Origin of the sequence: Pedobacter ginsengisoli, from assembly GCF_030244015.1 — a bacterium.
GTDB classification, from domain to species: Bacteria; Bacteroidota; Bacteroidia; order Sphingobacteriales; family Sphingobacteriaceae; genus Pedobacter; species Pedobacter ginsengisoli.
Window position 1 is genome coordinate 630,526 of sequence record NZ_JASSYX010000001.1, and the last position, 230,686, is coordinate 861,211.

Annotated in this window: 203 protein-coding genes, 1 tRNA gene and 1 other RNA gene (2 of these 205 running past the window's edge); 121 read left to right on the forward strand and 84 right to left on the reverse strand. The window is 43.3% G+C overall.

The annotated features are described in order from the left end of the window. The 19 genes from QEP08_RS02805 to QEP08_RS02895 all read left to right on the forward strand — a co-directional run. Positions 1-390: the 3' portion of an RNA polymerase sigma factor gene (locus tag QEP08_RS02805; RefSeq protein ID WP_285055478.1), read on the forward strand. 180 nt of this gene lie to the left of the window's left edge; only the last 390 of its 570 coding nucleotides appear in the window; its start codon lies beyond the left edge, outside the window; its stop codon occupies positions 388-390. A gap of 49 nt (positions 391-439) precedes the next feature. Continuing rightward, positions 440-1,681 carry a FecR family protein gene (locus QEP08_RS02810; protein ID WP_285055481.1) on the forward strand — a complete coding sequence of 414 codons (1,242 nt, stop codon included), beginning with the start codon at positions 440-442 and terminating at the stop codon, positions 1,679-1,681. A gap of 228 nt (positions 1,682-1,909) precedes the next feature. Next, positions 1,910-5,485: a SusC/RagA family TonB-linked outer membrane protein gene (locus QEP08_RS02815; protein ID WP_285055483.1), complete on the forward strand. Its 3,576-nt coding sequence runs from the start codon at positions 1,910-1,912 to the stop codon at positions 5,483-5,485. Positions 5,486-5,489: 4 nt separating this feature from the next. Continuing rightward, on the forward strand, positions 5,490-6,893 hold the full coding sequence (locus QEP08_RS02820; RefSeq protein ID WP_285055486.1) for a RagB/SusD family nutrient uptake outer membrane protein: 1,404 nt from the start codon (positions 5,490-5,492) through the stop codon (positions 6,891-6,893). A gap of 15 nt (positions 6,894-6,908) precedes the next feature. Next, positions 6,909-8,357 carry a TlpA family protein disulfide reductase gene (locus QEP08_RS02825; RefSeq protein WP_285055488.1) on the forward strand — a complete coding sequence of 483 codons (1,449 nt, stop codon included), beginning with the start codon at positions 6,909-6,911 and terminating at the stop codon, positions 8,355-8,357. A gap of 44 nt (positions 8,358-8,401) precedes the next feature. Beyond that, the gene (locus tag QEP08_RS02830; protein ID WP_285055491.1) at positions 8,402-9,607 is read left to right on the forward strand and encodes a TlpA disulfide reductase family protein; all 1,206 of its coding nucleotides are present in this window, start codon (positions 8,402-8,404) and stop codon (positions 9,605-9,607) included. Positions 9,608-9,609: 2 nt separating this feature from the next. Next, on the forward strand, positions 9,610-10,299 hold the full coding sequence (locus tag QEP08_RS02835) for a DUF4369 domain-containing protein (RefSeq protein WP_285055494.1): 690 nt from the start codon (positions 9,610-9,612) through the stop codon (positions 10,297-10,299). Positions 10,300-10,310: 11 nt separating this feature from the next. Next, on the forward strand, positions 10,311-11,033 hold the full coding sequence (locus QEP08_RS02840) for a hypothetical protein (RefSeq protein WP_285055497.1): 723 nt from the start codon (positions 10,311-10,313) through the stop codon (positions 11,031-11,033). Positions 11,034-11,035: 2 nt separating this feature from the next. Beyond that, positions 11,036-11,488 carry a protein-disulfide reductase DsbD domain-containing protein gene (locus QEP08_RS02845; protein ID WP_285055499.1) on the forward strand — a complete coding sequence of 151 codons (453 nt, stop codon included), beginning with the start codon at positions 11,036-11,038 and terminating at the stop codon, positions 11,486-11,488. A gap of 70 nt (positions 11,489-11,558) precedes the next feature. After that, the gene (locus QEP08_RS02850) at positions 11,559-11,966 is read left to right on the forward strand and encodes a hypothetical protein (protein WP_285055502.1); all 408 of its coding nucleotides are present in this window, start codon (positions 11,559-11,561) and stop codon (positions 11,964-11,966) included. A 311-nt stretch (positions 11,967-12,277) separates the two neighbouring features. Then, positions 12,278-12,433: a hypothetical protein gene (locus QEP08_RS02855; protein ID WP_285055505.1), complete on the forward strand. Its 156-nt coding sequence runs from the start codon at positions 12,278-12,280 to the stop codon at positions 12,431-12,433. A gap of 165 nt (positions 12,434-12,598) precedes the next feature. Then, complete coding sequence (locus tag QEP08_RS02860) at positions 12,599-12,958, forward strand: hypothetical protein (protein ID WP_285055507.1); 360 nt, start codon at positions 12,599-12,601, stop codon at positions 12,956-12,958. Between the two features lie 257 nt (positions 12,959-13,215). Further along, a complete protein-coding gene (locus tag QEP08_RS02865) occupies positions 13,216-13,578 on the forward strand; it encodes a hypothetical protein (RefSeq protein ID WP_285055510.1) in 363 nt (120 codons plus the stop codon). Between the two features lie 109 nt (positions 13,579-13,687). Continuing rightward, positions 13,688-13,942, forward strand: a complete 255-nt coding sequence (locus tag QEP08_RS02870) for a MerR family transcriptional regulator (RefSeq protein ID WP_285055512.1) — start codon at positions 13,688-13,690, stop codon at positions 13,940-13,942. A 158-nt stretch (positions 13,943-14,100) separates the two neighbouring features. Beyond that, a complete protein-coding gene (locus QEP08_RS02875) occupies positions 14,101-14,739 on the forward strand; it encodes a DUF6266 family protein (protein ID WP_285055514.1) in 639 nt (212 codons plus the stop codon). Positions 14,740-14,937: 198 nt separating this feature from the next. After that, positions 14,938-15,309 carry a hypothetical protein gene (locus QEP08_RS02880; RefSeq protein ID WP_285055516.1) on the forward strand — a complete coding sequence of 124 codons (372 nt, stop codon included), beginning with the start codon at positions 14,938-14,940 and terminating at the stop codon, positions 15,307-15,309. Further along, positions 15,228-15,752, forward strand: coding sequence for a C40 family peptidase (locus QEP08_RS02885; RefSeq protein ID WP_285055519.1), 525 nt, complete (start codon positions 15,228-15,230; stop codon positions 15,750-15,752). Before QEP08_RS02880 ends, QEP08_RS02885 begins: the two co-directional genes overlap by 82 nt. 17 nt (positions 15,753-15,769) lie before the next feature. Beyond that, entirely contained in the window at positions 15,770-16,432 is a 663-nt protein-coding gene (locus QEP08_RS02890) for a DUF6266 family protein (RefSeq protein ID WP_285055521.1), read from the forward strand. 87 nt (positions 16,433-16,519) lie between these two features. Continuing rightward, positions 16,520-18,928, forward strand: a complete 2,409-nt coding sequence (locus tag QEP08_RS02895; RefSeq protein WP_285055523.1) for a peroxiredoxin family protein — start codon at positions 16,520-16,522, stop codon at positions 18,926-18,928. Positions 18,929-19,057: 129 nt separating this feature from the next. Here the strand turns inward: QEP08_RS02895 and QEP08_RS02900 are convergent, their stop codons facing one another. Continuing rightward, positions 19,058-19,993, reverse strand: a complete 936-nt coding sequence (locus tag QEP08_RS02900) for an SRPBCC family protein (protein WP_285055525.1) — start codon at positions 19,991-19,993, stop codon at positions 19,058-19,060. Between the two features lie 120 nt (positions 19,994-20,113). Between QEP08_RS02900 and QEP08_RS02905 the strand changes: the two genes are divergently transcribed. The 5 genes from QEP08_RS02905 (at position 20,114) to QEP08_RS02925 (ending at position 23,234) form a co-directional block, all read left to right on the forward strand. Then, positions 20,114-20,287, forward strand: coding sequence for a DUF3606 domain-containing protein (locus QEP08_RS02905; protein ID WP_285055527.1), 174 nt, complete (start codon positions 20,114-20,116; stop codon positions 20,285-20,287). Positions 20,288-20,393: 106 nt separating this feature from the next. After that, positions 20,394-21,242: an NAD(P)-dependent oxidoreductase gene (locus QEP08_RS02910; protein ID WP_285055529.1), complete on the forward strand. Its 849-nt coding sequence runs from the start codon at positions 20,394-20,396 to the stop codon at positions 21,240-21,242. Continuing rightward, entirely contained in the window at positions 21,239-21,901 is a 663-nt protein-coding gene (locus tag QEP08_RS02915) for a 3-keto-disaccharide hydrolase (protein ID WP_285055531.1), read from the forward strand. Before QEP08_RS02910 ends, QEP08_RS02915 begins: the two co-directional genes overlap by 4 nt. A gap of 81 nt (positions 21,902-21,982) precedes the next feature. Continuing rightward, a complete protein-coding gene (locus QEP08_RS02920) occupies positions 21,983-22,834 on the forward strand; it encodes a LamG-like jellyroll fold domain-containing protein (RefSeq protein ID WP_285055534.1) in 852 nt (283 codons plus the stop codon). A gap of 103 nt (positions 22,835-22,937) precedes the next feature. Next, a complete protein-coding gene (locus QEP08_RS02925; RefSeq protein WP_285055537.1) occupies positions 22,938-23,234 on the forward strand; it encodes a CBS domain-containing protein in 297 nt (98 codons plus the stop codon). Here QEP08_RS02925 and QEP08_RS02930 read toward each other — a convergent pair. Beyond that, positions 23,231-23,869 carry a hypothetical protein gene (locus tag QEP08_RS02930; protein ID WP_285055539.1) on the reverse strand — a complete coding sequence of 213 codons (639 nt, stop codon included), beginning with the start codon at positions 23,867-23,869 and terminating at the stop codon, positions 23,231-23,233. The two genes, QEP08_RS02925 and QEP08_RS02930, sit on opposite strands and share 4 nt — an antisense overlap. Before the next feature lie 188 nt (positions 23,870-24,057). Between QEP08_RS02930 and QEP08_RS02935 the strand changes: the two genes are divergently transcribed. Both QEP08_RS02935 and QEP08_RS02940 read left to right on the forward strand, forming a co-directional pair. Continuing rightward, the gene (locus QEP08_RS02935) at positions 24,058-25,818 is read left to right on the forward strand and encodes an outer membrane protein assembly factor BamB family protein (protein ID WP_349019019.1); all 1,761 of its coding nucleotides are present in this window, start codon (positions 24,058-24,060) and stop codon (positions 25,816-25,818) included. A gap of 226 nt (positions 25,819-26,044) precedes the next feature. After that, on the forward strand, positions 26,045-27,133 hold the full coding sequence (locus tag QEP08_RS02940) for a fatty acid desaturase family protein (RefSeq protein WP_285055543.1): 1,089 nt from the start codon (positions 26,045-26,047) through the stop codon (positions 27,131-27,133). A 117-nt stretch (positions 27,134-27,250) separates the two neighbouring features. On the opposite strand, the gene QEP08_RS02945 is transcribed toward QEP08_RS02940, so the two are convergent. Together QEP08_RS02945 and QEP08_RS02950 are read right to left on the reverse strand one after the other, a co-directional pair. Next, the gene (locus tag QEP08_RS02945; protein ID WP_285055545.1) at positions 27,251-28,519 is read right to left on the reverse strand and encodes an NAD(P)/FAD-dependent oxidoreductase; all 1,269 of its coding nucleotides are present in this window, start codon (positions 28,517-28,519) and stop codon (positions 27,251-27,253) included. Positions 28,520-28,565: 46 nt separating this feature from the next. Then, a complete protein-coding gene (locus tag QEP08_RS02950; protein WP_285056902.1) occupies positions 28,566-28,913 on the reverse strand; it encodes a phage holin family protein in 348 nt (115 codons plus the stop codon). 275 nt (positions 28,914-29,188) lie between these two features. On the opposite strand from QEP08_RS02950, the gene QEP08_RS02955 reads away from it, so the two are divergent. Beyond that, the gene (locus QEP08_RS02955) at positions 29,189-31,213 is read left to right on the forward strand and encodes a beta-L-arabinofuranosidase domain-containing protein (protein WP_285055548.1); all 2,025 of its coding nucleotides are present in this window, start codon (positions 29,189-29,191) and stop codon (positions 31,211-31,213) included. Positions 31,214-31,243: 30 nt separating this feature from the next. Then, positions 31,244-33,328, forward strand: a complete 2,085-nt coding sequence (locus QEP08_RS02960) for a CehA/McbA family metallohydrolase domain-containing protein (protein WP_285055550.1) — start codon at positions 31,244-31,246, stop codon at positions 33,326-33,328. Here QEP08_RS02960 and QEP08_RS02965 read toward each other — a convergent pair. Both QEP08_RS02965 and QEP08_RS02970 read right to left on the reverse strand, forming a co-directional pair. Then, a complete protein-coding gene (locus QEP08_RS02965) occupies positions 33,321-34,115 on the reverse strand; it encodes a response regulator transcription factor (protein WP_285055553.1) in 795 nt (264 codons plus the stop codon). The two genes, QEP08_RS02960 and QEP08_RS02965, sit on opposite strands and share 8 nt — an antisense overlap. Beyond that, on the reverse strand, positions 34,100-37,276 hold the full coding sequence (locus tag QEP08_RS02970) for a ligand-binding sensor domain-containing protein (RefSeq protein ID WP_285055555.1): 3,177 nt from the start codon (positions 37,274-37,276) through the stop codon (positions 34,100-34,102). The genes QEP08_RS02965 and QEP08_RS02970 overlap by 16 nt, the downstream gene beginning before the upstream one ends. Before the next feature lie 238 nt (positions 37,277-37,514). Between QEP08_RS02970 and QEP08_RS02975 the strand changes: the two genes are divergently transcribed. The 3 genes from QEP08_RS02975 (at position 37,515) to QEP08_RS02985 (ending at position 42,247) form a co-directional block, all read left to right on the forward strand. Further along, the gene (locus QEP08_RS02975; protein WP_285055557.1) at positions 37,515-39,356 is read left to right on the forward strand and encodes a glycoside hydrolase family 2 protein; all 1,842 of its coding nucleotides are present in this window, start codon (positions 37,515-37,517) and stop codon (positions 39,354-39,356) included. 236 nt (positions 39,357-39,592) lie between these two features. Further along, a complete protein-coding gene (locus QEP08_RS02980) occupies positions 39,593-41,170 on the forward strand; it encodes a CotH kinase family protein (protein WP_285055559.1) in 1,578 nt (525 codons plus the stop codon). Positions 41,171-41,212: 42 nt separating this feature from the next. Continuing rightward, on the forward strand, positions 41,213-42,247 hold the full coding sequence (locus QEP08_RS02985; protein WP_285055562.1) for a glycoside hydrolase family 43 protein: 1,035 nt from the start codon (positions 41,213-41,215) through the stop codon (positions 42,245-42,247). 120 nt (positions 42,248-42,367) lie between these two features. Here QEP08_RS02985 and QEP08_RS02990 read toward each other — a convergent pair whose 3' ends face one another. The 3 genes from QEP08_RS02990 to QEP08_RS03000 form a co-directional block, all read right to left on the reverse strand. Beyond that, a complete protein-coding gene (locus QEP08_RS02990; protein WP_285055565.1) occupies positions 42,368-42,802 on the reverse strand; it encodes a carboxymuconolactone decarboxylase family protein in 435 nt (144 codons plus the stop codon). Positions 42,803-42,907: 105 nt separating this feature from the next. Next, positions 42,908-43,480, reverse strand: coding sequence for a Crp/Fnr family transcriptional regulator (locus QEP08_RS02995; protein ID WP_285055567.1), 573 nt, complete (start codon positions 43,478-43,480; stop codon positions 42,908-42,910). Positions 43,481-43,500: 20 nt separating this feature from the next. Further along, a complete protein-coding gene (locus QEP08_RS03000) occupies positions 43,501-44,385 on the reverse strand; it encodes an AraC family transcriptional regulator (RefSeq protein WP_285055570.1) in 885 nt (294 codons plus the stop codon). Between the two features lie 233 nt (positions 44,386-44,618). Between QEP08_RS03000 and QEP08_RS03005 the strand changes: the two genes are divergently transcribed. From QEP08_RS03005 to QEP08_RS03050, 10 genes are all read left to right on the forward strand, one after another. Then, on the forward strand, positions 44,619-47,882 hold the full coding sequence (locus QEP08_RS03005; protein ID WP_285055573.1) for a SusC/RagA family TonB-linked outer membrane protein: 3,264 nt from the start codon (positions 44,619-44,621) through the stop codon (positions 47,880-47,882). Between the two features lie 24 nt (positions 47,883-47,906). Continuing rightward, the gene (locus tag QEP08_RS03010) at positions 47,907-49,832 is read left to right on the forward strand and encodes a RagB/SusD family nutrient uptake outer membrane protein (protein WP_285055574.1); all 1,926 of its coding nucleotides are present in this window, start codon (positions 47,907-47,909) and stop codon (positions 49,830-49,832) included. A 43-nt stretch (positions 49,833-49,875) separates the two neighbouring features. Beyond that, complete coding sequence (locus QEP08_RS03015) at positions 49,876-51,072, forward strand: DUF4959 domain-containing protein (protein ID WP_285055577.1); 1,197 nt, start codon at positions 49,876-49,878, stop codon at positions 51,070-51,072. 31 nt (positions 51,073-51,103) lie between these two features. After that, positions 51,104-52,330 carry a DUF5000 domain-containing lipoprotein gene (locus tag QEP08_RS03020; protein WP_285055579.1) on the forward strand — a complete coding sequence of 409 codons (1,227 nt, stop codon included), beginning with the start codon at positions 51,104-51,106 and terminating at the stop codon, positions 52,328-52,330. Between the two features lie 149 nt (positions 52,331-52,479). Further along, a complete protein-coding gene (locus QEP08_RS03025; protein WP_285055581.1) occupies positions 52,480-53,520 on the forward strand; it encodes an aldose epimerase family protein in 1,041 nt (346 codons plus the stop codon). Between the two features lie 5 nt (positions 53,521-53,525). Then, entirely contained in the window at positions 53,526-55,454 is a 1,929-nt protein-coding gene (locus tag QEP08_RS03030) for a glycoside hydrolase family 97 protein (protein ID WP_285055583.1), read from the forward strand. Between the two features lie 105 nt (positions 55,455-55,559). Continuing rightward, complete coding sequence (locus QEP08_RS03035) at positions 55,560-56,906, forward strand: sugar porter family MFS transporter (protein WP_285055584.1); 1,347 nt, start codon at positions 55,560-55,562, stop codon at positions 56,904-56,906. Positions 56,907-56,932: 26 nt separating this feature from the next. Further along, positions 56,933-60,268, forward strand: coding sequence for a DUF5107 domain-containing protein (locus QEP08_RS03040; protein WP_285055586.1), 3,336 nt, complete (start codon positions 56,933-56,935; stop codon positions 60,266-60,268). Positions 60,269-60,314: 46 nt separating this feature from the next. Further along, complete coding sequence (locus tag QEP08_RS03045; RefSeq protein WP_285055588.1) at positions 60,315-62,528, forward strand: alpha-galactosidase; 2,214 nt, start codon at positions 60,315-60,317, stop codon at positions 62,526-62,528. Between the two features lie 32 nt (positions 62,529-62,560). Further along, a complete protein-coding gene (locus QEP08_RS03050) occupies positions 62,561-64,552 on the forward strand; it encodes a sialate O-acetylesterase (RefSeq protein ID WP_285055591.1) in 1,992 nt (663 codons plus the stop codon). Positions 64,553-64,581: 29 nt separating this feature from the next. Here QEP08_RS03050 and abc-f read toward each other — a convergent pair whose 3' ends face one another. From abc-f to QEP08_RS03070, 4 genes are all read right to left on the reverse strand, one after another. Beyond that, a complete protein-coding gene (gene abc-f, locus QEP08_RS03055; RefSeq protein WP_285055593.1) occupies positions 64,582-66,171 on the reverse strand; it encodes a ribosomal protection-like ABC-F family protein in 1,590 nt (529 codons plus the stop codon). Positions 66,172-66,291: 120 nt separating this feature from the next. Then, positions 66,292-66,720 carry a GtrA family protein gene (locus tag QEP08_RS03060; protein WP_285055596.1) on the reverse strand — a complete coding sequence of 143 codons (429 nt, stop codon included), beginning with the start codon at positions 66,718-66,720 and terminating at the stop codon, positions 66,292-66,294. Between the two features lie 3 nt (positions 66,721-66,723). After that, the gene (locus QEP08_RS03065) at positions 66,724-67,470 is read right to left on the reverse strand and encodes a CDP-alcohol phosphatidyltransferase family protein (RefSeq protein WP_285055597.1); all 747 of its coding nucleotides are present in this window, start codon (positions 67,468-67,470) and stop codon (positions 66,724-66,726) included. Between the two features lie 48 nt (positions 67,471-67,518). Further along, complete coding sequence (locus QEP08_RS03070; protein ID WP_285055600.1) at positions 67,519-68,715, reverse strand: metallophosphoesterase; 1,197 nt, start codon at positions 68,713-68,715, stop codon at positions 67,519-67,521. A 240-nt stretch (positions 68,716-68,955) separates the two neighbouring features. On the opposite strand from QEP08_RS03070, the gene QEP08_RS03075 reads away from it, so the two are divergent. Continuing rightward, the gene (locus QEP08_RS03075) at positions 68,956-69,798 is read left to right on the forward strand and encodes an endonuclease/exonuclease/phosphatase family protein (protein WP_285055602.1); all 843 of its coding nucleotides are present in this window, start codon (positions 68,956-68,958) and stop codon (positions 69,796-69,798) included. 133 nt (positions 69,799-69,931) lie between these two features. Here QEP08_RS03075 and QEP08_RS03080 read toward each other — a convergent pair whose 3' ends face one another. Next, positions 69,932-70,450 carry a dihydrofolate reductase family protein gene (locus QEP08_RS03080; protein WP_285055605.1) on the reverse strand — a complete coding sequence of 173 codons (519 nt, stop codon included), beginning with the start codon at positions 70,448-70,450 and terminating at the stop codon, positions 69,932-69,934. Positions 70,451-71,113: 663 nt separating this feature from the next. Here QEP08_RS03080 and QEP08_RS03085 point away from each other — a divergent pair. Both QEP08_RS03085 and QEP08_RS03090 read left to right on the forward strand, forming a co-directional pair. Beyond that, positions 71,114-71,338, forward strand: coding sequence for a hypothetical protein (locus tag QEP08_RS03085; RefSeq protein ID WP_285055608.1), 225 nt, complete (start codon positions 71,114-71,116; stop codon positions 71,336-71,338). After that, positions 71,335-71,637, forward strand: a complete 303-nt coding sequence (locus tag QEP08_RS03090; protein WP_285055611.1) for a type II toxin-antitoxin system RelE/ParE family toxin — start codon at positions 71,335-71,337, stop codon at positions 71,635-71,637. Before QEP08_RS03085 ends, QEP08_RS03090 begins: the two co-directional genes overlap by 4 nt. A 197-nt stretch (positions 71,638-71,834) precedes the next feature. On the opposite strand, the gene QEP08_RS03095 is transcribed toward QEP08_RS03090, so the two are convergent. Next, positions 71,835-72,197, reverse strand: coding sequence for a nuclear transport factor 2 family protein (locus QEP08_RS03095; RefSeq protein WP_285055613.1), 363 nt, complete (start codon positions 72,195-72,197; stop codon positions 71,835-71,837). Between the two features lie 233 nt (positions 72,198-72,430). On the opposite strand from QEP08_RS03095, the gene QEP08_RS03100 reads away from it, so the two are divergent. From QEP08_RS03100 to QEP08_RS03115, 4 genes are all read left to right on the forward strand, one after another. Then, entirely contained in the window at positions 72,431-73,207 is a 777-nt protein-coding gene (locus QEP08_RS03100; protein ID WP_285055616.1) for a phosphatase PAP2 family protein, read from the forward strand. A gap of 137 nt (positions 73,208-73,344) precedes the next feature. Then, positions 73,345-75,819 (forward strand): TonB-dependent receptor, encoded by a 2,475-nt coding sequence (locus QEP08_RS03105; RefSeq protein ID WP_285055619.1) that lies wholly within the window; start codon positions 73,345-73,347, stop codon positions 75,817-75,819. Positions 75,820-75,914: 95 nt separating this feature from the next. Beyond that, a complete protein-coding gene (locus QEP08_RS03110; protein ID WP_285055622.1) occupies positions 75,915-77,072 on the forward strand; it encodes a PepSY-associated TM helix domain-containing protein in 1,158 nt (385 codons plus the stop codon). Between the two features lie 96 nt (positions 77,073-77,168). Continuing rightward, positions 77,169-77,594 carry a GNAT family N-acetyltransferase gene (locus tag QEP08_RS03115; protein WP_285055624.1) on the forward strand — a complete coding sequence of 142 codons (426 nt, stop codon included), beginning with the start codon at positions 77,169-77,171 and terminating at the stop codon, positions 77,592-77,594. A 4-nt stretch (positions 77,595-77,598) separates the two neighbouring features. Here the strand turns inward: QEP08_RS03115 and QEP08_RS03120 are convergent, their stop codons facing one another. Beyond that, a complete protein-coding gene (locus QEP08_RS03120; RefSeq protein WP_285055627.1) occupies positions 77,599-78,696 on the reverse strand; it encodes a mandelate racemase/muconate lactonizing enzyme family protein in 1,098 nt (365 codons plus the stop codon). Between the two features lie 50 nt (positions 78,697-78,746). Here QEP08_RS03120 and QEP08_RS03125 point away from each other — a divergent pair, with 50 nt between their 5' ends. Both QEP08_RS03125 and QEP08_RS03130 read left to right on the forward strand, forming a co-directional pair. Next, positions 78,747-80,762 (forward strand): thioredoxin domain-containing protein, encoded by a 2,016-nt coding sequence (locus QEP08_RS03125; protein WP_285055630.1) that lies wholly within the window; start codon positions 78,747-78,749, stop codon positions 80,760-80,762. Between the two features lie 7 nt (positions 80,763-80,769). After that, entirely contained in the window at positions 80,770-81,270 is a 501-nt protein-coding gene (locus tag QEP08_RS03130; protein WP_285055633.1) for an FKBP-type peptidyl-prolyl cis-trans isomerase, read from the forward strand. Here the strand turns inward: QEP08_RS03130 and QEP08_RS03135 are convergent. The 5 genes from QEP08_RS03135 to QEP08_RS03155 all read right to left on the reverse strand — a co-directional run bounded on the left by QEP08_RS03135 (position 81,267) and on the right by QEP08_RS03155 (position 84,515). Beyond that, on the reverse strand, positions 81,267-81,683 hold the full coding sequence (locus tag QEP08_RS03135; RefSeq protein ID WP_285055635.1) for a Fur family transcriptional regulator: 417 nt from the start codon (positions 81,681-81,683) through the stop codon (positions 81,267-81,269). The two genes, QEP08_RS03130 and QEP08_RS03135, sit on opposite strands and share 4 nt — an antisense overlap. 3 nt (positions 81,684-81,686) lie before the next feature. Then, positions 81,687-82,124, reverse strand: coding sequence for a hypothetical protein (locus tag QEP08_RS03140; protein WP_285055637.1), 438 nt, complete (start codon positions 82,122-82,124; stop codon positions 81,687-81,689). A gap of 52 nt (positions 82,125-82,176) precedes the next feature. Next, complete coding sequence (locus QEP08_RS03145; protein ID WP_285055639.1) at positions 82,177-83,364, reverse strand: ABC transporter permease; 1,188 nt, start codon at positions 83,362-83,364, stop codon at positions 82,177-82,179. After that, positions 83,361-83,987 carry an ABC transporter ATP-binding protein gene (locus QEP08_RS03150; RefSeq protein ID WP_285055641.1) on the reverse strand — a complete coding sequence of 209 codons (627 nt, stop codon included), beginning with the start codon at positions 83,985-83,987 and terminating at the stop codon, positions 83,361-83,363. The genes QEP08_RS03145 and QEP08_RS03150 overlap by 4 nt, the downstream gene beginning before the upstream one ends. Positions 83,988-84,143: 156 nt before the next feature. Beyond that, a complete protein-coding gene (locus QEP08_RS03155) occupies positions 84,144-84,515 on the reverse strand; it encodes a MerC domain-containing protein (protein WP_285055644.1) in 372 nt (123 codons plus the stop codon). 107 nt (positions 84,516-84,622) lie between these two features. Between QEP08_RS03155 and QEP08_RS03160 the strand changes: the two genes are divergently transcribed. From QEP08_RS03160 to QEP08_RS03170, 3 genes are all read left to right on the forward strand, one after another. Further along, on the forward strand, positions 84,623-85,825 hold the full coding sequence (locus QEP08_RS03160; RefSeq protein ID WP_285055646.1) for a GTP-binding protein: 1,203 nt from the start codon (positions 84,623-84,625) through the stop codon (positions 85,823-85,825). A gap of 67 nt (positions 85,826-85,892) precedes the next feature. After that, positions 85,893-87,944, forward strand: coding sequence for a TonB-dependent receptor (locus tag QEP08_RS03165; protein ID WP_285055649.1), 2,052 nt, complete (start codon positions 85,893-85,895; stop codon positions 87,942-87,944). 25 nt (positions 87,945-87,969) lie between these two features. After that, the gene (locus QEP08_RS03170; protein ID WP_285055652.1) at positions 87,970-88,608 is read left to right on the forward strand and encodes a hypothetical protein; all 639 of its coding nucleotides are present in this window, start codon (positions 87,970-87,972) and stop codon (positions 88,606-88,608) included. Between the two features lie 291 nt (positions 88,609-88,899). Here QEP08_RS03170 and QEP08_RS03175 read toward each other — a convergent pair whose 3' ends face one another. Then, positions 88,900-90,531, reverse strand: coding sequence for an ABC-F family ATP-binding cassette domain-containing protein (locus QEP08_RS03175; RefSeq protein WP_285055654.1), 1,632 nt, complete (start codon positions 90,529-90,531; stop codon positions 88,900-88,902). 109 nt (positions 90,532-90,640) lie between these two features. Between QEP08_RS03175 and QEP08_RS03180 the strand changes: the two genes are divergently transcribed. The 4 genes from QEP08_RS03180 to QEP08_RS03195 are packed head-to-tail and all read left to right on the forward strand — an operon-like array spanning position 90,641 to position 93,140. Next, a complete protein-coding gene (locus QEP08_RS03180) occupies positions 90,641-91,204 on the forward strand; it encodes a HEAT-like fold family protein (protein ID WP_285055656.1) in 564 nt (187 codons plus the stop codon). Then, a complete protein-coding gene (locus QEP08_RS03185) occupies positions 91,201-91,779 on the forward strand; it encodes a nitroreductase family protein (protein WP_285055659.1) in 579 nt (192 codons plus the stop codon). The genes QEP08_RS03180 and QEP08_RS03185 overlap by 4 nt, the downstream gene beginning before the upstream one ends. A gap of 4 nt (positions 91,780-91,783) precedes the next feature. Then, the gene (locus QEP08_RS03190; RefSeq protein ID WP_285055662.1) at positions 91,784-92,239 is read left to right on the forward strand and encodes a 3-oxoacyl-ACP synthase; all 456 of its coding nucleotides are present in this window, start codon (positions 91,784-91,786) and stop codon (positions 92,237-92,239) included. Next, positions 92,205-93,140: a ThuA domain-containing protein gene (locus tag QEP08_RS03195; RefSeq protein ID WP_285055664.1), complete on the forward strand. Its 936-nt coding sequence runs from the start codon at positions 92,205-92,207 to the stop codon at positions 93,138-93,140. Before QEP08_RS03190 ends, QEP08_RS03195 begins: the two co-directional genes overlap by 35 nt. Positions 93,141-93,175: 35 nt before the next feature. On the opposite strand, the gene QEP08_RS03200 is transcribed toward QEP08_RS03195, so the two are convergent. After that, on the reverse strand, positions 93,176-94,057 hold the full coding sequence (locus tag QEP08_RS03200) for a polysaccharide deacetylase family protein (protein ID WP_285055666.1): 882 nt from the start codon (positions 94,055-94,057) through the stop codon (positions 93,176-93,178). A gap of 100 nt (positions 94,058-94,157) precedes the next feature. Between QEP08_RS03200 and QEP08_RS03205 the strand changes: the two genes are divergently transcribed. Both QEP08_RS03205 and QEP08_RS03210 read left to right on the forward strand, forming a co-directional pair. Beyond that, the gene (locus QEP08_RS03205) at positions 94,158-96,662 is read left to right on the forward strand and encodes a S9 family peptidase (RefSeq protein ID WP_285055668.1); all 2,505 of its coding nucleotides are present in this window, start codon (positions 94,158-94,160) and stop codon (positions 96,660-96,662) included. Positions 96,663-96,681: 19 nt separating this feature from the next. Then, positions 96,682-98,148 carry a glycoside hydrolase family 130 protein gene (locus QEP08_RS03210; RefSeq protein WP_285055670.1) on the forward strand — a complete coding sequence of 489 codons (1,467 nt, stop codon included), beginning with the start codon at positions 96,682-96,684 and terminating at the stop codon, positions 98,146-98,148. A 6-nt stretch (positions 98,149-98,154) separates the two neighbouring features. Here QEP08_RS03210 and QEP08_RS03215 read toward each other — a convergent pair whose 3' ends face one another. Together QEP08_RS03215 and QEP08_RS03220 are read right to left on the reverse strand one after the other, a co-directional pair. Further along, positions 98,155-99,159, reverse strand: coding sequence for a glycosyltransferase family 4 protein (locus tag QEP08_RS03215; RefSeq protein WP_285055671.1), 1,005 nt, complete (start codon positions 99,157-99,159; stop codon positions 98,155-98,157). An 8-nt stretch (positions 99,160-99,167) separates the two neighbouring features. Beyond that, complete coding sequence (locus QEP08_RS03220; RefSeq protein WP_285055674.1) at positions 99,168-101,453, reverse strand: glycosyltransferase family 4 protein; 2,286 nt, start codon at positions 101,451-101,453, stop codon at positions 99,168-99,170. A 184-nt stretch (positions 101,454-101,637) separates the two neighbouring features. Between QEP08_RS03220 and QEP08_RS03225 the strand changes: the two genes are divergently transcribed. Beyond that, entirely contained in the window at positions 101,638-102,843 is a 1,206-nt protein-coding gene (locus QEP08_RS03225) for an MFS transporter (RefSeq protein WP_285055677.1), read from the forward strand. Positions 102,844-103,116: 273 nt separating this feature from the next. Here the strand turns inward: QEP08_RS03225 and clpB are convergent, their stop codons facing one another. Beyond that, positions 103,117-105,717, reverse strand: coding sequence for an ATP-dependent chaperone ClpB (gene clpB, locus QEP08_RS03230; protein WP_285055679.1), 2,601 nt, complete (start codon positions 105,715-105,717; stop codon positions 103,117-103,119). A gap of 207 nt (positions 105,718-105,924) precedes the next feature. Here clpB and QEP08_RS03235 point away from each other — a divergent pair, with 207 nt between their 5' ends. Further along, positions 105,925-107,139 carry an MFS transporter gene (locus tag QEP08_RS03235; RefSeq protein ID WP_285055682.1) on the forward strand — a complete coding sequence of 405 codons (1,215 nt, stop codon included), beginning with the start codon at positions 105,925-105,927 and terminating at the stop codon, positions 107,137-107,139. A gap of 14 nt (positions 107,140-107,153) precedes the next feature. Here the strand turns inward: QEP08_RS03235 and QEP08_RS03240 are convergent, their stop codons facing one another. The 3 genes from QEP08_RS03240 to pyrE all read right to left on the reverse strand — a co-directional run bounded on the left by QEP08_RS03240 (position 107,154) and on the right by pyrE (position 109,081). Then, positions 107,154-107,912, reverse strand: coding sequence for an MBL fold metallo-hydrolase (locus tag QEP08_RS03240; RefSeq protein ID WP_285055685.1), 759 nt, complete (start codon positions 107,910-107,912; stop codon positions 107,154-107,156). A 91-nt stretch (positions 107,913-108,003) separates the two neighbouring features. Then, entirely contained in the window at positions 108,004-108,414 is a 411-nt protein-coding gene (locus QEP08_RS03245) for an SRPBCC family protein (protein ID WP_285055687.1), read from the reverse strand. A gap of 7 nt (positions 108,415-108,421) precedes the next feature. Next, complete coding sequence (gene pyrE / locus QEP08_RS03250) at positions 108,422-109,081, reverse strand: orotate phosphoribosyltransferase (RefSeq protein WP_285055690.1); 660 nt, start codon at positions 109,079-109,081, stop codon at positions 108,422-108,424. 55 nt (positions 109,082-109,136) lie between these two features. On the opposite strand from pyrE, the gene QEP08_RS03255 reads away from it, so the two are divergent. After that, positions 109,137-109,739: an NUDIX hydrolase gene (locus QEP08_RS03255; RefSeq protein WP_285055691.1), complete on the forward strand. Its 603-nt coding sequence runs from the start codon at positions 109,137-109,139 to the stop codon at positions 109,737-109,739. Here the strand turns inward: QEP08_RS03255 and coaD are convergent. The 3 genes from coaD to QEP08_RS03270 are packed head-to-tail and all read right to left on the reverse strand — an operon-like array spanning position 109,723 to position 111,550. Continuing rightward, positions 109,723-110,184: a pantetheine-phosphate adenylyltransferase gene (gene coaD, locus QEP08_RS03260; RefSeq protein WP_285055694.1), complete on the reverse strand. Its 462-nt coding sequence runs from the start codon at positions 110,182-110,184 to the stop codon at positions 109,723-109,725. The two genes, QEP08_RS03255 and coaD, sit on opposite strands and share 17 nt — an antisense overlap. A 2-nt stretch (positions 110,185-110,186) precedes the next feature. Further along, a complete protein-coding gene (locus QEP08_RS03265; protein ID WP_285055697.1) occupies positions 110,187-110,729 on the reverse strand; it encodes an RsmD family RNA methyltransferase in 543 nt (180 codons plus the stop codon). Further along, complete coding sequence (locus QEP08_RS03270) at positions 110,720-111,550, reverse strand: DUF3822 family protein (RefSeq protein ID WP_285055700.1); 831 nt, start codon at positions 111,548-111,550, stop codon at positions 110,720-110,722. The genes QEP08_RS03265 and QEP08_RS03270 overlap by 10 nt, the downstream gene beginning before the upstream one ends. Positions 111,551-111,602: 52 nt before the next feature. Between QEP08_RS03270 and QEP08_RS03275 the strand changes: the two genes are divergently transcribed. Then, positions 111,603-113,030, forward strand: coding sequence for an ATP-dependent DNA helicase (locus tag QEP08_RS03275; protein WP_285055703.1), 1,428 nt, complete (start codon positions 111,603-111,605; stop codon positions 113,028-113,030). Positions 113,031-113,047: 17 nt separating this feature from the next. Then, positions 113,048-113,737: an MCP four helix bundle domain-containing protein gene (locus QEP08_RS03280; protein ID WP_285055705.1), complete on the forward strand. Its 690-nt coding sequence runs from the start codon at positions 113,048-113,050 to the stop codon at positions 113,735-113,737. A 20-nt stretch (positions 113,738-113,757) separates the two neighbouring features. Here QEP08_RS03280 and QEP08_RS03285 read toward each other — a convergent pair whose 3' ends face one another. Next, positions 113,758-115,137, reverse strand: a complete 1,380-nt coding sequence (locus QEP08_RS03285) for a sensor histidine kinase (RefSeq protein ID WP_285055708.1) — start codon at positions 115,135-115,137, stop codon at positions 113,758-113,760. Between QEP08_RS03285 and QEP08_RS03290 the strand changes: the two genes are divergently transcribed. Together QEP08_RS03290 and QEP08_RS03295 are read left to right on the forward strand one after the other, a co-directional pair. Next, positions 115,138-115,548, forward strand: a complete 411-nt coding sequence (locus QEP08_RS03290; RefSeq protein ID WP_285055711.1) for a GtrA family protein — start codon at positions 115,138-115,140, stop codon at positions 115,546-115,548. Positions 115,549-115,577: 29 nt separating this feature from the next. Beyond that, positions 115,578-117,284, forward strand: coding sequence for an ArnT family glycosyltransferase (locus QEP08_RS03295; protein WP_285055714.1), 1,707 nt, complete (start codon positions 115,578-115,580; stop codon positions 117,282-117,284). Between the two features lie 38 nt (positions 117,285-117,322). On the opposite strand, the gene QEP08_RS03300 is transcribed toward QEP08_RS03295, so the two are convergent. After that, complete coding sequence (locus QEP08_RS03300; RefSeq protein ID WP_285055717.1) at positions 117,323-117,619, reverse strand: Dabb family protein; 297 nt, start codon at positions 117,617-117,619, stop codon at positions 117,323-117,325. Between the two features lie 339 nt (positions 117,620-117,958). On the opposite strand from QEP08_RS03300, the gene QEP08_RS03305 reads away from it, so the two are divergent. Genes QEP08_RS03305 through QEP08_RS03360 form a run of 12 tightly spaced genes read left to right on the forward strand, consistent with a single transcriptional unit; the run spans position 117,959 to position 130,593 of the window. After that, a complete protein-coding gene (locus tag QEP08_RS03305; protein WP_285055720.1) occupies positions 117,959-118,987 on the forward strand; it encodes an AAA family ATPase in 1,029 nt (342 codons plus the stop codon). A gap of 3 nt (positions 118,988-118,990) precedes the next feature. Further along, entirely contained in the window at positions 118,991-119,866 is an 876-nt protein-coding gene (locus tag QEP08_RS03310; RefSeq protein ID WP_285055723.1) for a DUF58 domain-containing protein, read from the forward strand. Between the two features lie 4 nt (positions 119,867-119,870). Next, a complete protein-coding gene (locus QEP08_RS03315) occupies positions 119,871-120,875 on the forward strand; it encodes a hypothetical protein (protein ID WP_285055726.1) in 1,005 nt (334 codons plus the stop codon). Further along, complete coding sequence (locus QEP08_RS03320) at positions 120,862-121,863, forward strand: vWA domain-containing protein (RefSeq protein ID WP_285055729.1); 1,002 nt, start codon at positions 120,862-120,864, stop codon at positions 121,861-121,863. The genes QEP08_RS03315 and QEP08_RS03320 overlap by 14 nt, the downstream gene beginning before the upstream one ends. Positions 121,864-121,866: 3 nt before the next feature. Then, complete coding sequence (locus QEP08_RS03325) at positions 121,867-122,907, forward strand: vWA domain-containing protein (RefSeq protein ID WP_285055732.1); 1,041 nt, start codon at positions 121,867-121,869, stop codon at positions 122,905-122,907. Next, on the forward strand, positions 122,904-123,656 hold the full coding sequence (locus tag QEP08_RS03330) for a tetratricopeptide repeat protein (protein WP_285055735.1): 753 nt from the start codon (positions 122,904-122,906) through the stop codon (positions 123,654-123,656). Before QEP08_RS03325 ends, QEP08_RS03330 begins: the two co-directional genes overlap by 4 nt. 19 nt (positions 123,657-123,675) lie before the next feature. After that, the gene (locus QEP08_RS03335; RefSeq protein WP_285055737.1) at positions 123,676-125,481 is read left to right on the forward strand and encodes a BatD family protein; all 1,806 of its coding nucleotides are present in this window, start codon (positions 123,676-123,678) and stop codon (positions 125,479-125,481) included. 4 nt (positions 125,482-125,485) lie between these two features. Then, positions 125,486-126,247: a tetratricopeptide repeat protein gene (locus QEP08_RS03340; RefSeq protein ID WP_285055739.1), complete on the forward strand. Its 762-nt coding sequence runs from the start codon at positions 125,486-125,488 to the stop codon at positions 126,245-126,247. 57 nt (positions 126,248-126,304) lie between these two features. Then, entirely contained in the window at positions 126,305-126,766 is a 462-nt protein-coding gene (locus QEP08_RS03345) for a (2Fe-2S)-binding protein (protein ID WP_285055742.1), read from the forward strand. Further along, the gene (locus tag QEP08_RS03350) at positions 126,763-128,856 is read left to right on the forward strand and encodes a xanthine dehydrogenase family protein molybdopterin-binding subunit (RefSeq protein WP_285055744.1); all 2,094 of its coding nucleotides are present in this window, start codon (positions 126,763-126,765) and stop codon (positions 128,854-128,856) included. The genes QEP08_RS03345 and QEP08_RS03350 overlap by 4 nt, the downstream gene beginning before the upstream one ends. A 13-nt stretch (positions 128,857-128,869) precedes the next feature. Further along, complete coding sequence (locus QEP08_RS03355) at positions 128,870-129,991, forward strand: XdhC family protein (protein ID WP_285055747.1); 1,122 nt, start codon at positions 128,870-128,872, stop codon at positions 129,989-129,991. Positions 129,992-129,996: 5 nt separating this feature from the next. Beyond that, positions 129,997-130,593: a nucleotidyltransferase family protein gene (locus QEP08_RS03360; protein WP_285055750.1), complete on the forward strand. Its 597-nt coding sequence runs from the start codon at positions 129,997-129,999 to the stop codon at positions 130,591-130,593. Between the two features lie 12 nt (positions 130,594-130,605). Here the strand turns inward: QEP08_RS03360 and ssrA are convergent. From ssrA to QEP08_RS03375, 3 genes are all read right to left on the reverse strand, one after another. Further along, positions 130,606-130,971: a transfer-messenger RNA gene (ssrA, locus tag QEP08_RS03365) on the reverse strand. 29 nt (positions 130,972-131,000) lie between these two features. Further along, positions 131,001-132,203, reverse strand: coding sequence for a pyridoxal phosphate-dependent aminotransferase (locus tag QEP08_RS03370; RefSeq protein ID WP_285055753.1), 1,203 nt, complete (start codon positions 132,201-132,203; stop codon positions 131,001-131,003). A 62-nt stretch (positions 132,204-132,265) separates the two neighbouring features. Beyond that, complete coding sequence (locus tag QEP08_RS03375; RefSeq protein WP_285055756.1) at positions 132,266-132,655, reverse strand: DUF1573 domain-containing protein; 390 nt, start codon at positions 132,653-132,655, stop codon at positions 132,266-132,268. 131 nt (positions 132,656-132,786) lie between these two features. On the opposite strand from QEP08_RS03375, the gene QEP08_RS03380 reads away from it, so the two are divergent. Then, a complete protein-coding gene (locus tag QEP08_RS03380) occupies positions 132,787-135,210 on the forward strand; it encodes an alpha-ketoacid dehydrogenase subunit alpha/beta (protein ID WP_285055759.1) in 2,424 nt (807 codons plus the stop codon). Between the two features lie 85 nt (positions 135,211-135,295). On the opposite strand, the gene aroC is transcribed toward QEP08_RS03380, so the two are convergent. The 6 genes from aroC to QEP08_RS03410 all read right to left on the reverse strand — a co-directional run bounded on the left by aroC (position 135,296) and on the right by QEP08_RS03410 (position 141,288). Further along, entirely contained in the window at positions 135,296-136,390 is a 1,095-nt protein-coding gene (gene aroC, locus QEP08_RS03385) for a chorismate synthase (protein ID WP_285055762.1), read from the reverse strand. A gap of 30 nt (positions 136,391-136,420) precedes the next feature. After that, positions 136,421-137,674: a 3-phosphoshikimate 1-carboxyvinyltransferase gene (gene aroA, locus QEP08_RS03390; protein WP_285055765.1), complete on the reverse strand. Its 1,254-nt coding sequence runs from the start codon at positions 137,672-137,674 to the stop codon at positions 136,421-136,423. Positions 137,675-137,676: 2 nt separating this feature from the next. Then, complete coding sequence (locus QEP08_RS03395; RefSeq protein WP_285055768.1) at positions 137,677-138,816, reverse strand: chorismate mutase; 1,140 nt, start codon at positions 138,814-138,816, stop codon at positions 137,677-137,679. 55 nt (positions 138,817-138,871) lie between these two features. Further along, entirely contained in the window at positions 138,872-139,705 is an 834-nt protein-coding gene (locus QEP08_RS03400) for a prephenate dehydratase (protein WP_285056904.1), read from the reverse strand. A gap of 306 nt (positions 139,706-140,011) precedes the next feature. Then, positions 140,012-141,082 carry a 3-dehydroquinate synthase gene (gene aroB, locus QEP08_RS03405; protein WP_285055771.1) on the reverse strand — a complete coding sequence of 357 codons (1,071 nt, stop codon included), beginning with the start codon at positions 141,080-141,082 and terminating at the stop codon, positions 140,012-140,014. Next, entirely contained in the window at positions 141,082-141,288 is a 207-nt protein-coding gene (locus tag QEP08_RS03410; RefSeq protein WP_285055774.1) for an RNA-binding S4 domain-containing protein, read from the reverse strand. The genes aroB and QEP08_RS03410 overlap by 1 nt, the downstream gene beginning before the upstream one ends. 96 nt (positions 141,289-141,384) lie before the next feature. On the opposite strand from QEP08_RS03410, the gene QEP08_RS03415 reads away from it, so the two are divergent. After that, complete coding sequence (locus tag QEP08_RS03415; RefSeq protein WP_285055777.1) at positions 141,385-142,569, forward strand: proline dehydrogenase family protein; 1,185 nt, start codon at positions 141,385-141,387, stop codon at positions 142,567-142,569. Positions 142,570-142,650: 81 nt separating this feature from the next. Here the strand turns inward: QEP08_RS03415 and katG are convergent, their stop codons facing one another. After that, a complete protein-coding gene (gene katG / locus QEP08_RS03420) occupies positions 142,651-144,924 on the reverse strand; it encodes a catalase/peroxidase HPI (RefSeq protein ID WP_285055778.1) in 2,274 nt (757 codons plus the stop codon). A 131-nt stretch (positions 144,925-145,055) separates the two neighbouring features. Beyond that, complete coding sequence (locus QEP08_RS03425) at positions 145,056-145,706, reverse strand: HAD family hydrolase (protein ID WP_285055780.1); 651 nt, start codon at positions 145,704-145,706, stop codon at positions 145,056-145,058. A gap of 52 nt (positions 145,707-145,758) precedes the next feature. Between QEP08_RS03425 and QEP08_RS03430 the strand changes: the two genes are divergently transcribed. Next, a tRNA-Ile gene (locus QEP08_RS03430) sits at positions 145,759-145,832 on the forward strand. Positions 145,833-145,927: 95 nt separating this feature from the next. Here the strand turns inward: QEP08_RS03430 and QEP08_RS03435 are convergent. From QEP08_RS03435 to QEP08_RS03455, 5 genes are read right to left on the reverse strand one after another with little or no spacing between them, the layout of a single operon-like run. Further along, the gene (locus tag QEP08_RS03435; protein WP_285055782.1) at positions 145,928-146,338 is read right to left on the reverse strand and encodes a response regulator; all 411 of its coding nucleotides are present in this window, start codon (positions 146,336-146,338) and stop codon (positions 145,928-145,930) included. Next, positions 146,328-147,401 carry a hybrid sensor histidine kinase/response regulator gene (locus QEP08_RS03440; RefSeq protein WP_285055785.1) on the reverse strand — a complete coding sequence of 358 codons (1,074 nt, stop codon included), beginning with the start codon at positions 147,399-147,401 and terminating at the stop codon, positions 146,328-146,330. Before QEP08_RS03440 ends, QEP08_RS03435 begins: the two co-directional genes overlap by 11 nt. Positions 147,402-147,410: 9 nt before the next feature. Beyond that, positions 147,411-149,564 carry a sensor histidine kinase gene (locus QEP08_RS03445; protein ID WP_285055787.1) on the reverse strand — a complete coding sequence of 718 codons (2,154 nt, stop codon included), beginning with the start codon at positions 149,562-149,564 and terminating at the stop codon, positions 147,411-147,413. After that, positions 149,561-150,286, reverse strand: coding sequence for a hypothetical protein (locus tag QEP08_RS03450; protein ID WP_285055789.1), 726 nt, complete (start codon positions 150,284-150,286; stop codon positions 149,561-149,563). Before QEP08_RS03450 ends, QEP08_RS03445 begins: the two co-directional genes overlap by 4 nt. Further along, positions 150,276-152,594, reverse strand: a complete 2,319-nt coding sequence (locus QEP08_RS03455) for an Rv1355c family protein (RefSeq protein ID WP_285055791.1) — start codon at positions 152,592-152,594, stop codon at positions 150,276-150,278. Before QEP08_RS03455 ends, QEP08_RS03450 begins: the two co-directional genes overlap by 11 nt. 261 nt (positions 152,595-152,855) lie before the next feature. Between QEP08_RS03455 and QEP08_RS03460 the strand changes: the two genes are divergently transcribed. From QEP08_RS03460 to QEP08_RS03470, 3 genes are all read left to right on the forward strand, one after another. Next, positions 152,856-153,323, forward strand: coding sequence for a response regulator (locus QEP08_RS03460; RefSeq protein WP_285055793.1), 468 nt, complete (start codon positions 152,856-152,858; stop codon positions 153,321-153,323). A 192-nt stretch (positions 153,324-153,515) separates the two neighbouring features. Then, positions 153,516-156,875, forward strand: a complete 3,360-nt coding sequence (locus QEP08_RS03465) for a PKD domain-containing protein (RefSeq protein WP_285055796.1) — start codon at positions 153,516-153,518, stop codon at positions 156,873-156,875. Between the two features lies 1 nt (position 156,876). Continuing rightward, positions 156,877-157,896, forward strand: a complete 1,020-nt coding sequence (locus tag QEP08_RS03470; RefSeq protein WP_285055798.1) for a PorP/SprF family type IX secretion system membrane protein — start codon at positions 156,877-156,879, stop codon at positions 157,894-157,896. Between the two features lie 5 nt (positions 157,897-157,901). Here the strand turns inward: QEP08_RS03470 and rpoN are convergent, their stop codons facing one another. Continuing rightward, positions 157,902-159,374 carry an RNA polymerase factor sigma-54 gene (rpoN, locus tag QEP08_RS03475; RefSeq protein WP_285056905.1) on the reverse strand — a complete coding sequence of 491 codons (1,473 nt, stop codon included), beginning with the start codon at positions 159,372-159,374 and terminating at the stop codon, positions 157,902-157,904. 320 nt (positions 159,375-159,694) lie between these two features. Further along, positions 159,695-160,516 (reverse strand): hypothetical protein, encoded by an 822-nt coding sequence (locus QEP08_RS03480; protein WP_285055801.1) that lies wholly within the window; start codon positions 160,514-160,516, stop codon positions 159,695-159,697. 338 nt (positions 160,517-160,854) lie between these two features. On the opposite strand from QEP08_RS03480, the gene mscL reads away from it, so the two are divergent. The 9 genes from mscL to tsaB all read left to right on the forward strand — a co-directional run bounded on the left by mscL (position 160,855) and on the right by tsaB (position 166,093). After that, positions 160,855-161,286, forward strand: a complete 432-nt coding sequence (gene mscL / locus QEP08_RS03485) for a large conductance mechanosensitive channel protein MscL (protein WP_285055804.1) — start codon at positions 160,855-160,857, stop codon at positions 161,284-161,286. A 226-nt stretch (positions 161,287-161,512) separates the two neighbouring features. Continuing rightward, positions 161,513-162,271, forward strand: a complete 759-nt coding sequence (locus QEP08_RS03490) for a LiaF transmembrane domain-containing protein (protein WP_285055805.1) — start codon at positions 161,513-161,515, stop codon at positions 162,269-162,271. A 10-nt stretch (positions 162,272-162,281) separates the two neighbouring features. Next, complete coding sequence (locus QEP08_RS03495; protein ID WP_285055808.1) at positions 162,282-162,647, forward strand: DUF4288 domain-containing protein; 366 nt, start codon at positions 162,282-162,284, stop codon at positions 162,645-162,647. A gap of 10 nt (positions 162,648-162,657) precedes the next feature. After that, a complete protein-coding gene (locus tag QEP08_RS03500) occupies positions 162,658-163,728 on the forward strand; it encodes a sensor histidine kinase (RefSeq protein ID WP_285055811.1) in 1,071 nt (356 codons plus the stop codon). Beyond that, positions 163,706-164,446, forward strand: a complete 741-nt coding sequence (locus tag QEP08_RS03505) for a LytR/AlgR family response regulator transcription factor (protein WP_285055813.1) — start codon at positions 163,706-163,708, stop codon at positions 164,444-164,446. The genes QEP08_RS03500 and QEP08_RS03505 overlap by 23 nt, the downstream gene beginning before the upstream one ends. Before the next feature lie 88 nt (positions 164,447-164,534). Continuing rightward, positions 164,535-164,693: a 50S ribosomal protein L34 gene (rpmH, locus tag QEP08_RS03510; protein WP_015807371.1), complete on the forward strand. Its 159-nt coding sequence runs from the start codon at positions 164,535-164,537 to the stop codon at positions 164,691-164,693. Between the two features lie 63 nt (positions 164,694-164,756). After that, entirely contained in the window at positions 164,757-165,176 is a 420-nt protein-coding gene (locus QEP08_RS03515) for a ribonuclease P protein component (RefSeq protein WP_285055846.1), read from the forward strand. Then, positions 165,163-165,393, forward strand: a complete 231-nt coding sequence (gene yidD / locus QEP08_RS03520) for a membrane protein insertion efficiency factor YidD (protein ID WP_285055848.1) — start codon at positions 165,163-165,165, stop codon at positions 165,391-165,393. Before QEP08_RS03515 ends, yidD begins: the two co-directional genes overlap by 14 nt. 16 nt (positions 165,394-165,409) lie before the next feature. Next, a complete protein-coding gene (gene tsaB / locus QEP08_RS03525) occupies positions 165,410-166,093 on the forward strand; it encodes a tRNA (adenosine(37)-N6)-threonylcarbamoyltransferase complex dimerization subunit type 1 TsaB (RefSeq protein ID WP_285055850.1) in 684 nt (227 codons plus the stop codon). Between the two features lies 1 nt (position 166,094). On the opposite strand, the gene QEP08_RS03530 is transcribed toward tsaB, so the two are convergent. Together QEP08_RS03530 and QEP08_RS03535 are read right to left on the reverse strand one after the other, a co-directional pair. Further along, positions 166,095-167,489: a DUF5723 family protein gene (locus tag QEP08_RS03530; RefSeq protein ID WP_285055852.1), complete on the reverse strand. Its 1,395-nt coding sequence runs from the start codon at positions 167,487-167,489 to the stop codon at positions 166,095-166,097. A 75-nt stretch (positions 167,490-167,564) separates the two neighbouring features. Beyond that, a complete protein-coding gene (locus QEP08_RS03535; protein ID WP_285055854.1) occupies positions 167,565-169,160 on the reverse strand; it encodes a hypothetical protein in 1,596 nt (531 codons plus the stop codon). A gap of 93 nt (positions 169,161-169,253) precedes the next feature. On the opposite strand from QEP08_RS03535, the gene QEP08_RS03540 reads away from it, so the two are divergent. From QEP08_RS03540 to QEP08_RS03550, 3 genes are all read left to right on the forward strand, one after another. Then, positions 169,254-169,634, forward strand: coding sequence for a DUF423 domain-containing protein (locus QEP08_RS03540; RefSeq protein ID WP_285055857.1), 381 nt, complete (start codon positions 169,254-169,256; stop codon positions 169,632-169,634). A 3-nt stretch (positions 169,635-169,637) separates the two neighbouring features. Then, positions 169,638-172,121, forward strand: coding sequence for a replication restart helicase PriA (gene priA / locus QEP08_RS03545; protein ID WP_285055859.1), 2,484 nt, complete (start codon positions 169,638-169,640; stop codon positions 172,119-172,121). 98 nt (positions 172,122-172,219) lie between these two features. Beyond that, positions 172,220-172,876, forward strand: a complete 657-nt coding sequence (locus QEP08_RS03550) for a protein-L-isoaspartate(D-aspartate) O-methyltransferase (RefSeq protein WP_285055861.1) — start codon at positions 172,220-172,222, stop codon at positions 172,874-172,876. A gap of 17 nt (positions 172,877-172,893) precedes the next feature. Here QEP08_RS03550 and smpB read toward each other — a convergent pair whose 3' ends face one another. From smpB to QEP08_RS03565, 3 genes are read right to left on the reverse strand one after another with little or no spacing between them, the layout of a single operon-like run. Then, complete coding sequence (smpB, locus tag QEP08_RS03555; protein WP_285055864.1) at positions 172,894-173,343, reverse strand: SsrA-binding protein SmpB; 450 nt, start codon at positions 173,341-173,343, stop codon at positions 172,894-172,896. Between the two features lie 23 nt (positions 173,344-173,366). Beyond that, entirely contained in the window at positions 173,367-175,244 is a 1,878-nt protein-coding gene (locus QEP08_RS03560; protein ID WP_285055865.1) for an Nramp family divalent metal transporter, read from the reverse strand. A 1-nt stretch (position 175,245) separates the two neighbouring features. Then, the gene (locus QEP08_RS03565) at positions 175,246-175,899 is read right to left on the reverse strand and encodes a metal-dependent transcriptional regulator (RefSeq protein WP_285055867.1); all 654 of its coding nucleotides are present in this window, start codon (positions 175,897-175,899) and stop codon (positions 175,246-175,248) included. A gap of 139 nt (positions 175,900-176,038) precedes the next feature. Here QEP08_RS03565 and QEP08_RS03570 point away from each other — a divergent pair, with 139 nt between their 5' ends. Beyond that, positions 176,039-176,509, forward strand: a complete 471-nt coding sequence (locus QEP08_RS03570; RefSeq protein WP_285055869.1) for an Lrp/AsnC family transcriptional regulator — start codon at positions 176,039-176,041, stop codon at positions 176,507-176,509. On the opposite strand, the gene ung is transcribed toward QEP08_RS03570, so the two are convergent. Together ung and QEP08_RS03580 are read right to left on the reverse strand one after the other, a co-directional pair. Then, entirely contained in the window at positions 176,506-177,183 is a 678-nt protein-coding gene (gene ung, locus QEP08_RS03575) for a uracil-DNA glycosylase (RefSeq protein ID WP_285055871.1), read from the reverse strand. The two genes, QEP08_RS03570 and ung, sit on opposite strands and share 4 nt — an antisense overlap. Before the next feature lies 1 nt (position 177,184). Further along, positions 177,185-177,658: a thioredoxin family protein gene (locus QEP08_RS03580; protein ID WP_285055872.1), complete on the reverse strand. Its 474-nt coding sequence runs from the start codon at positions 177,656-177,658 to the stop codon at positions 177,185-177,187. A gap of 142 nt (positions 177,659-177,800) precedes the next feature. Between QEP08_RS03580 and QEP08_RS03585 the strand changes: the two genes are divergently transcribed. Beyond that, on the forward strand, positions 177,801-178,340 hold the full coding sequence (locus tag QEP08_RS03585; protein ID WP_285055873.1) for a DUF2892 domain-containing protein: 540 nt from the start codon (positions 177,801-177,803) through the stop codon (positions 178,338-178,340). Between the two features lie 45 nt (positions 178,341-178,385). Here QEP08_RS03585 and QEP08_RS03590 read toward each other — a convergent pair whose 3' ends face one another. From QEP08_RS03590 to QEP08_RS03615, 6 genes are all read right to left on the reverse strand, one after another. After that, positions 178,386-178,604, reverse strand: a complete 219-nt coding sequence (locus QEP08_RS03590; RefSeq protein ID WP_285055874.1) for a hypothetical protein — start codon at positions 178,602-178,604, stop codon at positions 178,386-178,388. Between the two features lie 128 nt (positions 178,605-178,732). Then, entirely contained in the window at positions 178,733-180,454 is a 1,722-nt protein-coding gene (gene lysS, locus QEP08_RS03595) for a lysine--tRNA ligase (protein ID WP_285055876.1), read from the reverse strand. A gap of 90 nt (positions 180,455-180,544) precedes the next feature. Next, complete coding sequence (locus QEP08_RS03600; protein ID WP_285055877.1) at positions 180,545-182,458, reverse strand: AMP-dependent synthetase/ligase; 1,914 nt, start codon at positions 182,456-182,458, stop codon at positions 180,545-180,547. Between the two features lie 76 nt (positions 182,459-182,534). Continuing rightward, entirely contained in the window at positions 182,535-182,861 is a 327-nt protein-coding gene (locus QEP08_RS03605; protein ID WP_285055879.1) for a HesB/IscA family protein, read from the reverse strand. A gap of 18 nt (positions 182,862-182,879) precedes the next feature. Continuing rightward, complete coding sequence (iscU, locus tag QEP08_RS03610) at positions 182,880-183,293, reverse strand: Fe-S cluster assembly scaffold IscU (protein ID WP_285055881.1); 414 nt, start codon at positions 183,291-183,293, stop codon at positions 182,880-182,882. Between the two features lie 13 nt (positions 183,294-183,306). Further along, positions 183,307-184,518 carry an IscS subfamily cysteine desulfurase gene (locus tag QEP08_RS03615; RefSeq protein WP_285055883.1) on the reverse strand — a complete coding sequence of 404 codons (1,212 nt, stop codon included), beginning with the start codon at positions 184,516-184,518 and terminating at the stop codon, positions 183,307-183,309. A 124-nt stretch (positions 184,519-184,642) separates the two neighbouring features. Between QEP08_RS03615 and mce the strand changes: the two genes are divergently transcribed. The 7 genes from mce to QEP08_RS03650 all read left to right on the forward strand — a co-directional run bounded on the left by mce (position 184,643) and on the right by QEP08_RS03650 (position 190,252). Beyond that, entirely contained in the window at positions 184,643-185,047 is a 405-nt protein-coding gene (gene mce, locus QEP08_RS03620; protein WP_285055885.1) for a methylmalonyl-CoA epimerase, read from the forward strand. A gap of 307 nt (positions 185,048-185,354) precedes the next feature. Beyond that, positions 185,355-185,603 (forward strand): type B 50S ribosomal protein L31, encoded by a 249-nt coding sequence (locus QEP08_RS03625; protein ID WP_285055887.1) that lies wholly within the window; start codon positions 185,355-185,357, stop codon positions 185,601-185,603. A gap of 71 nt (positions 185,604-185,674) precedes the next feature. Next, on the forward strand, positions 185,675-186,853 hold the full coding sequence (locus QEP08_RS03630) for a putative sugar nucleotidyl transferase (RefSeq protein WP_285055889.1): 1,179 nt from the start codon (positions 185,675-185,677) through the stop codon (positions 186,851-186,853). A gap of 46 nt (positions 186,854-186,899) precedes the next feature. Continuing rightward, positions 186,900-187,661 carry a triose-phosphate isomerase gene (gene tpiA / locus QEP08_RS03635; protein WP_285055891.1) on the forward strand — a complete coding sequence of 254 codons (762 nt, stop codon included), beginning with the start codon at positions 186,900-186,902 and terminating at the stop codon, positions 187,659-187,661. After that, entirely contained in the window at positions 187,661-188,500 is an 840-nt protein-coding gene (prmA, locus tag QEP08_RS03640) for a 50S ribosomal protein L11 methyltransferase (protein WP_285055893.1), read from the forward strand. The genes tpiA and prmA overlap by 1 nt, the downstream gene beginning before the upstream one ends. Before the next feature lie 26 nt (positions 188,501-188,526). Further along, entirely contained in the window at positions 188,527-189,897 is a 1,371-nt protein-coding gene (locus QEP08_RS03645) for a UDP-N-acetylmuramate--L-alanine ligase (RefSeq protein ID WP_285055894.1), read from the forward strand. Positions 189,898-189,922: 25 nt separating this feature from the next. Next, positions 189,923-190,252 carry a helix-turn-helix domain-containing protein gene (locus tag QEP08_RS03650; protein ID WP_285055897.1) on the forward strand — a complete coding sequence of 110 codons (330 nt, stop codon included), beginning with the start codon at positions 189,923-189,925 and terminating at the stop codon, positions 190,250-190,252. Between the two features lie 10 nt (positions 190,253-190,262). Here QEP08_RS03650 and QEP08_RS03655 read toward each other — a convergent pair whose 3' ends face one another. The 4 genes from QEP08_RS03655 to QEP08_RS03670 all read right to left on the reverse strand — a co-directional run bounded on the left by QEP08_RS03655 (position 190,263) and on the right by QEP08_RS03670 (position 195,712). Continuing rightward, positions 190,263-191,381 carry a GNAT family N-acetyltransferase gene (locus QEP08_RS03655; RefSeq protein ID WP_285055898.1) on the reverse strand — a complete coding sequence of 373 codons (1,119 nt, stop codon included), beginning with the start codon at positions 191,379-191,381 and terminating at the stop codon, positions 190,263-190,265. Positions 191,382-191,461: 80 nt separating this feature from the next. Next, entirely contained in the window at positions 191,462-191,653 is a 192-nt protein-coding gene (locus QEP08_RS03660) for a hypothetical protein (RefSeq protein WP_285055900.1), read from the reverse strand. A gap of 344 nt (positions 191,654-191,997) precedes the next feature. Next, on the reverse strand, positions 191,998-194,943 hold the full coding sequence (locus tag QEP08_RS03665; protein WP_285055902.1) for a ligand-binding sensor domain-containing protein: 2,946 nt from the start codon (positions 194,941-194,943) through the stop codon (positions 191,998-192,000). Beyond that, positions 194,933-195,712, reverse strand: coding sequence for a LytR/AlgR family response regulator transcription factor (locus QEP08_RS03670; RefSeq protein WP_285055904.1), 780 nt, complete (start codon positions 195,710-195,712; stop codon positions 194,933-194,935). The genes QEP08_RS03665 and QEP08_RS03670 overlap by 11 nt, the downstream gene beginning before the upstream one ends. Positions 195,713-195,915: 203 nt before the next feature. Here QEP08_RS03670 and QEP08_RS03675 point away from each other — a divergent pair, with 203 nt between their 5' ends. Further along, entirely contained in the window at positions 195,916-196,632 is a 717-nt protein-coding gene (locus tag QEP08_RS03675; protein ID WP_285055906.1) for a ferritin-like domain-containing protein, read from the forward strand. Between the two features lie 11 nt (positions 196,633-196,643). Further along, a complete protein-coding gene (locus tag QEP08_RS03680) occupies positions 196,644-197,492 on the forward strand; it encodes a ferritin-like domain-containing protein (protein ID WP_285055908.1) in 849 nt (282 codons plus the stop codon). A gap of 64 nt (positions 197,493-197,556) precedes the next feature. Here the strand turns inward: QEP08_RS03680 and QEP08_RS03685 are convergent, their stop codons facing one another. Beyond that, the gene (locus QEP08_RS03685) at positions 197,557-198,681 is read right to left on the reverse strand and encodes a CofH family radical SAM protein (protein WP_285055909.1); all 1,125 of its coding nucleotides are present in this window, start codon (positions 198,679-198,681) and stop codon (positions 197,557-197,559) included. 128 nt (positions 198,682-198,809) lie between these two features. On the opposite strand from QEP08_RS03685, the gene QEP08_RS03690 reads away from it, so the two are divergent. Both QEP08_RS03690 and QEP08_RS03695 read left to right on the forward strand, forming a co-directional pair. Further along, entirely contained in the window at positions 198,810-200,054 is a 1,245-nt protein-coding gene (locus QEP08_RS03690) for a M16 family metallopeptidase (protein ID WP_285055910.1), read from the forward strand. After that, positions 200,047-201,321, forward strand: coding sequence for a M16 family metallopeptidase (locus QEP08_RS03695; RefSeq protein ID WP_285055912.1), 1,275 nt, complete (start codon positions 200,047-200,049; stop codon positions 201,319-201,321). The genes QEP08_RS03690 and QEP08_RS03695 overlap by 8 nt, the downstream gene beginning before the upstream one ends. Here the strand turns inward: QEP08_RS03695 and QEP08_RS03700 are convergent, their stop codons facing one another. From QEP08_RS03700 to QEP08_RS03710, 3 genes are read right to left on the reverse strand one after another with little or no spacing between them, the layout of a single operon-like run. Beyond that, a complete protein-coding gene (locus QEP08_RS03700) occupies positions 201,322-203,340 on the reverse strand; it encodes a DUF3858 domain-containing protein (protein ID WP_285055913.1) in 2,019 nt (672 codons plus the stop codon). It lies immediately after the preceding gene. A 25-nt stretch (positions 203,341-203,365) separates the two neighbouring features. Further along, a complete protein-coding gene (locus QEP08_RS03705) occupies positions 203,366-205,261 on the reverse strand; it encodes a DUF3857 domain-containing protein (RefSeq protein ID WP_285055915.1) in 1,896 nt (631 codons plus the stop codon). A 1-nt stretch (position 205,262) separates the two neighbouring features. Next, positions 205,263-207,266 (reverse strand): DUF3857 domain-containing protein, encoded by a 2,004-nt coding sequence (locus QEP08_RS03710; RefSeq protein ID WP_285055917.1) that lies wholly within the window; start codon positions 207,264-207,266, stop codon positions 205,263-205,265. 163 nt (positions 207,267-207,429) lie between these two features. On the opposite strand from QEP08_RS03710, the gene QEP08_RS03715 reads away from it, so the two are divergent. Next, on the forward strand, positions 207,430-209,781 hold the full coding sequence (locus QEP08_RS03715; protein WP_285055918.1) for a TonB-dependent receptor: 2,352 nt from the start codon (positions 207,430-207,432) through the stop codon (positions 209,779-209,781). A 3-nt stretch (positions 209,782-209,784) separates the two neighbouring features. After that, a complete protein-coding gene (locus tag QEP08_RS03720) occupies positions 209,785-210,903 on the forward strand; it encodes a PepSY-associated TM helix domain-containing protein (protein ID WP_285055919.1) in 1,119 nt (372 codons plus the stop codon). Here QEP08_RS03720 and QEP08_RS03725 read toward each other — a convergent pair. Both QEP08_RS03725 and QEP08_RS03730 read right to left on the reverse strand, forming a co-directional pair. Then, positions 210,880-211,419, reverse strand: coding sequence for a YfiT family bacillithiol transferase (locus tag QEP08_RS03725; protein ID WP_285055920.1), 540 nt, complete (start codon positions 211,417-211,419; stop codon positions 210,880-210,882). The genes QEP08_RS03720 and QEP08_RS03725 overlap by 24 nt on opposite strands. A gap of 51 nt (positions 211,420-211,470) precedes the next feature. Further along, positions 211,471-212,388 (reverse strand): diacylglycerol/lipid kinase family protein, encoded by a 918-nt coding sequence (locus tag QEP08_RS03730; protein ID WP_285055921.1) that lies wholly within the window; start codon positions 212,386-212,388, stop codon positions 211,471-211,473. Between the two features lie 55 nt (positions 212,389-212,443). Here QEP08_RS03730 and surE point away from each other — a divergent pair, with 55 nt between their 5' ends. Next, positions 212,444-213,175, forward strand: coding sequence for a 5'/3'-nucleotidase SurE (gene surE / locus QEP08_RS03735; protein ID WP_285055923.1), 732 nt, complete (start codon positions 212,444-212,446; stop codon positions 213,173-213,175). Here surE and QEP08_RS03740 read toward each other — a convergent pair. Continuing rightward, positions 213,151-214,224 carry a DUF3500 domain-containing protein gene (locus tag QEP08_RS03740; protein ID WP_285055925.1) on the reverse strand — a complete coding sequence of 358 codons (1,074 nt, stop codon included), beginning with the start codon at positions 214,222-214,224 and terminating at the stop codon, positions 213,151-213,153. The genes surE and QEP08_RS03740 overlap by 25 nt on opposite strands. A gap of 152 nt (positions 214,225-214,376) precedes the next feature. Between QEP08_RS03740 and QEP08_RS03745 the strand changes: the two genes are divergently transcribed. Next, a complete protein-coding gene (locus QEP08_RS03745; protein ID WP_285055927.1) occupies positions 214,377-214,853 on the forward strand; it encodes an RNA polymerase sigma factor in 477 nt (158 codons plus the stop codon). 2 nt (positions 214,854-214,855) lie between these two features. After that, positions 214,856-215,395: a hypothetical protein gene (locus QEP08_RS03750; protein ID WP_285055928.1), complete on the forward strand. Its 540-nt coding sequence runs from the start codon at positions 214,856-214,858 to the stop codon at positions 215,393-215,395. 49 nt (positions 215,396-215,444) lie between these two features. Here QEP08_RS03750 and QEP08_RS03755 read toward each other — a convergent pair whose 3' ends face one another. Beyond that, complete coding sequence (locus tag QEP08_RS03755; RefSeq protein ID WP_285055930.1) at positions 215,445-215,711, reverse strand: hypothetical protein; 267 nt, start codon at positions 215,709-215,711, stop codon at positions 215,445-215,447. Between the two features lie 131 nt (positions 215,712-215,842). Between QEP08_RS03755 and QEP08_RS03760 the strand changes: the two genes are divergently transcribed. Next, positions 215,843-216,568 carry a DUF92 domain-containing protein gene (locus tag QEP08_RS03760; RefSeq protein WP_285055931.1) on the forward strand — a complete coding sequence of 242 codons (726 nt, stop codon included), beginning with the start codon at positions 215,843-215,845 and terminating at the stop codon, positions 216,566-216,568. 131 nt (positions 216,569-216,699) lie between these two features. On the opposite strand, the gene QEP08_RS03765 is transcribed toward QEP08_RS03760, so the two are convergent. The 4 genes from QEP08_RS03765 to QEP08_RS03780 all read right to left on the reverse strand — a co-directional run bounded on the left by QEP08_RS03765 (position 216,700) and on the right by QEP08_RS03780 (position 218,886). After that, complete coding sequence (locus QEP08_RS03765; RefSeq protein ID WP_285055933.1) at positions 216,700-217,167, reverse strand: pyrophosphohydrolase domain-containing protein; 468 nt, start codon at positions 217,165-217,167, stop codon at positions 216,700-216,702. A 63-nt stretch (positions 217,168-217,230) separates the two neighbouring features. Then, a complete protein-coding gene (locus QEP08_RS03770; RefSeq protein ID WP_285055935.1) occupies positions 217,231-217,623 on the reverse strand; it encodes an iron chaperone in 393 nt (130 codons plus the stop codon). Positions 217,624-217,647: 24 nt separating this feature from the next. Next, positions 217,648-218,211: a dihydrofolate reductase family protein gene (locus QEP08_RS03775; RefSeq protein WP_285055936.1), complete on the reverse strand. Its 564-nt coding sequence runs from the start codon at positions 218,209-218,211 to the stop codon at positions 217,648-217,650. A gap of 246 nt (positions 218,212-218,457) precedes the next feature. After that, on the reverse strand, positions 218,458-218,886 hold the full coding sequence (locus QEP08_RS03780) for an SRPBCC family protein (protein ID WP_285055938.1): 429 nt from the start codon (positions 218,884-218,886) through the stop codon (positions 218,458-218,460). A gap of 224 nt (positions 218,887-219,110) precedes the next feature. Here QEP08_RS03780 and QEP08_RS03785 point away from each other — a divergent pair, with 224 nt between their 5' ends. Next, positions 219,111-221,036 carry a glycoside hydrolase family 97 protein gene (locus QEP08_RS03785; protein ID WP_285055940.1) on the forward strand — a complete coding sequence of 642 codons (1,926 nt, stop codon included), beginning with the start codon at positions 219,111-219,113 and terminating at the stop codon, positions 221,034-221,036. A gap of 98 nt (positions 221,037-221,134) precedes the next feature. On the opposite strand, the gene QEP08_RS03790 is transcribed toward QEP08_RS03785, so the two are convergent. Further along, positions 221,135-221,851, reverse strand: a complete 717-nt coding sequence (locus tag QEP08_RS03790; protein WP_285055942.1) for a GntR family transcriptional regulator — start codon at positions 221,849-221,851, stop codon at positions 221,135-221,137. A gap of 162 nt (positions 221,852-222,013) precedes the next feature. Here QEP08_RS03790 and QEP08_RS03795 point away from each other — a divergent pair, with 162 nt between their 5' ends. The 4 genes from QEP08_RS03795 to QEP08_RS03810 are packed head-to-tail and all read left to right on the forward strand — an operon-like array spanning position 222,014 to position 226,524. Continuing rightward, on the forward strand, positions 222,014-223,933 hold the full coding sequence (locus tag QEP08_RS03795; RefSeq protein ID WP_285055943.1) for a GxGYxYP domain-containing protein: 1,920 nt from the start codon (positions 222,014-222,016) through the stop codon (positions 223,931-223,933). 35 nt (positions 223,934-223,968) lie between these two features. After that, positions 223,969-224,802 (forward strand): class I fructose-bisphosphate aldolase, encoded by an 834-nt coding sequence (locus tag QEP08_RS03800; RefSeq protein WP_285055945.1) that lies wholly within the window; start codon positions 223,969-223,971, stop codon positions 224,800-224,802. Between the two features lies 1 nt (position 224,803). Next, positions 224,804-225,940 (forward strand): Gfo/Idh/MocA family protein, encoded by a 1,137-nt coding sequence (locus QEP08_RS03805; RefSeq protein WP_285055947.1) that lies wholly within the window; start codon positions 224,804-224,806, stop codon positions 225,938-225,940. 11 nt (positions 225,941-225,951) lie between these two features. Further along, positions 225,952-226,524 (forward strand): D-lyxose/D-mannose family sugar isomerase, encoded by a 573-nt coding sequence (locus tag QEP08_RS03810; RefSeq protein ID WP_285055949.1) that lies wholly within the window; start codon positions 225,952-225,954, stop codon positions 226,522-226,524. An 11-nt stretch (positions 226,525-226,535) separates the two neighbouring features. Here QEP08_RS03810 and QEP08_RS03815 read toward each other — a convergent pair whose 3' ends face one another. Together QEP08_RS03815 and QEP08_RS03820 are read right to left on the reverse strand one after the other, a co-directional pair. Then, positions 226,536-227,261: a head GIN domain-containing protein gene (locus tag QEP08_RS03815; protein WP_285055951.1), complete on the reverse strand. Its 726-nt coding sequence runs from the start codon at positions 227,259-227,261 to the stop codon at positions 226,536-226,538. A 184-nt stretch (positions 227,262-227,445) separates the two neighbouring features. Beyond that, entirely contained in the window at positions 227,446-229,356 is a 1,911-nt protein-coding gene (locus QEP08_RS03820) for an AAA domain-containing protein (protein WP_285055952.1), read from the reverse strand. Between the two features lie 172 nt (positions 229,357-229,528). On the opposite strand from QEP08_RS03820, the gene QEP08_RS03825 reads away from it, so the two are divergent. Next, on the forward strand, positions 229,529-230,686 hold the 5' portion of the coding sequence (locus QEP08_RS03825) for a glycoside hydrolase family 43 protein (protein ID WP_285055954.1). It continues 348 nt past the right edge of the window; only the first 1,158 of its 1,506 coding nucleotides appear in the window; its start codon is at positions 229,529-229,531; its stop codon lies off the right edge, out of view.

The window sequence follows — 230,686 nt, forward strand, 5'->3', positions numbered from 1 at the left end:
TGGGAAAAGCGAACAACGCTGAATGTTACCGGGCAGCTTTTGCCCTATTTATATACCGTACTCAAACACCAGATATTTGACCTGTATAAACATAAAAAAGTAACAGAGCGGTATCTGGAAACTTTCCAGGCCTACCTGGATGTAGAGCCGGAAGCTGCAGATTACAGGATAAGACATAATGATCTGCAGGCGCTGATAGAAAAAGAGATTGCCGCTTTGCCGGAAAAGATGAGAGTGGTGTTTGAGTTGAGCAGGGATACCTATATGAGCAGGAAAGAAATTGCTGCTGCGCTGGATTTATCGGAGGATACAGTAAAGAGCAGGATGTATCATGCGCTTAAAATTTTGAAGGGCAAACTGGGCTCGAAAAGTTTTTTCATATTTTTTTAACCCTGGCTTAACAGTAAATCGTTATGTATTTAAATAAGCGAAACAGAAGATGCAACAGTTAGATGCGAAAGCACTATTTCAAAAATACCAGGCCGGGCAATGTAGCCCGGAGGAGCTGGCTGTTGTAGAAAACTGGCTAACCTTTGGTGAGGCAGGCAAGCTAAACCTTACTGAACAGGAACTGGATGAGGATCTGCTGGAATTAAGGCAGAGAGCTGCCCGGGTAACCAGGGGCAGAATTGTAATCTGGCCGCGTGTAATTGGTGCAGCTGCGGCAGTAGCGGCAATTGTTTTTGGGATTTGGTTTTATGAGGTTGCTTCGTCACGAAAAGCTCCTCGCAATGACGTGGTGGTGAATGATATTGCGCCGGGTAGGAATGGTGCGACGATTACCTTGGCCAATGGTAAGGTGATACAGTTGAGTGATGCGAAGAGCGGGGTTGTAGTAGGGGGTGAAGAGGGATTAGTTTATAATGATGGAACGGAGGTTGGTTTGCTTCGCAGCTCTCGCGAAGCGCTTGGGTCGTCGCGAAATGCTTCTCGCAATGACGACCAACCTAACCCATCGTCATTGCGAGGAGGAACGACGAAGCAATCTCCATTAGAAATGACCGCCAGCACAGCAAAAGGGCAGACGTATCAGTTTACTTTACCGGATGGCACAAGGGTGTGGCTGAACGCTGACTCAAAGCTTAGTTTCCCTAGTCAATTTATTGGTAAGGAACGCAAAATATTGTTAGATGGTGAAGGGTATTTTGAGGTGGCTAAAAACATGGCGAAGCCTTTTATCGTACAAACGGATAAACAAGAGGTAACTGTACTGGGTACACATTTTAACATTAACAGCTATGCTAATGAGGGGAGTACCAAAACTACCTTACTTGAAGGTTCTGTACGCATTTCACGTCATCCCGACGATAGGAGCGATCTCTTGAATAGCACAGACAAGAGATCTCTCCCTGCGGTTCGAGATGACGTGGTGTTAAAACCCAACCAGCAATCTATTATAGCCGGCAATAAGCCCATATCCATTACAAACGTAGACGTAAACGAGGCCGTTGCCTGGAAAAACAACAAATTTGTATTTGATGAAACCGATATCCGGTATATCATGCGGATGGTGGCCCGCTGGTACAATGTAGAAGTAATTTACACTGGTACCATTCCTGATGAAAAATTCTGGGGTTCGGTATCCCGGTATGAAAACGTATCAGAAGTACTGAAATCGCTGGAGCAGACCGGTAAAATAAAGTTTAAAATAGAAGGACGGCGTATATACGTGTCGCCATAAAATAATTCATCTCCCTATGAAATATAACCAACGGACCATTTAACAACGAAAAGAGATGAAAAGAAATTTACGACAGCAATTTTAACCTGAACAAACAAGCCAGAAGAAAGATTCCCCTGGCTTATGTTTGGCTTTGTTATTAAAAGATTTAAGAACCGCAGTAGGCCGTTGTTTTCGAGGCTAAGGCTTTACTGCTAAACCAAACCAGAACGAATGTACACAAATTACATGAAAAACCGGGACATACCCATTGGTTATGTCCGTAAAATTTGGCTAGTTATGCGCTTAACCACCGTCATATTGTTAGCGTCCCTTTTGCAGGTTAGCGCCTCAACGCTGGCCCAAAAGATCAGTTTGACCAAATCAAATGCACCGTTAAAAACTGTACTGAAAGAAATTAAACAGCAAAGCGGCTATGATTTTATTGCTACAGCAAGTTTGTTTAAGGCGGCTAAGCCGGTAACTATAAACATCAAGGATGTAGATTTTGAAGCTGCGCTAAAGCTGCTTTTTAGCGAACAGCCACTAACTTATAGCATTAACAATACTACTGTTACCATTAAAGAGAAAGCGCCTTCCGTCACTTCCGTCATTCTGAATTCATTTCAGAACCTCCTGAAGGATCTCAATGTGAAAGGAAAAGTAAAGGACCAGGACGGAAAACCGCTCCCAAACGCATCAATCAGAATAAAAGGGAAAGGTACTGTCATCAATACTAATGCTGAGGGTGAATTTGAGATTAAAAATGTAGCTGATGATGCGGTGTTGTTGATTAGTTATGTGGGGTTTAGGACCTTAGAACTGTCTTTGAAAGATGCGGTGATGCCATTAGAGATTAAGCTGAATGTGGCGACGGGTGAGTTGGAAGAAGTTAAAATCGTTTATGATGATGGGTATCAGAAACTAAATAAAGAACGCAGTACGGGTTCGTTTGTACATATAGACAATGAACTGTTCAATAGAACGGTGGGAACAAATGTATTGGACAGGATATATAATGTCACGCCGGGACTGATTTTTAGCCCAAGAGGAACAAATGTCAATTTTGGTAGCACTAATAATATTGTTATAAGAGGATTTAGTACGATTAAAGCCGATAAAGCCGCTTTAATTGTTGTTGATAATTTTCCGTATGAAGGAGATTTGAATATTTTGAATCCAAATGACGTCGAATCTATCACTGTTTTAAAAGATGCTTCTGCATCAAGCATATGGGGTGTTAGAGCTGGTAATGGCGTAATTGTTATTACAACGAAACGGGGCAAATTCAATCAATCGACGAATATAGGCTTTAATAGCAATGTTACCATAGGACAAAAGCCTGATCTCTTTTATGCGCCATACTTGTCCTCGAAAGACATAATTGACTTTGAAAAGTTACAGTTTGGGAAAGGAATTTATAATGCGTACGATGATTCATTCCCGTCTTTTAATAGCTTTCCTGTATTACCGCAATCTGTTGAAATTTTACTTGCAGCAAGGAAGAAAAATAGAAATGTTCTAGGATACAATGCCCTAAATGACCCTTTAGTAGTGGCTCAATTAGATGATTTAAGCAATTATGATGTTCGAAGCGATATTAACAAGTATTTATTGAAAAATCGCGTAAATCAGCAATACGCTTTAAATATTTCAGGAGGTGGTGGAAATTTTAACTATTATGGATCATTCGGTTATGACAAAAATAAAGGTAACAATATAAAAGAAGAAGACAATAAGATTACTCTAAATTTTTCTAACACCTGGCGACCAATAAGGAAGATAGAAATCAATACTGCTATTTTCCATGTGCGAACCCTAAACAAAAACGCCGGAAATAATTATAATGGTTTAATGCCAAGAGTTGGAATTTCTCCCTACACAGCGCTTGCAGATAATCAAGGAAATGCGTTAGCCATTCCAATTAATTATAGAGCAACTTATATAGATACTGCAAAATATCCTGCTTTATTAGACTGGCATTATAAACCACTTGAGGACTATCGATACATTGACAATGTAACTCATCAAATTGACACAAGATTAAGCGCGATAATTAAGTACGCCATTAAACCTTGGATTACAGCAGAATTTCAATTTCAGAATCAAATAGCACTTTCTAATGTTCGAAATGAAAGTGATCAAAAAAGCTTCAGAATTAGAGATCGGATTAATATTTTTATGAATAAAGATGCATCAGGAAATTTGATGTATCCCTATCCTCTTGGCAACTTATTGGAGTTAAGCAACGGCACTTTTAAGGCCTGGAATATACGTGGTGCTTTAAGTTTCGAAAAGCAGTTTAAAGCACATCAACTATCAGCTTTTGTAGGAACGGAGCTTAGAGAAACAAATAGTGAATCTAATAATAATATCTTATATGGATATGACCCTGATGTTAGCACCTCCGTTCCGGTTAGTTTTATCCAAAGTTTTCCCATACGTCCTTCTGGGACAGGCCTTGTTGCGCAACCATTGGTTGCACCTTCTGGTAAACTAACCAGATATGGAAGTTTTTTTGGCCATACGGCTTATAATTACAAAGGAAAATATTTAGCTACTTTAAGCGGGAGGGTCGATCAGAGTAATTTCTTCGGGCTTAAAGCTAACTTACGTAGAGTTCCACTTTGGAGTGCAGGTTTAGGATGGAATGTTCACATGGAGAATTTTTATGCCTTGGATTGGCTTTCTCAATTGAAGATAAAAGCTAGTTATGGTTATAGTGGCAATACCAATACAGGAGCTAGTAGCTATGCTACAATTCGTTATAATTCACCTTCAACATTCGTACCTCCTAATAATCTGCAATTTGCTGGGATATTAACTCCTAACAATCCACAACTGCGTTGGGAAAGAAATAAGCAGGTTAATATTGGGATAGATTTTTTATTGAAAAACAATCGAATAAGTGGAAGTATTGAATTTTATCAGAAGAAAGGACTGGACTTATTGGAATCGGTAATTACTGATCCTACTACGGGTGTAGAATCTTTTACAGGAAATCAAGCGAGTATGAAAGGAAACGGAATCGATATTAGCATAAATACTCGTAATCTTATAAATGGTAATTTTGAATGGAGTACTAGTTTAATTGTTTCCTTTAACAAAAGTAAAATTACACAATTTAAAGGTCGGATTGAAACATTAGCTTCGGCTATTGTTGGTGGTAGTTCAAAATTTGTTGGTGACCCACTTGATGCGGTTTACAGCTATAAATGGGCTGGTTTAAATCCTATAAATGGGGATCCTAGATTTTATCTTGCTGACACAATATCAGTTTTTAGTAATCTAGCTCGAGCTACAAGAGACGATTTGATATTTCATGGACAAAGGGATCCAATAGTATCCGGAGCATTTATAAATAATTTTAGATGGAAACAAATTTCTATTTCTGCGAATGTTATTTATCGGCTTGGTTATTATTTTCAAAAGAACTCAATCGCTTATACTGCTTTTGTCAATGGTGGTTGGAGTGGACATTCGGATTATTTGTTAAGATGGAGGAACCCGGGTGATGAACTTTTTACAAATGTTCCATCATTACCAACAAATGGTAACGCCAACAGGGACAATACTTATTTGCGATCTAACTTATTAATTGAAAAAGCGGATCACATTCGCCTCCGTGATGTAAAATTGAATTATAACCTAAATAGAAGTGTGCTGAAAAAAATGCCATTTAAACAACTCTCCTGTTATGTTTATGCTACAAACTTAGGCATTATATGGAAGGCAAATAAGAGCGGCCTTGATCCTGATTCTTATGGATTTGGTAGAATGCCAACACCTAAAACTATCTCATTTGGTGTAACCGGTAATTTTTAGAACAATGAAAAAGATAAAAATAAAATATTTATACCTACTAGGTATCGTAATAACATTATTCATTATAAGCTGTAAAAAAGGTGATTGGTATGATGTAAAATCAGATAAGCAGCTTACTGTGCCTTCAACATTAAAAGATATGCAAGCTTTAATGAATAATGAAGGTGCACTAAACACTTTTACACCTGTATTGGGGGAAATAGCCTCAGACGGCCATTATTTAACGGATCTGAAGGCCCAAGCATTAGTTGGCACAGATCGTAATGCATTTACCTGGTCACATGAGCAACCTTATACAAAGGTTTCTTCATGGAATAATGGCAATGCTAGCGGAAGCTATGTAGCAGCATATTATTGCAATTTGGTTTTAGATGGTATACCTAAAATAAAGCCAGAAAGTTCTAGTGAACAAACGGAGTGGAATAATATCAAAGGGCAAGCATTATTTCATCGTGCAAAAGCACTTTTTGAAATTGCTCAAATCTTTGCTCCTCCTTACGAAGCAGTAAATGCCATTTCAAAATTGGGAATACCGCTTCGTTTGGAGTCAGACATCAATATTCCGAGTAAAAGATCAACGCTCCAAGAAACATATGATCAAATTATTGGTGATCTAATTTTGGCAAAAGATCTACTTCCAGAAAATGCTCAATATAAAACAAGACCATCAAAGCAAGCTGTATATGCCTTGCTATCCAGAATTTATTTAAGCATAGAAAATTATGAACAAGCTCTTATTTACGCCAATCTATGTTTAAATAGTTACTCAGCCTTAGTGGACTACAAAACATTAAATTCAACATCAACTGATAACCCATTTATCGGTTACAACTCGGAGATTATTTTTTATACCTATATGGCTTTTAGCACAGCTGTAAATTTCAATGATCTTTTAATAGATAATGTCCTATATAACTCTTATCAAAATAATGACCTCCGTAAAAATATTTTTTTTAATAAGAATCTTACTACAAATCTTGTGACTTATAAAGGAGCGTATTCTGGGAGAGGATATTCAAACTGCTTTTCAGGATTGGCAACAGATGAAATCTATTTGATAAGGGCTGAATGTTACGCCCGGGCTGGGAAAATATCTGAAGCGATGACTGATCTCAACACATTGATAAAAACCCGTTGGTCTGGAACTTACACGGACATGGTAGCCATTAATGCCGAAGATGCTCTAAAAAAGGTATTAGAAGAGCGTAAGAAAGAATTGATTTTAAGGGGACTAAGATGGAGCGACCTGAGAAGGCTAAATCGGGATTCAAGATTTGCTGCTACGTTTAGTAAAACTGTTGGGGGGAAAACCTATACACTTGAACCAAATAGCTATAAATATACTTTTCCCATTCCAGATGATATTGTAGAAATGACGGGGATGGAACAAAATGAAGGATGGAAATAATTAAAGCATAATACAATGAAATTTATTAAAAGGTCTATGACGGCGATATTATTATTGCTGTCATTAAATACTAATGCTCAAAAAAATGAAAGTATTTACTCAAACCGCTTGTACGTTGGAGATAAGGTAGATTTAGAATCTATTGAATTTAACAATGTCCGTAACTATCCGGGAGGCAAAATGAAGTTGTCCGATTTTAAAGGAAAATTTATCATTCTCGATTTTTGGACAAAAGGATGCAGCGTCTGCATTGCTTCATTTCCAAAAATGGAGGAGCTACAAAACAAGTTTAAACATGACATCCAGGTTTTACTGATTACAAAGAATTCAAAAGAAGAAATATTACCTCTACTTAAAAATTCACCAAATGTTAAAAACACAAAATTGCCAATAATTATTGGGGATCAAATATTAACGAAAAGACTCTTTCCACATGGACCAGTTCCTTATCATGTTTGGTTAGGTAGAGATGGGAAGGTATTGGCAACTATCTCTATGGGAGAAACTAATGTGGAGAATCTAACAAAATTAACTTCTGGAGGGTCCTTAAACCTGTTAATGAGAAATGAATCATTTGATAATGAAACATACGAAGAACTTAAAGACGAAAAGAAATCTTTGTTAAAAATTGGTAACGGAGCGTTTAGAAAGGTATTGAAGTATTATGCTCAGATTCCTATTCCTAAAGGTGTAAATACGCTCCCCAGATCTGAGATCACCATGCTTGAGCTTCCTTATTATTCAGCATTCATGAACTTTCTACCCGGATATTTCCCCCAAGGAAGTACTAAATTTCTAAGAGATCAACGCGGGAAAGAAAAAGGGCTTAGATTCTATAACGAGACAATAGATGCGCTTTATAGATTTGCATATGACGCTCCAAGAGAAAAAGTTGTGCTTGAAGATAAAGCTAAATCATTGTACGAAGAAATAACAGATTCTACAAATTTGGATCGCTACAAAGCAAGTAATTGGTATTGCTACGAATCTTCTTTAAACGAATATAGCATTGACAATGCCCGTAATCTATTAAAACAAGATCTCAGTCGGTTTTTTGGAATGGTTGGCAGTGTCGAATACCGACCTATCAAGTGTCTAATACTTACAAGATTGGGTACCATCAATGATAGTAAATTATGGGCCAAAGATCAAAATACCAGAAAAGAGGATTACCAAAATCAGCGGACGCCTGAAGGATTGAAAATAAAAAATAAGCCATTCCAATCTTTCCTTACAAACTTGATCAATGCAAATCGAGCTTCTGATGATCCATTAATTCTAAATGAAACAGGTTATAGGCATGGAGAATTTATAAATAAAAAAATTGACATCCTATTGAGAGGGAGTCTTCATTGTACTGATGATAATATTCCCTTATTAAGAAATGAACTTGTTCGATATGGCTTAGGTCTGAAAGAAGAGATCAGGGGCGTAAAGGTTTTAGTTCTAAGAACAATCCAATAATATACTTGCTTAATTAAATTCTTACACATTCAAGTAATAAAATCATGAAAAATTACCTAACTATATTATTAATCATATTAGGCTTTGGTCTTTCCATCAGGGTTAAAGCCCAAAAAAATGACGGTTTTACATTAAATGGTCAGCTGAAAGGCCTTCCGGATGGCGCAAAGGTATATTTAACCACGCAAGAGGAGGATACTGTGGCACGAACCTTTTCAAAAGGTGACCGATTCACCTTCACAGGAAGGTTAGCACTCGATGGAAGATTTCATTTCATTCGGGTCGATACTCTTGTATCTAATCTATCTACCAAAGCAATATTTCTTGAAAATAGGCCAATTACAGTTTCAGGTACTATTGGAAATCGGAAAGTAATTGTCAGGGGATCCCCGGGGCATGAAAAATATAAAGAACTAATGGATCAAGCTTCGGTTTATAAAAAGGCCGCTATGGAAAATCGAGTGGAAAAAGGTTTTGCATTCCAGATGCAAAAAGCAGGATTGGAAGGTGATTCGATTACTATTATTGCTTTAAAAAAGAGACAGGATGATCGATTAAAGAAAATGTATGCTCTGAATGATGATATGGAGCATAAAAAGCAGGCCTTGATATCGAATAATCCTGCCTCTTTGTATACACCATATGTCATTCTAAATATGATAAATGGGTATGAGGAGCAACGCTTGGCGTATAAGCAATTGACCCATAGTGCACAAGCAAGCTACTACGGGGTAGAATTAAAGAATACGCTTGATAACGGAGGCGAATCTGGTGCTATTCGCGAAAATGGTAAAATTCCGAATTTTAATATTATAAGTCCCGAAGGAAAACAAATCCAAATTCTTGACATTGCATCCAAAAGTAAATTTACATTAATTGATTGCTGGGCATCTTGGTGTAGCCCCTGTCGCGCTGAAATTCCGAGATTGAAAGAACTTTATACCCTATACAACCCCAAAGGATTAAATATAGTAGGAATATCACTTGATAAGAAAACGTCCGATTGGAAAAAAGCGCTTCATGAAGATGCAACTATTTGGGATCATGGAATTGAGAACAAAGAAGGCTTGACCGTAAATAAATTATTTGATTTAAAAGCTATCCCAGCTTACATTCTAATCGATAATAAAGGAAAACTAATAGCTTTTGATTGTGCAAGATCAAGTGTGCCAACGTTCGGTGGAAGCCTGCGGGGAGAAGCTTTGCATAAAAAGATTGCAGAATTATTGAGTGAAGCCAAATCGAACTAGGAATGAAAAAAGAATTCATTATACTTCTATTTTGCTTGATTTTTAACTGCATCCCGTCAGATGTTATTTCGCAAACAAAAAAAGGCTTTACAATTACTGGCCATATTACCGACTTAAAGAGTGGTAGTAAACTTTATATCTTGATTAAAAGTTTTGGAAAGATCGATACTATTTCCAGTTGTATAGCCAAGCAGAACACTTTTACATTTAAAAATATACAGTTGCCTGTCCATCCGGAGTTTTACCTTATTTGCATCAAAACCGAATTCGTAGAGAATTTGCAATTATTTTTAGACCAAAAAGATAATGTAGCAATTTTTGGTGCATTAAAAGAGTGGCCTAATGTTAAAATTACAGGCTCTAATCTCCATGATGATTTCATTGCTGCTAAGGCTATCAGGAAGAAATTGATGACTGAAACTTTTGCTACAAAATTTCCTGCAATGACTGCACCACCAGACACTATCTTGGCATATAGTAGGGCCAGCATTGCAGCGGTGATGGATCAAATGCCTAATTCCATTTATTTGCCTGCAATGTTGGCAACCTGGACTTATACTACTGGGAAATTCATCCCTCCAATTGCCATGAAGAAGTTATTTTATGAAAGATTATCAGAATTACAGAAGAACAGCCATTATGGAAAAATTCTGAGCAAGCAGATCGAGCAAAAATTGAATAATAATTTTTAAAATCAACTAAAATGAAAACAAGATATGCAATAATAATAGCGAGTTTAGTAATACTATCAGCCTGCAGAAAGGAAGACACAACACCGGTATTGAACACCGATATTAGGATTGTGAATACAGCCTTAGACTTAGCTGTAAAAGTTGATCCTGGTTGGAATCTGGTTTATTCAAAACAGTCTTCTGTTGCTTCTGGCAAGACAAGAGTATACTCATTGGAAAGGAAATCTGTTTCCTTTAAAGTAGTGAATGCGGCTGATACAACAGTTAAACTATATGAGCAGACGATCAGCTTTAATTCGCCTCTATATACGATGTATGTAATTGGACAGGCACCTACGTTTGAAGCCATTGTAAAAGAAGAAAATAATTTTCCTTTTATAGCTTTTACAGATAGAATTCCTGTCAAGGCAGATAGCGTGGTGAATGTGCGATTTATTAATCTTTCACCGAACAGTGTGCCATTGAAAGTTAAAATAGTTACTGTAACAGGCAATGAGGTGGACAATTTACCTTACAAAGAGTTTGGGGTTTGGAAGAAATATACTGCAACCGCTGCAAGTACAATCTATTCTTTTCAGCTGAGAGATGCTACTTCCGATGTTTTGATTACCACATTTAATTTCACCGCCAATGCCACCAATCGGTTTAAAAATGTAAGCCTGATTGTAAAAGGCTTGCAAGGCACTACAACGGGCACGAATGCTTTTGGGGTGATGACAGTAAATCATTTTTAGTTATGAGAAGAATTTTATTTATCATGGCATTTACGCTACTGGTAGCAAGCGCACAAGCCCAAGTCTTAAAACCAGTGAAATGGGGCTTTACTGCGGCAAAGAAATCCGCTGGTTTGTACGAAGTACACATGACTGCCACGATTGACAAAGGCTGGACAACTTACAGCCAATGGACACCCGAGGGCGGACCAGAACCTACAGTAATCACATTCAATAAAAATCCGAATGTATTGCTGGGTGGCAAAGCAAAGGAAATAGGCGGAATGAAGAAAAAGCACGAAGAAGCGTTTGGCGTTGATGTGCATTATTTTTCAGGAAAAGTTGACTTTGTACAGGTAGTAAAATTGAAAAAGGCAACGCCAACAACATTGACAGGGAAGGTAAGTTTTATGACGTGTGATTCATCACAATGTCTTCCGCCGGAGGAGGTAAATTTTTCAGTTCAACTAAAGTAAAAACCCAATCTGACTAACCAATATTATTCATTTAAATTTTCTCCTTTTTCTGAAAAGGGAGGCTAAAACTATGAAGTTTAAAAGATTCCTAATGCCCATTTTGGCCTTCACGGTAGTGCTTACCGCAATGGCTTTTACATTGCCTGGTAAGTTTAATGCAGTAAAAAACGCAAAGGCAGTTGACCCGGAGTATTCTTATTATTTTATCTACAATGGCCCATCGCCATCGTATGATATAAACGATTATTTGGACCCGGATAATTATACATTGTTGCCAGATAATCAAAATCCCTATGAACAGTGTGAATATGGAACAGATGCAGTGTGTATGGTTTTAACCGAGCGGTTTTGGAATGGTTTTGAGTGGAAACCAAATTTCAACTATTACCAGGCTTACGGAAGTGCTTACTGGGGATTGCATCAATACTGCATGTACGGATATCCTAGTACAAGTGCTGTTATTTTAAAGCCATTTTAAATATATAATTGATTGGGTTAAAAGGTGGAGAGGTATTTCTCCTCTCCACCTTTTAAGAAATAAAATTTGATTAACGCCATCAACAATAGTTGTTAAATGATGTCCGGGACAGTTATGAGCGTTCTGTTTCGGCATCTTTAAAAATGATTCTAATAAAAAATAGAAACTATGAACAAAACGATAAAATTTACCGCTAGCCCATTATTCCAATCTATTATCGGTGACCGCAAACTAAAAGCATTCCGTAACCCTGTTGACGGTGATTGGGGATGCTGAGTCTGAGCAAGCTAGTGGTTAAAACAACCGGGCATATGCCTAGACGAGATGAAGCATATCTGTTTTACCTAGGCACTAAGAATGTAGTTAAAGTATTGAATACCAATCAAATAGGCCAGAGTATTATGGAGTTTTACGGAACACAGGCCAAAGCAATGAAAGAAGAACTGGCTGAACTTACAATGATATAAAAAACATTAAAAATATTGCCGTTGTGATGCGGTGGTGATTTGCAAATGTCGAAGTCCGGGGGAGTTTGTACTTTTTCTCCCCTGGCTTCATTTAGATCCTTGCTATTCGCTGCGGATGACAGGGGGAACTCTCAATGACGAATAATAAAAATAAAACAATATAAAATGCAGGAACTAGAATATTATGATATTTTGCTCAACATAGTGGAGCAGGACCAGTTTTATGATCCGGGACTGGAATGTGAGCACATGCGGGCCGACATGGAGGCGATCAAAAGCAGCATCAAAATGCGTTTGATCGTCGATCCTGACACGGTACTGAATGAGCAGAATGACCTGAAGAAGAGCTGCCTTGAGCTGCTGCTGCGGTTGTACGGTACTTCGTTGCGGATAAAAACACAGGACAGTAAGGAATATGGCAAAAGGGTAATGAAAAATATGGTAATCATGACAATGACCCACGTGCTGGAAGACCTGTTCGTGTTTTTTAAGGACTATGGTGACCTGACGATGAAGGAACTGTAAAAGGCTTTAAGACCGGCTTAAATTTACTGAATATAGCAGAGAAGCTGTAGTGACATCACTATGGCTTTTTTGTTCAGTAATCATCTGATAATGAATAAATTATATTTTAAAATATTGGAAATTATTTAGTGTTTTAGGCTATTTTTTACATAATTTTGTCCTGTAAATTAAACCAGATATGAAAGTAAGAGCGCCTTAAGTAAATCAGTTTTCCCTGTAACATAAACATGAATTACAATTAATTAAAAACTTATTAGATGAATGAAAAATTAATTCTCTTGCTCTACCCAAAGCACAACAGGACGGCGTGCCTGGTGATGAAAAATGACAGGCAGCTTTACCGGATCAACCACATGTGGAATTTCCCTGAGTTTGTCGATCAGCTAGAGCTAATCTGTACAAAGATCGGCAAAGGTTTGTATTATGTTCACTGCCTGGATCTTTGTGACAAACGGTCGGGTGACTGGGCGATGGTCTGCAGTTTTACGGATATGGAGGGCACTGTCCGGCTTTGGAACAAAGCGATTGATCCTGATGCTAAGAAGCCAGTGTTTTCGTGGAGCGGCACGGTAACAACTTTTCAAAAAGCAGTGGCGAACCTGCTTAAAATGGTCCGCTGATTTTTATCTAAACATCTTCCTCCTCTCTGAGGGTTGTTTTGCTTGCCCGTTCTTGTCGGGCCTGATGTCCGCCTCTCAGCGGTATTCACATTTAATATTTTTATTTTTTATGAAGGCAATCTTGATAAGGATTGAAAAGCTGCTTGCTGCGCTTTTGGATGAGTTTGGAAAAGGAAATCTGCGGGCAAAGGAGCCTGCTGAGGTAGCGTTTGCGGATGTGTGGCTCCGTGCTGATGAGGTGATGGAGCTGCTTTCGATCAGTCAGCGCACGCTTTACAATTATTACATTTCGGGTGTGTTTGATACCAGGCTGCTGGGCAGGACACGGTTTTATTCTAAGGCAAGTGTGATGAGGCTGAGGTAAGAGGGGCAGATTCCGGCAAGTCGGGGTAAGTTGCGGCAATTGATTTTTCTGATGGTTTGATCGGATTATGTTTGTTTCATGTTTATGCAAAGCCGGTGCACAGGGGATGCGGAACATGATAATTAACAGTTTTATTAATCATTGGAAAAATTAATTTTATGGCATTTTTATTAGGAGGCCCGTATTACCACATGCAGGGTAGGGCCGGAAACAACGTTGGTCGTGTGGTCAAAGGCAGGAACGTCTTTGGGATGCGTCCGGCAAAGTCTAACAGACCGCCGAGTGCGGCGCAACTCAATGTTCAGATGCAGCTGAGCCTGATGGCTGGCTGGATGAGCCAGATGAGTGGTTTTATTAAAATCGGTTTTGAGGATTATGATGGGGAAATGAGCCCCTGGAATGCGGCGCTAAAGTATAACCTGGCCAATTCTATTACTGGTATTTCACCGAATTATACGATCGATTATCAGAAGGTGCTGTTTAGCCGTGGTAAATTGGCCCAGGGCAAGAATGTGGTCATGGCGACTACGCTGGATGCGCAGCTTGATTTTACATGGTCTGCTGCGGTTCCGTCCCTGGCAATCGGTTCTGGTACGGATAAGGCGGTTTTTGTGGTGTACAATCCGTCTAAGCAGGAGTGGGATGTATCGAGTGGCGCGGCGACGAGGTCTTCGCTTTCGTATGATATGTTGCTGCCGGTTGACTGGAGTGGTGATAATGTCCAGGTGTGGAGCTCGTTTTTGAGTGACAGGGTGGTGAGTACGACTCAGTATTTGGGCGCGACTGTGGTTCAGTAATTTGTTGAAAAACCGGACATTACTCTTCGAAGACTGGACCTAGCGCGCTGAAGAAGCGCACAGAGTCCTATGTCTCCTCAGAGAACGTCCGGTTTTTCTCTCACAAACAAATGATGAACGCAGGTCGTCGGCCAAATAATCTGAGTCTGCTTAAGGGGAGAAGTGAAGCAGGGTGGTTAAAAAATTAAAAAGAAAATTATGAAGACGTTGTTTTTAAATGCATTCCCTGAGCGGGATGCGGAGATGTGGAAGGTGGTGGTGTTGTTTGTGATCCTGGTGCTGTTGTGGCCGATGGTTCAGCAGCTGCTTTTTAGGTTTGATATGACATCGGGTTATGTGGATCTGAGTATCATGGTATTGGTGGTGATCAGCCTGATCTGTTTTTTGGGTTTGATCGGTTTGTGCTGGTGGTTGTTTAACAGGTTTTTATTGGTGTTTGAGCTGCCGGAAATTGGCAGTATGGTTTTACAGTTTAATGATTTGACGTTATGGCAAAGGCTGGGTTTTTATTATGGTGTGTACGCGCTACTGTTGTTGGCTGGTGTGGGGTGTTTTGTAGCGGTTTTGTAAAGCAGAAGGACAAGGGTTATGAAAGAGTTATTGAAGTCGCCCGGAAAGAAACCGGGGTTAGGGAAGAAGGTGCTGAAAATTGTGGCAGGGCTGTTAAGGGATATCTTGATGACGTGGGTGTCAGATCGCCTGCGCCCTGGTGCGCGGCGTTTGTGAGCCACTGTTTTAAGGTGGCGGGTTTTCCGTTGCCGAGGACGGCATGGAGCCCGGCGCTGTTTCCGAAGGGCAGGGTGGTGAAGGATGTGAAGCCTGGTTATGTGTATGGGATTCATTTTCCTTCATTGGGAAGGATAGCGCATTGTGGGATTGTGGAAAGGGTGCAGGGGGATTTTGTAATTGGCATTGAGGGGAACACGAATGTGGCGGGGTCACGGGATGGTGATCGTGTAATGCGCAAGTTGAGACATAAAAGGACGATCGCGAAGTACGCGGATTGGTTGTAATCAAAAAACAAAAAGTTATGGCAATTTTAAAAAATGGTTTGTTTGGCGCGGTGAGCGGCAGGCTGGGCAATACGGTAATTTATAAACGGGATAATAAAATGGTGGTGCGGATGGCAGGAAAGCGGCAAGCACCGCCGACGGAAAAGGAATTGGCAAACAGGCATGCTTTTGCAGTGCTGAAGGGCTTTTTGAAAGCGATGAAGCTTTTTATAAATATAGGTTTCGCGGCGGAGGCTAAATCGGCTGGCATGTATCCGATGAATATGGCGTTTTCAGTCAATAGAAAGCATGCGCTGAGGGGTGTTTATCCGGATATTGAGGTTGACTACGCCCGGGTGTTGCTGAGTTTTGGCAGCTTGCGTGGTTTGGATAATCCGGCTGTGGTGCTTGAGGGCAATGTGCTTGGTTTTACCTGGGAAACAGATGTATCGCTGGGCTGGCCTTTTGCGATAGACCAGGTGATGGTACTGGCTTATTTTCCTGATATGGTTGTGCAGGAGGGTTCGGGACTCCAGAAGGCTTATTTTTATCTGAATGCGGCTTTGCGCAAAACAGGGCACACTTCGCTGACCCTGCCTGACGGGGTGGCCGGTGAACGGATGGAAGTCTATGTGGCGGTGGTATCGGATGACAGGCGGAGTGCGTCGATGAGCCAGTACCTGGGGGCGTTGAATTGTTGAGTTTTTATTAACTGATATTGATGGTCTGTTGCTTTTTCTTACCTTTAAGATATAGAAAGAACCTAAATGCTGTAACCTGATTTCACCATGAGACGTATCTCTAAAATTGTACTTATTGTTTTATTGTTTTGTTCGGTGGCTGTGCGGGGACAGGTGTTTGACAGTACCGGAATTTCCAGAGCGCGTCTGGAATATTATCTAAAGCGCGCGGTGACGATGGCTGAGTTTTTGGCCGTGGATCCCTATGCCAATGATGGCCCATATCCTTATAAGAAGGACGATGTGAGACTGATCCACAATACCGGTGCTAAATTCATCGGTCGTGCGATATACCGCTGGGGCAACGAGGCTACACTTGCCAATCCTGATTTTTTGAACAAGGCAATGGCATTGATCAGAGAGGTACACAGCAAAGATCCTGAGGTGATCTTTCAGGCTGCTGTATTTGAAGCTGTGACCGGACAGGTAAACCAGCTGCGCATACCTGACTGGGCTTTCATTGCTTTGGGCCGTAAGCCGGAAGTACGCAATTTTCGTTATGAGGATATGCTGGATGTCAAAGGGAAGTTCATAAACCATTGGGGCAAGGGCAGCAGTGTGCCGGATATCACGAGACCTGAGGCACAACTTTGGCTAATGTACCTTTGCGGTGTATACATGAATCTGGGCTGTGAGGCCCTGCATCTTGGCCAAGTGGCTTTGATGGGAATGAATGATCCGGGTTTGAAGGTCTGGAACGGGTTTGTTCAGAAAGTACGGAATTACGCCAGGGCACATACTCCGCATCACTGGGTGTTGCTGGATGCGCATACGCCGCAGGGCGGGATGGTGGTTGATGGTAAGAGTATACTGGATTTCAATTCTTTTCCGCTCCGCATAAAGGAGATTCCGGAGAAGCCGATGGAGGGTGTATTGCAGATTGGTTATCTGGACGCTATTTTCAGGCGGAGCATGGGTTGTGTCACACCGAGTGGCTGGAAATGTGATGCTTTGCCCTATCTTGTAGAGTTTGATAATTTTGGCATCAGCCGGAAACCTGGCGTGGCGGATACGGCTTCACATTTTATTTGGGGTTATGACGAGATCACCTGGTTTTATCTGCTGCCTGAGAAAAAAAGAAATGCCTGGCTGCGTTATGCACATGACTGGGTGGCTGCAAATGACCCTGTGGGTTGGCTGCAAATGCCAATTTCCAGAATTGTGTCGCTGGGGCGTGGAAATCAGCCTGCCCGTCACCGTGGCAATATTCGTTCGGAAGATTGTCCTGCTGGCCTTAATGTGGAACAGACGGTAAAGGAAATCTGGCGGCAGCCGTCCCTTCCTGCTTCGGCGCAGGTCGATTTGGAACCCGGGAAATGGAGGGCAACGCTATTGCGGGAAGACGGATTTCAAATTCCTTTCGGATTGGATTTTAAACGCGAAGGGGCTGATCTGGCTTGTTACATTTTAAACGGAACCGAGCGGATGAAAACAGAGCGTATTGTGGTTTCAGGGGATTCTATGCTGATCAGGATGCCGGTTTTTGAATCTTATTTCAGCGTAAAGGCAGTTACAAAGGACAGCTTAAGCGGGTTCTGGATAAAAGGCGGTGCGGCTAAAGATATCATCATCCCCTTTACAGCGACTGCGGGAAAAGGCCGTTTTCCAAATGTTAAGCAAGGGGCGGCCGGACGGGCAGGGGGGAAATGGAGCATGGAATTTACCAGGGCCAATCAGACCAAGCGCCCTGCTGTGGGAGAGTTTGTACAGAACGGCCATTTTGTTACCGGTTCTGTGCTGACTCCGGCTGGTGACTACCGCTACCTGGATGGGATCGTTAAAGGCGATTCTTTGTTCCTATCCACATTTGATGGAATTCATGCCCTTTTGTTTGCTGCTGAAATTAGCGGAGAGACGATTAATGGGTATTTTTATAGCAGTGCTTCTGTGCCTGAACGTTTTACCGCCCGCAAAGATGCGGGCGCTAAATTAACCGCTCCGGTGACTGCGGTGAAGGAGGGTAGTGACGGAAAGTTGAATTTCAGTTTTAAAGATCTGGACGGAAATATGGTTTCATTGCAGAGTGAACGGTACAGGAATAAGGTGGTGGTGGTGCAGCTGATGGGGTCCTGGTGTCCGAATTGTATGGATGAGATGGCTTTTCTGAGTGAGTATTACCGCAGGAATAAGGATCGTGGTGTTGAAGTTATCGCCCTGGCTTATGAGCTGACTACAGATGAGGAGAGGTCCAGAAAGAGCCTGCGCAAATTTCAGCAGCAGTTTAATGTGCAATATCCGATGCTGATCACCGGTGTCGCTGTTGGAGATCCGGCGCGTACTGAAAAGACATTGCCGCAGCTGACAGAAATTAAAGTTTTTCCGACTACGGTCATTATTGATAAAAATGGTGTGGTCAATGAGATCAATGCCTCGTTTTATGGCCCGGCTACCGGTCAGTATCACCTGGATTATAAAGCGGATTTTGAAAGAAAGATCAGCGCGTTGTTGGGGCGATAGGTATATCGGTCGTTTGCCGTGTCTATTGTTATTAATAAAGGCTGGTATTGGTTTACCGGAATTTAAGTTTGTTTAATGGCTGTATTGCCCGGATAGGCATACAGCCATTTTTGTGCAAATGCAGCGGTGTTATTTGTTGAAATCCGGATATGGAAATCCTTTGCCGGTTTCGCAGTAAAATTTCAGGCTCCTGAAAAAAAGCGCCCAGTCGTAACTGCAGCCGGCAAATTCTGGTGTGTATGCTGCCCAGCCATCATGATGAAAGTATAGTACAGATCCTTTGCGATGTGGCTCCAGTTCAAAAGTAAGCGTGGTGCCAATCCATTCTTCGTCGGCTTTAAGGCAAAACCATTTTACCCGGCTGTAGGGTTTAAGTTCTTCTACCTTCATTTCTTTGTAATAGGTTGGTCCAAATGCAAATCTTGAAATACTGCCTGTTTCGGGTTTAGCTGTTGTTTCCGGAGTCCACCATCCGGCCAGACCTTTCTGTGTGGTTATGACTTCATAAACTTTTTCTACGGGCGCCTCGATGAGCAGCCTGTGGCAGATACTTTTCGTAGTCATCTGTTTTGCCGGGTCCTGCTGCTCCGGCAGCTCTGTTTTAGCGTTTCCTTCTTCGGTCTCTTTAGGTGTCGGGCTGCCTTTACCTGTCAGGATGAGGTTTTTTAGACTGTCTTGTATATAATGTGTCCATGCGTCGTGACAAACATTGTAACATTCGTAATCGGGAACTAATCCTTCATGTGTAAAGTGTAATTGTGTTTTGCCGTCTTTTTCAGAGATTTCAAATACCACATTGGTATCTATCCATTCACGTTCATCTTCGGTAAATTTGAAATAGTTGTCCAGTACATGCCAGACTACTTTTTTATTGGGAACAAATCCGGTAATCTTCATTTTGGCGCGATGTACGTCCTGATAATGATAGTTAAATTCGCTGTTGAGTTTGCCGGTATCTCCGTCAATGTTTTCAGACCACCAGCCGCGTACGTTATTGACAGCATCAAAAACTTTCTGTGGTGTGGCGTCGACCAGTATGGTTGTTGTGAAATCTTCTTTTTTCATGGTAAGCTATTTTTTAGTCAGATAAAAGTATAAAAAGGAAAACTCCGGAAGGGGGTGTAAAATAGACTTTGTGAGGGGGCAATTTGGCACGAGATGTGTATTGTTTATTCCAAATTGAAGATGATGCAGCTTAAACAGAAAACAAATCCTTTCTCTGAGCAAGTTAATGTTGCAGAGAACTATGAAGTTGAATACTGGGCCAACAAATTAGGAATAAGGCCGATGGCGCTTAGGGAGATCATAAGATCTACAGGGCCTAATGTGAGTGATATCCAGAAATACCTGGGGAAGTAGCTTTTTTTATTTCCGTTTGGTACGTAACAAATAGCGTTCTAAATCAACTATGTCACTGTTGTGAATAAAAGGATGGGTATATTTATGCCTTAATTAGTTGATTACAATGAAAGCATTTTTAGGTATGGGCCTACTGGGCTCAAATTTTGTGAAGGCTATGCGCCAAAAAGGAGAGGATGTAAATGTCTGGAACCGGACGCACAGCAGGGCTGCCGCACTTGAAGAATTTGGGGCGAGGGCCTTTGAAAAAGCCGAAGACGCGGTAAGGAACGCGGATATGATCCATTTGACTTTGAAAGATGATGCTGCTGTGGACGAAGTGCTGAGCAAGGCGGCTCCCGGATTAAAACAAGGCGCGGTGATTGTAGATCATACGACCACTTCCGCTGAAGGGGCTATTGAAAGGACAAAGTATTGGAAAGTTCAAGGCTGCACATATTTGCATGCACCTGTTTTTATGGGGCCCGCGAATGCTCTTGAGGGATCTGGCTCTATGCTGGTTTCCGGTGATCAGGAGGTGATAGGAAAGCTAAATGCAACGTTAAGCGGGATGACCGGAAGGCTGATCAACTTAGGGACTGAGGAAGGTAAGGCAGCTGGAATGAAGCTGGTTGGCAATCTTTTCCTTTTGAGTATGACGGCCGGCGTTTCAGACACTTTGTCCCTGGCCAAGGCCCTGCATATCCCTGCTGCTGATGTTCTTGAGCTGTTTGGCAACTGGAACCCTGGTGCTGCCATGCCGTCAAGGATGAAAAAAATAACGGAGGGCAACTTTAGTCAACCTTCCTGGGAGTTGAATATGGCCAGAAAGGATGCTGGCCTGATGATCAGTGCGGCTGATAAGGCCGGACAGAAGCTTGCTTTGATCCCGGCTATTGCAAAGGTAATGGACGAATGGATTGAGAAGGGGCATGGGAGTGACGACTGGACGGTAATTTCAAAAGATAACCTATGAAAAAACTAATTTTCCTATTGTTTTCCCTGCCATGGATGCTGGCGAATGCACAACCAGCGAAAATGATTCCCATTTTTAACGGGAATAATCTGGAGGGCTGGACGAAATTTTTGCAGCGTCAGGGTACGGACAAGGATCCTCAGGGGGTAATTACAGTTGAGAATGGTGCAATTCATGTAACCGGTCAGGATTTCGGATATATTGCAACAAAAAAGAGTTACAGGAACTTTCATCTCTCTCTAGAATTTAAATGGGGTGAAAAAAAGTTTCCGCCCAGGGAACATCAGAAAAGAGACGCAGGGATCTGTTTCAATGTAGATCTGGTGAGCAATAAAATCTGGCCGAAATGTGCCGAATGCCAGATACAGGAAGGCGATGTTGGTGATTTATGGCTTGTCGACAGTGTAACGGCTTTCGTGGACGGGATACAGACTGAACCCAAAGATTACGCTCAGGTTGTCAAGATTAAGGATGGTGAGCGCCCTCATGGCGATTGGAACCGGGTTGAGGTGATCTTTAATAACGGGAAATTTATATTTAAGGTGAACGGGGTACTGGTGAATGAAGGAGAATACCTCAGTATTACAAGCGGAAGGATTTTATTGCAGTCTGAAGGTGCTGAAATTTATTATCGTGATGTTAAGATCGAAGAACTTTAACCATATTGCAGGGATATTGGGCTAAAAAAGGTAGATATATTTATTTTTTTTAGCATATATTAGTTTATAAAACAACTTCTTATGAAAAAAATGTTCCTGATTGTGGCTTTCCTGTCGATTGGAAGCGTGTATGCACAGAAAATAGTTCAAAATAATCTGATAGTAGACCTTAATGCGGATAAAGGCGTAGTTACCAGCGAAGGTGACCTCGTTGAAAAATGGCAGAACCAGGTAGCTTCATTTGCTGCTAAAGACTTTTCCCGGCGTGATGAGGGGCGTAAGGTAGCCGGATCGGGAAGGCCCCGCCTGGTAAAGAATGTTGCCGGATTGAAAGGTCATAATACACTTGCTTTTAAACAGCAGGAATTGCTGAATATGGATGAGGACGCATTTGATCACCTGATTACAGGCGGTGGCTATACCTGGTTTTGCGTTTTAAAGCCCGGTAAGCAGCCCGGTGAACTGAAAGATGTGAACTGCTTTTTCGGGAACCTCCGTAACGGGCCTAATAATGAGGGTTTTTGGGGCGGGTTTGCAGATGACAATAGTTTTTGGATGAGCAGCAGAAATGCGGTCACTTTTGGTAGATGGGACAAGAATAACCCGTATGTAAGTTCTAAGGAAATACTTAAACAGGACCAGTACTACCTGATCATGGGCAGAATGGATAAAGGGACGGATACGGTTACACTTTCTTTGTATCTTAATGACGGGGCAACCCCAATAGCCACCAGTCCGTTTCCGGTAAATACGAAAGCAAACTCTTCACGAATGGCGGTAGGGCAGGAAAGGGATGCTATTGAACATCCGGGCAGGGAATCATTTGTTGGTGAAATGGCCAGGTTTTTAATCTATGATCGTCCGCTGACTGACAAGGAAATGGCAAAATCTGCGAAGCAGCTGATGGTATATTATGGAATAAAAGCTAAGTAATTTATATATGAATTGAATCTCAGAACTTTTTTTTATCTCTGGCCTGTTGTTTGTTAATAAAAGTTATTTCTACAACTTTCATATATAAACCCTTGTAATACTGATGATAAAGTCTGTAATTAACGCAAAGAAAACATTTAATCACTTTAAGAAGGCTGAAGTCAAGATTGATTCCGAACAAATGGTGATGTCGGCGCTTGAAGTGATGATAACTACTAAAGAATTTGAACTCCCGGTGTTTGAGTCCGGAAAATGCATAGGAGTGGTTTACTTTAAAGATCTTGTCTTATTTCTCGCCCAGGGTATTGAAGATGCAGACTTATTTGTGCACAAACTGAATTATACTGTGGAAAGTGCTGTCCTGATTATGATGAAAACCAAAATAAAGGAAGCTATTTAGGTGTCCGGCAGTTTTTGATAAACTTTGTAATAGGCTACCAGAACTTTGTCCGGGGCCAGGTCGCCAACTTTCCTATGCAGTATCTGTTCTCTTAATTGTTCCTGAATTTTAGGAAGGTTAAGGTTGTTAAGTAAGATGTGCTCATCGATGAAGTCGCTGTTTGATGGATTCTCTGCTAAAAATTTCTTTAAAGTGTCAATCAGGCGATCAACCCGTTCCAGGTCAATTCCGCTCCTTACTTTTTCGGATGCAGAATGAAAGGCATATTTAAAATCAAAGCCTAACTCTTTTAGTTTACCAAATATCCTGGTATAGATATCCAGGTCCTCTGCATGGCTATGGGCGCCTGGGTAAAGGCCCCTGGACAATTCGATGAGGTTTTTATCTTTAGGCTGGATGTTGCCGGCGGTCATAAAAAGTGACATCAGTTCCTCCTTTCCGGACACGTTATAGATAAATCCGTTTTGATCAATTACAGTATTTTCAAATCCAAATATTAAATAAAAAGACCTGATAAATGTCAATTCGGTGGTTTGTCTATTGGCAATTTTTAAATCAGGGAGCAGGGAGAGGAGATCTCTGAAAAGTTTGATTTTTTTTGGTTTGGTCGCTTTTTTGGGTTCCTGGGAGTACATTAAAACTAAAATATATAAAAAAGTTGCTTTGGCGAAGATGAGGGTTAACAATGCATAAAATGAACGGGAATAAAATGTAAATTTGTATGCCACATTTGTACCGGTCTTATATGAAATGTCTTATTACTTTTTGTCTATTCATTGCTTTTTTTTCTAAGGTTAGCGCTCAGCCTTTTAAATACGCTTTTGTGTCAGATACACATGTTGGGGCGTCGACCGGTGAGGCAGATCTCCGGAGAACTGTCAATGATATTAACCAACAGGAGGATCTCGATTTTGTTTTGCTGACAGGTGATATTACTGAAATGGGTACTAAAACAGAGATCGCGATTGCCAAGGAAATACTGTCTGCTTTGAAAAAGCCCTGGTACGTGGTTCCCGGTAATCACGACACCGGCTGGTCAGAATCCGGCGGTGTGGATTTTATTAAGGAATTTGGATACGATAAATTTACTTTCGATCATAAGGGTTATCGTTTTATAGCTTGTGCGTCAGGTCCTTATGTGAGGATGTCTGACGGGCACATTCCGCGTGATGCGGTAGTTTGGCTGGACAAAGTACTAAAAAAAACTCCGGCAGCTATGCCTGTCGTGTTCATTAACCATTACCCGGTTGACAATGGCCTGGACAATTGGTATGAAGCGATTGACAGAGTCAAACAGCACAACATCAAATATATCATCTGCGGTCACGGGCATTCCAACCAGGCGCTGGATTTCGAAGGTGTAGCCGGCACAATGGGGAGATCTAACCTGCGGGCAAAGGACAGCATAGGGGGTTATAATGTGGTAACAATGCGGAGAGATTCTGTATTTTTCGCCATAAAGAAACCCGGGGTACCGGTAGAGCCTGCCTGGAGAAAGATTACGCTTGGAAAGTATGAGTCTTCATCGACCGCAAAAATAGAAAGGCCTTCCTATAGTATTAATAATACTTATCCGGCGGTGAAGGAGGTGTGGAAGTATCACGCAGCTGCAAATGTTGTGCTTACTCCCGCATCAGGTGCAAACCTGGTTGTATTTGGAAACAGCATAGGAGAAATTGAGGCGCTTGCACTCCATAACGGTGAAAAAAAATGGAAATTTAAAACTAAGGGAGCCATTTATTCCTCTCCTGCAATCACCGGGGACCGGGTAATGTTTGGTTCAGGTGACGGAAATATCTATGCTTTAAAGTTGAGCAGCGGAAAGAAACTTTGGAAATATAAGACCGGAGCTGCGGTGCTGGGATCCCCGGTGATCGAAAAAGATACAATGTATATAGGCGGCAGTGACGGTAGTTTCAGGGCGATAAATGTGAAAACGGGTGAGCAGGTGTGGTCATTTGATGAGGTGGAGGGTGCTATAGTGGGGATGCCCCTGATTTATGAAGGTAAAGTGATTTTTGGTTCATGGGGAAGGCATCTGTATGCTGTAAATCAGCGTACCGGAAAATTGGTATGGAAGTGGAACAATGGAAACGGCAACCGCATGTTTTCACCGGCTATGTGTACGCCGGCAGCGCATAATGGAATTGTCTATATTGCCGCTCCGGACCGTTTTCTTACCGCAATCGATGCTTCCAGCGGGGCGACGCTATGGAGAAACAAAGAGGGCGGTGTACGGGAGTCGATTGGCATGTCGGAAGACGGATCTTTGATTTTCGGAAAGACAATGAATAATGACATAGTGGCTTACAAGGCCCAGTCTGCAGATCCGGGAGTGTTGTGGCGGCTGAACCTTGGTTTTGGTTATGAACATGTGCCATCTATGCTGATCGCTAAATACGGAAGAGTGACGTTCGGAACTAAGAATGGTGTGATTTATTCCTTCGACCCGGCAGTTCCCAAACCGTTGTGGGCGCATAAGGTTGATAATTCGATGGTCAATACGGTCAACGTGCTGACGGAAGATTCAATTCTGGTGGCCACCATGGATGGTGTAGTTACTTTGCTGAAAACCGGTCAGTGATGGTACCAAGTGTTTTTTATTCTTAGGTAAATGACAATTTTTAACATTCAGATCAGTTAGGAATGAATTAAAATGCACTGACCAATAATAATTTACCAAAATTTCGTTACATTTGTAATACACTTACAGAAAGTCTTATGTGCTTTTTGAATACTAATCCACTTTAATTCAGCACCCGAATTGGCACATTTGTTTGTTAGCATGAAGTTGATCAAACAATAGCTTCATGTCTCAAAAACTTAAATTCTCAACATCTTCAGGCTCTCCGTTTTACGCTACAACCAGAAGCAGGGTAGACGAATTCTTTCAGCTTAACCAGCTTAGCCGTAATGCTGATGGTCATATGTGGGCCAAAACCATTTTTTTTCTCACTGGATTTACTGGATTATACCTGCTGATCATTTCAGGTATATTGTCTCCGTTATTGATGTTAATTATGGCAGCGTTATTGGGCATGTTTAGTGCTTTTGTCGGATTTAATATCTGTCACGATGCCATCCATGGTTCGTTTTCAGGCAATAAAAGCGTAAACAAATTCTTTGGCCTTGTTTTTAATTTAGTCGGCGCAAATCCATACGTTTGGAGCATTACACATAACATTGTGCACCATACTTATACCAATATCCCGGGTCATGATGAGGACATCGAAGTAGCACCCGGATTAATCAGGATTTCTGATGAAGAAGAGATAAACCGTATACAAAGGTATCAGCACTGGTACGCATTTCCCTTATACAGCCTTGCCTCATTGTCATGGGTGTTCACTAAAGATTATAAAAAATTCTTCCAGCAGAAAATCGGTGAACATACCACATTGCATCCTAAACTGGAATATTTTAATCTGTTCTTTTATAAGGCACTGTACTATTTTCTATTTATAGTTTTGCCATTGGTCGTTCTGGATATTTCCTGGTGGCAATTCCTGATCGGCTTTCTTACACTGCATATTGCTGAGGGACTAACCATGGGTCTGGTGTTTCAGCTTGCCCATGTTGTCGAAGGAACAGTATTTCCGCTGCCAAACGAGCAGGGAAATATGGAAGAGGCCTGGGCGGAACACCAAATGCGCACCACAGCTAACTTTGCCACTCATAATAAAATTGCTGCGTTTTTCTTAGGTGGCCTTAACAGGCAGATTGAACATCATCTTTTTCCAAAGGTTTGTCACATTCACTATGGAGACATTTCTAAGATCGTGAAAAAAACAGCCATTGAATTTAACCTGCCTTATATCGAAAGCAAAACTTTCCTCTCGGCATTGCGGTCCCATGTCATCACACTGAAAAAGTTTGGTAAAGAAGCCCGGGCGCTTTAAATTTCGGTTAGCAACTCCTCTTCCATTATTGGAACCCCTATACTCGCAGGTTTCTCTATTTTTCGGACGTTAATATATATCTTAATGCCAAAATAATCACTCCGGGGTATTTGACGATTACTTCGGTTTTTCAGGCCGTATGATCAACCTTAGTGTAGGGTCATTGGTTATAAAACTCCAGAACCAGTTAAAAGCCAGTTTTCCTTTATTTCGGAACCCTGCGATCGGTATGATGTGAATAAACAGCCATACGATCCAGGCGAAGAAGCCTTTGAAAAAGCCTTTTGGAAGGTCAACAACTGCTTTATACTTGGCAATGATCGCCATGCTGCCTTTATCATTGTATTTAAACGCTTTCATAGCTCTGCCTGCTGCGATGTTTAGCAGGTTGTCAGCAAGCAATTTGCCCTGCTGTATGGCTACCTGTGCCAATTGAGGGTGGCCATCCGGGAATTTTGCGTCAGTATGCTGAAGGCACTGGTCTCCAATGACAAAGATATTTTCAGTTCCTTTTACTTTGTTGTATTCATCTGCCAGAATCCTTCGCCCTCTTGTGATTACATCAGCAGGCAGACCGGGGGCCTCTCTCGCTATTACTCCTGTGGCCCAGATTAAGGTGGCGCTATTGATATGTTCCCCGGTGCTTAACATTACCTGGTCGTTGAGGTAATCTTTTACTATAGTATTGAGGTGGATATTCACCCCCAGTCCTTTTAATACTTTATAGGCTTCTTCCTGTGATTTTTGGCTCATAGGCCCTAAAAGGGTATCTCCTGCATCTACTAAATGAATTCTGCCGGTACCACTTCTGACTGTAGGGTAATCTTTTTTGACAATGTTTTTGCCCATTTCGGCAAGCATACCGGCAATTTCAACTCCTGTTGGCCCTCCGCCGGCTATCACTACATTTCCGAGTCTTTCTTTTTCTCTGACGTCAGTAGAGCGGACAGCTTCTTCGAGCCTGAGCAGTACATGGTTCCGCAGGTGAAGGGCATCGTCAATCGTCTTCATCGGCAGCGCTTTTTGTTTTACATTGTCCAGGCCGAAATAGTTCGTTTCGGTACCCATGGCGAGGACGAGATAGTCGTAAGTCAGGGTTCCATTGTCTGTTTCTATGCTGTTGGACTCAGGATTGATCTTTATTAAAGTACCCATGTAAAAGCTAAGGTTGCTTTTACCCTGGAACATCCTGCGAAAAGGGTAGCTGATATTTGAGGCTTCAATAAAAGCCGTTGAAACCTGATAAAGCAGTGGCGGGAAGAAGTGGTAATTATTTCTGTCGACCATTATTACCTGATACTGATCGTGGTTTGCCATTCTCTTGGCTAGGTTAAGCCCGGCAAAACCCCCGCCTACAATTACAATTCTCTTTGTTGAAACGTTCATATTTGAAAACCCATGGAGTGTATTAATTTATTACTTACGGAAAGATTTAATCTTTATCAGATCCTGCGATCACGCTATACAGCGCATTGATCAGGGCTATAACTATAGCAAGCAATGCCGAAGCAAAAAAGCCGCTGGTATTAAACCCTTTCATCAGGTTGTCCACCAGCAGGATCATCAAAACAGTAATGATGAATGAAACCAGTCCAAGGGTTAAAAAGTTAATTGGGAAAGTAAGGACGCGCAGAATAAAGCCTACAGTGGCATTTGCGAGGGCGATTAATAAGGCAGCGATTACTGCAGTGGTATAACCATCTACCTGTACTCCGGGAACAATCCTTGCGCCCAGGAAAACCGCCAGGCCCATCAGTAATACTTTTATAATCAACTGTATCATATCGCTTTTTTAATTTAACTTATCGCAAATAACAAGCCAATTGTTCCAGCCCAATCGCGGAAGGTCTACTAATGACGGGCAATTGACCTGTCCTGGATTTTACCAAAAAATAAAACTGCGATGAAGGCTAAATTAAATAATTACAACACTTTTCCAGACAAAAATGCAAGATCGCCTGATACCAGAAAGCGAAATTTTGAGACAGAATGCAGGGGTTAATGCCCCGGCGTTTTCTTACTTTGGCTTTCTATAACCAAATTGTAACCACACACATGAACCGTAAAACTGTATTTACCATTGTAGCTTTTGGCTTACTGGCTTTTAAGCCAGGAGACAATAAGAAACCAGTGCAGGATCACACTTTCGTTAAGCCAAAATATACTGAAGTTGCGCTGGGTGCCATACAGCCAAAAGGATGGCTCAGGGACCAGCTTCAGACTATGCTGGCCGGTACAACAGGTCACCTGGATGAAGTATATCCAAAAGTAAAGAACGACAATGGCTGGCTGGGCGGCAAGGGTGATTCATGGGAAGAAACACCTTACTGGCTGGATGGCGCGGTACCACTGGCCTGGCAGCTGGACAATGCTGTACTCAAACAAAAGGTACTGAAGTATATCAATTGGGTATTGGACCATCAGCGGCCATCGGGATATTTTGGAGCGATTACCAATGCTGAACGTGAAGGTAAGCAGGTTGATGTTCAGCATCCTGAAAATGGGGATGACTGGTGGCCAAAAATGGTCATGCTAAAAGTAATGCAGCAGTATTATTCTGCCTCCGGCGATAAAAGGGTGATCAGTTTTATGGAAAGATATTTCGACTACCAAAAAGCCGCTCTTCAGAAGGCCGGTATAGGGAAATGGACGGAGTGGGCAACATCCAGAGGACATGACAACGCCATGATGGCCCAATGGTTATATACGCTAAATGGAGATAGGTCGTTACTGGATCTGGCAGAGCTGATCCAAAAACAATGTTTTCCCTGGAGTGAGCTTCTGAGCAACCGCAACTGGGTGATAGGGGCGGCGACACAGCAAAATGATGCCCACTGGATGAACAGACATGGCGTAAATGTGGGTATGGCCTTAAAAACACCTGCTATTGATTATCAGCGTACAGGTGATGTTTCCTATCTGAAAGGCTTGAAAACGGGGTTCAGGGACTTGATGATGCTGCACGGTTTACCAATGGGTGTTTTTTCTGCTGATGAAGACCTGCATGGCAATTTGCCAACACAGGGAGTAGAACTTTGCGCTACAGTTGAGGCTATGTATTCGCTGGAAAAGATCATCCAGATCACCGGAGATACCGAATATATGGATGCGCTGGAGCGAATGACCTTTAATGCGCTGCCTCCGCAAACGACTGATGACTTTAATAATAAGCAGTATTTCCAGATTGCCAATCAGGTCCAGATCAGCAGGGGTGTATTTGATTTTTCGCTCCCGTTTGACAGGCAGATGAACAATGTTCTGGGCATGCGCAGCGGATACACCTGCTGCCTGGCCAATATGCACCAGGGCTGGACGAAATATACACAAAGTCTTTGGTTTAAAACTGAGAATAATGGGTTGGCGGCACTCGTATACGCGCCAAACGTCCTGAAAACAAAAATTGGGGAACAGGAGATCACCATAAATGAAAATACCAATTATCCTTTTGAAGATGAGATCAATTTTGAATTCAGCACCAAAAAAGCAGTTGATTTTCCTCTGGAACTGAGAATTCCGGTATGGTGCAGGGAGGCCCGCATATCAATAAATGGGGTAGAGGTACAGACTGCAAAAGGCGGGACAATTGTTTCGCTTTCACAAAACTGGAAGAACAAAGATAAAGTGACGCTGAAACTACCTATGCAATTGACGACTTCAAACTGGGGCCGCAATTCCAGAACCATAGAACGCGGCCCCCTGGTTTATGCATTGAAACTGGAAGAGCGCTGGGAGAAAGGGAACGAAAAAGAAGAAGGGGACTATTTTAGTGTTTTTCCTAAATCGGACTGGAACTATGGCCTTCTTGAAAAGATCGTAAAGGACCCGGCACAAAATCTTCAGGTGAAGATGAAGCCTCTGCAGACTAAGTTTGTATGGAATCTGCAAAACGCTCCTATAGAAATCACTGCCAGCGGAAAGAAGATTCCTGCCTGGAAGGTTGTAGATGGTGTTGCGAGGCAACCGGTTACAGACCGTACCCGAATATACAAGGGTGAGGTCGAAGCTGGCACGGAAACATTTACACTGGTACCCTTTGGTTTTACTAAAGTACGTATTGTAGCATTTCCGGTAGTAAAATAAATTATCAAAAAATTCTTTAACTTCATAATTATGAGATCATTACTTCTATCAATATTCGGCTTGTTTTGTACGGTCATTGCCATGGCCCAGGTCAGGGTCGATCTAAAAAAATTCAATCCAAAAAATGAAGCAGCTGTGAGTCAGAAAGCTGGCATTCTTGAAATAAAATGGCCGGCAGGTAGCGGGAATACCGGTAAAATCGTTTTTGACCTTAATGGCTCAAAACCCTTATTTAAGGTCATCTCATTGAATAAAGGTACAGTACAAAAGGTCATTTCTACCGATATAGATCCAGCCTTTGTACTGAGTATAGGAAAAAGAGACCTCCTTTCGCAAAACGGCTGGAACATTTTTTTTGATAAGGTACCTTCGAAACCTTATAAGAGCTATCCTGCTGTACTGAAAAAGTCATCGGCTTCGGTAAAAAGTGTCGGCAGCCATACGGTTGTGACCATTGGCAGTTTGCACGCAGACCGTTTTGACGGTGCCCTGGAAATTACTTTTTACAACGGCAGCCCGCTCTTTAATGTCGCCGCGGTAATGTCCACTGATGTTGATGCAACCGCATTGGTTTATGATGCCGGTTTGGTAGATAGAAAATCAGGCTGGAAAAACATCATGTGGATCAATGCAGATGATGAAATCTTGATAGATGAAATAAGACCTGCGGATACGGCAAGAAATATCGCTGTAAAACACCGCGTAATAGCGGCTAAAGGTGCTGCCGGTACACTGGCACTGTTTCCTGCTCCGCACCAATATTTTTATCCGCTGGATGAAGCGTTTAATCTGAAATTTACCTGGTATGGCAACAACTACCGCAAGATGACTGATGGTTATGGCATGGGCATCCGCCAGGACCTGAAAGGTGACAACCGCTTCGTGCCCTGGTTTAATGCCCCGCCGGGAACTAAACAAAGGATGAACTTCTTCTGCCTGATCAGCGATGGGGAGGCCGCGGATGCTTTTACTGCGGTTAAAAAATTCACCCACAACGACAGCTACGTCAAGCTGCCTGGATTTAAAACCATGTCCAGTCATTTTCATAATGAGTTTATCATGAGCGTGGTACTGGCGGGAAAACCGGTTCCGGAGCACCCGGAATTTGTTGATGTATTTAAAAAGACAGGAATCGATATCGTCCACCTGGCTGAATTCCATTATACCGCCCATCCTAAAGGACCAGATGATCAGCGTTTGAAAGAACTGAAAGCATTGTTTGAAATGTGCGAGCGTTTGTCTGATAAAGATTTTTTACTGCTTCCCGGCGAAGAGCCTAATGAATTTTTTGGAGGCCACTGGCTGCAGCTTTTCCCGAAACCGGTTTACTGGATCATGTCGAGAAAGCAGGATGTGCCTTTTGTGGAGGACAGGCCGGGTTTTGGTAAGGTCTACCACATAGGTGACAAGAAAGATATGCTCAAATTGCTGGAGCTGGAAAAGGGCCTGGCCTGGACGGCGCATGCCAGAACAAAGGGTTCGGTAAATGCACCTGATGTCTATGCGCATGAGGATTTCTTCCTGTCAGACCGCTTTATGGGTGCTGCCTGGAAGGCCATGCCGGCTGATCTTTCTCAACCGTACCTGGGCAATAACCGTGTGCTAGGCTTGCTGGATGACATGAACAACTGGGGCGTGAAAAAGACCGTGATCACGGAAGCCGACTTATTTACCATTACTCCGCAAAATGAGATGTATGCCCATTTGAATGTCAACTACCTGATGCTGGATAAAGCACCGAAATTTTCGGAAAGCTGGCAACCGGTTCTCGACGCGATGCAGTATGGAAAATTCTTCGGCTCGACAGGTGAGGTCCTGATGCCGGAATTGAAGATAAATGGTAAAATCTCGGGTGAGACGCTTGGTTTAAATGCCGATGGTACAGCTAATGTTTCTTTGAAACTCCTCTGGACATTCCCTATGAATTTTATAGAAGTAGTTTCGGGGGACGGCACGCGCATATACAGGGATAAAATTGATCTGACCAAAACCAAAGCTTATGGTGATCAGGTATTTCAGTTTAAGACCAAACTGGCGGGAAGGACCTGGGTGAGGGTAGCCGCATGGGATGTTGCTGCGAACGGGGCATTTAGCCAGACTTTTTATATTAAATAGGCCTGTTCTTTTTCTCAGCCTGCTGGTTATTGAGGTAATCAGTAGGCGACATTCCGAACTGCCGGGAGAAGTTTCTGCCAAATTGCGTTTGTGAGCTGTAACCTACCATTTCAGCGATCTCGTATATCTTCAAAGTGCCTTCATTCAGCAATTCAGCGGCTTTTTTTAGGCGCGTCAGGTTGATGAGTTCATTTGGGCTTAAGTCTGAAATGGCCTTGATCTTACGATAGAATGTGGGTCGGCTCATGTTCATTTGATCTGCCAGGTGTTCTACATCCAGATCGGGATCATTCAGGCTGTTATTGATGATCTGCTGGAGTTTTTCAAGGAACTGTTCATCTGCCCTGGAATAGGCCATGGTTTTGATGTGGAGCAAAGGGGAGTTTGCAAAATAAGCTTTGACCTTGTCCCTGTTTTTGAGCAGGCTGGATATCTGGACCTGCAAAAATTCCGGGGAAAAGGGTTTTTCTACGTAAGCATCTGCCCCTGTTTCCAGACCCTCTATTTTTGATTGCAAGGTGTTTTTTGCGGTAAGCAATATCACCGGGATGTGACTGAGTTCTACGCTTGACTTGATGATTTTACAAAGCTCAAGTCCGTCCATCCCGGGCATCATGATGTCGCTGATGACCATTTGTATGGGTTCGCTTTTCAGGATTTCCAATGCTTTTAATCCGTTTCCGGCAGAACGTACATTGTATTGATCACTGAGATCATCGGTTATAAAATCAATAATATCTTCGTTGTCATCTACCAGAAGAACGGTAATATTCAGATTTTTTTCCATTTGGTGTTCAGGTTAAACTCAATAAGCTGGTGGATTGGCAGCTTGAGTACAAAGATATTAAAATCGGCAGATGGTTGCTGAAGGGTTAATGATCCGTTGTGCAGTTCTGCCAGGGCCCTTGACAAAGAAAGACCGATGCCGGTTCCTGGCTTGATGTCTGCTTCCCTGGCCCTGAAAAAAGGTTCAAAAATCTTTTCACTGATCTCCTGTGGTATGGGTTTTCCATCGCTGATCGCCCTGATTGTAAATTGATCGTCCCCTGCTTTAGTCTCCTCAAGTTCAATTTTGATGCTCGATTCGCAATATTTCAGTCCATTGTCTATCAGGTTGCTGATGATCTTATGGAAAGCTTCAAGATCGATATAAGCAAACAGATGTGCTTCAGGCATTTGAATCGTGTAGCTGATTTGTTTTTGCTCTGCTATTGGCTGGAAACGGTTTGCAATGTCCCTGAGTGCCTCCGATACGTCGGTCTTTACAAAATTAAGGGAGAAGCCCCTGGTTTCAGTCTTTCTGAAATCCAGAAGCTGATTGGTCAGTTCCAGCAAGCGGTCTGTATTCTTATTCATGATCCTCAGGTTCTTTTCCATATCCGGAATATCGGTGGCACGCCTGATCATTTTTTCCATTGGTCCCTTGATCAGCGTAAGCGGGCTTCTGATCTCATGAGCAATATTGGTGAAGAACTCTATTTTTGCATGATAGATTTCTTTTTCCTTTTCGTTTTCAAAGACCTCCATCCGGCGGGCATTTCGCCGCTCTATTCTCTTGTGGTCACGTTTGACCAGGACGTAAACAAGAAGGCCGGCAGCTAAAATATACAATAAATAAGCAAGATTACTGGCCCACCATGGCGGCAGAATTACGATATTCAGGGTTGTTTCCCTGGTGTTCCATATGCCTGAACTATTTGATGCTTTTACCCTGAATGTGTATTCTCCCGGTGAAAGGTCTGTGAAATAGGCTTTTCTGTTTTGTTTCAGATAGGTCCAGTCTTTATCAATCCCATCCATCTTATATGCATATTCGGTCATTATGGGAGAAGTATAGCTGAGTGCTGCAAAGTCAATGCTAAATGTCGATTGTGTGTGCCTTAACTGGACCCTGTCGGTAAGCAAAATGGACTTTTTCAGGGGTGAGCTTTTGGTGCCGATGAGCAGTTCCTGATTGTTGACCTGTATGCCTGTAATAAACACAGGAGGTTTAAAAGAATCTGGCTTGAAATCTGCGGGATCAAAACGGATGAGGCCCTTTACGCTGCCAAAATACATTCTGCCGGAAGGGTCTTTATAGGCGGAGCTGTAGTTGAACTGGTCACTGAGCAGGCCGTCTGACTTGGTAAAATTCTTTAAAGCGCCTGTTTTCGGATTAAATCTCAGCAGCCCCTTCGAGGTGCTGATCCACAAGTTTTCATCGGCGTCTTCCAGCATCCCGTAGATTACATTGCTCGGAAAGCCATCCTTGATCGTGTAGCGGTCAAAGTCATGGGTACGTTTATTGAACTTGCATAAGCCTGCCTCAGTTGCCACCCATATGTTCTTTTCACTGTCTTCAAATATTCTGTTCACCCGGTTGTCAATCAGACTTCTTTTATTTTTAGGATCATTTTTATAATAGCCTTGTGTTTGCTTCTCCGGGTTGTAATAATATAGCCCGTCCCTAATGGTGGCCAGCCAGATGGTTCCTTCGCTGTCTTCTATCAATCCGGTATAAAAAATATGGTCAGGGGCCTGGGAGATGACATCGAAATTGTCCGCTTTTCGGTTATATGAATATAGCCCCCTTGTGGTGGCTATTAAGATCTGACCGGCCCTGGTTTTATAGATGCAATAGACAAAATTGCTCTTCAGTTGTTTCGGCCCTGTACCGATAGAATAATGGCGGATCACTTTTCTGGTGTTCAGGTCCATCACATCCAGGCCATGTTCAAAGGTACCGATCCAGAGTTCATTGCCATCAGCGAAAAGGCCGTGTAAATTGGTATGTGATATCCCGGTTTTGGTGCCGTCCGGCCTATAGTTATCCACTTTGCCGCTTGCGGGATCCAGCTTGTTGAGTCCGGCATCTTCTGTGCCAATCCACAGGTTGTTTTTAGTGTCGGGGGTAATTTCTCTGACCGCGTTACCGCTGATAGAATTCTCTCCAATCTTGTGGTAGAACTTTTCGAAAACAGAATATTGCTTCGGGTAATAGTTTATTCCCCCGAAATAGGTACAGATCCAAACCCCGCCTTCATGATCCTTTGATAAAAAATAGATGGCATTATCTGAAAGTGAGTAGGGGTCGTTGTATTGTTTTTTGAGATTGGTATACCGGCCGGTTTCCAGGTTAAGAATGTAAATCCCGGTTTCGGTACCAACCCAGAACGTGTTTTCAGATTGCTTTAAAAATGTTCTGGCATAAATTTCTGTTTTATCATCTGTACGGGATAAAATGTCTTTGTACTGATGCGTGCTGAGGTTAAAATACTTGACACCCTGATTTGAGGTGCCAACCAAAATGTGGTTGTTGCCGGCATCGTGAATTCGTTCTATTCCTCTGGATGTACTTGGGGGTGATTTCTCAAAAACGGAGTACCTGGAAAAGTTATCACGGTCGTGATGATATTCGGCAAGTTCCCCGTCCGTTGTTGCAACCCACAATTTGCCGTTGGCGGTTTGACACAAAGCGGTTGCGTAAAAGTATTCAGAGACCGTATATTCTTTGATCGTCTTAAGCTTATTGTCAAACCTGCAAAGTGTCAGACCGGAAATGAACCAGATATTTTGGTTCTTGTCAAAGAGAACGGTCCTGATCTCTTTGTGTTTGCTGTTTCTGAGCTGTGTAAAGTTTTCAGTGGATTTGTTGTAGCTATATAATCCCTGTTCGGTACCGACCCAAAGCAGCCCCTGCCTGTCTTCTGCCAGGCAATGGATAAAGCTTCCGCCAAGACTTCTGCTGTCATCGGTATCGTTTCTGTAGTTTTTAAAAGAGTAACCGTCGAAACGGCTAAGGCCGTCTTTTGTTCCAAACCACATGAAGCCGTCTTTATCCTGTAAGCTGCAGAGTACTGCATTGTTAGACAATCCGTCTTCCACCTGGTACCTTCGGAAATAGTAAGGCTGACCAAACAGCAGTTCCGCAAAAAGAAGTAACGATATGAGTAGGCTGAGTTTTTTCAAGTCTGTTTAGATACCTGTTCAAACTTAGAGAAAATTGCTTTTATATTTAGGGTGTCTTTTAACCGGATTGTTGAGGTTTGAGACAAAATGGAGAAATTTTGATACAAATCAATTTAAAGACCGAAATTAAAAAACCAATCTTTGGTTGTGATTTTATGCAGCATAGCCAGGGATTGCTAAAACACAGACCAAATATAAAAACCGATTTCAATTTGAAATTTAATCAACACACTATAAAATGACTAAAAACTATTTATTAGCAACGGCATTGTCCTGCCTGTTGCTGAGTGCAAAAGCGCAAACAGGCTGGAAACCGGTTGGCGGAAGAATTATGACGCCATGGGCTGAAAAGATAAACCCGGCTAGCCCATTGCCAGAGTATCCACGTCCGCAATTGGTGAGAGCTAACAACTGGAAGAACCTGAATGGGTTATGGGACTATTCCATCACTGATAAAAACGCGGAAGCCCCGAAGAGCTATCAGGGAAAAATATTGGTTCCTTTTGCTGTGGAATCGGCCTTGTCCGGGGTGGGGAAAACGCTGGATAAAAATAACCTGTTGTGGCACAAAACCAGCTTTGCGATTCCTTCAAGCATGAAAAACACCATTTTGCTGCATTTTGGCGCGGTAGACTGGAAGACAGATATCTGGCTGAATGGTCAGAAAGTCGGCACACATGAAGGTGGCTTTGATCCGTTTTCTTTTGACATCACAGCTTTTGTTAAAAAAGGCGGAAAGCAGGAACTGGTGATCAGTGTATGGGACCCTACAGATGAAGGCCCTCAGCCTAGAGGCAAGCAGGTCAAAAAGCCTGAGGGAATCTGGTATACGCCTGTGAGCGGGATCTGGCAGACGGTATGGCTGGAAAGTGTTCCTAAAAGCTATATCGCTTCAACCAGACAGACACCGGATATTGACACCAAAACCCTTGCTGTATCGGCTGATGTGCAGTCTGCTTTGGCAGGGGACAAATTGAGGGTTACCGCATTTGACGGTAAAACTAAGGTTGCAGAGCAGGAAGTAGAGGCCAGTGAAGAAGCTTCACTGCCAATTGCCAATCCTAAACTCTGGACGCCCAATTCTCCTTTCTTGTACGATCTTAAAGTGGCGGTGCTGCGCAATGGAAAAGTAATTGATGAAGTGAGCAGCTATTTTGCAATGCGTAAGTCGTCAATGGGCCCTGATAAGGAAGGCACACAAAGAATGTTGCTGAACAATCAGTTTGTATTTCAGTATGGTCCTTTAGATCAGGGATGGTGGCCTGATGGATTGTATACTCCTCCGACTTATGAGGCGATGGCATTTGACATCATCAAAACGAAGGAAATGGGTTTTAATATGATCCGTAAGCACATCAAGGTCGAGCCGGCACGCTGGTATTATGAGTGTGATAAACTGGGTATACTGGTTTGGCAGGACATGCCAAGTGGTGACCTGGGTAACCACTGGGAGCCTAAGCTTGGCCAGATGGGTGGAACAGATAAAGACCGTACACCTGAATCTGAGGGCTATTACCGTAAGGAATGGGAAAAGATCATGAAGGACCTGCATAATTTTCCAAGTATTGTGGTCTGGACTCCTTTCAACGAGGCCTGGGGACAGTTCAAGACTAAAGAGATTGCGGAATGGACAAAAAAAATGGATCCTTCGCGCCTTGTGAACAGCGCTAGTGGCGGTAACCATGTGATCACCGGTGATATTGTTGACCTTCATCATTATCCTGATCCTCAGATGCCGAGACCTGATCTTTTTGGGCCGACACATGCGGTGGTTTTGGGTGAGTTTGGAGGTTTAGGGCTTCCTATTAAAGAACATACCTGGCTGCAGGACAAAAACTGGGGATACGGTAAGCTTTTCGAGAATACCGAAGAACTGTTCAAACGTTACTCATCATTTATGGACAGAATGGACTTTTTGATCACAAAAGGTTTGTCGGCAGCGGTTTATACGCAAACTACTGATGTGGAGAATGAAACCAATGGTTTGATGACTTACGACAGGAAAGTGATTAAGGTTCCTGTTGAGAAATTGAAAGCAGTTACTGATAAGTTATATACACATTCGTCAGTGATGCCATAGTAGGAATGGTGTTTATGTAATCGCTTGGGGGTTTGAAGAAAAATTACCGTTCTCCTCGAAGACTGCATCTCTTAGGCCCCGATGAAGGATCGGGTCAAAGAGCGCTGATGTCTTCTCTGAGAAGGTAATTTTTCTCCGGCCCCCAAGCTTGCGTTTAAGCACAGGTGTTATGTGCAATGTCGATGTTTCAATGTCATTGAATTATTGCTATATTGTATGTCCAAATATCTAATGCTATGATCAATAAGGGATATAAATTAGTTTGTTTAGTGCTTGTCTTTTCTGCATTTGCTTCCTGTAAAAAGAGTAAAGATCCTGTGGTTGAACCGAAACCGGAGCCACCTGTATTATCTGCGGATAAGGTGCTCAAAACCTTTGCTTTTAAGGCCAGTAAAAATCCTGTTCTCGTCAATGATGTAAATGGAGAAATTATTGGAGATACCATTTATGCCAGGGCCTTTGCGGGAACTGATATCAGTAAACTGGCTCCTGTATTTACATATGAAGGGAAAAAGGTGACGGTCGGTGACATTGCTCAGCGAAGTGATACTACGATCAATGACTTTACTAAACTGGTGACCTATAACATTATCGCTGAAGATGGCACCAAGAAAAGCTACATTGTAAAGTTCACAGATAATGGCGTTTCAGCCCTTTACATCAACACAAATAATGTTCCTATTACAAGCAAGGAGGTCTATGTTACCGGTTCCATAAAGATTGTCAGCAATTTTAAGGATGTGGTTTACGATGGGAAGACTGAAATAAAAGGCCGGGGAAATTCTACCTGGTACGATATGCCGAAAAAGCCTTATCGCATAAAACTGGATAAGAAGGCTGCTTTATTGGGTATGCCTGAAAGTAAGAACTGGGTTCTGCTTGCCAATTATGCCGATAAGACTTTGATGCGTAATGAGCTGGCCTTTATCCTTAGCAGGAATATTGGCAGGGCGTTTACTCCTGCTTCGAGATATGTTGAGGTGTATCTCAACGGCGCATATTTGGGAAATTATCAGCTTACCGAGCAGATTAAGGAGGGTAAAGGGTTGGTCGATATTGAGGAACAGCCAAAGGGAACTACAACACTTCCAGACCTTGCAGGTGGATATTTAATAGAGCAGGACTTGTTTGCAAATGGTGAACCAATACATTTCTATACCGCAAAGAATATGCCTTTCGTAATTAAGTATCCTGATGAGGATGATATCAATCAGGAGCAAAAAGACTACATCAAAAATCACTTCCAGAAATTTGAAGATGCCCTCTATGCTGCGGATTATACAGATCCGGTAAATGGTTACCGAAAATACTTTGATGTAAATACCTATGTGGATCATTACCTGATCAATGAGGTGATCGGTAACCCGGATGCGTTCCGGAGTACTTACCTGTTTAAAAAACGCAATGACGAAAAGATTTATACCGGCCCTATATGGGATTTTGATAAAGCCGCAAACAACGACAATCGTCTGGGCGATCAGGTTCATGGATTGATGGCGAATTCGGCTTTTGAACCTAAGATCTGGCTGAAACGTCTGTTGACAGACCAATCTTTCAGGCAGCGCATCCGCGCCAGATGGAATGAGATAAAACCAAAGATCTATGCTTTGACATCATCTATGTACCCAATAGCTGCAAAACTCGCCGTTTCGCAGGTCAGGAATTTTACAAAATGGGATATATTAAATAAACAATCCTATCTTGAACTTCAAGTAAACGGATCTTACGCCGGTGAAATACAATATTTAAAAACATTTCTAAACGACCACATCGCCTGGCTGGATGGAAAATTTAATAGCGCAGAGTACCAGTAACCTTCATTTTGCCTAACTTAGGTCATTGAATTTGAACACCACATGAAACTAAGATTCCTGACAATTGTCCTGATGGCTTTGCTGGCAAGTGCTGCGCGGGCGCAAACGTTTACCAACCCATTACTGCCGTCGGGTGCGGATCCTTACTGTTTTTACAAAGATGGTTATTACTATTATACCCATACCACCGGCCGGAATTTAGTACTGTGGAAAGCAAAGAATATTTCTGAGTTAAGAACCGCAGAGAAAAAGGTGATCTGGACACCGCCGAAAACCGGACCGTATTCTAAAGAATTATGGGCGCCGGAAGTGATGTTCCTGCGGGGCAAATGGTATGCTTATTTTGCGGCAGATGGTGGAAATAACAATAACCACCGCATGTATGTCCTGGAGAATGCATCAGCTGACCCCATGGAAGGTGAATGGGAATTTAAAGGGCAGATTACTGACGTGACAAATAAATGGGCAATTGACGGGGATGTAATTGAACATAAGGGGAAACTTTATATGATCTGGTCGGGTTGGGAAGGTGATGTGAATGGAAAACAGGAGATCTATATTGCAAAGCTTAAGAACCCATGGACTGTAGATGGTCCCAGAGTGAAGGTGTCAAGCCCTGAGTTTAAATGGGAGCTGTACGGAGACCTCAATGAACCAAATCTGAAACATGTCGATGTCAATGAAGGCCCGCAGTTCCTGGTTCATAAGGACAAGATTTTTATTGTGTATTCTGCCAGTGGCTGCTGGACGGATTTTTACGCTTTAGGGCTGTTGACGGCGTCTGCGGGTTCTGACCTGCTGGATCCGGCTTCATGGAAGAAATCTGCAGAGCCTGTCTTTAGGAAGTCTGCGGAAAATGGCGTCTATGCACCGGGACACAATTCGTTTTTTAAATCGCCTGACGGTAAGGAAGACTGGATTTTGTATCATGCAAATGATAAACCGGGCCAGGGATGCGGGGGCTTCCGGTCGCCGCGCGCCCAGCAGTTTTCATGGAATGCGGACGGTACGCCTAATTTCGGTATTCCTGTTAAAATTGGGACGGAATTAGAGTCGCCAGCAAGGAAAAATCAATAGTTGCCCGGCATGGTTGCATAACCCAGGAGATCATGCAACCCCCTAGCAACCCCCTTGAAGAGGTTAAGAGGAGGTTGTAAAGTTATAGTACCAGAAAGGCACCATATTGAAAGCTTAAGTTTAAAGTTCCGGTTCCATTTTGGTACTGACTCCAATCCGGTTCCAGGCGTTAATAGTGATGATGCCCATGATCACCTGGGCGAGATAAGTATCGCCTAATAACGAGGCGGCCTGATTGTAAGTCTCATCAGATACCCTGCCTGCAATTAGCGTCACTTCTTCTGTCAGCTGCAATATCGCCCTTTCCTGCTCATCAAAGAAAGGAGTTTCTTTCCAGCACGTCAATGCAAAGATCCTGCGTTCGGTCTCACCATTTGCGCGGGCATCTTTGCTGTGTTTATCTACACAAAAAGAACATCCGTTGATCTGAGAGGCTCTGATTTTGATCAGTTCCCAGTGTGTTTTACTAAGGCTTGAGCTTTCAATGTATTTGTCCAGTGCAAACATTGCTCTGTATGCTGCCGGATCTGCCTGATTAATTCTGATTCGATTCATTTTCTTTGTTTTTTGTTAAGACAAAGTTGCGCAACCAGGCAGCCTCAAAAAATGAACTGAGTTTAAGAAATTCTAAAATGCAGGAAATTTTATGCAGAATGAGGGTCAGTGTTTCTTTGCCCGGAGCCGGCTCAGGAACTGGGGGGTAAAGCCGAGGTAAGAGGCGAGCATGTATTGCGGTACGCGCTGTATAAATTCCGGAAACAACGAGGAGAAGTGCCTGAAGCGTTCCTCATCGGTCATATTGAAGATATATCCCAATCTGCGCTGCGCCGCTACGAAAGCCTTTTGCATGATCAGGGCAAAATAAGTTTCTAATGATGGCACCTGCCTGAACAGTGCCGCCTTGTTTTTCTCCGGAAGTAAAAACACCTCGGTTTCTTCTATCGCCTGGATGGTACAGGCCGATGGCCGCCCTGTCATGAGGCTGTCCTGATCGGCGATCCACCAGTTTTCTATCGAAAAATTAATGATCTGCTCGTTTAACTTTTTATTGATAAAATACTGACGTACGCAGCCCCTTATGATGAAATAATTGCCTTTGCAGGTTTTGCCGGCTTCCAGCAAAAAATCCTTTTTATGGTATTTTTTATATTCCAGATTTTGACAGAGCAATTCCTCTTCCTCAGGGGTCAATACTACATATTTGCGGATATGGTCTAAAATTTCCCGGTACATCTGTGCTTCTTTTTAGTCAACTATTTCTTATGGGCCTTACGGTAGGCGGAAGGTGAGGTGCCGATCAGTTTTGTAAACAATCTTGAAAAATAGTACTGATCGTCTATGCCCAGTAATGCGCAGATTTCTTTAATGTTCTTGTCGGTAAAATAAAGGTACTGGCAGGACTGCTGGATTTTGAGCTGGTTGAGGTAAACAATCGGCGACTGCCCGGTCCTGGCTTTGAAACGACGGAGATAATGAGAGACGGAAAGATTTTGTTCCTCGGCCAATAAGTTAACGCTAAGCTTTTTATCCACGTTTTTTTTCATAAAAGCAATCGAGTTGCTGACCATATCTATGTTGTATACTGCAGGATTGATTTCTTTGTAGTAGATGAATGAGGTTACAAAATAAAGTAGCCGAAAATTCATGATTTCCATATCGCGGGAACTAAAGCTTCTGTCAAGTGTATTGTATATCTGGTCAAATGTGCTGATCCGGGACTGCTCAAATGGAATAGCATGGACATGGTGCTTATCATCAACCAGGGAGCGTTCATAAATTTTTCTTGAGTTTGTTCCGCTAAAGTGCAGCCAGTAAATACTCCAGGGGGTTTTGGTTGAACTGTAATAACGGTGCGGTATGTTTTTTGGAATGATAAAAAAGGTATTTGCTTTCAGCAGGTATATTTCTCCGTTCATTTCGATCCGGCCTTCTCCATCTATACAGTAGAGGAAAATAAACTCAGCAGCACCATGCAGACGTTCGCGGTCATGGCCGACTGCATGAGGGTAGTATCCGATCGCAGTCAGATAAAAGGAACTGATCAGAGGATTTGCTTTGATCTCCTTTCTAATGTTGGGAGTTAGAACAATCATCCTTTGCCCGAGAAAACCTTCCTTTATTTTTTTGTGCTCTTCCATTCCTATTCATTAACGTATTTGCAAATGTAATCTATATTTTGATGTTATTGTCCATCATTATGGTTGGTTTATACATTAAACTGAATGTGGATATTGTAGCGCGGCTGTGGTAAAACATGGATCTTGTGGTGTGATGGTATTATTGTCCATCATTATGGTGAATTTATACATTTTATAAAGTTGCCACATGCGATAGCTTTACCTCACCAAGATATAAACTTAAACAAATCTGTATGAGAAGAATTCTGAACACATCAGCATTATTGCTGATCTGTTTTTTTACACTTGTGGGAAATAAGGCCTACTCACAGGGATCCGCTAAGATTACCGTGGTCGGTACGGTGACGGATACATTAAAAAATAAAATAACAGGTGTCAACATCATGGTCGAAGGGAACCCTAAAATAGGGACGCGAACGGATGACAATGGTAAATTTGTGCTTGATGTTGATGCGGGTGCAGTGCTGAAAATATCCTATGTGGGGTATAAGGAACAGCATGTTACGATATCCGCCAGCAATAAAACGCTGAATATTCAACTGAAAGAGGATAATTTGGTTGCCGATGAGATTGTCATCACGGCTATGGGCCAGAGACAGCGTAAAGAAGCCATGGTGGGTTCTGTAACGACAATCAAGCCAGGCGCATTAAAGATCCCCTCCAGCAACCTTACGGCTTCATTAGCAGGGCAGGCCGCCGGAATTATTGCTTATCAGCGCAGCGGACAGCCCGGACAAGACAATGCCTCGTTTTTCATTCGTGGTGTAACCACCTTCGGATATAAAAGAGAACCGCTGATCCTGATTGATAATGTGGAGTTAACTGCCAATGACCTTGCCAGACTGCAGGTCGATGATATTGAGAGTTTTTCCATATTGAAAGATGCAAGTGCAACTGCCCTCTATGGTGCCAGAGGGGCCAATGGAGTAATTTTAGTAAGTACCAAAGAGGGAAAGGAAGGAAAGGCTAAAATCAATTTCCGCTCCGAATACTCGATGTCACAGTCTACCCAGACATTGCAACTGGCAGATCCTATCCAGTATATGCAATTGTACAATGAGGCATCTTTGACACGTGATCCTAAACTGCCTTTGCCCTTCCCTGTAAGTAAGATCGAGAACACTAAAGCAACGCTTGCCGGTGCGCCGGGCAGTAACCCTTACGTATTTCCTGCCGTTGACTGGTTGGATATGCTTTTTAAGGACCGGGCTACTACACAGCGCAATAACCTGAGTGTGAGTGGTGGCGGCTCTACTGCGAAGTATTATATCGCGGGGTCATACAATATTGATAATGGGGTTTTAAAGACGGATGTCAGGAACAATAACAACAACAATGTCAACTTTAAAAATTATCAGCTGCGCTCAAATGTAAATGTAAACCTGACCAAGACCACAGAGGTTGTGATCAGGCTTTCAGGTACTTTCAGTGAATATAACGGGCCTATAACTGCGGACGGATCCTTTGCTTCTGACCTCTACAATGTTGCAGTTCATGCCAGTCCGGTTTTGTTTCCTGCCTACTATCCTGCCGAGGGTGAAAACGCGAAAGCAAACCACATTTTGTTTGGAAACGTTGGCGGGCCTGACGGAACTGCCAATAACAGCATCCGGTATCCGAACGGTAATCCTTATGCCCAGCTTTTACGAGGACATAAGAATTCATCTGAATCCCGCATGTCTGCCCAGCTGGAGTTGAACCAGGATTTTGGTTTCATTACGGAAGGACTTAAATTCAGAAGTATATTTAACACCAACCGTTATTCTTACTTTGACTCTCAGCTTGCTTATTCACCTTATTTCTATAGTGCAGGTGGCTATGATAAACTAAACAATTCTTATTCGCTGACCTGGTTAAACCCGAGAAATAATGTGTCGAATAATGTGCCTACTGAATATCTGGTTTACAGCAGAAACGAGCCGAATGCCAATTCCTTCTATTATTTCCAGGGGGCACTTGATTACAATAAGTTATTGGGTAATCATGGCATAAGTGCGACTTTGATCGGTACTGCGCAGCAAACGCTTTATTCAAGTGCAAAAGACCCGGTTTTGCACGTGACCACCTTACCTTATTCTCTTCCTTTCAGAAATTTAGGTTTGGCGGGCAGGGCAACTTACAATTATAAGAGCAAATATTACGCAGAGGTCAATTTTGGGCTGAACGGTTCAGAACGTTTTTCTGAAGAACACCGGTATGGGTTTTTCCCAACATTTGGTCTGTCATGGGTAGCGTCAAATGAAAGCTTCTGGAAAGCCGGAGGTATTGTTGACCGATTGAAGATCCGCGGAAGCTATGGTCTGGTAGGTAATGATGCGATTGGTAACCAGCGGTTTTTCTATCTGTCTGATGTGAATCTAAACGGCGGAAATTTTGCCCAATTTGGGATCAATAACGGTACTCAGCTCAACGGTGTGACCATCAGGAGTTATGCCAACTCCAATATCACGTGGGAGACTTCGCGTCAGACCAATGTCGCCGCAGAGATTACCATGTTAAAAAACCTGAACATTGTGGCCGAATTCTATAAGAATCATCGCTATGATATTCTGCGTGAACGGCAGGTACCTGTGACCGAAGGTTTTGAAGCTGCTGTGCTCACCAATCTTGGTGTGGTAGATTCTAAAGGTATAGACCTCTCCGCTGATTATAAGCAGAACTTTAACAATGGCCTTTGGACATCTTTCCGGGGAAACTTCACTTATTCTACCAACAAATATACCTACATAGAAGAACCCAATTATCCGGAAACCTGGCGCCACTTTATTGGTCAGCCGATCAGCCGGGGCTATGGTTATATCGCAGAAAGATTGTTTGTCGATGACAACGAGGCCAGAAACTCACCGACGCAGATCATGTCTATCAATGATGCTTATGGTAATAAAATAAACGGGATCTTACCGCAGGGTGGTGATATCAAATATAAGGATGTAAATGCCGACGGAAAGATAGACGACCTTGACCAGGTATTTTTAGGTTATCCTGAAACACCGGAGATTGTTTATGGATTTGGTTTCTCCAGCGGCTTTAAGGGATTTGACCTTTCTGCTTTCTTTCAGGGGCAGGCCAGGGTATCTTTTTTCATCGATCCAAGGAAGGTGAGTCCTTTTGTTGAACGTAACGTCGCCTACATAGACGGAAATACACAAGTACTGAAAGAGTTTGCTGATAACCACTGGTCTGAAGAGAACCAAAACTTATATGCCTTGTATCCTAGACTGGGGACCAGTTCGGCGGCTATCGCTAATAACCTGCAGCCGAGTACCTGGTGGCTGAGAGACGCCAGTTTTATCAGGTTAAAATCACTTGAAATCGGTTATACCTTACCGTCCAGCATTTCTAAATCCCTGAGGATTTCAAACTGCAGACTGTACTTTAACGGACTCAATCTTATCACCTGGAGTCCCTTCAAAATGTGGGATCCTGAATTGGGAGGCAATGGATTTTCCTATCCTATCCAAAAGGTATTTAACGTAGGCTTAAACCTGAATTTATAAGTATATACAACAGAAACAGAAGACATGAAATACCATTATAAATTAATTTGTGTAACCATACTTTGCATAGCAGGCATGTCCTGTAAAAAGTATCTGGACGTTGTGCCAAATAATGTTGGTACGCTTGATTATGCTTTTTCAAATAGAAATGAGGCTGAAAATTATTTGTTTGGCTGTTACAATACCTACCAGACACTGATCCGCGGGACGGTAAACAACCCCGGATTTACGACCACTGCAGAAATCTATTATCCAAATCTGGAAGGCAACCCCTTTAACAAGATCCCTTCTACAGGCTTTAGTCTGATCAGGAATATACAAAATTCAGGGAGTCCTGTTTTGGACTTCTGGAATGGCGGAAACGGGGGACAGAACATTTATCAGGCCATCAGAAGGTGTAACATTATGTTGGAAAACATAGATAAGCCGATTGATCTGAACGAGCCTGAAAAAAGAAGATGGATTGCCGAGGTTAAGTTTTTAAAGGCTTTTTATCACTATTACATGATCCGTTTTTACGGACCTATTGTTCTCGCCAAGGTAAACCGCCCGATTGACGGCCCTATTGAGGATACAAAGGTAAAAAGGGCGACGGTCGATGAGTCTTTTGACTATGTGACATCGCTTCTGGATGAGGCCATTCCGGACCTGCCTCCGGTGATCACCAACCGGATCAATGAGCTGGGCCGTATCACCACTGCTATGGCAATGGCGGTTAAAGCTGAAGTTTTAACTACCCAGGCCAGTCCTTTGTTCAACGGCAATCCTGATTACGCAGTCTTCAAAGACAAGGACGGCAGAAATCTTTTTTCTACTACCGCAGACCCTGCGAAATGGGAGAAAGCGGCTGCAGCCTGCAAGGCCGCAATTGTTGAGTTTGAGCTGCGAGGAGGCAAGTTGTATACAGAAGTACCGACCAATCAAGTAGAGAGCGCATCTGATGAAATAAAAAAACTACTTACGCTGCAGAGTGCGGTCACGCAAAAATGGGAGCAGAACCCTGAGCTGGTCATCGCCTCGCAGTTTGATTTTGACTACCAGGGTTATGCGATGCCGAAACTAACCACAGCTGCTGTGGCACAGAGTAATGATCATCCGTCAAATTTTTCAGTGCCGATTTCCACTGCGGAACTATTTTATACTAAAAATGGGGTGCCTGTCAACGAAGATAAGACCTGGGACTATGCGAACCGGAACACCATAAAAGCGGGCGACGATGCCAATAAACATTACATTAAACTGGGTTACGAAACCGTAAAGAGTCACTTTGACAGGGAACCACGGTTCTATGCAGACATTGCCTTTGATGGTGCGATCTGGTTTGGGAACGATAAAAGGAAAGAAGAGGAAGCTTATGTGGTACAAGGGCGCGGACCTGCCGCTGTTTCCGGTCCAAAGAGTCTTTTTGCGACAAACGTAACGGGTTACTGGCCTAAAAAACTGGCCAACTACCTTACGGTGATGGATGTAGGCAGTCCAAAATTTGAAGGATTCCGTCTCCCTGTTATACGTCTGAGCGGACTGTATCTTTTGTATGCTGAGGCATTGAATGAAAGTTTACCGGCCCCGTCGGAGGAGGTTTACATGTATATTGATAAAGTTAGACAGCGCGCCGGTTTGCAGGGAGTCAGGCAGTCCTGGGAGACTTATGCCAAAGATGCCACTGCGCCATCAGACAAAAATAAGCTGCGTGCGATTATTCACAGAGAGCGAAGAATTGAACTGTGCTTTGAGGGTCAGACCGGCTGGGACCTGCGCAGATGGAAAGAGCTGCAGGATGTGCTGAGCAGACCTTTTCAGGGCTGGACGGTAAGCCAGGCAAATGCGGTTGAATACTATCGCCCGCAGACGGTTGCCATTCCTGTTTTTGGTGTGAAAGATTATTTATGGCCGATCAAAAATTCGGAAGTGGTTATCAATGAAAATTTAGTTCAAAACCCATTTTGGTAGCGGTTGTAAATAACTGAGAAATTAATCTTTTAAATAGATGATTATGAAAAATATATTGATCCTTATACTGATGATGGCTTTCTTAGCCTCCTGTAAAAAAGAGGAATCGAACATTGAGGTCATTTCCAGGGATATGACCAAGCCGGGTGTGGTGAGCAATGTGAAAGTTGAAAACCTGGAAGGTGCTGCCAGAATTACGTACAGGCTGCCCAATTCAGAAAACCTGCTTTATGTTTTGGCGCGGTACAATATCAATGATAACCGTGTCCGGGAGACCAAAGCAAGTTATTATACGGATACGATTATGGTAGACGGGTTTGCCAGATCGCAGGAGTATGAGGTGACTTTGTATGCCGTCAGCCGTGCCAATGTGATGTCTGATCCGGTAGTTGTTAAGGTAACGCCGGAAACACCAAATTATGTTAAGATAAATTCAGATCTGGAGATTAACCCTGACTTTGGCGGAGCGAGTTTTTTTGGACTTAACAGGAACAGGGCGCCTATAGCTGTGCACCTTCTTGTTTTTAATGAGCAGACTAAAAAGTACGATGAACAGGAGCCGGAATACATTAGCAGTGATACCATTAATGTTGCCATCAGGAACCTGCCCCCAACTCCTCAAAAGGTAGGCGTCTATACAACCGACAGATTTGGAAATGTTTCTGATACGGTATTTAAAACATTGACGCCGTTGTTTGAAACTCAACTGGACAAGAGCAAGTTTTTTGTGTACAACATGGCTAATGATACGCCATCAGATTATGGCTGGGTATTCCAAAATTTCTTTGATGGACGTGTTGACGGCAATGGATGGCATACGGGCAGGTCTTCCAGGCTAATCTCTACATTTGGTATGGGTACCTCGGCTATCATCAGTCGTTTTGTGGTGTGGCAGAGACCATCTGAGTATTATGGATATCAAAATACGCACACCTTTACCATTTGGGGTTCAAATAAGGACAATCCCGCTGAGACTACTTTGCCGAAAGGTTCTGCTGGGGGAACTGTGGCCGGTGATTGGGTGAATATGGGCAACTTTGCTTTTCCTAATCCACCTTCTGGCTTAGCGCCTAACCAGGCAAATGCTGCTGATAAAGAATTTGTTGCCAAAGGGGTCAATTTTACGATGCCGCGTCCGGCACAAAATGTGAAATATATCCGTTTCGAGGTTACCCAAACCTGGGGCGGGCTTGACTATGTGAATGCCATGGAAATAACGCTTTTCGGAAACCCTTTGTGATATCGTGTAACGCTGATAAAAAATGGAAAAAATGAAACTAACTATCAATATTGCAGTGGCGCTTATCATCACTTTTGCGATGGCCGGCTGTGAAAAATATGGCGACGACTATAAATCGTTTTTAAATGACAAAGAAACAGTTTATCCTGGTCTGGTCAAAAATGCCGGCTATAAAGCAGGAAATCTGAGGACTGCGCTCTACTGGAACCCGAGCCCGGATCCGACAATTTCCAAATATGTCGTTACCTGGAATAATGGGGCCAGTAGCATGGAAGTGCCTGCGACCAGCAACGATCCGGCAGAGTTGATAACCGTAGTGGTGCCAAATCTCAATGAATACGTCTACGCTTTCCATATCAATTCGTATGATAAAAATGGAAACAAGTCTGTAGGGATCGAGCTAAATAATGTAAGGGTTTATGGACCCACGTATATAAGCACGCTGCTCAACAGAAGCTATAATGCGGCCAATCCCTATGAGTTTAACCAGGACGGTGCTCTTAAATTGAACTTTAACAGGAGGGATACCATGAACGTGTCTACGACAATCAGGTACACCAATACTTCAGGTGTACTGGAAGACAGGGAGCTTGCGGCAGATGACAATTCAATTGTAATACCAAACTACAAGCTGAACACGACAGTTCAGTACCGGTCCTCATACGCTCCTGAGCCTGGTTCATACGATGCTTTTAACGTCTCACAATTTGCTGATTTTCCAACGATCATTAAGATCACGCAATGTGATAAATCATTGTTCAAAGTATTTAAACTGCCCACGGACGTTGGGGATGAATACGGATGGAAAATGGAAAATTTGTGGGACAATAACACCGGCGCAAACGGGGGTGATCCTGCAGGCTTCCATACAGGTGGCTCTGGACTGCCTCAATGGTTCACATTTGATATAGGACAGGTGACACAGCTTGACCATTTCAGGCTTTGGCAAAGAGACAATGCATTATACAATGTCGGTAATCCCAAAGTCTTTGAAGTATGGGGCAGTAATAACCCCAATCCTGACGGGAGTTTTGACAGCAGCTGGACAAAGCTGCAAACCTATACCTCATTTAAGCCTTCTGGCCAACCCGTAGGGCAAAATACCGATGCGGACAGGGCGTTTGCAAGGGCTGGAGAGCGGTTCAACATCCCTGCGGGTAGCCCGGCGTTCAGGTACCTGCGCTTTAAAGTACTGGAAACATGGGGCGGGGCTAATTATATTCACCTTTTGGAATTAACTTTTTTTAAATCGAACTAGAGGATCTTGAAGAAATCGGCCACTGTGTAAGTGGTTTGTCGCTTAGTAATTCAGCAATATTTCCGGGACACTCGAAGCATAGACCATTATGCCGCGGGTGTTCCGGAATTGCTTTTCCTGATTCACATGTTTATTAATCAGTCTTTCTGATGCAAAAGAATAAAATTTTAAAAACTCCCTGGGGAAATGCAGATGGCAGGGAAGTCTTTCTCTTTAAAATAGAAAACCAGGAAGGCCGGTTCATAGAGTTGAGCAATTATGGGGCTACTCTCGTTTCCGTTTTTGTCCCGGACAATGAAGACAAGAAAGAGAACGTTGTTCTTGGCTTTCCCGAGTTGCGGAGTTATGTCAACGATCAGAGCTATATGGGTTCAACCGTTGGCCGGTTCGCCAACAGGATCGGTAATGCGGCTTTTAATTTAGACGGGAAAAGGGTGACGCTTGAGCAGAATGAGGGGTCGAACAGCAATCATAGTGGCAGCGCCGGCTTTAATAAAAAGGTATTTGATTGGCAGATCAAAGATGATGCATTGATTTTTAGTCTGCTAAGTCCGGATGGAGAAGGAGGTTTTCCCGGTAACCTGAAAACGGAAGTTCATTACCGCTGGAACGAGGAGAACGAACTAACCATAGGTTATTATGGGCAAACGGATCAGCATACCTTGTTCAACCTGACCAATCACAGTTATTTTGACCTGTCATCGGGCAAAGGCCGGGTGGTTGACCATCATCTTTCTGTGTTTTCCGATCAGATGGTTGAGGCGGGGGCTGATTATATTCCGACGGGAGAGCTTGTGGCTGCCGGTGGGGCTTATACTTTTAATGATATTTTGATTAAAGACAGGCTCCTGCAGCCTGATGGCAGTCTGAAGGGCCTGAATATTTGCTATGTGCTGGATAAGGAACGCCAAAAATCAGGCCTTCCGGCTGCAAGGCTTTTTGATCCTCATTCAGGAAGAAGCCTCACCCTGTATACTTCTTATCCCGGACTAATGCTGTATACAGGTGATTACCTCCATACAGCCGACGCTGGATTTAACGGGAAACCATACAGGGCTTTTGACGGAATATGCCTGGAGGCCCAGTTCTTTCCTGATAGTCCAAACCACCCCTCATTTCCTTCTGCAGCGTTGCGGGCAGGGGAGCTTGCCCATCATTACATTATTTTCAAGTTCGACACACACAAATAAACCATATGAAATACAAACTATTTTTGCTTGCTCTTTTTTATGTCTCTTTAGGCCATGCGGCTGGTTTCGCCGCAGGCCAGCAATTGCAGCTGAGCTCGCCCGACTCCAGATTAAAGGTGGGGGTTACGGTGGCGGAAGACATCACCTATTCGGTGTCATTTAAGAATCAGCCCGTTTTGCTGCCCTCTGGGATTTCCATCACATTGGACAAACTGGCGCTGGGCAAGAAGTCCAAAATAAAGAAAACAGCCTCCAGAAAAACTCCGGACTTTAATGAATTGACCGTGAGTTTTGAAGATTATTTTACGTTAGTCTTCAGGGCTTACAATGAGGGGATCGCCTACCGGTTTATCACCAGCTTTGAAGGAAATGTAAAAGTGATCAGCGAACAGGCTGATTTTAACCTTGCAGGAAAACCTTCGGCTATTTTGCAACAAACAGATACCTATACAACCTGGGAAGGACCTTATATTAAATTTTCAAGTACAGACTTCATAAGTGAAGGGAAAAGGGCCACCACCCCGGCATTGTTTGACCATACTGATCAGCCGGTTAAAATCCTGATTGCAGAAGCCGATGTATGGGACTACCCGGGAATGTACATCCAGAAAAAGGAAGGGAAGTTTACAGGGGACTGGGCAAAATATCCTGCTAAAACAGAAATGGGCAGCTGGGGAAATTTTGTTTCTGTCGTAAAAGAAAGGGCTGATTTTTTGGCAGATACCAAAGGGAAAAGGGCTTATCCATGGCGGGTAATCATCGTTACAGATGAAGACAAGGCCCTGTTGAACAATCATTTGATCGCAAAACTTGCGCAGCCCTCCTTAATAAAAGATGCTGCATGGATAAAACCAGGGAAGGCTGCATGGGAGTGGTGGCACGACGCGCTCTTGCCTGGAGCACACATCCCTTCGGGTATGCCCAACAGAAATACTGCCTTGTATAACTATTATGTAGATTTCGCAGCAGATTACGATCTGGAATATATGATGATAGACGCAGGCTGGTCCAATAACTATGATGTCACAAAGGTAAATCCAAAACTGGATGTAAAGGAAGTGATCAGACGGGCGAAGGATAAAAAGGTCGGTGTATTCCTATGGTGCGTCGCTTCGACGATCATGAAGGACCTGGACCACAGTCTCGATTTCATCCAGTCACTTGGAGCAGCAGGGATCAAGGTAGATTTTTTCGACCGGGATGATCAGCTGGCGATGCAATGGATGGAGCAGATCGCCAAAGCAGCGGCGGAAAGAAAGATCATGGTTGATTTTCACGGTTGTACCAAGCCGTCAGGAATGGAAGTGACCTATCCAAATATTGTAAACTATGAAGCGGTGCGGGGTGCGGAATCGGACAAATGGGATTACTCCATCAATCCGGATTACCACCTGCTGGTCCCGTTCATCAGAATGCTTGCGGGCCCTTTTGATTATACCCCGGGTGCAATGAGGAATAAGACGAAAGCGGCCTTTAAGCCTATCGATCCCGGCCTGCCTTCAGGACAGGGGACCCGCTGCCATGAACTGGCAATGTATGTGATCTTTAACCAACCGCTGGCGATGCTTTCCGATTCCCCGGTAGAGTATGTGAAATATCCTGATATCATGAAATTTTTGTCCATCGTGCCAACTGTGTTTGATGAGACAAGGCCTCTGGCTGGAAAGATTGGTGAGTACGCTTTAATGGCCAAAAGAAAAGGACGGGATTGGTATGTAGGTGCAATGACCAATTGGAATGAAAGGACCGTTTCACTTGATTTCAGTTTTCTGCCTTCCGGAAAACGCTATACTGCAGTTATTTACACAGATGGAAAGGATGCCAATGTGAATGCGGAACACTATGAACATAAAATAATTACCGTAGATGCTAAGACAAAAATGGAACTGAAACTGGCTTCTGGAGGCGGTGCAGCCATTTATATCCAACCTTGAATACATTAAAACAAGGATGCGTGTAAAATCCATCTTTTAGAAATTATAATCTATTGGCTTTACTAAACAAAAACCTCAACTTTATTTTAATCAACTATAGACTAAATGGACACTAAACAAGAAACGTTTAACAGCAGCTATATTATTGGCATTTCTTTCATATCTGCCCTCGGCGGATACTTGTTTGGATTTGACTTTGCTGTCATATCGGGCGCATTGCCTTTTTTAAGAACACAGTTCATGCTCGATCCCATATGGGAAGGTTTCCTCACCGGTTCGCTGGCGCTTGGATGTATAGTGGGCTGTCTTTTGGCGGGAAACCTAGCTGATAAATACGGCCGGAAACCAGGCCTGATGCTGGCCGCGATCATCTTTGCCTTGTCTTCTATTGGTATAGCTTTTTCATCGGGCCTCAACCTGTTTGTGGTCATGCGTTTTGCTGCGGGTATTGGAGTGGGTATGGCTTCCATGCTCTGTCCGATGTACATTGCGGAAGTGTCGCCTGCCAAGGTACGGGGCCGCAATGTAGCCATCAACCAGTTGACTGTAGTTATCGGCATCCTGGTGACCAATCTGGTCAATTATTTCCTTGCCGATACGGGTCCTGATGCCTGGCGCTGGATGTTTGGCCTGGGTACTGTGCCTTCGGTTATTTTTCTGATCGGGGTAATCTGGCTTCCGGAAAGTCCGCGATGGTTGTTGAAAGACGGGCAGGAGGCAAAAGCAAAACAGGTTTTAAATAAAATAGGCTCGGTTACTTTTGTGGAAAATACGACTGCGGCGATCCGCAGATCATTGACCGGTAACACCAAACAATCTTATGCAGCCATATTTCATAAGAGTGTGCGGCCTGCGGTGGCTGTTGGGATCACCTTAGCAGTGTTCCAGCAGTTTTGCGGGATCAATGTGGTGTTCAATTACACCTCTACCATTTTTGAATCTGTGGGGGCTAACCTGGACAGGCAATTGTTTGAGACCGTGGCTATCGGTATTGTAAACCTCGTATTTACGATCCTCGCCATGTGGCAGGTAGACAAGCTGGGACGCCGCCCGCTCATGCTGATCGGGTCGCTTGGTCTGTCTATCGTGTATATCATTCTGGCATTTATGCTGCAGAACCATTACCCTGCTGGTATGGTATCCATCTTTGTACTTCTGGCCATCAGTATGTACGCGATTTCACTTGCGCCGGTTACCTGGGTACTGATCTCAGAGATCTTTCCAAACAAGATCAGGGGTGTGGCTTCATCAGTTGCTATTGTTTCGCTATGGAGTGCTTATTTTATTTTGGTGTTCACTTTTCCGATCCTGGCTGACAAACTTGGTGCCTATGGACCTTTTTATCTGTATGCAGTGATCTGTTTTCTTGGATTTCTTTTTGTGCTGAGGAAAGTGAAAGAGACCAAAGGACAGACGCTGGAAGAACTGGAAGATAACCTGATCAGACATTAAAAATCATTTCTACATTATACAATACAATGAAAACATCAACAGTAAACGTTTGGGAAGAACAGGTAATCATTCCTACCTACGGCATCGGCAAGCCCGACAAAAACCCCATGTTCTTTGAAAAACGGATTTACCAGGGAAGCAGCGGGGTAGTGTACCCAAATCCTGTTATTGAAAAGATTTATGACGAAAAAGAAGACAAGTCCTACAAAGGGTTGTTTTTGGAGAACGAATACCTGAAGATCATGATCCTGCCCGAACTGGGCGGAAGGATCCAGATGGCCTACGACAAAATAAAGCAAAGGCATTTTATTTATTATAACCAGGTGATCAAGCCTGCTTTGGTCGGCCTTACCGGGCCATGGATCTCAGGAGGCATCGAGTTCAACTGGCCTCAGCACCACCGCCCGAGTACATTTGATCCGATAGATTATAAGATCGAGGAAAATGCAGATGGCAGTAAGACGGTATGGGTCAATGAAGTAGAACAGATGTTTCATACTAAGGGGTTGGCCGGCTTTACCTTATATCCTGACAAAGCTTATATCGAGATCAGGGCCAAGCTACTCAACCGTTCCAGCTTGCCGCAGACTTTCCTATGGTGGGCAAATCCGGCGGTAAAGGTCAATGACCACTATCAATCGGTATTTCCCCCGGATGTGAATGCGGTATTCGACCATGGCAAACGCGATGTGTCTACATTTCCGATCGCTACCGGTACTTATTATAAAGTAGATTATTCGCCGGGGACGGACATTTCCATGTACAAGAACATTCCTGTTCCAACTTCGTATATGGCCATCAATTCAGACTATGATTTTGTAGGCGGGTATGAACATGATTCGCAGGGTGGTTTGCTACATGTCGCCAATCACCATACTTCTCCGGGCAAAAAGCAATGGACCTGGGGGCACAGTGATTTTGGACAGGCCTGGGACAGGAACCTGACTGATGAGGACGGACCATATATCGAGCTGATGACGGGCATGTTTACTGACAATCAGCCCGATTTTACCTGGCTGATGCCAAATGAAGAAAAGTCATTTACCCAGTACTTCATGCCTTACCGCGATCTGGGTGTGGTCAAAAATGCAACCAAAGATATTTTACTGGCCATCAACAAAACAGGTGAGGAGACAGAGCTGAAGATCTATGTGACTTCTGTTCAGAAGGATGTTAACATTCGGTTAAGTGCCAATGGTCAGGAGCTGTTCAGAGACCAGGCAACCATCGGCCCGAAGGGGGTTTATGTCAGGAAAATCAGTCTGCCTGCGGGATTGCAGGAAAACGATTTGTTACTGACTGTCAACTCTGCAAAAGACAAGGAACTCATTAGATATGAGCCCGCATCCAACAAGGTCAATGCGATTCCTGTGCCTGCAAAGCCAGCGCAAACACCGGAAGAAACCGAAAACAATGAACAGTTGTTTTTGACTGCTCAGCACCTGGAGCAATACCGTCATGCTACTTACAGTCCGGTTCCCTATTATGAAGAAGCGCTGAGGCGCGACCCGAAGGACATCCGTTGCAACAATGCTTTGGGTCTGTGGTACCTGAGAAGAGGACAGTTCGCCAAAAGCGAAAGCTATTTTAGAAAAGCCATAGAGACCAGCATTCAGCGCAATCCAAATCCATACGATACCGAACCTTATTATAACCTGGGTCTGAGTCTGAAGTTTCAGGACCAGCCCGATGAAGCCTATAAATCTTTCTATAAAGCGACCTGGGGCAAGAGCTGTAAAGATAGCGGTTACTTTTCCGTCGCGCAGATTGATATGATAAGGGGACACCATCAGCTGGCAATTGAGCACATTGGTGCTTCTCTGGATTGCAATGCCAATAATAGCAAAGCCTATGTGATCAAAGCTGCGGCATACCGGAAGCAGGAAGAATTTGATAAAGCAGTTTCGGTTTCACAGACCGCGCTGGAAAGAGATCCTTTCAATCTGGGCGCGCTGTATGAACTTTCCCTCGCTTATGGGGCAACCGGCAAGCCTGCTGAATGCAGCAATGCCCTGGATGAACTGATCAAATTGTCAAGAGGGCACGAGCAGAATTTTATTGCCTATGCAATGGATTATGCGGCAGCGGGTTTATATGATGAAGCTGCGGATTTGCTGGGCCATGTCATCAAAGATGAGGCGACAAATCCATTGGTTTACTACCACCTGGCTTCTTTTAGCCATTATTCGGGGCAAAAGGAGCAGACGCAAAAATGGCTTAAAAAAGCCGCTGCTGCAAATTCTTACCTGTGTTTTCCGAACAGGCTGGAAGAGATAAAAGCCTTGCAACTGGCAATTGAGCTCAATCCGGAGGATGCCAGGGCACCTTATTATCTGGGTAACTTGTTTTACGACAAGCGACAATATGCAGAAGCGATCAGCAACTGGGAATTGTCCGTTCAGCTGGATGACCAGTTCCCTACAGTTTTAAGAAACCTGGGCATTGCTTATTTCAATAAATTGAACAAGCCGGAGAAAGCGCTTGATTTTTTTGAAAGGGCTTTTGCACTGGATAAAACAGATGCCCGAATTTTGATGGAGCTGGACCAGCTGTACAAAAGGGTAAACCGGACACCGGCAGAACGCAGTAGCTTTCTTGAAGAAAACCTGGTGACACTTGAACAGAGAGATGATATGTACCTGGAGCGTATAGCGGTGTTCAATTTTATGGAACAGTATGAGACTGCGCTTGAGCTGATAAAAAAACGTCAGTTCCATCCATGGGAAGGTGGCGAAGGCAAAGCATCAGGCCAATATGTCTATAGTCTTGTCCAGCTGGCAAAACAGCACCTCGACAATTCACAGTTCAATGAGGCTATAGATTTACTCAACCAGGCGCAGATCTATCCGCATAACCTTGGGGAAGGCAAGCTGTTTGGCGCACAGGAGAACGATATTTTCTATTGGCTGGGTTGTGCGTACGAAGGATTGAATGATTCAGATACCGCAAAGGAGTGGTTTAAAAAAGCAACTGTTGGTCTTGACGAGCCTTCTGCTGCCATGTTTTACAATGACCAGCAGCCTGACAAGATCTTTTATCAGGGACTTGCCTGGAAAAAACTGGGCGAAAATGAGAAAGCAATCCATATATTTAGCAAGTTGATCAGATATGGCGATCAGCACATAAATGACGAGGTAAAGGTGGATTATTTTGCCGTTTCACTGCCAAACCTGTTGGTTTTCGAAGACAATCTGAACATCAGGAACAAAGCCCATTGCCATTTTATACAAGGGCTGGGTTATCTGGGCCTTGGGGAAATTGAGGAAGCAGGAAAGGCCTTTTCAAATGTGCTGAAGCTCGATCCGGAGCATCTGGGGGCAAAAACTCATATCAATATGCCAATTGAATTGAAAAAAGTTTGAGCAATAAAACTAAATTTGAACCTGTAGCCTAATATAAAATCTAATAATGAAGTTTGAACTATCTTTAAAAACCAACCTTTTTCAATTGTCAGCACTTTCAGTCTGTTTCCTAATGGCTTCTGCTGAGGTCAAAGCACAGAACATTACCATTGCTATAGAGACTAAAAGCAATGCCCTTGTGCTTCAGGCTGATGCCAAAAAGAACCTGAATACCATTTATTTTGGCAAGAAGCTTTCTAGTGCTGCCGAATATGATGAAGTTCCCTCTGTATTTAAGCAATCCGGTGAGTATACCAGTGTGCTGAGTTCTCCTTATACCCCTTCAGGATCCAAAAGCCTGATGGAACCGGCAATCAGTGTGAGCCATGCAGATGGTAACAATTCACTGGACTTACGTTATGTAAGTCATAAGCTCAGTAAAATAGATGGTGATGTATCATTAACTACTGTGGTATTAAAGGATCCTGTGTACGATTTTGAAGTGACGTTGTATTATAAGACTTATTTCAAAGATGATGTGGTAGAGCAATGGAGTGTGATCAAACATAAAGAAAAAGGCAATGTCCTGCTGCAAAAGTATGCTTCTGCTAACCTTTATTTAAAAGCAGGCGGCTACTGGCTGACCCAATATCATGGTGACTGGGCCAAAGAAATGCGTCCGGAAGAAAGCAGGATCACCCATGGCATCAAGACACTGGATACCAAACTGGGTACCCGGGCCAACTTATTTCAGCCATCTGTATTTATGGTATCTCTGGATAAGCCTGCTACTGAAGATGAGGGTACTGTGCTTTACGGTGCGCTTGAGTATAGTGGCAATTTCAGAACGGATATAGAACTGGACTACCTCGACAACCTGAAGATCATTTCGGGCATCAACAATTATGCTTCAGCTTATACTTTAAAACCAAATGAAGAGTTTACCACTCCTGCATTTTTATATACCCTTTCCAGCAGTGGTAAAGGCAATGCCAGCAGAAATCTGCACAACTGGGCCAGGAACTATAAGATCCTGGACGGCAAAGGCCAGAGACTGACGCTGCTGAACAACTGGGAAGCCACTTATTTCGATTTCAACGAAACCAAGCTGTTTGAACTGCTGAAAGACACCAAGAAACTGGGTGTGGATATGTTCTTGCTGGATGATGGCTGGTTTGCCAATAAATATCCCCGTAATGGTGATGTGGCTGGTCTTGGAGACTGGGAAGAAAACAAAACCAAACTTCCCAATGGCGTAGCTTCACTTGTAAAAGAAGCGCAGGCCAATGGTGTGAAGTTCGGGATCTGGATCGAGCCAGAAATGGTGAACCCTAAGAGTAACCTTTATGAAAAACACCCGGACTGGGTGATCAAACAGCCGAAAAGGGAGGAATACTATTTCAGAAACCAATTGGTGCTGGACCTGAGCAATCCTAAAGTACAGGATTTTGTATTTGGCGTGGTCGACGACCTGTTTACCAAAAACCCTGAGCTGGCTTATATCAAATGGGACTGTAACGCAGTGATCTACAATGCTTATTCAGCTACTTTAGGCAATCAGAACCATTTCTATATCGAATATATGCGCGGCCTGTATAAAGTGCTGGAGAGGATCCGTGCCAAATATCCAACGGTACCGATGATGCTTTGCTCAGGTGGCGGCGGCCGTGTGGACTACGCAGCTCTAAAATACTTTACTGAATTCTGGCCAAGTGACAATACCGATCCTATGGAGCGGATCTTTATCCAGTGGGAATATTCTTACTTCTATCCGTCTATTACTTCATCAAACCACGTAACAGACTGGGGCAAACAGCCGATCAAGTTCCGTACGGATGTGGCGATGATGGGTAAACTGGGTTTTGATATCGTGATCAGCCATCTGAAAGAAAATGACCTGAAGTACGTACAGGACGCAGTGAAGACATATAATGATGTAAAGTCTATTATATGGTCGGGAGACCAATACCGCCTGGCCAACCCGCGTGAAGGTAGTGTAGCTTCTATGGGCTATGTCAGTACAGATAAGACTAAGGCATTAATGTTCAATTATCTGGTGAATAACCGTTACGATGAAGGAAGTAAATTCCCAATCCGTCTGAAAGGCCTGGATGCGGCAAAAAAGTATAAAATTAAAGAACTGAACCTCTATCCGGGCACCAATTCTTCTATTGACTCCAATAAGAGCTATAGCGGGGAATTCCTGATGACGGTTGGCTTTAACCCGGTTGTAAATTCAGGAAGGACAAGTGTGATCTTGCAATTAGATGAAATAAAATAGTAAGTTTATAGTCTATTTATAACCACAATTGTATGAACACTATGCACACCAACTTTTTAAGGGCTGCGCTATGCATGGGCCTACTGTTTACAGTAAGTACCATTCAGGCGAAAGTTGTCCTGCCATCTGTCTTCAGTGACAACATGGTTTTTCAGCAAAAGGCCAAAGCTGCCGTATGGGGTAAAACCGACGCAAATAAAGCAGTCAAGGTAACTGGCAGCTGGGACAACAAAACTGTTACAGGAAAAGCCGATGCTTCAGGTAATTTTAAAATTTTTATAGCTACGCCTTCTTTTGGCGGCCCCTATACCGTAACGGTATCTGATGGTGAGGACCTGACCCTCAAAAATGTATTGATTGGTGACGTCTGGATCTGCTCGGGTCAGTCCAATATGGAACAGCCCGTAGCCGGATGGGGCAAAGTTGTGAATTATGAACAGGAGATCAAAGATGCCAATTATCCGAAGATAAGGCTGCTTCAGGGCGTACATGTAACCAGCAATAAACCACTGGACGACGCAAAGGTAACCAACGGTGGCTGGACAGAATGTAACCCTCAATATATCGCTGAGTTTTCAGCAGTTGCGTACTTCTTTGCAAGAGAGGTGACCCAGAAAACAGGTATTCCTATTGGTTTGATCCATACTTCATGGGGTGGGACCATTGCTGAAGCCTGGACAAGCGCTGAGACGCTGAGGACAATGCCTGACTTTGCAGCGGCGGTGAACCAGGTGCAGGAAGCAGATAAGGACCCGCAGGGACAAAATCTGGCCCGCAGACAGGAAGAATGGCATAAAAAGGTAATGGATAAAGATCCGGGTTTCAAACAAAACTGGCAGTCGTTGGCTTTCGATGCCTCGGCCTGGAAAACAATGAATGTACCCGGTTCATGGGAAGAAAATGGCCTGCCTGATTTTGACGGAATTGTATGGTTTCGTAAAACGGTTAAAATTCCTCAGTCATGGGGCGGTAAGGAATTGAAACTGAACCTGGGCCCAATTGACGACAACGACATTACCTGGGTGAACGGGGAGAAGATCGGCGAAACCGTCAACTATGCCAATAACCGCAGTTATAGCATACCTGCAAATAAAGTTAATGCCGGTGAGGAGATGACGATTGTGATCAGGGTGCATGATACCGGTGGTGGCGGCGGTCTGTATGGCGGGCAGAACAAACTGTCAATCAATTCGGAAACTGGTGACGAGATTTCGCTTGCGGGGGAATGGAAGTATAATGTTGGGCTGAATGCCAAGGATTTTGCGCCGATGCCTGCCGCTAATGATGGTCCTAACCGGGTAACTGTACTCTACAATGCGATGATCTATCCTTATATCCAGTTCCCGATCAAAGGTGCCATCTGGTACCAGGGGGAAAGCAATGCAGGCCGGGCGAACCAGTACCGCACACTTTTTCCTGCAATGATCAAAGACTGGCGGACCAAATGGGGAGTAGGGGACTTTCCTTTTTATTTTGTCCAGCTGGCCAATTTTATGGCGCCAACTGATCAACCTGTAAACTCTGAGTGGGCCGAACTGAGGGATGCTCAAAAGCAGACACTTTCACTGAAAAATACAGGGATGGCTGTTATTATAGATGCTGGTGAAGAAAAAGACATCCACCCTAAGAATAAACAGGATGTCGGTAAACGCCTTGCCTATGCAGCCCTGGCTAAAACTTATGGTGTGAAAATGGCTTTCTCGGGACCAATGTATAAATCACATCAGATCAGCGGCAACACGGTGACATTGAACTTCACTTCTACAGATGGCGGATTGAAAATAAAAAATGGAAACGAATTAAAAGGCTTCCAGGTTGCAGGTGCTGACCAGAAGTTTCATTGGGCAAAGGCGACCATTAAGGGCAACCAGGTTGTGGTGAGCAGTGAGGCCGTGGCAAATCCCGTCGCGGTCAGATATGCATGGGCCAATAACCCGCCAAGTACTTTGTATAATGGTGCAGATCTCCCTGCGTCGCCATTTAAAACAGACAGCTGGCCTGATATTACATTAGGTAAGAAATAAGATTAGGAGGCGCCTATGGCGCCTCCTTTTTAATTAATTACAATTTTGTGCTCTACATTGATTTCATTTAAAAAGTATTCATCATGTGATACTACGATCAATACGCCACTGTATTCGTTAATAGCTGCAGTCAGTATCTCTATATTCTGAATGTCGAGGTTGTTTGTCGGTTCATCCAGTACAATGATGTCAGGTGCCTGATCACCGATGGTCATGCAGCAAAGCATGAGCCGCATCTTTTCGCCGCCGCTCAGCGCTTCGCAAGGTTTGTCCCAATCTTCCCTGCCAAACAAGAACCGGTTCAGACGGGTCTTGATGTCGTGCTCCCGGAGCCTGCCTGAATTGTATTCCTGTGCCTGTTCATAGATGCTTAGGCCATTGTTAATTAAGGAATAGTCCTGGTCAATATACATCGTTCTTACATTTGTCCGGGCAATGGTTCCTGACGCAGGCTCCAGTTTGCCCAGGATCATTTTTATGAGGGTGGTTTTGCCGGAGCCATTCAAACCTCTAACCACGATTCGTTGCCCGCTGCTGATCTGAAAATGCAGACCATGCTTCCATAACATGGCGCCTCGATATAAAAAGTTGATCCCTTTTGCGGTTACCAGCACCTTGTCGTTGTAGAGCCTGGGACTGTCAAGGCCGATCTTCATTTTGCTGAAATCAGATAAGGACGTCCGTAACTGATTAAGTTCCTGGGCAATGGTGTCTACTTTTTCGGCATGAATGCCTTTCATACGGGAGGTGCTTTTCTCGGCATTGTTCTTAAAGGTGTTCATTGAAATCGTGGGAAGTCCAGCCTTTTCTTGTTTTTTCTTTCCGCGGGCATCCAGTTTCTGCTGTCGCTTCAAAGCTTCCTTTTCTACTTCCTTTGCTTTGTGAAGTGCCTTTTCCATATTCTTCAGATCCCGGTCCAGTGCTTCTCTTGCTATTGCTTTCTGCTCCGCATAAAAATCATAATTGCCACCATAAACAGTAATTCCCGTTCTGCTGAGCTCATAAACGGTACTGAGCAGGTTTAGCAGGGTTCTGTCGTGGCTAACCACGACAAGGGTATTCTTTGTGGCGGCGATATAGTCACATAGTAGATTTCTGCCCGAACTATCCAGATGATTGGTAGGCTCATCGAGCAAAACGATTTCAGGTTTTTGGATCCATATTCCGGCTAGAAAGACCCTGGTTTTCTGACCACCGCTAAGCGACTCCATTTTTTGGTTCAGGTCCAATCCCTCCAGCTTCCAATGTGCCAGTGCCTCCTTACATCGCTCTTCAATTGCCCAGTCGTCATCCAGCAATGCCAGATTTGCCTCATTAGCATCGCCATTTAAAATTTCTGTTATAGCCTTAAGTTTGTCCTCAATCTGCAAGGCCCTGGCAAGGGTATAATCGTTGAACTGTCCAAACAGCTGCGGTACAAGATAAGGGACAGTCCCGGCTTTAACTATGCCTTGCGAGGGCTGCAGGTATCCGGAGAGGATTTTCAGGAGCGTAGATTTCCCCGCGCCGTTATTGCCGATTAAAGCAATTTTGTCATATTTATTGATATTGAGATCCAGATCAGCAAATAAAACGTCTCTGTTGGGATGTGTATAGGTCACACCTTGTAGATTAAGCATAATTTCTTTTTTGAATGAATTAAAAGGGCCTGATTTGCCAGGCCTGTTTATTTTCGGGAAAGAAATTAAATCCTACATCGATTGCTTTTGTTGATTTGCTGCTGCAAAGATAAGAAAAACCTAAACCACCGGAATATCGGTAGGTGGTTTTTTTCTGAATACCCAGTAAGTTTGCAATACGTAGTTGAAACCCAGCGAGACTATGATGTCTACGATGATCCTGCTGATCTTATAATCGATATGAAGGAAGGTGGTGAAAAGCCAGGTGCCTGAAGATTTGAGGCAAATGCTGCCTGCTACCACAAAAATAAACCTGATCAATTGCCCGCCCACAGGGTTCCTGCTGGCCTGGCTAGCGTTGAAAGTCCAGTAGCGGTTCACTGAAAAATTGAACACAGCACCAACAACTCCTCCTATGGCAATCGATATGGTATAATGGATGTGCAGTAGCTCGGTACAGCCCAACATAACCAGGTAATCGATGATACCGCCCGCAAATGCAGAAAACTGCGCCTTTGCAAAAACATATACTGATCCCTGTTTACCCATTGACTATTCTTTACCGGCAGTTTCTTTAACCGGATGAACTTCAAAGCCGGAGTCTTTTTCAGCGGCTTCCCGTGCCTGGCGCTCTGCTCTTTCCGCATCGTCCCTGAGGTCGCCCATTCTCAATAATTTTTTGGTATCAATGAAATTGATCACCAACAGGATTGCACACATGACGGCAGCAAAATATTCTATCAGATGTCCAAATGAAGCTTCCAGGATGAAAATAAAGGAAAGTATGATCCTGACCTCAGTTGGGCCTACAACACCAGAATCAATGCTATAAATATCAGTGATCTTATAACGCAGCTGTGAGATGATCATGGCCCAGCCGTACAATACTACAAATACGAAAGCGATCAGTTCATATTGATTTCTGGCATACACAATGTAACCCAACCCGATCAGCACTGTGCTGATCCAGTCCATGATGATGTCCAGTGAAAATCCGTACCATTTACGTGGGGTATTGCGGTAATAAGCAATCCTGCCGTCCAGAGAATCTCCCAGCCAGTTGATGGCTAGCCCCACAATACCTAAAAGCAAATAATACCTGCTGATATAGGCCGCAAGGATAAATCCGGCCAGTACAATCACAGAACCGATGGTGCCCAGAAAAGTGAGATTGTTTGAGGTGACGAATGCAGGAACTCTTTTGACCAGATAAGAAATTGTGGCCTGTTCGGCACTTTTTAAAACATTGGTCCTCTTTCTGTCTTGAAATATTCTTTTCAGTGTTTTGCTCTCTTCCATTCGGTCTTTGCAGCTGCAATTATTTTATGCGGTACAAAAGTATGGAAATTAACTCATTTCAGGTGTCCTTTTCAGTTCTATTACAGTTACCTCCGGCCAGATTCCAACACGGCCTGAAAAACCCAGAAAGCCAAAGCCCCGGTTGATGTTTAAATATACGCCTTCCTGTCCGGTTACACCCGCCCAATGCGCATATCTGTACTTTACAGGGCTCCATTTGATGCCAAAGGCCTCTATGCCGAATTGCATACCATGGGTATGCCCCGACAGGGTCAGGTGGATCTTTGAAGAGAATTTGACCACTTCAGCTGCCCAGTGGGTAGGATCATGTGAAAGCAATATTTTAAAATCTGAGGGATTTACACCAGTCATTGCCTTTTTCAGATCGCCTCTTTCCCCAAACCCGATGCCCCAGTTTTCTACCCCGGCGAGAATGATCTTTTGTCCGCCCTTAAAGATTTCTACGTGTTCATCCAGCAGCAGGCGGTAACCAAGCTCTGCATGATACTGTTTCAGCTGTTGCAGGTTTTGCCTTTTTTCAGCGTCATTTGGCCATTTCACATAATCTCCGTAATCGTGGTTTCCGAGGATGGAAAACTGGCCATAAGGCGCCTTGATCTGGCTGAAATGTCCGACCCAGGGTTTGATCTCCTCGGCTTTATTGTTGACCAGGTCACCGGTGAATACAAACAGGTCTGAGTTTTGCTTTTTTATCAGGTCTATGCCCCGTTTTACTGCTTTGGGATTTCGGAAACTGCCGGCATGCACGTCAGAAATCTGGGTAATGGTAAAGCCGTCAAACTGTTCTGGAAGGTCGTTGAAGTAAAGCGTATGCCTAATCACCCTGTAAGCATATTTACCCCTGATGATTCCATATAAAAAGATAAATACAGTAAGGATAAGTATCGCGATACAAAACTCTACCCAGTAGACACTTCTGGGGCCTCCGGCTGCCAATCTGTAGATGTCGCCCGCAAGTAACAATACGGCAAAGATCAGCTCGGCTACAAACAAGATCAGGAAAGCATGTGTGGCGATTTTAAATAAAATATCCATTCCGTTGTCGCGCATTCTGAAAATGGCGAGGACAAGGCATGCAGTGACAAGGATCATGAATCCCCAAAAAATGGGGGTAATGAGCGGGTTTTGACTAATGACATGGACGCCAGAAAGGACGAGCCAGTTTAATGCAAAAAGGAGGAGGCCAATAATAATAAAGGGAATGGGGCTAATTTTTCTTTTCATTGAGTCTATAAACAAATAAAATTACTGCTTGGATGTAAGAGTCGTGTCCATGTTACTCAATATGACAATAGCCGGATAATAACGTTGACTGGTTACTTTTGGCAAGCGACGCCCGTTACTAAATAGAAGTTTATTACTTATTACCAATCCTACAAGTAAATTTCCAAAAAAATCCTGTACTGGGGCCAAATCCTGGCTGGTAATAATTAACTTGGTGACATTAATAGAAAACAAACAAAAATGAAACTTAGACAAATTATTCTTTCACTGGCTTTAGCTGCCATGAGTATTAGTGCTTTAGCCCAGAAATTTACCGTCGGCTCATTTAATGTGCGGTATGACAACGCAGGTGACGTAGGCAACAGGTGGGAGCAGCGCGGACCTGTATCGGCCAGCCTCCTGCGTTTTCATCAGTTCGAGGTCTTTGGTGTACAGGAAGCCTTAAAAAATCAGATCGATACCTTGCAGAAATACCTGCCTGAATTTGACCATTATGGAAAAGGCCGTGATGACGGTAAGGATGGCGGAGAGCATTCGACGGTATTTTATAGAAAAGACAAATTCAAATTGCTGAGCAAAGGTGATTTCTGGCTGTCAGAAACACCTGATAAACCAGGTTTGGGCTGGGATGCGACCTGCTGCAACCGCATCTGCAGCTGGGTACAACTGCAGGACATCAAAAGCGGTAAAAAGTTCTATTTCTTCAATGCTCATTTTGACCATCAGGGAAAGATCGCCCGTATAGAAAGCGGTAAACTGATTGTAAAAAAAATCAAAGAGATCGCAAAAGGTGCACCGGCAATATTCACCGGAGACCTGAACGGCGGACAAAAAAGCGATTGGTACCTGACCCTTGCCAATTCAGGTCTGTTGACGGACACTTACACACAGGTGAAACATCCGTACGCAAACAACTCATCGTTTAATGCATGGGGAAAAAGCGTGGATGGCTATGAGATCATCGACCATGTTTTTGTAACGAAAGATTTTACCGCAAAAAGATGGGGTATTCTTACAGATACTTATCATGGCAAGTTTGTATCGGATCATTTTCCGATACTGGTCGATGTGACTTTAAAATAAGTAATACAAGACGCTGTAAAGGGTGTACTCAAATGAGTATACCCTTTTTATTAAATGTTTCCGCTCCCGAATAGGTCTCAGTTTCGCTATTGGCAGGCTCATGTGAGGGCCATGGCAGAAGCTAAAGAAATGATTAATTGTATTCTATCGAATAATGTAATTGAACGGTATTGTCATTTAATTTGTTTACTTCCAGTAAGGATAGCTGATACTCTGATTCTATATCTTTGAGCAATGGCAATCCGCTACCAAATAATACCGGTTCCATGACGAAGATAATTTCATTGACTAATCCTGCTTTAACAAAGGCACTTATTGTTTCCGTGCCGCCAATAATCACTGCTTCTGTGTGGCCCTTAGCGGTAAGCTGTTCAATGATTTCTTTCGGACTGTCATCTGTAAACAAGATATTGGATTGAGCAGGGAGGGTTTGTGTATCATGCGTCAGCACTACCAACGAACCACCCTCTTTTAGTGGCAGATAGTCAGGTGCCAAAATGTTGTAAGTTGTTTTGCCCATGATCACGGCTTGTGTACGCTGGCTGATGTCCATAAAGCCCTGTCCATATTCAGGTGACAACCAATCTGGTACGTTTCTGCTATTGCTGATCAGGCCATTGGCGGAAGAGGCGAGATAAATAATTGTTTTCATACGATGATTCGACTAAATTGTATAACAACTGGATTATTGTATAACAAAGTTAGCCGGTTACTATAGGTTAGCAAACTCGCGAGGACGACATATTTAGGGGGTGTTCGCGACAAATATCTTTGCTACGTATTTAACTATTTGCATAGAATTTGCCTTTTGGCATGCATTTGGCGCTGGTATCAGAAAATCAATATGAAAAAGATATATCTTGTACTTGCCCTCTCAGGCTTTTTGTTTTTAACGTCCTGCTACACGACTAGGACTGCAGGTAATAGTGGCAAGGTGCCACCTGGGCAAGCAAAAAAGGCAACAGGATCGAAATCAGCAAAACCCTTTGCTCCCGGACAGCAAAAAAAGAATTAATTAGAGGTTTTTTGCCGTATTTTCTGTACTCAGAAAGCTTCAAACTTGTCTGGTAAATGGATTGCTGATAGGGAAGTGGCAGCAATTCTTGCGATTGTCAGATACAGGCAGTCCTTTTCTTTTGATTTTTATGCCAGGCGAGAAACCGGTTCCATCTTCTAGAGGTTAATGGATTGTAATTTGTTTCACCTATGTGTCATTCGTAAACTTTTAGTATACAAAAGTTTAATGTTTTGTTAAAGCACAGGAATAGATGATGCGATCAAGTTGTGGTATTTTTGTGACATGAGCATATTGGTAATGACAAAGAATGAACAGGAAGAGAAAATCCTCTTAACTTTTCTGGAAACCTTAGGTTATAACTATCAGGCTGGTGTAAGTGATGAAGTCGAGAAGATGAATGCAGTTTTTCTCGAGAAGTATCGTGACGATATCGAACAGGCTGATGCGGAAATTGCGGATGGCGATTACGTGAAGCAGGCTGATGTGGAAAAGTTGTTTAGGCAGAGAAGAAAGGTGTTTTGAAAATTAAATGGAATAAATTGGCAATAAAGCAATTACTGGACGCTATTGCCTATCTCGAAGAAAATAAGCTCTCGGTTTATGGAAAAAAAATAGAAAGACAGATATTCTCTAAAATAATGTCTGTTTCAAAGACGGAGCATGTTGCCGGGCCTGATCTGTTAAAAATTAACAATGATGGAAGTTTTTTTATTCTTATCGTTGACCGTTACCGGATAGCTTATCGGGAGACGTCAAAAGGGCTGAGAATTTTGAGGATTTCTGTCATTCAGGATTCATCCCATGTTAAAGCAGTGAAATGATGGAAAAAAATACAAACGAATTGTGCCCATGCGGCAAAAGCCAGAAGATTAGTATGGAGCGCATTCCCAGAAACTTTATAATGAAAGTATTTTTATTCTGGCTACCTGTAAAAAGGTATAAATGCTACGCCTGTATGAGTATTAAATGGTTGTTTGAAGATAAAAGCAGGGCCTTTTGACCCTACTTAATACCCATCTTAATTCATACTGTAAAAAAACTCTTCTGCCACGATCTTACCGTCTTTAACTTCATATACACAGATCTCACTCATCGCCATTCTGCCATGCGCTTTATAGGTGGCATCGATGTCCATCACTATAGAAAAGTGATTGTCTGCAACAAGGGGCTCTGAAATTGAGGCGCTGTGTATTTCTTCAACACTTTCCTCCCATTGTACAGTTTTGTTCTTAACAGCTTTTTTACCTTCTGTTAATTCCATGGGTGAGCCTTTTGGCTCTTTGCTTACGATGTTTTCGCCATAAAGCGCTTCGATAGCTTCTTCATTTTTACCTTCGCGGCAAAGCTGAACCAATTTGTCAGCCACTTCTTGTGTATTCATATGATTGTAGTTAAGTTATATGCTAAGCTATTTAAAATCTACACTTTAATTGTTCAATGTATTTTATGATTAGGTTAAACTATCGTAGACCGGGAGCTTAACCATATACTTAACATATAGAATCTATCTTTAGTGTTTCTTATCAACAAGAAATTATCAACAGGGATGCCATCTTTATATGGCAGGCTGTTTTTATTCAGAATTACTTTATAATTTGTCCAAAAGTTAGATGTTTGTCTAAAAATGTATATTTTCAGGTAATGTATAAGCAGCAGTACAACATCCTATTTTTTTTATGCTTCCCAATATTCTGTGTCGCTCAGAATCGTGATACCACGGTTGTAAGTTTTGACAATAGACCTAAGGTAGCCGCTTTTATCATCCCTTCTGTATTCATTGGTTACGGGCTGATTTCCCTGGCCAGCGATAATGAAATCAGAAGATTGGACTACAGTACAAATAATGAGCTTCAGGAGGATCATCCGGCCTTTGCGCTGAAGGTAGATAATTTTACGAGATATGTACCTGCGGCCGCAGTTTATGGACTGGATCTGGCCGGAGTAAAAGCCAGACATAATCTGGTCGATCGAAGCGCCATGTTACTGATGTCTGCTGTGATTGCCCAGGCAAGCGTGGGTGGTATTAAAAGTTTAACACACAGAATGCGGCCAAATGGCAGTAATGATGATTCTTTTCCTTCAGGCCATACTTCTTTTGCTTTTATGAGTGCGGAATTTCTTCATCAGGAATATAAGGACCAGTCGGTCTGGTACGGAGTTGCGGGGTATGCAATTGCTACCGGTACCGGGGTTCTGAGACTCTATAATAATGCACATTGGGTAAGTGACGTAGTGGCGGGTGCGGGTGTTGGTATCTTATCGACCAAGATTTCTTACCTTATTTATCCGTATCTTAAGCGCAGATTGTTTAACGGGAAGTCAGCCAATATGATATTTAGTCCTGGCTATCAGAATGGGAAAGTCAGCTTTAGCCTGGTTAAACAGTTTTAGTAGCTTAAACCTGATCATAGAAGCTGAATCGTTCGGATTCGATAAAAATCTTTATTTATTTTAATTCTAAATAAACTTGCTGAATTGCAAGATGAGTATTACATTTGCCGCCGTTAGAATTAATCTAAATAAAGCAAATGAAACATATTTACAAGCTACTCGTTCTCGTTACATTCTTATTAAGTTTTCAAGTATCCTCAGCCCAGCTGGCTGTATTGCCCGCCAGGGGAACAATTACAGGAAAAATAAAGACCAATGATGGTAAACCTGCAGCTTATGTAAGTGTTCAAATTGTTGAGAACAACAAGAAAACAGCATCTGATGAAGATGGTAATTTTACTTTTAATCATTTGAAAACAGGTGAATATACCCTTAAGACTTCATATGTGGGGTTGCAGGTGCAGACTCAAAAAGTATCTGTTACTGAAGGGCAAACTACAACAGTTGAATTTACATTGTCAGAAAATTCTGCTCAGTTAGATGAAGTAGCCATTAGTGGATACAGAACACCCAATGAAAAACCGGTAAGCGTAGGAAAAATCGCTATTGCACCGAGAGATTTACCTCAATCAGTTCAGGTTATAGGTGCTCAGGTTATCGCAGATCAGCAAGCTAATCGTTTAAGTGACATCATGAAAAACGTAAACGGTGTTGCTCTAGGTGCTAATCGTGGATCTGTTGGTGATAATTTTTTTGCAAGGGGATACAGCCTTGGTTCAAACAACATTTTTAAAAATGGTGCAAGAACAACTATAGGAGGTTTTCCTGAGGCAAGTACATTAGAGTCGGTAGAGGTTTTAAAAGGTAGCTCTGCACTATTATATGGTGGTGTTTCGGGAGGCGCTGTGGTAAACATGGTGACCAAAAAACCCAAATTTGAATATGGAGCTGAGGTTTCTATGCGGGCTGGCAGTTATGATTTATATAAGCCGACTGTAGATGTTTATGGCCCTGTTTCCCAAAGAATCGCGTTCCGTTTGATTGGAACCTATGAAACCGCTGGTAGTTTCAGAAACAATGTAGATTCAAAAAGATTCTATGTAAATCCTTCCTTGCTTTATAAAATCAGCGAAAATACAGATTTAACCCTTCAGGGTGATTATCTTAAAAGTGATTTTACTCCGGATTTCGGGATCGGTACTATTGGAAATAAATTGTCGCCGCTTACAAGGAATACCTTCATTAATACGGACTGGGCTTATAACAAAACAAATACCGCAACAGCACAGGCTGCGTTAAATCATAAATTTAATGACAACTGGAAATTAAACGCGGTAGTTTCACTCCAATCTTATGATAGAAACTATTTCTCTTCAGAGCGTCCGTTTGCTGATAGTGAAGGAGCGTGGTATCGCGCACTTACACGTTCTAAGATAAAAGAGTTAACATATAACGAGCAAATCAATTTAAACGGAACATTTAGAACCGGTTCAATTGCACATACTTTATTAGTTGGTATTGATGCAGACCAATCTAGAACAAAAACCGGAGGTTTCAGCAACCCTAATTTGCAGGATAAAAACACAAATCCAGCAAAGACAGCATATTACGATTTTGTAAATATTCTTAATCCAGCATCATTTAACACACCATCAAACTTTAACATGCCAGAAGCCAGTCTTCTAACCAATACAACGGCCCCTATTTTCAGAATGGGTGGTTTTGCACAAGATTTAGTAGCACTAACTGATAAATTTAAAGTATTAGCTGGGATTCGCTGGACTTTCCAAAAAACACCAAGTACTACTATCGATACCTTAGCAAATGGAAAGGTTGGAAAAGGTATTGCAGACAAAATAGACAAAGCCTTCTCTCCAAAAGTAGGTTTGGTATACCAGCCATTTAAATCAACATCAGTTTATGTAAGTTACGCCAATAATTTTACCTCAAATGCTGGTACTGATGTTGCTACTGGTGCACCTATGCGTCCATCAATCATTGACCAGTATGAAGCAGGTGTAAAAAATGACTTCCTGGATGGTAAGCTATCCGCAAATGTAACTTACTATAAAATACTTAATAACAAATTTGCGCAAACCGCTGATTTTAATCTTAATGGAGACCCAAATGGTGATACTAATTTAAAAGGGTTTACAGGAAAAACTGCCAGCGAAGGATTGGAGTTTGATCTATCTGGTACTATAGTTAAAGGATTAAACTTTATTGCTGGATATAGCTACAACTACATGCGCTATACTTCTACCTCTGAAACAAGGAAATATATTGACTCTAAGGGTAAGGAAACAATTATTACCGGGATAGTAGAAGGAGAACGTTTGGTGGGTACAACTAAGAACACTGCTAACGGGACTTTATTCTATACTTTCAGTGAAGGCAGCTTAAAAGGATTAAAACTTGGTGCTTCAGCATTTTATACGGGAGATCGTAACGGCGGTAGAAACACCAACAAAGCTGGTACTTCTTCAGGAATTATTCCAATCAGTGGTTTTACTACTTTTGACGTTTCTGCTGGTTATACTTACAGAAAGTTCACTATACTGGGTAAACTATCTAACATAACTGACGAACTGAATTACTATGTTCATGAGAACTACAGCGTGAATCCAATAGCTCCCAGACAGTTTATTACTACTTTATCTTATAAATTCTAGACGCTCTCTAATTATAATCAACAAGAGAAGCCGGGCTACCCATATTGGTAGTCCGGTTTACCTTTAAATAGACAGTTCCGATCAAACCATAAAAAATGATCAAAAAGATATTCCGTACCATCCACTTATACCTTGCGCTGGCCGCCGGCCTGGTGATCATGTTGTCCTGTGCTACAGGTGCCATTATGGTATTTGAAGACGAACTCGATCATATGAGCAATCATGATCGTTATTATGTGGAACAGCAAAAAGTCAGGGTACCATTGGAAAAACTGCTGGAAAAGGCCCTGTACCAGGTATCTAAAGCTAAGCTGGTTGCTGTTAAAGTGTTTTCTGACCCAACAAGATCTGTAGAGATTGCATTGATTGTGCCGGAGAAAAAAGATGGCAGACAGCAGAAAAAGGAGAAGAAGGGTGGAGGAAAACCTGGCGTTTTCGTTTATTTGAACCCTTATAATGCTCAGGTTCTGGACATCTATATCAAAAAAGGTTCTTTTTTCTTCCAGGTGGAGATGCTCCATCGCTTTCTGCTTGGCGGGCAAAACAGTATTGGTAAGCTGATCATCGGCTTGTCGACATTTTCCTTTCTGATCATTACGATTACAGGAATTATATTGTGGTGGCCTAAGAACAAAAAGATCCTGATGCAGCGGCTGAAGTTTAAAATAAATGGCAGCTTTAAACGTCTGAACCATGATCTGCATGTTGTAACCGGCTTTTATTCTTCTATCTTTTTGCTGGTCATCATTGTTACCGGACTGGTCATGGCATTTGCCTGGGTAAATAAAGGGATTTATACCATCACCGGAAGCAGCATGGAAATTCCAGAGCCTCCGGTTTCAGTTTACCAGCCATCAAAAAAGACCATACCGGTTGAAGCGGCATTGACAAATGTGCCTTTGGATAATGTTGAATTTTATAACATCAGGATACCTAAAGACTCATCGGGCGTTTATGCGGTCAATGTACTGCCTTCAGGAAGTTCAGAAAATAAATCTGATGCTTATTTCATTGATCAGTATTCAGGTGTCGTACTTGGCAGGCTGATGTTCGCAGATAAGAACCTGGGACAGAGGATAAGGTCATATGTCAAACCAATTCATACGGGTGAGCTTTTCGGAATGCCAACAAAGATTTTAAACTTTATTCTCGCGCTTTTGACTTTCAGCTTTCCCGTCACAGGTGTGATTATGTGGCTCAACAGGATCAGAAAAAGAGAAAAAAAACGTAAAAAAGCGCTGGCTTCAATTTAGTTTCTTCTTTTCTCCTAAACAGATCTTTTGTGCTGATGATTGATCTATGTATTGTAAAAGAGGTTTTTTAAATTAGTGCAACAATCCTCTTCAAAGATGAATATCAGAAAGGCAGAAGTTAAAGATGCTGAGGTGATCGTTCGATTGCTGGAACAGCTGAACTATCCAACAGAAAACGGACTGGTAGCCAGAAGACTTTCACTCCTGGAAGATAATGATGAACATCTTGATGTGGTTATTGAAGTACAAAACAATGTACTTGGTTTTATGTCTCTTCATTTTATCCCGCAGATCACTTTTGATGCCGATTATGCAGTAATCAGCTACTTGGTTGTAGACCAGCAGACGAGAAAACAGGGCGCTGGGAAAATTCTCGAGGAATATGCAGTGGAAATTGCTGTAAAACGCGGTTGCAGGAGAATCTTTTTGCACAGTAATGCGAGAAGGACAGACGCCCACCGGTTTTACCTGAGACAAGGTTACCAGGAATATGCCAAAGCGTTCGTGAAATACCTGAGGTAATGTCTTATATAGTCCAGCTTTCGCAGGCGTTTAAAAATTCGGGCTTTACATCTGCTCCTATGCCTGGTGTATCTGGTACATCAACATGGTAGCCGCTATAAATTAAACCGCCGATAACCGGATCAGCCAAATGCCCAAGCATCGCCGAGTCCATATCGAAAAATACCACATTTGGACTTGCCAGAGCAAAATGCAGATTGGCGCTAAGCGCAAGGCGGGTTTCGAGCATTCCGCCGATCATACATTTAACACCCGTCTGCAGGGCTATCTCGTGAATCTTCTGCGCTTCCAGTATTCCGCCTGACTTTGAAAACTTGATGTTGAGGTAGTCAACAGAACCGCTGTTGATGAGCTTGCGGGCATCGTGATGGTTATAACAGCTTTCGTCGGCCATGATCTTGATCCGGGAATTTATTCGCAGTTCCGGAAGTTTGTCATCATACCAGGTACGCATCGGTTGTTCGCAAAACTGGATGTCAAAAGGCTCAAGGGCGCCCAGGGCAAATATAGCCTCGTCAAAACTCCACCCCTGGTTGGCGTCGAGTCTTAAGGCGATATCATCGCCTACAGCCGCCCTGATCTGGCGGACACGTTCAATATCCGTATGTACATCTTTGCCTAATTTTATCTTGATAATGCGGCAGCCTTTGTTTTTAAAAGTGACTGCGGCATTGGCCATATTTTCAGGCGTGCCAATACCTATGGTCATATCTGTCTCGACCGTACGCCTTTCCCCACCCAAAAATTTGTAAAGCGGTTGTTTGGCATTCTTGGCTACGATGTCAAAGAGTGCCATGTCAAAAGCACTTTTAATGGTGCTGTTGTGAGCGGCATAACCCAGCAGGTCGTTCATCCTGTCGGGAATATCCAGCGGATTTTTACCGATAAGAATTCTCGCAAATTCTTTCGCCATGGCCAGGCAGGTATCCTGGCTTTCGCCTACAATCATAGGGAATGCGGAACATTCCCCCACACCATAAATACCTGAGCCGGTCAAAATCCTTACCAGAACATTTTGTGCGTAGTGCATAGTTCCTGTTGCGATAACAAATGGTTCGGTAGGGATGCTGTAGCGGTAAATATCGATGCGGGTGATCTTCATTGTAATGGTTGTTACCGTAAAAGTACAATTTATCTTTTTACCTTTATAACATGAATACAGAACCCAACAGCCTGATCAGGGCTTCATCTCCATATTTGTTACAGCATGCATATAATCCTGTGAAATGGTATGAATGGGGGGAGGAAGCGCTTCAAAAGGCGAGAAAAGAGAATAAACTGATTTTGGTGAGTATTGGCTATTCTGCCTGCCACTGGTGTCATGTCATGGAAAGAGAATGCTTTGAAGATCACGAGGTTGCTGAGGTGATGAACAATGATTTTGTTTGTATTAAGGTGGACAGGGAAGAACGGCCTGATATTGACCAGATCTATATGCTGGCCATACAGCTGATGACGGGGAGCGGGGGCTGGCCATTGAACTGCATTTGTCTGCCGGACCAGAGACCTGTTTACGGGGGCACTTATTTTAGAAAGCACGACTGGATCAATATATTGCTAAACGTTGCAGGTATGTGGGCTAATGAACCGGAAAAAGCCCTGCAATATGCAGACCGCCTGACAGATGGCATCCGCAATGCTGAAAAGATCATACCCAATGTGCATGTTAGTGAATACAATAAAACGCATTTAACCGAGATCGTCGAACCCTGGAAACGCCATTTTGATATGGCAGAAGGAGGGTATAACCGTTCCCCTAAGTTTCCGTTGCCCAACAACTGGCAGTTCATGTTACGGTACAGTCATCTTATGGAAGATGATGCAACACATGTCTCAGCACTGATGACCTTGGAGAAAATGGCAATGGGAGGTATCTATGACCAGGTAGGTGGTGGTTTCGCCCGGTACTCGGTAGATGGCAGCTGGCATGTGCCGCACTTTGAGAAAATGCTGTACGACAACGGGCAACTCATCAGTTTATATGCCGAGGCTTATCAATACTCACATTCGCTGGTCTTTAAAGATATTGTAACCGAAACTATCGCATGGCTGGAGCGGGAAATGACCTCGCCTGAAGGTTTGTTTTATTCTGCTCTTGATGCGGACAGTGAAGGTGTGGAAGGAAAATTCTACGTATGGAGCCAGGAAGAGTTTGACGCAGTACTTGGCGATGATGCACATTTACTGAGAGATTATTTTCAGGTTACAGAAGAAGGGAACTGGGAAGAAGAAGAAACCAATATTTTGCTGAGGAAGTTTACTGAGGAAGAGTACGCAGAGGTTAAAGGACTTCAAATCATAGAATTTCAGCAAAAGATCAGAGCGGCTAAAGCTAAATTGCTGGCGGAGCGCGATAAGCGGATCAAACCCGGTTTGGATGATAAATGTCTTACGGCATGGAATGCAATGGCCATAAAAGGACTCGCTGAAAGCGCAGAGATCTTCAATGATCCACATTATTATGCTTTGGCCAAAAAAGCAGCTGAGTTTATTTTAGCGAATCTGCGGACTGCAGATGGCGGGCTGTTCCGAAACTTTAAGAACGGAAAAGCAACCATTTCGGGGTTTCTGGACGATTATGCTTTTTTTGTTGATGCCTTGATTGCGTTATATCAGTCAGATTTTGATGAACGTTGGCTGCAGGAAGCCAAAGGACTCACAGATTATGTGCTGCTGAATTTTGAAGATAAAGACAGCCCAGTACTATTCTATACCACAGCCGGTGGAGAAGCTTTGATTGCGCGGAAGCATGAAATCATGGACAATGTAATTCCTTCTTCAAATTCTGCGATGGCACAAAATTTACAGAAACTGGGTTTGTTGTTTGATGAACAAAGGTATACGGATAAAGCAGCGGCAATGCTGGCCGCCGTTCATCCTCAAATAAAAACTTACGGTTCGGCTTATTCCAACTGGGCTATTCAGTTGCTGAATGAAGTAGCGGGTACAAATGAAATAGCAATAACCGGAGCAGATACCCGGGAGATTAAAAAGGAACTCAACAAGCATTACATACCAAATAAAGTGGTGCTGGGCGGAACAAATTCTCAGCTTCCATTGTTAAAAGATAAGCGAAGCATTGAAACAAAAATCTATATTTGCCGAAATAAAACGTGCCAGTTGCCCGTAACTACGGTTGAGGAAGCATTACAGTTTATAATTAAATAACATCACAATGAGTATTAAACCCAATAACGTAGTATCATTAACGTACGAATTGCATACGACTAATGAAGAGGGACAACAAGTCTTTGTAGAGAAAGCAGATGAGCAGAATGCACTCGTATTTCTTTATGGTACAGGAATGATGTTGCCAAAATTTGAAGAACATTTAAACGGTTTAAATGTAGGTGATGAATATAGCTTTGAGCTTTCAGCGGCTGATGGCTACGGAGAAATAGATCCCGGTGCTTTTGCTGATCTTCCGAAAGATATGTTTAAAGATGTTGACCTGCCTGCCGTTGGCGATGTGATCCCACTGCAGGATAACCAGGGCAATCACTTCAGGGCTGGCGTTACTGCTGTAGGTGATGAAACGGTATCAGTAGATCTAAACCACCCTATGGCCGGTAAGAACCTGATCTTTGCAGGTAAGATCTTAACTGTACGTGAGGCTACTCCTGATGAATTGAGCCATGGCCATGCGCACGGTGCTGATGGTCATTCCGGTCACTAAATAACATTACAATTTTCACAGATGCCGTAGGCGGTTGCGCTTACGGCATTTGCTTTGAATCCCGCCGGCATTTTAATTTTCGGTATGGTTACCGAAAGACAATAGATCTTCAGACAATTGGTACAATTAAAATGTACGTGCTCATCATGATGATGATGTTCCGAACAGGAACCCGAACAAATGGCATAATTCGCTGTGCCGTTCATATCCATAATCCGGTGAAGGATTCCCTTATCTTCATAAATATTTAGGATTCTGTAAAGGGTTACCCGGTCTATTTCCTTTCCCAATTTCTTTTCCAGCTCTGGCTGAGAAATAGCCGACTTATCCAATGCAATCTCTTCCAGTACACGTACCCTTTGTTTGGTGTGTTTGAGGTCATGGTCTTTTAATATATTAACAGGATCTATCATTGCTTATATCGATTTCGCAGCGGTTAAAACAATAGGAGGGTTGTCCATCGCGTTGCCTGAGTTCAATTTCAATGTTCCTTTAACTACTATGGTAGCATAGGTGAATTTTATAGGCTCCGTCATTTCTACCATGACCATAACCGGCACACCGTTTTTCCCGCAATAAAAACACTGGTTGATGGGCAAGGTAGACAGCATGAACTTAGTTTGTTTCATACCATCCTTAATGGGCACTATATAGCCTTCCAGTTCAAAAGGCTTGCCCGCATATTTCTTGATCTTATCAGTAAATACAGCCAGCATTTCCGTATCCTTTACAATCTTAAAATCTACGCCGCCAACGATGTCCCAGTTGTCAGACATGATCTGGTCATCGGGATTGTGCTGTGCTTTGGCAGTTAAACCCGTAAGGAGCAGTAATGCAAATAGTATCTTCTTCATTATTATGTTTTTATGCCTCTTTGCTGAACAACACAGTGAGGCTGGTAATCCATTAGTTCTGAGAGAGTATTTTAGAAATGTTCGACCTGTATGCCTGTATAGCAGGTATTACTGCTGCAAATATACCAATACCTAAGCCAGCAACAAATAGGTATAGTTCATCAGACAGTAAAACTATTCCGGTCATTCTGGCCTGGCTGCTCTCCTGGTAACTTCCTATCAGCTGTATTGCAAGGTGTCCCAGTGCCATTCCTGTCAGAGTGCCTGCCAGGGTAAGCATGATGCCTTCACTGATCACGATGAAAAAAAGCTGGTTTCTCGAAGCGCCGAGGGTACGCATGATGGCCAGATCGTAGCTGCGTTCTTTCAGTGAATTGTATAGATTTACAAACACACTGATCGCCGCGATCAGCATGATCAGTACCGCAAACCATTGTAATGTGTCTATTCCGACACCGATTAAAGAAAATAGTCTGGTGCTTTCCTGTGCAGGCGACGCTGCCTGCATATTGGTAGTTTCATTGACCATTCGCGGAAACATGGCTACAGACATAGGCGATCGATACTGGATGAGCAATGAGGTTAGCTCTTTAGGTTCTTCATGATGGACGTCTGATTCCTCATGATCGTCGTGCATCTTCCATACACTGCCTACATTAGTCAGGATCAGGTTGTCGGTCACATTGCCCTGTTGCCGTAAAATTCCCTTAACAACATATTGATGCGCTTTATGTACATCAGAATTTCCTGTAAGTCCGTGTGCGCCATAAAAAGTATCGCCAATTTTCAGGTGCTGCGCCAATGCTACATTGAAACCTATAACAGTCTCAAAATCAGCGTGCCATATTTCTCCTTCGCCAACCTCCAGTTTATAAAGGGAGACAAAATTACTATCTGTACCCACTATGCGGACACCATTGTAATTATCTCCGAGTGCCAATGGTACTGCTCTTTTTACAAACGGACTATGTGCCAGCTCCATTGCCTCTTTTAAAGGGATGTTGCCAGTTGGAAAATCAATGTAATAAATGCTGCTGAGGATCAGTTGCAGCGGACTGCCTTTCGCGCCCACCACAAGATCGATGTCTTTGGAGTTATTTTCCAACTTCTCGCTGATCTGCGCAGACGCCAGCAGCAGCACCGTTAATATACCCGAACCAAAAGCAATCAATAATATATTCAGCGCCGAGGACAATGGTTTCGATACCAGGTTTTTCCAGCTGATCTTTAACGGACTCATAGCTCATAAGTGTTTGTGAACGCGTCTTTGATCCGCTTATCGTGAGTAGCCACAATTAATGTAGCATGATTCAGACCGGACTGTTCCAGTAAAAGTTCAAGTACAGCGGACGCATTTTTATCGTCAAGACTTGAAGTAGGCTCATCGGCAATGAGCAATGCCGGTTTGTTGATGACTGCTCTCGCAATAGATACCCGTTGTAATTGTCCCTGGCTCAGCTCTTTCTGATATGCATCTTTCTTGTCTGCTATGCCGAGAGAATTTAATACTTCGTTCACCCTGTCCTCGTTTTCCGGTAATTTAGCAAAGCTTTGTGCCATTAGCAGGTTCTCTGAAATACTGAGACTTTTAATCAGGTGAGGGCGCTGAAAAATGATCCCGATATTGCGGCCTCTGAACTGGTCAAGCTCCTTAGGTGACAGGTCGTATACGGACGTGGCATCCATGGTAACCTGTCCCTGGCTGGGTTTCAGTATTCCGGTCAGAATGTGCAGCAGGGTGGTTTTTCCACTCCCGGATGCACCGAGTAGCAACCACTGTTCTCCGTCTTTTACCATCCAGTCTTTAAAATTGATGTGGTATCCGGAAGGATATTCATGTGAAACTGATTTAACTGAGATCATGCTTGATTATTTTTTGAGACGGCTGTGTAAATATTTAAGATACATTTTTTTTGCATCCGGAGTATCATGTTTGCAACCGGGGTTTACTAGGCTGATGAATAACAGCAGAATACCAAATAGCACTTTTCTTTTCATGTCTTATGGGTGTAAAATTAGTTAAACGCAACAAGATTTACTGTACTTCCAGTTTAGAAAATGTGCTCCGGCAATGCTGAAGCCGCCCAGAGGAATCAATAAACCTTCAAGGTCTTCAATTAGATAATGCCCGCTTCCGATCAGGACGAAGCCAATGATCAGCACAATTAAGGGTGCTATTCGTTTATGAGCTGGATAAGAGGTCAGCAAAGAATAGAAGCCCAGAAGTACGGAAACACAGATCATGCTGACTTCTACCCAGCTGTTTGCCAGAAAACCCAGCCCTAACAGCGGCAGGCTGGTGAGCAGAAAAGGAAGGGCGGCGCAGTGCAGAGCACATGCCAGGGAGGCGGTAATCCCCAGCTGATCAAGTTTTTTTGGTTTAAGAATCATCTTTTTAATAAGTTTTTGAGGCATATAAAAATAATATTCACAAATATAAAAGCAATTATGTTGCATTTGTAATATTAATTGAAATATATTTGCAACTTAATTGCATTATGGAAAAGAAACTATTACCCGTAACCGTGCTCAGCGGATTTCTGGGCAGCGGAAAAACCACTTTATTGAATCATATCCTCCACAACAGGGAAAACCTGAAGGTTGCTCTGGTAGTGAATGACATGGCTGAACTCAATATTGATGCGAAAATGGTCAGAAATGAAAATACATTGTCTCAAACACAGGAGCGGCTCGTAGAGATGAGCAATGGTTGTATCTGTTGCACATTGCGTGAAGATCTGATCGTCGAGGTAGAAAAACTGGCCAAAGAAAATAGGTTTGACTATCTGATCATTGAAAGTTCGGGTATATCGGAACCGATACCCGTGGCTCAGACTTTTAACTATGCAGACGATGCATTGGGGATAGACCTCAGCAAATACAGCAGACTGGATACGATGGTAACCGTAGTGGATTGCTTCAATTTTAAGAAAGACTTTGGCACAAATGAAATGTTGCAGAACCGGGGATGGGCAGACGATGAGCACGACAAAAGAACTATTGTAAACCTGCTGACAGACCAGATCGAATTTGCCAACGTCCTTATTCTTAATAAAACAGACCTGATCAGTATTGAAGATCTGAAGCTGGTGAGGGCTGTTATCAGGAAGTTGAACCCCGGAGCCAGGCTGATAGAAACTTCTTTTGGTAAAATTGATCCCGCTGAAATATTGAATACCGCTCTGTTTGATTTCGAAGAATCGTCACAAGGTGCAGGCTGGATGAAGGAGCTCAATTCAGTAAACAGTTCCGAAATGGAAGAATATGGCATCAGCAGTACGGTATTTCGTTCGCAAAGGCCTTTTCATCCCGGCCGTCTCTGGGAATACCTCAATGTTGCGTTCCCAAATAATGTATTGCGTACTAAAGGGTTATTTTGGATTGCCTCAATGCCCGACCGGGCGCTAAATTTCTCGCAGGCTGGCGGATCGCTCAAGGTCGATGATGCCGGGAGCTGGTGGGCCAGTATGCCCTTGCAGGAACGGCTTAATTATTCAGATTACCTGGAAAACAGGGAAGATATAGAAGGCAGGTGGGACATGGCTTTTGGAGATCGTTTGAATGAACTGGTATTTATAGGACAGGATCTGGATAAAGAACATTTAAACAACGAGCTGACGTCCTGTCTGCTGGATGCCAAAGAACTGATCTGTTACTGGCGGGGGGAGCAATTCAGCAATCCATTTGAGCGTGTGCTTTAATTCTTTAAATATGTTTTTCCGTTTATTTTCCCTGATTTCAGTTCTTCTTTGGTGTTGCATCTTCCCGATGTTCGCACAGGAACGGTCTGATACCATCAAGTTAAAGGAAGTCGGTATTAAGGGCAAGCTCCCGCCTGCCGGCAATACCAGCATTTCGTCGACTTTGCAGGGACATGAGCTGGAGACTTCTAAAGGCTCCTCACTTGGTGATGTGCTTAAAGTCATCGCGGGTGTCAATGTGCTGAAAACCGGATCCACCATTTCAAAGCCTGTAATCCATGGCTTGCACAGTAACCGGATATTGATCCTCAATAATGGAATCAGACTTGAAGGCCAGGCCTGGGGAGCAGAACACGCTCCGGAGATAGATCCATTAATTGCTGACCGGATGATTGTTATCAAGGGTGCTGAATCGGTCAGGTATGGCGCGGAGGCCATCGGGGGTGTAGTGATGGTCATCCCGCCTGATATTTTTTCCGGGGACGGGACAGGTGGTTCGGTAAGTACCGTCGCTGCGGCAAACGGACGGTCAATTACTACGGCCGGAATGCTAAAGGGGACTTTAAATGGTCTCCGTGATTTTGGCTGGCGGATACAGGGAAGCTACAAAAAATCCGGCAATGTGAAAAGTGCAGACTATTACCTCGGCAATACAGGATTAAGAGAATTCAATTATTCTGCAGCAGCTGGCTACCGGACAGCTAAAGCGAGTTACGAAGCCTATTACAGCCAGTTTAGCACTACCCTGGGGATTTTGTATAGTGCCCATGCTGGTACAATGGAAGACATCGCAGCCAGGATCAACGCCGGGGAACCTATCGAAGATTATGGGTTCAACTACCGGATCACCGCGCCACGGCAGCGGATAGTCCATCATTTGGCTAAGGTCAGCGCCCGTTATGACTTAGGTGATCAGAGGTCGTTTAGTCTCATTTACGGTTTTCAGCGCAACCACCGCAAAGAATTTGATTTCAGAAGAGGAGACAGGGAAGCGCTGCCGATTACAGACCTGGTATTGAACACACATACGCTGAATATCGACCTGGTCAAATCGAGGGACAGTACCTTTAAAAGAACTTTTGGTTTTAACGGGGTTGCGCAAGTGAACACTAATATTCCCGGAACACTGGCGAATACATTTATTCCCAATTACGACAGTTTCACAGGCGGACTGTTTGCGATCCAAAAATGGAAAAGCCGGTCTTGGGAACTTGAAGCCGGATTGCGATACGATTTTAAATTATTTGATGCGGCAGGGTTCAGGTATTTATACAACTCCAGAGATACCACAGGTAGCGTTGCTGAGGAGTATTATGGCGGCCAGAGCCATTTTCATAATGTGACAGGCTCTTTGTCTGCCAGCTATATTTTGTTTACGCATTGGCGTTATATCAGCAATTTTGGGGTCGCCTGGCGGGCACCTGCAGCCAATGAGCTATTCAGCAACGGACTGCATCATGGCGCCGGACTGTATGAAATTGGGGATCCAAACATAAAATCTGAACAGGGCTATAAATGGATCAATGCCTTCAAATATGTTTCTGACCGGTTGTCCGTGGAATTGGATGCGTATGCCCAGTACATTAATAATTACATTTATACACGGCCTGATCTCACATACAGGCAAACGGTCAGCGGCACTTATCCTTTATTCAGATACCGCCAAACAAATGCGTCGTTTATAGGTGCTGACTTAAGCATGGCTTGCGTGCTTTTGTCGGCCATATCTTATAAGATCAATGTCGCGCTGGTCAGGGCCAGAGACCTTAGCCATGGCATGTATCTGCCTTTTATCCCTGCTGACAGGATAGATCAGAGTCTCAAAATGAGTTTGTCCTTTAAAATGCTGAGCAATGCTTTTGTGCAGGTCGGACATAGTTATGTAGCTAAGCAAACGCGCTACGAACCGGGTAGCGATTATACTGAGCCTCCTCCTGCTTACCATCTCTTCAATATGATGGCGGGATCTAACTACAGGATGGCTCGGCGGGAACTGAGCATCAACGCTGGTGTCGATAATCTCTTCAATAGAAAGTATAAGGATTACCTGAACAGGTATCGTTATTACGCGCATGACATAGGGCGGAATATCAGTCTTAGAATAGCCTATAAATTTTAAACATTAATAATTAATCACAACAAACATGAACAAATTACGTAATTACTCCCTGGCGATCTTAGTAGCTATCATTGCCTTGACCTTTAATGCTTGTAAGAAAGACCCTGCTCCGGAACTTCCGGAAGAAGAGATCGGTAAGGCAGCACTGACCTTTGTCGAAGTGGAACGTGAAGCCCATGACGATCATTTTCATTACAATCCGATAGCAGGCGGAGATTCTCTGACCATTGCATTTGATGGCCAGGGATTGCCTCCTGCAGGTACACACATTCATCTGCATGAAGGGGCTACCTACAAGTTGAGCCTTAAAGCATTTGATTTTGCTGGAAGAGAAATCCAGGAGGAATTTCTGGATAAGCACGATATCCATCAGGCTTTTATCCTCGGCGCACCTGCTGGTGTACTGACCTATGTTTACGCCGATCGCGATAAAGATAACAAGAAAGTTAATGTGGGTGTAAAGGGTTACCTTACTATTGATCAGCATACCGACAAGGGCTTTGTTTTTCGTTATGTGCTGCGTCATCTTAATCCGGGTGTAAAGGCCGGTATCACCGCTGCAAACTGGAACGATCCTGATTTTGCTGCAAAATTCTCAGGAGCAAATGACCTGGATTTAAAGTTCGATTTGCATCCTGTTGATGAAGACGGGCACGGTCATTAATGATTAATTTCTTTGCAAAAATATTGATGTATGTTTTTCAGGCTGCATCTCTTAGGCTCCTGAAGGGGAGCAAAGAGCGCTTATGCCTGAAAAACATACATCAATATTTTTGCTTGCGAGGTGCAGACCTGCAAATTTTACAAATCTCCCTTTGCCATCATTCAGGATGACACCGGGCCTTTGTTCCCTATCTTGCCGCCCTGCTTTCCAACAAAATTTGGTTTCTCAGAGGAGACATTGAGGTGTTGTGAAGCTGTGCCCAGTCTTCGAAGAGAACACCAATTTTGTCCCTTATTTTGACCCCCTATACATTTCAACTCTTAAAGCTGCAACATCCGGACTCGTAATGTACTCATCATAGGTCATCATCTTATCGATAGCACCCTTAGGGGTCAGTTCAATGATCCTCGTTGCTACGGATTCAGTAAGCGCATGATCCCGGGAGGTAAACAAAGCAGTTCCCCTGAAATCTTTCATACCGTTGTTCAAAGCAGTAATCGACTCGAGATCGAGGTGATTGGTTGGCTCATCAAATAATAAAAGATTGGCATGTCTCAGCATCATTTGCGAAAACATACAGCGCATTTTTTCACCTCCCGAGAGTACCTTTACATTCTTTAAAACCTCTTCACCGGAGAACAGCATTCTGCCAAGGAAACTTCTTACAAATTGCTCATCCTGATCTGTACCGGAATATTCGCGAAGCCAGTCTACGAGGTTCTCATCCTTGCCCTCAAAGTACTGGGAGTTGTCATTGGGAATATCCGCAACATTGATGGTCACTCCAAATTTAAATTCACCGGTATAATTCTTTTCCCGACCTGTTAAAATGTTATAAAAAGCAGTAGTCGCCAGACTGTTCTGAGAAAGTACAGCTATCTTATCGCCTTTGTTGACCATGAAGCTTACATTCTTGAACATCACATCTCCGTTCAGTGTGCAGGACAGATTTTCTACCTGCAGGATCTGGTCTCCGGCTTCTCTGCCCAGGTTATTGAAGAGAATAGCAGGGTATTTTCTGCTCGAAGCCTTGATCTCGGAAATGTCGATTTTATCAAGGGCCTTTTTACGGGAAGTCGCCTGTTTTGATTTTGAAGCATTGGCACTGAAGCGCTGAATGAATTCCTGCAGTTCTTTGACTTTCTCTTCCAGTTTCTTATTCTGATCACTCCGCTGCTTCAATGCCAGCTGGCTTGATTCATACCAGAAAGTATAGTTGCCAGAGTAGATGTTCATTTTACTGAAGTCTATATCTACAATATGCGTACATACTGCATCCAAAAAGTGCCTGTCGTGAGAAACCACCAATACAATATTCTGATAGTCTGCCAGAAAGTTTTCCAGCCAGGCTATGGTGTCAATATCCAGATCATTGGTAGGCTCATCAAGTAAGAGAATATCGGGGTTACCAAATAAGGCCTGAGCCAGTAACACACGAACTTTTTGATTTCCATCCAGCTCTTTCAATTGCTTATAGTGATGCTCTTCTTTGATGCCAAGATTGCTCAGCATGGTAGCGGCATTACTCTCCATGTTCCATCCATCCATTTCTGCAAATCTGTTTTCAAGTTCACCGGCACGTTCACCGTCTTTATCTGTGAAATCTTCTTTCAGATAGATGGCATCCTTTTCCTTCATGATGTCATACAATTCCTTGTGCCCCATCATAACGGTTTCAATCACTGAAAACTCGTCAAACTCATAGTGGTTTTGTTTTAAAACCGCCATGCGTTCGCCCGGGGTAAAGGCCACGCTACCAGTAGTTTGACTGACTTCTCCCGAAAGAATTTTAAGGAAGGTAGATTTACCAGCTCCATTTGCACCAATTACACCATAACAATTGCCCTGGGTAAATTTTAAGTTGACATCTTCAAATAGTGTGCGTTTTCCGTAACGGAGTGATAAATTAGAAACTGAAATCATATTGCTGAAAAATAAGCCGCAAAGGTAATCATTATTTATAAAAATATTTTTTTAGTACTTCTGAGACTAAGAACAATTTCGATAAGTTTGGGTTTAAAAGAAATTTGCCGTGGAGCATGAAGAACTAATTGCAAGACTGGATGCGCCAGTTAATTTTCAAATGGTGGCCCATTTGACTGGCATCCTTGAAAACCATAACCCTGATATTGATGTGCTGCTGCGGGTCAGTTTTCACAAAAGAAAGGAGGTTGCTTTCAGGGCAGCATGGATGCTTGAACATGTCATGACCAATAGCCCGGCTGTGTTCAGTCCGCATCTGACCAAGTTTCTGGAATTGCTTCCGATGCTGACGAATGCTTCTGTGATGCGCCACTATTGTAAGATCATTGCTTTGCTGACTGCCGGGAATGCGGCCCCTGTCTATAAAAAACTGGCTAAGGATTTAGAATTTGATGCCATAATAGAAGTGCTTTTTACCTGGCTGGTCGAGACAAATATTCCGGTCGCTGTCAAAGTACATTGTATGCAGGCGCTCGCCAATCTTGCACCGCGCTACGACTGGATCAAAGATGACTTAATGGAAACCATTGATTACTTGACAGACGTAGAAAGTATAGCGTTCTTTGCACGGGCTAAACAGGTCAGAAAACAGTTAATGAAATTGAAAAAATGAAGACAGATATAGAGATACTAACAGACATTATACAACGCAGACGAAGCATATTTCCGGTAAGCTATACAAAAGAAGAAGTTCCGCATGCCCTGATCAGACAAATTCTGGAGAGCGCAAACTATGCGCCCACACATAAGCTTACACAACCCTGGCGTTTTATCGTATTCAGAAATGAAGGAAAAGTAAAATTGGGACAGGAATTGGCGAGATTATATAGGATGGGCACCCCAATCCAGCTGTTTCTGCAAAAAAAATACGATAGCATTCTGGAAAAAGCAGAACAGGCCAGCTGTATCATCACTTTAAATTTGAAATTGCATGCAGATAAAGTGCCGGAATGGGAAGAACTGGCTTCCCTCGCATGTGCAGTACAAAACATGGCCCTGACGGCCGAGGCCCTGAATGTGGGTGCTTATTGGAGCTCTCCGGGGATGCTTGCAGATTTAAAGGATTATCTTAACTTAGATGAACAGGAAAAGTGCTATGGGTTATTTTACATGGGCCATCATAACGAACCACCACGTAAAGCCATGCGCGAGTCTATTGAAGAAAAGATTAAATGGGTAGAATCCTAATTTTATGAATCAGATCAAAGAAACTTTATACCAGCTGTGCCTGAGCTTTATGGAGCAAAGGATCCAGACTGCTGAGACCGCTTTGGCGCAGGCACGCGAGGCCAGCAATGACGATACCAAAAGCAGTGCAGGTGATAAGTATGAGACCAGCCGGGAAATGATGCAGCAGGATATAGACCGGAATAAGCGCTTGCTGATCGATGCCCAGGATAACTTGAGAGTACTGCAGGCCATAGATACCCATGCTGCCGATGCGGACACGGTTAAGCACGGTAGCCTGGTCACTACCAGTCAGGGCAATTTTTACATCAGTGTAAGTGCGGGCCAGCTTACGGTAGGTGGTAAATCCATATTTGCCATTTCTCCGGCCTCACCAATAGGCAAATTGCTCCTGGACAAAAAGAAAGGCGATAAATTTGCCTTTAATGGCAATAACTATGTTGTCGAGCAAGTGGTATAGTCTTGCCCTTGTTCTATTGCTGACCCAGGTATGCTATTATACTTCAGCTCAGAAGCCTAAAACCATCAAAGTATTGATCGTAGATGGATTCAGCAATCACGACTGGAAACAAACCAGTAATCTGACAAAACGGATATTGGAAGAAAGTAAACGCTTTGAGGTCGACATATCCACGATTCCGCTGGATAGTATGGGGCAGGCGCAATGGGAACCTGCGTTTGAAAAATATGCAGTTGTGATCCAGAATACGAACAATATTCAAAATCCAGCCCTGCGCTGGCCGGGGAGGGTGGAACTTGAACTTGAGAATTATGTAAGAAGCGGGGGAGGTCTATATGTCCTTCATTCAGGTAACAACGCTTTTCCTCACTGGAAAGAATACGATAAGATGATTGGTATGGGCTGGCGTCCTAAAACAACCGGTTATTCGCTGGAAATCAACGAAAACAAAGATGTTGTCCGGATTCCACCGGGAGAGGGAAATGGCACTAATCATGGCAACAGGTTTAATGCGATCATACAAATTCTTAACCGTCATCCGATCAACAAGGGGTATCCTGACGAATGGAAAACGGCTTCAACAGAAGTATACAATTACCCCCGCGGACCTGCAGAGAACCTAACTGTATTGTCGTTTGCCTATGACAGCACATCGACCAAAAAAATGTGGCCTGTCGAATGGGTGGTTGCATATGGTAGAGGTCGTGTATATAATTCGAGCATGGGGCATCTCTGGCAGGGCGAGACCTATCCCCTGAGTTATCGCTGCATTGGTTTTCAAACAACAATGATCAGAGTTGCCGAATGGTTGGCGACAGCCGGAGTAACTTATCCGGTTCCTGAAAAATTTCCGTCAAAGGAGCAGATAAGTATCAGGACGGAATCCGACTTTCCGAAGTAAAATGCAAATAGTAAAATGCTTATACGCGCGATTTTTTAAAAACTTCTTTTGATACTGTTGCTCAGTGTTTTCGGGCTCCAGTAACCGCTTGCTATGATCCTTCTTATCGTAAACAACGGATCATTCTGATCGCGTTTTTCAGCTAATGAAAATGCCATCCTAAAACCACGTTTCTTCAATTCCGGAATTCCTTCAGCATTCCACAGACCAAACGGATAAGCAAATTCTGTTATTTTTTTTCCGGTGATCTCTTCCAGTTTTTTGGTAGGTTTGTCTAATTGCTCTTCCCAATCCTTACCTTGGTATTTCTTAAAGTTCTTGTGGTCGTAGGTGTGGCTTCCGATCACATTTCCTTCGTCAGAAAGTTGTTTGATCTGTTCTTTCGTCATGTAGTCCACAAATTTTCCTTTTCGACCTATAGAAACGGTCATGATGAAATAAACGGCCTTATAGCCATATTTTTTCAAAGTTGGGTTTGCAATGGTAAACTGGTCCATATCTGTGTCATCGAAAGTCAACATGATAGGTTTGCTTGGCAGCGCTGCTCCGGTATTCAGGTAAGCGTACAGCTGATCCGGCAAAATGGTATGGTAGCCACTGTCTGCCAGCATTTTCATCTGATCTTTAAAATTCTGCACTTCTACAATATAATCCTTTCCCACTTTTCCATCTGTCGGTTTCCAGTTACGCACCTGGTGGTAGCACAATATTGGCACTTGTTTTCTTGCTAAAATGGTACTGGCATCAGCGACTTTGATTTTACTGACATCTACTTTTGCGGCTTCAGCAACTGCTGCGGTCGTCTGTATTAGTGTATCCTTTAGATCAGCATTGTCGGTGTTTGGCTGTGATTTGGACTGGCAGCCGGCTGTCAAAATAAGGACAGCGGTAAGTAGTGTTAAAAAGTGTAGTTTCATTGATAAATGTTTGGCGCAAAATTATCATTTTTATTACAAATAAAGACTGCATATAACAGGTATTAATCAATAATTTAGGCAGATCAATTAAGGTTCATAAATGAAAAAAATCTACTTCCTCTTTTTATTAACGCTTATCATAGGTTTTGAAGCGAATTCACAGACAAAAACAGTCACAATCACCGAAGCAATAACCACTGCGCCAAAGGCCAATTACCAGCTGGCTTCCAGATTTTCACCTGCTAAACTTAAAAAAATTGTGTATTCTACTGTGGTAGATCCGCATTGGTTAAAGCTGAACAACAAGTTCTGGTATGAATACGAAACCGCTAACGGGAAACAATGGTATCTTGTTGATCCGGTTGCAAGAAACAAGAAAAAGATCTTTGACAATGCTAAACTCGCTGCCGGTATCACTACGATTGTCCGGGATCCCTTTGATGCACAGCATCTCCCGCTTGAAAACCTAAAATTTTCTGCCAATGAAAAGCAGATCAGTTTTGAGGTGAGGAGCACAATCGACGAACTGAAGAAAGACCGAAAGGACAAAAAAGCTGCAGATTCCATGCAGAAAAAGATCTTTTATTTCAACTATGATATCGCGACTGCGAAACTCACGGAGGTACCCAATTATACCAAACCTAAAGCCAAACCATCCTGGGGTTCTGTCGCGCCGGATTCTTCGGCAATCATCTTTACCAGGAAATACAACCTCTACTGGATGGACAAGGAGAACTACAAAAAAGCCGTGAAGAATGAAGACGACTCTACCATTGTAGAGCACCAATTGACCAAAGACGGAGTTAAATTCTACTCGTACGGCAGTGATGGTGACGGAGAAAACAATGAAGAAATAGAAAAGAACGATAAGAAAAGGAGGGGAGCATATGTCTTATGGTCGCCCAACTCCAAATATTTTGTGCTCGACAGGACCGATTCGCGCAAAGTAAAGGACCTTTGGGTGATCAACAATGTTGCCCCGGGCAGGCCGACACTGGAAACTTATAAATACCAGATGCCCGGCGAGGCTGAAGCGCCAAGAGATGAAATGCTGCTGTTTGATTTTGCAGCTAAGAGTTATAAAAAGCTAAATACAGCGGCTTTTAAAGACCAGAGTGTCTCGGTATGGAGGGCACCGTCTTTAAATAAGGACCGTGACAATGAATTCCGTCCTTCTATATGGCTTGGCAATAACAGCAAGATCTATTTTTCAAGAAGCAGCCGGGATTTAAAACGTGTGGATGTCTGTACAGTCGACATCAATACCGGTGCAGTCAAATCACTGATTGAGGAGCGTTTCAATACTTATGTAGAGATCAACCGTCCGGGACTGGTCAATGATGGGAAAGAGATCATCCATTGGTCCGAGCGAGATGGCTGGGCACACTTTTATCTTTTTGACGGCAATGGGAAGTTAAAGAACCAAATTACCAAAGGTGCTTTTCATTGCGAAAGCATTGTCAATATTGACGAAAAGAACAGGGTACTTTATTTTACTGCCAATGGGCGTGAGTTAAAGGAAAACCCATATTATCTTCACTTGTACCGCATCAGGTTTGACGGCACAGGGATGAAGCTCTTAAACCCGGGCGATTTCGACCATGCTGTAAATCTGAATGATGAAAACAGGTTCTTTATCAACAATTTTTCCAGGGTCAATACCGTTCCTAAGTCGGTATTGATGGATACCCATGGCAGGAAAGTCATGGACCTGGAAACAACCGATCTTTCCCTGCTGATGGCCACGGGCTACAAATTTCCTGAACCATTTAAAGTGAAAGCGGATGACGGGATTACAGACATTTTTGGGGTAATGTATAAACCTTTTAATTTTGATGCCACAAAAAAATACCCGATCATAGAATATGTATATCCCGGTCCGCAAACTGAGGCGGTAAACACGGCATTCAGCAAATCTATGGACCGAACCGACCGTTTAGCGCAGTTTGGTTATATTGTCATTACAGTAGGCAATAGGGGCGGTAATCCCGCGAGGTCCAAATGGTACCATACTTATGGCTATGGAAACCTGAGAGATTATGGACTGGCCGATAAGAAAGCAGCAGTTGAGCAGCTGGCCGACAGGTATCCCTTTATTGACGTTGAAAAAGTAGGTATTACCGGCCACTCCGGTGGTGGTTTTATGTCTACAGCAGCCATGCTGGTCTATCCCGATTTCTTTAAAGCTGCAGTTTCCAACGCAGGTAACCACGACAACAGCATTTACAACAGGTGGTGGAGTGAAAAACACCATGGAGTAAAAGAGATCGTATCTGCAAAAGGTGATACCACATTCAAATACAGCATTGATAAAAACCCTGACCTGGCGAAGAATCTGAAAGGACATTTGCTGCTAATGGCTGGCGACGTCGACAACAACGTGCATCCTGCCAATACCATCCGCATGGCTAATGCCCTGATGCGTGCGGGCAAGCGGTTTGAGTTTGTCATTATGCCGGGGCAGCGCCATGCATTTGGTGATCTGACCGAGTACGGTTTCTGGAAGCTTGCAGATCATTTCAATAAATATCTGATCGGCGATTTTTCGTCGGCAAATCATGTAGATCTTGTGGAAATGGACCGGGAGATAGAACAAAAGAAATAAAAAAAACGTTATACCATACATGAGAATATTAATAGAGCGAAAACCAGTTAAAGTATATCCCGATCCTAAAAGGGTTATTGCCAGGTTCTTCTTCAATGGTGAAGAACGCGCAGTAGAAGTCGTAAAGAAGGTTATGGAATTGTCGGATGACGAGGTTTTTGGTCTGATTTCACCGCTTTTGCAGGAGTACTCCAAACGGCATAGAAACATCACCAAGATTCTGACCCGGCATTGCAAGAGAGTTCTGCATAGTATTGAAGCTGCAGGCTTTGAATATGATGAACTGGATAAAGACAGAAAACTGTTGATGGGTTCTTATTTTACGCATGAATATTCCATAGAATCGGCTGCATTTTTCAATCCGTCTATAGTTGAAGATCCTGACCAGAGCGACCTCGTGGACGGCGAGAAAAGAGTGATCATCAGTTTCAGGGCGGTAGGAGAAGGTCATATCTCTTCTGTGGTATTCAGAAGGGCGCTGATTGATCGTAACCATGATATTACTGTGATACCAGCGGGAAATTATATCGATGAAGCTGAAGTGATCAAAAATGCCGTCTATAACAAAAGACTGTTCCTGAAAAAGGCAGCTGACTCAAAAATCGATATCGAAGTCCTTGATGAAGTCGGCAACAAATTGCAGGATAAATTTGATTACGCAACACTTCGGAAGATCATACTTGATGGTAAAGCACTGCAGGAAGACGATCTTCATAAACTGGAATATGACAAGATTCTCTGGTTGTCTGATACTTATCACGAGATCAGCTTTTCCAGGGACACTGACATTTCAGACCGGATCATATTTCCCATCTCAGAATTTGAGCGTAAGGGCATTGAAGACGCCAGGTTTGTGAAATTCATCAGAGACGATGGATCAGTGGTCTATTATGCAACATATACCGCATTTGATGGGGCCATGATCATGCCCAAACTATTGCAGACCACAAATTTTTATGATTTTAAGATCAGTCCGCTGCATGGAGTAGGGGCCCAAAACAAGAACCTGGCTTTGTTTCCGCGCAAAATAAATGGTAAGTACGCAATGATGTCGAGGATCGACGGGTGCAACAACTACCTGATGTATTCAGATAAGCTTACCGTGTGGGACAATCCGGTAAAACTCCAGTCGCCTAAATTCTCCTGGGAGTTCATACAGATCGGTAACTGTGGATCGCCCATTGAGACGGAAGATGGCTGGCTGGTGATTACCCACGGTGTTGGGCCGATGCGCAGGTATTGCCTGGGGGCCAGTCTTTTTGATCTCAATGACCCCTCTATTGAAATCGGCAGGCTAAAAGAACCACTGGTTATTCCAAACACAGATGAACGGGAAGGTTATGTACCGAATGTACTGTATTCCTGCGGCTCTATCATACACAACGGCGAGCTGATTATTCCGTACGGACTGTCAGATTACTGTTCCTCCTTTGCGGGTGTAAAAATTGACATCCTGCTGGAAAGGTTAAAATCTTCAGGAATATAAAATACTTTAATCCAGTATCCGGTGGTAGAGGCTGATGTAGTCCTCCGCCATTTTTTTTTGTGAGAAATTACGCATTACCCATTCCCTGCATTCTGGCCGGTGAATTGTATTTATCGCCTCGACCGCTGCAACGGCTTCATCTGCATTTTTCACCAGAAAACCTGTTTTATGATCATTGATCAGCTCACGCATAGCACCCCTGTCAAAAGCAATTACCGGCGTTTCACAGAGCATGGCTTCTGCTACGCTCAGACCAAAGGGCTCCTCAAAGTTTATCGGATGCAGCAATGCAGCCGCACCGCCCAGCAGTTGGTTCCTTTTTTCGGGACCTGCGGCACCTATGAATGTGATCTCATCATTTAAAAAAGGTTCAACCTTTTCTCTGAAATAATTGACATCCTGTACAATTCCTGCAATAATCAATCTGTGTTTTGCATTCAAAGCGATTTGTATGGCTTCAGCTGTACCCTTGTCCGGATGGATCCTTCCAAAAAATAAAAGATAACCGCCCTGTCCCGTACCCGGATCAAATTCATCTGTTCTTAAACCATTATATACCGTGCTGATGTAATTCAATGCAGGGTGGCGGTCCGAATTACTGATGGATACATAGTAGCCCGAGGCATTATATTTCTGATATACAGGAATGATCTTTTCTGATGAAAAACCATGTATGGTAGTGATCACCGGCGTCCGGATCAGGCCAGAGTAAGTCAGCGGCAGAAAATCATAATGGTTGTGGATCAGGTCAAACTGATCCGCCTGCTCCATTACATTGCTGATGTGCAGAGATTCCAATACCTTAGCATCAGCTTCCCGGTCTTCCTCATAGCCCCTATCGATCACCGCATTTAATTTACCGGAGGTGATGGAATCGCCAGTAGCAAAAAGGGTTACATCAATACCTGCGGCGGCAAGTCCTTCCGCTAAATTTGAGGCCATCTGCTCCCAGGGCCCATAGTGCCGGGGCGGTGTCCGCCAGGCAATAGGGGCCAGTACGGCAATCTTCATCGGAACGGTCAATTATACACTTGTTTTTGAACTGCAGTTAAATCAGCGCTTTGTATAAACTCATACTCGGATTCCAGCGCCTTCAGTACCATCAGGTGAGAGATCCAGTAGGCCAGCGTACTTTCTGCACCCTGATTTCGGTTTATGCCATAAGTTTGCAGTCCATCACCACAACCTTTAGTCTCGTAATCATAGAGCGGGAGGTGCAGACTGTTCTCGCCCAAAAACCACTGATAACACAAATACATTTGCCTGATATAAGTGAGGTCATGTGTGATTTCGTATGCCTTAAAGTACATCAATACCATTGCCATGGTTTCTATAGCCTGCTGATCGTATAAGGCCATGTCCCCGCCATCTTTATACAGCCAGCCGTCATTGCCCACAGGATTTAAATAACCGTGGATCAATGTTTTTTGCGAGAGGAATTCCATGCTCTCCAGTGCGATATCCATCGATTCTTTGTCTTGGGTGATCTCATAATTAGCAAGCAGGGCAAGCGGTAAAATGGCATTGTCGTAGGTCATCTTTTCTTCAAACCACAACCAACGGCCATCTTTGGTATTGCGGTATGCCACCTTAAGGGGTTCAGCAAGCATTTTCAGCTGGCTCCTGACGTGCTCATCACGGGGGTTAGCTTTCATGAAATACGTCAGTCCGATCATGGTATTTGCTATTCCCCGCAGATGTTTCAACTGTTCAAAATGCGGCACTGATTTGAGGAAAAGTTCCCTTGCAAATTCACGGTAAGAATTATTCGGTGCACTGTTGATCAGGTAACCCAGTGCCCAGATCGTGCGGCCAAATGAATCTTCAGAACCCACCTCGTCCAAATATTCTCTTTTAAAACTTAAAAAGTTTCTGAAATTTCCGTCATCACGCTGCATATACTGAATGTAGCTCAGGTATATCGGAAGCAGGTCCAGCGCAGCCTTGCTTTTATTTTGCTGGTAAGCCAGGATCGTCAGTATTAACGCTCTGGAGTTGTCATCCAGGCAATACCCTTCCTTGAGATTAGGAATGCCATATTTTGCATGCTGTACAATACCTGTATCATCAGTTAATCGCTGAATATGCGCGAGGCTGAACGTCGGCATCATATCAGGATCTATGATTGGCTTATTGCCGGTTTCTCTTTCTGATAAAAATTTAGCGATAGCTTCATCCAGCACATCAATGAATACTTCTCCTGTGTTTGGCCATCGCATGTGCAACCCGTATTCAAAGGCGTTGGATTTCAGTTGCTTTAGTTTTGCAGGATCCTCAAAAAGTTCGTTTATTATACACGAAAGGGCATTAGAATCTTTAAAATCAAACAACCTGCCGCGATGGTCCGCCAACAGCTCCTGTGCATGCCAGTAAGGTGTTGATATGACAGCAGCTCCGGCACCAACAGCATAGGATAGTGTTCCACTGGTGATCTGCGCCTCATTTAAATATGGCGTAATGTACATATCACAGGCAGTCAGGTAATCGTGCAGTTCGTCTTCAGATACAAATTTATTGATGAACGTCAGATTGTTTTCTACATTCAGCTTTTTTGCAAGGCGTTTCAGGCTGTCCCTGTATTCCTCTCCGGAGTTGCGGATTACACCAGGATGTGTGGTCCCGAGAATCACGTACATCACATCAGGGTTTTTTTCGACTATTTTAGGCAAGGCTTCAATTACCGTTTCCAATCCTTTATTTCTGCTGATCAGGCCAAAAGTAAAGAGTACCTTTTTTCCTTTAAAAGCCAGTGAGTTTTTGACAGGATTATCAGCTTTAGGTTCCAGATCTGGCACTCCATGTTCGATCAGCTGGATTTTGTCAAAAGGGATACCGTAGATGCTGGTCAGAAAGCCCACCGCTCTGTGGCTCATTACTACTATTCTGGAAGAGTACTTTGCTACCTCACGCAACACAGTAAGCTGCATGTAATTTGGATCCTTTAATATGGTATGAAAAATAGTGATCAGCGGCTTTTGCAGCCGTGCCAGCAATGGCAGGATATACACACCGCTTTCACCGCCAAATATTCCATATTCATGTTCCAGTATACAGACATCAGCCAGACTGGTATTGATGTAATCGGCGGCACGGATATAATCTTTTTGGTTTTCCTGCCTGATCCGGTATTTTACTTCTTTGGGATATTCATACTCGTCGATAGTATCAGCATCGTTCATCGCAACGACAAAGCTGTCTTCAGAAACCATATTTTTATTGTGGCCAATTGCTTTTAACAGGTTGTTGTTAAACGTAGCAATTCCACATTCGCGCGGAGGATAAGTAGAGATATAAGCAATTTTCATATTAAAAGAAAGATTATCATTGGTATAACAACAAAATGGAATAAATTGTTCTGTGTTTGCTGGTTTTATTTATGATTTTTTGTTAAACGTTAAACAAAATTACCCATAACGGCTCGGTTGTTTAAATAATGACAATAACACGACCGAGTAATTCTCTACCTTTGATAATAAATAAATTTTTCAGATGAATACTGCCACTACAACGCAAAACGCAGTTGAAAAAACTGTTTTTCCGATCCTTTTTGCCATAAGTTTCTCACATCTGCTAAACGACACCATCCAGTCCCTTATTCCTGCGATATACCCGGTAGTGAAGAATTCCTATCACCTCAGTTTTACACAGATTGGTCTGATCACACTCACTTTCCAAATGGCCGCGTCACTGTTCCAGCCTTTCGTTGGACTCTATACCGACAAAAAGCCACAGCCTTATTCACTGGCAGCAGGGATGGGATTTACCTTGCTGGGCCTGGTGATCTTGTCACAGTCGACGGGATTCTATATGATGTTGATTTCGGTATCTCTGGTGGGCACGGGGTCTTCTATTTTTCATCCTGAAGCATCCAGGATGGCCCACGCTGCATCCGGTGGCAGGAGAGGGCTTGCCCAATCTATCTTTCAGCTCGGCGGAAATTTCGGCAGTTCACTTGGCCCTTTACTGGCAGCCTGGATCATTGTTCCCTATGGGCAGCACAGCGTGATCTGGTTTTCAGCGATTGCTTTGATCGCCATTATCATCCTGAGCAGGGTGGGCAACTGGTATAAGGGGTATATGGTGACCAAGGCAAGGCAAAGCGCTAAGATAAGCAGTCAAGTAAGTACATTTTCGAAAAACAGAGTGGCCGGATCCGTCATCATTCTTCTGGTACTGATCTTCTCCAAATACTTTTATATGGCCAGTCTGACCAGTTATTTTACCTTTTATGTGATCGATAAATTTCAGGTATCAGTGCAGTCTTCACAGGTATATCTCTTTGTTTTTCTGGTGTCAGTAGCTGCAGGTACGTTGGTGGGAGGACCTGTTGGCGACAGATTTGGCCGGAAATATGTGATCTGGTTTTCCATTCTGGGAACAGCGCCTTTTGCTTTGCTGTTACCTTATGCCAATCTGTTCTGGACCGGGGTGCTTATTGTGCCTATAGGAATGATCCTGGCTTCAGCTTTTTCAGCCATCCTGGTTTATGCACAGGAGCTGATCCCCGGAAAAGTAGGACTGGTAGCTGGTCTATTCTTTGGTTTCGCATTTGGAATGGGCGGGATTGGTTCAGCACTGTTGGGTAAGCTGGCAGATAGCACCAGTATTGAATATGTGTTTCATGTTTGTTCCTTTCTGCCTTTGATCGGGATACTTACGGCGTTCCTGCCGAATATTGAAACCAGGAAAAAATAGGAATCAGTAACACACTATTTCATCCCCTTGTTTTCTGCACTAGCGCCGAGCAGAAAAAATTACCTTCTCAGAGAAGACATTTTTCCATCCCGAATGAATTCGGGACTAAAGGTTGCCCAGCTTCAGGGGAATCCGTCTTCGAAGAGAATGGTTATTTTTTCCAGCTCAAGCGGTTCTTCTCAACTGCTAAACGAGAAATCCCGATTGCAGCGAGGGATTCCTCGGGCAATCGGGATAATCAGATCTTCATTAATGGGAAGTAAATAATGCTAATTATACTTCATTGGCATTCAGAAAAACAAACTGGTGATCAAACATGTCCAGTTTGATCTTGCTGTCCCTATCGATCTTGCCGGCAAGGATCTCTTTTGAAAGTTCATTCAAAATTCTTTTCTGGATCACACGTTTCAATGGCCTTGCTCCAAACTGAGGATCATAGCCCAGTTCGGCTAGCCAGTCCAGCGCATCAGATGAAGCTTCTATCTGAATTCCCATCTCGGCCAGTGTATCCTGCACATGCCTGAACTGAAGTGATACAATGTCCCTGATCTCGTTCCTGTTTAAAGGAGTGAACATAATCAGCTCGTCAATACGGTTTAAAAACTCCGGTCTGATGGTTTGTTTAAGCAATTCAAACAGTTCGTTTTTCGTTTTCGCAATCACCTCATCACGGTTATCTTCATCCAGGGATTTGAAATTGTCCTGGATCAGGTGCGAACCAATATTAGATGTCATAATGATGATCGTATTCTTAAAATTCACCACACGGCCCTTATTGTCAGTCAGGCGGCCATCATCCAGTACCTGCAGCAAGATGTTAAAGACATCAGGATGTGCTTTTTCAATCTCGTCCAGGAGCACCACAGAATAAGGTTTACGCCTTACCGCTTCAGTCAGCTGTCCGCCTTCATCATAACCCACATATCCGGGAGGCGCACCAATCAGGCGGGAAACCGCATGGCGTTCCTGGTACTCGCTCATGTCTATCCTGGTCATGGCGTTCTCATCGTTAAACAGAAACTCTGCAAGCGCTTTTGCCAGTTCCGTTTTACCAACACCGGTAGTGCCCAGAAATATAAAAGAACCAATTGGCTTACGTTTATCCTGGAGTCCCGCCCTTGACCTGCGTATAGCATCGGATATCGCTTCGATAGCCTCATCCTGACCAGCTACCCGCTTGTGCAATTCGCCCTCCAGGTTCAGCAGCTTTTCACGTTCACTGGATACCAGTTTAGTTACCGGAATTCCTGTCCAGCGACCCACAACACCAGCAATGTCATCTGCAGTCACCTCTTCTTTCAGCATCCTGCTTTCACTTTGCTGAGTTGCCAGATCTGCCTTTAATTTCTCCACTTTGTCCTGTGCTTCCTTGATCTTGCCATAACGGATCTCCGCTACCTTTCCATAATCTCCGGCACGCTCCGCCTGATCAGCTTCGAGCTTGTAATTTTCAACCTGTTCAAGTTCATTGTTGATGTTATCTACCAGGTCTTTTTCACCTTGCCATTTGGCCTTGATTTCATCACGTTCTGCAGACATATTGGCAATTTCTTCAGCCAGGGATTTCACTTTTTTGCTATCACCTTCCCGCTTTATCGCTTCGCGTTCAATCTCCAGCTGCATGATCCTGCGGTTTAGTTCGTCTACTTTTTCCGGGACGCTGTCCATCTCCAGACGAAGTTTTGAAGCCGCCTCATCCATCAGATCAATTGCTTTGTCAGGTAAAAATCGGTCTGCAATATACCTTTGGGACATTTCGACTGCCGCGATGATCGCCTCATCTTTTATCCGCACTTTGTGGTGCGTTTCATAACGCTCCTTCAATCCCCGGAGAATAGAAATTGCATCCTGGGTATCTGGCTCATCAACCATTACCTTTTGGAAACGGCGTTCAAGAGCCTTGTCTTTTTCCAGGTATTTTTGATATTCATCAAGTGTTGTCGCACCAATAGCGCGCAGCTCACCTCGTGCAAGCGCAGGTTTGAGAATATTTGCAGCATCCATCGCACCTTCGCCACCACCGGCACCCACTAAAGTATGTATCTCATCAATAAACAGGATAATGTCCCCGTCACTTTGGGTCACCTCTTTAACAACGGCCTTGAGACGCTCCTCAAACTCACCTTTATATTTGGCACCTGCAATCAGGGCCCCCATATCAAGAGAGTACACAGTTTTCGTTTTTAGATTGGTAGGCACGTCACCTTTAATGATCCGGAAGGCGATGCCCTCAGCTATTGCAGTTTTACCAACACCGGGTTCTCCGATCAGGATCGGATTATTCTTGGTACGCCGTGACAAAATCTGGATCACTCTTCTGATTTCGTCATCACGGCCGATCACCGGATCCAGCTTGCCGGATTCTGCATATTCATTGAGGTTACGCGCATATTTATTAAGTGCATTATATGTGGCTTCTGCATTCTGATCAGTAACACGGCTGTCACCTCTTAAGGCGATAATCGCTTTTTTAAGGTCGCCTTCATTCACACCCTGATCTTTCAGAAGCTTTGAAGTATTGTCATTCACAGAAAGTATACCCAGCAATAAATGCTCTACAGACACAAACTCATCCTTAAATTCCTTCAGGTAAGACTGTGCTTTCTGCAGGGCTGAATTGCTGCCTGAAGTAAGATAGGGGTTGCTGCCGGTCACCTTTGGAAATTTTTCAATTTGTGTATCCAGATGCTGGTTTAAAACATTCAGATTGACGTTGAGTTTCTTCAGGACATAAGAAACCACGTTTTCATCAACAGTAAGCAAACCTTTGAGCAGGTGTGCCGTTTCAATAGCCTGTTGCTGGTTGCCTTGTGCTATTTCAGAAGCCTGTTGAACTGCTTCCTGGGCTTTTATAGTAAAGTTGTTGAAGTTCATGTCAACAGCTAAACAAAGCAAATGCCATCCTGGTTTTCTGTTAAAGATCGGAAATTTTGTCGGTATCTTCTTATTTTTAATGACTAAATAGCTGATAAATAATGCGTTATACTGAAAAAATGTCTTATTTTAATGCCGGGAAATGTAAAATATAAATGCTTGTCTGTAGCTTTCCCGTAAAATATCCCGTCTTTTGTGACAGATTAAATGAGAGAATTTATACGATTATATCTGGACGCCTATAAAGGGCTGTCCACACCTGCGTGGATGCTTGCCCTGGTCATGCTGATCAACAGGAGCGGAGCAATGGTTATTCCGTTTTTGGGTGTATATATGGTCAATCACCTGCATTTTTCCCTGAAAGATGCCGGCACTGTACTTGCATGTTTCGGTATAGGTGCAGTGTCAGGAAACTTCCTGGGTGGTTGGCTGACCGATAAGGCAGGACATTTCAAAATTCAGCTGATCAGTTTATTTTTAACCATTCCCGTATTTGTGCTCTTACCTCAGCTCGAGACTGTTGGCAACCTTGCCATTGGCGTTTTTTTGCTGAGCCTGGTATCTGAAACTTTCAGGCCCGCAAACTCAGTTTCGGTCGCTTATTATTCAAAGCCTGACAATGTAGTCCGTTCCTTTTCCCTGAATCGGATGGCACTGAACCTTGGTTTTTCTATAGGTCCGGCACTTGGAGGATTTCTGGCGGCCGTTTCTTATTCTTTTTTATTTTATGGCAATGCCATTGCTGCCTGTTGCTCAGGTCTGTTGTTCTTCCTGTATTTCAGGAACCTGAAAGGCACTAAAAAGGTTAAAGAAAGAGTTGATGACCAGGGAAACCAGGTAGTCGGCCGGTCACCATATCGCGATCTTCCCTACCTGCTTTTCAGCTTGCTTTGCGCCGTGTTTGCCATTTGTTTTTTGCAGCTCCTGAGTACACTCCCGCTCTATTACAGAACGGTTTATCAGCTTTCTGAAACGGAGATAGGAATCATTATGGCTTTTAGCGGCCTGGTTGTTTTTCTTTTTGAGATGCTGCTGGTCCATATTGCAGAACGGAATTTTACTGCCCGCACAGCGATCATAACGGGTACCTTGTTGTGTGCCTTGTCCTTTCTCATTTTAAACCTGGCCAAAGGTATTCCGGTATTGTACATCTCGATGTTTGTGATCTGTATTGCCGAAATATTGGCGATACCTTTTATGTCTACTGTTACCCTGCAGCGATCATCAGCGAAAAAAAGAGGAGCATACATGGCGCTCAATGCACTTTCCTTTTCATTTGGTCACATCTTTTCCCCTTTTATTGGCACCAGGGTAGCGGCCTCCTATGGCTTTGAAGTCCTTTGGTGGGGTACTACGGCCGCTTTGGTCGTAGCTGCTGCCGGGTTCTTTTTTGTGATGAAGATGATGCGGTTATCGTCTTAATAGCCCTTACAAAATTACTTCGGCGCCGGATACCATTCGCGTAACCTTACATCAATATTTTTATCACCGGTATTGACCAGGACTTTGAACAATTTCACATCCTGCCCCCGGTAATGATATGGATAAACTGCTTTAGGTTTAAATGCCAGCACAGCCTGTGCTGCCGCATTTACATCCATAGTATAGGGCAGGTTCATGCAAACAAAGGCAATATCGATGTTTTTTAAAGCACGCATTTCGGGAATATCTGCGGTATCACCTGAGATGTAGATACTTTTACCGCCGGTTTCCAAAATATACCCATTGCCTCTTCCTTTGATATGATAATTCGCGTTTTCAGCATCCGGAAGATTGTACATGGGAAACGCAGTAATCGAAATACCAGCCAAAACGGTTTTATCCCCATTCTTCAAAATGACCAGCTTCTCCTTGTCATAATTAGCAGGTAGTTTATCGGCCACTGCCTGCGGAACAACAAGCATCGCTTTATTGGTATTGATGGCTTCGATTGTCTTGAGATCAAAATGGTCACCATGAATATCCGTTACAAGGATGATATCCGGAGCGCCGAGCCCTTTAAATGCATCAGCGCCACCTGTGGGGTCGACATAAATGTTCTTGTTCTTGCAGGTGAGCACCAGCGTGGCATGAGTGATTGGCTGAATAGTCAGCTCACCGCCCTCAACCTTTTCCTGATCCGGGGCTATCCTTTGTGCCTGCGTAAACAACGCGCATGAGGACAGCAAAAAAATAAGGGTAAGTTTCAGTTTCATAAAGAGTTATTTAATGATTTAACTGGAAATTACAGAACAAACTGAACGGAAGAAAGTTTGGGGTTTAGTGAATAGCAAGCAAATAACAGAGCTATCCTTGTGTGTTGTTTAAAACTTCTGCCAGTCTGTTTGTTTGATAATCTGCCAGTTTCTGAAGCGGGCCCGCAGCCAGCATTTTCATCATCATGTTCAGATCAGCGGAAAGGATGTGTTTGGCAATTGTGCCACCCGCTCCGTTATCAGCAACCGTCCACTTCAATTCTACGTCAAACGGTGGTTTTTCCGTGGGTAAGGCGGTGAGTTCCTGATTTTCTATGCGGCTGGAGATCCTGATGGCGAGTTTAGCCATGTTCTGAATGGTAAAACTGGCTTCATCCTCTGTGGAGGACCAGTTGTAGATATTCTCGGGCATCAGTTGCTTGTGGTTATTCAGATCTGCTAAAAAAGCATATACTTTTGCCACCGGCAAATTTATTTCGGCAGTGCTTTCTATTACTGTCATTGTGGTCTTAAGTTAGTTGCTCCAGTTCCTTGCCCCATTCAGACGGGTTCCTGCGCCATTTTGTGAGCAGATCGACATCGTTTTGCCCAATGAAGCTATGTTCAGCGGCGTATTGAATTAGTGTATTGTAATTTGAAAGTGTGGCATAACGGCATTTCGCTTCTTTGAAATTCTCATCTGCCTGATCGAAGCCGTAAGTAAATATGGCAACCAGACCGGCAACCGATAACCCGGCATTTCTCAACGCCTCAACGGCCTGCAAACTGCTCTTTCCGGTTGAGATCAGATCTTCTATCACCACTACACGTTGCCCTTCCACTATTTCTCCTTCTATCAGGCTTCCTGTACCATGCTCTTTCGCTTTTGAACGTACATAAGCAAACGGCAGTCCCAATTCCTGCGCTACCAGTGCGCCTTGCGGGATGCCTGCAGTCGCTACACCTGCTATAAGATCGACAGATCCAAATTCTTCCTGGATCAGCTGCGTAAGCTTCTGTCTGATGTAAGTTCTGACCGATGGATGTGAAAGCGTGATCCTGTTGTCACAATAGATCGGGGATTTCCAACCAGATGCCCATGTAAATGGATTATTAGGTTGTAACTTTATTGCTTTAATTTGTAATAAAAATTCAGCTACCTTTAATTCAATATCACTTTTATTATACATGGCCCAAAATTACAGAATTTATATTAACGATAACACTTTGTTTATAGCAGATTTGATGCCTAAACAGATCAAGAAAATCCAACAAGTTGATGTACAGCAGTTTGATTTCCAAATATTCTATAAAAATTTAGCAAGGGTGTCCGGAAAAGACTATATCCTGCTGGATCCCGACCCTAAAAAATTGTTCAAAAAGATCAGGAAAAGTTGTGAAATGATCAAGGCCGCCGGCGGTCTGGTTAAGAACGCCAAAGATAATTACCTCTTCATTTTCCGTAATAAAAAGTGGGACTTGCCTAAGGGCAAGGTGGAAAAAGACGAGAAAATGAAAGAAGCTGCATTGCGTGAGGTAGAGGAAGAGTGTGGTGTAAAGATCTTTACCAATGATGAAAAGTTGTGTAAAACTTACCACGTTTATCAGCTGGACAATAGACTGGTGCTGAAAAAAACCAATTGGTACAGCATGACTGTCAAAGGCGAACCCAAGCTCATTCCTCAAAAGGAAGAGGGCATCACAAAAGCCGGCTGGCTGAGCAAACTTGAACTCAGCCCAGTGTTGAAAAACACCTATCCTTCCATAGTACAGGTATTGGAAGCTGGGGGACTTTTGGCAGATAATATTGTAGTAAAACCAGTACTGGCCGCTATAAAAAAGGTATAGCTTCCGGGGGTAGAAACTTACTTACATCACCATTATTTCGCAATATTTCGCGCACAATAGTTGAACTGATGGCCGAATATTCAGGTTTGCTCAATATGATGATGGTCTCTACTTCAGGCATCATGGTCTGATTGATCTGTGCGATGGCTTTTTCATATTCAAAATCTGAAACGGAGCGTACACCCCTCACCATATACCTGGCATTGACCTTACGGCAAAAATCGACTGTCAGGCCGTCATATAACTGCACTTCTATATTGGCGTGAGCTGAAAAAACAGCCCGCACGATGTCCTCTCTTTTTTGCGCAGGTAAAAAACCCTGCTTAGAACTGTTTAATCCTATGCCGATCACAACTTTGTCAAACAAAGGTAAAGCCCGCAGCAAGATGTCTACATGGGCTATGGTGATGGGATCAAATGAACCTGGAAACAGTGCAGTTTTCATAATTATAACTTGGGTTTTTCAAAGAAGCTAAACGATGAATTGCCGTATCTTCTGATCTCCGTATAGCCGGGGAGGTTATTTAATTTCAATAACGAAGGATGTTCTACGATCAGCATCCCGTTATCGGTCAGTAAATTATTTCTCATGACCAGTTCTGGTATGAGGGGTATGGTTGGCAAGTCGTAAGGCGGATCAGCAAAAATGATCTGGTAAGGTGCCTTATGATGTTCCAGAAACTTAAATACATCAGCTTTTTGAACCTCTATTTGTTCCAGGCCATATTTCTGGATGACCGATTTCACCCAGTACACACAACCCGGGTGCTTATCTACCGCCGTAACCTTACGGATACCTCTCGAAGCAAATTCAAAACTGATGTTGCCCGTGCCGCAAAAAAGGTCCAGCACATCACAGCCGTCGAAATCATAAGTATTATAGAGGATATTGAAAAGCGCTTCCTTGGCCATATCGGTAGTCGGCCTCACAGGTAAGCTTTCGGGAGCGTTAAAACGTGTTCCCTTTAATCTGCCGCCTATTATTCGCATAGGTCAAGTGCTAATAAACTGCTGTAATAATGCGCAGGCATATCATCCAGGATCCTGCTGTCCATTTCATTGCTTACGCTTTTACTAAAATGTATGTCTTTGAAATATTTTGAAATACATTGATAATTGCCGTCACCCTCATGAATGATCCCGCTTAAATGAACTGCTGTTTGTGCGGTAGCCATCTTAAGCTGGTTAATGATCAGGAGCAGGTAATAATTGAGTTCCTCTGCGTTCTCAGTCTCAAAACATCTTTGGAAGACCAGCTGACCTTCATTTACATAGGTAGCGTTAAAGCTTCCTGCTGTAAAGTCAAGCAGCAATGACCTCGATATATTCCCTTTGGCAAGTGCCAGCAGTGGTGCAGAATGGTCATAGCGTTTGCTGCTGGTCAGCGAAGCACTCAGTGTATCTTCTATAAACTCCGCCAGGTTAAAAACGGAGGTAAAGCCATAACCGGCAAGAGGCTGCACATATAAAGTAGCCGATTGTTCTCCGGGAAAATACTTTGCGTACTGGTTCAGCCCTGCCGGGTCAAACAATTCATCGGGAACAGCTATGAGATTTTCTGTATATACGGCAACTTTTACGGCCTTAAAAGACAAGTTCAGATAATTGTCACTTTTCAGTTTTGCAGCAAACACAGTTCCCGGATCTTCACATTCCTGCTGATCATAAACAGCTTTGACCTGGTTGCAGCTTTTGTCAATAATGGCATAAGAAAAACTATCCGGACCAACTTTTATCAATAGATCGCAATCTGCAGCTGTATTTGGGTCAAACTCCGGATCAACTAATAATATGCTATTTTTGCTGTTCATGTAAACAAAATTAATTCTTTTTTCTATAACATCACCATTGCATATTTGTTAAATGGATAAAGCTTCGCTAATCGCCCGGTCCTATCAGTTTACCCCGACAGGTGAACAGCTTGTTTTCTGTACGGAGATGGCATCGTTTTTAACGGGTCGGATGGATGGACAATGCTTTATCCTTCGCGGATATGCCGGCACCGGGAAAACCACATCGGTAGGCGCATTGGTAAAAGCACTGCCCGGATTTGGCCTGCGGCCGGTCTTACTGGCACCAACAGGACGGGCCGCCAAAGTCATGAGCACCTATACCCGTCGTAAGGCGCTCACCATCCACAAGAGAATTTACAGGAAGAAGTCTTCGGTAGCTATGGATATGTCATTTCAGCTGGCGCCAAACCTTGCAGAACACACTTTGTTCATCGTAGATGAAGCCTCCATGATCGCTGATGAAATGAACATTCAGTCGGGCTCCTCATTGCTCAAAGACCTGATGGAATATGTGTATAACCGTAAAAACTGTGCAGTGGTCTTTGTGGGGGATACCGCACAGCTCCCCCCGGTAGGAAGTCTGGACAGTCCGGCCTTAAACAATCAGCATTTACAAGACGTCTTTGGACTGAAAGTAACGGCAGTTGAGCTGAAAGAAGTTGTACGGCAGGAAAAGAAATCGGGTATACTGGTCAATGCCACCATGCTGCGCAAGCTGATCCATAAGGACCAGAAAACGCAAATTACCCTTCCGAAATTCATCACCAAAAATTACAGGGATATTTTTAGGATGAACGGCGTAAAGCTGGTAGAAGGGCTGGAATATGCCTACAATAAGTTTGGAATGGAGAATGTACTGGTGGTCTGCAGGTCCAATAAATCAGCCAACGGATACAACCAGCAGATCAGGGCCAGGATTTTGTACCGGGAAGAAGAACTGACCGGAGGAGACCAGATCATGGTGGTGAAAAACAATTATTTCTGGTTGCCGGAAAATGAGTCTGCTGCTTTCATTGCCAATGGCGATATGGCCCTGATCAAAAGAGTAAGAAATACTGAAGAGCGTTACGGATTCAGGTTTTGTGAGGTTCAACTTGAATTTCTTGATTTTCCGGAAGCCGGGGAAATTACCTGCAAAGTCATGCTGGATACGCTCACCGCGGAGACGCCCAACCTTTCTTTTGAGCTCAGCAACAAGCTGTTTGAAGGATTGAATGAGGACTATAATCACCTGAGCAATAAGCGGGAACGTTTTCTGGCCATCAAAGAAGACCCGTATTATAATGCACTCCAGATCAAGTTTGCCTATGCGGTGACTTGCCACAAAGCGCAGGGCGGGCAGTGGGACGCTGTATTTGTTGACCAGGGCTACCTGACAGATGACATGGTAGACCTTGATTTCCTGCGGTGGCTTTATACAGGTGTGACAAGAGCAAAAAAAGAACTATTTTTAGTAAATTTTGCCCAAAGTATGTTTACTTCCCCTGCCGAAGAATAGGGGCTAACCCATTTATAATGAGACTTGCATTTTCTGTTAAACAAAAGATCCGTATTGCTGCTTTGCTTTTTGCAGTAATGACCTGTTCTATTTTGATCAGGTTACTCGAAGACCAGAGCGTAAAAAGCATGAACGAATCGTTTGTGTCCATGTACAATGACCGCCTTATACCGGCCACAGATCTTTTTTTTATCGCTGAAAAAGCCAATGCAAAAAAATCATTGCTGGAAGAAGCACTCTATTCGTCTGAACGTCCGGCTGAGGACCAGGCGGTGCTCACTGAAAATTTAAAAAGTTTCAATACTGCCATCGACAGCCTGATGCGTAAGTACAAAAAGACCTTATTGGTAAAACAGGAAAAAGCAAAGCTCATCGAACTGGATATCAGACTTTCTGATAATGTTCAGGCTGAAAATAATATATTACAGTTATTAAAGGACAGGAACCTGGCCTCTGCCAGGAAACTTTATGAACATCAGGGAAGGGCATCTGCAGATCTTTCCATTCAAAAATTGTCCGAACTGATGGCGATACAAAAGCAGGTTGGCCAGGAGCTGATCAAGGACTCTGCATTTATGGTGTCCGGCAGTAAATTGTACTCAGCACTCCAGGTCGCACTGGCGATTGTGATAGGAATTCTGATCGTTGGTATCATCTTCACCTCCAATGTCGTGAAGATCAATAATGACAAATTCAATTTAAACTAAGGTCAGCGGCACTCCGGATATCAATCCAAAACAGGTAAGGAGATTGTGAAAGCCGTGCCTTCATTTTCTTTACTTTCAACGGTTAGCCTGCCGCCATGCTGTTCTATGATCTGCCTGGAAATGTGCAGTCCCAGTCCTATTGATTTCTCACCGCGCAAGCCCGGACGGCCGGCTTTTGAGAACTGATCAAAGAGCATTCCCTGTAAATGTTCCGGTATTCCGATTCCAAAATCTTTAATCCGGATAGTGCAAAGCCCTTTACTTGCAGATGCGGAGATTTGAATCTGACTGTCAGGCGGAGAAAATTTTATACCATTGCCGATCAGGTTGTCCAAGACCCTGGTAAATTTAGTTGCATTGATGCTGGCAACAATAGATTTTTCATTTGCCGACAGCTCGACCCTCCGGGGCTGGTCGGCATTTGACTGCCAGCTGACACAGATCCGCTCCAGGTAAGAGATCATCTCTGTTTTTTGAACCTGCAGGGGCTTCCTGTCTTCCTGGACCACCTCAATGAGGTCATTGATGATGTGCTTGGCATGAACAGCAGCGCTCAGGATCATTTGCATCTCCGGTTTTGGGTTGCTGTATTCTTCTTCTATGACGATGCCGCTCAGGGCCTCAATATTGTTTAAAGGCGTACGCAGGTCATGCGCTACAAAAGCCAGGATCTCGCCTTTCAGACGGTTCAGGTTGTTGATCTCCTCATTTTTCTCTTCCAGCTGCTTAAGCTGTATAAAATGCTGCGATTTGAAAAAGTAGCTGTATCTCGAGCAGATGTACAGTACAAAGGCCAGTATTACACCGGCAATTACGTTAAATAATCCCTGAATAGGACTTAAACTGGGTACCACCATTCCAATTACAAACAAAAGCACCACAAATACAGCAAGTATCGCAATGTACTTGAATTCCAGGGAAAAGAAAATACTCACCATAACTACCCCCATCAGGAATACAGTCAGTGTATTTCTGGTATTGTGCTGTGAATAGATATAGCTAATGAAAAAAGTAATGCTGAGTAAAAATAACGTAAAAGCGAGGGTCAGCAGGTTTCGCTGCGTTATTGTCCAGTTCTTTGAACGAATAGCTATGGTACTCAATACGATAAAGCAAAAGTAGGCAGTAAGCTGGGTCAGGTTACTGATGTTGTATTCCATGATGTTGGGAACCTGTCTGAGTTCTTCGCTGTAGAACAATGAAGTAATCCGCACGCAGACAGACAGCGCAAACAGTGCAGTGCTGAGGAGTTTGATTTGTTTGACATTAATAAAACTATAGGTATCCCTAAACGCTAAGGCATACTTAGATGGCGTCTGATATTTAAAAAGATTGATCAACCCTGCATATTTTACTACAAAAATAGAATTATATCTTACTTTTGCCAGAAAGAAATCCATATGACCCCTGTTTTGGCTATAGAATTCAATAAAGCTTTCTTTTTTAAGTTTTTGAAGTTTGGATTGGTGGGATTTTCCGGCCTGATCGTGGATTTTGGGGTCACCTATTTTTTCAAGGAAAAGCTTAAAGTCCATAAGTACATTTCAAACTCCTTTGGTTTTTTGGTGGCTACCGGAACAAACTATAGCTTAAACCGGTACTGGACTTTTCACAACCAGGATCCCGCCTATATTATTCAGTTTGGTAAGTTCTTTGTCGTTTCCGCGGTTGGGCTAGCACTGAGCAACTCGCTGATCTATCTGCTCAATGATAAGCTCAAATGGAACTTTTACCTGGCTAAAGCCTGCGCGATCGTGTTTGTGTCGCTTTGGAACTTCTTTGCAAATTATCTTTATACCTTTACAGGCTAATAACCATTTTTTCCTAAACTTTGATTTTAATGCCGGCCACCAGGAAAAGCCCCGATAAAATACTTTTCATTTTTTTAGGTGTATGGGCTTTGCTCAACCTGATACAATCCGCCTTTGTGGAAGTGCACGCAGATGAGGCTTACTATTGGATGTATTCCAGATTTCTGGAATGGGGCTATTTTGACCATCCGCCGATGGTGGCTTTGTTTATCAAAATAGGTGATGCCCTGTCCGGATCTACGCTGGGTCTCAGGTTGATGACCGTTTTGACGAGTACTTTGTCTGTCTATATCCTCTGGCAGATCTTAAAGCCCTATGCGGTCGACATAAAGCACTTCATTCTTCTGTTCGGATCTGTGGTATTGTTTCATGTTTATGGCTTTATCACGACACCAGATGCGCCACTGGCATTTTTTACCGTTCTTTTCTTTTATGCATACCAGCGCTATGAAAAGGAAGACAACTGGAAGTGGGCGCTGGCGCTTTCCCTGGTGATCGCCTGCCTGCTCTACAGTAAATACCATGCCATACTTGTGCTTTTCTTTACGGTGATCTCTAACCTCAAATTGCTTCGGAGACGTTCATTCTGGGGCATTGTGCTCCTTTCCGTACTGGTCTTTCTCCCCCACATCCGGTGGCAGGTACAAAACAATTATCCGTCTTTTTATTACCATGTGATCGACCGTTCAGCTGCTTTTTATAAATTCCGGTATACGACCGAATACCTACTGGCACAACTGGCACTCGCCGGACCTCTGGTCGGCTGGTACCTGTACCGTTCTGCTGCTGTATTGAAAACATCAGATGGTTTCATCAGGGCACTTAAATTTAACTTTTACGGGATATTTATTTTCTTCCTTTTCAGTACGCTTAAAGGCAGGGTAGAAGCCCACTGGACCTTACCGGCAATGCTATGTCTTTTCATGCTGGCCTGTATTGCTTTAGCGGTCAGACCGGTGCCAAGGTGGCTTGAACGGCTCGCTATCACCAATATCGCTTTGGTGATCCTGATACGACTGGTCCTTATTATTCCGCTCGATGCTTTGAAAAAAGTAAAAATAGTGGCTTATTATTTTGGCAATGAAGAGTGGGCAAAGGAAATCCGGCAAAAAGCCGGTAACTATCCTGTGATTTTTTACGATTCATTTCAGGCACCTTCAAGGTACAATTATTATACACGCAGTACTAAAGGTTTCAGTTATGATTCCCGCAATTACCGGAAAAATCAGTACGACATCTGGCCCCTTGAAGACAGTATCCGGCACAAAAAAGCTTATCTGGTCCTGGACAATGAATATAGTGAATACACCGCGCAGGATACCATCAGAACGGAAAAGGGCATTTACTACGGAACATGGATAGACCATGTTAGAATGTACCAGAAGGTTTCGGTAAACCCGCTTACTGTGCCCGCCGACTGGAAAACAGGGGAGCTCCGCACCTTAAAGCTGAAGATCAGCAATCCATATCATGAACTGATAATGCTGGGCAATAAAAATGAAAAGTGGAAATGTTACCTGGAATACAGCTTTAAAAAGGATGATGTTACGGAAGATTTCCAGCCTGTACATGCCGATCTTGAGCAATTGAACATTGCCGCAGGAGCTTCGGCAGAAGTTGCAGGTACCATTAAAGCACCTGCAACTGCCGGGAAATATAAATTGATCCTGTCCCTGCGAACGGAACCATTCCGGGGCAGCAGAAACAGCAATATGATCGCTGTTGAAATTAAATGAGCAATCCTTTGAGGGATAAACGCCTCTGTACCGTTTTACTAGTGCGCGTCGTAAATGACAACCTTCTCAAACAGAACACGGAACTGATCTAAGAATGCTTTGTGCAGGTCGTGTACCTGGTAAACATCGTGTCCGGCAAGATCTTCAAAAATAATGGTCAGTGAAAATGTATAGGTAGTATCTACAACAGGACGGTCTATCGGGGCGGGAGTGCCAATGTGAAATGTTTTTACAGTTTCAATGTTTTCCAGTGATTCGAGACCCTTCTTAAATGCATCTTTTTGGTCTGCTGTAGTGTCGGCTTTAAGCCAGAATAAAACGTGGTGAGCTAACATAATTGATTTTTTTGGCAATTTTAAGCAAAATTCTTTTGTAAAAAGCACGCGTGTTCAATATGCGTTCAATATAGTATGCTCATTTTTTATTTTTTTAACAACTAATCGTTAAGCTTTTGGAAAGGTTTGATTAAGCTCTAGCTTAACCAAACCTTAACCAACCCTTAAGCAAACCTTACTCAATACTTACTAAAGAGTAAGATCATTTTAAACGCATCATAAACAGATAGCACAAGAAGGAAGGAGACTTTAACATATTTTAACATTTACTATTCAGCTTATAATTTGCAGGAAGTATAAGGTTTGCCTAATTTTCGCCACTCAAAAATTGTATCCGAAATGGAAGAAGCAAATATTATTACTGAAAATTCATCGTACGGCACAGATATCCGTGCGCTGAACGAAATGATACAAAAGGAAAGCGCCTTTATTGATCTCCTGTTTTTAGAGATGGACAAGGTGATTGTAGGGCAGCGCTACATGGTAGAACGGTTGATGATCGGCCTGCTGGCCAACGGTCATATCCTGCTGGAAGGTGTGCCCGGACTGGCAAAGACATTGGCCATCAATACTTTATCGAAGTGCGTTGATGCCGGTTTCAGCCGTATTCAGTTTACGCCCGACTTGTTGCCGGCTGATTTGCTCGGTACAATGATCTACAACCAGAAGAAAGAAGAATTTATAGTTAGAAAAGGACCCTTGTTCTCCAATTTTATCCTTGCGGATGAGATCAACAGGGCACCGGCCAAGGTGCAGAGTGCCTTGCTGGAGGCCATGCAGGAGCGTCAGGTGACTTTGGGTGATGAGACCTATAAACTTCCGGAACCATTTTTAGTACTGGCTACACAAAACCCGATCGAGCAGGAAGGAACGTATCCTTTGCCTGAAGCACAGGTAGACAGGTTTATGCTCAAGGTGGTGATCGGTTATCCTCAGCGTGAGGACGAAAAAAAGATAATGAGGGCCAATATTGCCCCGCAGGGCATGCCTAAGCCAAATACGATCCTGCATACAGACGATATCATTCGTGCGAGAAAGGTCGTAAAAGATGTATATATGGACGAAAAGATCGAGCAGTATATCATTGATATTGTATTTGCTACCCGTTTCCCGGAGCAGTATAAGCTGGCGGATTATAAAAACCTGATCAGTTTTGGCGCATCGCCAAGGGCATCAATTAATCTGGCATTGGCGGCTAAAGCCTACGCCTTTATCAGAAGACGCGGATATGTGATCCCTGAAGATGTGCGGGCTGTATGCCATGATGTGCTGAGGCACCGCATTGGTCTGAGCTACGAAGCTGAGGCGGAAGATTATACCACTGAAAAGATCATTACAGGAATATTGAATGCTATTGAAGTACCATAGTTTATGGATACCAAGGACCTGTTAAAAAAAGTAAGGAAGATCGAGATCAAGACGAGGGGTTTGAGCAATCAGATCTTTTCCGGTGAATACCATTCAGCCTTCAAAGGCCGGGGTATGGCCTTTAGCGAGGTACGTGAATACCAGATGGGCGATGAGATCAGGACGATAGACTGGAATGTGACAGCCCGTTTTAACCATCCTTATGTAAAGGTATTTGATGAGGAGCGGGAAATGACGGTAATGCTGCTGGTGGATGTGAGCGGGTCGAAGAATTTTGGTACACAGATCCAGCAGAAGCAGGAGCTGGCTACAGAGATTTGTGCGGTTCTGGCATTTTCTGCGATACAGAACAACGATAAGGTGGGCGTGCTGTTTTTCAGCGACCAAGTAGAAAAATTCATTCCGCCGAAAAAAGGCAGGTCGCATATTCTGATGATCATCAGGGAACTGATCGATTTTAAACCACAGCATAAGGGTACGAATGTGGCGCAGGCGCTTCAGTATTTTACCAGTGCGATCAAAAAAAGGTGTACGGCCTTCCTGATCTCCGATTTCATCAGTGATACTTTTGAGAGCGAACTGAAGATCGCCGGCAGAAAGCACGATGTGGTGGGACTGAGGCTTTTTGATGTGCATGAGGAAGAGTTCCCTGACCTTGGGCTGATCCCGGTGAGGGATGAGGAGAGCGGACAGATCGCATGGGTGAATACAGGCGATAAGCAGGTTCGCTATGCTTTTAAATCGGCGGCACTGGAGCGCAAAGGCAGGCTGGAAAATGTATTTAAAAAGTCGGGTGTGGATTTTACACAGATCGGTACGCATGAATCGTATGTAAAGCCATTGATGACATTGTTTAAAAAACGGGGAGCCAGAAGATAGAGCGATGATGAAGATTGTAAATTTTAGTTGCTTATGGTTAATGGTGCTCTGCCTTGGAACGGTTTACCAGGGGCATGCACAGGAGATAAAAGTCAATGCGAGGCTGGACAAGACCAGTATTTTATTGGGTGACCAGACGGTGCTGCACCTGTCGGCTGAACTGCCAGCAAATGGTACGGTGAATTTTCCGTTACTGGCGGATACGCTTTCTGCCAAAGTGCAGATTGTTTCGGCAGGCAAGGCCGATACACTAACTGATAAGAACAGACCGGGTCTCAAACTGATCAGCAGATCGTACGTGATCACTTCTTTTGATCCGGGACTGCAGATGGTACCGGCTTTGACATTTCAGAGCGGGGGCAAGACCTTCGCAACAGAAGCGCAACCGCTTGAAGTAAAGGCGGTCGCGGTCGATACCACCAAAGCGATCTACGACATTAAACAGCCGCTGGCGGTTTCGTATACCTTTATGGACTGGCTCAGGGACAACTGGTACTGGGTGGTTCTGGGGCTGGCTGTTTTGCTGTTGCTGTTCGGAGTTTGGTATTACTTCCGCAAAATAAGGAAGCCAAAGCCTGTTGTTGAAAAAAGCGTGCCGCTGGTACCGGGGCATGTTATTGCACTGGAACAGCTTTCTGCTTTGAAGGAGAAGAAATTGTGGCAGCAGGGTGAAGTAAAGGCCTATTATAGTGAACTGACCGATATCATCAGGGTATACCTGGAAAAAAGATACCTGATCAGCGCTCAGGAGCAGACATCTGAGGAGATCCTTTCGGGATTGGAAGCCGTAAAAATGCCGGAGAAAAGCAGGAATTCACTGAAAGAGATTCTGTTGCTGGCAGACCTGGTGAAATTTGCGAAGGCGGTGCCGGCGGGTCACGAAAATGAGCAGTCAATGGATGATGCCATCGGTTTTATACAAGAGACCAGGATGCAGGACCAGTTGCCTGGTATAGCATCAGAAAATAAGGGTGGAAATAAAGTACAGGATGAGAATGGACTGGTTTAAAGGTATTGAATTTGCCAATAAGGGTTTTTTCTGGCTGCTGTTGCTGATCCCGGTAATGGTGGGCTGGTACATCTGGCGCCAGGAAAAGCTGCAGGGTTCGCTCCGGATGTCGGCGATGTCCGGATTTCTGAAAGTAAAAAGCAGCTATCTTTTTTTGCGGCATTACAGCATTGTGCTGAAGTCGCTCGCTTTGATTGCCCTGATTGTTGCGCTGGCAAGGCCGCAGTCTGCACTGAGCTGGCAGGATACCACCACGGAGGGAATAGACATTGTGATCGCGACCGATATTTCGGGCAGCATGCTTGCCGAGGATTTGAAACCCAACCGCCTGGAAGCGGGAAAGAATATAGCGATTGATTTTATAAAGGACAGACCGGATGACCGGATCGGCCTGGTGGTTTTCAGTGGTGAGAGCTTTACGCAGTGTCCGCTTACGATTGACCATGATGTGCTGATCAACTTGTTCAAAGACATTACCAACGGAATGATCGAGGACGGTACGGCGATAGGGATGGGCCTCGCTACGGCGGTGAACCGGCTGAAGGAAAGTGAGGCCAAGAGTAAGGTCATCATTTTACTGACTGATGGCTCAAATACATCGGGATCTATTCCGCCGGCTACTGCTGCGGAGATTGCCAAACAGATGAATGTAAGGGTGTATACCGTTGGGGTCGGTACCAAAGGCTACGCGCCGTATCCTATGAAAACGCCTTTTGGGGTGCAATACCAGCAGGTTCCGGTGACCATTGATGAGTCCACACTTTCCAATATTGCGAAAATAACAGGTGGCCAGTATTTTCGTGCGACCAACAATGAGAAATTAAAACAGATCTATCAGCAGATCGATAAGCTGGAAAAGGCGAAGATTGCGGTAACCCAGTACCATAAAAAGACGGAAAGGTTTCTGCCTTTTGCGCTGCTTGCCCTGGTACTTTTGCTGCTGGATTTCTTATTAAAAAATACATGGTTTAAAGGAGCTTTAACTTAAGATATGTTACGTTTTGAACACATAGCGTTTTTGTGGGCCCTGGCTGCGGTACCATTGATGGTGATCTTATTTTTTGTGGTTCGCCGCTGGAAAAGGAAGGCTCTGGCTTTGCTGGGCAACAGGGCAACTGTGCTAAAGATGATCCCGGAAGTTTCTTTTACAAGGCCCGGACTGAAGTTCCTGTTTTTCCTGCTGGCTTATGTTTCTGTAGTGATTGGGGCAGCCAATCCGCAGATCGGGACTAAGGTGGAAGAGGGCAAACGCATGGGCTCTGACCTGATGATATTGCTGGATGTTTCCAATAGTATGCTCGCCGGGGATCTGGCACCTAACCGGTTGGAGAATGCAAAAAGAGCGGTTTCACAGTTGATAGACAACCTGCACAATGACCGGATTGGGATCATCATTTTCGCCGGTGAGGCTTATGTGCAGCTCCCGGTTACGACAGATTATTCTGCGGCCAAATTATTCCTGAACAACATTACCACAGATATTGTGCCTACACAAGGCACTGCTATAGGTGCGGCTATTGATATGGGAATGAAGTCTTTTGACCTGGTAAACGGATCGGGTAAAGCCATGATCCTGATGACAGATGGCGAAAATCATGAAGATGACGCTGTTGGTGCCGCAAGAAGGGCAGCAGAAAAGGATGTAGCCATCCATGTCATCGGTCTGGGATCACCTGAGGGTTCGCCGGTACCGATCTACAGCAATGGCAGCCCGGTTGGCTTTCATAAGGATGAAAAGGGACAAACTGTAGTAACCAAGCTAAATGAGCCGATGTGTAAAGAAATATCTGCTGCGGGTGGTGGTATTTATGTGCGGGCGTCCAATGCCAATAGCGGTCTGGGCCTGATCATGGATCAGGTAGCTAAAATGGAAAAAAAGACTTATAACAGCAAGATGTTTAAGAATTATGAGGACAGGTTTCAGTTTTTCCTGGCCTTTGCAGTGTTGATGCTGGTTCTGGAGTTTTTCATCTCCAGCCGCAGAAACTTAAGACTGAGTGAGTTGAATTTGTTTGAAGTCAAGAAGTCATGAAACAGCTGATCATAGTCGCTTGTATTTTATTACAGGGTTTTGCGCTGTACGCGCAGCAGGAGAAAAAGTATATACACAAGGGCAACGAACTGTATATGCAAAAGAAATATGCCGAGGCCGAGGCGAGTTACCGCCGGTCCGTGGAAAAATCAAAGGAGTCTGTGCAGGGTAACTTTAACCTGGGGGATGCACTCTTTAAGCAAAAGAAGTTTGACAATGCTGCCCAGAAGTTCACCGACATCGCGTCGTCATCTGATAACAAGGCGGTAAAAGCACAGGCCTATCATAATCTTGGGAATTCTTTGCTGGAATCTAAAAAACTGGAGGAAAGTATTGCGGCGTATAAAAAATCGCTGATGAACAATCCGAAGGACGACGAGACCCGTTACAACCTGGCTTATGCGATGGAAAAGCTGAAACAGCAGCAGCAGAAAGATAAAGACAACAAGGACAAAGACAAGAATAAGGACAAAAAAGACCAGAAGAACAAGGACAAGAACCAGAGCGATAAGGATAAAAAGGACCAGGACAAGAAGGACGATAAGGATAAACAAGATAAGGATAAGAAGGATCAGGATAAAAAAGACCAGCAAGATCAGCAGGGTCAGCAGCCAAGGCCGGATCAGCTGAGTAAGGAGGATGCGGAACGGATGCTGGAAGCGTTAAAAAATGAAGAGAAGAACACCCAGGATAAGCTCAAAAGTAAAAAGGCAAAAGGGGTGAAGGGACGTATTGTTAAAGACTGGTAAAGGATATATATTGGGGGTGATGAAAATTAAATATTATTTATTATCAGTATTGCTTTTATGGTCGGCCCTTGGATCCGGACAGGCTATAAAGGTGACAGCATCTGTGAGTTCGGGCCAGGTTGGAACGGGCGAGCAGTTTGAGATCACATTTTCAACGAACGGGAGTCCCGAAGCTTTTGATCCACCGGCGTTTAATGGTTTCCAGGTAGTGGGCGGACCCAATCAGTCCTCCAGTTTCAGTTCAGTGAACGGGGCTACTACCGTAAATATTTCCGTCGGCTATATATTGATAGGTACCAGGGAGGGGGAATATACGATCGGTCCGGCGTCTATGACCATAAACGGCAAACAGTACCGTTCTAATCCTGTAAAAATCAAGGTGGTAAAGGGAAGAGCTGTTCCACAGCAGCAGGCGGGGGGCGGTTCGTCTTCTGCCAGGGCGGGCGGCAGTTCATCTGACATTTCCAAACGCTTGTTTCTACGGGCCGTGGCCAATAAGACGAATGTGTACCAGGGGGAGCAGATCTCAGTGAGCTATAAACTGTATGCAAATATCAATATTGTAGACAATATGCCGGATAAACTGCCCGATTTTAATGGGTTCTGGAGCCAGGAGATCAAGCGTAACAATCAGAATGTAGAGTGGACGGTTGAAGAATACAAGGGACAGCGGTACCACGTGGCTGTACTGAAAGAAGTGATCCTGTTTCCTGAGCGGTTCGGAAAATTAATCCTTGATCCTTTGGGAATGACCTTTGTGGTGAGGCAGACTACGCCCTCAAATGATCCTATTGAACAGTTCTTTGGAGGTGGTTCGTATGAGGATGTGAAATATAAAATAAAGAGCCTGCCGGTAACGATCCATGTTAAACCGCTCCCGGATGCGGGTAAACCTGCTGGTTTCCAGGGTGCGGTTGGTAATTTCTCTATCGGTGCTACTTTGGATAAATCGGCCATCAGGGCAAATGAGGCGCTTAATTATACGGTTAAGATCACCGGTTCTGGTAATCTTAAATTGCTGAGAGCGCCTGAACTGAACCTTGCGCCTGATATCGAAAAGTACGACCCTAAGGTGACCGATCAGATCACGGAGAGCCTGAATGGTGTTTCAGGCAGCAGGGAATATAGTTATTTACTGATTCCGCGGCATGAAGGTAATTATACCATTGATGCGCTGAAGTTTTCTTATTTTAATCCCGCTACCGGCCGCTATGTGACCTTGTCTACAGGCCCATTCCCGGTGAAGGTGGCGAAAGGTGCGCCAGGATCGGGCGTTGTTGCTTATTCTGGTGGTCAGCAGGACATTAAAGCGCTTGGCAATGACATCAGGTACATCAAGAGCGGAGACGGATCCTTGCGCAGGGAAGGGGATGAATTTTATGGCTCAGGCTGGTATTATGCTTTGCTCGGCCTTGGTCCGATCATGTTTTTAGGTGCTTTTGGATACAGAAAATGGTACAGGGAGCAAAATAAAGACCAGGTCATTGTGAAAGGCAGGAATGCCAGTAAGGTGGCCGCCAAGCATCTGGCCAATGCGAAAAAGCAATTGCTGGAGGGCAATAGAAATGCTTTTTACGAGGATATTTACAAAGGTCTGTACGGTTATCTGAGCGATAAGCTGAATATTTCTGCTGCGGATCTGAACCGGGAAAATATCGGCGGGAAACTCAGGGCGAGGGCTGTAAATGAAGAACTGATCCTGCAGCTGACCAGTACCCTGGACCTCTGCGAAATGGCAAGGTATGCACCGGTGTCGGGAACATCTGAACAGGAAGTATTTGATAAAGCTAAAAATATCATTAGTGATGTTGAAAATCATGGATAAGGTTATGGTAAGAAATAAATATATACTGTCTTTGCTGTTTATCTTTCCTTTGTTTTTACAGGCAAATGAAAAAGTTGAAAGTCTGTTTGTGAAAGGGAATGACCTGTACGCAAAGGGGAAATATAAAGAGGCTGCTGCATCTTACGAGCAGGTGCTGGCTGCCGGATATTTTTCTGCTGATGTATACTTTAACCTGGGTAATGCCTATTATAAGCAGGATGAAATCCCGCTGGCTGTATTGAACTATGAAAAGGCTGGCAAATTATCGCCCGGAGATGAAGACATTCAAGTCAATATCCAGTTGGCAAACCTGAAGATAGCGGACAAGATCGATGCGGTGCCCGAATTTTTTCTGACCAAATGGTGGCGGTCTTTTATCTTGTTTTGTTCCGCAGAGGTATTGTCTGTGCTGAGCGTAATGGGATTTTTGCTGGGTTTTATATTATTGATTGTCTATCTTTTCGCTGTTTCCATCGCTATAAAGCGACCTGCCTTCTACTCCGGGATAGGTCTGCTGGTACTCGCCTTGCTGATCACTGGTATGGCCGGTCTGCAGACAAGTTATTTAAAGGGCAGCAATGAGGCGGTGGTTTTTTCTGGTACGGTCAATGTGAAAAGTGGCCCTAAAGAGAGTTTTAAGACTTTATTTGTGATCCATGAGGGCTTAAAGGTAAGTGTTAAAGAACAAAATGACGGATGGATCAAGGTCGGGCTTCCCAATGGAAATGTGGGCTGGATTGCTGCTGCTTCTGTAAAGAAGATATAACAGATTATCATGCCATAAATTAGTAAATTTACTTTTATACTAATTTGCTTAAAGGACATGGTACTTACGATAAATGGTAAACGCCGGGAAGTTTATGTCAGTGCGGAGATCAGTTTGTTAAACGTTTTGCGCGATGAGCTGGGACTCACCGGGACCAAATACGGATGCGGAGAGGGGGCTTGCGGGGCTTGTACCGTTCACATCGACGGGAAACCGGTGCATTCCTGTATTACTTCTGCCGGTTCTTCGGTAGGAAAAGCGGTCGTTACGATTGAAGGACTCGAAAAAAATGGGGTACTTCACCCAGTGCAGGAGGCTTTCCTGCAATCGGACCCATTGCAGTGCTCTTATTGTGCATCCGGCATGGTCATGTCTGCAATTTCCTTACTGAACCAAAATTCTTCGCCAAGTGATGCCGAGATCGTTGCGGCGATGAATGGCAATATCTGCCGTTGTGGTACGTATCCAAATATTATTAAGACCATCAAACTGGCCGCTAATCTTCTAAACAATAAATGATGGAAAGCAAGGATATGGAAATGCCATTTGAAATGGACAGGCGTAAGTTTTTCAGGCTGTTTGGAGGTGGACTGGCTGTTGTCTTTGTTTTTCAGGATGTACTGGCATTTGCTGAAGGTACAGAGGCGGGGCTGGTCGGACCTGTTCCTGCAGATCAGGTAGGTGCCTGGATACACATTGCCGAAGATGGAACTATAAATGTTTTTACAGGCAAAGTTGAAGTGGGCCAGAATATCCGGACTTCGTTGTCTCAGCAGGTAGCTGAAGAACTACATGTGCCGATGTCATCTGTTAAAATGATCATGGGGGATACGGACCTGGTGCCGGCTGATTTTGGGACAGTCGGTAGCCGAAGTACGCCTCAAATGGGTACGCAGCTTCGCAAAGCAGCAGCTACGGCCAGGCAGGCATTGCTGGAAATGGCGGCCGGATTATGGGGGGTTGATGTGAGTTCGCTAAAAACAGACGCTGGTGCAGTCAGCGATCCGCAAAGCGGAAAAAAGATGAGTTATGGTCAGCTGACCAAAGGCCGGCAGATATTGATGCCTGTGTCGGAGCAGGTGGCTTTTATAAATGCTGCTGACTGGAAGGTTGCGGGGAAAACCATGCCTAAGGTGAATGGCCGGTCTTTCATCACCGGGGAGCACAAGTATGTTTCTGATATGGTTTTGCCGGGTATGCTGTATGCCAGGGTGCTTCGGCCGCCGGCCTACGGGGCCAGACTTGTGAATGCAGACCTGAGTGCTGCTAAGTCTATTCCTGGGGCGGTTGTTCTTCAGGAAGGGAATTTCATCGGGGTAGCTGCTCCCACCCTTGAAACGGCAGATAAAGCGATCGCAGCTGTTAAGCCAAACTGGGAAACTTCAAAGCAGCCATCGGGAGCAGAGTTGTTTGATTACCTGGTCCGGAATACGACTAACCAGAACAAAGAGAAGGCAGCTGATGGGCTGCAAGCCATTGATGGAGCGGAAATGAAGCTGGATGCTACATATACGGTCGATTATATAGCACATGTCCCATTAGAGCCAAGAGCTGCCCTTGCCCAATGGAATGATGGAAAATTGACGGTCTGGACGGGCACTCAGCGTCCGTTTGGTGTTCAGGATCATCTTGCCGCTGAATTTAATATTTCTAAAGAAAAGGTCAGGGTGATCGTGCCGGATACAGGTTCTGGGTATGGCGGGAAACACAGCGCAGAAGCTGCATCGGAAGCTGCACGTCTGGCCAGGGCGTCCGGGAAACCTGTAAAATTGGTCTGGACCAGGAAGGAAGAGTTTACCTGGGCATATTTCAGGCCCGCGGGTGTGATTAAAGTCAGCAGTGCTTTCAATAAAAACGGGGAGATCAAGGCCTGGAGATTTGACAATTACAATTCAGGAAACGCCGGTCTCGATACGCAGTACCGGATTGCGAGGAAAGAAATTGCGTATCATCCGTCGCGTACACCGCTGAAACAAGGATCATACCGGGGACTGGCCTCGACGGCGAATGTGTTTGCGCGTGAATCTCATATCGCGGATATGGCCAGGATGACTGGTATGGATCAGCTGGTGTATAGGCTGAAAAACCTGGATGATCCAAGATTAAAGGCTGTGCTGGAGGCTGCGGCTAAATCATTCGGCTGGAACTCAGGGAAACGTATGGAGGGTCGGGGTTACGGCATCGCCTGTGGTTTTGAAAAAGGCGGCTATGTGGCGACGTGTGCGGAAGTGGCAATCGGAGCCGACCGGTCTGTAGAAATTGTTCGCCTGACAGCTGCTTTTGAATGCGGGGCTATTGTCAATCCGCATCACCTCGAAAATCAGATTCTCGGTGCTATCGTCCAGGGACTGGGCGGCGCTTTGTTTGAGCGTATAGATTTTGAAGAGGGAAAAATACTTAACGCAAGCCTTTCGGCCTACCGGGTGCCCCGATTTAAAGATGTGCCCGGCATCGATATCGTCATGATAAACAGGGTGGATCTGCCTTCTGCCGGTGCTGGTGAAGCACCGATTGTCGGTGTGGCACCGGCTATCCGTAATGCTATTTTAGAAGCCAGTGGCATTGGTCTTAAGACTCTGCCTTTATTGCCCTCGGGTAAGCTGGCTTAAAAGAATTTAATCTATGAAAGAAATAAGGGCTATTTTAAAGAGCTTTGAAAAGGCTGCAAAGAAAGGGAAAAAAACAGCATTGGCTACAGTAGTACATGTTGAAGGTTCTTCTTACCGCAGGCCCGGTGCGAGAATGCTGATTACTGAAGAAGGAGAGCTGACTGGTGCCATTAGTGGTGGCTGCCTGGAGGGTGATGCGCTGAGGAAGGCGTTGTCGGCAATTGTGCAGCAGCAAAATAAGCTGGTCACTTATGATACTACTGATGAAGATGATGCTAAACTGGGGATACAGCTAGGTTGTAATGGTGTTGTTCATATTTTATTTGAACCAATAATGGCTGATCAGCTCTTCAACCCGATCCGCTTATTGCAGGAGCTGGTTAACAGCAATGAAGACTCGGTTATTGCTACTCTTTTTTCATTAGATCAATTGCAGCAGCCAGGGACGAGTTTACTGTACCAAAAAGGTATTTTGCGAACTGCGTTGACTGGTACGCTTCAGTCCGGCCTGACTATTGCTGCAGAAGCGGCATTGCAAAACAAGGCTTCAGATTTCAGAACATTTCAATACGACGATCAGGCTGTTACCGGTTTTATTGAATTTATCCCCGCGCCGCTTGAGCTGATCATTGCAGGGGCAGGAAATGACGTGCAGCCCCTTGTAGACATTACTTCTGTGCTGGGCTGGCATACGACAGTGGTTGATGGAAGAGTGTCGCACGCAACCCCACAGCGTTTTACGAAGGCGGACCGGGTCCTGGTGGCAAAGCCAGATGAGGTGCTGAAAAAAACAGGGACCGGTGAGCATGCTTTTTTTGTGCTGATGACCCATAATTATAATTATGATCTGGCCCTGCTAAAGCAGCTGGTCACTGAGAATTGTGCTTATATAGGTGTTTTAGGGCCAAAGAAAAAACTGCAGCGCATGCTTGATGAATTGAGCAATGATGGTGTTGTTCCGGATGCAAGACAGCTGGCTTTAATTCACGGGCCTGTTGGCCTGGACATTGGTGCTGAAACAGCTGAGGAAATTGCCGTGTCTATTGTAGCGGAGATCAATACGGTCCTGCGCCGAAGATCAGGTACTTCCTTAAAGGATAAGGAACATGGTATTCACAGCTCCTTATCCAGTTAAGTTTTATGAAAGGTACGGCGGTGATCCTATTGGCGGCAGGTAATTCATCAAGACTCGGAGTGCCGAAGCAGACTTTATTGTATCAGGGCCGGTCATTGGTACGGCGGATCACAGGGGAAGCGGATAGCGCTGAATTAAGCCCGGTGATTGTAGTGACGGGAGCTTATTCGACGGAGGTTTCGGCTGAACTTACTGGCTGTGATATTCATCTGGTCTACAATGCGCACTGGCAAAAAGGTATGGGCTCCGGCATTGCTGCAGGTATGTTAAAATTGCAAATGATGGGTTCCGGTGTGGAAAACGTGATCATTGCGGTTTGCGATCAGCCGTATGTGTCGGCGCAGCTGTTCCGGCGATTGATTGAAAAAGAAGCGGAGAGCGGCATGGGCATTGTTGCCTGTGCCTATGCGGATACGCTGGGGACGCCTGTTTTATTTGGACAGCGGTATTTTGAAGCATTGCTGCAGCTGAATGGGAATTCTGGTGCAAAAAAACTATTGGAACTGTACCGTTACGATGTGGCGGAGATTCCCTTTCCACAGGGCAGTATAGATATTGACACCGTCGCCGATTATGAGAAATTAAAAAAGGGGGAACTTTAAAATTCCCCCTTTTTGTGGAGCCGAAGGGTTTCGAACCCTTGTCCAGTTGTGTGATAAATTATGCCTTCTACATGCTTATCTTCCAATCAATTGTCAGGATCTGGCGGGCTGGAAGCCGACCTAGCCGTTCACCTTAGGTACTTTATCTCGCAATTGTACCGTACCTTACAATTGCCAGCGTTGTTATTTCGATGCCCCATATTCTAACCTAACATCGCAGCAGTCAGAGGGACAAAAGCTATTTAATTCTAAATTAAGCAGCTAAGGCGTAGTTATTTTCGCCAATTATAGTGTGAACGTTCTCTTTAAAGTGCTCTCCGTACAACGCACTGCATGCTAACATACTTAGCTCCACCCTGTCAAATCCAAGACGGCCCCATTTGTTAGTGATGACAAAAGTACTAAAATTATGCCAGAGTTCTGCCCGGATATTGCTTTAAAGCATGCTCAAGGCAGTCCATTGCCTTGTTTAAGTCCTCTGTATTAAGTACATAAGCCATCCTTACTTCATTTTTTCCGGATCCTTTGGTAGAATAAAAACCTGTCGCGGGTGCCATCATGACAGTCGAGCCTTCGTGGTCAAAGTGTTCCAGTATCCATTGACAGAACTTGTCTGAGTCGTCTATCGGTAATTTGGCTACGATATAAAAGGCGCCCCCGGGGTTCGGGCAAAAAACTCCGTCTATGTTGTTGAGCCTTTTGACCAGCGTGTCCCTGCGCAGGGTATATTCTTTGTTTACGGCTTCAAAGTAACTGTCAGGAGTGTCAACGGCTGCAGTACCAGCTATTTGTTCCACCATGCCGGGACTTAGCCTGGTCTGGGCAAACTTTAGAGCTGCCTGGATGACTGCTTTATTCTTGGTGATGATACAGCCAAGCCTGGCTCCGCAGGCACTGTACCGTTTGGATACGGTATCCAGCAGGACCACATGTTCATCAATGCCGCTCAGGTGCATTGGAGAGACAAACTCCCTGCCGTCATAACAGAATTCCCGGTAGGCTTCATCTGCCATCAGGAACAGGTCGTATTTCAAACACAATACTTTTAATGCTTCCATTTCCTCCCTTGAGTACAAATATCCTGTTGGGTTGTTCGGACTGCAAATCAAAATGGCTTTTGTTTTTGGAGTGATCAGTTTCTCAAATTCTGAGATAGGAGGTAAGGCAAAACCGTTCTCTATATAGGATAAGATAGGTTTTACAACTACATTGCTCATACATGCGAAGCCATTATAATTGGCATAAAAAGGTTCGGGAATGATGACTTCATCACCTTCGTTTATGCAGGTTTGCATGGCTATGGTTATGGCCTCTGAGCCTCCTACAGTGACAAGTATATCCGCGGGACTGATGTTGTAGCCCAGTTTGTTGTAATAGCCTGTAAGTTTGGTCCGGTAACTGAGCGTACCTTCCGAGGCAGTGTATGCCCAGACTTTAAAGTCGATGTTTTTTATGGCATTGAGCATGCCCTCCGGAGTAGCGATATCTGGCTGTCCGATATTAAGATGGTAAACTTTCTTGCCCTCTGCTTTTGCTTTGTCTGCATACGGGGTTAGTTTTCTTATCGGGGAAGCAGGCATCTGAATCCCTTTCTCTGAAATAGTTAGCATGGAACAAAAGTAAAAAACCTCGTTGATTAACGAGGTTTTTTATTAAAAATATCTTGGCTGGATTATTTTGTTGATGTCGGCGGCACGTTTCCTTTAATGTAAAGCACTTTTGTAGTGGTTTTCGCATTAGACAGAATGGTAATGGATTTATTAAAAGGCAGTGTACTTGTAGGGTTATATGTAACCTTAATGATACCTGTTCCACCTTTTTTTACGGGTGTTTGCGTGTATTCCGGAACAGTACATCCGCATGAAGTTTCCACTTTGCTGATGATTAGAGGCTCATCTCCGGTGTTGGTAAATTTAAAGTCAACAATAGCCGGTTTGTTTGCAGCGATCATTCCAAAATCAAAGGTTTCCTTGTCAAACTTAAATTCAGCGGGTTTAGCCTGGGCATTTGCTGCAACACTTATTCCTAAAATTAATGTAAATAGCAGTATTAGCTTTTTCATATTATGTGAGTTTATAAAACAAATTTAATGTTTTATGTGATAAATCAAAAAGTATTCCAACATATAAATTACCGCTCACTGTTTAGTCATACTTTAGATTTTATGTATCTTTGCCATATACCGATTTGCTTATGATGCCAGATATAAAACTCACCACTAATCCAATCGATGCCTCTGAATTAAGTTTTGACGATTTCAAAACTATTGTTGTTAATGATTATAAGATCGCTTATGAAAGCAGGCAAGCCAGCTTATTGGGACGGAAGGAGGTTTTGACGGGTAAAGCCAAGTTTGGTATTTTTGGGGACGGGAAAGAGCTGCCGCAGATTGCAATGGCTAAAGCTTTTAAAAACGGGGACTGGCGCTCTGGTTACTACCGGGATCAGACCTTCGCGTTCGCCACCGGCATCTGTACACTAAAAGAATTCTTTGCGCAGTTGTATGCCAATCCAAGCATTGAGGCTGATCCTGCATCGGCAGGAAGGCAGATGAACTGTCACTTTGCAACCCGTTCGATCAATCCCGACGGAAGCTGGAAAGACCTTACTGAAATTAAGAACAGTTCTGCAGATATTGCCCCGACCGGTGGGCAGATGGCCAGATTGGTAGGTTTGGCATATGCATCTAAATTATACAGGCTGAATCCTGAGCTGGAATATTTAAAGAATTTCTCGGTGAAGGGGAATGAGGTTGCCTTTGGTACCATTGGCAATGCTTCTACCTCGGAAGGCGTGTTCTTTGAAGCGATCAACGCTGCGGGAGTGCTGCAGATCCCTATGGCCATGTCGGTTTGGGATGATGGCTATGGAATATCAGTGCCTGCAAAGTACCAGACGACAAAGGAAGACATTTCTGAGATATTAAAAGGCCTTCAGAGAGACGAAGATGCGCCCGGCTATGAGATCTATAAGGTTAGGGGTTGGGATTATCCGGCTTTGTGCGAAACTTATCAGCGCGCCATTGACGTCTGCCGGGCCGAGCATGTCCCGGTATTGATCCATGTGACTGAAGTGACCCAGCCTCAGGGGCATTCCACGTCAGGCTCACATGAGCGCTATAAAGAACAATCACGGCTTGACTGGGAGAAAGAATATGATTGTATTGTTCAGATGCGTAAATGGATGATTGAATCTGCCATAGCTACTGAAGAGGAAATTGAGGAACTGGAAAGCTCCGCAAAGATACTTGTCCGCGATACACAAAAAGAAGCATGGAATGAATTTCTGGCAACGATTAAAGGCGAAAAGGATCTGGTTGTGGAAATGATTAATGCCCTGGCAGACGGAAACCCGGCGGTGAGAAAGATATCCGCCCTGTTGTCGTCAACACCGGATGCGTTCCGTAAGGAGGTCATTTCGTCTGTGAGAAAAGCGTTGCGCCTGACCATTAACACTCCATCTGCTGAAAGGGATACTTTGCTGCAATGGTATGCTGCGCAGGCAGATCTCATTGAGGATAAATACCATTCCAAATTATTTACCGATGGCAATGAGAGCCCTTTTCTGGTCACCCCGGTGCCTGCGGCATACAATGAAGAAAGCCGGATGGTCGATGGAAGAGAAATATTAAATGCTTGTTTTGATACTAATTTTGCCCGTGATAAACGATTGGTCGCATTCGGTGAGGATCTTGGCGCTATTGGCGATGTAAATCAGGGTTTTGCCGGCTTGCAGGCGAAGTACGGCGAACTGAGGATCAGTGATACCGGCATCAGGGAGATGACCATTATAGGGCAGGGAATAGGGCTGGCCCTGCGTGGATTGAAACCGATAGCGGAAATACAATACCTGGACTACCTGATCTTTGCGTTAAATGTACTGAGTGATGATCTGGCCAGTTTATCCTATCGCACTAAGGCCGGACAGAAAGCCCCCCTGATCATCAGGACCAGGGGACACCGGCTGGAGGGGGTTTGGCATTCAGGCTCGCCGATGTCTATGATACTCGGTTCTTTGAGAGGACTTCACATTTGTGTTCCGCGCAACATGACACAGGCGGCAGGAATGTACAATACCTTGTTCAGGTCCGATGAACCTGCATTACTGATCGAATGTCTAAATGGTTACAGACTGAAAGAGAAGCTGCCGGAAAATGTTGGTGAATACACTGTGGCCCTGGGAAAAGCTGAAGTTATTAAAGAAGGTACTGATGTGACGGTGATCTCTTATGGTTCGACTTTAAGGATCGTGGAAGAGGCAGCTGAAGAACTCGCACAGCTCGGCATATCGGTTGAGATTATAGATCCGCAAACCCTTTTGCCTTTTGATAAAGACCAGATATGCGCCTTGTCATTGTCAAAAACCAATAAGCTGCTGGTGGTCGATGAGGATGTTCCCGGAGGTGGTGCTGCTTTTATTTTGCAACAGGTACTGGAGGAGCAAAATGGATATTACCACCTGGACGGTCAGCCAAGGACATTAAGTGCCAAAGCGCACAGGCCGCCTTATGGTTCTGACGGCGATTATTTCAGTAAGCCTTCAGCAGATGATGTAATAGAAGAGATTTACAATATGATGAACGAAAGTAACCCGGCTAAGTATCCCGCCATTTTCTGATAGACAGGATTTGATTGACCTGTTTTTGAAATAAGAAAGCCGTGCAAGAGACTGATGCACGGCTTTTCATGTATACGAAGGTTTGTTACTGCAGTTTAGTTGTTTTGTTTCTAAGCAGATGATCTGCGAGTACCAATGCAGCCATTGCTTCAACAATGACCACTGCTCTTGGGACTACACACGGATCGTGCCGGCCTTTTCCTTTAATTTCTGCCGCCTCTCCTGCAGCGTTTATGGTTTGCTGATTGTGCATGATCGTGGCTACAGGTTTAAATGCTACAGTAAAGCTGATCTCCATTCCATTGGAGATGCCCCCCTGAATTCCACCTGAGAAATTTGTTAGTGTTTTTGGTGCGCCAGCCTGGTTTGGCAGGAAGATATCGTTGTGCTCAGATCCCCTCATTTCACTTCCGCTAAATCCTGAACCGTATTCAAAGCCGTGCACCGCATTGATGCTTAACATGGCTTTTCCAAGGTCAGCATGGAGCTTGTCGAATACAGGGTCTCCGAGACCTACAGGGCAGTTTCTGATGATGCAATTAATTTTTCCGCCTACAGTATCGCCATCTTTCCTTATGCCATCTATAAATTCAATCATTTGATTTGCTGTAGCCGGATCTGCACAGCGAACAATGTTGTCCTCACGAACAGCCAGCAATTCACTGATATCGCTGCTTGCCAAATGCGGAGCCTGTATTTTTCCTACCGAGGAAACATGGGCAAAGATCTCAATGCCATGATGTTTTAAAAGTAATTTGGCAATTGCACCGGCAGCTACCCTGGCTGCAGTTTCTCTTGCAGAAGAACGGCCGCCACCACGATGGTCGCGGATGCCATATTTGGCATCGTAAGTGTAATCGGCATGAGAAGGCCGGTAGACATCAGTATTGTGGCTGTAGTCTTTGCTGCGCTGGTCTTCATTGGGGATTAACATGGCTATAGGTGTACCCGTGCTTTTGCCTTCAAAAGTTCCCGACAGGATCTGTACCATGTCACTTTCTTTTCGCTGTGTGGTGATCCTGGATTGTCCTGGTTTGCGTTTGTCCAGTTCCGACTGTATGAAATCAAGGTCAACAGGCAATTGCGCAGGACAACCGTCTAAGATTACACCAATCGCAACTCCGTGTGATTCACCAAACGTCGTGATGCGAAATATTTGTCCGAATGTATTACCTGCCATTTTAAAATTATTAGGTGTTTATTGATCTGATTAAATTTCCTTAACTGTAAATCCCGCCTTTTGTAAATCTTTCCAGAAGTCCGGATAAGACTTTTCTACCACGTCCATGTCTTCAAGTATGACTTCATTGATGAGCAGGCTTAACGGAGCAAATGCCATGGCCATCCTGTGGTCTTCATAAGTTTTGAAACTTACCCGGTCAGGGAAATTAAGCTTATCGCAATTTAAGGTATAAATAAGATTATCTTCTGTCAGCATTACACCGATTTTAGAAAGCTCATTTTGCAGTGCGAGAATACGGTCTGTTTCCTTGATCTTAAGTGTCTCCAAACCTGTAAAAGTGAGGTTTTTCTTTAATGCTGCGGCGCATACGATAATGGTTTGTGCCAGGTCCGGACAGTCTTTTAAATCGAGTATGTCATCGCTGAAATTTTGACCGGTCTTTGTAATAGCTATACCTTTATCCGTCTTACTGGTCCCGACACCGAAAGCTACCATGATCTCACGAATCCGGCTATCGCCCTGCAGGCTTTTGCTTTTCAGATAGGGAAGATCGATCTGCGCTTCAGCTGCCAGTGCAGCTATACTGTACCAGTAAGAGGCTGCACTCCAGTCAGGCTCTACCGCCAATACAGCAGGTTTAAAAGACTGGGGTTTGATGGTGATGCTGTTGTCATTCCAGCTGTGTGAAATTCCTGCTTCTTCCAGCATATCCAGGGTCATCTTTACATAGGGAATTGAGGTGAGCTCACCCTCAATTTGCAAGGTTAAGCCCTGCTGAAGCATTGGGGCGATCATTAGCAATGCCGAGAGGTACTGGCTGCTCACATCCCCTTTGATCTTAACAGTGTCTGTGCTTTGCTGCAGAGGCCCATTGATTAGCAATGGGGGATATCCTTCCTGTTGGGCGTAAGATAGATCTGCACCAATAGCTTTGAGCGCTTCAGCTAAAATGCCTATCGGACGCTGCTTCATTCGTTCCGTTCCTGTTAAAAAGAATTTTCCGGGCAATGCAGAAAGGTAGGCAGTTAAAAAACGCATTGCGGTTCCCGCAGGCCCCACATCAACGGTTTGCTGATGTGGGCTGTCATGCGAGATATTGTTTAATATATTGTTCAGGGTAACTGTATCAGCCGCGTCGGACACATTGTCAACTTTCACCAACCCCTTACTAAGTGAACTGATGATTAGTGCCCTGTTACACTCGCTTTTGGAACCCGTAAGTGTTATTTCTGTACTGATATGTTTGTTTCCGGTAAAGGAAACAAGGGCATTTTTGCTCATTGTTAAGATTTAACTTCTGTATGTGCTTCTGCTGCAATACCTTGTTCGGCTTTGCCTGCGTTCATGATCTCAGTTTGTTTACGGATAGATTCGCCATGAACAAGCTCCAGGAATTTTTCAGTGAAGTTGACATCCAGTTTCAGCGCTTTTGCAAATGAGATGCCTTTTTTAATGATTGCATCCCACCGGTTTACCTGTAAGATGGTTACCTGGTTGTCACGTTTAAACTCACCAATTTTACCAACAATAGCCATGCGCTCACCTAATTTCTGCAATAAAATGTCATCTATTTTATCAATCTGTTTACGCAAATCTGCAAGCTGATCTACGAAAGCTTCATTTTTAGACTCTGGTTCGCGAACCGTTAAACGTTCTGCAAGTTCACCGAGGGCAGCAGGAGTAAGCTGTTGTTTAGCGTCTGTCCAGGCAACAGAAGGATCTACATGCGATTCGATCATTAATCCTTGCATATCCAAATCCAATGCTTTCTGGGAAATGTAAGGGATCAGTTCGCGGTTGCCGCAGATGTGACTTGGATCATTGATGATCGGAAGGTCAGGTAATAAGGTTTTCAACTGGATCGCAAGTTCCCACATCGGTTCGTTACGGAATGAGCTTTTCTCGAACGAAGAGAAACCGCGGTGAATGGCACCTAATTTGGTAATACCCGCACGGTTGATGCGCTCCAATGCACCTGCCCATAGTTGCAGATCGGGGTTAACCGGATTTTTTACCAGTACCGGAATGTCCAAACCTTTCAAAGCATCAGCGATTTCCTGAACTGTGAACGGGTTAACCGTAGAACGTGCGCCGATCCATAAGATATCTACACCTGCTGCCAAAGCTTCCTCTACATGTTTTGCATTTGCAACTTCAACAGCAGTTGGTAAACCTGTTTCTGCTTTAGCTCTTTTCAGCCATTCCAGGCCAATGCTTCCGATACCTTCAAATTCTCCCGGACGGGTACGTGGTTTCCAGATGCCGGCTCTCAATACAGATACTTTTCCTGTAGCGGCCAGCAAATGAGCTGTGGTCAGCAGTTGTTCTTCCGTTTCAGCACTGCACGGACCAGAGATGATCAATGGTTCGTTCTTAATGTTTAGCCAGGTGTTTAATGGCTGGATGTTCAATTGTAATTTCATTTTTTTGGGGTTTGATATTGTGTTAATATTTTATTTAAGCGGGCCGACCTGAGAACTATACTTTATCGTTCTTTTTGTATTCACCCATAATGTTAAAGTTTACCGTGTATTTTAATGCCTGGCGTACGGCTTTGTCATAACCTTCCATGTTGTTCCATTCTACATCCACATAAAAATAATAATCGTTTCTTTTTCCAAGTACCGGCATACTTTGGATCTTGGTCAGGTTGACCTGCTGTTCGGCAAATATGTTCAGTACTTTAGATAAGGCGCCTACGTGGTTGCTTACCTGGAAGCAGATTGATGCTTTGTTGATGTCTTTTACCTGTTCAGATTTATCATCTTTAAGGATCAGAAAACGGGTAAAGTTCTTTTTGTTGGACTCTATTCTTCGTTCAATAATGTTCAGTCCATATAGTTCAGCAGCAAGTGTATTTGCTATGGCGACGGTGTCAGTAAGCTGTTCTTCTCTGATCTTTTTGGCACAGGCTGCTGTATCGCTGCCTTCGATGACCTGGATATGAGGGAAGTCATAAAAAAAATCAACACACTGGCGAAGCGCAATTGGATGGGAGGTTGCAAATTTTATATCCTCGAATTTTACACCGGGTAAAGCCATTAAGTGCAGTTGAATAGCCAGGTAGACTTCACCAACAACCGCAAAGTTGTATTCTCTTATTAAGGTGTAATTGGGCAACAGGCTGCCGGCAATGGAATTTTCTATAGCCATGATCACATAATCAGCTTCCTTTTTTTCCAGTACCTCACAAGTTTGTTTGAAGGAACTGCATTCAATGGTTTGAATGTCGTTCCCAAAGAACTTGAAGGCAGCTTCTTCATGGAAGGATGCTTTTATACCCTGAATTGCTACTCTTGTTGCTTTTTTCATCTTGTTAATGCTTTGCCCTTTGCCGGCGGTATTGCTTTGTTTTTTGTGTTTAATAAAAAAGTCCCGGCGTTTGGCCGGGACTTTCGTATACATTTATCTTGTTGATATCATTGCATATTAGTCCCGGCTCTTACTAAAGTAGTAGAAGTAACCAAACCAATATGTAGTGATATTTTTCATTTAGAATCTATTGTTTCCTTTTTGTTTCGCCAAATGTACTAACAAAATTTAATTTGTCAATATTTATTTAAAAAAAATTATTTACGGTTTCTGAGGTTTTGTTGCTGAACTTCAGAATTTTAACATTTATGCCTGTTTAGGCAGACTGTTATAATATTCCATGCTCTCCGAGATATCTGTTGCAGAGACCCTGCAGTTGATATCACAGGAGCCGATTTTGCTAAGCAGTGAAAACATGATCTGCCCGTTTTCGTTCTTCTTATCGCTTTGCATGAACTCCATCAATTGTCCGAAACTTTCCCTTTTAATGTGATAGCCCGGATAAAGCGACAGAATATAAGTACTGATGTCAGCGAGCTCCACTTTAGTCAATGTGTTGTTGCCGGCCGACAAGTACCCCTCACAGATCATCCCAATGGCGATCGCTTCTCCATGGGTCAATGGCTTTTTATCGTTGATCAGGGAATAGGTCTCTATTGCGTGACCTATGGTGTGGCCGTAGTTCAGGATCTTGCGCAGGCCTTTTTCATGCGGATCTTCAGTAACCACTTTATTTTTGATTTCTACAGAACGATAAATGGCAGGAGCAGTAATCTCCTGATAATCGGATTTTTTAAGGTCTTCATAATAAGAACTGTCTGCGATCAGGCCATGCTTTATCATTTCAGCAAATCCGGACAGGAGCTCGCGCTTTGGAAGGGTTTTTAAAAAGGAAGTCTCAATAAATACCGCCTGCGGCAAGGTAAAAGTACCTACCATGTTTTTTACATTGTCTACATCTATCCCGGTTTTACCGCCTACGGACGCATCAACCTGCGAAAGCAGGGTAGTAGGGATGTTGATGAAATCGATTCCCCGTTTGTAAGTAGAGGCTACAAAGCCGCCCATATCTGTAATTACGCCTCCACCCAGATTGATCATTAAACATTTGCGGTCCGCCCCAAAATCCAGGAGTGTTTTCCAGATACCGACACAAAAGTCTATATTTTTATTTTCCTCACCCGGGTCTGTTTCTATCAGGTCAAAGCCTGTATAGTCTCCAAGCATTTCCTGAAACAGAGGAAGGCAAAGTTCAGAGGTATGACTGTCAGCAAATACAAAAATCTTGCTGTACTTATCTGATGTTATAGTTTCTCCTAATGGCTTGAGTTGTGATTCAAAATGAATGGCATGTCCGGCACTGTCTAGTTTGTTCATTAAATTACAGTTATTTTCTGGCCCATAAAATCAATTACATCTCCTATACGTACTTTAAGCCGCTTGCGGTAGTCTACTTTTCCATTATATTTAACAAGGCCGTCTTCTACAACGGTTTGGGCTTCGCCACCACTTTGGACAAGCGCTGTTGCTTTGAGCAATTGGATCAGGGGAATAAATTCGCCCTCCAGTTTAAATTGTATCATGATAAGGCAAACTTACAATTATTTATAAAGTGTTTTACCACTCATAGCATTGGAATTCATATTTTTGCCAGCGAATTGACTAACTGACATTCATAAATGGAACTATCCCCCAAAAAATCGTTAAATTTTGATGATACCGAAATTGCATTCCGCAATAAATCCAACGCCGAGCTGAATTCAGCTTATTGGCTTTTTAAGATCATTAGTAGTAATTTTCTAACTAAGATTGGCCCGCCTATTACCAATTTTTTTTTAAATGCCGGTCTTCCTGTTAAAGGAATCATCAAGGCAACTATATTCAAACATTTTTGTGGTGGAGAGACCATCGCTGAATGCGAAAACACCATAGCACACCTGGCCTCTGGTCATGTCGGGACTATTTTAGACTATTCTGTTGAGGGTGAAGATGAAGAATCTGTCTTTGACTTTACCTGTGAAGAGATCATCAGGACCATTGAAAGGGCTGCGGGGGATAAACGCATACCGATTACGGTATTTAAAGTAACGGGGATTGGCCGCTTTGGTTTACTGGAAAAACTGGATGCAAAAAATGAACTTTCTGAAACTGAACAGCGTGAATTTGAAAATGTGAAGCAACGCTGCGAAAAGATCTGCAGAGCAGCGTTTGATAAGAATGTGCCTGTCATGATTGATGCCGAAGAAAGCTGGATCCAGGATACCATTGATCAGTTGGCTATGGACATGATGCGTTTATTTAATCAAAAAAAGATTATTGTTTACAACACTTACCAGATGTACCGTCATGATAAGCTGGCTGATATGAAAGCAGACCATCTGATCGCCAAAGCCTCAGGGTATATTTTAGGGGTCAAAATGGTACGTGGTGCCTATATGGAAAAAGAGAGAAGAAGAGCGGAGGAAATGGATTACCCGTCGCCGATACAGCCTGACAAGGCGGCATCTGACAGGGACTACAATGAATCTTTAAATTACTGCATAGCGCACATTAATGAAATCGCTTTTGTCTGCGGCACACACAATGAAGAAAGCTGCCGGATTCTTGCCCGGCTTTTGGATGAGCATGACGTCGACCATGATCACCCACATGTTTATTTTGCCCAGTTGCTGGGTATGAGCGATAACTTGAGTTTCAATTTATCGGACGCGCGCTATAATGTTGCTAAATACGTGCCTTATGGCCCTATTAAAGCTGTTATGCCTTATCTTTTCAGAAGGGCGCAGGAGAATACCTCTATCGCCGGTGCAACGAGCAGGGAGCTCGGGTTGATCATAAAAGAGAAAAAGCGCCGAAGGCTTTAAGGAACGGCCAGATAATTCATAAAAAAAACAGCTTGTACCTATGCACAAGCTGTTTTTTTATGAATTATCCTTTTAAATAAATCAATCCAGATCAAACCGGTCAAGGTTCATTACTTTGTTCCAGGCCGATACAAAGTCTTTCACAAATTTATCCTGGGCATCTGCGCTTCCGTACACTTCAGCAATAGCTCTCAGTTCTGAGTTGGATCCAAACACCAGATCCGCACGGGTGGCTGTCCATTTTATTTCACCAGTGGCGCGATCACTGCCTTCATATAGTTCCCTGTCCTGAGATACTGCTTTCCATGCAGTGCTCATGTCGAGCAGGTTTACAAAGAAATCGTTGGTAAGCTTCCCCGTGTTTGAGGTGAAAACACCATGTTTAGAACCATCAAAATTTGTGTCCAATACGCGCATTCCGCCCACTAAAACTGTCAACTCCGGCGCTGTAAGGGTGAGCAATTGAGCTTTATCGATCAGCAGCTCTTCCGTAGATACAGGAATTTTTGATTTGCGGTAATTACGGAAGCCATCGGCAATGGGTTCCAGGTAACCAACAGATTCGACATCAGTTTGTTCCTGTGAAGCATCCATACGACCAGGTGCAAAAGGAACTGTGATCAGATGTCCCGCATCCTTCGCTGCCTTTTCAATACCTGCACAACCGGCCAGTACAATCAAATCTGCCAAAGAAACCTTTTTGCCGTCTGACTGCGCGCCATTAAATTCTTTTTGGATACTTTCTAATTTATCGAGCACCCTTTGTAACTGCGACGGATTGTTGACCTGCCAGTATTTTTGAGGAGCCAGTCGTATACGGGCGCCATTTGCACCACCGCGTTTGTCCGATCCACGGAAAGTAGAAGCTGAAGCCCATGCTGTAGACACCAGTTCAGATACGCTCAGTCCTGACCCCAATACTTTTGATTTTAAAACAGCACTGTCATTTTCATCTATCAGTTTATGGTCCACTGCAGGAATAGGATCCTGCCAAAGCAGTTCTTCTGCCGGCACATCCGGTCCCAGGTAACGCGCACGGGGACCCATGTCACGATGTGTCAATTTAAACCATGCACGGGCGAAGGCATCGGTAAATTCTTCCGGGTTTTCCAGAAAGTGCCTGGATATTTTTTCGTATACAGGATCAAATCTCAAAGCGAGATCCGTAGTCAGCATCGTTGGCAGCTGTTTTTTTGACTGATCAAAAGCATGTGGAATAATATTTCCCGCGTCTTTAGCGACCCACTGGTTCGCGCCTCCCGGACTTTTACTGAGCTGCCATTCAAAACCAAATAAGTTTTCGAAAAAATTATTACTCCATTGGGTCGGTGTTTTCGTCCAGGTTACTTCCAGACCACTTGTGATGGTATCAGCACCCTTTCCTGATCCGTATCCGTTGCGCCAGCCCAGACCTTGCATCTCCAGGTCAGCGGCTTCCGGCTCATTGCCCACATAGCTGGATGGTGCGGCACCATGTGTCTTACCGAAACTATGGCCGCCCGCAATCAGGGCAACCGTTTCTTCGTCGTTCATGGCCATACGACCAAAAGTATCACGAATATCCCTGGCAGAGGCGACAGGATCGGGGTTGCCGTCAGGGCCTTCCGGATTCACGTAGATCAATCCCATTTGTACTGCTGCAAGCGGTTTTTCGAGCTTGCGGGAATGAATATGGCCGTCTGCATCATCGTCTGATACCAAAACCGAATGTTTAGCTACCCCTTCAGAACCATGAGCATAACGCAGGTCACCACCGAGCCATTTACTTTCCGAGCCCCAATACACATCCTCATCCGGCTCCCAAACGTCCGGACGCCCACCGGCAAAGCCAAATGTTTTAAAACCCATCGATTCCAATGCTACGTTGCCAGTAAGGATCAGCAGGTCTGCCCATGAAATTTTGACGCCATATTTTTGTTTAATAGGCCAAAGCAGCCTGCGGGCTTTATCAAGGCTCACGTTATCAGGCCAGCTGTTCAATGGAGCAAAACGCTGCTGTCCTGCACCCGCACCACCACGGCCGTCACCTACACGATAAGTGCCTGCACTGTGCCATGCCATACGAATAAACAAGGGGCCATAGTGTCCGAAGTCTGCAGGCCACCAATCTTGTGAGTCGGTCATCAATGCATGAAGGTCTTTTTTCAAGCTTTCCAGGTCCAGGCTTTTAAAAGCTTCAGCATAGCTGAAGCCGTCATTCATAGGGTTTGACAACGAAGAGTGCTGGCGTAAGATGTTTAATTTTAATTGATTGGGCCACCAGTCACGATTTCTGGTTCCACCGCCTCCAATATTGTGTTTCATGCTGCCATTATGAAATGGGCATTTGCTGATGTCGTTAGAATTGTCTTCCATTTTTAATGAGTTTTTGTTATAAACAGCTGCTTATTATCTAAATATACAATAGATAACAACGACTATCAAACTGCTTTTTTCTATAGCATTATAGTTAAAAACTATTCATCATCTGATGGGGCACTAGAAGATTATAAGAGGTTATTTTCAATTAAAACTTGTTCCAGTTCCCTGGGGTGTCTGGTCATCAGCAGTGTATTTAAACCAGCCAGTTTCGCACCTTCAATATGCTGCGGACTATCGTCTATAAATAAAGTCTCAGCAGGATCAAGTTTATTCTCCCTGATTACCTGCTCAAATATTGCCACATCAGGTTTGCGTAAAAACATCTGCTGTGAATAATAAGCCCTTTCAAACAGATCACTGTTGTCACTCATACTGAACTCCCTTTTCAGGTAATCCAATATATAGTTGTAATGTGTTTCATTGGTATTGCTTAATAAAAAAGTACGATATTTTTCCTTTACTCTGAGCAGCACATCATGCACACCCGGAGGTATTCCGATCAATAAGCTGTTCCAGGCCGCATCGATTTCCTGGTCTGATAAGTTTTCATTTTCGGCTGCCCTGCGTATACCGCTTCTGAACTCGGCCGGAGAGATGGCCGCAGTTTCAAAGTCATTAAAAAGATTGTTGTGGCTTTTATGTGCGAAAAACTCCTGGATATTTGCAATACCGAGTTGTAAAAGAGCATTTTGTGCCTTTTTAAAGTCTATTTCGAAGATGACATTGCCGTAATCGAAAATGATGTTTTTTATTTTTTGTGTTAAAACCGTTTCCATAATTGAATACAAATATGTAACATTGCACTCGCAAAATCTAAAAGATTTTACAGGGCCATTAGCTCAGTTGGTTAGAGTAGAAGACTCATAATCTTTTGGTCGATGGTTCGAGCCCATCATGGCCCACTGGTATAAAAGCCGTTTCTGACAGAAAGAAACGGCTTTTTAATTTCCCGTAAGTTCATAAAAGATATTCCCTTACATTTTGAATGACAAGAAAATTATGCTGTAAGGTATTTGTTCAGAACCTCTTCCAGTTCTTTTGGAAACAAGGGTTTCTTCAATAGTTTTATGACGTAAGGGTTTGCCTCTGCTTTTTTAATGTCACCAAAATCAAGAGTAGAGGAAAGCATGGCAATCAAACACTTGTTTTTAAGTTTTTCCGGAAACTTTTTAAAGACCTCCATAAAATCAAAGCCATCCATTTCGGGCATTTGTATATCCAGCAGGATAAAATCAGGGAGGTTTTGCTCATCATCAGCATGTTTGTTTAAATATGCCAGCGCTTCATCACCAGACAGGCAGGTGATGATCTCATCAAATAGTTTTGATAAGTTGATGATTTTTGAGTTGATCTTCAGATCGACCTCATTGTCATCTATCAGCATTACTTTTCTGTGTTTATTTTCCATCTGGAATTGTAATTTTAAAGGCGGTACCCTCAGAAAGATCAGAGCTTACTGCTATCTTACCGTTAATTTTATTCAGCGCCTCTTTAACAATGAACAATCCGAGACCGGTTCCATGATTTGTTTTAATCTTAAAGAACTGTGTAAAGATCTTTTCAAGATGTTCATTTAAAATACCCATCCCATTGTCGCTGATAATGATTTCTGCTGCATGATTTTTAACCTCGATGATAATATTGACCTTTTTATCCTTTTCGTCTTCCTTCTGATATTTTATGGCGTTTGATATCAGGTTGCCTAATATTACTTCAATTCTAAATGCATCACCATAGAACTCCCTGTCCTGTTTAATGTCTACATGAAAATGCGTGTCCTTGTCTGTATAGGAATAGAGATTGATCAGTTCAGGAATCAGTTTTTCAAAATTAACAGGTGTATTTTCTGAAGCAATTTTGTTGTTTTTATAATACTGAAGTGTTTTCTGGATATAGTAATCCAATTTGTTTGCGCAGGTTTCTATGAGACTCCAGTATTCTCCGCATGAATCATACAGTCCCTCCATCTTTACGACATTTATCACGCCCATTGCAGATACAAGGGGAGCTCTTAATTCATGTGAAATGCTGTAAATGAATCTGTTCAGTTCATCATTTGTCTTTTCGAGTTCTGTGATTTTTTCCCGCAGATCTATCTTTGCTTTGTAAGCATCATAAGCGTTTTTTATAGAATTGTGCAGTTCAAGGTCATTCCAGGGCTTGGTAATGTATCTGTAAATGTCGCCATGGTTGATCGCATCTGCAAGCGCTTCTATATCTGTATATCCGGTAAGCAGGATCCTAACCGGATCAGGATGGGTTTTTGCAATGCTTTTAAAAAATTCCACTCCCGTAGTCTGGGGCATTTTTTGATCAGCGATGATTACATGCAAAGCAACGTTTTGTAAGATTTTTAATCCTTCGGAAGCAGAAATAGCTGTATAGATTTCATATTGTCTTCTGAAACCAGCCTTAAATGCATTTAAATTGTTTTCTTCATCATCAATATACAGAACGCGGATCGTTGGCATATAAATCTGCTATTTAGTGTTTATAGGCAAGTTAATAATAAATTCTGTACCTTCACCTAAATTTGTGATTACATCTATACTGCCGTTGTGACTTTCTATAATTCTGAAGGCAATTGATAAGCCCAAACCAGTTCCTTCCCCGACATCTTTTGTCGTAAAAAAAGGCTCAAATATCTTTTGTTTCACAGCTTCCGGCATCCCGGTCCCGGAGTCTCTTATGCTTATTTTCGCAAAATTGTCTTCCTGCCAGATTTTCAGGAGGATGAACTCTTCTTCATTTTGAATTTCCTTAGCCTTAATTGCGTGTATTGCATTTGTGAGCAGGTTCATAAATACCTGGTTTATTTTCCCGGGCATACATTCAACCTCAGGAATTGGTTTATAATCCTTAATGATCTTTAGGTTGGAGGGAAACGTACTTTTGATAAGTACAAGTGAGCTGTCCAGGCCTTCTGCGATATCGACCGGCTTGGTATCATTTTCATCCAGCCGGCTAAAATTCTTAAGACTTCTGATGATTTCAGCAGTTCTTTTTGCACCTTCGCCGATACCCGCAAGCAGGGATTTTATCTCATCTCTTACAAAAGGCAGGTCAATCTGCTTTTTAAAGGCGTTGATCTCCGCTACCTGGGGTTCGATATTTTTGCTGAAATCGAGATCTTCATAAAGATTAATTACCGCATCAAGATCATTGATGTCCAGTTCAAGAGGTTTAATGTTTGAAGTTACAAAGTTGATCGGATTATTGATCTCATGGGCGATTCCAGCTGTAAGTTGGCCCAGTCCTGCCATTTTTTCAGAATTAACCAGTTGGGATTGGGCTTCCTTTAAATCAACAAGTGCGGTGTTCAGAGTCAGGTTAGCGTTTTCAAGTGCCTCGGTCCGTTCTTTGACCTTGATTTCCAATACCGTGTTCTGTTCACGGACGAGTTTTTCATTTTCCGTCAGTACCCTCAGGGCTTCAGCCTGGGAAATTTCTTTTTCTTTTTTAAAAATGTTAATCTTATCTGCAAGTGCAAAGGACAGTAAGGTTACTTCCGTGGCGGATGCAATTTGAAGGATGTAAATGCTAAAATTATTGTATGGAATAATGTTATAATCTTTCATAATAAACAAACACGCACCTACAAGCAGTAAACTCCAGGCGGTCAGAAAATATTTGGCAGGAGCAAAGCCACTTTTATATACAATAGTTGCAATATAAAGCGCAAATAATGAGCCGATAAAAGTAGAAAGCTGCATCAGGATAAATCCAACTTGTCTGAATCCGAAAAGAGTAAGTAACAGACTTACAGAAAAGGTAAAGATGTTAAAATATAGGAATGTACTTAATGGCTTTCTTTTATGAGGAATATTTAAAAATACTTTTATGAAAATAAATGCCATTATGCCGGTGAGGTTCGAAAATACACTTACCGCATTGTTATTGAGCCATTCATTTGACGACCAAAGGTATTTTGAAGCAAAACCTGATATCGATATCTGGGTTAACCAGATGGAAAGAATATAACAGACATAATAGATATAGCTTTTATCCCGAACGGAAAGAAACAGGAAAAAATTGTAGATCAGCATTACAAACATTACCCCGGAGTACAGTCCGAAAATGAGCTCCTGTGTAGTTAACCCGGAATTGAAGGAGTCTTTTGAGCCAACTTTAATCGTAGTTACCAGCAGTTCCTCGCTTTTTAATTTCAGATATACTTCATAAGAGTTGTATTTGGTACCCGCCGGCAATTCTGCAATGTATCCGGTGCCTGGCCATTTGCGGCCTCTGAGGTCTTTAATGGCGTAAGTAGCGAGTTTTGAAACAACACTGTCTTTTGATAAGATATAACATTCAGGGTAGGCCAGTCTGGACTGCTCTATCATAATAAAGCTGTGATCTGACACAAGTGGCGGGATTTTAAATTTGATCCAGTAAATGTCTTTTGAAATGCCAAGATTGATCACTTTATCCTTACTCCTGTAAAATTGATCTGACCTGATGGCTTGCCCGATTTGCTGGCTTTTTTGACCGGACTTAAGAATCTGGGAAATCTGACCAACATCCCTGGGAGGCTGGTCAGCCAGAGTATTCTTGTACTCGGCGCGTATGGCGGCTATATTGACCATTGACACCACTACAGGTATTAATATTTTAAAGAAGAATGCTCTGATCACAATGTTATTCCTTTAATTCGTAAGTCAAAATGAATTTCAATTCGTCCATGTTTTGTTTCAATGGTCTTTGTCATTAACAGATTATTGCGAAGTTCCTCGATTGCTGCTTTCTCTTCCGGAAATGTATTGTCAAGGGTATTTACGTCGTCAATAATCAAGGCCGTTGCGGTCAAGTCCTCTTTTGGATAATAGAATTTACCCTTATTACCAATGGTATCAATAACCCTGAAACCGGTCTTGATACAATTTCTATAAGTGGCCGGCGCACAAAGCGCATATAGGGACTTCATTTGCAGCTGCTGAGTTATGGCAACACAAGTTCGGCCCAAAAAAATACTTCCTATGCCAAGGCCAGCGATCTCCCATGAATTCCAAAGTCCGCAACACTCACCGGTCACCAGCTCCTTGTCTGCAGTGATCATTGGATAAATCCTGTCATCTATGTAGCCAATGGCATCCTCGATAGGTAATGGAAATGATCCGCCTGCGATCTGAATTCTGCCGCCTGCTAAAATTTTATCACTATTTTCAGCTGTTACCACAATCATGTAAACATTGGGATTAAGTATCCAGTCGATCTTTGCCGATGTGATCTGCGTAATACCGTAAATTTCCAGGACTTTAGTATGTCCCTCGATAAACCTGATACAGGCCTGCCTGTCATCAATAGCTCGGATTGCCCTGAAGTATAATTTGTCTATTTTAGGTATGCTATTTTCCAACGCTGAATGTGTCTTTGACCGGTTTGCGAATACTTCTTAATTCTGAATCAGAAGCCTTAAAAAGTCTGAACAAAAATATCTCAGCATTTTGGTTGCCTGTATTGAAAATTGAAGTAAATGTTTTTCTCAATTCGTCCAGTTTCATCATCTCTGAGGTTTCTAATCCGGCACCTCCGCCATGTATGTTTCTGTAAAAGAAGGAGAGCGGCACACATAAAGGGTGCAGTTGGTAACCAAGTTTGCCCGCGGCCAGCCATAATCGTTCTATGGCGCGGCCACCTTCCAAAAAATCGGTTTCCAAAGCTCCGGGCATGGTTACAAGGCCTACGGCAGAAGCTGTTCTGAGTTGATTTGCTGAAACTTTTTTGAACACTTTTCCGCCGTCAATTTTTTTAAGAAAATTGGTGGCGCGCGCATCCTTTAACAGCCGCAGGCCTATCAGGTCGTTCATGCCCAGATCTAAGGTATGTACACCAATACCGTCTCTTTTTTGCATAACTTCTTCATCAGACCACCTCATTTCTTTATGCACAAAGTCATCATGCGCCTCATCGTTAAAAAAGCGGATCAGATCTGTTTCAGCGACAACTTCTCCAATCCTGGCCTGCAGTGTTTCTTCAAAGAGCCATTGAACATCCGCTCCTTTAATGTCCATGATTACAGACGAGAGGTAGTCAGTCTCCTGTTCAGACATACTTGTTCTTAAGCTTTTTTTTCTGTTGGTGTGCCTGTTTTTAATTTGCGCTGCCAGCTCTGCCTCCAGTACTGAAATGGTATCGTTTCCGGCCCTTTTAAATGAAAAGGACGCAATGTGCACAGGAAAGCCCAAAGTTGCATAGGCCCAGTCAATTTCCAGTCCGTTTGTTTGAGCGGTCAGCAGCAGATTTTCAATTGCTGCTCCCAGAGAGATGTAAGACGAGGTGTTGTTATAGTCAAGAAAAGCGTCAGAAGCAGACTTGTCAAAAAACAAATGCAACAGCCTTTCGCTGTAATACCATTTCCAGGGCTGGCTGTTTCCTCCGGAAGGTGCAAGATTAGCCGCACTGATCAGCAATTCTAGTATAGATTCTTCCATATGGATCGCAAGTTCCGGCGCCTTTATTTTTTTGGCCATCTGCTCCATTTCAGATACTGTGATAGGTTTAGTGGTTGTTTTTACAGGTCTTTCTTTTTCTTCAGGATCAGCGATCAACTCATCAATGTCGATAAAAAAACGTCCCGATACATGCAGGAGGTCCAGGAGTATTTTTCTTGAAAGATCTGCTGTAATACCACCGCCAAATGTAACAGCACTGGCAAGTTGCGGCCAGGTAGTGATCGTCTGCATGATTTCGATCGCTGATGCCTTCATTCTTGGAGAAAGTGTTTCCAGCCCGGTAATTGGAACCATATAAGGAAGTTTCTCCTCACTTGTTTTAAGATCTTTCACTTTAGAAATATCCAGATGTTGTATATACCCATGGAGAATCGGACGGTCATGTTCCAGATCAAAACGTTCAATATCGATCGTGCCGCGGTCGCTTGCTTCCATCAATACCGGAATATGGTATTCTTTGGCTTTTACCCTGCATAAAATTTTGATATCAATCCCGTCACATTCATCAATAAGCAAATCCAGCTTCCCGCTTCCTGTTAAAAAATCGTCAATATTGGAGTGGGTGATGCCTTCATCAAAGCAAGTTACCTTTAAAAAGGGGTCAATCTCCGCAATCTCTCTGGCCACGATTACAGTCTTTTTCAGTTCTACATTTTGGGCACCCGACCGGATCCTGTTGAGGTTTGTCAGGTCCAGCACGTCATAATCTGCTATGCGGAGTTCTCCACAGCCACGTTCGATGGCAAGCGTAAGCGACACTGACTGACCAACAGATAATCCGATTACCCCGATCTTCTTTTTCGACAATAGGTCCTGTTCTTCCTGTGTTATCTTATGCTTGTTCCTGTTCGTGCGAACCAGGATGTATTCTTTCTCATCTAAAATATGTACAAGCTTGTCCAGCCAGGGATAATATACCCAAACTCCATACTCATGTAAGTCTGTTCCATTTAAATGATCTTCTATTTTTTCGTTCAGTACTGCCTGACTTAAGATTGTTGTTGGATTTAGTCCTTTAATTAGGTCCTGAAGCTGGTTTTGAATGGTGTCAAAGACCTGCAGATGTGGTCTTTCCGAAATTAATGCAGCCAATGCCGCACTTTCGTCTTTATCCTTTATTCTGTAAAACTCAGGTTTGCATAAATCTCTGGATGCTGCCGTTGAAGAAATGAGCGCTTTAATCGATTTCTTTAAATCTTTACCTGAATGCATTTGTCGTAATATGAATTATCCCTTTAAATCTATAAATGTAGATTTAGCCAGCGCCAAATATCAACTAAATTATACTTTTTTCGATTTATAATGAAGATTAAACTTACTTTTCTTTTAACGGCGCCCGCTGTGTTTACCTGTTGGGCAGGCCTGAATGTTTCTATATATTATTTTGATGTTGGGATGACAGAAATAAATATAAATAAGAAATAGTTTTCTAAGATATATAAAAGTAATATATTTATAAAAATATTCTATAAAATGCCTTCAGATGCCGTTATAAACGTATTATACATAGACGACGAAGTTCATAACCTGAACTCTTTTAAAGCAGGGTTTAGAAGATTGTTTAATGTGTTTACTGCGGAGTCCGCTGCAGAAGGAAGAAAGATACTCGAAAAGGAGAAAGTAGAGGTGATCATCACAGACCAGCGCATGCCTGTAATGACCGGAATAGAATTTTTAGAGTCCATTATCCCTGATTTTCCCGATCCCATCCGAATTCTCTTAACAGGTTATGCCGATATCAATGCGGTAATAGATGCCATCAATAAGGGGCAGGTATACAAGTATATCCAAAAACCCTGGATGGACGAAGACCTGCGTATAAACATTGAGAAGGCTTATGAGATTTATGCGCTTCGAAAAGAAAACCGGGAACTTACCGAACAGCTATTACTGGCAAATAAACAATTAGAATTTTTATTGAGACAAAATCTCTTATCTTAGTTATGGGGTAATTTTTTTGTTGCTATGAAAAGGTGGGGGTTAGTTTTTTTTCTGCTAATTTATTTCCCATTGATTTATAATGCGAAATCGCAAAATATTTCAAATGAAGGCACAGACTTTTGGGCTGTATTTCCTACTCATGACCCGTCTATAGATCGTAATGAAACTCATTTTGCAAACATTAGAATTTATGTGACATGTAAGACTCAGTCATACGTTACAGTGACCTGCAATGGAAAGCTGGTTGGCGCGGCCGACAGTCCAATCTCCCCAAACACCCCCTTTCCTTTCGATGTTCCAAGAGCAGATGCTTACATAGATTCTAATGAGACAAATAATAAACTGATTAACAGGGGCATCCACATAAAAGTGAAAGAAGGGTTCCCGAAAGTAGCAGTGTATGCACACATCTATGCCGGGGCCAGGTCAGCTGCCTCCCTTATTTTACCACAGGAATCCCTCGGGCAGGAATACTATTCTATGAACTATAGCCAAAGCCAGGAGGGGCCAGGCGTTAACCGGAATTTTCTCCTGATTGTTGCGACCGAACCCAACACTGATGTCATCATCCATCCGCGAAACGGAGCTGATAGGCGGATAAATCTGGCAAATGCAGGTGATGTATACCAATATATGCCGGATGGCGCTCAGGACCTCACCGGTACATTCGTTGAAATAGACCGGTCTTCGCCAGATAATTGTACGAAGCGCTTTGCTGTGTTTTCGGGAAGTACATCTGTGACTATTGGTTTATCTGATTGTGGTAACTCCAGAGATCCGCTTTATCAGCAGCTCTATCCTGTTGCCAGTTGGGGCAAAAGTTATTGCATAATTCCTTTCATAGATCGTTTTTATCACTTCAGGGTACTGGCAGAGGAGGACAATACCACTGTGACTTTTGGCGGTCAGGTTATTGTCCTCAATAGGGGAGTTCCTTATATCAGTCCGATTTTCCTCAGGGAGCCGCTGCTTGTCACCGCCAATAAAAAAATCAGCGTAGCCGAGTACTCCCTGACACAGGATTGTTCAGGGATATCAGATGCTAAGCGGGGAGATCCGGAAATGGTGATGCTTAACCCCATTGAGTTTAACATCAAAACCGTCACATTATTTTCATCCACCAAAGAGAACATCAGGGAGAGATACATCAACGTAAGCATAAAAACTGCGGCCGCCCATACTTTTAAAATAGACGGAGAGGTTCTTCCTGAGGGCTCCTGGAAGACAATGCCCGCCAATCCTGAAATTTCATACGCCCAGGTGAGGGTCATTGATACGAGTTCAACACTGACAGCCAATGAAGGGTTTAATGCTATTGCCTATGGTTTTGGTGATTATGAATCTTATGCCTATTCTGCGGGAACGAACCTGGCAGCCAACAATTATCTTTTGGTGAGCAATTCCGTGACAGGCCATGATTCACCAAATGCCTGTATAGATCAGGAATCTGATTTTAAAATCGTATTTCCTTTCCCGGCCCAGAACAATAAAATAACGTGGCAACTCGACAATGAACCGGCTGTCGAGGTCACAGATCCCCCAAGAATCTTTAATGCACCCAACGGTGACCTGCTTTATGAATATGTTTATGACTTAAACAAAATATTTCCTGACGTATCATCACATACGATGACTGTAACGGCTACCATGCCCAATGCAAATAACTGCATTGGCCGGCTGATAGAATATGCATTCGATTTTAATTCCTATCCGATACCGACCCCGGCCTTTACGGTGCCTGCTGAAGCTTGTTTTGAGGAAGAAGTGATGTTTTTAGACAACAGTGTTTCGAACATTCCCGATAAGCCAATAGATAAATGGCTCTGGGACTTTGGGGATGGAACTACTTCAACCGAACAGAATCCCAAACATATCTACAGGACTGCCGGTTCATTCACTGTGCGGTTTTCTGCCGGACTGGAAGATGGTTGCCTGTCCGGAGTGATTGAGGATACAATTACTGTAAAATCCAGAATATTGCCCGACTTTAAGGTCAATCCTGTAGAATGCATTACTTCGGAGGTCTTTGTTCAGGACCTGTCCACAGTGGAAAATAATGGTTCGGTTATTAATTTCTGGTCCTGGGATTTTGGTGACGGTAGTCCGCCGGTACTGTCAAAGATTGCCAGCCACACTTACGCATCGCCTGATGACTATGACATCACGCTCACAGTGGGTACTGCCGATGGATGTATGAGTAAACCAAAAACTTACCGGGTTACGATTAAAGGCCTTCCTCTCGCCAGTTTTATCCTGCCTGAAGTCTGTATCAATGACACGGACGTACGCTTTATAAACACATCTACAGACGCCGATGGGAGCAGTACTTCGAATTTGACTTACCTATGGGATTTTGGGGACGGGAGCGCCCCTTCGAGAAGTCGTAACCCGCCACCACACAGCTTCAGTGTAGCAGGCATATATACCATTAAACTGAGGGTAGAAACCGGTGATGGCTGTGTTGCCAATGTCAGTAAGGATCTTGTTGTAAACGGCGCTGTAATCACACCCTTGTTTACCGTCGTAAACCGTGACAATCTTTGCAGCAAAAATAAAGTCACAGTCATTGACTCATCTGTTGTTGACAAAGGGAAACCTGTCCGGGTGGTATGGTTTAAAGATTATAAAAACAATCCTCAGGATTCTATCACAGATGAAGATCCTGAGAAGGGAAAAACCTATGAATTCGAATACCCGCCCGCAAGCTCCCCTGTGCCGAGAAAGTTTACCATTCTGATCCGTGTTTATTCGGGCATGACCTGTTTTGAGGAGTTCCCTGAAGAAATTACCATATACCCAAGCCCTGAATTAACTTTTGATCCCATCCAACCTATTTGTCTGAATAACGGCCTTTTCACTGTGGACCAGGCAAGAGAAGTTCTCGGGTTACCGGGAACCGGAAAATATAGCGGTCCTGGAATTGACGAGCATGGGACATTCGATCCGCAACAGGCGGGCGTTGGCACACATACCATAACCTATACCTTTGACGCCGAAAATGCCGGCGGGGGATGCGGCGATGTAAAAACACAGACCATCACGGTTTATCCAATTCCGATGGCCAGCTACACGCGGGATGTTTTTATCTACGCCGGCGAAAAGAAACAACTGGATCTTTCGGCTACCGGAAATGGCCTCAGCTATAAATGGGAGCCTGCGGTCAACCTGGACAAAGACAACGTTCAAAATCCTGTGGTCACCGCAGACCAGGAGCGGACGTATACCGTGACCATCAGTTCATCGCAGGGCTGCGTCATCACCGGGGAAATTTATGTGCATGTGATACCCGAAGTTGATACCCACAATGCTTTCAGCCCAAATGGAGATGGTATAAACGATACCTGGATATTGAAAAATATTGAGATCTACCTCAATTCTACCGTAGAGATCTTTAACAGGTATGGACAGCGGGTATATTACAGCAAGGGTTTCTACAAACCATTTGACGGAAATTATAAAGATCAGGCTTTACCTGTCGGAACTTATTACTATATTATCAATCCAAATAATGGAAGGAAAATTTTAACCGGCTCTTTAACACTAATCAGATAACGTGAAAACACTTGTCTATCTAACTTTGGCGCTTTTAATACCAGGCTTATCAACAAAAGCCCAGCAAAGGCCACAGTATACCCAGTATATATTTAATAACTATCTGTTGAACCCGGCACTGAGCGGGATGGAGAATTATACCGATGTAAAAATTGGATATAGAAAACAATGGACAGGGATCAAAGATGCCCCTCAAACCTCTTTTATTTCTGCCAACTGGAAATTTGGTGACGATTATTTATGGAGAAACCCGCTTTCATTGCCGGATCACGGAGATGATCCCATGAGCCGGAATTATATGCAAAATTACACCGCTTCCCCTGCGCACCATGGAATGGGCGTTACAGCCGTAGTCGATGATGTTGGGCCGCTTTCCAGAGTAGATGCCAATCTAACCTATGCCTATCATCTGCAAATGGCCAGTCAGCTGAATTTGTCAGTGGGCGTAGCGGCAGGAATATCCCGCATAGGACTGGATCTGAACGCACTCGACTTCGGAACAGACAACCCGAATGATCCTTCTATTCAAAACACCATTGTGAGCCAGGTAAAACCTGATTTGAGTTTAGGGGTCTGGCTTTACGGAGCGAATTTTTTTGCAGGGACATCAGTTCAGCAGATCCTTCCTCAGAAACTAAAGTTTACAACTGATCCTCAATATAACACCGGTAAGAATGTGCCCCATTGGTTTATGACTGCCGGATACCGTTTTTTTGTGTCTGACGAGATCGCGGCCACGCCGTCCGTAATGTTTAAACACGTTAGTCCTGCGCCCTTATCATTCGACGCCAATTTAAAGTTTGCTTTCAAGGACAGATTTTGGGTAGGAGGTAGTTACCGCAGGAACGACTCTTTCTCTGCAATGGCCGGAGTAAATATCAGTAAGCTGATCAACCTTACCTATTCTTATGATTTTGTAACCTCGGAGCTGAATACAGTAAGCAACGGAAGTCATGAGATTGTGCTCGGTTTGCAGCTGAACAATTTTTATGAAGTATGGAGTACAACCAGAATGTGGTGATGGAACTACAGCTCTTTTCTTAACCTGGCTACCGGAATATTCATTTGTTCCCTGTATTTGGCTACAGTCCGTCTTGCAATGTTGTATCCGCGTTCTTTCAGGATTTCAGTAAGCTTTTCATCAGCAAGGGGTTTACGCTTGTCTTCATTGCCTATACAGTCTTCCAGTATCTTTTTTACTTCCTTGTTAGACACTTCTTCTCCGCTTTCAGTCTGGATGGCTTCAGAAAAGAAGGACTTCAACAGAAATGTTCCAAACTCTGTTTGTACGTATTTAGAATTCGCTACACGCGACACCGTAGATATATCCATGTCAATTTTATCGGCAATGTCCTTGAGGATCATAGGACGCATTTTGCGTTCATCTCCTGTAAGCAGGTATTCATACTGATATTGCATGATGGCATTCATGGTTTTAAGCAGCGTTTGCTGTCTTTGCTTTATGGCATCAATGAACCACTTTGCCGAGTCGAGCTTTTGCTTAACAAACTGGACAGCCTCCTTCATTTTTTTATCTTTTTGAGCGGTCTTGTCATAATGATCAAACATGTCGATGTATGAACGGCTGACCCTTAGTTCAGGAGCATTTTTGGAATTTAAAGTCAGTATCAATACACCATCATTATTAGATACATGAAAGTCGGGAATGATCTGTAATTGTTTGGTGGTAACCTGATTTGAATCGCCGGGCTTAGGGTTTAGCCGCAAAATCTCAGCGATGATCTCTTTCAGGTCTTCACTGTTAAGACCCAGACTCTTTTCTAGCTTGTCATAATGCTTTCGTGTAAACTCATCCAGATAATTCGCAACTATTTCTATGGCCTTCTGAATGATCGGATTGCCAGGGTCTTTGCGTTTTAACTGCAATGTAAGGCATTCCTGCAAATCTCTTGCGGCGATTCCCGGAGGATCAAAACTTTGTATCACCTTAAGCATTTCCAGTACATCTTCTTCCTCAACCATTACATTCTGAGAAAATGCCAGATCATCGATCATTGATGTGATCGGACGGCGTAAATAGCCATCATCGTCCAGACTGCCGATGATTTGTTTTCCTATTATAAAATCGGCATCTGAAAGCGGCACCAGGTCCAGCTGTTCCTGTAAACTTTCGAAAAAAGTACTTTCAATAGCTATTGGGGTTTCCTTTTTCTCCTCGTCATCGTCATTGTTGTTGTATGATGTGCTGTAGTCATTTACACTGTCATCTTGTAAATAGTCATCAACATTAAACTCATCCGTGCTTTCTTCCTTTGATCCCGCATCGTAGTCTTCCGGTGTATCATTCAGGTCGTCGTACTCACTTCTGGGTTCCTCAGCTATCATTAAACTCGGGTCTTCAAGCGCAGGATTTTCCTCCAGCTCTTCTTTGATCCGGGTATCTAATGCAACGGTTGGCACCTGCAGCAATTTGATGAATTGTATTTGCTGTGGTGATAATTTTTGAAGTAACTTTTGTTGTAAATGTTGTTTCAGCATAAGGAAGCTCGCAGGCATTTTATGTACCCGTCTCAAAAATACATATTTTGTATGTATAAGTGGTAATAACGGAAATACATTCTGGCGATTGCCTGCAGTTCAATAAGAAAATGTGTCCGGTTTAAGCAGGAGCAGGTGCACATTCTATTTGGTTTCGTACAGTTCCGGTACAGCTGCACATCAGTTCATGTACAATATATAAATATCTCATATATAGTCCGTGTTTTTTTGATAAAACGTGGACTATAGGTGGGCTATAGGTGGACTATACGTGGACTATTGTGCAACTGTACCTTACCTTTGTCTCACGCATACGACCGTTACATATGGCCGGCATGTCTTGCCTGTTCGACAACTTGCCTTGCCGCTTTTATCCATTCAACACATTGTTGGTGTAAAAAGAAGACGGTAAAGGAATCCTCAGGCATGACAGTCCCTTTTCCGGTCAAGCGTTTGCTCTTAGAAAGCAGTTGAAAGTGACTTTCGTCTACAGGCGTTTTACGGGGGAAAATGCTTTCGAGCTGACTTGACAAAATATTGCAGACCGGCAGAACATAAGTTAAGTCAGTGTGTTTGGGCTGATAGTCCAGACAGGACTGAAGCAAGCCGGCGCAGGCATGCTCAAGGCATTCGATGATCAGGTACAGAGAAGCGGAATTGTCATCTATTCCGAGCAGGTTACCTGCGGATTCCAGAAACATAACGGCTTTGTTGTAGTGTTCCTGCCAAATCATCAATGCATCTGCAGGTTCAGTCACTGCCATATCGCCAAACTGTATTTTATAATGCGATTGCAGATACATTTGATCTGCTTGCTGAAATATTTTATGAAAGAATCTGCTATTGCAGGCTAAAGCACGAATGATTTCAGTTTCGGTGTGAATAAATAAACTTATAGAACTGGAATGATCAAGCTGACTGTTGATTTTAGTTTCGAGCTGCAGAATGTCTTCAATTTCAGCGTCACTAATCACAAGTAAATGATAGTGTACTTTGTTTTGAATGAACGGCGTTCTTTGAAAAACATTATTGTTGCTGAAGGTTAACGACTGTTCACCGAAACAGAGAATACCGTCATTTTTTAGTATATCGTTAATTATTTTTGAAACGGATTGCAATTTGTTGGTTTTCATTAGTTCCATTATCATCAGTTAGTTTTAATTAGCTGATATTATGGAATTTAGAAATCCAGGTGTCCCGGGTGGTATTCCCCTGAGATTTTATTCTTTATATAGTTGAAATTTCTGCAAAACCTTAATGTTAGCCAATTGTGATTGTTTTTTATACACTGTTTTTATATAGTGCAAATATATGCAGGTTTTGATCCTCAACGTTAATTCAGGAGCGGTTTTAATTTATGGCATTGTAAAAGTGGGGGTTAGCTAAGATGAAACTAATGGTTTCTTTGTTCAGGGGAACAATTTGTTTGAAATTCATATTTTTTTATATAATTTTAATTGAAACTAAACTATGATTAAGTATGGGCTTTGTAAAAGAATTTAAAGAATTTGCCATTAAAGGAAGTGTGATGGACCTTGCTGTTGGTGTGATCATCGGAGGTGCATTTGGTAAGATCATTGACAGTGTAGTTAAAGATCTGATTATGCCGCTGATCTCAGCAGTAGTGGGATCCGTTGACTTCAGCAATATGTACGTGGTGTTAAAAGGCAGTGTTGAAGCCGGAAAGGGTTTGGAGGAAGCAAGAAAGGTACAGGATGCAGTGATTTTTGCTTATGGTAACTTTATAACCGTAGCGATCAACTTCCTTTTGTTGGCTCTGGCTGTATTTATGCTGGTAAAAGGTATCAACGCTATGAAACGTAAGCAGGAGGCAGAACCTGCGGCTCCGGCCGGGCCGTCTAAAGAAGAGGCTCTGCTGACTGAGATCAGGGATTTGCTAAAAACAAAATAGTATTCATTTTTAAATATAGCGTCTAAATTAATTTAGAAAACATCCGGACAGAGATTGTCCGGATGTTTTTTTTTCTTCTTTTTTACCGATAAAAAGATGTGGTTTGCCGACCTTTTTCTTACACATGGGCTATCCGGGTTGATGGAAGAATGGAATCTGTATACATTTGACTATGCAATTCGGTGTAGTGTTTTGCTGCATGACAATGATTTAGAAATAACACAAAATGGAAAATTGTAAAAATAAACATAACAATACCAGCAGGATTTGGAGCGGGCTGATTATTTTGGGGGTGGGATTGGTGTTTTTCCTGAGAAATGTGGGGATATATATCCCGGGATGGGTGATCAGCTGGCATACCTTGTTGATTGTGATTGGTTTGCTGGTCGGTTACAAACGCAATTTTAATGGTGGCGGCTGGCTGATCATGGTGCTGATCGGTGGTTTTTTTACACTGGAGGATATAACAAACAGTGATTTTTCGAAATTTTATTTTGCAATAGGATTCATCGTTCTGGGGTTGTTTGTAATTTTTAAACCTAAAAATACCCACCACAGGTGGCGTGGTAAATGGAAAGCGAAGTTTGGTGGAGATACCTCTCCAAATGCTGACGATACAGGCTATAAGTATACGGACAAGGAAGATAACGATGTGCTGGATTCAGTAAATGTATTTGGTGGCAGTCATCAGAATGTATATTCTAAAAACTTCAAGGGAGGAGATGTGATTGCAATATTCGGAGGCTCAGATATCAACCTGACCCAGGCGGATTTTCAGGGTACGGTTACGCTGGATGTTGTAGCGATTTTCGGTGGTATGAAGATCATTATTCCGCCGAGCTGGGAAATAAAATCGGAAATAACAGCCATTTTTGGTGGTATGGATGATAAAAGGGCGGTTAGTCCGGTAGCCGATGCTGAGCGCAAGATATTGGTAATCAAAGGCGTCGCTTTGTTTGGAGGTGTAGACATTAGAAATTTTTAAACCCTATGTTATGAAATGGTTCTTAGTAAAATATATTTATCAGATCGTTAGCGGAGCAGGAAATTATAACGCCCAGTTTGATGAGCAGCTGCGGCTGATGCAAGCGGCTAACGTCAACGATGCACTCAAAAAAGCAGAAGAACAGGCTGAGGGCTTTCAGCCTCCTTTTAAGAACTGTAAGGGTGAAGTGGTGAGCTGGAAGTTCATCTGTATTGCAGATCTCCATGAGATTCAGATGCCCGAGGATGGTGCTGAGGTAACTTCTATATTGCATGAACCCGATGATGTACCTGCTTTTTTAGATGCGATTGAACAGCGTAAATCATTTTTGCAGCAACACATTCAGTATGAAAATGAAACTATTGAGATCCCATAAATAAAAACTTTTGACAACACGACCCTTATCTATTCCTAAAATCCAAAGGATTGCCTCAGTGATACTGCTGGTATGGGTAGGTGTGTTTGTATTTTTGTATTATTATTCATTGAATTTCAGTATTCCGGTTTCTGTAGCGGATAGTGTGATCACCAGTGGTCTGCTGGCCGCAGGTTGTATTTGTCTGAGCAATCTGTTGGGCTATTATCAGCCCAAGAACGAGACCATACTATTTATACTGGTACTCACGGTGATGCTCGCGCTCATCATTACTTTCATCAGCAAGTTCGTGCTCCACCTGCTGTTCGCCGGGGACAAGACCTATATGAATTTTTTAAATCTGTCCTTATTGGTACGGTTTATTATACTGTTTGTTTTTTTAGGCTGGTGTGCGCTGGCCAATATATTATGGTACAGGCTTGAAGAGCAGTCTGCAACTCAGGACCGTCTCCTGGCCGCCCAAAATTTATCTAAAGAAGCTGAACTTAATAAACTGCGGCATCAGTTGCAACCGCATTTTTTGTTCAATAGTTTAAACTCGGTTTATGCGCTTACGATTGTAAATCCTAAGGAAGCAGGTACCATGATCACTAAGCTGGCTGCTTTTCTTAGGGGAACACTAAAAAGAGATGATGAGGTATGGGTTACTGTGGAAGAAGAAATGGAGTATATACAGCTTTATCTGGATATTGAAAAGGTAAGGTTTAGCCACAGATTGAACATAGACGCAGCTATAGCTGAGGAAAGTATGAAGATGTGTTTACCCGGTACACTCCTTCAGCCAATAGTAGAGAACGCCATTAAATTTGGATTGTACAATACCTCTGCCGCAATTACCATCACTATCCGGGTAACAGTAGAAAGCAATGTATTGAAAATCTGTATACAGAACCCATATGATCCGGAGATGAAAGCTGCTGGTGGCACTGGATTTGGCTTGTCTGCCATTAAAAGAAGATTATATTTGTTATTTGCGGACGAAAGCCTGTTACAGGCGCAGGCCATTGAGGAAAATTTGTTTAGAACAACGCTGAAAATACCCCAAACTATACAAGGAAATGATAAGGACGATATTAATTGATGATGAATCCCTGGCCAGGGACATTGTAAAGCATTATTTAAATGATTTCCCTGATATAGAGGTTGTAGCGGAATGCAGTGACGGTTTTGAAGGTATAAAGTCAATTACACAGCACCAGCCTGACTTTATTTTTCTGGACATACAGATGCCAAAGATCAATGGCTTTGAAATGCTGGAACTCGTGGAGAATCCACCGGCCGTGATATTTACTACAGCCTTTGATGAATATGCCATAAAGGCTTTTGAAGTAAACGCAATAGATTATTTGCTGAAGCCGATAGAAAAAAACCGGTTTGACCAGGCGGTGCAGAAAATTGCATCCAAACTCAGCGGTCCTGATGCGGTGACTACTCAGGAATTACTGGATTCAGCTGCAATGAGCCCGGCCCAGCACAATAGGGTGGTGGTAAAAAATAACGGCGTGATCAAGATCATTGCGGTAGCGGACATTCACTACCTGGAGGCAGATGACGATTATGTGAAACTGAGTACGACGGAAGGAATATTTCATAAAAATAAGACCATGAGTTTTTTTGAGCGTACACTTGATCCCGCACAGTTCATCAGGATTCACCGGTCATATATCATCAATCTGGCCCAGGTAACGCGGATTGAGCTAAAAGAAAAGGATAGTTATATTGTGCTTTTAAAATCAGATATCTGGTTGCCGGTAAGTAAAACCGGGTATGTGAAATTGAAAGCAGCACTGGGTATGTAGAAAAAACGAATTCTATTTGCAAATAGAAAAAAATCACACTATATTTGCACCTCTTAATTAAAAAAATAGTCTAAGATATAATACAGTTATGAAAAGAACATTCCAACCTTCGCAAAGAAAGAGAAGAAATAAACATGGCTTCCGCGAAAGAATGGCTACAGCAAACGGTAGAAGGGTATTAGCTTCACGCCGTGCAAAAGGAAGAAAAAGATTAACGGTTTCAAGCGAAGGCCGCCACAAAGCATAATTCGTTGATTGCAGCACTTTAAGTGTTAGCAGATCAGGACAGTCTGCAAATTTGCGATCAAAGATGAACACATTTAATAAAGAAGAACGGTTATGTAGCAGGAAGTTGATCGACTTGCTGTTTAAAGACGGTTCTTCTTTTTTATTATACCCTTTCCGGGTTTCTTATCTGCTTGCAGATGCTCCATTTAAATTTCCTGCGCAAGTGGTCATTAATGTCTCTAAGAAAAGATATAAACGTGCTGTAGACCGTAACCTGATAAAAAGACGCTGTCGCGAGGCTTACCGTCTTCAAAAACAAATACAGCTATATCCTTTTCTTTCCGGGCAGGAAGAGCTGCTGCTGCTCTCTGTGCAGTTTGTGGGTAAAAAGATCTACGAATATTCTTTTTTTGAAAAGAAGTTGGCAGCAGTCTTTATGAGGCTGATTTCTGCTTTGGATACCGGACATAAAGGAATTGAGGCAGGTGATGGGGCTCATTAAAACTTTCATTGGCTGGATATTCCTGGGCCTGATCAAGCTTTATCAATGGTTGCTGTCCCCATTGCTTGGTGCAAGCTGCAGGTTTACACCCACCTGTTCTCAATACGGCATAGAAGCCATAAAAAAACATGGCCCGTTTAAAGGAGGATGGTTAACTTTAAAACGTATCGGCAGGTGCCATCCCTGGGGGGCGCATGGCCACGATCCTGTTCCCTGACTATTTATTTTATATCATGGCTATTATACTCCAAATCGAAACCGCTACACAGGTCTGTTCTGCTGCAATCTCAAAAGATGGTCATACCATAGCTTTAAAAGAGCTGATGGCCAGCAATATTCACGCAGGGAATCTGACCTTATTTATCCAGGACGTGATGGCCCGGTCAGGATTGCAGTTTGCAGACCTGGATGCAATTGCAGTTAGTAAGGGGCCAGGCTCTTATACGGGTTTGCGCATCGGTGTGTCTACTGCGAAAGGGCTTTGTTACGCACTTGATAAGCCGCTAATTGCTATTGATACGCTGCAAATGATGGCAGCTGGTTACTTGTTTTTAAACCGGGAATACACCGGATTGATCTGCCCGATGATAGATGCCCGGAGGATGGAGGTCTTTACTGCTGTGTTTGATCAGCAACTGACCGAAGTCGCACCTACTGCTGCGAAAATAATTGATGCTGATAGCTTTAAAACGCTGCTCCATGAAAGGCAGCTTGTTTTTATCGGAGATGGTGCCTCAAAGTGTGCTGATGTGCTCAGGAATGAAAATGCGTTATTTTCTGACCTGAATTTCAATTCTGCCGCGAATATGAGCAAACTGGCAGATGTGGCATTTGCTGCAGGCAGATTTGAAGATGTGGCTTATTTTGAGCCCTTTTACCTGAAGGACTTTGTATTGACCAGTCCTAAAAAGAAATAATTTACTTTTTCCCGTTTTTGAAAAGACTGAACATTCGCTTGAAGAAGCTTTGTTCCTCATCGCCAACGCCCGGCATGTAGCTGCTGTTTTGCGGGTGTTCTACTACATAACCAAATTTTATACTTGCGCCCAGATAAACGGAAGCACTGTTGTATGATTTGCTGACTCCACTATTCGAATCATTCTTTCCTGTCAGCAGAGAAGTTGTTTTAAACAGGTTGTCAGATCCGAGAAAGACTTCGAAATTGGGGGTCTGATACATTCCCTGCACACCTACCTGCAGGAAGTTATATAGGTTATATGCCGGTACGACATTGACCGAGAAGTTTCTGTTATAAAATCTGTTCACCATGGCCACTTCACCTCCTTTGTGGAAGATGTTTTTTGAAACAATCAAACCCGGTGTGTAAAATCCGTAAGTTTTAGAAATCATAAAGTCGGCCTTTGCGTTGGTAGCAGAATAAAAGGCAGAAGTTTTGTTTCCGCCGGTTAAAATTCCGATTATCGAATTTTGAATATCTGCTGAGCCAATTTTATCAAGGGTATCCAAAACCAGGGGATCACCCGTATTGTCAAAACTATTGGCGTAAGAACTTTTGCTCCACCTGATCAAACCAAGGTCTTTGATGTTGGCCATGATAAATATCCCGCTTTTTGCGGTATATGAAGTGCCCAGGCTAATGGCTGCACCGGGGTTTTTGAAGAAAGGGACAGCACTTTTTCCCAATTCCTTTCCGGTTTGAAAATTAGAACTATAGGAGCCTTTAAGACCTACGATCATAGGTCCGTTTCCTGATTCCAGGGTAAGGAAAGAATTAGTAATGTTGATCTTATTGTAGCTTATTCCGCTTAGTAAGCTGAGTTTGACGCCAAATGCCAGCCTTTTGTTGTAGTTTTCCCGATAACTCAGACTAAACTGGTGATAGGACTGGGAATAGCCCTTGTCATTAAATGCATTGTTGAAGTTCTTGTTGTTCTCATCGTAGAAGCGCAGGTAATTGTCAAAGATTGCTAAAGTCTCGTTGGTATAATCCACCTGTGCATCGGCCCGAAGCTGCCAGGAGAGGCCGATTTCCTTATGGTATTTATAAGATTTGAAAAGCTTGAAGTTTAATAAATAGATGTTGGTGTGCTGAAACAGGCTATTGACTTTTCCGGTGTTCAGAGGAACATCGGCTGTTGTATAGATGCCTTCTTTTAACAAAGTACGCAGCACATTCTCATTGCCTTTGACTACAGCATGGACGCCAAAATAAGGCAATAGAAAGTTTGAAGCAAACTGCCTGGATGAATCCAGAACAAATGTCTTTTGCGCCGGGTTCTCAAAACCATCAAATAAGGTCTTGGTATTGAATAAACCAAACTGCTGGGCGCTAAGCTGATTGAAGCAGAGCATTAAAAAACAAATTGTTAAGCATTTTCTGGCCATCATATACATAAATGACTAAATCTAATGATTTTAATTTGTTTGTCAGGGGGTGATTGTTAAAGAGTCAGTATCAATCTCCAATGAATCACGTTTGAGCGCTTCTTCCTTTTTATTGAGCAGAATATTGGTCTGGAACTTTCCCTGTTCGGCGCTCAGCTGGTAAATGAAAGAACTGTAATCTCTAAGGCCCTTTTCGCCGGTAATGTGTCTGTAGTAAGGCAAGTATACATTTTTCAGCAGCAGGTCTGCAGAATTTTTGAAATTTATAAAAAAAGTAATGCCTGATATATTTGGGAGCTGACCAACAGAATTGATATAGTCGGTGTTGTTGATCAGTAACTGGTTGCCTTTATAGCTGTTCAGAAATGATTGTACAGTGCTTGCATTATTGGCGAATACCATGTAATTGTCAATGATGGTATAGTATGGTTTCCTGAATTTTTTAAAAGGTTCGCCAAAGTAACTGTAGAGCAGGTCCGGCTCGTAGAATGCCTTTATGTCGTCACTGTAATTTGAACTGAGGTCCAAAAGCAGCTGTTTGAGTTTATCGCCATTGGTCAGTTCAAGGGCGCCGATCTTTTCAGTTGTGCTGAGCTGAAAAGTCAGGAACTGATTTTTAAAGTATTTGGGGAATGTTTGTTCAGGGTCCAGGTGATACTTCGCATTGATGTGGTTAATTATCTTGTTTATTTTTTCAGATTCTTTCTTTGAGCCAAACCAACTGATCAGTGATTTTCTCCAATTTTTATAATCTGCTATGGTATAGATTGTATAATTGGCCGTGTTTTGAGGCAATATCGTATTGATGGTGACCTTTTGAGCAGGGGAACCCACAAATAACTGATAATAACTTGCCGGATCATTGATCTGCGTATTGCCGTTGAACAGTATTTTTTTAGCGCTGTAGTTATATACGAGCGATGCAAAAGCATTTTGATGGTTCAGCACGGAAAGTTCTCCGTTCAGGTTTCCCGGCATAGCAGCCTGAAGGAGTTTGGGCAGATTTGAATAATTGATATATATTTCTGCAAGACTGGTTTTGCTTAGTTTGCTCGTAGATTCAATGTATTCCGTAAATTTGCCATCCTTTCCCGGTATTGCTGACAATCCTTTCTGAACAGGATTGACAGTACTGGAAATCAGCAGCAGGTTGTCTTTGAGCGCAAAATAAAAGACTGTGCTGTCCAAAATCAATTTGCTAAGGCCTTGATCCGTGCTGGCACTGATTCCTGCAGATTTTAATGCATTCATCAACTGAACCTGCCCGGATCTGGCACTGAGCTGCGTGCTGTAGAGAAAATCGATATCGCGACCTGCTCCAGGGTAGAGGCTGACATAAATATTTTGTTTATCGGCAAACGCGTTGATCGCCGGTTTATTGAGCAGGTACTGGTGCAGGATCCGGAGTTGTTCAGATTTTTTGTCTCCAATGATCTCTTTGAGCAGTTTCTGGCTGCTGAGGATGTCCAAAATACTCTTCTCGTTCTGAAAAGCAAAGATGAAGGCGGAGCCTGCCGCTGCAGCATACAACGCATTGTCATTATTTTTTTTATCTGCTTTAAGGCCAGTAAAATAGAGGTAAGCCATTGTGATAATGGCAGTAAGCAAAACAATAATTAAGACGAGAATCCTTTTCATTTGATGTATCTACAAACTTAGATAAAACTGGATAAGCATTCACATATAGCAGTAAAAAAATGTTAATTTTGTTGTCATAAAAGCTGGTCTACTATGAATAAACGGATATTGATAACTGCATCTTTACTTGGAGCCGTAGCTGTGATGCTTGGTGCTTTCGGGGCTCATGGACTGAAAAAAACAGTGAATGCCGGAGACCTTGAAATATGGGCGAAGGGAGTTGAATATCAGTTTTATCATGTGTTTGCCCTGCTTTTTCTGGCCAGGTTCAAAATTGAGGATAAGCTGATCAAACTTTCTTATTGGTTCTTTACATTCGGCATTCTGCTGTTTTCAGGTTCCTTATATCTGCTTGCCACACGGGGTCTCCTGAATGCCGGCTTTGTTGATTATATTGGTCCGGTTACACCTATAGGCGGCCTCTTGTTAATACTGGGCTGGTTATCTATGTTCTTAGCCGCCTTAAAGGAATAGCTGATGCTTGATTTTCATTCCGTGGATTTCGAGGAAAGAGAAACCCTCTTTATAGAAGTGGTATTGCCGCTTTCCCTGGCTAAAAACTATACCTATCGTGTACCTTTTGATCTGAGTGACCAGGTAGCAATAGGAAAACGGGTGGTGGTTCAGTTTGGGAAAAATAAGATCTATACCGCGCTGATTAAAAATATCAGCACCCATGCCCCTGAAGTGTACGAGGCAAAGTACATTATTGATGTAGTTGACATACATCCTGTAATCACAGAGGAGCAGCTGGCCCTGTGGGAATGGATGACCACGTATTATTTATGCAATGAAGGCGACGTCATGTCCGCTGCTCTGCCGGCGGGATTGAAACTGGCCAGTGAGACCATTGTTGTGCTGAGGGAAGACGCAAATCCCGGTGAAGAAACTTTTACTGAAAAGGAACAAACCATTCTGGATGCCCTGCGCAGCAGGCCAAGACTTACTATAGATGATGTATCGGCATTACTGGGCCAGAAAAGGGTATATCCGGTCATCAATTCTCTGTTGGGTAAAAGCATGCTTTACATCGCTGAGGAAGTAGTTGAAAAATATAAACCCCTGTTGAAATCGTTTATAGGATTGAATCCTTTTTATAAGGAAGAGGAGCACCTGAAAGAACTGTTTGAGATCCTCGAAAGAGCGCCCAAGCAGCTCAATGCGTTTTTAGCCTATTTAAAGCTTTCTAAGCAGCAAACTTTAATTTCCAAACAGCAACTGCTGGAGGAGAGCGGCTGTGGCGCTGCCGCGCTGAAAACCCTTGTAGATAAAGAAATATTTACCGTATCCAAAAAGCCTGTTAGCAGGCTGCAGGACAATAACGATGAGTTTATCCTCAATTTTGAACTCAGTCCGGGACAGCAGGAAGCGCTAGGTCAGATAGAAGAAAGGCTGAAAGAGAAAGATGTCATATTACTGCACGGCGTTACGGCATCGGGTAAGACCCAGATCTATATTAAGCTGATCGAGCAGGCTATTGAGAAGGGCGGCCAGGTTTTGTTCCTGTTGCCGGAGATCGCGCTGACGACGCAGATCGTGGAGCGGATCCAAAGATATTTCGGAGATGCCATCGGTGTATACCACAGTAAGTTTAACAATAATGAGCGCGTAGAGATCTGGAACAAGGTTCTGACGGGACAATACCGGGTGGTACTTGGGGCCAGGTCTGCAGTATTCCTGCCTTTTAAAGAACTTAGGCTGATCGTAGTTGATGAAGAACACGAGTCTTCGTACAAGCAGCAGGAGCCTCCGCCAAGATACCAGGCCAGGGACGCCGCCATTTATCTTGCTCATCTGCACGGGGCAAAGGTAGTTTTAGGATCTGCCACCCCATCCATAGAAAGCTATTTTAACGCGACTACCGGTGGCAAGTATGGTCTGGTGACTTTAAATGAACGGTTTGGCGGAGTTTCACTGCCCATACAGGAGGTGATCAGCATCTCGGAGGAAACAAAAAGAAAGAAAATGATTTCTTATTTTTCAGGTAAGCTGGTCGATGAGATCGCACTGACACTGGAAAACAAAGAACAGGTTATACTGTTTCAGAACAGGAGAGGTTATGCTACAATTTTGATCTGTGGTACCTGCGGCTATGCGCCTAAGTGTGTGAACTGTGATGTCAGCCTTACCTATCATAAGACAAGCGGTAAGCTCCATTGTCATTATTGCGGATACCATCAGAGCAGCATCAACATTTGTCCGGCATGCGGCTCAGTGCACATAGAGCAAAAGGGATTTGGAACAGAAAGGGTAGAGGAGGAACTGAAGCTGATCTTTCCTGATGCGGTAATCGCCAGGCTGGATGTTGACAGTACCAGAACTAAAAATGGGCTGCAGCAGATCATTTCCGAGTTCCAGGATAAAAAGACAGACATTCTCATCGGCACGCAGATGGTGGCCAAAGGCCTTGATTTTGACAATGTAACGCTGATTGGTGTGATCAATGCTGATACCCTGCTGAACTATCCCGATTTCAGGGCATTTGAAAGGAGCTATCAGCTCCTTGCGCAGGTAGCCGGCCGGGCTGGCCGACGGGACAAGCAGGGCAAAGTGATCATACAGGCTTATGATGACAACCACAGGATCATTAACCAGGTCATAGAAAACAAATATCTGGAGATGTACAACGAGGAACTGGCCGAGCGTAAGCAGTTTCATTACCCACCTTTCACGCGGTTGATTTTTATCAACATCAAGCATAAAGATCCGGATGTATTAAATGTTGCCGCACAACGGTTTGCAACAATGCTGAGGGTGCAACTCGGTAGCCGTGTGCTGGGGCCGGAACAGCCACTGGTATCGCGTATCAGGAATTACTACATCAAACAGGTCATTATTAAAAGTGATAAGAACACTTCTATTGTAAAGGTAAAATCGGTGTTAAAGGAGGTCATGCTGGATTTTCAGACAGAAAAGGATTTCAGGAGTGTGGTCCTGCAGGTAGATGTGGATCCTTATTAATTTATTGCAATTGATTCTGTGTTCGTTAGCAGCTTTATTATTTAATGTCAGCAGTTTGTTGGGCATATTAAGATTCAAAAAGCTATTTTTGGGGTAGTATGGCATATAAGTTTGTTGACAATTACAGGGAACAGGGCGCGAGAAAGAAACTGGTGGTACATTTGGCGGCCAGGGGGATTACCGATAAAAATGTGCTTAAAGCAATCGGAAAAGTGCCCCGTCATTTCTTTTTTGATGAAACGTTCTGGAACCAGGCCTATAAAGATATCGCCTTTCCGATAGGTGACGGGCAGACCATTTCGCAGCCTTATACTGTTGCTTATCAAAGCGAACTGCTGCACATCAAAAAGGGCGATAAAGTTTTAGAAATTGGCACCGGATCTGGTTATCAGACCTGCATATTGATGGAACTGGGTGCCAATGTGTATACCATCGAAAGACAGGAAAGTATTTACAGACATACGATAAAGGTATTGCCGGGAATGGGTTACAACGCACATTTCTTTTTTGGTGATGGTTCGAAAGGCATTGCAGCGCATGCGCCATATGACAAGATTATTGTGACTGCGGGAGCGCCTTTTGTGCCTGAGGTGCTGTTAAAGCAATTAAAAATCGGCGGTATTCTCGTGATTCCTGTTGGTGATGAGCATTCACAAAAGATGATTACTGTGATCCGTGCCAGTGAAACAGATTTTGAACGGATAGAACTCGATACCTTTAGGTTTGTGCCTCTGGTGGGTGATCAGGCATGGTAGCTTAGTGATCCGGATTTTTATACCTTCATCGCCCGGTCCATTTCTCTTTTGGATTCGCGGTCTTTGATGCTGTCTCTTTTGTCAAATTCCTTCTTGCCCTGGGCCAGTGCGATCTCTATCTTGGCAAACCCCCGTTCGTTTGTAAAAATCCGAAGCGGCACAATTGTATAACCTTTCTCTTCGCTTTTTGCTTTTAGTTTTTTGAGTTCCTTTTTTTTCAACAGCAAAACCCGGTCGCGCTTGATGTCATGATGGAAAAAAGAACTGTTGCTGTATTCGGAGATATGAAGGTTTCTAACATAAAGAATATTACCGATGAACATACAAAATGCATCAGACATATTTGCTTTCCCTTGTCTGATGGCTTTTATTTCGGTGCCCAGTAAAGCAATGCCGGCAATGAAATTTTCAACAATGTGATAGTCAAAAAAGGCCCTTTTATTTTTTATCTGGATATCGTTTTTCATAAGAATCGGCTAATATCTCAATTTTATCTTACAATAAGTACAGGAATAGCTACTTTGTGACGTACAGAATTGACAGTGGTTCCAAGTATCAGGTCCTTTAACCCTTTGTGTCCATGTGCGCCCATAACCAGCAGTTCGAGTTTGTTTTCCTCTGTAATGTCCACAATTGCTTTGACGGTCCCGCCGTAACCGATGTGAACGGTGGATTCGTAACCAAGCTCTTTGAGATTGATCCGGTATTTTTCCAGGTTCTCTGCATCACTCTGGGTTTCATAGTCGAGTGCAGAATCGCCATGATAACGGGCTACTGCAGTCTCTACCACGTGGATCAGGTAATAGCGGGCGTTTTTGCCTCCCTGGATCAGGGCATGTCTGATGGTGTTCCGGTCGTTTTTGGAGAAATCAACCGTAATGCCAATACGGGTATAATTGATTTTTTCGATTTCCCGGATATCGAGTGCGTTGCCATGCGGGGCTGCATTGACTTCTCTTTTTCGGGAGTTGATGAGCGGATAAAGGAAAATAAACAGGAGTAACAAGCCGATCATTATAGCAAGCGGAACAATGATGAAGTATACGTACCAGCCCCCGCTGGTTCCCCAGCTGCTGATCTCTTCAATGACCAGCTTTACATTCAGTGAAACGATGACCAGCGAACTGATCCATGCCAGAATTTTAACCCATGGTTTTATCGCGAAGCCTTTCATGGTCTTTTTATCGGATGTAAAATGGATCAAAGGAATGACAGCAAAGCCAAGCTGCAAGCTGAGTACGACCTGGCTCAATATCAACAGGCCGCCAAGCGCTTCGTTACCAAAATATAAGATTGTAAAAAATGCAGGAATAATGGCGAGCAGACGGGTAATGAGACGGCGGAGCCAGGGTTGGATACGCAGTTTAATGTGACCTTCCATTACAATCTGGCCTGCCAGGGTTCCTGTTACCGTCGAACTTTGTCCTGCGGCGATGAGGGCAATAGCGAATAGTGCGGGTGCAACGCTTCCAAATATATTCTGAAGCAGTTGGTGGGCATCCTGTATTTCTGCGACTTCATACAGTCCATTCTTAAAAAAGGCAGTGGCCGCAAGGATCAGGATTGCTGCATTTACAAAAAAAGCAAGGTTAAGTGCAACTGCAGTGTCTATGAAATTAAATTTTATAGCTTCTTTGATGCCTTTCTCATCTCTTTCAAATTTCCTGGTCTGCACCAGAGAGGAGTGGAGATAGAGGTTATGCGGCATCACAGTGGCACCGATGATCCCTATGGCAATATATAAAGCATCCCCGGATAATATAGAGGGTTCGAATCCGGCGGCAATCTCTTTTAATGAGGGTTCGACGATAAACATTTCAATTAAAAAAGAAACTCCGACAATAAAAACCATAGAGACAATAAAGCTTTCCATTTTACGCATTCCCTTGTTGAGCAGGAAAAGCAGCAATACCGTATCAAATATGGTGATACTGATCCCCCATATTAAGGGCAGCCCGAATAACAGGTTCAGTCCTATGGCCATGCCGATGACCTCTGCCAGATCACAGGCAACGATAGCGGTTTGGGCCAAAATAAACAATGGGAAGTTTACCCAGCGCGGATATCCGTTTCGGGATGCCTGTGCAAGATCCAGGCCCCGTACTATTCCAAGGCGCGCACTCAGTGACTGCAGGAGCAGGGCAATGAGATTGGACATCAGCAGGATCCAGATCAGCTGGTAGCCAAACTTACTTCCTCCTGCTATATCCGTAGCCCAGTTGCCGGGATCCATGTAGCCCACACTTACCAGATAGGCCGGACCGATAAACGAAAGTATCCGCTTCCATCCTGTGCGCTTGCTGGTATCCACGCTTTGATGGACTTCACTTAGTGACTGCGTCTGCTTATTTTGGTCATTTTGCTTCATGTTATGCTTTAATAAGGATATGTTTGGCCACTTCACGGCTTATGTTTATTTTTTTGCTTTCAACCAGCAGCTCAATAGACCCGTCAAAATCTGTGATGTCTGTCACTTTTACAAGCTTTCCGAGTGTAAGCCCAAGTTTTTCAAGGTGTTTCAGGAAAGCGGAAGAATGCTCACTTACACCCATCACAAGTCCCTGCTCATTGGTTTTTAACTTGTTCAGTTTAATAAAAGTGGCCGAATCAAATTTCCCGTCTTTATCTGGGATCGGGTCCCCATGAGGATCGTTTTTAGGGAATGCAAGAAATTCATCCAGTCTTTCGATCAGTTCAGAGGAATTAATATGTTCCAGTTCTTCTGCTATATCATGGACCTCGTCCCATTTAAAGCTGAGTTTTTCCACCAGAAATACCTCCCAGAGCCTGTGCTTGCGGACAATATTTATCGCGGTCCGTCTACCCGTATCTGTTAACTTTACCCCCTGATACTTTTGATAGATAATCAATTGTTTATCAGCTAGTTTTTTTATCATATCAGTTACTGATGCGGCTTTTGTGCCCATTTTTTCAGCAATGGCATTGGTCTGTACGGCAACGTCTGTGTCGCTGGAAAGGTGGTATATGATTTTAAGATAGTTTTCTTCTGTAAATGACTGCATTTATGTGTCTAACTAAAAGTTTAGACAAATCTAAAAAATATTATGTAAAATAAACTATAAAAAAACACAGATATTGTAGAATAAAATTTGGCAAAATACAAGCCTATGCGTTATCTTTGACCCGATATAAAAATTTACCATGGCAGGAGAACTAGATAAAACAGATTTTAAGATCTTAAAACTACTACAGGAAAATGGTCGGATGACCAATTTATTGCTATCTCAGGAGATCGGATTGTCGCCGGCGCCTACACTGGAGCGGGTACGCAAACTGGAAACTTCTGGTTTTATTAAGAGTTATCATGCCCTGGTCGATGAAGAAAAACTAGGTCTGGGAATTAAAACTTTTATTCAGGTTCAGCTGGATTTTCATAAAAACAACACCATTCAGATCTTTTTAGATGAGGTGAACCAGATCAAGGAAATTACAGAATGTCACCATGTGACCGGTCAGGCAGATTTTCTGCTGAAAGTTTATGTAAATGACATTAAAGCATATGAGCGGTTGATTATGGATAAGATCAGTAAGATATCAGTAGTGAAGACTTTTCAGACCATGATGATTATGTCGACAACCAAGAAAGAACCGATCGTACCTCTGGAATACTAAATGATCTGCCAGTCTACCGGGCTTTTTCCTTCTTTAATTAAGATCTCATTGGTCTTAGAAAAATGCGCACAACCAAAAAAGCCATTATAGGCAGAGAACGGAGAAGGGTGGGCGGCTTTTAGTACGGTGTGCTTTTTCCCGTCTATTAATTCCGCTTTGTTCTGGGCATACCTGCCCCAAAGCAAAAACACCAGGCCTTCGCGCTGCTCAGATAATTTGCTGATGACCGTATCGGTAAATATTTCCCAGCCTTTACCCTGATGTGAGCCCGCCTCATGTGCCCGGACGGTTAATGTCGCATTTAAAAGTAAAACACCCTCATCCGCCCATTTTGTCAGGTCCCCATGCACCGGGACTTTAAAACCTGGTATGTCCCCGGACAGCTCTTTATATATATTCTTTAAGGAAGGCGGAATGGCTATTCCTTTTTGTACTGAAAATGAAAGTCCGTGTGCCTGACCGGTACCATGATAAGGGTCCTGTCCCAGGATGACGACTTTAACTTTATCGAAAGGGGTATGGTCCAGTGCATTAAAAATATCAGCACTTTTCGGGTAAACTGTTGCTCCGCTTTGTTTTTCTTTCAGCAAAAAGGCTTTGAGGGTTTTCATATAAGCCTTGTCAAATTCATCGCCCAGTACATCAAGCCAGCTTTTTTCTAATTTTACGGACATGTTATTTCTTTAAAATGTTTAACATCTCATTTTCAAGAGTTGTTTGCGGACTTTCGACGATCCGGCCGGCCTCTTCTCCCCGACGGTAAAAAATAAATGTGGGTACCTGTATGATATCCAGATGATCCAATAAACCATTTTCTGTTTTTTTTTCGCCATCGGTACAGATGATGGTCACGTTTTGGTTGCTGATTCCGAGTGCATCAATGACCTTAAAAAAACGGGGCACCTGCATTTTGCTGTCGCCGCACCATGTACCCAGTACAATGGTGATTTTGACGCCTTCAGAAAAAAAAGCAAGTTCAGCGATCAGTTCAGCATCAGGCTCATAACTGCCGTAGACGACATCGCTGACTTCTTTCATTTCCGGAAAATCGGTTACACGCTGTCTGCTGCAATAATTGATCAGCACCGCTCGCCCCTTAAAGGGATCTTCATAGATCTTGTTCATTTCTTGTTTGCTGGTACTCATCATTGGCCTGATTTGGCTGTTCCTGTTTAAAAATCAGGCTCATAAAAAGCTGATAGCCGTCATTTCTTTTTTTGCTGAAATTATAATTTTAAATCTGCTTTTTGGTATTTAAACACGATATTTGCAAAAAAAAATACAGAGAGATATGCCAAATATTGTTCGTCTTATTATAGGTTTCGTGTTGTTGGGAGCTTCCGTTGCTATATTTTTTACCAGCTTCTGGGGCTGGGGTATCCTGGGTGTGTTTTTAAGTCTGCTGGTATTTGTTACTTATTTCTTTAATGAGAACATGCTGCTTGCCCAGTGGTTTTTGAGAAAGGATAATATGCCAAAAGCTGAGGCTTTTTTGAACAAGATCACCAACTATGAAAAACAGCTGATCAGGGTGCAGCACGGTTATTATAATTTATTGATCGGACTCATAGAATCCAGAAGGGCGCCAATGCAATCAGAGAAGTATTTTAAGAAATCAATTACTTTAGGCCTGCATATGGACCATAACGTCGCTCTGGCTAAATTAAGCCTGGCCGGCATTGCAATGGCCAAAAGAAATAAAAGAGAAGCCCAGATGTATTTAACTGAAGCTAAAAAGGCAGATAAAAATAAATTACTTGCTGATCAGATTAAACAAATGAAGGACCAGCTGGGAATGCTGGACAAACAGCAGCAGGTGAGATACCGCTAGGAGTTGGAAACAAAAATAAAAAAACCGCATGTACATGCGGTTTTTTTATTTTTCATTTAAGTCATCAAAGTTGTCGTTTCCGTCATAACCTGATGTTCTGCTGATGATGTCGTCGTCTTCCATATAACTCTTCTTCTTGCTGAAGAACAACTGTTCTGATTGGATTCTGGTGATCAGCTGGCGTACAAGAGTCAAATCAAATGTGTCTTTGCTCAATTTTATACAATATTCTTTTTCGTTTATCTCAAGGCATGAACTGTTCATAATATTTCATTTTTAATACGCCATAAAATTAATAAGGCTTGCTATCAATTTATGTAGCAAGCCTTTAACTTTATGTTATATTATTGTTAACTGAAGGGAGTTCTCTGATGAACAGCCCCAAATGGCTTTTAAGCGAACCAGGCTGTTACTTCTTCTTTTGAAGGCATGGTCAGGTCCAGTTTTAACTTTTTGCGCATCCCACCCAGATCATTGAAAACTTTGTTCGGATTTGCGGCTTTCAGATCTTCTATGGTATTGATGCCCATTTTCCTGATCACCTGAACCCATTCAACGGGAATACCGGCATTTACAAAATCTTCGTCGGTTACCACCTTTGCTTTTTTCTCCGGCCTCATTTGCGGGAAGAACAATACTTCCTGTATGGTTGACTGGTTGGTCATCAGCATCACAAGACGATCTATGCCTATGCCCAAGCCTGAAGTTGGAGGCATGCCATATTCCAGGGCGCGGATAAAATCTTCATCCATTGCCATCGCCTCATCATCTCCGCGTTCTGCCAGTTTAAGCTGTTCAATTAAACGTTCTTTTTGATCAATCGGATCATTTAATTCAGAATAGGCATTGGCTATCTCTTTCCCATTTACAAACAACTCAAAGCGCTCGACAAGACCTTCTTTACTCCTGTGTTTTTTGGCCAGGGGGGTCATTTCTAAAGGATAATCGGTGATGTAGGTCGGCTGGATCAGATTGGCCTCTACCTTTTCACTAAACAGTTCATCGATCAGTTTGCCGCGTCCCATCGAAGCATCTACTTCAATATTGAGGCTGTTGCAGACTTCTTTAATTTCATTTTCAGTCATTGATGATACATCTATACCCGTATATTTCCGGATAGATTCATACATCGTCAGCTTTTCATAAGGGCCTTCAAAGTTGATATTGTGCTCACCAACTTTTACCACAGGTGTTCCGTGAATGGTTACCGCTATCTTTTCCAGGCATTCTTCAACCATGGCCATCATCCAGATATAGTCTTTATAAGCGACATAAATCTCCATGGAAGTAAACTCGGGGTTATGTGTACGGTCCATTCCTTCGTTGCGGAACATCTTACCAAACTCATAGACTCCGTCAAAACCTGCAACGATCAAACGCTTTAAGTAAAGTTCATTTGCGATGCGCAGGTATAGCGGCATATCCAGTGTGTTGTGATGGGTAGCAAACGGACGGGCAGCAGCACCACCATGAATAGGCTGAAGGATTGGCGTCTCTACCTCCATCCAGCCCTGCTCATCAAAGTAATTCCTCATGGTGTTGATCACCTTTGAGCGGTTGATGAAGATCTGTTTGAAACCCGGATTTACGGTAAGATCGACATAGCGTTGTCTGTAGCGCAATTCTGGGTCAGTAAATGCATCGTAAATGTTTCCTTCTTCATCACGTCTCACCACGGGTAATGGCCGCAGTGATTTTGACAATACTTTTAAATCAGTAACATGTAAAGAGATCTCACCGGTCTGGGTAGTAAACATATAGCCCTTTACACCAATGAAATCACCAAGATCAAGCAGCTTCTTAAAAACAGTGTTGTACAGTGTCTTATCTTCCTCAGGGCAAAGATCATCCCTTTTCAAATAGATCTGCAGGCGGCCTGTTGAATCCTGCAGTTCCACAAAGGAAGCACTTCCCATGATCCTGCGGGACATGATCCTGCCCGCGATGCTGATGTTCTTGTATGCGGTCTTGTCCCTGTCGTAATTTGCTAAAATGTCTGCAGCGTTGGCATTTATTTCAAATGCCTCAGCAGGATAGGGGTCAATACCCAATTCACGGAGTTGATTTAGCGAACTTCTGCGCAATAACTCTAGTTCTGATAGTCCTGTACTCATATCTTATATATATGGCCGGGCCATATATGCTTGTTTGTGTGTAAAATTAAAATTTCGGCAAAAATAGGCATTTTTCTGATTTAAATCAGCTTAATCTGCCTCAACACTTTCTGTATACATTTGGTTGATGACCTCCGCATACTTGCTTTCGATCACTTTTCTTTTTGCTTTAAGTGTAGGTGTTACTTCGCCTTCTTCCATACTAAATGGATTGCGCTTTACTTTAAAGTTTTTTATCCGTTCGAATTTGGCAAGTTCATTAGAGAATTTTTTTATGTCCTGGCCAATCCAGCTGATGATCTCCTGATCATCAATAAAAACATCAGGCTGCTGAAAAAAAGATTCAGGCAGCTGAAATGCCTCCTGCAGATTTTCTTTATTGGGAATGACTATAGCAGTCAGGTATTCTCTTTTGTCGCCGATCAGGAACAACTGATCTATTTTAAGGCTTTTCAAATAGATATTTTCAACAGGAGTCGGATAGACATTCTTACCATAAGCATTTACAATCATATTTTTAAGCCTGTCAGTAATCTGAAGGTTGCCTTTATAAAAGCGGCCGATGTCCCCGGTATGAAACCAGTCGTCTTTATCGATCGCCTCCGCAGTTTCGGCGGGCTTATTGAAATACCCTTGCATGACGCAATGACCTCTTACAATAATCTCACCTTCAGCGCATTCAAAGTTTTCGTCAAAGGATTCATGAGTCTGGATGCTGATCATTTCCCTGGTCTCAACATGCTGAATACCGATCTCAATTCCCGGTATTACCCGTCCAACGGTTCCATAGACCTGTCTGTGATATTCAGTCACAGACATTACCGGAGAGGTCTCAGTAAGTCCGAAACCTTCCAGTATCTTAATGCCAAGGTTGCCAAAGAATTCACCTACATTTTTTGGCAATGCCGCTCCACCCGAGATCATAAACTTTAACCGGCCGCCGGTCTTCTCCTTGATCTTGCTGAAAACCAGTTTTTCCGCCAGTGCCTTTTTTGCTGATAAAATTAATCCCGGATTTCCGCCGTTGGCTGCCTTCTTCCGGTAGTCCTGCCCGGTCTCCAATGCCCAAAGAAATATTTTAGATTTCAATCCTCCTCCTGAGGTCCCGCTTTTTATGGCTTTATCATGGATTTTTTCCAGCAGCCGGGGAACGCAGTTCATCACGGTAGGTCTGATCTCCGCCATATTTTTGGCCAGCAGTTCCAGGCTTTGAGCAAAGGCAATCTTACAGCCCTGGGCACAGCATACATGATAGGTTGCGGTGCGCTCAAACACGTGGGACAGCGGTAAGAAAGACAGAAATGTTTCCGTCTCATCGATGACAGGAATCTGTTGCAGGCACACCTTTACATTCTCTACAAAATTGTAATGAGAAAGCATAGTGCCTTTTGGGGTCCCTGTTGTGCCGGATGTATAAATTAAAGAAGAGATATCTGAAGGCAGCAGCGATTGCCGGATGCCGGTAATCCGGGCCGTTTTTTCGTTATTTAACAATTGTTTATAATCCAGTACTTTTTCAAAGCTTATAACCTCCTGTTTCAGGCCTTCAGGAATAGCAATTTTCACATATTCTTCAAAAGCAGGAATGATGTAAAGCAAAGCCCTGCAGTTTGCAGCTATTTTAAGAATCTTTTTGAAAAGAAATGCATTTCCGATCAGAATGGCTTTTATTCCGGAATCATTGATGATGTATTCTACTTCATGCTCTGAAAGGGTAGGGTATATGGATACGTTTAGGGCGCCTATTTGCTGTATCCCCTGATCATAATACACATATTCAGGCGAATTTTCTATCATTAGGCCCATTCTGTCACCCTTCAAAATTCCTTTATCAAGGAAAAATGCGGATACAGCATCTGCGTTTTCAAGAGTCTCTTTAAAAGAGATCTCTTCCCATTCTGCCTTCTTTTTGTCAATCAAAAAAGTCTCTTCCGGTTTATGGATATTTTCTACTACATTTCTGAGTAAGCTGGGAACTGTAGAAAACTCGTTGAATAATACCATATGGTGTTCGTTGGTTAGCTGTTGTATAAAAAAAGGACGCTAAAAGCGTCCTCTTACAAAGATATAAGAATATCTATTAAACTGAAAAACTCTCTCCGCAACCGCAGGAGCGGCTTGCATTGGGATTATGGAAATTAAAACCTTTGCCGTTCAAGCCATCGGAAAAGTCCAGTTCAGTGCCTGCAAGATATAGGAAAGACTTCATGTCCAGTGCTATCCTTATGCCGCGGTCTTCAAAAAACTGATCGCCTTTTTGCTCTTCATTATCAAAATCTAAATTGTATGATAAACCTGAACAGCCGCCACCTTTAACTGAAACACGCAAAAAATAGCTTTCGTCCATAGCTGCATCCTGCATCAGGTGTTCAATTTTGCTTTTTGCTTTATCTGTTATTGTGATCATGACGTTTTTATTGTATGCTTAGTGATGTGATTTAGCCAGTTCAATTGGTTCTAAACCATTTTTAACGCGGTAATCGTTGATTGCCGATTTAATAGCATCCTCTGCCAAAACTGAACAGTGGATCTTTACCGGTGGTAAGGCCAGTTCCTCAACAATATCCATATTGTCGATGGTCATTGCCTCATCAATACTTTTGCCTTTTAACCATTCTGTCGCCAGTGAAGATGATGCAATTGCCGAACCACAGCCAAATGTTTTAAATTTAGCATCGGTGATCATGTTGTTTTCATCGACTTCAATTTGAAGGCGCATTACGTCGCCGCACTCCGGTGCGCCAACTAATCCTGTACCAACCGATTTGCTGTCCTTATTTAAAGTACCAACATTTCTTGGGTTGGTATAGTGTTCCATTACTTTTTCTGAATATGCCATTTTTTCTATTTCTTTAGTGTTCTGCCCACTCAATTTTACTCAAGTCAATTCCTTCTTTAAACATTTCCCACAGCGGAGAAAGGTCTCTCAGGTGATTCACTGCTTTTTTAGTATTTTCTATTGCGTAATCAATTTCTTCTTCAGTAGTAAAACGACCCAATCCAAAACGTATCGAAGAGTGTGCCAGATCATCAGAAAGGCCCAAACTTTTTAATACATAAGAAGGTTCCAATGAAGCTGATGTACAGGCAGATCCCGATGATACGGCCAGATCTTTCATAGCCATCATCAGACCTTCGCCCTCAACGTATTTGAAAGAGATATTGGCCACATGGGGAAGACGATGCTGCGTATTGCCGTTTACATAGCTTTCTTCCATCTGGCTTAGCGCAGCTTCGAGTTTATCCCTCAGGGCCGATAAGCGTTTTGCTTCCCCGTCCATTTCCAAACGGCATAATTCGCAGGCTTTACCCAGACCAACAATGCCCGGTACATTTAAAGTGCCCGAACGCATACCGCGTTCATGACCGCCGCCGTCCATTTGCGCAGTTACTTTAACCCTTGGATTTTTCCGGCGAACATAAAGTACGCCAACACCTTTAGGACCGTACATTTTGTGAGCAGAAAAAGCCATCAGGTCAATTCCGTCTTCGTTTACATTTACCGGTATTTTGCCGACCGCCTGTGTCGCATCTGTCATGAACAGGGCGCCAAACTTATGGGCAATGGCTGATATTTCTTTAATGGGCTGAATCACACCAATCTCGTTGTTGCCATACATGATGGTCACCAGAATGGTTTGTTCTGTCATTGCCGCCTCAAGCTCAGCAAGGTCGATCAGTCCATCTTCCTTTACATTCAGATAAGTAACTTTTGCACCCAGTTTTTCCAGATGTTTGCAGGTATCAAGCACTGCTTTATGTTCAGTAGTGGCGGTGATGATGTGGTTACCTCTGTCCTGGTACATTTCATAAACACCCTTAATGCCCAAATTGTCAGCTTCTGTCGCACCTGAAGTGAAAATGATTTCTTTTTCAGTACAGCCAATCAGTTTGGCTACCTGCTCACGTGAGTAATCTACAGCTTCTTCAGCAACCCATCCAAAAGCGTGATTACGGCTGGCCGCGTTACCAAATTTATTGGTGAAATAGGGTAGCATAGCTTCTAATACTCTAGGATCCAGAGGTGTAGTTGCGTTATTATCTAAGTAAATAGGAAGTTCCATCGTTTTATTATATCTTATTGATAGACAAAGATACGAAAAAAGATTCCCAATAATTATAGATATTAGCGATCGGCGTATAGCTAAAACCCGCATTTTTACATTAGTTTAACCTTTTTACCGGTTTATGAAGAATATAGAGCATATTGGCATCGCAGTCAGAGATCTTGGACAAGCAGTCAGCCTTTACGAAAGGCTGCTCGGAAGCCCTTGTTATAAGACAGAAGAGGTGCCCTCAGAAGGTGTTAGTACCGCTTTTTTTCAGGTTGGAGAAAATAAAATTGAATTACTGGCCGCTATTCATAATGAGAGTCCTATTGCGGGCTTTCTTGAGAAAAGAGGCGAGGGCATTCATCATATCGCTTTTAAAGTAGCGGACATTTTATCCGAAATGGAACGTTTAAAAAGTGAGGGCTTTGTGCTGCTCAATGAAGTGCCAAAACAAGGTGCCGACCAGAAGTTGGTCTGCTTTGTACATCCTAAAGGGACAAATGGGGTACTTGTAGAGCTTTGTCAGGATCTGGTACCCTGACTTTCTCCTACCTTTCTGTGACTGTTTTGATGCTATTGCTGCTTGACGTCAGACTGTGTGTTTCTGGGGTGTATCAAAAAGGTTCAATGGCCCGGGGATCATGCAACTCCCTAGCAACCCTCTAGTAACCCCCTTGAAGGGGTTGTGGAAAGAAGAAAGCAAAAGCTTTTCAGTAAGTAGCGGAATGCAAGGGAACCAGGAGTTTTCCACATCTGCTGAATTTTATTTGTATACTACTTGTTTCTAAAAAATAAAAATCAGATATTTGCATCCTTAAAAATAAGCGACAAATAAGTTATATAATCATATGAAAAAAGATCTTCATCCATCAAGCTATAGATTTGTAGTGTTTAAAGATATGTCTAACGAATATTCTTTTTTAACAAAATCTTGCGTAGATACTAAAGAAACTATTCAATGGGAAGATGGAAATGAGTATCCTCTTTATAAATTAGAGATCTCACACACTTCGCACCCTTTTTATACCGGTAAAATGAAACTGGTTGATACAGCAGGCCGTATCGATAAGTTCAAAACCCGTTACGCGAAAAAGTAATTATACCAATAATAGAAATTATTTTAAGTCCCGTTGCTATTGCTTCGGGACTTTTTTTATTTTTGTAGCTTATGACAATCAATTTATTTGATGATGGGGCATGGCTTACGCTCCGTCCACTCTCTTTGACCAGGCCGGTTGCCGATCTGAGAATAGGAATTTTGACTATTGCTCAGAAATGGGAGAAATACCTGGGCGCAAATCAGGCGGGTTTCAGGACCATTTCTTATCTCGCACCAAAATATGCTTTGGCACAGAATGCAGGTTTGTTCATCAATGGCGCTGTCTGCCCTGACCGGAACCTCGCTGAAGCTGTTTCCGGTTTGAACCCGGGAGAATCATTAAAAAAGACAGGTCTGATCATTGCCTATAAAGCTGAGGCCGGTGAAATTCCGGACGATGAAACCATTGGTCTTTTTACATCAAAAAATTACGACGCTGAATTGATCAGGATCAGTTTTCCCGAAGATATCTTTAAATACAATGATACTGAACTGAAAAAAGATTTTGACCTGCTGACTAAAGGACGTCCATCCGCAAAATTAAGCAGTACCAATACTTTCATCGGTGATGATTTTTTTGCAGAGGAGGGGGCGGAAGCAGAATGTTCTACTTTCAACAGCAAAAACGGGCCTGTCTATATGGGCTATAATTCGCAGGTCTGGGAAGGCTGCCACATCAGGGGGTCTTTTGCGCTTTGCGACAACTCCCAGATAAAAATGGGTGCTAAAATATATGGGCAAACTACAATTGGTCCGCATAGCCGTGTAGGCGGTGAGATTAATAATGCGGTAATATGGGGTTATTCTTCAAAAGGCCACGAAGGTTATCTTGGCAATTCTGTAATGGGACAGTGGTGCAACATCGGTGCCGACAGCAATAATTCTAACCTGAAGAACAATTATGCAGAAGTAAAATTGTGGGATTATTCGACTGAGCATTTTCGCAAAACAGGCTTGCAGTTTTGTGGCCTGATTATGGCAGATCACGCGAAATGCGGCATCAACACCATGTTCAATACGGGAACTGTAGCCGGAGTAAGTGCCAATATCTTTGGTGCGGGTTTCCCAAGAAACTTTATACCCGATTTTGCATGGGGCGGTGCCCATGGCTTTGAAACTTACAGCCTCCACAAGATGTTTGAAACCACTGAAAAGGTTTACGAGCGCCGGAACATGGAATTTAACCAGATAGAGAAAGATATTTTAACTCAGATTTTTGAGGATACCAACACACACAGACACTTTTAAACCCTTGCCTGAGGTTAATCCCCGGCCTAAACAAATAAATTATATTATGAGAAAGAAAATAGTTGCAGGAAACTGGAAAATGAACTTGGATTATGCTGAAGGCATCTCTTTATTTTCAGAAATTGTCAATATGGTGAGAGATGAAAAGCAAGGTGAGCAGCTGGCCATCATCTGTGCCCCGTCAATACACTTAAACAGCCTTGCAAAATTAGGCGGCAATACAGTTAGCATCGGTGCACAAAACTGTCATCAGAAAGAAAGTGGTGCCTATACAGGCGAGATCTCTGCAAAGATGATCAAATCTGTGGGTTGTGAATATGTAATTATAGGGCACTCTGAGCGTCGTCAGTATTTTGCGGAAAACAATGAGCTGTTGGCGGAGAAAACAATCATTGCCCTGCAAAACGGTTTGACCCCTATTTTCTGTATCGGTGAGACACTGGACGAAAGGAACAACGGCAGCTATTTTGAAGTTTTGAAGTCTCAGCTTGAGGAAAGTATTTTTGGTTTGTCCGCAGAAGATTTTGGTAAAATAGTGATTGCTTATGAACCTGTTTGGGCAATCGGGACCGGCTTAACGGCTACATCTGAACAGGCACAGGAAGTTCATGCGTTTATCCGTAAAGAGATTGCCGGTAAATATGATTCAGTGGTTGCTGACAATACAAGCATACTTTATGGCGGCAGCTGTAATCCTAAAAATGCCGGGGAACTTTTTGCACAGACTGATATTGACGGCGGCCTTATAGGAGGCGCATCATTGAAATCAAGGGATTTCGTGGACATCGTTAAAACTTTTAATGCTTAATGCAGTACATACAGGTTACTTTCAGCTTTGTGGGAATTGAGGAGTATCAAAAAGACCTATTGATTGCGGAACTTGCGGATATAGGTTTCAATACATTCGAAGATACACCCGGCGGTTTTGCTGCGTTTATCGATCAGGCAGGTTTCGATGAAACCCGGCTTAGGTCGGAGATGCTGCAGTTTGATGGTGATTTTGAGTATCAGTACGCTATTACCGAAATAGCGGCGGAAAACTGGAACGAGGAATGGGAAAAGAACTTTGAGCCGCTGATCATTGATGACCAGTGCTATGTAAGGGCCACATTCCATCAGCCGCAGCCCCAGTATGCTTATGAGATCGTCATTGATCCGAAGATGGCATTTGGTACCGGCCACCATCAGACTACAACCATGATGATGGAGTACATTCTGGCTGCAGATGTAACGGGTAAAACCGTTTTAGATATGGGTTGCGGTACAGGAATCCTGGCTATCCTGGCGGCAAAAAGAGGAGCGGGTCCATTGGTTGCAATTGATAACGATGAGGTTTGCTACCTGAGCACCCTGGAGAACTCGGAACTGAACAATATCACTAATATTGCTGCATTATGCGGCGGTAAGGAAGCTATACCAGATACCAGCTTTGATGTCATTTTTGCAAATATAAACCGAAATATCCTGCTGGACCAGATATCAAATTATAGTAAAGTACTAAAAGCTGGCGGGAGTATTTTCTTTAGTGGATTTTATGAATCTCCGGATCTTGATATGATCCGCAGAGAATGTGGATCTTTTGGGATCAGGTATATTGACCATAAGAAAAATGGGGAATGGGTGGCCGCCCGCTTTAAGAAAGACTAACAGGTCCTTTATTTAAATCAGATAATATGCGTATACATTTTATTGCCATAGGCGGTAGTGCCATGCACAATCTCGCTATAGCCCTGCACAAAAAGGGATATCAGGTAACAGGTTCAGATGATGTCATTTTTGAGCCTTCCAGCAGCCGGCTCAGCAAATATGGTCTGCTTCCAGGGCAGATGGGATGGGACGAAAACAACATTACCTCAGATCTGGATGCAGTTATTCTGGGGATGCATGCCCTTAAAGATAATCCTGAGCTGTTAAGGGCCCAGCAAATGGGTTTAAAGATCTATTCTTATCCTGAATACATTTATGAACAGACCAAAGATAAGCTCAGGGTGGTAATTGGCGGGAGCCATGGAAAGACTACAATTACTTCTATGATCCTCCATGTGCTGAATTATTATAAAAGAGACTTTGACTACCTGGTGGGCGCTCAGCTGGCAGGTTTTGATACCATGGTGAAGGTTACGGAGTCAGCTCCGCTGATTGTTATTGAAGGCGACGAATATCTGGCTTCGCCAATAGACAGAAGGCCGAAGTTCCATCTTTATAAGGCCAATATTGCCGTCATCAGCGGAATTGCATGGGATCATATCAATGTCTTTCCAACCTACCAGGATTATACCAGACAGTTTGAGCTTTTTATAGAAACCATACAGCCAGGGGGAAAGTTAATTTACTGCAATGCAGACCATGACCTGAACGTCCTGGTAAAAGGTTTGACTGCGCCTGTTGAGACGACTGGCTATGGTATTCCTGAACACAAAGTAGAAAATGGAATTACTTTTCTCTTGCCTGATGAAACGGCTCTAAAGATATTTGGAGACCATAATCTTATGAATTTGAATGCCGCCAGACTGGTATGCCTGCAACTGGGTATTGATGGCACACAATTTAACATTGCGATCTCCTCTTTTACAGGAGCCGCGAAGCGGCTTGAATTATTGAATGCCGAAAACGAAACTAATGTTTATAAAGATTTTGCGCATTCGCCATCCAAATTAAAGGCAACTATAGAAGCTGTGGAAGCACAGTTCCCAACGAGGCAACTTGTTGCCTGTATAGAGTTGCATACATTCAGCAGCCTGAATAAGACCTTTCTTGAACAATATGCCGATACAATGACAAAATCTGACATTGCGATTGTTTACATCGATGAAAAGACTTTTGTGCAAAAGAAGATGGAGCCGTTCACACAATATGATGTTCAAACGGCGTTTAACAGTAAAGAAATACTATTTTTTAATAATTCAGCGTTATTAGAAGATTACTTATTAAATATAAATTTTTACCGCACCAACCTGTTGCTGATGAGTTCTGGAAACTTTGGTGGATTGGACCTCACTAAATTGGCACGTGAGTTGAATACAATTTCACCAAAAGAACAATAAGTATATATAAACCTAATTTTAAATCATGAACATTATAGGTAAAAACATTAGACAATTGCGCCAGAAAAATGGATGGAGTCAGGGAGAAGTGGCAAAGCGTCTAAGTATTTCTATTCCTGCATTTTCTAAAATTGAAACTGGTATAACTGACATTAACATATCCAGATTAGCCCAGATTGCCAATTTATTTGAAGTTTCAACTATGGATATCATTTCTAAAGAAGGTGAAAATCCTCAGTCTCTTAACTTTGAAGAGATCAATAATTTAAAAGAAAAACTTTCTCAAAGAGAAGAAGAGATCATTAAACTTCAAAAGAAGGTGATTGATCTTTATGAAGAAATCAGAGAGAAATAGGTTTCACCGATTAAAATATTTTACGCATGGTCAGGTGCCGTTTTCCAAAAATGGCACCTGTGGCATGATGGATGGATAACATTTTATCATTAAAGTCCCCAACCCAGGAAAGTTCCAGTTCGTCATACTGATCTAAAGGCAGCACGTATTCCTTGAGCTTAATAAACAGTGCCGACTCCAGGCCATGTTTTTGATAAGCACTTTTGGTCCCCATCACAATAGCCCGCATCCTGTTTACACCAACCCATCTTCTATAAACAAATTTAAGTTTCTCTAATAAGCCAAGTTTACCGTTAAATCCTTTGATCATTTGGTTCGCATCCGGAATAATGACCACAAAAGAGGCGGGCTCTCCATTAATGTAAGCAAACCAGATCAATTTCTCATCCATAATGGTCTCCATCTTCTTAAATGATTCTTCCAGCGTCTCTTTTTTGATCGGGACAAAATTCTCAAAATCCTTCCAGCCGTCGTTATAAATCTCCATCAGGTCGGTGACATATTTTTGTGCGTTCTTTTTAGAGAAATGCTCAAAAGTGTAACCTGGTTTATTTGCTACCCAATTGGCGATCTTTGTAAACCTTTCGGGAAATGGATTTCTTACCGCCAGGTGATTGGTGATCTGTTCGTATTCTTTTTTAAAGCCGTAGTCCTGAAAAAAAGAATGATAGTAATCAGGATTATAATTCATGCCAAAGGAAGGCGGAGTAAACCCTTCTACAAGAAGGCCCCAGAACGAGTCGTTTTCTCCAAAACCGATGGGACCGTCCATAGCTGCCATTCCATTTCGTTGCAACCATTCCTTCGCGGTGTCAAATAACAAAAAAGCCGCAGTTTTATCATTAATGCACTCAAAATACCCCATGCCACCTGTAGGTTGTTCATACTGATAAGCTTTTTTTTCATTGATGAAAGCTGCAACCCTGCCAATGGTTACGCCCTGGTCATTATTCAATATCCATCTGGTACATTTGCCATGTTTAAAAAAAGTGTTTTTACTGAGATCAAAAATACTTTCTATATCCTGATTTAGGGGACGGATCCAGTTGTGGTCATTTTGATAAATGAGATCTACAATGTCTAAAAATTTTCTTGCAGTTTTTGTATCTGATACAGGTATTATCGTCATTCTGAGATTGGCGTGGAATTAAAATAAAAAGCATCCCAATATATGGAATGCTTTTCACACTAGTTTATAGCATATGCGTATTAATAATCGTCGTCGTCGTCATCCGCACCGTAGGTGTCAAATGTGTCCAGATCGTCTAACGGCAAATCAAAATCATCATCGTCATCATCATCGTACTTGTTACCGCTAATTGTTTCATCCTGCACATTTTCCATCTCATCATCTGGATCAACTTGTGGGCTTTGATTGATTGGTTTTTTTGGAGTTTTCATTACAAAAAGTATAATTCCCTAAGTTTTTTATTTATGATTTAAATTTACAAAAATCTTTTGAATAGATCTTTGCTACTCCAAAAATAGTATAAAAATCAATTTTACGGAAAAGATTGTTTGCAAAAAAAAATGGTAAAGCTATGAACTTTACCATTTTTTAACACACAAATGAAACCTGAATTGAGATATAGTTTTAGGTTAGGTAAAATATCTGTATCAATTCTATAAGAACGCTTTTTACAAACTATGTTTGTTTTAATATCTATAACAAGTTTAATGCAAATTTGTAACCGATTTCTTTTTAATTAGTAAGTGGTATGAAATATTGAGTAAACGGTATTTAGCTACCTCAAAGGGATCACAATGGATACAAAAGTGCCCGATTTTCCGTTTTGACGAATCTCCATTTGTATAGGATTGGGTTCAACCTGGTTCAATAAATTGATCCTCTCCTTGGTGAGATCCATTCCTTTACTCACATGTTGTCCTTTTTTCTCTTTCAGTGAATTGTCTATTCCAATACCGTTGTCTATAATCTGAATAACCAGATGTCCACTGTCCTTCAGATTGATGTCAATGTCGATTTTACCACCGTCTTCACTGGGCATTATACCATGCCATATTGCGTTTTCAATGTATGGCTGAAGGATCATTGAAGGGATGGTTGTTTCTTCTTTATCAATGGCATTATCAATGGCAATGGTATAGTTGAATTTCTCACCAAATCTTTTTTTCTCCAGGCTAAGGTATAGTTCCAGGTATTCCAGTTCTTCTTCGAGCGTTATATAGCTTTTAGTACAGATCTCCAGGTTTTTTCTGATCAGCCTGGCAAAGCCGGTCAGGATCTTATTGGCTGAGGTAGTGTCTTTGGTGTTGATATAATGCTGTATGGAGTTCATTACATTAAAAACAAAGTGCGGGTTCATCATGGCTTGTAATGCACGTTGCTCGAGCATCAGGATTTTATTTTTAAGCAGAAGCTGTTCCTGTTCTTTGTTCTTTTGACGTTTTGTGACCATTACAGCAAGTTTGTATAGTGCAAGACCTGATGTGGTGAGGATGATAATGAAAAACCACGGTGTCTGCCAGAAATGCCGTTCCATTATAAAACTTACACTTGCAGGACTGCTCCACACACTGTTATCAGATTTTGCGCTTAGTTCAAAAGTATATTCTCCTGGTTCAAGAGATGAAAATTCCAGCCTCCTGTTCTTGGTTTCGGTCCATATACCATCTGATTTAAGACGATACCTGTAGGTTATGTTCTTGTTCTGAAAATCTATGGCACTGTAATGGAAGGTAATGTTATTGCTGTAGGGGTTCAGCATATGATTTTTCTCACTAAGGTCTAGTTTCACTTTGTTGTTGACAATAGACGAAATAAAAACCCGGGGTGCTTCGCTGATCGTATGTTTTTTATTGATAGAAAAGAAAACCAACCCGTTGTTGGTCGCAAAATATGCATTTCGATCATCAATATACAAGCCGTTTACCCCTTCAGCAAGTAATGCACTGGTATATTCAAAAGTTTCTATGTAAGCATCCCTGCCTTTAAAGGAAATCCTGTTAATGCCATTATTGGTGATCGTCCATACTTCGTTTCCCTTTATAAAGAGCTTTTTGCAAATGTTATCTATCAGGCCGTCTCTTTGGGTGATTATTTTAGTAATCTTCTTGTCTTTAATGTAGATAATTCCGTATCCATCCGTGGCAAGAACAATTGTACCATCATTTAATTCCTGAATGTCATTGATCCTCCTGGTAAGCAGAGGGCTCCTTTCATAATAGTTGTAAAGTTTCCCGTTTGAAAATTCCGACAATCCATTAATATTAGAAAACCAGAGACTTTTATCTTTATCATAAAATACACTGTATGACCTGTTATTAAAAAAATCTGCCTGTTGTTTGAAATATAATGAACTGTATTCAAACTTATTAATACGGTCAGGCAAAATAACTACACCGGATGAAAGTGCCATTGCAAGGCTTTTATCTCTGCCCAGGCTAAAATTCTTGATGACAAACATCAGGTTGTTCGCTTCTTTCAAATAATCAACTGTATGGGTTTTATGAATGTCCCCGATCCTTCCCAGTCCATAGTCAGAGGCGAAATATACAGAGTTGTCAGTAGTGTCAAAAGTAAGCTGTTTGATCATGTTAAATTTTCCTTTATCAGGAACCAGGAATTCGCTGACAGCGAAAGTATGACCGTCGACAATATTAATTCCTGCATAGTCAAGTCCCAGCCAGATCTGGTTTTTATCGTCCTTTGTGATACTCTTTACTACATCACTGCTTAGTCCGTTAGCGCTGTTGATGATGTAAAGTCTTTCATCTTTTTTTGGCAGCATATAAATGCCGTTATTGGTGGTAAACCACATGTTGCCCTTCGAATCCTTAATCACCTGGCTTGATAATATGTTTTGGAGATAGCTGCTTACTTTTCCTGATCTGTTTATCAAATGAATACCAGAGTTGTTGCTTAACCAGAGACCTTCACTGGGATCAAAATAGAAATAGCCCGGATCATTTTGTAAAAGATCAGGATTAATATTCAACCTGAATGGCGGCCCATTTCCACTTTTTATGTTCAACCCCATTTGGTCGATATATGCGATGGACTTGTCGGGCATGTTCAAAGCAGTTTTGTAAGAAAGGGGTAAAGAGCTGTGCGGTACTATTTTAAAATTGCCTTTGTCCAGTATTCTTACGCACCTGTTGCTATAGGCCCAGATCCTGCCGGTACGGTCTTCATGCACAAAAGTGTTGATGAACTGACTGCTGCTGTTGGCGGAAATAAATTTCATGATAGACTTTCCGTCCCACATGACCAGCACGTTTTTGTTGGTGCCCAGCCAGATCCTGCCTTTAGAATCCTGGAAAAAAGAGACAATTACCGCGTTAAATTTTAGAAGTTTCAGCAACTTCTTATTGATCTCATTGTATATTTTTCCATTTGAGAAATAACTGAGCTGACCATTCAGGGCCAAAAACCAGATTCTTCCGTTTCTGTCTTCTTTAAGCTGAAGAATCTGATTATCGGGCAAACCATCATCTACCGAAAAATTTTCAAATACCTTTCCGTCAAACCTGCTTACTCCGGCATCTGTGGCAACCCAAATATACCCTTTAGAATCCTGCATGGTGTAAAAGCAATTGTTACTTGGTAGTCCATTTTGGGTGTTGAAATGCTGAAGAAAGGTTGTCTGGCCAAACGCATCCATGCCGCTGAAAAATAGAATGATCAGCAGGATAATAGACCGGATTAAATTCAGGGCATTATTTTTCACTTTCAAAACTGGTATAGGACCTTACCTTTTCTGCTAAATCACTGGCCCGTCTTCTTGATACCGCAATTTTTTCTCCATTTTTTAACAGGACCTCATATCCGTTGCGGTAACTATATTCTTTAAGGTAATCCAGATTGATGATACTGGATTTATGAATCCTTACAAACTGATGCTCCGGTAATATTTCTTCATACTCTTTCAGTACTTTAGATACAGTTATCTTTTCCTCGTTTGCAAGGTGAAAAACTGAATAATTGCTGTCTGCTTCAATGTGTACAATATCTTCGATACCGATCAGGCTGTACCCTTGTCCATTCGGTAAACTGATTTTCCGGATCTCATTGCGGTCGGATAGATTTACAGCCAGGTTTTGCAGGCTTTCAGTTCTGCTTTGCCCTGTCTTATTCATTGAAATATGTTTTGAGGCTTTGTCTACAGCTGCTTTGAGCTCATCTATGTCTATAGGCTTGAGCAGGTAATCCAGTGCGTTTGCCTTTATGGCTTTCAGTGCATACTGATCGTACGCAGTGGTAAAGATGACATGGGCTTTGCTGTGCTGTACGTTTGGGATCAGTTCAAAGCCATTTTCACCTGGCATCGCAATGTCCAGAAAAATCACATCTATAGTATTCTGCGACAAAAGGGACCTTGCTTCGGCAACAGATTTCGCAATTCCTGAAATATGGATCTGCTCACAATTTTCTTGCAGCAGGAAATATAATGATGAGCGGGCGAACTCTTCGTCGTCGACTATAATGGCATTTAACACGCTGATTGGTTTTATTCTGGTGAATTTATTAAAAAAATGAATGATCAGTGAATATTTCTTCTAAACTCCTAAAACCGTTCTGTTTTTTCTTTCGTATGTGCTGGTATAAGCATTGAAAAAGCTTAAATAACTGAAACTTAATTGAACCCTTATGATAACCAGGTTAATGGCCATCATAGACCTTAAAACAAATTTAAAGACTTATGAAAAACTTACAAGAACAAAACACGCAGGAAGCGCAGAGCGTTTTTACAGCTCAATTGCAACGCCGTTCCTTTCTGCAGTACGCAGGCGCAGGGGCAGCTGGTATTGCCCTGATGGCAGCCGGATGTAAAAAAAGAGACAGAGGCATTCCTGAATATGAAGGTGTGACTTTAGATTTTAAAGATGATTTCGGTGTATTGAATTATGCCTATGCACTGGAACAATTGGAGGCTGCATTCTATATCCAGGTGGCTTCAGCGCCTCCTTCAGATTTTACTGCTGCTCAGAAGGCTTATTTTCAGGACATACAGTTTCACGAGATCGCTCACAGGGAATATTTTAAGAAAGCCCTGAGTACTGCTGCAATTGGCAGCCTTGAGGTGGATTTTTCAAGTATAGACTTTACCAGTAAAACCAGTGTTTTAGGAGCTGCGATGGCTTTCGAAGATTTGGGAGTCGCAGCCTACAATGGTGCAGGTGTAAGGCTGAAAGACACCAATTATTTGCTGGCTGCCGGAAAGATCGTTTCTGTTGAGGCACGTCACGCCTCGTATATACGTGATCTGGTATCTTACGGAAGTTTTGCAGACCTGACCACCCTGACCGCACTTGGTGCTAACAATGCAGGCGGACTAGACGCAGCTTTAACTCCGGATAAGGTTTTACCTATTGCGGGGAAATATGTGAAAACCAAAATTAACGTGATTAACCTTTAATTCCAAAAAACATGAATATTGTAAATATATTAGAAGAAATAGAAAAAGTTGACGGTGAAATCTATGAGAGATTAAATCCAAGAAGGGCTGCCATGAAGGACTTTTTCAACATGAGCAAAAAAATAACACTGGCGGCAATGCCTTTGGCAATGGGGTCTTTGTTTCAGAAAGCATATGGACAAACGGCGCCCTCATCTGTAACCGAGGTGTTGAATTTTGCTTTAACGCTGGAATATTTGGAATACCATTTTTATAACCATGCAGTTGTTGCCGCGCCTGGTTTGATCCCGGCCGGGACACCTGCAGTTGGAGCAATTACCACCATTCGTGACCATGAGAAAGCACACGTCGATTTACTAAAAGGTGCATTGGGTGGCGCTGCAAGACCAGCGTTAGCCTACACTGATTTTGATTTCACGGCGAAGGGAACTTTTCCTGACGTATATACCAATTATCAAACATTCCTGGCAGTCGCGCAGGCTTTTGAAGATACAGGTGTCAGAGCGTATAAGGGTCAGGCCGGTGTGCTTAAAGGAAACGCTGTGTTAACTACGGCGCTTCAGATTCACTCGGTTGAAGCACGTCACGCAGCGCACATTCGCTTTATGCGTTCGGGAGGTCCTAATGGAGGCGGTGCCGCGATTAAACCCTGGATCAGTCTGGGTGCTAATGGCGGAGCAAATGATACAGGCATACCTCAGGTTGATCCGGTATATGCAGGAGAGGACCTGGATGTACAAACCGGAGTGACCATTACCGGAATTGCCAATGGTGTTACTAAAGCTAAAGCCGTGGAATCATTTGATGAACCATTAAGTTCAGCGCAAGTATTGACCATTGCTGGCTTATTTCTCAAATAAGAAACCCAAATGAGTTTGTTTAAGTTTAAGATAGGGAAGAGGGCGAAAGCCTTCTTCTTTTTGCTTAATAAGTAATCACCTGTTCTTCCAGATGTTCGGGCAGATCACGGTAGTTGTATTGCTGTCCGCGCAGCTGAGGTTCAAAACCAGCTTCTTTAATGGCGGTCTGAATTCCCTTCGCAGTAAAGCGGTGCGGTGCACCGGCAGCAGAAACCACATTTTCTTCGATCATGATCGAGCCAAAGTCATTGGCTCCGGCGTGGAGACAAAGCTGTGCGGTGTTTTTTCCTACAGTTAGCCAGGACGCCTGGATGTTCAGTACGTTTGGCAGCATGATGCGGCTCAAAGCAATCATCCGGATATATTCGTCGCCTGACACATTGTTGCTGATGCCCCTCAGTCGCTTTAATAAAGTGCCGTCATCCTGAAAAGGCCAGGGTATGAAGGCTAGAAACCCTTTTGCGTGTACTGGTTTTTCACTTTGCACTTCTCTGATCCAGACGAGGTGCTCAAACCGCTCTGCTATAGTTTCTACATGTCCAAACATCATGGTAGCCGAGGTGGTAATGTCCAGCTGGTGTGCTGCGCGCATCACATCCAGCCATTCCTGTCCGCCGCACTTACCTTTAGAGATCAGCCTGCGTACCCTGTCATTCAGTATCTCTGCACCCGCTCCGGGCAATGAATCCATTCCTGCTGCTTTAAGTGTTTTCAGTACTTCAGTATGGGATATTCCTTCCAGTTTGGCTACGTGGGCTATTTCCGGCGGACCCAAAGCGTGCAACTTAAGATCCGGATACAATTCTTTGAGCTGTTTAAAAAGATCCGCATAAAACTGCAGCCCAAGATCAGGGTGATGGCCACCCTGCAGCAGGAGCTGGTCTCCGCCTAATCTGAACGTCTCTTCGATTTTTATCTTATAAGTTTCAATATCAGTGATGTAGCTTTCTTCATGCCCTGGTCTCCTGAAAAAATTACAGAATTTACAGTTGGCGATACAAACATTGGTGGTATTGACATTACGATCAATCTGCCAGGTTACTTTGCCGCTGGGCACTTGTTTTTTTCTCAGCTCATTTCCAACAAATGCGAGATCGGCAGTTGCGGCGTTATGGTAAAGAAAAACACCCTCTTCTTTTGTCAGAAAGTCGAAATTCAAGGCCCTTTGTAGTAAATCGGCAGTATTCATAGTGCAAACTTAGATAAAATTGCCCCGCAGAACAAATTTATCAATCGCTCCTTTGTCATAAAAAACAATACACTATTATCACAATTCCCCCTTTCATAATTCCTATATTCGCAATTATTTTTCAACCTATGGTAGATTTTCACCGTTTTAGTTTGGCTAATGGACTCCGTGTACTGGTACACGAGGATGATACCACGCCGATGGCCGTTTTAAATATCTTATATGATGTCGGCGCACGCGACGAAGAACAGGATAAGACCGGCTTTGCACATTTATTTGAACACCTTATGTTCGGTGGCTCCATTAATATTCCCAGCTATGATGAGCCGCTCCAAAGGGTAGGGGGCGAGAACAATGCGTTTACAAGCAATGACATTACCAATTATTACATTACCCTGCCTGCTGTAAATCTGGAAACCGCCTTTTGGCTGGAGAGTGACCGCATGCTGAGCCTTGCTTTTTCAGAAAAAAGCCTGGAGACACAGCGCAATGTAGTTTGCGAGGAATTTAAACAGCGGTATCTGAACCAGCCCTATGGAGATGTATGGCTTAAATTAAGACCGCTGGCATATAAAACACATCCATACCAATGGGCGACTATAGGTCAGGACCTCAAGCAGATCGAAGATGCTAAGATGGAAGATGTAAAGGCATTTTTCAAAAAGCATTACAATCCGCAGAATGCGATCATGGTTGTAGGCGGCAATGTGAAGACAGCTGATGTAAAAGCCCTCGCTGAAAAGTGGTTTGAGCCTATTCCTGGTGGCGAAAAATACCACAGAAACCTGCCAAAAGAACCTTTGCAGACAGCAGCCCAAAGAGAATCCGTGCATGCCGAGGTTCCTCTTAATTCTATCTATATGGCCTTTAAAATGCCTGCCAGATTGCATCCTGAGTACCAAGCCTATGATCTCATGGCAGATGTACTTTCCCAAGGTCAGTCTTCCAGATTGTATAACAGTCTTTTAAAAGAACAACAGCTCTTTAGCGAGATCCATGCCTACATCACAAGCAGTATAGACGAAGGGTTGTTTGTTATAGAAGGCAAACTCGTGCAGGGCGTTCCTGTAGGCACAGCGGAGGAAGCCATCTGGACAGAACTTAAAAGAATGGCCCATCAGGAAGTGAGTGACCATGAACTGACTAAAGTCAAAAACAAATCAGAATCCATCATGGTCTTTGCAGAAATGAGCTTGCTGGATAAGGCCATGAACCTGGCTTATTATGAATTGCTGGGCAATGCAGAAGATCTGAATACGGAGATCGACAGGTATCTGTCTGTCACCCCTCAGCGGATTCTGCAGGCTGCTAAAACCACCTTTGTAGAAGAGCAATGTTCCACTTTATATTATTTAACAGCAAAAGATGCTTAACCGTACACTAGCCCCGGAATCAAAACAGGTAGATGAGATCAGTTTCATTGAGCCTTTAAAACAGACGCTGGACAATGGCATACCGGTATTCACTATAAATGCCGGCCAACAGGAGCTGGTACGGATTGAATTTATATTTGAAAATGTAAACTGGGATCCGGCAAAGCCTTTGCAGGCAGTTGCGGCTAACCACCTGATCAATAACGGCACAGCGCAGCTGACTGCGATGGAGATTGCAGATAAAGTAGATTATTATGGTGCCTTTTTGCAAACAGAATATGGCGCAGATCAGTCAAGCGTAAAGCTGTATACATTAAACAAGCACCTGGCTTCAGTTTTGCCTATTCTGCATGCGATTTTAAACGAAAGCATTTTTCCTGACCAGGAATTGGGCATCTTCATCCAGAATCAAAAACAGTCACTTCAGGTTAGTCTGCAAAAGAATGATTTTCTGGCAAAAAAGCATTTTGCGAATGCGCTGTTTGGAGAAACAACTTATGGTTCGAATATCAGACCGGCTGACTATGATGAACTGAACAGGCTCGACCTGCTCCAATATTTTAAGGCGGCCTATAAGCCCGGAAATTGTACCATAATTGTCGCAGGCAAGTTTGAAGATACAGAGTTTCATACATTAAACCAGATCATGGGCAGGGACTGGGATAACAATGAGCCTTCTGAAATCAATAAGTTTACTTTTGATCCTATAGCCGGAAGTGATATTTTCATAGAAAAACCAGATGCCATTCAATCAGCAATAAGAATGGGCACATTGGCGATCACCAGGAATCACGCTGATTTTCCCGGCCTGCAGGTATTAAACTGCATATTAGGTGGGTATTTTGGCTCCAGGCTGATGGCTAATATCCGGGAAGACAAAGGTTACACTTACGGCATCGGCTCGGCAATATCTTCCTTAAAAGACGCCGGTTATTTCTTTTTGGCAACTGAGGTCGGTGCAGACGTATGCCAGCTTGCCCTGACAGAAATTGAAAACGAGATCGGTCTGCTGAAAACTGAACTGGTTGGAGAGGAAGAACTCGATCTTGTACGCAATTATATGCTGGGTGCTATGCTGGGTAGTCTTGAAAACGCATTTTCCCATGCTGATAAGTTTAAAAACGTATACTTCTCGGGTCTGGATTATACTTATTACGGCAATTACATCAAAACGGTAAAAACAATTAGCGCTGAACACTTAAAAGAATTGGCCAACCGCTATTTGAATATTTCAGACTTCACGAAGGTGGTTGTCGGTAAAAAATAGTCAGCTTTTCTTGACCACAATTTGTTCTGCCTGTTTTCTGACTATATTGGTGAACAACTCCTTCAGATCATGATATTCCTGCACGGAATAAACTGATTTTCTGAAGGAGATCTTGCTGACTATGGAGATCTTATTCTCTTCCTGATTCACTGTAAAAGAAAAAGCCGCGGCATCTTCGAGCAAGCTGATCTTTTCATTTTGCGGAAGTTTGTCAAAAGAATATTCCTTAGGGATTTCGATGGTCAGGCGGTAGACTTCTTCACTTGGATGGCCAAAATCGACGGGATACTGCCTGTCTTCAATCTTGAATGGATTTTCTTTTGTCCGCTCAAACAGCAAAGGAGTGAAGTAGACAAGGTTCCCGGCCTCTTCTACATTATCCTCTATGACCACATCCATTGATTCGCCAAAGGGTTCATTCGGATTGTCAATATTTTCAGTTTTATATTCGCTGATCCCAAGACCTGGCTTATCTGCCTTAAATGATTTCAGGTATTCCACTTCATTAAGTGAATTAAGTTGCTTGTTTCTCCGCTCCAAAGCAATGTAGTCCGTAGTGAACGTCTGGAGCTTGCCGGTCAGCTTGTTTTCTTTGCTCAGTGTTAAATAGCCGTTGACGTTCTTTTTGCTTATTTTAAACTCGTCTGTATTGACCCAGCTCCCCGTATTGGTTCCGAAATCAACCCGGTAACCCTCATGGTTCAGGTTTTCAAAAGCTATTATATCCGGTGTATGGTTCTTATTTGTTGCGTCAAAAAAGATGTGACGTTCACCGATTTTTACATCAATGATCACATTGTCGAATTTGGTCAGTACAGGATATTTGGGATGTTTTCCATTTTCTCTGGTACTCAATATGATGGGACAGGCTTCGACCCTGGCTTCTTTAAACAATGCAAGCATGCTCAGGTTTATATCTGCAGCATTACCAGTCTTTTTTTCAAATACCTGCTGGGCGCTTGTGCTTGAGCCATAAATCCCTGTTTGATTGTTCCACTTAATGTTGTTTTTTACATAGTCAAAGATCAGAAAAGGAACACTATCTGGTTTGGTATCCTGTTTTACGATTTTGGCGACCGTGGTCTTCACAAAATCATTGGGAGCAAGAAATCCGCCAAAATTATTGTAACCTCTGAGTTTGGCTATGACTTTAGGCCAGGTCGGGATGTAGTCCATAAAGGACTGGCCAGGCATCCTTATAGAAGTTAGTTCAAATTCTACTTTACTGATGTATTCATCCATAGTAGGTACGTACTTTTCCACCTTAAGGGCAGGTACATTCTCTATCCTGAACTGTGTCCTCGCAATCTGTGCGGTCGCCGCACCATAATAAGAAACCATGTTCTGCTGGCCCAGTTCCCGCTTTGACGCTACTTTGATCAAACCAGTCTGGCTCATGTTGTACTTGAGAAACTGGGGGATGCTTACGTCATACTCTGAGTACAGGGTGGGGATGTTTTTTTGGAAATGCCAGTTCAGTGTACCCAGGAAATCAGATTTTATCTTGTATTTAAATTCTATTATTGAGCCTTCTTTGACATTGGGCAGTGCAAACTTTTTGATCGTAAAGTTTTTATCCCGCCTTTCGGTAAACTTGGAGCTCTTGCTGATCTTGCTGATCACTACCTTACCGTTCTCCATATTATAAGTGGCACCCTCCATGTCATCAAGGTAACTCTCATCGTCGTTAATGTTAAAGAGCGGAATTTCCAGGTTGGCAAAATCATAACCTGCCTTATTGATGATCTTGTACCTGATGTGACGTTCCAGGACGTATACGAAGCTCGCTTTTCTGCCAGCCAGTTCAAATATGGCCTTTCCCACATCAAAAAGCACTACCGCCGATGCAGCGGAGTCTGCACCGCTTATTTTGGTCTCAAATTCTTCCGGAGTAATCTTCCCGTACTTGAATGTTCGCTGAGCTACTTCCTTTGGTACAGGTACTGTCTTTTCCTGGGCAAAGGAGATCGAGTTAACTCCAAATAATACTGCAAAAAGAATAAATCTCATGTGGTTCATGCCTGCGTAATTTAGTATTATAACGTTATTCCATTTTGGCCAGAATGCTTTTTTGCTTGTCCGCCTGGTATATCTTCTTATAAAAAGCAGCAAAGTCGTTGTATTTTTCCGGCGGATATTTTTTACTGACCATCATTTTAGTCCGTGTATAGACCAGTTTATCATCTTTTGCAGTAAATTTTGCACTGTACTTTCCAAATTCTGACTCTATAGAAATGTCTTTGGGTATGAATTCAATTTTATATCCCTTAGGTATCGTATAAATGATTTCATCTTCATCTTTAAAACTGTAATTTACAGCAAAGGATGTTTTACGATCTTCAACAATTGTCACAGCAGATTCTTGTCTGTTGAGCAGGTTTAAAGTAAGGAAGAGTTTGTCGCCTCCTTTAGTCAATAACTGCGAAGCTTTTAAACTAATCTTTTCTGTGAGCATGGCCGTGTTTTTATCTGGCTGGAGATAACTTAATGTACCAATCTGCATGTTTGGAATGCTTAAAGAATTCATCAGGCTTTTGCGTTGCTCGGTGGGATCTACGATCAGCATCCTTAAGTTTTCCTCAAACTGTGCATATCCGTATTGCGTCTCTATTTGGATATCGGCGTTGCCTTCTTCATTTAAATCTACTCTGGCAGATCGCTTTTGATAATTGTCTGCAGGGTTGTATACCGGAGTCCGGGCAAGTTTCCCCCCATTCTCAGTTATCAGCAAAACGGTTCTGTCTGAATTGTTATTGCCAATATAGCCCAATGGTACATATTGGCTTGTACATTCCAGCCAGGTAGTGTCTTTTTCCAAAGGCACACAAAGAATCATGTGGTTGGCCTGATTTACGCTGGCAAAGTTCTTGTTCAAAGACGGCATGCCATTGCCTATTACCACCAGATTTGATTTTATACCAGCTACTTCCAACATGGCTTTCATGTAATTGGATAACGCCTTGCAATCCCCATAATTTACTGAAAACACTTTTTCTGCCGCTATAGGTTTATAACCGCCAATTCCAAGCTGCACACCTACATAGCGTGTATTTGCCTGCAAATGCCTGTAAAGTACACTTATTTTTTCCTCCGGTGTTTTAGCGTCTTTTATTAGATTGAGGATTTTCACTTTTGCCGCTTCGGGAAGCTCTTGCATGCCACTGCTGAGATTGTACATCCAGGAGCCAAGATTTGCCCAGTTTTCAATGTTGGCTTTTGAGTTGTCATACTCAAACTGGTTTGGCGCCAGGGTCACCCAGGGCATGACGTTCCGCATTCCGGTACTCATTGGTTCATATTCTAGTGCTTTCACATTCCGGCAACTCCATTTATACTGCAACTTATCCTTCACCTTGCTGGAATCCGTCGCTAATCCCTCACTTTTCAGGTATTTAAAAGTCATTCCCTGAGGGAGCTTAAACACAAAACTGGATGTTTCAACGGCCTGGTTCCAAGTACTTGCTGGATACCAGTCAGGGTAGGTCCTGATCCCGGTAAAATCCACACGATAGCTGTATTCAATGGTGTAAGGATAACTGGTATGAGAAAATTCCAGGTATTTTACCCGGTCATCCTGATACATGGTGCCGTCAGATACCACACTTCTGTCCCTGAAGTCTGAGGTTTTATAGTCTTTAATTTTTTTGCCGGCAGCGTCATATAACGAAGCTTTCAAATCAGATATACTGGAGAATTTGTTATAAAACTCATGCATATTAGATGCAGCATCTCCGCTTTTATTCAAGATAGTAACGGCTGTCCTGTATTCCATCATGGCACTTCCCGGGTTCTTAACATCATAGACCTGCTCTTCATTCCTGATCACTACAGAAGCATTTTTTAGCAGTTCTGCCGGTATTTTACTGACATCATATAGCACCTGTGCGTTTGCGCTTATAAAACAGGAAAAACTTATGACAAAAAGTAAGCATGTTTTCATGTCAGATCTTTTTAAGTACGATTTGCTCGGATTGTTTTCTAACAATATTCTTGAAGAGTTCCCTTAGATAGGTATATTCTTCATTTGTATAAACAGGTTTTTTAATAGTAATTTTACTGGTGATCATCATTTTGCTGCCGTCAGAAGCGAAGATGAAACTGAATGAAGCGGATTCGTCCGGCAATATCACCTTTTCATTCTTTGGGGCCTTATCCAACTGATAATTCTTTGGGAGATCTATGGTCAAACGGTAGATCTCTTCTGTCGCATAACCGAAGTCTACGGGAAATTTTCTGTCTTCAAGTCTGAAGGGATTTTCTTTAGTCCTTTCAAACAACAGGGGTGTAAAATAAGCAAGGTTGCCGGCTTCTTCTACATTGTCTTCAATGGTCACATCCATGGTCTCTGTCAACGGCTCAGTCAGGTTATCCAAATTACCTATTTGGTAGTTCTTAATTCCCAGTCCGGTTTTCCCGGTTTTATAGGTTTTTAGAAAGTCTTCCTCGTTGGTGGCCGACAGGTACTCATTCCGCCGGTTAAGCCCTTCGTAATTTGTAGAACTCATGTAGAGCTTGCCGGTCATTTTATTTTCATCGGTCAGCGACAAGGCATAAGTAATCACTTTTCTGCTCAGACTGTTGTCATCCAAAGAGACCCATTTTCCATTTTCCTGCGCCAGATCAACCTGGAAACCTTCATGATTCAGGTCATTGTATGAAATAAGCCCGGGAAAATGATTCTTATCAGTGGCATCCAGAAGTACTTGTTTATCACCGGTCCCGGCCAGCACAATTACATTGTTAAATACGGAGAGCATCGGAAGACCAGGATGAATCCCGTTATCCCTGGTACTGAGCAGAACCGGAGAAGCAGTTATTCCTGCTTCTGTAAGCAACATATACAGGCTAAGATTGATATCTGCCGAATTGCCTGTTTTTTTCTCGAAAATTGTCTTTGGATTTACATCAGAACTATAGAAATGATGGTCATCATTCCATTTTATATTGTTCTTAACGTAATTGAATATCAGCTTTAAAGTCGTATCCGCATTGGTATTTTCCTTTACTATTGACTTGAGAAGTGTCTTTATATAGCTTTTTCTGTTGATAAAGCCTCCAAAGTTCTCATCATCTTTAAGACCTTTGATTAGCTGCGGCCAGGTATTTGTGAATTCCCGGTAAACTTGTCCTGGAACGGTAATGGACGTCAGCTCAAACCCAATCCTGCTGATATGGTCACGCATGGTGGTTACGAAACTTTCCGTCTTTAGTGCCGGAACGGAATCCGCATGGTAATTCATTTTTAAGCACCCTAGTGATGCCGAACCGCCTGAAGTCATGAAATTCTGATTGACACGTTCTTGTTTAGGATTTAAAAATACATATCCTCCACCTGTTACTCTGTATTTATACCATTCCGGGATGGTGATCTCGTATTCTGAATGAAGCGTAGGTATTTCTCTTTGAAAATTCCATGACCTTAACGTATAGATAAAATCAGATTTCAAACGATATTTATATTCTATAATCGATCCCTCTTTGACATTAGGCAGTGCAAATTTTTTAATGGTATAGTTCTTATCCTGCTTTTCTGTAAACTTAGATTCCTTATTGATCTTATTTACAGTCATTTTGCCATTTTCCATACTATAGGTGGCTCCATCCATTTGCTCTAATGCAGTTTCAAAATTATTTTTTCTATAAAGTTCCAGTTCAAGATTTCCATAATCGTATCCACTTTTATCGAAGATCTTATACCTGACGTGCCTTTCCATAACATACATGAAATCACCGGTTTTTGGACTCAATTCAAACCAGCCTTTTCCCACATCAAATAAAACCACCGCACTGGCCGCAGAATCCTTGCCAGCCGCCTTTACTTCAAACTCAGCAGGACTGACCTTTCCATATTTAAAATCTTTTGGTTTTACCTTTTTCTCCTGCGCACAGGTTAACAATGCCGCTGTGAGCAAGCAGCATAAGAGCGTCATTATCTTGGTATTCATTGAGCTTAATTTAGATAAGCAATAATAATAATTTAAACTGAAAAGTAAAAAATTTATTAGTCAAATAAATGCCTTGGTTTCGGGAATTAATGCACATGGGTTAAAATTATTTGTACTGAGTCTAAATAAGTCTATATTTGCGCCAAAATAATTTCAATATTTCATGAAATACCTTCAGATCAAGTTTACTATCGTAATTTTTGCAGCGATTTCTCCCCTGTATATTCTGGCTCAAACAGGAAAGGGTGCCATCAACGGGACAGTAAAAGATTCCTTAAACCATACAGTTCCTTTTGCAAATATTCAGATAAATGGACTGAAGATAAAAACTACTTCCAACGGGTCTGGAAATTTTACTTTAGCAGGCGTACCTGCAGGCAGTCAAACCGTCAGGATTTCTATCACCGGTTATAAAATTAAGGAACAACAGGTAACAGTGGCTGCCGATCAGGCTTCCACGATCGATTTTATACTGGCTGAGGCCAATGCCGATCTGAAAGAAGTAATCGTATCAGCAAGCAGAAGGGCAGAGTCCCTGGCGCAGACACCTTCGTCTGTTACCGTGCTTACTGCAAAAGAAATTGCAACCCAGTCTGTGATCAGTCCCAACATTGCTAATATTCTTTCTTATAGTGTACCTGGCCTGGGCACATCGACCAACCAGACTGGGAATTCAGGACAAACCCTCAGGGGAAGAAATGTCTTGGTGCTGATTGATGGAATCCCGCAGTCTACCCCCTTACGGGCTGGCGGAAGAGATATCCGAAGCATAGACCCCTCTGTTATTGAACGTGTTGAAGTGATCAAAGGTGCTACTGCCATATATGGCAATGGGGCAGAAGGTGGTTTAATTAACTACATTACCAAAAAGGCCAACGCCGGCAAACAATTTGGCGGATACTCACAAGTTGGACTTACCGGTAATCTTGAAGGCGACAGTACGATCGGTTACCGGGCAACACAACAATTCTATGGAAAAGTAAAGAAGTTTGATTATATCGTTAGCGGGATGTTTGAAAAAACAGGAGTTTACCGTGATGCAGAAGGGTTGGTTATCTCTCCGGAATACGGCCTTGGCGAAACCAAATCCTACAATGGTTTCGCAAAAGTAGGTTATGACATTAGCCCAAAACAGCGGCTGGAACTGATGTACAATTATTTTAGCTCCAGACAGGATTCCAGGTACATCACAAAAGCGGGGGTTTACGGAGAATCTCCGGCGATTGGCATAGCTGGCAACAGACCCGGTGTAGACGAAGGAACCCGGTTTAACCACAATTCAAACCTCCAGTATACCAATCAGCAGGTATTCGGAAATACAGACCTTACTGCAAACCTATACTATCAGGACTTTTATACAATTTATTCAAACGCCGCATCCTTTTATGGCGGCGGACAATCGGCTATTACTTCCACAAAAAAAGGTGCCCGTTTAAACCTGAATACGCCATTCAGGATCACTCCGCTTGTGCCGATGCAGGTAAACTATGGACTGGACCTGATGAACGATGAGACCGCCCAAAACCTGGTTGATGGCAGGGCCTGGGTACCCGAGATGAACATGGTCAATTTTGCACCTTACTTTCAGGCAAGTGCCAGCTTATTTACAGACCTGATACTTAAAGCAGGAATGAGGGCTGAAAATATAAACATTGACGTCAATGATTTCTCTACGCTTGCTACCGGTGCCAACGGAGCAGGCAGCATTGCAGTCAAAGGAGGCAAGTTAAACTACGATGCCTTCGTTTTCAACGCCGGAGCAAGGTATTCTAAATTTAAATTGTTCAATCCTTTCATCAGTTACGCGCAATCGTTCTCCGTATTTGAACTGGGCAGGGTGCTCAGGGCCGCAACAAGTAATACCTTGGCCCAGCTGGAAACCAAACCGATCATCGTAAATAATTATGAGGGTGGCTTTAGCAGTACCATAGGAAAGTTTAACTTAAGCGCTGCCTATTACTACAGCACATCGAAACTGGGCGCCAATCTGCTGGAAGTTGATGGAAAATATATTTCCCAGCGGATTCCTGAACGGGTGTATGGTTTTGAGATCCAGGCAGATTACCAGCTGCTCAAAGACCTGGCAATTGGAGGCAACTATGCTAAAGTAGAAGGAAAAGGTGATGTAGACAACGATGGCGAATTTGACGGGCCAACAGACGTTTATCTGAATACGACCCGTATCCCTCCGTCGAAAACAACCGGTTATGTCAAATATTCAGGGCTTAAAAATTTAATTGTCGACCTCAACTGGATGCGGATCGGCAGCAGAGACCGCTTCAAGACCAATTCCAGCGGTAAATATTTAATTGGTGAAGGCCCGGTCAAAGATTTTAACCTGTTTAACCTTGCGGCAACTTACCAGGTGAACTCAGCATTAAGAGTCAATCTGGGAGTAGAAAACATGCTGAATAAAAATTATTATCCAAGTATATCCCAGTTTTATGGCAGCGGGATCAATTATGTAAGGGGCAACGGGCGCAGGTTTAACCTGTCTGCGGGATACTCATTTTAGTCCATGCGTAAAAGATTTAAAGACATCATCAGGCAAATACATTTGTGGCTGGGCTTAGGCACCGGCCTCATTGTTTTTGTGGTCAGCATTACAGGCTGCACATATGTCTTTGAAGAGGAGATCAGGGAAGCCACCCAAAAAGAACGGCTTTATGTCCCGGTGCAGCAAAAACCCTTTATAGGGCTGGATAAAGTGATTACTGCTTTTCAAAAGGCAGCTCCCAACGAAAAGATCAGCGTCATCAGGATGACAAATTCTACGCCAAATGCGACTGTGGAAATCGCCTCCAAGAAGAATACTTACTATTTTAATCCTTATGACGGACAACTCGTCTACAAAGGTAGGCACGACTGGCTGGACACCGTAGAAGAAATCCATATGACCCTGCTGATGGGTGAAACCGGTAAATTCATCCAGCGCTGGGCGGTAGTGGTCTTTGTGTTGATGCTCATCACAGGGATTATCCTCTGGTTCCCAAATCAGATGCGCTTGCTGAAACAATCGCTCCGCATCAAATGGAAAGGCTCTTTCAAAAGGGTTAACTATGATTTGCACAATGTACTGGGTTTTTACGCCTCATGGATCCTGATCATCATTTCGTTAACCGGGCTTTTTTTCGCTTTTAAAGAAGTAAAAACGGCAGCCAGTTTTTTCACGGGAAGCAAGCTTACAGAGGGCAAAAAACAACCTCCTGTTGAAACTCCGGTCATCGAATCACTAGCGCTGCGGTATGACTATATTTACAAGACCACAGCTTTAAAATATCCGGGCGCAATTTCAACAAGTATATCCATCAGGAAAGGGGGTGAGCTCCGGCTTCGGATGATCTATCCCTACAAATGGGCGAGAAATCAAAATACGTTCTTCTTCAATGAAGCCAGTGGTCAGCTCCTCCGCGCCAAACGCTACAAAGAATTCAATGGCGCTGATCTGATTGAGGCCACCAATTATGATCTGCATACCGGCCGTTTGTTCGGCTTGCCCGGTAAAATCATCGCCTGTATCGCAGCGCTGATTTCCGCAAGTCTGCCCATAACCGGATTTATCATCTGGCTGAAAAAAGGAAAAAAAAGAAAGAGAAGGATCAGGAAGAGAAGGTCACCAGCCCATTCTTTTGCGTAAGGACAGGATATGCTCCGCATGATGCGAACAGTGCCAGCCATAATTATTTGTCATTTGCCAAAGCGGTACATACTCTTTATTTCCAGGATGATAATACTGACGCTCCCATTGCTCATGGGTGAGGTTGTCGAGAACAGTAGTCCAGCGCCTATGCAGTGCATGTAATAGTGTAATAGATACATTCAAAGGCACCAAAGTCACATCGGGCAGTTCCGCCCAAAGCTGTTCCTCATATGGAGTGATGACCGGCGTCTCTTCTGTTAATGCCAGTTTCAGCCGGATGTAAGCGTTCATATGGCTGTCAGCCATGTGGTGCACAACCTGTATTATATTCCAGCCACCGGGCCTGTAAGGTGTGTTCAGCTGCACCTCGTCAAGATTTTGAATACAATAGTCCAAAAGCAAGGGTAATGATCTTATAGACCCAATCCATGAAGCGAGTTTGTCGGAGTTAAAATCTGCCGATGGTACAAAACGACCAATTGGGTACATTAATTTTTCCAGTGAAACTTCCATTTTTTATATTGAAAATACGCTGTGTTAAAATTAGCATAAATCTTTACTCTTTTAATCTTGTTTTGTCGCTGTTACCATTTCCAGCAAACTGTCCAGTAAGGAAATCTCCAGATTGACTTCGTCATATGCTTTGATCACCTGGTCATCCCCATGCACATCATGTCCCTTCCAGTTAATGCTCAGGCTTTTGGTGCGTATAGGTTTGATTGGGAATACAGGATCTTTTAGCGCCATTTTCTCTGATACATAGTCTTCCATTTTTCTTCTTTGCGTTTCAGTGACGATCACCAGGTCAAAATAACCATCTTCTGAATCAGCATCTTCACTCAGTTTAAGGTGAGGCCCCAGGCTTGAAATATTCATGATCTCAATCATGATGGCCCGGCCTTCAATAATTTTATCATTTACCTCAATTCTAAAAGGGACGGGGGAATAGGCCCTGGTAATCTCCAGCAGCGCTTTCAAGGCCATTTCAAATTCAGCTTCTGCACTGTTGATGTGGTCCCTGTTCATCTTCTTCAGTGTTTTCATGAGCCTTGGAAACAAACCAAAACCAAATGATTCGATAAAATAAGATGCCTTTTGAAGGCCGGCAACCTGCCCGACATCAAACTTTTTCAGATTGTAGCCGGCCCAGGAACTGATATTCCTGGTGTTGTTCTGAGGAATGTTAAGTGAAGTAGCAATATTGTTGGCTGTTCCAAAAGGAAGTAAAGCAATCGGACGTTTGTATTTTAATTTTTTGTTCAGCAAAGACATAATGGTCTTCCTGATCGTACCGTCACCCCCCGCTATCACAATAAATGCAGTTTCCGGTTTTATGATTTTACGCAGTTTCTTTTTAGAAGATGAATACTCGCAACGGTATCCGTGTGACTCTATCAGCTCGATGATCCTCTTCTTAGAGTATTCACCATCGCCAGCAGTGGGGTTATGCACTAATCTGACCAGTTTGCTCTTTTTTTTCATATTGACTGAACAAAATGGTGCTAGATAAGGTTTTAAACCTAAAAAATAATCTGCTATGAAAATCCTGATCACCAATGACGATGGTATATACAGTCCCGGAATAGCCGCACTCGCGAAAATTGCCCTGCGTTTTGGTGATGTCCGGATTGTTGCCCCTGATGTAGAGCAATCATCAATGGGTCATGCCATAACACATTCCAGGCCGCTGTCAATTAAAAAATCTCCTATTGTATTTGAAGGTATAGATGCTTACCGGGTGAATGGCACACCTGCAGATTGTGTGGCTTTAGGCCTGCACGTTTATCCGGATACAAATATCGTGTTGTCCGGAATAAACATGGGACCAAACCTTGGTAATTCCATGTGGCATTCGGGAACACTTGCCGCCGCAAAACAGGCTGTTTTACTGGGCGTGAGGGGAATTGCCCTCAGTACTCCCGTAGGCAAAACTGAGCCGGATTTTAAAGCGCTTGATACTTATGTCGAAAAAGCACTCGCAGAATTGCTGTCCAGCACGACCCTGGGTTTGTACAATGTGAATTTCCCCCCGGAGCCATCCGGGATCAGGTGGACAAGGCAGTCTGTCCGGCTGTATGATGGGAAAGTAGTGCCGGGAATAGACCCCATGCAAAGAAAACACTACTGGATCACCGTGAAGCCTTTAGAAGCAGCGGAGGAAGGCACAGACCGGTGGGCTATAGAAAATCACCTGGTTTCCATCACGCCCTTAAGACTGGATCTCACCAATGAAGCAGAACTGGTTCAGAAATTCCATAAATTATTGTAATCCAGGCGATGGTCTCTGAAAATAGTATGGTAATGCGGCTGGTTGGAATACACGCCGGGCTGGCATGCAAATTCAATCCACACACCCGGGCCATCGATCCGGACATAATCTGCGATTACCTTTAAAAAGGAAGCCGGATCACCACTTACCCCAGCATCGTTTCCGGAATAGGCGATATAGGTATCAGAGAGTTCTTTGGTGTAAGTCTTCAGTAGTTTTGCCCTGATATCCGCATCAATGTCATTGAGCCAGGGCATCATGGCTGCGATAACCTTAGCTTTAGCCCCCGCATTGAGCTCACCCACACGAATACCCGCTTTGGCAGCCGGGAATTTGCCGTCTTTGGCAGTACCCAGCAGGACGTCACCAAATTTGTCACTAATCTTTGCTTTAGCCAGTTCATCCGCGCTAAACGAAGCCAGCATATCCGCCATGGCGTCATGTTCCTGCACTAGCGGAGCATATTTAACATTATCTGTAGTCCATTCCCTCGGATCCCCGCCCAGAAAAATAGGGGTAGCACTCGCAGTCTTACCTTTGTTGTAAACTATATTTTGTGCATAGTGATGACCCCCGAACTGAAGCATCCAGGTTCCTGTTGCGCTCGGTTGTCCCAAAAAGGCAATGATATATTCTCCAGGACCATATCCGGACCTGCCGCTTTTTCCAATTACCCCGTCTGCGAGTCCTATCTGCAGAAACTCGTCATACCCTTCATTCGCAGCCGTACCAGAAGCTGCTTTGATCACCGCTTTTGCTGCATTCAGCTGAACATCATTAAGCTCGCTAAACTCCAGACCGTTTCTGTTAGCTGCCCCGCCGGGAATATTTGTCCATTTTACAGAAGCCGTTCTGGTCAGGGGAATTTCCAGCCGGGCGATCTGCTCTGCTGTCAAGGTAGCTTTAAAGGCATTTGCCAGGCGCAATACATTTTCCGCAACCCCCAGTTTGGTATGGACTGATTTTTTATCCGCAGGAGTAAAGCCTGCAGCAACACAGGTAATTGCTGCAATGGCTGCAGCAGCATAAAGATTTTTCAAACCGGGCATGTGGTTAAATTTAAGGGCTTATATTAAAGTTGTTTAAATTTATAACATTCCCTTCAAAATAAGAAAGTATCTTTTCTGTGGTGTAAGTATTTTATGTTTTCGCCTACTTATTGATAAACGACATCATATGAATATTTCAACAATAGAAAAATATGGATGAGCAAGGATTTCTGGCACTGATGGAAACAAACCAGGGAATCGTCCATAAAATTTGTCGCATTTACCGTGATGGAGCTGAAGACCGTGAAGATCTGTTTCAGGAGATTACCTATCAGCTCTGGAAAGCTTTTCCATCATTTAAAGGCACAGCAAAGGTAAGTACCTGGATGTACCGCATTGCGCTCAATACCGCAATTGCTTCCTTTCGCAGAAAACGGCCGGGCCTGGAATATCATCCTGTACTGCCGGACTACGCAGATGAGATACCCGACGAAAATCTGGCGATCAGACAAGAACAATTATTTGCGGCATTAAAACAGCTGGACGACGGAGAAAAGGCGATCATAGCGCTTTACCTTGAAGACCTGAGCTATCGCCAGATCGCAGAAGTCACTGGTATCAGTGAAAGCAATGTCGGAGTAAAATTAAACCGTATAAAACATAAGATTCAAAAAATTTTAAACTTATAAAGATGGAACTTGATCAATTAAAGTCGACATGGAATGCCTCAGGGGTATCCTCAAAAACAACTGAAGAACTAAAAACAATGCTGTTGGAAAGCAGACATCCGGTGCTCAAAGAAATCAGGAAACAGTTTGCCATAGAAATTGCCGGCTGGTCTGTTTTCCTGCTCTGCTATTACACTATGTTTGATGGCGATCAGAAACCCGTATTTATAAACCTTATTCTGGTGATGACCGTTCTTTGTTCGCTGGTCCATAACCTCAGCGGGTATAGTTTTTCCAAATACCTGATCAGCGGCAGCAATATCAAGGCTTCACTCGAACGTTATCTTTCGAAGATAAAAAGCTTTGCAGTGGTATCTGTGTTTACAAGACTATTGTTTATGGCAGGCTTCCTGTTGTTCTTTACTTACAATATCCAGTTCAATGCGACCAAATACCTCTTGCTCGTCGCAATGGGCCTGGTTTTTTTAGCTCAGCTGGTATGGCTTGGCAACTTGTGGGCCAAACGGATCAGGACTTTGGCAAGGACAATCGGGGATTTTTAGTAATTCGTACCTAATGTATTTTCTAATCCGAAGGATGCTTTTATCCAGGTTAGGTATCAGCTGTCATATATTTTTTAATCTCTGATTCAATTTTGCCGCAGGACACGAGGAAGGGTTTATCGGTAACTTCAACAGCGATTTGATCACCGCTAACGGTATAATTTCCCCGGAAAGAAAGGCCCAGAGCAGAAAATGAAAATTCTCCGCCGGTCTCATCTCCCTGAAATGATCCGTGCTGACCTAAAATGGCTGCTTCAAGTTTGCTGACCATTTCCGTTTTAGGTTTGGTGTATTCAAATGTGAAATTACATGCCATGATTTAAATCGGTTAATAGCTATTGCTTTGAGATTCCGGCAGTCATCGCTGAAAACTCTGCATGTATAACCAGATTTAAGCATTTTTGTTTGTTCTGTATATAGCCGGCAAAAGTATTAATTTTACGCGCTATGATGATCCCCGCCGGAACCGCTTTCTTTTTAGTCCCTGCTTTGCTGGGTGTGATGATGGCGGTTTGTGTGAAGGCAAAAAAGCTGACCATAGCCGCGGCGCTTACCGCTGGGATAATCGGTGTCGTTGTTTACCTTGCGGTGCAGTTTCAGGGTTTGCTGATGCTATGCGGATTTTTTATTTTGAGTGTGCTGGCGACTGCTCATCAGAAAACACTTAAGGCCGGGCTGGATACTTCAGGAGCGCATACGCAGATCAGGGATGCAGGGCAAGTATTTGCCAATGGCGGTGTAGCGGCGATAATGGCACTCGCAGCCATCACTGATCCCCTCCACAGCAAATTGTACCTGCTCATGATGGCTTGCAGTCTGGCATCAGCACTGGCCGATACATTGTCGTCTGAACTGGGCATAGTTTATGGACGGCGGTTTTACAATATCATCTCATTTAAAAAAGAAACCAGGGGACTCGACGGAGTTGTGAGCCTGGAAGGTACACTGATAGGAGTGGCAGGTGCATTAATTGTTGCACTGACCTATGCAGTTTTTACAGGTTTTGATGAAAAGATCTGCTACATTACAATAGCCGGAACAGCGGGAAATCTAACAGATTCCATACTTGGCGCCACACTGGAACGCAAGCGCGATATCGGAAACAATACGGTCAACTTTCTCAATACACTTTTTGCCGCGCTGACCGGTATGCTGCTTTATTTGTTCTTCTAAAGCTAAATTGATGCCTAACGGCACGTTCTGATTTTTAGCAATTACAGCCTCGGTCCGATGTATTACCGGAGATTCATCCCTGGGCTTCAATCTTAAAAGACAATCAGTCTATGCATTCGCATAATTGGAACCTATAAAAGAATTCCCTTCAGATCTGCGGGAGAATAGTTAATGGACTTCAGTGTTTTATTGTCATTAGTCCGGTATACCAGAAATAAAGATTCCTCTTCCTTATGGTAGGCATCGCACTGATGGTTCTTCCTATAGTGCTGGATCGTTTCATGTGCTTCCGCCTCAGATTTACAGGCCTTACTCATGTTGGAACGGTGCACTTCATCAAACAGCTCCTTGAACTTGCCTGCCAATCCAAATTCCAGGATAGCCCCGGACAGCACATACTGAAGATCGCAAAGTGCATCAGCTACCTCCACAAAATCATTCGCTTCAATCGCTTGTTTCAATTCCTGAAGTTCCTCGGCCAGTAAAGAAACACGCAGGTTAGCCCTTTCCTTTGCGGGAATCCCCGGAGTTTCCTTTATCGGGTGCTTAAATGTTTTATGAAACTCTGCTACTTTGTTTAGTGGGTTTGGCTCTTGCATGGCTGTTGATTTAATTGGGTTTAAAATTACAATTATTATTCAAACCCAAATTCAGGGAGCCGTTTATTTTTTCTTTTTAGTAGCTTTCGCCTCCGCGATCTCTTTATTTTCCTTTACCCTGAATTTTGTCATTTCCGCGATCAGCTGATAGGGCACCGGCTGGTCCAGTGGAAACTGAACCGTTGATTTGCTACGTTTATATGGAGACAGTTCTTTTTCAAATACCTCAAATACCTTAAAGGGCGCGGTAGACACGGAAACGTGCTTTTGATACGCTGAATAATAGATCAGCATGCCATAATACCTAAAGGCAGGGATCTGGTAGCTGATCAATTCCTCAGCATCAGGGGCATTCTCTTTCATCACCTTTCTGATCTCCTGCAAAATAAGCTGTACATTTTCCGGAAAGGTTCCAATGTATCCATCAATCGTTTCAAATTTTTCTCTTTCTGCCATGATCAGTTATTATTTATTTACAGATTATTTGATATTTAGAGGTTCATAACTAAGAGTAATTATCCCGCTGCTGAATGTGCGCGTGTTGATAAGTTTCAGGTCAAGCTTATTTTTTAAGCCCTGAAAGACAGGCGTCCCGGCTCCAAGAGCTACAGGATCTATCATGATTTCATAGCCATCAATGAGCCCTTCATCGGCAAACTGGGTAACAATGTTTCCGCTTCCGAGTATGGTCAGGTCTTTGCCCGGAGTATTTTTCAGCTTTCTGATGTGATCTGCAATAGCTCCGCTCATGATAATTGTATTGTTCCAATCTGCCTTCTGCAGGGTATTTGAAAATACAATCTTTTCTGATCTGTTCATTCTTTCGGCGACCACGGGAATATTTTTAATCGCCTCAGCTGTCGGCCAAAAGCCAGCCATCATTTCATAGGTGATGCGTCCGAACAGCAAAATGTTTTCTGCTTCCAGCGATTGTTCAGAGTACTCGCTTTCCTCTCCGCCATGCCGGTGCCAGCTGATGTCGTTGTGTAAATCTTTATAGTACCCGTCAATGCTGATAAAATTGAATACGCTTAATTTTCTCATGTTTTAACTCTAAATGTTTATGAAAATAAACTAATAAGTACCGTCCTTTTGAATCCTCAGACACAGTATAGGACACAGTGATAAAGTCCAGTGAAAGTTCATGGTTGATAGGTCCTTGATACGACCTTGGGTAGCCCTCCCTTAGGGGTTGCTTCGTCCGTGGACCTACCAACCCTTAAGGGAGGGCTACCCAAGGGCCTGGAAGATATGGACTTTCACTGGACTTTCACTGGACTTTGCATAGTATTAAAGCTTCTCTTCGGTATACTTTTTGAAGTTGTCCAGGATCGCCTGCCAGCCACCGCGCTGCATCTCGATCGGGTTGATCTCTTCAGGATCAAAAGTCTCTGTTACTTTGGTGGCATTACCGTCAGCGTCAAAAGTGATCTTTACCTTTCTTCCGTCAGACATGGTGTAGGTGATCAGCTCATTGGTTTTAACTTCGTCATAAATACCCTCAAAATCAAAACCAAAACTTCCGTCTCTGGCTTCCATGCGTGAGAGGAATTTGCCGCCTGCACGCAGGTCATTTTCCGCACGGGGTGTATGCCAGTCCGGTGATGGGCTGCACCATTTTGTGATGTGTTCAGGTTGATTCCAGGATTCCCAAACTTTAGCTACTGGTGCGTTTACTGTTGCTGATACTGTGATTGTTGTGTTTTCCATTGTTTCCATTACTATAGGGTTTTAAATTTATTGTTCTTCTTTGATATTGTAAAGGTAGGACAGGTACTGACCAATTGAAATGGGTAAAAACGACAATTCGAGGGGGGATTAACGACTGTTCCAGAGAAATTTGTTAGTTTAGGTTCTGAACCAGATGTAAGCACAAAATGAAACCTATAAAACGAACCGTAAGTCTACTGCTATTTATTCTTTATTGTTGCCCGTACTGCGCTTTGGCACAGGTACATACAATTTTAAAATCGCCGGACGGTAATGTCGTTTTTTCCTTTAAGCTGAAAGATCATAAACCCTTTTACCAGGTGGCTTACAAAGGCAAAATACTGATCAGTGATTCGGAACTTGGTTTTGTGTTTAAAGAAGGAGGAGCGTTTGGGCCAGAACTGAAACGTTCCAAAGTTGTGTTCAGTAAGATGGATAGCTATTATGAACTGCCCATAGGAAAAACAAAAACGGTACATGACCTGCACAGTCAGGTGCTGATCCCATTGATAGAGAACAAGTCAGACAGGCGCCAAATTAACATGGTGGTCAGGGCATTTAATGACGGACTGGCTTTTCGATTTGAATTTCCAAAGCAAAAAAACTGGGATGCCTATACCATGACCGATGAAAACAGCAGTTTTAACCTGGCCGGCAATCCGGGTGTCCGCACGCTGATCTTTGACAATTATAACAACAACCATGAGGGCCTGTATCAAAAAATGCCCATTTCTGATTTGAAAGAAGGGCAGCTCATGGACATGCCGGCGCTATTTGAGTTTCCAGGGAAACAATATATGGCCATTACCGAGGCCAGCCTGAGGGACTATGCCGGAATGTACCTCAGCAAGAAAAATGGCGTTCTGAAAAGCCAGCTTTCACCGCTGCAGGGTCAGCAGGAACTTAAAGTCAAGGCGGTATTGCCGCACCAGACCCCCTGGAGGGTGATGATGATCAGCGACAGGATCGGTGCGCTGATCGAATCCAATATTCTGACCAGTTTAAATGAACCCTCAAAGATCAGAGATGTGTCCTGGCTCAAGCCCGGCAAGACCTCATTCCACTGGTGGAATGGTGATGTTGTTCCCGATACTAATTTTGCTCCCGGTGCCAATTTTGAGACCAATAAATACTACATAGATTTCTGTGCGAAGAACAATATCGAATATCATTCTGTGATCGGTTATGGTGGTTTTGCCTGGTATCCGAACGACTGGATCAATTATGCGGTAAAAGGAAAATACTCGGATGTGACCAGAACGATTGCTTCCCTGGATATGAAGCGCATCTGCGATTACGCGCAGAGTAAGGGGGTCAACATCCATGTATGGGTCAACTGGATGGCCTTATATCCGCAATTGGAGGCAGCTTTCACGCAATTTGAAAAATGGGGGATTAAAGGCATGATGGTCGATTTCCTGGACCGGGACGATCAGGAGATGGTCAGGATCCAGGAAGAAATCCTGCAGCGGGCAGCAGCACACAAGCTGTTTATTCAATTTCACGGCGCATACAAACCGACGGGTTTAAACCGTACTTATCCAAATGAATTTACCCGGGAAGGCACTTATAATTACGAGCAGAACAAATGGCTGCCTCAGGGTGTCACCCCTGAGCATGACCTGGATATTGCCTTTACCCGCTTGCTGGCCGGTGCTGCTGATTACCATTTGGGGGGATTCAGAGCCGTTAAGCCTGAACAGTTCAAAACCCATTATGTGAAACCAATGATGGCGGGCACGCGCTGCCACATGCTGGCCATGTATGTCGTGCTGGAAAGCTATCTGGCTATGGTTGCAGATTACCCCGAAGCTTATGAAGGAGAGCCCGGTTTTAACTTTTTAGGGCAAGTACCTACGGTCTGGGACGAAACAAAAGTGCTCAACGCAGAAGTAGGCGGGTTTTTGACAGTTGCACGCAGAAAAGGGAACGACTGGTATGTGGGTACGATCAATAACAATACTGTCCGGGAGCTGAAGATCCCGCTTGACTTCCTGCCTTCAGGGACATTTAACGCGGAACTGTATGCAGACGGGCCGGAGACCGCTAAAAATCCGAATGCTTTGATTAAAACATCAAAGGCTGTAAGCAAAACTGATGTGGTCATCGTAAAAATGGAACCAGGGGGCGGACAGGTAATGCGGCTGCTGAAACAGTAGTGTCCTGCAAAGAGTTTTTCTACAATGTTTTTTCGACTGCTTCTGCTGTCTTAACTTTTCTGGTATCTGAATGTTTCTGCTGTGTGAAGATAAATCAGTTAAAAATAATCCTGCAGAAAGTATTCTTCCGTATTGCAGTACAGTGAAGAATAGATGTTGAGGTTTTTGATGTTGGTCTGAAGTCTTCTTTTCATGTGCACCAGCGGATGGCTTGTTTTAACATCAAGTAGTTTACTGATCCTTTTATCTCCGTTTATGGCCCAGATTTTCTGCTCACCTTCTTTTATTTTGACCTGGTAATGCTCGTCCAGTATTTTAAATAAGGACCGGTTTTCCAGGCTCCGGGAAGTAAACCTGGGCAGGTTCAGGTTGGTGATGAAAGTTTCCTCGTAGAGCAGCGGCAATTTTTCCAGATACCTCAGCCGGGTAAAAAAGATGCAGCCGCTGGCCAGTTCCTCTTCGTTCAGGTCATAAAAGAACCCGGCGGGCCAGTCCTGTCTGACCGGTTTCTCAAGAATACTTGTAGTCAGTGCTTTGTCGCCTATACCCGCTGTTACCCCTCTCAGGGAAAGAATCCCCAGGCCTTTTTTAGGTTCGGATACAATGCTTCCTTTTCCATGCCTGCGGGTAATGTAACCGGAGATCATCAGTGCAGACAGTGCCTGCCGTATTGTGACCCTTGTGGTGTTGTAGGTCTTGCAAAGGTCATTTTCCGAAGGCAGCAGATCGCCTTTTTTATAGTTTCCTTTATCAATCGATATTTTCAGGTCGTCAATTACCTTTTGGTACAAGGGTATCATTTCTTTTTTGTTCATCTTCGGTATACGGGGTTGGGGTAAAGGTAATCATTTAAAGAAAATATTTTTTAGACGGCAGCGCTATATAAATATTGTCTTGTATATACAAGTTATGATTTCTTATTTGTATAATTGTCCGGTAGTTCGCATAGCTTTAAGTGATTAACCAAATACAAACTGATGCATAGTTTCAAAAGACTGTTTCCGATCTTTTTCCTCCTGCTGCTGGTACAGACAGGGCAGGCCGATGTGTATGCACAGAACAAGCAGAAAATAGCGTTGTTTGACCTGGGTTATACCCTTAAACCGGACATGAAAAATGAAGCCAATGTTCATATGGCATGGGACCATGCACATACACTGGCAACCCTGCAGGGAATTGTAAACCGGAAATCACCGAGGCTATATCTTTTTTTTATTGAAAACGCAGGGGTAAATATAGACCGCTACTGGTGGGATAAGTACCGTAAACCCGGCAAATGGTTGCACAACGCAGATACTCTGTTGTATACTGATCTTATTAAACTGATCGGTTCATTTAAACAGGATATCAAGGGCGCGGTTGTTTATGACCCTAAAGTGCCGGCAACCAGCAATGTGGCTTCTTCTGTAGCCGGGGCCGATGAACTGATCGCCATCAGGTATGACCTCAGTGAAGGCAGTTTATACCGCAGGCTGGTACTGGAAGGCCCAAAAATCCCGGTTAAAAAATGGCTGCTCAAACCGGACGGGGCATCCTTATTCACAGGAAAGGGCTTCGTTCCTGATACCAAAAGACCTTCCTCGGGCTCTGCCAAAAACGACGCTTACCTCTGGTTTATAGAAAACTACATAAAAACCGGTAAATGCAATACGGCTTACGGCGCGTATTACCTCGATCAGCAATGGATGCAGAAACCTACGGCAACCCGCATCAATCACCATACCTTGTCCAACCACGATTTTTTTGTGAGCAAGAATGCTTTCTTTTACGATTTGAGCCCTTGGGGTGATGAAAGGGCAACAGATGACAAAGCTCAGCAGCAAGGTACGGATTTAAATACGCTAAAAGAGCTTCTTTTACTTGCTTATCAGCGCAATGGAAATGGTAAGCGGTTTACGTACCTGGGCGGTTTTCCGCCCTGGGCCTATAAGTATACCAAACATGCGGGGGGCAAGCATGAAGACGTGGAAACCGAGTGGGAATATTCCAGGGTAATCAGCGCTTATAACGCATTTAAAGATGCGGATGCTATTGGTTTTGGCGCGCTGGCCAATGCTTCATTCTGGCAGCATTATCCTTTAAAAAAGACCTACAAGCAAGACTGGGTTACGCAGGATGAGTTAAAGAAAAAAGGTTACCTGGATGCCAATGGCAAACTTCAGCTTAAGGACAAGAATTACTATATTTTCTATGTGGGCGATTATGATGCTTCCTCATGGCTTTCGCAAACTACGCCAGATATCTGGGACAGTCCGGACCGTGGCAAAGTGCCTTTGATGTGGAGCATCAGCCCGGTACTGGCACAACGGGTACCCATGGCGATGGAGTACAGAAGGGAAACCGCTACGCCGAATGATTATTTTGCAGCTGCGGACAATGGCTCGGGCTACCTGATGCCGGGAATGCTGCAGGCACCAAGGGCCATCTCCGGCTTGCCGGATGCGGTAGAACAGTGGGCAGGCCACAATGCACCTTATTATAAACAATGGGGCCTGTCCATTACTGGATTTGTAATCGACGGGCTGGCTCCTGCAATGAACAGCAGGGGGCTGGATGCTTATGCCAAATTCAGCCCCAACGGGATTGTACCCCAAAAGGTTCCTTTAACTTCGTTACATGGCAATATGCCTGTCCTGCGCGCCGGAGAAGATGTGAACCAGGACAATCCGGCTGAAGCCGCAAGAATCATTGTTGACCAGATCCACAAAAGAAATATACCTTTCCATTGGTTCCGGAATATTTTGAAAGTACCTTCATGGCATGTTAAGGTAGTGGAGGAAGTTAAAAAACTGGACCCTAAAGCAGAACTGCTGGACGCGCCGACGTTTTTCGAGCTGTACAGGACTTATCTAAAAGAAAATCCGCAGGCGGCGGCAGGAAAAGCGCCATTTAATTAGGAATTGAGATACCCAGTAATAAACAATAATGATCAATGAAAGATTACAGATTAAACAGGTTATTCAACAGCAAGTCGGGCAATTGCTTTGATGTTGCTATTGACCATGGTTTTTTTAACGAATACGGATTTTTACAAGGCATAGAAAACATCAGCAAAGCGGTAGATATATTGATAAATGCTGCTCCTGATGCTATACAGCTTACCGTTGGACAGGCGCATTACCTGCAATCTGTTCCGGGAAGACAAAAACCTTCTTTGGTGCTCAGAACCGATGTGGCCAATGTATATGGCAAAGAGCTGCCCCGTGCCTTATTCAGCAGGATGATTGAAAACCCTGTGGAGCAGGCGCTGAGGCTGGATGCGACTTGTGTGGTTGTCAATTTGTTCAGTATTCCGGGCGAGCCGGAGGTGACTGATCAGTGTATCCGGAATATTCTGAAGATAAAACCGGTTTGTGAGCAATACGCGATGCCACTGATGATCGAACCACTGGTATTTCGTCCAAACAGCGAAGCGGGGGGCTATATGGTAAACGGTGATCCGGAAAAGATTATACCCCTTGTCAGACAGGGTGTAGAACTTGGTGCAGATATCATTAAAGCCGATCCGACAGATGATGTGGACCAATATTACCGGGTGGTGGAAACCGCCGGACGTATTCCTGTTCTTGTGCGGGGGGGCGGTAAGGCCAGCGACCGGGAGATACTGGACCGGACTTATGGTCTGATGCAACAGGGTGTGAAAGGAATTGTATACGGTAGAAATGTGATCCAGCATGCAAATCCGGCCGGTATGACGAAAGCTTTGATGGCTATCGTTCATGAGGGCGCTAAACCAGCTGACGTAATTGACTATATCAACAACTAAAATGAAACAGGTAAATATAGGTATCATAGGCGGGGGATTAATGGGCAGGGAAGCGGCCGGCGCATTTGGCCGGTGGTTCACGCTAAACGATTTTCCGGTCAAAGCAGCGCTTACGGCGGTATGCGACCTGAGTGAGCAGGTGCTTTCCTGGTATAAATCGGTGCCAACAGTAAAACTGCTGACTACGGATTATAAGAAATTGCTCGCCGATCCGGACATAGATGTGGTTTACGTGGCTTTACCGCACAATTTGCATAAAGAATTTTACCTTGAGGTGCTGGCTGCGGGCAAAGACCTGCTTGGTGAAAAACCATTTGGCATCGATCTGGAAGACGCTATGGCGATAAAAGATGCCGTTAAAGCACATGACCGTTTCGTGCGGTGCAGTTCAGAAATGCCTTTCCTGCCCGGCCCTCAGAGGGTCATCAAAGAAATACAATCGGGCAGATTGGGTCAGATCATCGAGATTAAGGCCGGTTTTTTGCATTCCAGCGATATGGATCCTTCAAAGCCGATCAACTGGAAAAGGCAGATGAAGTTTTGCGGGGAGATCGGCGTAATGGGCGACCTCGGAATGCATGTACTGCATGTGCCGCTCCGTTTAGGCTGGAAGCCTGAAACGGTTTATGCCCAGTTACAGGGAATCTTCACTGAAAGACCTGACGGCAAAGGGGGGGTGGCTGCATGTGATACCTGGAACAATGCCACATTGAACACGCAGGTAGACATAGATGGCCATAAAGTGCCGATGACCCTGGAAACCAAACGCATTGCGCCTGGCGAAACCAATACCTGGTACATTGAGGTGCTGGGTACTAAAGGCGGCGTAAAGTACAGTACAAAAGATACCAAAACTTTGTGGACTTTTAAGCTGGACGGTGAGGAGCAGTTGTGGCAGAGAACCGATCTTGGTTTTAAAGGTGTACCTTTTTCAACCATCACCGGGGGGATCTTTGAGCCGGGATTTTCCGATTGTTTCATGCAGATGCTGGCTGCTTACGTGGCCGAAAGAGCAGGTGAGTTAAGGGACAGGTTTGGTTGTGTCACTCCTGAAGAAGCTGTAGCAAGCCATTGTGTTTTCGCTGCTGCACTGAAATCGCAGGCAAATCAAACAGTAGAAAAAGTGATCTATCTATAAACGACTGTCAAATGAAAAGATCTGAGATCAACGAAGTGGTAAAAGAGGCCACAAAATTCTTTAGTTCAAACGGATGGACGTTGCCGCCGCAACCCAAATGGGATGTGACTGATTTTGGTCTGGGCGATTTTAATGGCTGTGGACTGGTACTGGTCAATCTGGCTGAGGAACCGGAATATTGTGAAAAGCTGATGTATGCCCGAAAAGGGATGGTGACCCCGAGTCATACGCATCAGCAAAAAAAGGAGGACATCATTTGCCGTACAGGTCTGCTCATGGTGCAGCTGTGGAAGTCAGATCCGTTTAAGGACGATAGCGCTGGTGTTTTAAAGCTAAAAATAAACGGCCTGTACACTGAAATTTCCTCGGGGGATCAGGTCACCTTAAACGCGGGCGAAAGGGTAACGATCGAACCCGGCATCTGGCACGAATTCTGGCCTGCATCTGAAGCATGCATTATCGGAGAAGTTTCTACTGCAAATGACGACCTGAACGACAATTTCTTTTCCAATGACCAGGTTGGCCGCTATTCGGAAATAGAAGAAGACGAGTCGGCGTTTGTCAAATTGCTTAGCGATAAATAATGGCAGCGGAGTTAAAATTCGCTAACTCCGCCTGATCCGATTACTTTTTGTTCTATGGAAGGATTACCGCTATAGTACACGTGTCCTGATCCGCTGATAAATGCGTTTATCGTACTGCTTACTTTGGAGTAAACTGAGCCTGATCCGCTGATCCTTGCGTTGAGCGTATTTATAGCCAGCATTTTTCCATTGAGTTTGCCTGAGCCGCTGATGTTTACAGAACCTTCATCTGCTTTGCCGTTGAGTTCGAGGCTTCCTGATCCGCTTATGTTAGTATTCAGTTCATCTGCATCGATTGTCGCTTTGATGCTTCCTGATCCGCTTAACGTAGTAGCGAGTTCTGCGGCTGTTACGGTGCCTTTGACGAGGATGCTGCCATCACCGCTCATGGTCAGGCTGCTGATTTGCTTTGCATTGACATGTGCGATGATCTTTTTGCCCTCGTATTTCTTTGCCCAGCTCTTCCAGCTGATGGACGGGCGGATGATCAGTATTTCGCCTTTTACTTCAGTAACCAGTGTAGCAATGGCCTCAGCATCGCCTTCAAACCTGATGCTTTCTGTATTTCCCAGGGTGACGATTACCTGGATTGGTCCGCCTGCGGCGACACCGCTGAAGTTTTTCACGTTTTTATCGTCCTGGATCACTGTTAGGGGATTTAAGACCGGATTGCCGATAACTGATAAACTTGCTGCTGATAATGCAGCTGTAAATAACAGGGGGAATAATCGTTTCATATTTAAGTTCTTTTGTTGATTAAGTGGAATGGTTAGAACAGTATGGCAATGCTGCCTGATGTTAAAGTCGTTTTCAAATATAGAGACGCTGCTTTTGTTAAAAAGTTGCATCGGGCCGAAAAAATAGTTGATTCAGTTTTATTGGAGCCGCTTGGAGCTTTTCCGTGCTATCTTATATCCCTGATTAGTTCACAAATTCCCAGGCGCTCTGATAAGCTTGTTTTTGATCTGCATAAGCCATGAAATCATCATAAAAAGACAGTCTTGACAAGGTGACGCTGTCGCCGATGACAACCAGCTTCTGTTTTGCCCGGGTCATGGCTACGTTCATGCGCCGGATGTCTGAAAGGAAACCAATATTGCGTTCCGCATTACTTCTGGTCAGGCCTAGATAAATGACATCTCTTTCCTGGCCCTGGAAGCTGTCTACTGTATTGATGGTGATGCTTTTGGTGTAAGGCATCAGCTCGTCTGCGTCGGTCAGTAGTTCCCTGATGAGCAGGATCTGCTGCTGATAAGGGGCAATAACCCCAATGGAAGGAAAATTTTCAGCAGAATAGTGCTTGCTCAGTTCGGCAACATATTGGGAAAGGTGCCTCAGCAAAAATACGGCTTCTTCAGGGTTTGTAGTGCTTGTGCCTTCCAGCTTTTCATCAAATGCGCAGCCGGCCGTGTCGACAAAAGATAAAGCCGCATCGCCGGGAAACAGCTGTCTGCCAGCTATGGATATATGGGCTTTGAGGGAACTGCCGTAAAAGACAGCCGAGGGATAACTCATGATGTCTTCATGCATCCGGTATTGCTCTTCCAACTGGATAACGGCATCGGGCCACAGTCCGGCACATTTTTCCAGAAGGGTTTGGCTCAGCCCGTCCTTTGCTGCTGAGGCGGATTTAATGGTCGGGGGCAACTGACAGTGGTCTCCTGCCAGTATCACTTTGTTTGCTCTCAGGATGGGTATCCAGCAGGCAGGTTCCAGTGCCTGTCCGGCTTCGTCAATTACTACCGTATCAAATTTGAGATCGCTGATGGTGTAATGGCCGGCGCCCACAAGTGTTGCGGTGATCACCTGCGCACGTGCCACCACCTGGTCTGTGATGTACTTTTCGGTCTGGCCAACTTCTTTCATGATCTTATGGGCTTCATTGAAAAGTGCCTTCCGCTGTTCCTGTTCGGCCCGGCCAAAGTTTCTTTTGTATTTGTGCGCCATGTTTTTGTATTCTGCAGCCTGCTTTTTCAGTGCCTTTATCTGCTTCATACTTTCATGCTCTGCCATTTTACTGTCGAGGGTCAGGGATAACATTTTTGCGGATACCCTGGCCGGATTTCCGATCCTTAGCACATTTAGACCTTCTTCCGCCAGCTTTTCGCTAAGCAGGTCTACGGCGGTATTGCTCGGGGCAACGACCAGGATCTGCCTGTGATCCCTTTTGCTCATCGCTTTTATGGCCTGGACCAGTGTTGTTGTTTTTCCCGTACCGGGAGGTCCATGGACAATGGCCAGCTCATTTGCGGTTGCTATTTTTTCCGCTGCCTGCTGCTGTACCGGGTTTAGCCCGGGGAATATGCAGTCAAAACCGTCTTTTATGAAAGTCGGTTTGTTCCTGCCTGTCAGGACTTCGATTAACCGGGTTGGCCTTGCTTCTTTATCCTCCAGAATATGATCTGCTTTTTTTAGTGCGTAACGCATCTCATCGTAGCTGTTGTTGTCAAACAAGAGATCGATCCCCAGTTTGCCATCGCTTGCCCATTCCGGCAGTTCATCTGTTTTAATGGTGATCTTCATTTTGTTGCCGCCAACATACGTAACTGTGCCCTCTATTTTGTCATTGGCAGCGTCGTGGTTCGAAAAGAAAGCAACAGATGAACCAAAGCGGAATTGATGGCTGAGTTCCTGGTGAGTGGTCCGTTCGAGTTCTATGCTCAAATAATCGCCCCTGCTCATTTCGGTGCCCCTGATGGCGATGGGGTACCAGGACAGGCCACCGGCCCTTCGGTCAGCGGCGGTGGTGGATTCAGTATGTGCAAGGTAAGAGCTGAGGTCTTCTTCCCGCTCAACCTTCAGCAGGTCAAGCAGTTTTTTGAAATATTCCATTACCGCAAAAATAACTTTAATTATTAAATACCTGTGTTTAGCTGGAGTCATATCAAACTATTGTTTCACGAACAGATAAACTTGTCGGGTATTGAACTTGTCTGGCAAGCGCATTTTTAAAAAACGCTTTGAAATTGATATATTGCCGGTTCAAACCATTTTCAACACCTAAATGAAAAATCTGCTTTTCGTCTTTGCTATTATTGTTGCTGCATTTGTTAAACCTTCATTTGCCCAGGAGCGCATCAGCGCGGTCATCCCCGGTGATTTTGCGGATCCCTCAGTATGGCGTAAAGGAAATCAGTATTATGCCATCGGTACTTCATCTGAATGGGCACCGCATTTCCCGATGTATACCTCCACCAACCTTAAGGATTGGAAGCAGACCGGATACGTGTTTGACCAGGCACCGGAATGGACAACTGGTTCTTTTTGGGCGCCAGAATATTTTTACCACAACAGTACTTATTACATTTATTATACCGCCAGACGGAAGAGTGACAACGCTTCCTATATCGGTGTGGCGACTTCTAAATTCCCGGATAGGGGCTTTAAAGATCATGGGGTCATCATTGAGCATGGCAAGGAAGCGATAGATGCTTTTGTTTACAACGAGAAGGGCCAGCTTTACATCACTTTTAAAGCCTATGGGCTGGACAACCGTCCGATGGAGATTCTGGGCAGTAAGCTTTCGGCTGATGGCCTTAAACTGGAAGGTGAATTGTTTACCATGTTTAAAGATGACAGCAGGATAGGTCTTGAGGGGCAGAGCATCCTCAAGAAGGACGATTATTATTACCTGTTTTATTCTGCTGGAAACTGCTGCGGCAGCAAATGTGATTACAATGTAAGGGTGGCAAGGTCGAAGACTTTCCAGGGACCTTATGAGGATTTTGGAAACAATCCAGTCCTTGCCGGCAATACAGACTGGAAATGTTCCGGTCATGGTACTTTCGTCAATACCCCTCAGGGTAAGACTTTTTACCTGTATCATGCCTACAACAGGGAGACTACAGTATATACCGGCCGCCAGGGTATGCTGGCAGAACTGACCTGGCCGGAAAAGAACGGCTGGCCTGTTTTTAAGGAACAGTCTGCGGCTGCAAAACCTGCTCTGCAGGTTAAAGACGAGTTTGCTGCCGCAACGCCTTCTGTTGCCTGGCAATGGGATTTTCGAAATTCATCCCCTGTCTTCACACAGGTCAATGATACGCTGCGTCTGTCCGGCACCATTAAGGAAGGTAACCAGAGTGGTATTGCGTTGACTTTAAGGCCTGTAAGTACTGATTTCGAGATGATCACTACAGTAGGCAACCAGAACAGTGCTCAA

Coding starts and splice junctions, on each gene's coding strand:
- QEP08_RS02810 (WP_285055481.1), top strand. CDS start 440: ATGCAACAGTTAGATGCGAAAGCACTATTTCAAAAATACCAGGCCGGG.
- QEP08_RS02815 (WP_285055483.1), top strand. CDS start 1,910: ATGAAAAACCGGGACATACCCATTGGTTATGTCCGTAAAATTTGGCTA.
- QEP08_RS02820 (WP_285055486.1), top strand. CDS start 5,490: ATGAAAAAGATAAAAATAAAATATTTATACCTACTAGGTATCGTAATA.
- QEP08_RS02825 (WP_285055488.1), top strand. CDS start 6,909: ATGAAATTTATTAAAAGGTCTATGACGGCGATATTATTATTGCTGTCA.
- QEP08_RS02830 (WP_285055491.1), top strand. CDS start 8,402: ATGAAAAATTACCTAACTATATTATTAATCATATTAGGCTTTGGTCTT.
- QEP08_RS02835 (WP_285055494.1), top strand. CDS start 9,610: ATGAAAAAAGAATTCATTATACTTCTATTTTGCTTGATTTTTAACTGC.
- QEP08_RS02840 (WP_285055497.1), top strand. CDS start 10,311: ATGAAAACAAGATATGCAATAATAATAGCGAGTTTAGTAATACTATCA.
- QEP08_RS02845 (WP_285055499.1), top strand. CDS start 11,036: ATGAGAAGAATTTTATTTATCATGGCATTTACGCTACTGGTAGCAAGC.
- QEP08_RS02850 (WP_285055502.1), top strand. CDS start 11,559: ATGAAGTTTAAAAGATTCCTAATGCCCATTTTGGCCTTCACGGTAGTG.
- QEP08_RS02855 (WP_285055505.1), top strand. CDS start 12,278: ATGCCTAGACGAGATGAAGCATATCTGTTTTACCTAGGCACTAAGAAT.
- QEP08_RS02860 (WP_285055507.1), top strand. CDS start 12,599: ATGCAGGAACTAGAATATTATGATATTTTGCTCAACATAGTGGAGCAG.
- QEP08_RS02865 (WP_285055510.1), top strand. CDS start 13,216: ATGAATGAAAAATTAATTCTCTTGCTCTACCCAAAGCACAACAGGACG.
- QEP08_RS02870 (WP_285055512.1), top strand. CDS start 13,688: ATGAAGGCAATCTTGATAAGGATTGAAAAGCTGCTTGCTGCGCTTTTG.
- QEP08_RS02875 (WP_285055514.1), top strand. CDS start 14,101: ATGGCATTTTTATTAGGAGGCCCGTATTACCACATGCAGGGTAGGGCC.
- QEP08_RS02880 (WP_285055516.1), top strand. CDS start 14,938: ATGAAGACGTTGTTTTTAAATGCATTCCCTGAGCGGGATGCGGAGATG.
- QEP08_RS02885 (WP_285055519.1), top strand. CDS start 15,228: ATGGCAAAGGCTGGGTTTTTATTATGGTGTGTACGCGCTACTGTTGTT.
- QEP08_RS02890 (WP_285055521.1), top strand. CDS start 15,770: ATGGCAATTTTAAAAAATGGTTTGTTTGGCGCGGTGAGCGGCAGGCTG.
- QEP08_RS02895 (WP_285055523.1), top strand. CDS start 16,520: ATGAGACGTATCTCTAAAATTGTACTTATTGTTTTATTGTTTTGTTCG.
- QEP08_RS02900 (WP_285055525.1), bottom strand. CDS start 19,993: ATGAAAAAAGAAGATTTCACAACAACCATACTGGTCGACGCCACACCA.
- QEP08_RS02905 (WP_285055527.1), top strand. CDS start 20,114: ATGATGCAGCTTAAACAGAAAACAAATCCTTTCTCTGAGCAAGTTAAT.
- QEP08_RS02910 (WP_285055529.1), top strand. CDS start 20,394: ATGAAAGCATTTTTAGGTATGGGCCTACTGGGCTCAAATTTTGTGAAG.
- QEP08_RS02915 (WP_285055531.1), top strand. CDS start 21,239: ATGAAAAAACTAATTTTCCTATTGTTTTCCCTGCCATGGATGCTGGCG.
- QEP08_RS02920 (WP_285055534.1), top strand. CDS start 21,983: ATGAAAAAAATGTTCCTGATTGTGGCTTTCCTGTCGATTGGAAGCGTG.
- QEP08_RS02925 (WP_285055537.1), top strand. CDS start 22,938: ATGATAAAGTCTGTAATTAACGCAAAGAAAACATTTAATCACTTTAAG.
- QEP08_RS02930 (WP_285055539.1), bottom strand. CDS start 23,869: ATGTACTCCCAGGAACCCAAAAAAGCGACCAAACCAAAAAAAATCAAA.
- QEP08_RS02940 (WP_285055543.1), top strand. CDS start 26,045: ATGTCTCAAAAACTTAAATTCTCAACATCTTCAGGCTCTCCGTTTTAC.
- QEP08_RS02945 (WP_285055545.1), bottom strand. CDS start 28,519: ATGAACGTTTCAACAAAGAGAATTGTAATTGTAGGCGGGGGTTTTGCC.
- QEP08_RS02955 (WP_285055548.1), top strand. CDS start 29,189: ATGAACCGTAAAACTGTATTTACCATTGTAGCTTTTGGCTTACTGGCT.
- QEP08_RS02960 (WP_285055550.1), top strand. CDS start 31,244: ATGAGATCATTACTTCTATCAATATTCGGCTTGTTTTGTACGGTCATT.
- QEP08_RS02965 (WP_285055553.1), bottom strand. CDS start 34,115: ATGGAAAAAAATCTGAATATTACCGTTCTTCTGGTAGATGACAACGAA.
- QEP08_RS02975 (WP_285055557.1), top strand. CDS start 37,515: ATGACTAAAAACTATTTATTAGCAACGGCATTGTCCTGCCTGTTGCTG.
- QEP08_RS02980 (WP_285055559.1), top strand. CDS start 39,593: ATGATCAATAAGGGATATAAATTAGTTTGTTTAGTGCTTGTCTTTTCT.
- QEP08_RS02985 (WP_285055562.1), top strand. CDS start 41,213: ATGAAACTAAGATTCCTGACAATTGTCCTGATGGCTTTGCTGGCAAGT.
- QEP08_RS02990 (WP_285055565.1), bottom strand. CDS start 42,802: ATGAATCGAATCAGAATTAATCAGGCAGATCCGGCAGCATACAGAGCA.
- QEP08_RS02995 (WP_285055567.1), bottom strand. CDS start 43,480: ATGTACCGGGAAATTTTAGACCATATCCGCAAATATGTAGTATTGACC.
- QEP08_RS03000 (WP_285055570.1), bottom strand. CDS start 44,385: ATGGAAGAGCACAAAAAAATAAAGGAAGGTTTTCTCGGGCAAAGGATG.
- QEP08_RS03005 (WP_285055573.1), top strand. CDS start 44,619: ATGAGAAGAATTCTGAACACATCAGCATTATTGCTGATCTGTTTTTTT.
- QEP08_RS03010 (WP_285055574.1), top strand. CDS start 47,907: ATGAAATACCATTATAAATTAATTTGTGTAACCATACTTTGCATAGCA.
- QEP08_RS03015 (WP_285055577.1), top strand. CDS start 49,876: ATGAAAAATATATTGATCCTTATACTGATGATGGCTTTCTTAGCCTCC.
- QEP08_RS03020 (WP_285055579.1), top strand. CDS start 51,104: ATGAAACTAACTATCAATATTGCAGTGGCGCTTATCATCACTTTTGCG.
- QEP08_RS03025 (WP_285055581.1), top strand. CDS start 52,480: ATGCAAAAGAATAAAATTTTAAAAACTCCCTGGGGAAATGCAGATGGC.
- QEP08_RS03030 (WP_285055583.1), top strand. CDS start 53,526: ATGAAATACAAACTATTTTTGCTTGCTCTTTTTTATGTCTCTTTAGGC.
- QEP08_RS03035 (WP_285055584.1), top strand. CDS start 55,560: ATGGACACTAAACAAGAAACGTTTAACAGCAGCTATATTATTGGCATT.
- QEP08_RS03040 (WP_285055586.1), top strand. CDS start 56,933: ATGAAAACATCAACAGTAAACGTTTGGGAAGAACAGGTAATCATTCCT.
- QEP08_RS03045 (WP_285055588.1), top strand. CDS start 60,315: ATGAAGTTTGAACTATCTTTAAAAACCAACCTTTTTCAATTGTCAGCA.
- QEP08_RS03050 (WP_285055591.1), top strand. CDS start 62,561: ATGAACACTATGCACACCAACTTTTTAAGGGCTGCGCTATGCATGGGC.
- abc-f (WP_285055593.1), bottom strand. CDS start 66,171: ATGCTTAATCTACAAGGTGTGACCTATACACATCCCAACAGAGACGTT.
- QEP08_RS03060 (WP_285055596.1), bottom strand. CDS start 66,720: ATGGGTAAACAGGGATCAGTATATGTTTTTGCAAAGGCGCAGTTTTCT.
- QEP08_RS03065 (WP_285055597.1), bottom strand. CDS start 67,470: ATGGAAGAGAGCAAAACACTGAAAAGAATATTTCAAGACAGAAAGAGG.
- QEP08_RS03070 (WP_285055600.1), bottom strand. CDS start 68,715: ATGAAAAGAAAAATTAGCCCCATTCCCTTTATTATTATTGGCCTCCTC.
- QEP08_RS03075 (WP_285055602.1), top strand. CDS start 68,956: ATGAAACTTAGACAAATTATTCTTTCACTGGCTTTAGCTGCCATGAGT.
- QEP08_RS03080 (WP_285055605.1), bottom strand. CDS start 70,450: ATGAAAACAATTATTTATCTCGCCTCTTCCGCCAATGGCCTGATCAGC.
- QEP08_RS03085 (WP_285055608.1), top strand. CDS start 71,114: ATGACAAAGAATGAACAGGAAGAGAAAATCCTCTTAACTTTTCTGGAA.
- QEP08_RS03095 (WP_285055613.1), bottom strand. CDS start 72,197: ATGAATACACAAGAAGTGGCTGACAAATTGGTTCAGCTTTGCCGCGAA.
- QEP08_RS03105 (WP_285055619.1), top strand. CDS start 73,345: ATGAAACATATTTACAAGCTACTCGTTCTCGTTACATTCTTATTAAGT.
- QEP08_RS03110 (WP_285055622.1), top strand. CDS start 75,915: ATGATCAAAAAGATATTCCGTACCATCCACTTATACCTTGCGCTGGCC.
- QEP08_RS03115 (WP_285055624.1), top strand. CDS start 77,169: ATGAATATCAGAAAGGCAGAAGTTAAAGATGCTGAGGTGATCGTTCGA.
- QEP08_RS03120 (WP_285055627.1), bottom strand. CDS start 78,696: ATGAAGATCACCCGCATCGATATTTACCGCTACAGCATCCCTACCGAA.
- QEP08_RS03125 (WP_285055630.1), top strand. CDS start 78,747: ATGAATACAGAACCCAACAGCCTGATCAGGGCTTCATCTCCATATTTG.
- QEP08_RS03130 (WP_285055633.1), top strand. CDS start 80,770: ATGAGTATTAAACCCAATAACGTAGTATCATTAACGTACGAATTGCAT.
- QEP08_RS03135 (WP_285055635.1), bottom strand. CDS start 81,683: ATGATAGATCCTGTTAATATATTAAAAGACCATGACCTCAAACACACC.
- QEP08_RS03140 (WP_285055637.1), bottom strand. CDS start 82,124: ATGAAGAAGATACTATTTGCATTACTGCTCCTTACGGGTTTAACTGCC.
- QEP08_RS03145 (WP_285055639.1), bottom strand. CDS start 83,364: ATGAGTCCGTTAAAGATCAGCTGGAAAAACCTGGTATCGAAACCATTG.
- QEP08_RS03150 (WP_285055641.1), bottom strand. CDS start 83,987: ATGATCTCAGTTAAATCAGTTTCACATGAATATCCTTCCGGATACCAC.
- QEP08_RS03155 (WP_285055644.1), bottom strand. CDS start 84,515: ATGATTCTTAAACCAAAAAAACTTGATCAGCTGGGGATTACCGCCTCC.
- QEP08_RS03160 (WP_285055646.1), top strand. CDS start 84,623: ATGGAAAAGAAACTATTACCCGTAACCGTGCTCAGCGGATTTCTGGGC.
- QEP08_RS03165 (WP_285055649.1), top strand. CDS start 85,893: ATGTTCGCACAGGAACGGTCTGATACCATCAAGTTAAAGGAAGTCGGT.
- QEP08_RS03170 (WP_285055652.1), top strand. CDS start 87,970: ATGAACAAATTACGTAATTACTCCCTGGCGATCTTAGTAGCTATCATT.
- QEP08_RS03175 (WP_285055654.1), bottom strand. CDS start 90,531: ATGATTTCAGTTTCTAATTTATCACTCCGTTACGGAAAACGCACACTA.
- QEP08_RS03185 (WP_285055659.1), top strand. CDS start 91,201: ATGAAGACAGATATAGAGATACTAACAGACATTATACAACGCAGACGA.
- QEP08_RS03190 (WP_285055662.1), top strand. CDS start 91,784: ATGAATCAGATCAAAGAAACTTTATACCAGCTGTGCCTGAGCTTTATG.
- QEP08_RS03195 (WP_285055664.1), top strand. CDS start 92,205: ATGGCAATAACTATGTTGTCGAGCAAGTGGTATAGTCTTGCCCTTGTT.
- QEP08_RS03200 (WP_285055666.1), bottom strand. CDS start 94,057: ATGAAACTACACTTTTTAACACTACTTACCGCTGTCCTTATTTTGACA.
- QEP08_RS03205 (WP_285055668.1), top strand. CDS start 94,158: ATGAAAAAAATCTACTTCCTCTTTTTATTAACGCTTATCATAGGTTTT.
- QEP08_RS03210 (WP_285055670.1), top strand. CDS start 96,682: ATGAGAATATTAATAGAGCGAAAACCAGTTAAAGTATATCCCGATCCT.
- QEP08_RS03215 (WP_285055671.1), bottom strand. CDS start 99,159: ATGAAGATTGCCGTACTGGCCCCTATTGCCTGGCGGACACCGCCCCGG.
- QEP08_RS03220 (WP_285055674.1), bottom strand. CDS start 101,453: ATGAAAATTGCTTATATCTCTACTTATCCTCCGCGCGAATGTGGAATT.
- QEP08_RS03225 (WP_285055677.1), top strand. CDS start 101,638: ATGAATACTGCCACTACAACGCAAAACGCAGTTGAAAAAACTGTTTTT.
- clpB (WP_285055679.1), bottom strand. CDS start 105,717: ATGAACTTCAACAACTTTACTATAAAAGCCCAGGAAGCAGTTCAACAG.
- QEP08_RS03235 (WP_285055682.1), top strand. CDS start 105,925: ATGAGAGAATTTATACGATTATATCTGGACGCCTATAAAGGGCTGTCC.
- QEP08_RS03240 (WP_285055685.1), bottom strand. CDS start 107,912: ATGAAACTGAAACTTACCCTTATTTTTTTGCTGTCCTCATGCGCGTTG.
- QEP08_RS03245 (WP_285055687.1), bottom strand. CDS start 108,414: ATGACAGTAATAGAAAGCACTGCCGAAATAAATTTGCCGGTGGCAAAA.
- pyrE (WP_285055690.1), bottom strand. CDS start 109,081: ATGTATAATAAAAGTGATATTGAATTAAAGGTAGCTGAATTTTTATTA.
- QEP08_RS03255 (WP_285055691.1), top strand. CDS start 109,137: ATGCCTAAACAGATCAAGAAAATCCAACAAGTTGATGTACAGCAGTTT.
- coaD (WP_285055694.1), bottom strand. CDS start 110,184: ATGAAAACTGCACTGTTTCCAGGTTCATTTGATCCCATCACCATAGCC.
- QEP08_RS03265 (WP_285055697.1), bottom strand. CDS start 110,729: ATGCGAATAATAGGCGGCAGATTAAAGGGAACACGTTTTAACGCTCCC.
- QEP08_RS03270 (WP_285055700.1), bottom strand. CDS start 111,550: ATGAACAGCAAAAATAGCATATTATTAGTTGATCCGGAGTTTGACCCA.
- QEP08_RS03275 (WP_285055703.1), top strand. CDS start 111,603: ATGGATAAAGCTTCGCTAATCGCCCGGTCCTATCAGTTTACCCCGACA.
- QEP08_RS03280 (WP_285055705.1), top strand. CDS start 113,048: ATGAGACTTGCATTTTCTGTTAAACAAAAGATCCGTATTGCTGCTTTG.
- QEP08_RS03285 (WP_285055708.1), bottom strand. CDS start 115,137: ATGGATTTCTTTCTGGCAAAAGTAAGATATAATTCTATTTTTGTAGTA.
- QEP08_RS03290 (WP_285055711.1), top strand. CDS start 115,138: ATGACCCCTGTTTTGGCTATAGAATTCAATAAAGCTTTCTTTTTTAAG.
- QEP08_RS03295 (WP_285055714.1), top strand. CDS start 115,578: ATGCCGGCCACCAGGAAAAGCCCCGATAAAATACTTTTCATTTTTTTA.
- QEP08_RS03300 (WP_285055717.1), bottom strand. CDS start 117,619: ATGTTAGCTCACCACGTTTTATTCTGGCTTAAAGCCGACACTACAGCA.
- QEP08_RS03305 (WP_285055720.1), top strand. CDS start 117,959: ATGGAAGAAGCAAATATTATTACTGAAAATTCATCGTACGGCACAGAT.
- QEP08_RS03310 (WP_285055723.1), top strand. CDS start 118,991: ATGGATACCAAGGACCTGTTAAAAAAAGTAAGGAAGATCGAGATCAAG.
- QEP08_RS03315 (WP_285055726.1), top strand. CDS start 119,871: ATGATGAAGATTGTAAATTTTAGTTGCTTATGGTTAATGGTGCTCTGC.
- QEP08_RS03320 (WP_285055729.1), top strand. CDS start 120,862: ATGGACTGGTTTAAAGGTATTGAATTTGCCAATAAGGGTTTTTTCTGG.
- QEP08_RS03325 (WP_285055732.1), top strand. CDS start 121,867: ATGTTACGTTTTGAACACATAGCGTTTTTGTGGGCCCTGGCTGCGGTA.
- QEP08_RS03330 (WP_285055735.1), top strand. CDS start 122,904: ATGAAACAGCTGATCATAGTCGCTTGTATTTTATTACAGGGTTTTGCG.
- QEP08_RS03335 (WP_285055737.1), top strand. CDS start 123,676: ATGAAAATTAAATATTATTTATTATCAGTATTGCTTTTATGGTCGGCC.
- QEP08_RS03340 (WP_285055739.1), top strand. CDS start 125,486: ATGGTAAGAAATAAATATATACTGTCTTTGCTGTTTATCTTTCCTTTG.
- QEP08_RS03345 (WP_285055742.1), top strand. CDS start 126,305: ATGGTACTTACGATAAATGGTAAACGCCGGGAAGTTTATGTCAGTGCG.
- QEP08_RS03350 (WP_285055744.1), top strand. CDS start 126,763: ATGATGGAAAGCAAGGATATGGAAATGCCATTTGAAATGGACAGGCGT.
- QEP08_RS03355 (WP_285055747.1), top strand. CDS start 128,870: ATGAAAGAAATAAGGGCTATTTTAAAGAGCTTTGAAAAGGCTGCAAAG.
- QEP08_RS03360 (WP_285055750.1), top strand. CDS start 129,997: ATGAAAGGTACGGCGGTGATCCTATTGGCGGCAGGTAATTCATCAAGA.
- QEP08_RS03370 (WP_285055753.1), bottom strand. CDS start 132,203: ATGCTAACTATTTCAGAGAAAGGGATTCAGATGCCTGCTTCCCCGATA.
- QEP08_RS03375 (WP_285055756.1), bottom strand. CDS start 132,655: ATGAAAAAGCTAATACTGCTATTTACATTAATTTTAGGAATAAGTGTT.
- QEP08_RS03380 (WP_285055759.1), top strand. CDS start 132,787: ATGATGCCAGATATAAAACTCACCACTAATCCAATCGATGCCTCTGAA.
- aroC (WP_285055762.1), bottom strand. CDS start 136,390: ATGGCAGGTAATACATTCGGACAAATATTTCGCATCACGACGTTTGGT.
- aroA (WP_285055765.1), bottom strand. CDS start 137,674: ATGAGCAAAAATGCCCTTGTTTCCTTTACCGGAAACAAACATATCAGT.
- QEP08_RS03395 (WP_285055768.1), bottom strand. CDS start 138,816: ATGAAATTACAATTGAACATCCAGCCATTAAACACCTGGCTAAACATT.
- QEP08_RS03400 (WP_285056904.1), bottom strand. CDS start 139,705: ATGAAAAAAGCAACAAGAGTAGCAATTCAGGGTATAAAAGCATCCTTC.
- aroB (WP_285055771.1), bottom strand. CDS start 141,082: ATGAACAAACTAGACAGTGCCGGACATGCCATTCATTTTGAATCACAA.
- QEP08_RS03410 (WP_285055774.1), bottom strand. CDS start 141,288: ATGATACAATTTAAACTGGAGGGCGAATTTATTCCCCTGATCCAATTG.
- QEP08_RS03415 (WP_285055777.1), top strand. CDS start 141,385: ATGGAACTATCCCCCAAAAAATCGTTAAATTTTGATGATACCGAAATT.
- katG (WP_285055778.1), bottom strand. CDS start 144,924: ATGGAAGACAATTCTAACGACATCAGCAAATGCCCATTTCATAATGGC.
- QEP08_RS03425 (WP_285055780.1), bottom strand. CDS start 145,706: ATGGAAACGGTTTTAACACAAAAAATAAAAAACATCATTTTCGATTAC.
- QEP08_RS03435 (WP_285055782.1), bottom strand. CDS start 146,338: ATGGAAAATAAACACAGAAAAGTAATGCTGATAGATGACAATGAGGTC.
- QEP08_RS03440 (WP_285055785.1), bottom strand. CDS start 147,401: ATGCCAACGATCCGCGTTCTGTATATTGATGATGAAGAAAACAATTTA.
- QEP08_RS03455 (WP_285055791.1), bottom strand. CDS start 152,594: ATGCATTCAGGTAAAGATTTAAAGAAATCGATTAAAGCGCTCATTTCT.
- QEP08_RS03460 (WP_285055793.1), top strand. CDS start 152,856: ATGCCTTCAGATGCCGTTATAAACGTATTATACATAGACGACGAAGTT.
- rpoN (WP_285056905.1), bottom strand. CDS start 159,374: ATGCTGAAACAACATTTACAACAAAAGTTACTTCAAAAATTATCACCA.
- QEP08_RS03480 (WP_285055801.1), bottom strand. CDS start 160,516: ATGGAACTAATGAAAACCAACAAATTGCAATCCGTTTCAAAAATAATT.
- mscL (WP_285055804.1), top strand. CDS start 160,855: ATGGGCTTTGTAAAAGAATTTAAAGAATTTGCCATTAAAGGAAGTGTG.
- QEP08_RS03490 (WP_285055805.1), top strand. CDS start 161,513: ATGGAAAATTGTAAAAATAAACATAACAATACCAGCAGGATTTGGAGC.
- QEP08_RS03495 (WP_285055808.1), top strand. CDS start 162,282: ATGAAATGGTTCTTAGTAAAATATATTTATCAGATCGTTAGCGGAGCA.
- QEP08_RS03505 (WP_285055813.1), top strand. CDS start 163,706: ATGATAAGGACGATATTAATTGATGATGAATCCCTGGCCAGGGACATT.
- rpmH (WP_015807371.1), top strand. CDS start 164,535: ATGAAAAGAACATTCCAACCTTCGCAAAGAAAGAGAAGAAATAAACAT.
- QEP08_RS03515 (WP_285055846.1), top strand. CDS start 164,757: ATGAACACATTTAATAAAGAAGAACGGTTATGTAGCAGGAAGTTGATC.
- yidD (WP_285055848.1), top strand. CDS start 165,163: ATGGGGCTCATTAAAACTTTCATTGGCTGGATATTCCTGGGCCTGATC.
- tsaB (WP_285055850.1), top strand. CDS start 165,410: ATGGCTATTATACTCCAAATCGAAACCGCTACACAGGTCTGTTCTGCT.
- QEP08_RS03530 (WP_285055852.1), bottom strand. CDS start 167,489: ATGCTCTGCTTCAATCAGCTTAGCGCCCAGCAGTTTGGTTTATTCAAT.
- QEP08_RS03535 (WP_285055854.1), bottom strand. CDS start 169,160: ATGAAAAGGATTCTCGTCTTAATTATTGTTTTGCTTACTGCCATTATC.
- QEP08_RS03540 (WP_285055857.1), top strand. CDS start 169,254: ATGAATAAACGGATATTGATAACTGCATCTTTACTTGGAGCCGTAGCT.
- priA (WP_285055859.1), top strand. CDS start 169,638: ATGCTTGATTTTCATTCCGTGGATTTCGAGGAAAGAGAAACCCTCTTT.
- QEP08_RS03550 (WP_285055861.1), top strand. CDS start 172,220: ATGGCATATAAGTTTGTTGACAATTACAGGGAACAGGGCGCGAGAAAG.
- smpB (WP_285055864.1), bottom strand. CDS start 173,343: ATGAAAAACGATATCCAGATAAAAAATAAAAGGGCCTTTTTTGACTAT.
- QEP08_RS03560 (WP_285055865.1), bottom strand. CDS start 175,244: ATGAAGCAAAATGACCAAAATAAGCAGACGCAGTCACTAAGTGAAGTC.
- QEP08_RS03565 (WP_285055867.1), bottom strand. CDS start 175,899: ATGCAGTCATTTACAGAAGAAAACTATCTTAAAATCATATACCACCTT.
- QEP08_RS03570 (WP_285055869.1), top strand. CDS start 176,039: ATGGCAGGAGAACTAGATAAAACAGATTTTAAGATCTTAAAACTACTA.
- ung (WP_285055871.1), bottom strand. CDS start 177,183: ATGTCCGTAAAATTAGAAAAAAGCTGGCTTGATGTACTGGGCGATGAA.
- QEP08_RS03580 (WP_285055872.1), bottom strand. CDS start 177,658: ATGATGAGTACCAGCAAACAAGAAATGAACAAGATCTATGAAGATCCC.
- QEP08_RS03585 (WP_285055873.1), top strand. CDS start 177,801: ATGCCAAATATTGTTCGTCTTATTATAGGTTTCGTGTTGTTGGGAGCT.
- QEP08_RS03590 (WP_285055874.1), bottom strand. CDS start 178,604: ATGAACAGTTCATGCCTTGAGATAAACGAAAAAGAATATTGTATAAAA.
- lysS (WP_285055876.1), bottom strand. CDS start 180,454: ATGAGTACAGGACTATCAGAACTAGAGTTATTGCGCAGAAGTTCGCTA.
- QEP08_RS03600 (WP_285055877.1), bottom strand. CDS start 182,458: ATGGTATTATTCAACGAGTTTTCTACAGTTCCCAGCTTACTCAGAAAT.
- QEP08_RS03605 (WP_285055879.1), bottom strand. CDS start 182,861: ATGATCACAATAACAGATAAAGCAAAAAGCAAAATTGAACACCTGATG.
- iscU (WP_285055881.1), bottom strand. CDS start 183,293: ATGGCATATTCAGAAAAAGTAATGGAACACTATACCAACCCAAGAAAT.
- QEP08_RS03615 (WP_285055883.1), bottom strand. CDS start 184,518: ATGGAACTTCCTATTTACTTAGATAATAACGCAACTACACCTCTGGAT.
- mce (WP_285055885.1), top strand. CDS start 184,643: ATGAAGAATATAGAGCATATTGGCATCGCAGTCAGAGATCTTGGACAA.
- QEP08_RS03625 (WP_285055887.1), top strand. CDS start 185,355: ATGAAAAAAGATCTTCATCCATCAAGCTATAGATTTGTAGTGTTTAAA.
- QEP08_RS03630 (WP_285055889.1), top strand. CDS start 185,675: ATGACAATCAATTTATTTGATGATGGGGCATGGCTTACGCTCCGTCCA.
- tpiA (WP_285055891.1), top strand. CDS start 186,900: ATGAGAAAGAAAATAGTTGCAGGAAACTGGAAAATGAACTTGGATTAT.
- prmA (WP_285055893.1), top strand. CDS start 187,661: ATGCAGTACATACAGGTTACTTTCAGCTTTGTGGGAATTGAGGAGTAT.
- QEP08_RS03645 (WP_285055894.1), top strand. CDS start 188,527: ATGCGTATACATTTTATTGCCATAGGCGGTAGTGCCATGCACAATCTC.
- QEP08_RS03650 (WP_285055897.1), top strand. CDS start 189,923: ATGAACATTATAGGTAAAAACATTAGACAATTGCGCCAGAAAAATGGA.
- QEP08_RS03655 (WP_285055898.1), bottom strand. CDS start 191,381: ATGACGATAATACCTGTATCAGATACAAAAACTGCAAGAAAATTTTTA.
- QEP08_RS03660 (WP_285055900.1), bottom strand. CDS start 191,653: ATGAAAACTCCAAAAAAACCAATCAATCAAAGCCCACAAGTTGATCCA.
- QEP08_RS03675 (WP_285055906.1), top strand. CDS start 195,916: ATGAAAAACTTACAAGAACAAAACACGCAGGAAGCGCAGAGCGTTTTT.
- QEP08_RS03680 (WP_285055908.1), top strand. CDS start 196,644: ATGAATATTGTAAATATATTAGAAGAAATAGAAAAAGTTGACGGTGAA.
- QEP08_RS03685 (WP_285055909.1), bottom strand. CDS start 198,681: ATGAATACTGCCGATTTACTACAAAGGGCCTTGAATTTCGACTTTCTG.
- QEP08_RS03690 (WP_285055910.1), top strand. CDS start 198,810: ATGGTAGATTTTCACCGTTTTAGTTTGGCTAATGGACTCCGTGTACTG.
- QEP08_RS03695 (WP_285055912.1), top strand. CDS start 200,047: ATGCTTAACCGTACACTAGCCCCGGAATCAAAACAGGTAGATGAGATC.
- QEP08_RS03700 (WP_285055913.1), bottom strand. CDS start 203,340: ATGAACCACATGAGATTTATTCTTTTTGCAGTATTATTTGGAGTTAAC.
- QEP08_RS03705 (WP_285055915.1), bottom strand. CDS start 205,261: ATGAAAACATGCTTACTTTTTGTCATAAGTTTTTCCTGTTTTATAAGC.
- QEP08_RS03710 (WP_285055917.1), bottom strand. CDS start 207,266: ATGAATACCAAGATAATGACGCTCTTATGCTGCTTGCTCACAGCGGCA.
- QEP08_RS03715 (WP_285055918.1), top strand. CDS start 207,430: ATGAAATACCTTCAGATCAAGTTTACTATCGTAATTTTTGCAGCGATT.
- QEP08_RS03720 (WP_285055919.1), top strand. CDS start 209,785: ATGCGTAAAAGATTTAAAGACATCATCAGGCAAATACATTTGTGGCTG.
- QEP08_RS03725 (WP_285055920.1), bottom strand. CDS start 211,419: ATGGAAGTTTCACTGGAAAAATTAATGTACCCAATTGGTCGTTTTGTA.
- QEP08_RS03730 (WP_285055921.1), bottom strand. CDS start 212,388: ATGAAAAAAAAGAGCAAACTGGTCAGATTAGTGCATAACCCCACTGCT.
- surE (WP_285055923.1), top strand. CDS start 212,444: ATGAAAATCCTGATCACCAATGACGATGGTATATACAGTCCCGGAATA.
- QEP08_RS03740 (WP_285055925.1), bottom strand. CDS start 214,224: ATGCCCGGTTTGAAAAATCTTTATGCTGCTGCAGCCATTGCAGCAATT.
- QEP08_RS03745 (WP_285055927.1), top strand. CDS start 214,377: ATGGATGAGCAAGGATTTCTGGCACTGATGGAAACAAACCAGGGAATC.
- QEP08_RS03750 (WP_285055928.1), top strand. CDS start 214,856: ATGGAACTTGATCAATTAAAGTCGACATGGAATGCCTCAGGGGTATCC.
- QEP08_RS03755 (WP_285055930.1), bottom strand. CDS start 215,711: ATGGCATGTAATTTCACATTTGAATACACCAAACCTAAAACGGAAATG.
- QEP08_RS03760 (WP_285055931.1), top strand. CDS start 215,843: ATGATGATCCCCGCCGGAACCGCTTTCTTTTTAGTCCCTGCTTTGCTG.
- QEP08_RS03765 (WP_285055933.1), bottom strand. CDS start 217,167: ATGCAAGAGCCAAACCCACTAAACAAAGTAGCAGAGTTTCATAAAACA.
- QEP08_RS03770 (WP_285055935.1), bottom strand. CDS start 217,623: ATGGCAGAAAGAGAAAAATTTGAAACGATTGATGGATACATTGGAACC.
- QEP08_RS03775 (WP_285055936.1), bottom strand. CDS start 218,211: ATGAGAAAATTAAGCGTATTCAATTTTATCAGCATTGACGGGTACTAT.
- QEP08_RS03780 (WP_285055938.1), bottom strand. CDS start 218,886: ATGGAAACAATGGAAAACACAACAATCACAGTATCAGCAACAGTAAAC.
- QEP08_RS03790 (WP_285055942.1), bottom strand. CDS start 221,851: ATGAACAAAAAAGAAATGATACCCTTGTACCAAAAGGTAATTGACGAC.
- QEP08_RS03795 (WP_285055943.1), top strand. CDS start 222,014: ATGCATAGTTTCAAAAGACTGTTTCCGATCTTTTTCCTCCTGCTGCTG.
- QEP08_RS03800 (WP_285055945.1), top strand. CDS start 223,969: ATGAAAGATTACAGATTAAACAGGTTATTCAACAGCAAGTCGGGCAAT.
- QEP08_RS03805 (WP_285055947.1), top strand. CDS start 224,804: ATGAAACAGGTAAATATAGGTATCATAGGCGGGGGATTAATGGGCAGG.
- QEP08_RS03810 (WP_285055949.1), top strand. CDS start 225,952: ATGAAAAGATCTGAGATCAACGAAGTGGTAAAAGAGGCCACAAAATTC.
- QEP08_RS03815 (WP_285055951.1), bottom strand. CDS start 227,261: ATGAAACGATTATTCCCCCTGTTATTTACAGCTGCATTATCAGCAGCA.
- QEP08_RS03820 (WP_285055952.1), bottom strand. CDS start 229,356: ATGGAATATTTCAAAAAACTGCTTGACCTGCTGAAGGTTGAGCGGGAA.